Origin of the sequence: Paracoccus gahaiensis (assembly GCF_005048225.1) — a bacterium.
Lineage (GTDB): Bacteria > Pseudomonadota > Alphaproteobacteria > Rhodobacterales > Rhodobacteraceae > Paracoccus > Paracoccus gahaiensis.
The window spans coordinates 1-223,996 of record NZ_SUNI01000004.1 but is presented as its reverse complement, the minus strand read 5'-3'; the positions used below and the strand labels follow the sequence as shown (position 1 = coordinate 223,996).

The following is a 223,996-nucleotide window of genomic DNA, read 5'->3' as shown; positions in this document are numbered from 1 at the left end:
CTGCCCTTCCTGGCCCAGCCCCGCCCCAAGGTCGGCAACCTCGTGACGCGGGGCCTGCGCGGGCTGTTCGGAACCGACGATAAGGGCTGACCGGGCCGGGGCGCGACGACGGCCAGCCCCGCCTCAGTCGAGGGACAGCTTGTAGCCCAGATGCGAGGCCTCAAACCCCAGCCCCTCGTAGAAGCGATGGGCGTCGGCACGGCTTCTGTCGGTGGTCAGTTGCACCAGCGTGCATCCCCGTGCCCGGCATTGGGCGATCGCCCAGTCAAAGGCCGCCCGGCCGATCCCCGCCCCGCGAAGGTCGCGGGCGACGCGGACGGCCTCGATCTGGCCCCGAAGGGCCCCGCCGCGCGACAGGCCCGGAAGGATGCTCAATTGCAGCGTTCCGGCGATCCGGCCCGCCTGCTCGATCACGCAAAGAAACTGGTTCGGATCGGCCTCGATCTGCGCGAAGGCCGCCCGGTAGGGCGCCAGCCCCTGCACATCGGCCTGCTCGCGCTGCGCGCCTAGGGGATCGTCGGCCAGAAGCGCCACGATGTCCGCAAGATCCTCGGCCCGGGCCCGGCGGAACTGCAGCCCGGGGACGGTCATGGCCGCGCGCCCGAGGGACCCTGCCTCTCGGTGAGACACAGGAACCGCATCAGGGCGCCTCGGCGGGCATCTCCGGCGCCGCGCCATCCGCCGTGCCCTCGGGCGGCGCATCTGCCTCGATCAGTTGGTTGTCCTGCCATTCGCCCGAGGCGATCTGCCCGGTGGCATAGGTCATGACACCCTGCCCCTGCCGCTTTCCGGCGGCGAAGGTGCCCTCGTAACGGTCGCCATTGGCATAGGTGGCGACGCCGGTGCCGTCGATCTCTCCGGCCGCCCAGCCCCCCTCATAGATGAACCCGTCGGGCGTGGTCAGCCGCCCCGTGCCCGCGCGCAGCCCGTCCACGAAGGTGCCGGTATAGACGGTCCCGTCGGGATAGGTGGCCTGCCCCTCGCCATGGCGCTGGCCGTCGCGCCAGGCCCCGGAATAGACATAGCCGTCGGGATAGGACATGCGCCCCTGCCCGTTGTTGCGGGCATTGGAGAAGCTGCCCTCATAGACCATGCCATTGGCATAGGCGGCGCGGCCCTCGCCCTCGATCACGCCCTCGGCCCATTCGCCCTCATAGGTCGAGCCGTCGGCATAGGTGATCTTGCCGGTGCCGTCGGGGCGGTCGGCATGCATCTGGCCCAGATAGACCGAACCGTCGGGATAGGTGATCTGGCCGCGCCCCTCCATCCGGCCCTCGGCCCATTCGCCGACATAGACATAGCCGTCCGCGCCGGTAAAGGTGCCCTGCCCGTGGCGGCGGTCATCGGCGAAATCGCCGTCATAGACATCGCCATTGGCATAGGTCGCGACGCCGGAGCCCTGACGACGCCCGCCCTCCAGCTGGCCCTCGTAGCGGTCGCCGGTGGACTGGACCAGCACGCCCGTGCCCGACATCTGCCCCGCGGCCCAGACCCCGTCATAGGTCAGCCCGTCTGCCATCACCAGCTTCCCGCGCCCGGCCCGCTGGCCGGCCAGCATGCCGCCCTGATAGGTGGCGCCGTCGGGATAGGTGATGCGGCCCTGCCCCTCCTTGACGCCTGCGGTCCAGTCGCCCTCGTAGCGATAGCCGTCGGCCTGGGTCAGCACGCCCTTGCCCTCGTGCAGGCCCCGCGCGAACTGTCCCTCGTAGACGGACCCGTTGGCATAGCGCGCGATGCCAGTGCCGCTGATCTCTCCGGCGGCCCATTCACCCTCGTAGGTGCCGCCATCGGCATAGGTGATCTTGCCGGTGCCATCGGGCTTGCCGCGCGCGAAGCGACCCTCATAGACCGAGCCGTTGGGGAACTCGGCCCGGCCCTGGCCCATGATCTGCCCCTCGACCCAATCGCCCTCGTAGCGATAGCCGTTGGGCAGGACATAGCTGCCCTGGCCGTGCTGCTGGCCGTTGCGGAACGTGCCCTCGTAGACGCCGCCATCGTCATACTGGCGGGTGACGACCTGAGCCGCCGCGGGTCCCGAAAGGCTGCCCGCCAGAACCAGAGCCATGGCCGTCCCGATCGCCGCTTTCATCGCCTGTGCCCCTTCGTGCTTTGCCGAAGGTCTACCCCAGCCCGGCCCCGCGCGCAAAGGCCGACTTTTCCTTGGGCCCGCGATCCCCTATCCAAGGGCCAACCAACCGAGGTGCCTGATCATGACCGACCGCTTCCGCCTAACCATCGGCCAGCTGAACGCCACCGTGGGCGACCTTCCGGGCAATGCCGCGCGCGCCCGGGCGGCCTGGGATCAAGCCCGCGCCGCCGGCGCCGACATGCTGGCTTTGCCCGAGATGTTCATCACCGGCTATCAGACCCAGGATCTGGTGCTGAAGCCCGCCTTCACCGCCCAGGCCGAGGCGGCGATCCTGGAGCTGGGCACCTCGCTGACGGACGGCCCGGCTCTGGGCATCGGCGGGCCGTGGCGCGACGGGGATCGCCTGTATAACGCCTGGTGGGTGTTCAGGGACGGCGCGCTGGTCGCGCGGGTGCTGAAGCATCACCTGCCCTACAAGCAGCTCTTCGACGAGCTGCGCCTCTTCGACAGCGGCCCGATCAGCGGCCCCTATCCGGTGGGCCCGGCCCGCATCGGCAGCCCGATCTGCGAGGACAGCTGGTATCCCGACGTGGCCGAGACCCTGGCCGAGACCGGGGCCGAGATCCTGATCGTCCCGAATGGCAGCCCCTATCACCGCGACAAGCTGGACCTGCGCATGGGCCACATGGTCGGCCGCGTCGTGGAAACCGGCTTGCCGCTGGTCTATGTGAACATGGTCGGCGGCCAGGACGACCAGCTCTATGACGGGGCCAGCTTCGTGCTGAACCCCGGCGGCCACAAGGTCGTGCAGCTGCCGGCCTTCGAGGAGGCGGTCGTGCATGTCGATTTCCGGCGCGGCCCCGAGGGCTGGCAGGCCGAGCCGGGCATTCTGGCGCCCCAGCCCGATGCCTGGGAGCAGGATTACGCGGCGATGGTGCTGGGCCTGCGCGACTACCTGCGCAAGTCGGGCTTCCGCAAGGTGCTGCTGGGCATGTCGGGCGGCATCGATTCCGCACTGGTCGCCACCATCGCCACCGACGCGATCGGGCCGGAGAACGTGCGCTGCGTGATGCTGCCCTCGGAATACACCGCGCAGAGCAGCCTGGACGATGCCGCCGACTGCGCCACCCGGCTTGGCGCGCGGCTGGACACGGTCCAGATCGACGGAGCCCGCGATGCGGTCGGCGCGGCGCTGGCCCATCTGATGGAGGGCACGGCGCCCGACATCACCGAGGAGAACATCCAGTCCCGCCTGCGCGGGGTGATGCTGATGGCGCTGTCGAACAAGTTCGCCGAGATGCTGCTGACCACCGGCAACAAGTCCGAAGTCGCGGTGGGCTATGCTACCATCTATGGCGACATGGCGGGCGGCTACAATCCGATCAAGGACCTCTACAAGACACGGGTGTTCGAAACCTGTCGCTGGCGCAACGCGAACCACCGCGACTGGATGATGGGCCGCGCGGGCGAGGTGATCCCGCCCCGGATCATCACCAAGCCTCCCTCAGCCGAGCTGCGCCCCGACCAGAAGGATGAGGATTCGCTGCCCCCCTACGAGGTGCTGGACGCGATCCTGGATGGGCTGGTCGAGAAGGACCTGTCGCTGGCCGATCTGGTGGCCCAAGGCTTCGACGCCGACACGGTGCGCCATGTCGAAAAGCTGCTCTATGCCAGCGAGTGGAAGCGGTATCAGGCGGCGCCGGGGCCGCGCCTCTCGACCCGCGCCTTCTGGCTGGATCGCCGCTATCCGCTGGTCAATCGCTGGCGGGACAGGCTGTAGGCGCCGCCGGGGGGCGCTGCCCCCCGTCCTGCGGACTCCCCCCGGGATATTTGCGGACCAATGCAGGAGCCGGAAAGTGGTGACCCGGATCACCCTGCCTGCCGGGGATCGCTCCAGCGTCAGGCAGGGTGCCTGCTTCGGTCACGGTCATCGGCGTCCCCGCCTGTACCGTGAGCCCTGGATAGCCGCGAAAGGTTAGAGCGTTTCTGCAAAACCCGGGATCATGGTATTTCCAAAGGGGTCTTCTTGTGATTCATTTTTTCTGGGAGGATGGATCATGTCAGCACCTTTACCGAATGCGCTGCGTGCGCGGTTCAAGGCTTGTCTCGAAGAGGGTTTGAGCGGACGAGCCGCGGCGGCGCGATTGATGCTCTCGCCTGCGACGGGGTCTCGTTGGGCCCGGGCGATCCGGCAGCACGGGAATGCAGTGCCTGCGCCGCAAGGGCGGCCACGCGGGCGCGGAAAGCTTGCGCCGCATCAGGCCTTTCTTGAGGAGCTGGTCGCCCAGGATCCGGATATCACGCTTTATGAACTGCGCGATGCGCTGGCCATGGCCGAGGGCGTGAAGGTGCATCACTCCTCGATTGCGGCGCTGCTCAAGCGGCTCGGTTTCACCTATAAAAAAAATCGGTGGCGGCCTCCGAACAGCACCGCGCCCGCGTAAAGCAAGCCCGGCGCGAGTGGCAGGAGCGGCGCATTCCCTTCCTGCGTCGTCAGCCCGAGCGGCTGGTCTTCATTGACGAAACCTCCGTGAAGACGAACCTGACCCGGCTGCGGGGGCGCGCCTGCCGCGGCCAGCGGTTGCGGATGGACGCGCCTTTCGGTGGCTGGGGCACGCAGACCTTCATCGCAGGCCTCACGTCGGAGGGGCTCATCGCGCCCTGGGTGAAAAAGGGGGCTATGGATGGCTCCGCCTTCGCGACCTATGTCCGCGATGTCCTGGCCCCGGACCTGACGCCCGGCACGGTCGTCATCCTCGACAACCTGGCGACCCACCGCAACGTCGAGGCCGCCGAAGCGATCCGCGCCGCCAAATGCTGGTTCCTGTACCTGCCGCCCTATTCCCCCGACCTGAACCCTATCGAGCAGGCATTCTCGAAGCTGAAGGCGCATCTTCGAAAAATGGGCGCACGAACCTTCGAGGACCTGTTCAAAGCCCTTGGCGACATCTGCAGCATGCTCTCGCCCCAGGAGTGCTGGAACTACTTCCACGCGGCAGGGTATGTGTCAGGTTAAGACCGAAATGCTTTAAGAACCTCCTAACCTCTGCAGCGGTCCGAAAATATCCTCGGGGGGTGAGACGCGCCCGGAAAAAGGTCCATCGGACCTTTTTCAGCGTCGAACGCCCGGCGCGCGTCGCGCCGGGCCGGGGGCAGACAGCCCCCGGCGGCGGTGGGGGCCGGGACCGGCCGTCGGTCAGGGGATCTCGATCTTGCCCATCAGGGGGACGTCGTCCTGGGGGCCGACATTGTGGCGCTCGATCATGCGGTGGACCAGCGGGTCGGCCTCGCCCCGGTGCAGCGCGCGCAGGGCCACGGCGACCTCGGCATCGGTCTTGGTGCGGCGCAGGTTGTGGCGGACATACTCCTCCCATGTGGCGATGTGATAGCTTTCGCTCCACTGGTCGGGATGTTCCAGATCGCGCAGCAGCGCCCAGTTGCGGGCGCCATCGCGGCGGCGGATGTTGCGGCGCAACCGCATCAGGCGCAGGAATTCGGGCACGTCGTCCTGATCGACGAGGTAATCGACCATCACCATGATCGGCCCCGACCGGCCGCGCAGATCCAGCCGCAGCGCCGGTTCGCGGAAGCGGTTCACGGGGTCCAGATCCACGGCGCCGAATTCCGGCGCACGCAGCCAGATCCCGATGCCCGCGCCGGCGATCAGCACCAGGCCGGCCAGGGTCAGCGCCGTCTCCAGCCCCTGCGCGCCGGCGACCGTGCCCCAGATCCAGGCGCCGGTCGCCATGCCGCCGAAGGTCGCCGTCTGGTACAGCGCCAGCGCCCGCGCCACGACCCATCGCGGCGTCGAGAGCTGCACCGTCACGTTGAACAGCGACAGGGCCAGCACCCAGGAAGCCCCCGCCGGCAGCATCGCCAGCGCGTGGAGCCAGACGGACTCGGTCTGTCCCAGGGCCAGGGCCGCCAGCGCGAAGCCCAGGAAGGCCATGCGCGTGACATGCTCGTTGTCCAGCCGCGCCCGCAGGCGCGGGTTCAGCAGCGCCCCCGCGATGGCGCCGATGCCGTAGCAGCCCAGAAGCCCGCCGAACAGCAGCGAGCCGCCCTCGGGATGGCTTTTTGCGACCAGCGGCAGCAGGGCCAGCACCGCGATGGCGGCAAAGCCGAACAGCGCGCCGCGCAGCATCACCCGCATCAGGTTGGGTGACAGCGCGACATAGCGCAGGCCCGCGCCCATCGCGGCCATGAAGGGCTCGGGCGTGGTGACGCGCGGCGCCAGCCGGGGCCGCCAGCGCGCCATGGCGCCCAGAAGCGGCAGATAGCTGAGCGCATTGACCGCGAAGGCCGCGGCAGCGCCCAGGGTCGCCACGATCAGGCCGCCCGCCGCCGGTCCCACGCTGCGCATCAGGTTGAAGCCGACCGAGTTCAGGCTGACCGCCGCCGGCAGGTCCTTGCGCGCCACCAGATCGCCCATGCTGGCCTGCCAGGGCGGGTTGTAGACCGCCTGTCCCGCCCCCAGCAGGAAGGTGAAGCCCAAGAGCAGCCACGGCGTCAGCCCGCCCGTCCAGGCGACGACCGCCAGCGCCACCGACACGACGCTCATGAAGACCAGCGCCGCCATCAGCAGCGAGCGGCGGTTGAAGATATCCGCCAAGGCGCCCGAGGCGATGGCCAGCAGCATCACCGGCAGCGTGTTCGAGGCCTGCACCAGCGCGATCAGCGTCGCGCTGTCGGTCAGCTGCGTCATCAGCCAGGCGGCCCCCACCGCCTGCACCAGCCCTCCGAAGTTCGAGACCAGCGTCGCCCCCCAGAGCAGGCGGAAATCGCGATAGCCCAAGGGCGCCAGGGCGCCGGGGCGGGCACTGGCGCGGGCCGTGTCGTCGGGGGGCAGGGTCTGGGAAGGTGGGGTCACGGGGCGGCCTCTTGCAGCGGGACCGGGCGGAGCGACCGTCCGGAACGGAACCAAACCTAGGCCGGGCGGTTCCGGGCCGCAATCCGCCCCCGCAGCGGTGCCCCCCGCCGCTCGGCGCGCCATCCCTGCCCGATGGCGCCCGGCAGCGGGGTTTTTGCGCGCACGCGATGCAACCGAAGCACACGTCAAGGTGTTCGGAGAATGCGAAAAGGTGATTTACCTGAGACCGTCAAGCCACATAGGCAGAGAACAAGCGCGGGTTGAGCGCGCGGAGCGGCGCCGCGGGGTTGACGCCGGCGTTCCGGGGACCCCATTGACATGGGCAAGACCCGCACCGGCCCCCGGGGGTTGTGGTGCAGGATGATGACAGATGCTGCCTCGGGTCGGTCTCTGCCGACGGGCCCGGCGATGAACAAGGAACATGCAACGATGCGCCTCGCTTCCCTTTTCGCGGCGCTGGCTCTGGGCCTGGCGGCCTGCGCGCCCACGCAAGAGACCGCCACCTCTCCCCAGCAGCCGGTCCAGATCCCCGAGATGTACCAGGGCCGGGTCGATACCGGGCCCGAGGGCGAACCGATCCAGATCCCGGCGGTCCGTGCCGCCTATCTCAACGACCGCAACACGCGCCAGCTGGTGCCCTATAACGGCTCCGAGGCGCCGGGGGCGATCGTCGTCGATCCCTATGCGCGCGTGCTGTATCACGTCCAGCCGAATGGCCAGGCGATGCGCTATGGCGTGGCCGTGGGCCGTGCGGGCCTGACCTTCGAGGGGCGCGCCACCATCGCGCGCAAGGCCTCCTGGCCCAGCTGGCGGCCCACCGACAACATGCTGCGGTCCGAACCGCAGCTCTACGGCCAGTTCGCGGGCGGCCTGCCCGGCGGCACGCAGAACCCCTTGGGGTCGCGGGCGCTGTATCTCTATCAGGGCAGCGTCGACACCTATTACCGCATCCACGGCACGCTGGACCCCTCGTCCATCGGCAAGGCGACCTCGGCGGGGTGCATCCGGATGTTCAACCAGGATGTCATGGACCTGTTCGAGGAGATCCCCACCGGCACCGAGGTCGTGGTCCGCTCGGCCGAGGAAAGCCTGCGCCTGGAAGGCCCGATGACCGAGACGCCCGAGGGCTATGTCGTGCCCGCCACGCAGACCGCCGCAGTCGCCGATCCCGCGCTGGCCGCCGCCGAGACGGTTCAGGCAGTGCCGCAATCCGCGATGCAGGCCATGCCGCAGGCATCCGTACAGCCCGCGACCCTGTCGGTCGGCCAGCCCGTCATGGATCCCTATGCGGCCATGTCGGCGGCCCCCGCCGCCAGCCCGGTCCAGCCGACCATCGTCAGCGATCCCTTCGCCAGCCCCCAGACGACCAGCGCCCAGACTGCCAGCCCCGAGACTCCCTTCGTCTCGCCGGTCGAAAGCGCCGTTCCCGCGCGCTGACGGGGCGGGCATCTGCGCCACAAGGACACGGCCCCGGAGATTTCCGGGGCCTTTCCAATTGCAAAGCGGCGCGATCCTGCGCAAAGTCGTGCCGAAAGTTCAGCCGTACGTCGAAGGTCACGCAATGCCCAATCACTCCAAGCGGGAACAGGAAACGCTGTCCGGGGATCTTCTGGCCCTGGTCGAGCAGGGACGGCAGCCTGCCTTGGGCGCCCTGGATGACAAGGCGCTTCTGGCGCTGATCACCCGCCTGGACGAGGCCCGTGCTCAGGCCGAGACATCCGAGGATCCTGACAGCGTCAAGTTCCTGCGCGCCGCCATCCGCCGCGCCCAGGGCGAACGCCGCGAACGCGGGCTGCGCTCGCCGCTGCAGGCGGGGTCCGGGACGACGGCCGCGCCGGCCAAGCCCGCGCGCGCCGCGCAGGCCGCCAAGCGCAAGGCGGCGACCATCGCCCGCAAGCCCGCCGGTCGCAAGCCGGCCGAGGCGCGCAAGACCGACCTGCGCACCGAGCCTCATCGCATGCCCAAGCGCCGGGCGACACCGCCCGAGACCGCTGCGACCGATCTTCCCCCCGCCCCTCCCGCAAGGATCTCGCCCATGAGCGACAGCACCATCGAACTCGACCAGCCCGCCGATCAGGCCCGGAGCAAGGTCAAGGCGCCGAAAGCCGCCAAGACCCCGGCGACCCCCGCCGAGAAGGAGGCCGCCAAAACCGCGCGCAAGGCCGACAAGCAGAAGGCCGCCGCCGCCCAGAAGGATGCCGAGAAGCAGGCCAAGCTGGCCGACAAGGAAACCGCCCGGGCCGAACGCAAGGCCGCCCGCAAGGCCGAGAAGCAGGCCCAGAAGGACGCCGAGAAAGAGGCCCGCCGCGCCGAGCGCAAGGCCGCTGCCGCCGCCACCAAGGCCCAGGACGCCGCCTCGGTCAAGGCCGAGACGCAGAAGGCCAAGAAGGACGGCGCCGGCAAGGCCAAGCCGGGCAAGGGCAAACCCGGCAAGGACAAGGACCGCAAGGCCAAGGCGGATCAGCAGGACACGTGACGCCGCGGTCCTGCCCCCGTTGCCCGCGATGACCCCGATCCGCCGCACCACCCTCGGGGCCCTGATGGCCCTCGGGCTGTCGTGCCTGATGGCGCCGGGCCTGTCGGCGCGTCCCGCCGTGGACGCGCTGGACGGTCGCCCCGCCCCCCGCCAGACCGAGGACCGGCGCTGCACGGATGACGGGCGCGACTGCGTGGTTCGGCAAAGCTATGCTGCCGATGTCTGCAAGCTGATCGAGCGCACGGCCTCGGAAAACGCGCTCGATCCGGCCTTCCTTGCGCGGCTGTTGTGGAAGGAAAGCCGGTTCGAACCCTCGGCGGTCAGCCCCGCAGGCGCCTTGGGCATCGCCCAGTTCATGCCCGGCACGGCCGAGATGTACCGGCTGGACGATCCCTTCAACCCCGCCCAGGCCATCCGCAAGTCGGCCTGGTATCTGGGCCAGCTGCGCGACCGCTTCGGCAATATCGGCCTGGCCGCCGTCGCCTATAACGGCGGCGAGAACCGCGCCGCCCGCTTCGTCGCCCAGGCTACGACCCTGCCCTTCGAGACGGTCGATTACGTCGAATCGATCACCGGCTTCAGCGCCCATCGCTGGCGGGACAATCCGCCGCCCGCCGATGATCTGAAGCTGGCCCTGGCCCCCGACCAACCCTTCCGCCCGGCCTGCGAGCGGATGGCGGGCGATCGCTCCCTGCGCGAATTCACCACCCAGCCCCCGGCCATGCCCTGGGGCGTGATCGTGGCCAGCCATCCCAGCCAGTCGGGCGCGGCCCAGCAGGTCGCGCGGCTGAACCGCACCCTGCGCCCGATCCTCGATGACGGCGCGCGCGTGGGCTATGTCCGCAAGCGCATGAACGGCATGACCCGCGCGGTCTATACCGCCCAGGTCGGCTATCCGACCCGGACCGAGGCCGCCCGCTTCTGCACCCGGTTCCAAAGCCTGGGCGGACGCTGCATCGTGCTGAAGAACTGAGGCTCGCCTTCATCTTGGCTGAAATATCCCCCGGGGGTCAGGGGGCAGGATGCCCCCTGCCTGCCCCTTACAGGAAGCTCTGCGGATCGATGTCGACCGACAGCCGCAGGTTCGCGGGCAATCTGACGCCCCGCAGCCAGTCCGAGATCGCCGCCTGCAACGGCGCCTGGCGCGGCGCGCGGATCAGCATGCGCATCCGGTGCCGCCCGCGCACCCGGGCGATGGGCGCGGGGGCGGGCCCCCACAGCTCGGCCCCGACCTCGGCCAGGGGGGCGGCCAGCCCGGCCAGATGGCGGGCGAAGTCGCTGACCACGTCCAGATCGGGATGCGACAGGATGATCCCCGCCAGACGGCCATAGGGGGGCATGCCCGCCGCCTGCCGCCCCGCGGCCTCGGCATCCCAGAAGGCCTCGTCCTGCCCCGACAGGATCGCACGGATCACCGCATGGTCGGGCTGGTGGGTCTGCAGCAGTGCCACCCCCGGCGCCGCGCCCGAGATGCGCCCCGCCCGCCCCGCCACCTGCCGCATCAGCTGAAAGCTGCGCTCGGCCGCGCGCAGGTCGGCGCCCTGCAGGCCCAGATCGGCATCGACCACGCCGACCAGCGTCAGGCGCGGGAAATTGTGCCCCTTGGCCACGATCTGGGTGCCGATGATGATGTCGGTATCGCCCTCGGAAATCTCGGCGATCGTCTCCTTCAGCGCCCGGGCCGAATGGAACAGGTCCGAGGACAGCACCGTCGCCTTGGCCTCGGGAAAGCGGGCGGCGACCTCTTCGGCGATGCGCTCGACGCCGGGACCGATGGGGGCCAGCTTCCCCTCGACCCCGCAGGAGGGGCAGGCGGTGGGAATGGGCCGCGTCTCGCCGCATTGGTGACAGACCAGGCGGTTCTGAAAGCGGTGCTCGACCATGCGCGCATCGCATTGATGGCAGGCGATCTGCTCGCCGCAGGCCCGGCAGACCGTCACCGGGGCGAAGCCGCGCCGGTTGAGGAAGATCAGCGACTGCTCGCCCTTCTCCAGCCGCGCCGTCACCGCAGCCGCCAGGGTCGGAGAGATCCAGCGCCCCGACTCCATGGCTTCGGCGCGCAGGTCGATGGCGGCCATCTGCGGCAGATCCGCCTCGCCATAGCGCGACCGCAGGTCCAGCCGCGCATATTTGCCCGCAGCCGCGTTCACCCAGCTTTCCAGGGATGGCGTGGCCGAGGCCAGCACCACCTGCGCCCGCGCGATCGAGGCCCGCAGCACCGCCATGTCGCGGGCCGAGTAATAGACGACATCCTCCTGCTTGTAGCTGCCGTCATGTTCCTCGTCGACGACGATCAGCCCCAGATCGCGGAAGGGCAGGAACAGCGCCGAGCGCGCGCCGACGACCAGCCCCACCTGCCCCCGCCCGGCCATGTGCCACAGCCGCCGCCGCTCGGTCCGGGTGATGCCGCTGTGCCATTCGCCGGGCCGCGCGCCGAACCGCGCCTCGACGCGGTCCAGGAACTCGGCTGACAGGGCGATCTCGGGCAGCAGGACCAGCGCCTGCCGTCCCTGCGCCAGGCATTCGGCGACGGCCTCCAGATAGACCTCGGTCTTGCCCGATCCGGTGACGCCACGCAGCAGGGTCGTGCCATAGGCCCCGCCCCGCACCGCGCCCCGCAGCCGGTCCGAGGCCGCCTGCTGATCCCCGTCCAGCGCCTTGCCGGGCCGGCCCGGGTCCAGCGCGGGATAGGGCAGATCGCGCGGCGCCTCGATCTCGGCCAGGGTGCCGGTGCCGACCAGCCCCTTGACGACCGAACTGCCAACGCCCGCCAGCTGCGCCAGTTCTGATGCCGCGAAGCTCGCCCCGCCATGCTCGGCCATGACGGCCATCACGCGGGTCCGCGCCTCGGTCACGCGGGGCACCACGCCCGATCCCGGCACGATGATGCGGCGCGCGGCGGGGGGCTGGTCGATGTCGGGCGCGCGGGTCGCCATGCGCAGCATCAGGGGCAGCGGGGTCAGCGTGTATTCGGCCGCCCGGGTCAGGAAATCCAGGAAGCCGGGCGCGAAGGGTTCGGCGTCCAGCACCTTCGACACCGCGCGCAGCTTGGCCAGGTCGAAATCGCCCGTGCCCTCGGCCCAGACCAGCCCCAGCACCCGGCGCGGGCCCAGAGGCACCAGCACCAGCTGGCCCTGCCGCACGCCGCCCTCGGGCGCCAGATAGTCCAGCACGCCCACGGGCTCGCAGGTCAGCACCGCGATGCGGGCGCCGGGGGGGAAGAAGACGGGGACGTGGCTCATGGTCCGCGATAAAGACGAGGCCGGGCCCGGGTTGCAAGCCCCGGATGGGCGCGACCCCTTCCCGCGTCCCCCCATCTGCGGTAAGACCCGGACAAACCGCATCCAAGGAGGACGGGCCGTGAAATTCTTTGTTGATACCGCCGACATCGCCGCCATCAGGGAGCTGAACGAGCTGGGAATGGTCGACGGGGTCACCACCAACCCCTCGCTGATCCTGAAATCGGGTCGCGCCATCGCCGAGGTCACCGCCGAGATCTGCGCGCTGGTCACGGGTCCGGTCAGCGCCGAGGTCGTGGCCGAGAAGGCCGAGGACATGATCGCCGAGGGACGCCACCTGGCCAAGATCGCCGACAATGTCTGCGTCAAGGTGCCTCTGACCTGGGACGGCCTGAAGGCCTGCCGCGTGCTGACCGACGAGGGCCGCCAGGTCAACGTGACGCTGTGCTTCTCGGCGGCGCAGGCGCTGCTGGCGGCCAAGGCGGGGGCGACCTTCATCAGCCCCTTCATCGGGCGTCTGGACGACATCCATCTGGACGGGATGGAGCTGATCGGCGACATCCGCGAGATCTATGACAATTACGGCTTCGAGACGCAGATCCTGGCGGCCTCGATCCGCACGGTGAACCATATCGTCGACGCGGCCCGGATCGGCGCCGACGTGATCACCGCGCCCCCCTCGATCATCAAGACGATGATCACCCATCCGCTGACCGACAAGGGCTTGGCGCAGTTCGACGCCGACTGGAAGCAGAGCGGCCAGAAGATCCTGTAACCCGCCAGCGGAGGGCCAAGGCCATGACCGACGCGCTTGATCCCCCTCTGGACCCGGCGATCCGCGACCGGCTGCTGGCCGATCCGGGCGCCATCCTGGCCGACCGCGACCTGATGCGCGCGCTGGTCGCGGCACGCGAGGATCAGGCGGGCGCGAATGTCATCGACATCCGCGGCCGCGCGATGGAGGCGCTGGAAACCCGCCTCGACCGGCTGGAAATGACCCACGAGACCGTCATCGCCGCCGCCTATGACAATCTGTCGGGCATGGCGATGGTGCATCGCGCCGTGCTGGGCCTGCTGGAATCGGCCGATCTGGCCGAGTTCCTGGCCAGCCTGCAGACCGAGATCGCGCCCCTCCTGCGGATCGAGACGCTGCGCCTGATCGTCGAGGCCGATCCGTCCCTGTCCCTGCCGCCCGAGGCGGTCCGGGTGCCGCAGGGCAGCCTCGACCCCCTCCTTTCGGCGGGCCGTCGCGCGCCGCGCGGCAATGACATTGTGCTGCGGGACGCCCTGGTCCTGACCCGCCCCCTGCATGGCCGCACCATCGCCTCCGAGGCGCTGCTGCCGCTGGATCTGGGCGCGGACCGGCCACAGGCGCTGCTGCTGATGGGCAGCGACGAGGCGACCCGCTTCATGCCCGCGCATGGAACCGACCTGCTGCGGTTCTTCGCGCAGGTCTTCCGGCTGGTCCTGCTGCAGCATCTGCGCCGATGACCGGCCTGATGGCCCCCGCCACCGCCCATGCGCTGGATCGCTGGCTGGAGACCGAGGCCGCGACCCGCGACCGGTCCGACCACACCATCACCGCCTATCGCGCCGACCTGCTGGCTTTCCTGCAGTTCCTGGGCGGCTACTGGGCCGAGCCCGTGGCGCCCGCGGCCCTGGCCCGGCTGCGGCAGGCCGACATGCGCGCCTTTGCTGCCTCGGAACGCGGGCGGGGCCTGGGCGCCCGGTCACTGGCGCGGCGGATGTCGGCGGTGCGGTCCTTCCTGCGCTGGATCTCGGACCGCGAGGGGGTGGATCTGTCGGCGGCCCTGTCCACCCGCAGCCCGAAATACACCCGCAGCCTGCCCCGGCCCCTGACGCCCCTGCAGGCGCAGGACACGCTGGACCGTGTGGCGGGTCATGCGACCCCCTGGGTCGGTGCGCGGGATCTGGCAGTGCTGACGCTGCTCTGGGGATCGGGACTGCGCATCTCCGAGGCGCTGGCGCTGAACGGGACCGACTGGCCCTTTCCGCAGGGGCTGATCATCCGGGGCAAGGGCAGTCGCGAACGGCAGGTGCCGGTCCTGCCCGTCGCTCGCGTGGCAGTCGAGGAATATCTGCAGCTCTGCCCCTGGGGCCACCGGGTCGACCAGCCGCTGTTTCGCGGCATGCGCGGAGGTCGGCTGACCAGCGCGGCGGTCGAGGGAGCGATGCGGCTGGCCCGCGCCGAGCTTGGCCTGCCCGCAAGCGCCACGCCCCATGCGCTGCGCCACAGCTTCGCCACGCATCTGCTGTCCGCCGGGGGCGATCTGCGCACCATCCAGGAATTGCTGGGCCATGCCAGCCTGTCCACCACCCAGGTCTATACCGGGGTGGATGACGCGCGGCTGATGGCCGTCTATCACGCCGCCCATCCGCGCGGTTGAACCCCCGCCGCCCGACCCGCGTTTGCCCCCATCACGACACATGAGGCCATCATGACCGACCATGCGATCTTCCACCGCCCCCTGGGGACCAACCCGCCCGCCGGCTACGATCAGGCGATCTTCGGCATGGGCTGCTATTGGGGGGTCGAGCGCCTGTTCTGGCAGCAGGCCGGCATCTGGTCGACCGAGGTGGGCTTTGCCGGCGGCGATGTCCAGAACCCGACCTATGATCAGGTCAAGCGCGGCGATACCGGCCATGCCGAGGTCGTGCGGGTGATCTATGACAGCTCGCTGATCAGCTATGACCACCTGCTGCAGCTGTTCTGGGAAAACCACGATCCCACGCAGGGCGACCGGCAGGGCAATGACGAGGGCAGCCAGTACCGCAGCCTGATCGTCACCTTCACCGACATGCAGACCTCGGCCGCCGAGGCGTCCAAGATCGATTACGACAACCGTCTGGCGGTGCAGGGCTTCGGCAAGATCACCACGCAGATCATCGAGGGCGGCATCCCCTTCTGGCCCGCACACGAGGCGCATCAGCAGTATCTGGAAAAGAACCCGGACGGTTATTGCGGGCTCAAGGGCACCGGGGTAGAGGCCAGCATGCCCAACCCGGATCCGATCTGACATGGCCACCTATACCGCGCTGACCCACCTGCAAGGCCGCGAGGCCGCCGAGGCCCTGTCCGAGGCCTGTGAGGAGCTGACCCCCGAACCCGTCGGCACCGGCTTCTTCGAGATCGAGGACGGATCCGAACGGTGGGAGGTGGGCGTCTATTTCACCGAAGCGCCCGACGAGATCGCGCTGGCCCTGCTGGCGGCGGCCCATGGCGCGAACCCGTTCCTCGTCTCCGAGGTGCCCGATGTCGATTGGGTGGCGCATGTGCGGCGCGAGCTGACCCCGGTCCGGGCCGGGCGCTTCTATGTCCATGGCAGCCATGATGCCGACGACATCCCCGCCGGCGCCGAGGCCCTGTGCATCGATGCCGCGATGGCCTTCGGCACCGGCCATCACAACACCACCAAGGGCTGCCTCGAGGCGCTGGACCGGCTGGCGACCGAGGGCTTTACCGCCACCCGCATCGCCGATATCGGCTGCGGCACGGCGGTTCTGGCCATGGGGGCGGCGCGGATCTGGCAGGTGACGGTGCTGGCCAGCGACATCGACCCGATGGCGGTGGACACGGCGGCGGCCAATGTCATCGCCAACGGGCTGGACGGGCGCGTGGTCTGCATCGAGGCAGCGGGGTTCGACCATCCGACGATCGAGCAAGCCGCGCCCTATGATCTGGTGCTGGCCAATATCCTCAAGCAGCCGCTGATCGACCTGTCGGGCGACATTGCCCGCCACGTGGCGCCGGGCGGCAGGATCATCCTGTCGGGCATCCTGACCACGCAGGCCGACGAGGTCACCGCCGCCTATGGGGCGGCAGGCTTCGCGTCTGATCGGCGCGACGATCTGGGCGACTGGACGACGCTGGTGATGACCCGCAGCTGATCCCCGGGCCATCCCCTTCGGACATGAAAAAACCCCCGCGAGCGTTCTGCCGTGGGGGTTCGTTCGTCTTGGAAGGGTCGGTCGTGGCGTCAGACGCCGCGCGCAATCCGCTCGATGTCGCCGCGGCACAGACCGATATCGTCCAGCTCGCGGTCAGACAGGCGGCCCAGCTCGCGACGCGTCACGCGGGTTTCGCGCCAGGACGCGAACAGCGAGACGATCTGCGCTGCGACGTTGCCCACGCCTCCGGCAGCGGTGGCGCTGCGGTTCGTTTCGATCGTCGACATCATATCACCTGTTTTCAGTTTGCCCTGTCAGCGGGCACATTTCGGATACACAGGAGATAGTTTGGGCAGCCCGCAAAGAGTAGCCGCGAAACCGGCAACCCCGCTATGCGAATCCCGCAGCGAAAGCGTTGATTTTCGTCGCAATCCCGACACATAGCCCGAATTTTGCCCGGTTTGCGGGCAAAGTGCCTCAGCGCCAGTCGCCCAAGGCGGCCTGCCACAGCGCCAAGGCCGCAACCGCTGCCGTATCGGCGCGTAGGATGCGGGGGCCTAGGCTGACCGGGGTGACGAAGGGCAGGCGCGACAGATGCGCCCGCTCGGCGCCGGAGAACCCGCCCTCGGGGCCAATCAGGATGGCCCAGGGTCCGGGCGGCAGGCCGGCCAGCGCTTCGGCCGGGCCCACCCGCGCTTCGTCGGCCCAGAGGATGCGGCGCGCGGGATCCCATCCGTCCAGAAGCTGCGCCAGAGGCAAAAGGTCGGCCACCGGGGGCACGAAGGTGCCGCCGCATTGCTCGGCCGCCTCGACGGCATGGGCCTGCAGGCGGTCCTGGCGGATGCGTTCGGAATTGGTGTGATCGGTCGAGACGGGCTGGATGCGGGCTGCGCCCATCTCGGCGGCCTTCTCGACGATGAAATCGGTGCGGGCCTTCTTGATGGGCGCAAACAGCAGCCACAGGTCGGGCGGGTCCTGCTGCGGCCCGGTCTGCGCCCCGACGTCAAGGCTCCCGCCGCGCTTGCCCGCCTCGGCCAGCGTCGCGGCCCATGCGCCGTCGCGCCCGTTGAAGACCGTCACCGCGTCGCCCGCACGCAGCCGCATGACGCCCGTCAGGTAATGTGCCTGCGCCCCGTCCAAGGGGACGGGTTGCCCCGCGACCAGCGGCTGATCTATGTAAAGCCTGATCCTTGCCATGATGGGTGCGACGCTATGCAAAGCCGGACCGAAAGGCCAGACGCCGTCGTCGACGCGCCTGCCGACAACTGGGTGGACCGCTTCGCGCCGCCCCGGACGCGCCCCTGGCTGAGGCTGAGCCGCGCCGACCGGCCCATCGGCACCTGGCTGCTGCTGCTGCCCTGCTGGTGGGGGATCGGGCTGGCGATGATGGCCGACGCGCCGCGCCTGTTCGACCTGTGGATCGCGCTGGCCTGCACCATCGGCGCCTTCGTGATGCGCGGCGCGGGCTGCACCTGGAACGACATCACCGACCGGGCCATCGACGCGCAGGTGGCGCGGACGCGGTCGCGGCCCCTGCCCTCGGGGCAGGTCGGGCTGCGCGGCGCCTATCTGTGGCTGGGGCTTCAGGGGCTGGTCGGGCTGGCGATCCTGGTCACGCTCGGCCAGGCGGCGGTCTGGATGGGGGTGGCCTCGCTGGCACTGGTGGCGATCTATCCCTTCGCCAAGCGCTTCACCTGGTGGCCGCAGCTGTTCCTGGGCTTTGCCTTCAACTGGGGCGTCATGCTGGCTTATGCCGCGCATATGGGGCGGGTGGATGCGGCCCCGGTCGTGGCCTGGCTGGGCGCGATCGCCTGGACGATCTTCTACGACACCATCTATGCCCATCAGGATGTCGAGGATGACGCCCTGATCGGCGTGCGGTCCACCGCCCGCCTCTTCGCGGATCGCAGCCCGCAGATCCTGGCGGGATTTGCCGTGGTGGCGGTGGCGGTGCTGGCGGTGGCTATCGGCCTGACCGGTCGCAATCAGTTGATGGGCTGGGCGGGCGTGCTGGCCTTCGGGCTGCACCTGATGTGGCAGTTGCAGAAGTTCCGCCCCGATCAAGGGGATATCTGCCTTGAACTGTTCAGATCCAATCGCGATTCCGGGCTGATTCTTGCGCTGTTTCTTGCCGTTGCGGGTCTGGCGTGATTGCGCCAGCCCCGACCCGGCGCTAGACGTGCCGCGCTTGCAACAGCCACAGGTTTTTTCGCATGCCCACCGCGCGCCGCCGCCTGTCCACCTCTCTGGCCACGATCGTGATCCTGGCCGGCGGGGCCGGGCTCAGCTGGGTGGGCGCCGAGGCGGCGGCCACCTATCTGGAGGACCGGGCCGCCCGCGACGTGACACAGGTCCTGGCCGCGCAGGGACATGACTGGGCGACGGTCGAGGCCGACGGGCTTCTGGTGCGTTTGACCGGCACCGCCCCCTCCGAGGTCGATCGTTTCCGCGCCGTGACCCAGGCCGCCACCGTGGTGGATGCGGGGCGGGTGCTGGACCGGATGACCGTCGCCTCGGTCGAGGCGATGACGCCACCCGAGTTCACCATCGAGCTGCTGCGCAGCGACCGGGGCATCTCGCTGATCGGGCTGGTGCCCGCCAGCACCGACCGGGCCGCGATCCTGCGCACGCTGCGGCTTGGGGGCGGCGAGGTCACCGATCTGCTGGAGGCCGCCGATCATCCGGCGCCCGAGGGCTGGGACGCGGCGCTGAGCCTGGGGCTGCAGGCGATCGAGATGGCCGGGCAGTCCAAGGTCTCGATCACCCCCGGCCAGGTCCGCGTCGCGGCGCTGGCCGCCGACCGGGCCGATCAGGGCCGGCTGGAGGCGGCCCTGCGGCAGGCGGCGCCCGCCGATCTGACGCTGGATCTGCAGATCGCGGCCCCGCGCCCGGTGATCGCGCCCTTCATCCTGCGCTTTGCGATGGATGGCGACGGCGCCCGCTTCGATGCCTGCGCGGTCGATGACGAGGCCGCGCGCGACCGCGTGGCCGAGGCCGCGCGCAGCGCCGGGATGCAGGCCCTGCCCGATTGCGTGCTGGGCCTGGGCGTGCCGACCGAGGACTGGGCCGATGCGGCGGTGGCCGCGATCACCGCCGTGGCCAGCCTGGGCCAGGGGCAGGTGACGCTGTCCGATACCGACGTGGCACTTGTCATGCCGGCAGGCGTGGACCGCGCACGCTTCGACATGGTGGCGGGCCAGCTGGAGGGCGCCCTGCCCCCCGCCTACCGCCTGGAGGCGCAGTTGCTGGAGGCCGAGGCCGCCCCCGTGCCGGTCGCCTTCGAGGCCAGCCTTGCCCCCGCCGGCAGCCTGTCGATGCGCGGGCGGATCGCCGATGCGCAGATGCGGCAGGCGGTGGACAGCTTTGCCCGGTCGCGCTTTCAGGTGGCGCAGAGCGGGCTGCAGACCGATCCGCAGGTGCCGGGCGGCTGGACCGTCCGCGTCATCGCCGGGCTGGAGGCGATGGATGCGCTGCAATCGGGTCAGGTCCGGGTCACGCCGGACATGATCGCGCTGAGCGGCGTCTCGGGCGATCCCCATGCAACCGACCGCGCGGCGGCGCTGCTGTCGGACCGGCTTGGGGCGGGGGCGCGCTACGAGTTGACGATCGGCTACGACCGCCGGCTGGATCTGGCCTTGGGCCTGCCCGATGGCGAGGACTGCGTGGCCCGGCTGAACCTGATCATGTCCGAAAGCGAGATCGGGTTCGAGCCCAGCAGATCCTCGGTCGCGGGCGATCCGGCCCCGACCCTGGCCCGGTTTTCCCGGGCGATGCAGGATTGTGCCGAATTCCAGATCGAGGCGGGCGGGCATACCGATTCGCAGGGGTCCGAGGGGTTCAATGCCGAATTGTCGCGCAGCCGGGCACAGGCCATCGTCTCGGCCATGGACGAGGCCGGGATCGACACCGCGAACATGACCGTGCGCGGCTATGGCGAAAGCCGCCCCATCGCCACCAACGAGACCGACGAGGGCCGCGAGGCCAACCGCCGCATCGAGTTCCGCCTGCTGTCCCCGCACCCCGTCCGCAGCGAGGCCCTGCCCGCGCCGGTGGTGGTCAGCGGCGTCACCGGCGAGATCGTGGTGCCGCCGCCGCCGGACGGCCCGCCGCCCGCCATGGCCGGCGCGATGCAGGGGCCGCGCATGCCGCCGGTCATGGGTCCCGTGATGCCGCAGGCCATGGGTCCGATGCTGCCCGAGGCGCCTGCGCAGATGCAGGGCCCGCAGCTGCCCCACAGCCGCGATGCCTCGGGCATGGTGCCGATGACCGTGGGCGTCAGCGAGGAATTCCAGACATTGGAAGCGCGCGAGGAGAGCCTGCGGGTTCCCGTCCTCGACGCCGATCCAGCCACACCGCGCCCCGGTGCCCGCCCCGCCAGCGTGGCCGGCCGGACGGGCGCCGCAGAGGAGCCGACCGACGAATGACCCGATCGGAATTCATCACCGTGACCGCGCTGATCCTGTTCGGGGCCTTCCTTCTGGGCTGGCTGGCCAGCTGGCTGGTCCACAGGCTGGCCCGTCCCGCCCGGGCGGACATGACCGAACTGGACCGCATGGCCCATCAGATGCACGAGGCCGAGGAGGCGCGCGAGGCGATGCTGGTCGTGCTGGAGGACCGCACCGCACGGCTGGCCGCGTCCGAGGCCGAGCTGGAGACGGCGGTGCAGGGGCTGCGCGACAGCCGCAACGAGATCGAGGAACTGCGCGACTATATCGAGCGGGCCTTGGCGCGGCGGTGAGGGCGGCAGGGGGGCGCTCGCGCCCCCCGTCGCGTCCCGCGACTCCCCCCTGAGGATATTTATGGACCGCTGCAGGGGGCTAGGGGGGCAATGCGCCCCCGCCCGCCCGCCGTCAGATGCCGGCGTCGATGATCGCGCGGGCCAGGATCGGGACGGTGTCGCGATTGAGGCCCGCGATGTTGAGGCGCGAATCACCGACCATGTAGATGGCCGCGTCGGTCTTCAGGGTGGCGACCTGTTCGGGGGTGGCGCCCAAGCGCGAGAACATGCCGCGGTGATGGGCGATGAAGTCGAAGCGGTCGCTGCCCGACAGGTCGCGCAGCTGGGTCGCCAGCTGGTCGCGCAGGCCCAGCATGGTGCCCCGGACCTCTTCCAGTTCCGCGGCCCAATCGGCGCGGAGCGCCTCGTCGGTCAGGATGGTGCTGACGATGCGGGCGCCATGGTCGGGCGGGAAGGAGTAGTTCTGGCGGTTCAGATAGGCCATCGAGCCCTGTGCCAGATCCCGCGCCGCGGTGTTCTCGGCCAGCGCCATCAGCAACCCGGTGCGCTCGCGGTAGATGCCGAAGTTCTTGGAGCAGGAGGCGGCGATCAGCACCTCGGGCAGGCGGGCGGCGATCAGGCGCGTGCCCTCGGCATCCGCATCCAGCCCGTCGCCGAAGCCCTGATAGGCCAGGTCGATCAGCGGGATGGCCCCGGAGGTCTGCAGGATGTCCGCCACCTCGGCCCATTGCTCCAGCGTCAGGTTGGCGCCGGTCGGGTTGTGGCAGCAGCCGTGCAGCAGGACGATGTCGCCCTTGGCGGCCTGCGCGATGTCGGCCTTCATCCCCTCGAAATCGACGCCGCGGGTGGCGGCATCGAAATAGCGGTATTCGGTGAAGGGCAGGCCCATGAACTTCATGATGGACAGGTGGTTGGGCCAGGTCGGGTCCGAGACGAAGACCCGCACGTCCGGATTGGCCAGCCGCGCCAGTTCCAGCGCCTGGCGGATCGCGCCGGTGCCGCCCACGGTCGCGACCGAGGCCAGGCGGTCGGCGGGCACCTCGGACAGGATCATCGAGGCCAGCGCGCTGCGGTAGTCGGGATCGCCCGCCAGACCGGTATAGGCCTTGGTGGTCTGGGTCTCCCAGATGCGGTGCTCGGCGGCCTTGACGGCGCGCATGACCGGGGTGACGCCCTGCGGGTCCTTGTAGACGCCCACGCCCAGGTCGATCTTGCCCTGGCGGGTGTCGGCCTTGAACTCCTCGATCAGCATCAGGATCTTGTCGGGGGCTTGGGCCGTGAGGTTGGACAGCATGTCAGGCGTCTCCGGTTGCGATGTTCAGGTCGGGATAGCTGCCCCATTCGGTCCAGCTGCCGTCATAGAGCGCGTGGTTGCGGTGGCCGATCCGTTCCAGCGCGAAGGACAGGATCGCGGCGGTCACGCCGCTGCCGCAGGTGGTAATGGCGGGCTTGGTCAGGTCGACCCCGGCCTCCTGGAAGGCCGTGCGCAGGGCGTCGGGGTCGATCATCGTGCCGTCGGCGTGGAACAGCCGGCCGAAGGGCAGGTTGCGGGCGCCGGGGATATGGCCCGCGCGCAGGCCGGGGCGCGGCTCGGGCGCGTCGCCCCGGAACCGTTCGGGGGCGCGCGCGTCGATGATGTGGTGATCGTCCAGCTTGGAGGCCGCCGCGACCTGCGTCACGTCGCGCACCAGGCCCGCCTGCCGCTGCACGGTGATGTGGCGGTCGCGCAGGACGGGGGGCATGTCCTCGATCGCGCGGCCCTCGGCCTGCCACTTGGACAGGCCGCCATCCAGCACGGCCACGTCGGTCTTGCCCATCAGGCGGAAGGTCCACCAGACGCGGAAGGCGCTGCGCACGTCGGAGTTGTCATAGATGACCACCTGATGCCCGTCGCCGATGCCCATCGCGCGCATGCGGCTGATGAACATCTCGACCGGGGGGGCCATGTGCGGCAGTGCGGAGCGCTGGTCGCTGATCGCGTCGATGTCGAAGAAGCGCGCGCCGGGGATATGGGCCGCGTCGTATTCGGCGCGGGCCTCGCGCCCCGAGGCGGGCATGTGCCAGCTGGCGTCGATGATGCGCAGGTCGGGATCCGACAGATGCGCGGCCAGCCAGTCGGTCGAGACCAGTGTCTTGGGATCGTCCTGCATCGCCCTGAGCCCCCTGCTGTGCCGCCCCGATCTACAGGGGCGCGCGCAGGGCTGCAATGCCGCAGGGGCTATCCCTGCTTCAGAAGCCGCTGTTTCTGGCGGTTCCAGTCGCGATTGGCGCTGGTTTCGCGCTTGTCGTGGTTCTTCTTGCCCTTGGCGACGGCGATCTTCAGCTTCACGATGCCCCGGTGGTTGAAATACATCACCAGCGGGACCAGCGTCATGCCCTCGCGCGCGGTCGCCTGCCACAGACGGGCCAGCTCGCGCGACTTGACCAGCAGCTTGCGGCGGCGGCGCTCCTCATGGCCGAAGACCCCGGCCCGGGCCAGCGCGGCGATATAGCCGTTGACCAGCCACAGCTCTCCGCCCTCGACCGAGGCATAGCTTTCGGCGATGTTGGACTGGCCGGTGCGCAGGGACTTCACCTCGGACCCGGTCAGCATGATGCCCACCTCGAGATCGCTTTCGATGAAGTAATCGAAACGCGCCCGCCGGTTTTCCGCGATCACCTTGTAGTTCTTGTCGTCATCCTTGGCCATGACCGTGTCAGATAGGGTCGGCGGGGGCCGGTGTAAAGGTTTCCCCGCATCGGCGGCGCCTTGCGCGGGCCGGCAGGGGGACAGCGGATCGCATCTTGCACTTTTGTCGGAGGGGCGCCTTGATGGCGCCAAGGGCGCGGCGGTCAGGTCCGCCAAGCGCCGGATCCACGGGATGAGGGGGGTAAGTCATGCGGCATGGCGGGCAGGTTCTGGTCCAGGCGCTGCGGGCGAACGGGGTGACGCGGGTCTTCTCGGTGCCGGGCGAAAGCTTTCTGGCGGCGCTGGACGGGCTGCATGACAGCGGCATCGCCAATATCGTCTGCCGCCACGAGGGCGGGGCGGCGATGATGGCCGAGGCGGCGGGCAAGCTGACCGGGCGGCCCGGCGTGGCCTTCGTCACGCGCGGCCCCGGCGCCACCAATGCCAGCGCGGGCGTGCATGTGGCCCAGCAGGACAGCACGCCGATGATCCTGTTCGTGGGCCAGATCGCGCGCGGCGACCGCGACCGCGAGGCCTTCCAGGAGGTCGATTACCGCGCCATGTTCACGCCCCTGGCCAAATGGGTGGCGCAGATCGACCAGACCGACCGGATCGCGGAATATGTCGCCCGCGCCTTCCATGTGGCGCAGTCCGGGCGCCCCGGCCCGGTCGTGCTGGCCCTGCCCGAGGACATGCTGTCGGACCGGACCGACAGCCCCGACCTGCCCCCCGCCCGCCTGCCCCTGTCCCATGTGGCGCCCGAGGCGGTGCAGGCCGTCGCGGATGCCCTGTCCTCGGCCCGGCGCCCGCTGGTCGTCGCGGGCGGCAGCCTGTGGTCGCAGGCCGCCGCCGACGATCTGGCGCGGTTTGCCGCCGCGTGGGATCTGCCGGTGGCGGTGCCCTTCCGCCGGCAGGACCGCATGGACAACTGCCTGCCGCACTATGTGGGCGATCTGGGGGTGGGGATGAACCCGGCCCTGGGCGCGGCCCTGGCCGAGGCGGACGTGATCCTGTCGCTCGGCTCGCGGCTTGGGGATACGCTGACGGATGGCTACGCGCTGATGGACCCGGTGCGCCCGCATGCGCGGATCATCCATGTCCATCCCGATCCCGACCAGCTGGGCCGGCTGTGGCGGGCCGATCCGGGGCTGGTGGCCGATCCGCGCCCGGTGGTGGCGGCCTTGGCCGGGTGCGAGGCCCCCGCCCCGCGCTGGTCCGACTGGCGCACCCGCCTGCGCGGCGCATATGAGGCCTGGCAGACGCCCCGCCCCACCCCCGGCGCCCTGCGGATGGAACAGGTGGTGACATGGCTGGCCGACACCCTGCCCGCCGATGCCATCGTGACCAACGGCGCGGGCAACTATGCATCCTTCCTGCACCGCTATTACCGATGGCAATGCTTCGGCACGCAGCTGGCCCCGACCTCGGGCTCGATGGGCTACGGGCTGCCGGCGGCGATCTCGGCCAGCCTGGCGCATCCGGGGCGGATGGTGGTCTGCCTGGCGGGCGACGGCTGCCTGCAGATGACTGTGAACGAGCTGTCCACCGCCGCGCAATACGGCGCCACCCCCATCGTGCTGGTGGCCAACAACGGCCGCTACGGCACGATCCGCATGCATCAGGAACGCCATTACCCGGGCCGCGTGTCGGGGACGGACCTCTTCAACCCCGATTTCGCGGCGCTGGTGCGCGCCTATGGCGGGCATGGCGAGCTGGTCGAGCGCGACGAGGATCTGGCCCCCGCCTTCGAGCGCGCCCGCCTGTCGGGCCGGCTGTCGCTGATCGAGCTGCGCCTGGACCCCGAGGCGCTGACCCCCGGCGCCACCCTCTCGCAGACCCGCGACGCAGCGCTGGAACGACAATCATGATCCCCGGCCCGCGCAACCTGATCACCGATGTGGCCGGGCTGCGCGTGGGCAACGCGCAGGACGTGGTGCTGCGATCGGGCGTGACGGTGCTGACCGCCGACCGGCCCCTGGCCGCCAGCGTCCATGTGATGGGCGGCGCGCCGGGCACGCGCGAGACCGTCCTGCTGGCGCCCGACAAGCTGGTGGGCGGGGTCGATGCGCTGGTGCTGTCGGGCGGCTCGGCCTTCGGTCTGGCCGCCTGCGACGGGGTGATGGAGGCGCTGCATGCCGCCGGGCGCGGCTTTGCGGTGGGCCCGGCGCGGGTGCCCATCGTGCCCGGCGCCATCGTCTTCGACCTGCTGAACGGCGGCGACAAGGACTGGACCGCCAACCCCTATCCGGCGCTTGGCCGGGCGGCCTGGACGGCGGCGGAGGCGGATTTTGCCTTCGGCAGTGCCGGAGCGGGGCTCGGGGCGCTGACCGGCGCGCTGAAAGGCGGGCTGGGCTCGGCCTCGGCGGTGCTGGACAGCGGCGTCACGGTGGGCGCCCTGGTCGTGGTGAATGCCCTCGGGCGGCCCACGGTGGGCGAGGGTCCGCATTTCTGGGCCGCCCCGTGGGAATTGGAGGACGAATTCGGCGGCCTGGGGCTGCCCCGCCACTTCCCCGCCGCCCACGAGCCCTCCCCCGACAAGCGCCTTGGCGAGGCGACGACCATCGCCATCGTGGCCACCGATGCCGCCTTGGACAAGGCCGGGCTGCAGCGCATGGCCATCGCGGCCCATGACGGGTTGGCCCGCGCGCTGGTGCCCAGCCATACGCCCTTGGACGGGGATCTGGTCTTTGCCGTCTCGACCGGCACACGGCCCCTGCCCGACCCGCTGGTCAATCCGCTGGCCGATGCCTTCGCGCTTGGCCATGCGGCAGCCTGCGTGCTGGCCCGGGCGATCGCGCGGGGCGTCCATGCCGCCCGGCCGATGACCGGTGACCTGCAACCCTGCTGGCAATCGCGGTTCGGATGAAAAAAAGGGCGGCGCGACTGGCGCACCGCCCCCGAGAGATCGCCAAGAGGGACAGCCCGGCGATTGGAAGGTCAACGCCGCGTCGCGCCGGAAGGTTGCCGGTCAGACCGAGGCGCCCGGTTCACATTTCCGTCACATGCCCCTTGGCCGGGGGCGCTTTGACAAGGCGCCATGGGCGTGGTCATCTGCGCCGACCCCAGCCTTCCGAGGACCCCATGACCAAGCATTCCACCGATCTCAAGACCCTCCTGCGCGATCCCTCGCTGCTGGAGACCCGCGCCTTCGTGGCCGGCGCATGGGTCGATGCCGATGACGGCGCCACCTTCGAGGTCCTGAACCCCGCCCGGGGCGACGTGATCGCGACGGTGGCCGATCTGGGCCGGGCCGAGGTCGCCCGTGCCATCGACGCCGCCAAGGCCGCGATGACGGACTGGGCCGCCCGCCCCGCCAAGGAACGGTCGCAGGTGCTGCGCCGCTGGTTCGACCTGATGATGGAGAACCAGGACGATCTGGGCCGCATCCTGACCGCCGAGCAGGGCAAGCCGCTGGCCGAGGCCAAGGGCGAGATCGCCTATGGCGCCAGCTTTATCGAATGGTTCGGCGAAGAGGCCAAGCGCGTCTATGGCGAGACCATCCCCGGCCACATGTCCGACAAGCGCCTGACGGTCATCCGCCAGCCGATCGGCGTGGTGGGCTCGATCACGCCGTGGAATTTTCCCAATGCGATGATCGCCCGCAAGGCAGCGCCGGCGCTGGCGGTGGGTTGCGGCTTCGTGGCCCGTCCGGCGGCGGAAACGCCCCTGTCAGCGCTGGCCATGGCGGTGCTGGGCGAACGCGCGGGCCTGCCCGCGGGCATCCTGTCGGTCGTCACCTCGTCGCGGTCCAGCGATATCGGCAAGGAGTTCTGCGAGAACCCCCTGGTGCGCAAGCTGACCTTCACCGGCTCGACCGAGGTCGGGCGCATCCTGCTGCGCCAGGCGGCGGATCAGGTGATGAAATGCTCGATGGAGTTGGGCGGCAACGCGCCCTTCATCGTCTTCGACGATGCCGATCTGGATGCGGCGGTCGAGGGCGCGATGGCCTGCAAGTTCCGCAACAACGGCCAGACCTGCGTCTGCGCCAACCGCATCTATGTGCAGTCCGGCGTCTACGACGCCTTTGCCGAAAAGCTGGCGGCGGCGGTGGACAAGCTGCGCGTCGGCGACGGGCTGGAGGACGGCACCACCACCGGCCCGCTGATCAACGAGAAGGCCGTCGAGAAGGTCGAGGACCACATCCGCGACGTGACCGGCGGGGGCGGCAAGGTGCTGACCGGCGGCGCCCGCATGGAGGGGCTGTTCTTCCAGCCCACCATCGTCACCGGCGTGACCGATGCGATGAAGGTCGCGACCGAGGAAACCTTCGGCCCCCTGGCCCCCCTCTTCCGCTTCGAGACCGAGGACGAGGTGGTCGCGGCGGCCAACAACACCATCTTCGGGCTGGCCGCCTATTTCTATTCCCGCGAGATCGGCCGCATCACCCGCGTGCAGGAGGCGCTGGAATACGGCATCGTCGGCGTGAACACCGGCATCATCTCGACCGAGGTCGCCCCCTTCGGCGGCGTCAAGCAGTCGGGCCTGGGCCGCGAGGGCAGCCGCCACGGGCTGGAGGACTATCTGGAGATGAAGTACGTCTGCCTGTCCGTGTGATGCCGGTCTGTGACGGTTCGCAGACAGTCGCGGTTGCGTTCCAACCCGGTCGGGAACGGAACCGCCCCTGTCTGCATTGTTGATGCGACGGGCTGCCGCAGGGGTGGTCCAAACGCATTTCAAAGGGACATCACATGGCCGGTATGGGCTGGATTCTGTCGATCATTCTGGGCGCGATTGCGGGCTGGATCGCTGAAAAGATCATGAAGTCGGATCATGGTCTGCTGACGAACATTATCCTGGGCATCCTGGGTGCCGTTCTGGGTAACGCGATCCTGCGCATGATCATGGGCACCACGACCTACAGCGTGCTGGGCCAGCTGATCGTCGCCGTCATCGGTGCCTGCATCCTGATCTGGGGCTATCGCGCGATCCGCGGCCGCACCTGATCGGGTCCTGATTCCGAATGGAAAAGGCCGGGCATCTGCCCGGCCTTTTTCATGCGCAAGGGTGAGACGGCCTCAGCGGCGACCGCCCTTGTCGCCGTCATCGTCCTCATCCTCGTCGCCCGCCTCGGCATCGGGCAGGTTGAAGAAGCTGTCGGCATCGCGCGGCGGCTCGGGGCGCTTGTCCTCGCGCGACAGGCTGAAGTTCTCCAGCCCCGCGATCGAGCTGGGCAGGCGCGGCTCGTCGCCCATCGCCAGCGAGGTCTCCGTGCTGACCAGCTTGCGCCGCTCGTCATCGGTCATGACCCCGCCTTCGGCCGCCTTCTTCTTGGCCGCCTTCTGCACCGCGGCGTCCAGCTCGGTCTGACGGCAGAGGCCCAGGGCCACCGGGTCGATCGGCTGGATGTTGCCGATGTTCCAATGCGTGCGCTCGCGGATCGAGGCGATGGTCGGCTTGGTGGTGCCCACCAGCTTGGCCACCTGCGCATCGGCCAGTTCGGGGTGGAACTTGACCAGCCAAAGGATCGCGGCGGGGCGGTCCTGGCGCTTGGACAGCGGCGTATAGCGGGGCCCGCGGCGCTTTTCCTCGCCCTCGGCGGCGGGGTTGTGCTTGAGGCGCATGCGATAGATCGGGCTGGCCTCGGCGCGCTTGATCTCCTCGGGGTCCAGCTGGTTCGAGGCGACCGGGTCGAAGCCCTTGACCCCGGCGGCCACGTCGCCATCGGCGATGCCCTGGATCTCCAGCTCGTGCAGACCGCAGAAATCGCCGATCTGCTTGAAGCTGAGCGTCGTGTTGTCGACCAGCCAGACGGCAGTGGCCTTGGCCATCAGCGGCTTGCTCATGTCAGTCTCCTTCGCGTGTCTCATGTCCCGAGCATGGGGGTGTAGGCCGGAAAAACGGCTTTGGCGGCTGCCATTCCTCGTTTTCGGGGGGAATTGCCGGGTCGTATAGCGATTCCAGGGGCCGGGGAAAAGAGGATTCGCACGATTGCCCCGTGCCCTGGCGCCGCAGCCGGGCTAGGATGGGGCCATGCGTGCATCCTGTCTGGCCCTGGCCCTCCTGCTGATCCCCCTGCCCCTCGCCGCCCGCGATGTCGCGGGGCAGTTCGATTACTATGTCCTGGCGCTCAGCTGGCAGCCCGCATGGTGCAGCGCCACCGGCGACGAGCGCGGCGCCGCGGAATGCCGCGGCGGCACGGCGACGGACTTCACCGTCCACGGGCTCTGGCCGCAGCACGAGCGCGGCTGGCCGCAGGACTGCCCGACCGCCGAGCGCGACCCCTCCCGCCGCGACAGCGCGGCCATGGCCGACATCATGGGATCTCCGGGGCTGGCCGCCTATCAATGGCGCAAGCACGGTCGCTGCACCGGCCTGTCGGCCACCGGCTATTACGCCGCCACCCGCGACGCGTTGGAGGGGCTGCGCGTGCCACCGGTCTTCGACGCGCTCGACCGCGACATCACCCTGCCCCCTGCCGTCGTCGAGGAGGCCTTCCTGGAGGCCAATCCCGGCCTGACCGCCGACGGCGTCACCGTGACCTGCCGCGACGCGGCCCTGTCCGAGGTCCGCATCTGCCTGACCCGCGATCTGCAACCCCGCCCCTGCGCGCCCGATGCCCGACGCGATTGCGACCGTGCGCGCGTGCTGATGGAAGCGTTGCGCTGATCCCGACACCCGCTTTTGCGTCCCGCGACGGCCGGGGGCGCTTCGCCCCCCGGACCCCCCGAGGATATTGAAACCAAGGCGAAACCGCACACGGGTCCGGCGCGGGAGGAAAGGCAGAACCGTGCTGCTTGGGTCTGCAAATATCCCCGCCGGAGGCATCCGGCCGCGCCTCAGGCGCCGTCGCCGGCCACGTTCAACACGATCTTGCCGATGTGATCGCTGCTTTCCATGCGGCGGTGGGCCTCGGAGGCCTCGGCCAGGGGGAACTCGCTGTCGATGGTCACACCCACCGCGCCTGCGCCGATCATCGGCCAGAGCTGCTTGCGCAGCCGGTCGGCGATCTCGGCCTTGGCCACGTCGGACTGGGGGCGCAGGGTCGCGCCGGTGACCGTCAGGCGGTTCACCATGATCTGGGCGAAGTTCAGCTCGACCTTGGGGCCTTCCAGGAAAGCGATCATCACCAGCCGTCCGTCTTGGGCCAGTGACTTGATGTTGCGCGGGATGTAGCTGCCGCCCACCATGTCGAGGATCAGGTCCGCCCCGCCCGCCTCGGTCAGGATCTTCACGAAATCCTGGTCGCGATAGTTGATGGCCGTGGCCCCCAGGGCCCTGATGGCGGCGCATTTGTCGTCGCTGCCGGCGGTGGCGAAGACGCGGGCGCCAAGCGCGCGGGCGATCTGGATCGCCATCATGCCGATGCCCGAGGTGCCGCCATGGACCAGGAACCGCTCGCCCCCCGTCAGCCGGCCGCGCTGGACCACGTTGGACCAGACGGTGAAGGCGGTCTCGGGCAGGCAGGCGCCCTCTCGCAGGGCCAGGCCCCTGGGGATGCGCAGGGCGTGGTCGGCGTGGCAGACCGCATATTCGGCATAGCCCCCGCCCGGCAGCAGCGCGCAGACCTGCTCGCCCTTCTTCCAACGGGTCACGCCCGCGCCCATGCCCACGATCTCGCCCGAGGCCTCCAGCCCCGGCAGGTCCGACGCGCCGGGCGGGGGCGCGTACTGGCCCGAGCGCTGCAGCACATCGGGACGGTTCACCCCGGCATAGGCGATCCGGATCAGGATCTGGTCATGGCAGGGGACCGGCACGGGGCGGGTCGTGGCGCGCAACTGGTCGGCGGCGCCGGGGGCGGCGATCTGGATCGCGGTCATGGTGTCGGGGAACATGGTCTCTCCTTAGCGGATCTTGCCGGGAAGCGCGCGGTCGCGGGGCGCCTTGATCCAGCCGAAGGCCGCATCGGTCAGCCGCGAGGCGCCGGGCAGGCGCCGCAGCCTGGCCTTGACCGTCTCGATGCTCATGATCCCGTCGATGCGGCGGTCGATGAAGCCGCGCGTCTCGGCCTGACCCTCGGACTCGTCGCCCAGCCAGAACAGCACCGTGGCCGAGATCACCGCCGCCAGGGTGGCGCGCTTGGAATACCAGTTCACGTCCTGCGAGCGGTCGCCGAGGCCTGTCCAGATGACATCCGCCGTCTCCCAGACCAGCTTCGAGGCCAAGGCCGCGTTCTGCGGCAGGGCCAATGTCGCGGCCCCCGCCCGGACCAGTTCGGGATCGACCAGCTGCAGGCGCTGCCAGACGGCCTGGGCCACGCGGTCGCGGAAGCGCCCCTCGGGCGGGGCGGCGGCCAGGGTCTGGCGCAGGGCCTGATCGGCGCGGCGGTGATAGGCGGCGGCCAGCCCGGCCCCGCCCTGCGGGAAATGCACCCGCGCCAGGGCCGGGCTCATGCCGATGTCGCGGGCGCCCGCGGCCAAGGCTAGGTCGTTCATCCCCTCGAAGGGCACGTGGATCAGCGCGGCCTCCAGAAGCGCGTCTCGGTCGGTCTGGGTCATGCATACCTCGTCTGGACAAATGCGCCCGCTGCTGTTAGGGGGACGCTTCCTGCAATCTATCAACTCTAACCTAGGAAGGTGGTGACAACCACATGCAGGTCAATGTTCGCGACAACAACGTCGAACAGGCGCTTCGTGCTCTGAAGAAAAAACTTCAGCGCGAAGGTGTCTTCCGCGAAATGAAGCTCAAGCAGCATTTCGAGAAGCCGTCGGTCAAGAAAGCCCGTGAAAAGGCCGAGGCCGTTCGCCGTGCCCGCAAGCTGGCCCGTAAAAAGGCACAGCGCGAAGGCGCGCTGTAAGACGACGCGATCTTGTGTCATTTGAAAACCCCCGCGACGGCGTGTCGCGGGGGTTTTCTTCATTCAGGCGGCCGGGTTGCAGCGGATCGGGGTGATCGCGCCGCAGGGCCGGAGGGGTCAGCCGTCGCTGTCGCCCTCGCCCCCGTCCGAATCGCCGCCGCCCGAGTCGCCGCCATCGGAGTCGCCGCCATCGGACCCGCCGCCATCGGAGTCGCCGCCGGACTCACCACCGGACTCGCCGCCTTCGGACCCGCCGCCGTCCGAATCGCCGCCATCCGAGTTGGAACCATCAGATCCACCATCGGCCCCGCCCCCTTCGGAGCCGCCATCGGTCCCGGCACCCTCCGAGCCGCCGTCGTCAGACCCGCTGTCCTCCGACCCCTCGGGCGTATCGCCGGACCCGTCGGTGGCCCCATCTGCAACCCCGTCGGCGGGCGTGTCGGTGCCGTCCTCTGCCGCATCCTCGCCCGGGGCCGTCGCGTCCTCGCCCGGGGTCGTTCCGCTGCCGGTGGGCGCGCCTGCCAGATCACCCGCGGACGAGCCCTCGGGCTCGGCCCGCGTCTCGACCCCGTCGACCGACACGAGCCGCGCATTGGCGGTGCTGTAGACCAGCTCGATCGGCACGCCGGCGCGCTGCGCGGTCACGGTCAGGATCGGGCCCTCGCGCTGGATGAAGATGTCGGAATAGCCCTGCCCGGTCAGCGTGTCCGCGATGGCCTGGTAATTCTCGATACTCTCGAAGCGGGGATAGTCGCTTTCGCGAATGAACCCGCCCGAGGGCTGCTCTTCCAGCGCATCGTCGGGAACGATGACGCTGTTGCCCTGCGGCGTGTCGATGGTCGTGGTCTGGGCCAATGCGGTGGTCGCCAGAAGGCTGGCGGTCGCGGCAATCTGCGTGCCCCGCAGCAGGGCTTTGAACGGCGTGGTCATGATCGTGGCCTCCCATGGCTGTTATGTCTGCGCTTGAAACGCCGCAGCGGCCGGAAGGGTCCGGTGGACCGGCACATAATCGCGACAATCTGACGCAACCCGGTCAGACGGGAATGGCGGTCGTGCGAAAGACGGTGCGCAGGGCGAAGCTGGAATGCATCTGCGCCACGCCGGGCAGGCGCGACAGATGCTGGCGGTGGATGCGGGCGAAGTCGTCGGTGTCCTCGACCACGATCTTGAGCAGGTAATCCGCCGTGCCGGCCATCAAGTGGCATTCCAGCACGTCAGGGATGGTGCGCACGCCGCGCTCGAAGGCATCCAGCACCTCGTCGGCCTGGCCCGACAGCGTGATCTCGACGAAGACCGTCGTCTGGCGGCGCAGCGCACGGGCGTCCAGCAGCGCCACATAGCCCGAGATCACCCCCGCCTCCTCCAGCCGCTGCACCCGCCTGTGGCAGGCCGAGGGGGACAGGTGGACCCGCAGCGCCAGCTCGGCATTGCTGATTCGCCCCTCTTTCTGAAGAAGGGACAGGATGCGTCGGTCTGTTGCGTCAAGATCGGCCATGGCGGCAGTTTCTTCGATCCCTCCGCCGCATTCCAGCAGGTTCTTCGACGCGGGTGGCGCCGGGGCGGCCAGCTTCGCAGCACCTTGCGGGCCAGGGGTGTCAGGATGGGGCAAATGGATCAGGGAGAGAGCCATGAAGATCGGATGCCCCAAAGAGATCAAGCCGCAGGAATTCCGCGTCGGCCTGACCCCCGCCGCCGCCGCCGAGGCCGTGGGACGCGGCCATGAGGTGCTGGTCCAGACCGGCGCGGGCGAGGGCGCGGGATTTGCCGACAACGACTATACCGATGCGGGCGCGCGGATCGTGCCGGATGCGGCCTCGGTCTTCGGTGATGCGGACCTGATCATCAAGGTCAAGGAGCCGCAGGCGGCCGAGCGGCGGATGCTGGCGCGGGGGCAGATCCTGTTCACCTATCTGCATCTGGCGCCCGATGCCGACCAGACCCGCGACCTGCTGGACAGCGGCGTGACCGCCATCGCCTACGAGACGGTGACGGATGCGCGGGGCGGCCTGCCTTTGCTGGCGCCGATGTCCGAGGTCGCGGGGCGGCTGGCCCCCCAGGTCGGATCATGGGCGCTGCAGAAGGCCAATGGCGGGCGCGGCGTGCTGATGGGCGGCGTGCCGGGCGTGCGGCCCGCGAATGTCGTCGTGATCGGCGGCGGGGTCGTGGGCACGGCCGCGGCGCGCGTCGCGGTGGGCATGGGCGCCAACGTGACGGTCATGGACCGCTCCGTGCCGCGCCTGTCCTTTCTGGACGACATCTTCATGGGCCGCCTGACCACGCAATTCGCCAGTGCCGCGGCCACGGCCGAGGCGATCCGCAGCGCCGACATGGTGATCGGGGCGGTGCTGATCCCCGGCGCCGCCGCCCCCAAGCTGATCAGCCGCGACCAGCTGGCCACCATGCCGCCGGGCGCGGTGCTGGTCGACGTGGCCATCGACCAGGGCGGCTGCTTCCAGACCTCGCGCGCCACCACCCATCAGGACCCGATCTACGAGGTGGACGGGATCGTGCATTACTGCGTGGCCAACATGCCCGGCGCGGTCGCGCTCACCGCGACGCAGGCGCTTGGCAACGTGACGATGCCGCATCTGCTGGCGCTGGCCGACAAGGGCTGGCGGCGCGCGCTGAGCGACGACGCGCATCTGCGCGCGGGCCTGTCGGTGCACGAGGGGCAGCTGACCTCGCCCCCGGTGGGCAAGGCGCTTGGGCTGGAGGCGATCACCCCCGACGCCCTGCTGGGGCAGTAGGCGCGGCGCGTCAGACCGGACTGGCGCGATCGGCCAGCAGGTCGCGGATCTGCGCCAGCAGCTCCTCCTGGCTGGGGCCGGTGGGGGCCACGGCCTCCTCGGCCTTCTTCTCGCGCACGGCCAGGCTTTGCAGGCGGTTCACGCCCTTGACCAGCAGGAAGACGGCCCAGGCCACGATCAGGAAGTTCAAGAGTGCCATCAGGAACGAGCCATAGGCGAAGATCGCCGCGCCGGAATCCCGCGCCGCCCCCAGGCTGGCGTTGTCGGGCACGCTGCCCGACAGGACGAAATACTTGTCCGTGAAGTCGATGCCGCCGGTCATCAGGCCCAGGATCGGATTGATCAGGTCGACGACCAGAGAGTTGACGATGCCCGTGAAGGCCGCGCCGATGATGATGCCCACGGCAAGGTCGATGACATTGCCGCGGGCGATGAAGGTCTTGAATTCCTGAATCATGACTGACGGTCCCTGATGACGCGCGACGCCCCGAGGCGCCACGCGCGAACTGTGCCGCCGGTCCGGACGAAATTCAATCGTCCGAAGAGGGACCGGCCAAAGCGCGCCGGTCGGGCCTTACTCGGCGGCGGGCTGGGCCTCCGCCAGCTTCTCGTCGATGACGGCCTTCATGCTGTCCCACGGCTGGTTCGAGACCTTCTCGCCGCCGATGATGAAGGTCGGGGTGGCCTCGATCTCGTCGGCGGTGGCATTGGCCTGGAAGGTCGCGATCAGCTGCTCGACCTTGCCGGTGTCGTTCCAGCAGGCGGTCATCTGATCCTCGGTCATCCCGGCCTTCAGGCCGATCCGGCGCAGGTTGGCGGCGATCTCGTCGCCCGTGCCCCCGGCCAGCCAGGTGGCCTGCTCGTCGAACAGCATCCCCGAGACGGGATAGAAGCGGTCATCCCCGCCGCAGCGCGCCAAGATCCCCGCCCACAGGCCGGGCTGGTCGAAATAGACGTCGCGCTGCACGAAGCGGACCATGCCGGTGTCGATATAGTCGGCCTTCAGCTGCGGATAGACGTCGGTGTGGAAGTTGGCGCAATGCCCGCAGGTGAAGCTGGCATATTCGATCATGGTCACGGGCGCGTCCTCGGCGCCCTGCGCGATGTCGGGCAGGGTCTCGGGGGTGGCGGCCTCCTGGGCCAAGACGGGGGCGGCCAGGGTCAGCGCGAAGACGGTCGCGGCAGAGCGGAGAAACATGGGACGTCCTTTCAGGGTTGTCATGTCGGGTCGGTCAGGTCTTGCGGCTGGCGACGTTCAGCGCCAGCTGCGCCATGGCCTGAGCCAGGGTCGGATCGGTGAACTGCTGCGCCACGCCCTCGGCCCGCGCCAGCAGCGCGGGATCGGGGGCCTTGGGCGCGCGCGGCGCATGGGCGAAGGCCGCCTGCCCCTCGGCAAAGCCCGAGGCGGCGGTCTGGGTCAGGGTGATCCGCTGCACGGCGTTGTAGCCATAGCAGGCGTTCACCCGGTCGCGCAGCTGCGGCAGCTGCATCTCCACCATGGGGGCCATCGGCCCGGTGGTCAGCAGCGTCAGCGTGGCGCCGAACCCGCCGCGCGAATGGCTGACGCGCACGGGGCGCGTCACGGCGGCCAGCTGCGGTCCGGCGATCTCGGCCCAGTTGGTCAGCAGGCGGGCCACGGCGAATCCCCGTCCCTCGGCCGCCTTCTGCACGCGGTCGGCCAAAAGCGTGGCCGCCGCCTGGAAGCCGCGGCTGCGGCGACGGGGCCGGGTCTTGGATGTGCCGGACGGGTGGGCCATGGGCGCCTTTGCTGCTATCACGCCCTCATCCTTAGCCAGCCATCCCCCCGGATGAAAGCGCGCCTGTCCGAAAGAGCCCACATAATTGCGTGAAAGCAAGGTGATCGCCCCCGTCCTTCTGGCTTGGTATGACCGCCATGCCCGCGCCCTGCCTTGGCGCATGCCGCCGCAGGGTGCCGCCCCCGATCCCTATCGCATCTGGCTGTCCGAGGTGATGCTGCAGCAGACCACCGTCGCGGCGGTCAAGGCGTATTTCCTGCGCTTCACGACGATCTGGCCCACGGTGCAGGCGCTGGCCGCCGCGCCCGACGCGCAGGTCATGGGCGAATGGGCGGGGCTTGGATACTACGCCCGCGCCCGCAATCTGCTGGCCTGCGCCCGCGCCGTGGCCGATCTGGGCGGCTTTCCCGACACGCGCGAGGGGCTGACCGCCCTGCCCGGGATCGGCCCCTATACCTCGGCGGCGATCGCGGCCATCGCCTTCGACCGCCCCGAGACGGTGGTGGACGGCAATGTGGAACGCGTGGTCTCGCGCCTGTTCGCCGTGCAGACGCCGCTGCCGCGCGCCAAGCCCGAGCTGGTGGCCCTGGCAGAAACGCTGACGCCCCAGCAGCGGCCCGGGGATTACGCGCAGGCGATGATGGATCTGGGCGCGACGATCTGCACCCCGCGCCGGCCCGTCTGCGCGCTGTGCCCGGTGAACGAGCATTGTGATGCGCGCCGCCAAGGCATCGCCGCCGACCTGCCGCTGAAGACCCCCAAGGCGCCCAAGCCCCTGCGGCAGGGCACCGTCTGGCTGGCGCGTCAGGGCGCCTCGCTGCTGCTGGAACATCGCCCGCCCAAGGGGCTGCTGGGCGGCACGCTGGCCTTTCCCTCGGCGGGCTGGGACGGGCGCGACCTGCCGCCGCCGGGCCCGGCCCGCTGGCGCGAGATCGGACAGGTGCGCCACGTCTTCACCCATTTCACGCTGGACCTGACGGTGCGGATCGGCGATCTGACCGGCAATCCGACGCGCGGTGAACTGGTCCGCCTGCGGCAGATCGACCGCGAGGCCCTGCCCGGCCTGATGCGCAAGGTCTGGGATATGGCGCAGCCGCATCTGAGGGGCTAGCATCCCGGGCATGAGCGACTCATCCCCCCCTCCCGGCCCCTCCCGCCTGCCCGCCGCCGCGCCCTTCTGGCTGTCGGTGGCGCTGATCCCTCTGATCGCGCTGGCCGCCTGGCAGGGCGCCTGGTGGTGGCTGCTGGTCCCGGTCTATGCGTGGTACCTGACCACCGCGCTGGACGGCGTCCTTGGCCTGAACGAGGACAATCCCGACCCCGAGACCTCCACCGACCTGCTGTTCTGGCACCGCGCTGTGACGCTGGTCTGGTTCCCGCTGCAATTCGCGGCGATCTTTGGCAGCCTGTGGCTGGTGGGGGCGACGGACCACCTGTCGGGATGGGAGGCGTTGGGCCTGTTCTTCGCCATCGGCGTCGTCTCGGGCAGCGTGGGCATCGTCTATTCCCATGAATTGCTTCATCAAAAATCCCCGGCCGAGCGCTGGCTGGGCGATCTGCTGCTGGCCTCCGTGCTCTATTCGCATTTCCGGACCGAGCATCTGCTGGTCCACCACTCGTGGGTCTCGACCCCGCGCGACGCGGTTTCGGCGCGCTACAACGAGGGGTTTCACCGCTTCTTCTGGCGGGTGCTGACCGACGGGCCGCGCAGTGCCTGGGCGGCCGAGACGCGGTTCCTGGCCCGCGCGGGCAAGACGCCCCTGGACCGCCGCAACCCCTTCTGGCGCTACGCGGCGCTGCAGCTGGGGATGCTGGCGCTGGCGGTGATCCTGGCGGGCTGGGTGGGGCTGGGCCTGTTCGTGTTCCAGGCCTTCATTGCCGTCTGGCAGCTGGAACTGACCAACTATGTCGAGCATTACGGCCTGTCGCGCAAGCATCTGGGCGAGGGCCGCTACGAACCCGTCCGCCCGCGCCACAGCTGGAATGCCAGCCACATGGCGACCAACTGGCTGCTGATCAACCTGCAGCGCCATTCCGACCACCACACCAAGCCGGACCGCCGCTTTCCGCTGCTGCAGACCTATGCCGCCGACGAGGCGCCGCAGCTGCCGATGGGCTATCCGGCGATGACCATGCTGGCGATGATCCCTCCGCTGTGGCGGCGGCGCATGAACCCCCGGGTCCGCGCCTGGCGGCGGCAGTTCTATCCCGAGATCAAGGACTGGTCTGCCTATAATGACGGCAGTCTGCCGATGCCGCGCAACGCTTTGTGACCAGCGTGCGGTGCATGCCGCAACAGTGACCGCGGGACGCCGGAACGCCCTGCAATTGCTGGGCCCGGCGTTGCACGAGGCGTGCACCGGGGCGGCACAGGCGCGGCACAGGGCGTACACCGCCGGCAGGCGTTGCGGGACCGGATTGCCAAAATCCCCCGATCCGGCATGATCGGTCCGGCGACGTTCGGCCCTTGTTGATCCGCCGGGCCGTATCGTGCGGGAGCAAGGGGGTCTCCGGTCGTCCTGGTGACCGGTTCAGCGCAGGAGAGTGACGACGATGACGATCCGGGACAGCACGGCGCGCTATGGCAGCGTCTCGCGGGCCTTCCACTGGGCCGTCGCGGCGCTAATGCTGTGGCAGTTCGGCGGGATGCTGAGCGAGAAGATCCTGGGCGAGGAGAGCCCGCTGGCCGCCGCCCTGTCGGCCAACCACACGCAGGTCGGCACGATCCTGTTCCTGCTGATCGTGGCGCGGGCGGTCTGGGCGCTGGTCAATCGCGGCCAGCGGCCGGCGCATGGGCCGGGGCTGCAGGGCTATGCGGTCCGGCTGGGGCATTTCGCGCTCTATGCGCTGATGCTGGCGGTGCCCTCGGCGGCGCTGCTGCGCGCCTGGGGCAACGAGCGGGCCTTCGCGCCCTTCGGCTTCCAGATCTTCGCCCCGCGCAGCCCCGACGAGGTGGTGGGCACCGCCACCGCCATCGGCAGCAACTTCCATGGCGAACTGGCCTGGATCATGGGGGTGCTGATCCTGGGGCATATCGCGATGGCGATCCTGCATCAGGTGGTGCTGCGCGACGGCACGCTGAAGCGGATGGCCGGCTGAACGATCGGAAAATCCCCGCCATGCGGACATGGCGGGGCAAGGTGGTTCCGGCGGCGCCCGGGGGCGCGGGCCGGAACTGGCGAAGGGAAGAAGGTCAGTTTGGGCGGGAGGCGTCGCCCTCCATCTCGGCGCGGATCTGCTGGCGCAGGATGTCCAGCGGAATCATCTTGCCCTCGCGCCGGAAATGCCAATAGGTCCAGCCGTTGCAGGACGGCGCGCCCTCCAGCGCGGCGCCGACCTGATGGATCGAGCCCTTGACGTCGTTGCCGATCAGGCTGCCATCGGCGCGCACCTTGGCCTTGTGGCGGTTGCCCAGAGAGAACAGCTCCTCGCCCGGGCGCAGCATGCCGCGCTCGATCACCTGGCCGAAGGGGATGCGGACCTCGGCGCGCTTGGCACGGGTGGTGGCGATGGCATCGCTGTCCAGGCGGCGGACGCGGGAGAGGCGGCGGGTGGCGACCTCGCGATAGGCCTCCTCGCGCTCGATGCCGATATAGTCGCGGCCCAGCATCTTGGCGACGGCGCCGGTCGTGCCGGTGCCGAAGAACGGGTCCAGCACGACGTCGCCGGGGCTGGTGGTGCCGACGATCACCCGGTGCAGCAATGATTCGGGCTTCTGCGTCGGATGGGCCTTGTCGCCCGCCGCGTCCTTCAGCCGCTCGCCGCCGTTGCAGATGGGCAGCACCCAATCGCTGCGCATCTGGATGCCCTCGTTCAGCGACTTCAGCGCCTCGTAGTTGAAGGTGTATTTCGAGGTCTCGGACTTGGCAGCCCAGATCAGCGTCTCGTGCGCATTGGTCAGCCGCTTGCCGCGAAAGTTCGGCATCGGGTTCGACTTGCGCCAGATCACGTCGTTCATGATCCAGAAACCCTGGTTCTGCAGCTCGGCGCCCACGCGGAAGATGTTGTGATAGCTGCCGATCACCCAGATCGCCCCGTCGGGTTTCAGCAACCGGCGCGCGGCGGCCAGCCAGTCGCGGGTGAAGGCGTCATAGACCGCGAAGCTGGAGAACTGGTCCCAGTGGTCGTCCACCGCATCGACTCGGCTGTTGTCGGGGCGGTGCAGGTCGCCCTTGAGCTGCAGGTTGTAGGGAGGGTCGGCAAAGATCAGGTCCACGCTGCCGGCGGGCAGGCTGTTCATGATCTGGATGCAATCCCCGCCAAGGATCTGATTCAGCGGTAACGGGCACACGGAATCCGCGCGCTGGACCTTGGTTTTCGTCATGCTCTGCCTCTGGGGAATGCCGGCTTTTTGCCGATCTACTGTCCCCAAAGATGAGTCAGAAGTGATTCGCCGTCAATTTCTTTTTCGAATCAGCCACTTATCAATTGCGCTTTACACAAGATATTGTGGACGGGGGCGAAGCTGCGCCTATGATATGGGGTCACCCCCAGATCTAGCAGGGCGCGTTTATGGGCCGGAGTGGGGTAACCGGCATTCGCCTCCCACCCGTAGCCGGGATATTGTTGCGCCAAATCCACCATGATGCGATCGCGCAACACCTTGGCCAGGACCGAGGCGGCGGCAATCGTTAGGCAGCGCGCATCGCCCTTGATGACCGCCGTGGCGGGCAGGTCCAGGTCGCGGGGCAGCATGTTGCCATCGACCAGCACATGGCAGGGACGCTGGCTGAGCCCGTCCAGCGCGCGGCACATGGCGACATGGCTGGCGCGCAGGATGTTGAGCGCGTCGATCTGGGCCACGTCGACATGGGCCACGGACCAATCGCAATGCTCCATCAGCCAGAGGGCCAGCGCCTCGCGGCGCTTGGCGGTCAGCTGCTTGCTGTCGTTCAGGCCGGGCGGGATATTGGCGGGATCGAGGATCACCGCCGCCGCCGTCACCGGGCCCGCCAGAGGGCCGCGCCCGGCCTCGTCCACGCCCGCGACCCATCGCGCGCCCCGGGCGAGGGCCTCGGCTTCGACGGCATGGTCGGGGGTCATGCGGTGATCCGCACCGGGGGGATGGTGATTTCTTCCAGGTTGGTGCCCGTGCCCTCGCGGTCGACGACCAGGAAATCGGCGGCGCGGTCCAGGGGCGTCAGGACGCCGTGCCAGGTGCCTGCGCGCAGGTTCACGCCGGTGCCCCCGGGCACCAGGAAGGCGCGGGGCGTGCCGGGGCGGCCATCCTGATCGGGGGCCACCACCGACAGCCAGGGATCGGGGCCGAGCGGCATGAAGGCCTGCGAGCCGAGCGGGTGGCGTTCCAAGAGGGTGCAGTCATAGGGCAGGCTGACCGGCGCGCTGCGAAAGATCGACAGGATCGCTTCGCCCCCGCCGCGCTCGACGGTGGCCAGGGCGTGGTGACGCTCGCACCGGCCCGCATTGATCAGGCGGTCGGGGGTGGCGCGGGGGGCCAGCACCTCGCCGAAGGGGGCGAAGGCGGCGGCGGTCAGGGCTTCGATGCGGATCGTGGTCATGGCGACGGGTCTAGCGCGCCTGCGCCAGCCCGTCGAGGATCAGCTGCATCAGCCGCACGCGGGCTGCGGGGTCGCGCAGATGCGCGGCTTCGGCTCGGGCGGCCTGCGACATGGCGCGGCAGTCGTCCGGATGGGCGCGGGCCCAGGCCAGTTTCTCCTCGAGGTCGGTCAGGTGGCGGGCGACGGGGATGAAATGCTGCCAGGGTTTGAAGCGCCCGGAATAGAAGACCTGCCAGCCGTCATCCTCGGCCAGCAGCACCGCATGGCTGTCCAGCGCCGGGATGAAGTTCGAGCCGTGGTCATAGCCCGTCAGGCAGAGCTGATAGCGGAAGCGGCGCATCTGGGCCTGCGTCATGCGCGGGCGGCAATAGGGGGCCAGCAGTGGGTCCTGCGCATAGGCGCGGAAGGCCGGGGCCATGACCACGCCCACATCCATGTCGGGATGGCCCTGGAAGCGCCGGATGAAGGCCATGCGGTTGGTGCGGCAGAGGCCGTCCCATGCGGCCTCGCGAGCCTCGGTGGTGGCGGCCTCGGACAGGCGGGCCAGCCAGGCGTGGCTGGCGGACCGGGGCCGGACCCCGGGGCCGATTTCCGAGCCCGAGATCATGCCGCGCCAGATCAGACGGTCTTCCTTCTCGTCGAAGGGAATGTCGTCGGGGGGGCTGGCGGGGTCGAAGCCCGGCAGGCCGATGGCGTGCTGGTCGGGCAAGGGCCAGAGGATCGCGTTCACCGCCCCCGCGCGGCGGTTGTGGCAGAGGACGGGGCGGTCCAGCGGCTCTCCCTGGGGGCTGCCGAACCAGCGGCTGTCCTCCATGTCGATCCAGACCGGATCGCGGCGCTCCAGCCGCAGGATGTCGTTCAGGACACCCTCGGCTCGGATCAGCTTGAAATGCCGCCCTTCCCGGGCCAGCGCCAGCGGCGGCTGGCCGGGGGGCGCGACTTCGGTGAACTGGCGGATGGCCCCGCCCCGGGTGCGGACCTCGCGCCCGTCCCAGTGGCAGGCCAAAGGCGAGAGCCCCTCGATGCCGCCCGGGGCGCGGGGGTCCAGCCCGGCGAGGCAGAAGCGCGCCACATCCTCGGCCCAGCCCGGGGGGGCGGAGGGCGGCTCGGGCCGGTCGAACAGCGCCATCAGCCGGGCCGTCGCGGCCGGTGCGGGGACGGGCCAATGGGCGAAGGGGACCTTCGGCAGGGGCAGGACCGCCTCCAGCCGCGCGGCCAGATCGGCGGGGGGGCAGGTCGCCAGATCCGCCACGATCAGGCGCGGATCGTCGGCGAAGAGTTCCTGCATCCGGTCCAGATGCTCTTGCAGCTGCTCCTGCCACAGGGCGGGCAGGGCAATGGGTGGCAGCGGGTCGGGGCGGTGGGCCTGATCGAAGGCATGGCAGGCCAGCGCCTCGCGGCCCGCGCGGGCCAGAGACCAGGACTCGATCGGCGGCACGGTCAGCAGGAACCGCGCCTGGGGCAGGCGGTCGCGCAGGAAGGCGGCGCAGCGCCAGGCCTCCAGCGGCGGACGCCAGAGCGGCTTGTGCCGGAACAGCCCCGCGATCAGCCGCGCCTGCGGCCAGCCGGTCAGGGGCGCGGTGCCCTGCCCCATCGCATAGAGGATATCCGAGGCGAGGCGCCCGCCCTCGTGATAGGCGGCGACGTGGCCATTGGCCTGAAAGAGCCGGGCCAGCGCCCGGTCGATGGGCCCGTCCGGCCCGATATGGATGACGAGAGGCGCGGTCATCGGGGGCTCCGTCATGGGGGGCGCCGTCACCTGCGCCGCGCCGAGCCGCGCGGCAGAAGCACGGTCAGCAGGCCCAGCACCGGCAGGACCGAGCAGATCAGGAAGACCGTGCCCAGCCCCCGCGCGTCGGCCAGCACGCCAAGCGCCGCCGCCGCGATCCCGCCCATGCCGAAGGAGAAGCCGAAGAACAGCCCCGCGATCATGCCGGTGCGTCCCGGCACTAGCTCTTGCGCGAAGACCACGATGGCCGGGAAAGCCGAGGCCAGGATCAGCCCGATCAGCACCGCGAGGATGCCCGTGGGCACCAGCCCGACATGCGGCAGGGCCAGCGTTAGGGGCAGCACGCCCAGGATCGACACCCAGATGACCGTCAGCGGCCCCACCCGGTCGCCGATCACGCCGCCCAGCATCACGCCCCCCGCCATGCCGGCGAGGAACAGGAACAGCATGATCTGCGCGCCCTGGGTGGACAGGCCGAACTTGTCGATGGTGAAGAAGGTGAAATAGCTGGTCATCGAGGCGCTGTAGATGTTCTTGGTGAAGACCAGCACCGCCAGCACCGCGATGGCGCGGATCACCACCTTGCGCGGCAGGCGCAGGCTTCGGTCGGCGGTGGCGGCGCTGGCGCGGCGGCGTTCCTCGGCCCAGCTGCCCACCTGCCACAGGATCGCGGCGCCCAGGGCGGCGGCCACCGCGAACCACGCCACGGCGGGGCGGCCGAGCGGCACCACGATGAACGCGGCCAGCAGCGGTCCCATCGCCTGCCCGCCATTGCCGCCCAGCTGGAACAGCGACTGCGCCGTGCCGAAGCGCCCGCCCGAGGCCAACCGCGCCACCCGCGAGCTTTCGGGATGGAACACCGCCGAGCCGATGCCGATCAGCATCGCCCCCGCCAGCAGCATCTCGTAGCGCTGCGCGAAGGCCAGCAGCACCACGCCGGTCAGCGTGGACATCATCCCGAAGGGCAGCGAGCGCGGCTGTGGGTGGCGGTCGGTGGCCATGCCGATCAGCGGCTGCAGCAGCGAGGCCGTCACCTGAAAGGCGAATGTCATGATCCCGATCTGGGTGTAGGACAACGAGAACTCGACCTGCAGCAGCGGATAGATCGCCGCCAGCATCGATTGCATCACGTCATTGACCATATGGCACAGGCTAATGGCCACCAGCACCCCCCAGGAGGTCAGCTGGGCCGCCGGGGGAACCGCCGTGCCGGAATGTCGGGGGGAAATGTCGCGCATCGGTCCGCCATCGTCCTTGCAGACCCCGCATCTAGCAGAGCGCACGCAAAAGAAAAGGCTTTGCGGTTGTGCGGAGGGCCCGTCCGGGCCCCACCCTTGGCGATTTGGACAACTGTCGCCGGCGGCGAAATCGTCTATTCATTATCGATAGAAGTTTTTTCACGAGTCCTAATATGTCTAGTTTGCATGCAGCTTCACCCGGCCTGATCCGGACATCGGGGTCCGAGACGGACCGGCGCCGGCTGAACACCTGGCAGGCGGTGCGCGCCGATGTGCTGGATCGCATCCGCTCGGGCGAGTGGCCTCCGGGCAGCCTGATCCCGACCGAACAGATCCTGTCCAAGGAAATGGGCTGCGCCCGGGCGACCGTGAACCGCGCGCTGCGCGAACTGGCCGACAGCGGCATCGTCCAGCGCCGCCGCAAGGTCGGCACGCGCGTCACCGCGACCTCGTCGCGCCGGGCGATGATGTCGCTGCCGGTGATCCGCGACGAGATCGAGGCGATGGGCGCGCGCTATGGCTATCAGATGACCGACTGCCTGGCCCGCCCGCCCAGCCCCGAAGCGATGCAGGCCCTGCAGGTGGATGCCGGCGACAGCATGATCCTGGTCAAGTCGCGCCACATGGCCGATGACCGCCCGCATTGCTGCGAGGCGATCTGGCTGAACCCCCGCGCGGTCAACCTGCCCGATGCGCGGCTGTTCGGTACCGTGCCGCCGCAGGAATGGCTGGCGCGGACGCTGCCCGTGGCACAGAGCCGCTTTTCCATCCTGGCCGAAGGCGCCACCGGCGCCTGCGCCATCAACCTGCTGGTCGCGGTCGGCACCCCGGTCATGGCGATCGAGCGGGTGAACACCCTGAACGGCCTGCCGGTGTCCTTCGCCCGGCAATTCTATCCGCCGCATCACCGGCTGGTCCTGAAGGACTGAGGGCCCCGCCCCGTTAGGGGGCAAGAGGCCCGGCCACCGACGGGGGCAAGAGACCGGTCGCCCCTGAGGGGCACGGATGGCCCGCGCGCGGGATCAGGTGCGCGGCAGGTCGGCCAGAAGGTCGGCGAAATGCTCCATCAGACGGTGCTTGAGCACCTTGCCGGTCGCCGCCGCCGGCAGGGGGCCGGTCAGCAGGATCCGCGTGGGCCGCTTGTAGGCCGACAGCCGGGCCGCGGCATGGGCGGCCAGCGCCTCGGCACTCACGGCGCCCGGCGCGGTCAGCTGGCAGAAGGCCAGCACCTCCTCGTCGCCGCCCGGGCGGACATGGCCGATCACCGCCGTCTGCAGCACCGCCGGATGGTCGTTCAGCGCCGCCTCGACCTCGGGCGGGTAGACGTTGAAGCCGCCGCGGATGATCAGCTCCTTGCAGCGGCCGACGATGTGCAGCCGGCCCTGCGCGTCCAGCCGCCCCAGATCGCCGGTATGCATCCAGCCCTCGGCGTCCAGCACGTCCGCCGTGGCCTGCGGGTGGCGGAAATAGCCGCGCATGACATGGGGGCCGCGCGTCAGCACCTCGCCGGTGCCGGGCTCGCGCCCGACCGAGGTATCCAGCGCGATCTGCACGCCGGGCAGCGGCACGCCCGCCGAGGGGTCGGGATCGCCCTTTTCATTGGCGGTGATGGTGACGCCCGCCGTGGTTTCCGTCATGCCATAGCCGTTCTGCAGAGCAAGGCCGTAAAAGGCCTCGGCCCGGCGCTTCCAGTCGGGATCCAGGGGCGCGGCGCCGCTGCTGACATAGCGCAGCGGGCCGGTCAGGCGGTCCTGGCCGCGCGTGCGGGCCTCGGTCATGATGGCGGCATGCATCTGCGGGACGGCGGGCAGGACGGTGACGTCGCGGGCCAGCGCGTCCAGGGTGGCGGCGGCCGAGAAGCGCGGATGGAGGCGCAGATGCGCCCCCGCCGACAGGCCCGCGCACATCATCGAGGTCAGCCCGAAGACATGGGTCAGCGGCAGCACGCCGTGGATCACGTCCTCGGGGCCGATTCCGCGCAGCCGGGCCGAGGAGAGGCCGCCGAAGATCAGGTTCCCATGCGTCAGCATCACGCCCTTGGGCAGGCCCGTGGTGCCGGTCGTGTAGAGGATCACCGCCGTCATGCCGGTGTCCGGCTCGGGCGCCTCGGGGGTGGTGTCGAAGGGGCCCGCGATCTGCAGCGCGGACCCGGCCAGCGTCACGGGCCGGGCGCCGCCGGCGGTGGCATGGGCGGCGGCGGGGTCGCTGACATCGCCCAGATAGACGGTCAGGCGGGGGTCGGTATGGCCCGCGATCTTGGCCAGCTCCGGGCCGGTCATGCGGGCGTTCACCGGCACCGCCACCGCATCCATCCGGCTGGCCGCCATCAGGAGCACCGGGACCGAGGCCGCATTCTCGGCCACGATCAGCAGGCGGTCGCCGGGGCGCATGCCCAGATCGCGCAGGTCCTGCTGGGCGCGGTCGATCGCGGCGGTCAGCGCGGCGTAGCTCAGCTCGCGCCCGTTCCAGTCGGTCAGGGCGGGCCGGTCCGGATGGGCGGCGGCGGCACGGTCGATGAGCTGGTGGATGCGGGTGGGGTCGGTCATCTGTCCTCGCGGAGGCGGCGGAAATCGGGGGGGCGCTTGGCCAGGAAGGCGCTGATGCCCTCGGCGGCCTCGGGGGCGGCCAGGGCCGCGGCCATGGCGTCGCGTTCGGCGGTCAGCTGCGCCTCGAAGGTCGCGGCGCGGGCGTCGGTCAGCAGGCGCTTGATCGCGGACTGCGCCCCGGCGGGGCCGTGGGCCAGATGGTCGGCCAAGGCCATGGCGGCCATGATCGCCTCGCCCGGCGCGGTCAGCTCGCTGATCAGGCCCAACGCATGCAGGCGTTCGGCGCCTATGGGCCGGCCGGTCAGGGCCATCTGCGCGGCCATCTGCGGCGGCAGGCCCGCGGCCAGCGCCGCCGTCAGCCCGCCATCGGGCACCAGCCCCGCCGTCACATAGGCCGCCGAGAAGCGCGCGTCGCGGGCCGAGATCACCATGTCGCAGGCCAGCGCCAGCGACAGGCCGGCGCCCGCAGCGCCCCCTTCCACCACGGCGATCACCGGGCGGGGGCAGTGGACCACGGCGCGGATCAGGTCGTTCAGCGTGTCGATGCGGGCGCGGCGGGCCTCCTCGTCCATGGTCTGCGCGGTGATCAGCATGGTCAGATCGCCGCCGGCGCAGAAGAAGTCGCCCTCGCCCATCACGATGACCGCGCCAATGCGGGGCTGGTCGGCGGCCAGCCGCAGCGCGTGGTGCAGGCCCTCGTAGAACTCGGGCGTCAGCGCGTTGCGGCGCGCGGCGTTGCGGTTTTCCACCACGAGGCGGTCGCCGAGATCGCTGATCTCGCAATGGGGGTTGGTCATCAGATCGGTCATGCGGGCACCTTGGACGATTTGCGGAACACGCCGGTCGCGGTGGCGATCAGCGTGCCGTCCTGATGGCGCAATGTGCCCTCGATGAACAGGGTCGAGCGGCCGCCGCCGGTCACGCGGCCCGCGGCGGTGACCTGCCCCGGGCGGCCCGGCGCCAGATAGTTCACCGTCAGCGCCAGCGTGGTGAAGGGATGGCGCCCCGACGGATCGACCGTCAGGCTGCCCGTGGCCCCCATCGCGCTGTCCAGAAGCGTGGCGGCCAGCCCGCCATGCAGCATGCCCTGACGGTTCAGGTGGCGGTCGTCCAGATCCAGGACGCAGCGCGCGCTTTTGTCCAGCTGACCCACGTCGAGGACATAGCCGATCAGGCGCTGCGTGCCGGTCTCGTCGCGGATCAGCTCGCCCGTCATGCGAAGGCCGGTTCGCCGCGTGCGAACCGCTCCAGATGCCAGTCGGCATCGCCCATCGCAGTCTCGGCGGCCAGCAGGCGGCGGATCATGCCACCGAGCGCGTATTCCTCGGTCATGCCGATGCCGCCATGCAGCTGCACCGCATCCTCGGCCACCAGACGGGCGACGCGGCCCACGGTGACCTTGCAGGCCTGCACATGGCGGTCGCGCAGCGCCGGGTCGGCGTCCAGATGGCCCGAGAGATTGGTGACGGCGGAGCGGGCCTGCTCGACCTCGACCGCCAGATCGGCCATGCGATGGGCCAGCGCCTGGAAGGCGATCAGCGGCTGGCCGAACTGCCTGCGCTGTTTCAGATAATCCAGCGTCAGGTCGACCGCCGCCGTGATCGCGCCGAGCGCCGTGGCCGAATGCGCCAGCACGCCGCGCGCCAGGGGGCCGCCGAAATCGGCGATGGCGCCAAGCCGGGTGGCGGGGGCGTCCTCGAGAATCAGGTCGGCGCCGCGCTGGCCGTCCAGCATCGGATAGGGGCGGATCGTCACACCGGGCGCGTCGGGCGCCAGCCGCCACAGCGCATCCGCCGTGGTGACCAGGATCGCCGCCGCGCCCTCGGCGCCCGCCACCATGGTCTTGCGCCCGGTCAGGCGGTCGCCCTGGACCGAGATCGCGACGCCCCGGTCATGCCGCGTGCCGGGCTCGGCATCGGCAAAGGCCAGCGCGGCCCCGTCTTCGGCGTGCTGGCCCGCCTGCGCGAAGGCGGCGGCGGCGATCATCGCCGGGATCAGCGGCAGGGCCACCCCAGCCCGGCCCAGTTCCTGAAAGATCAGCGCGATGGCCGCGCCCGATCCGTCGAAGCCGCCCTCGTCCTCGGTCAGCAGGGCCGCCGGCATGCCGGCCTCGACCAGCGCGGGCCAGAGCGCCTCGCCGGTATGGCGGGTCAGGATGCCGCGCAGGCTGTCCTGCAGCATGCGGTGGTCGTCGGAAAGCTGGAAATCCACGGGATCATCCTTTCGCCAGGGCGCCGGCAATGATGCTGCGCTGGATCTCGTTCGAGCCGCCATAGATGGACAGCTTGCGGTTGTTCAGCCAGGTGGCCGTGGCCGACAGGGCCTCTTCGGCATCGTCGGGCCCCTCGTTGCCGAGCGTCGGCAGGGCCGAGGCCTGGCCGCCATAGGCGCGGCGGGTCAGGACATCCAGCCGCTGGCGGATCTGGGTGCCCTTGATCTTGAGCATGCTGCTTTCGATGCCGGGCGCCTGCCCCTGCGCGGCCAGGGACAGCATGCGCAGGTTGGTCGTGGACATGGCCATCAGCTCGATCTCGACCTCGGCCAGCTGGGCGGCAAACAGGGGGTCCTGCGACAGGGGCTGGCCGCGATGGACCTGCGCGCGGGCGACGCGCTGGAGGTTGTCCAGCGCGGCGGTGGCAAAGCCCACCCCGGCGATATTGGTCCGTTCATGGGTCAGCAGGTACTTGGCATAGGTCCAGCCCTGGTTCTCCTCGCCCACCAGATTGGCCACGGGCACGCGGACCTCGTCGAACCAGACCTCGTTCACCTCGGCAGTGCCGTCCAGAAGGACGATGGGGCGGACGGTGACGCCGGGGCTGTCCATGTCGATCAGAAGGAAGCTGATCCCCTCCTGCTTCTTGCCCTCGGTCGAGGTGCGCACGAGGCAGAAGATCATGTTGGCGTGCTGGCCGAGCGTGGTCCAGGTCTTCTGCCCGGTCACGACGTAATGGTCGCCGTCGCGCAAGGCGGCGCAGCGCAGGCCGGCCAGATCGGACCCGGCGCCGGGTTCGGAATAGCCCTGGCACCACCAATCGTCGCCGTTCAGGATGCGCGGCAGCCAGTGGTCCTGCTGGTCCTTGGATCCGAACTTCTGCAGGACCGGTCCCAGCATGGCGATGCCGAAGGGCACGATGCGCGGGGCATGGGCGCGGGCGGATTCCTCCTCGAAGATATGGCGCTGGATGGGGGTCCAGCCGGCGCCGCCGAATTCGGTGGGCCAGTTGCCGGCCAGCCAACCCTTGGCCTGCAGCTTGGCGTGCCAGCCCTCCATCTCGGCCTTGGTCAGCTCATGGTGCAGGCGCACCTTGCGGGCCAGCGCCGGGTCCAGCTCGGCCTTGAGGAAGGCGCGGACCTCGTCGCGGAAGGCCAGTTCGTCGGGGGTGAAACGCATGTCCATCAGAAGATCTCCAGAAGTCCGGCGGCACCCTGGCCGCCACCCACGCACATGGTGACGACGCCCCACCGGGCGCCCCTGCGGCGGCCTTCGCGCAGGATGTGGCCGGCGGTGCGGGCGCCGGTCATGCCGAAGGGATGGCCGATCGAGATCGCGCCGCCATTGACGTTGTAGCGCTCCGGGTCGATGCCGAGCGTGTCGCGGCAATAGAGGCACTGGCTGGCAAAGGCCTCGTTCAGCTCCCACAGGTCGATGTCCTGGACGGTCAGCCCGTGGCGCTCCAGAAGGCGCGGCACGGCGTAGATCGGGCCGATGCCCATCTCGTCGGGCGCGCAGCCCGCGACGGCGAAGCCGTGAAAGGCGCCGTGGGGCTCGAGGTTCAGCGAGGCGGCCAGAGCGGCGTCCATCACCAGAAGGGCCGCGGCGCCGTCCGACAGCTGCGAGGCGTTGCCCGCGGTGACGAACTGGCCCGCGCCGCGCACGGGCTCCAGCTTGGCCAAGGCCTCCAGCGCGGTGCCGGGGCGGTTGCCCTCGTCGGCGGTGATGGTGGTTTCCCGGTCGGTCCTTTCGCCAGTGGCCTTGTCGGTGACCGACATGGTGACGGTCATCGGGATGATCTCGTCGTCGAAGATCCCGGCGGCCTGGGCAGCGGCGGTGCGGGCCTGGGACTGGACGGCGTATGCGTCCTGCGCCTCGCGCGCGATGCCATAACGGGCGGCCACGATGTCGGCGGTCTCGATCATCGGCATGTAGAGGTCGGGGCGGTTGGCCTCGATCCAGGCCTCGCGGGAGTGGCGCACGGGGGGCTGGATCAGCGAGATGCTTTCCACGCCGCCGGTCAGCACGGCGCGGGCGCCTTCCTGCGCGACCATCTGCGCGCCCATGGCCAGCGCCTGCAGGCCCGAGGCGCAGAAGCGGTTGACCGTGGTGCCCGCCACGCTGTCGGGCAGGCCCGCGCGGATCACCGCCTGCCGGGCGATGTTGCCGCCGGTGACGTATTCGGGATAGCCGCAGCCCCAGATGCTGTCCTCGACCAGCGCCGGGTCGATGCCCGCGCGGTCGATGACGGCGCGGGCGGTGGCGCCGGCCAGCACCGCGCCATGGGTGCGGTTGAAGGCGCCGCGCCCGGCCCGGCCGATGGCGGTGCGGGCGGTCGAGACGATGACGGGTCGGTTCATGGCTTGGGTCCTTCGTTCAGCTCGGCAAGGCGGCGGCCCTGGGCCACCAGATCGCGCAACAGGGGGGCTGCCTGCCAGAAATGGTCATCCTCGGCGGAGAGGGCGTCGATCTGCGCCAGGATCTGGGGCAGGCCCTGTGCATCGGCCCAATGCATCGGCCCGCCGCGCCAGCGCGGAAAGCCGTAGCCGTTCAGCATGACCACATCGACATCCAAAGGCCGCAGAGCGGTGCCGTCGGCGACCGTGCGCACGGCCTCGTTCACCAGCGCGGCCATGGTGCGCTCGACGATCTGGGCATCGGTGAAGTCGCGCGGGGCGATGCCCAGGTCGGCGCGGACCTGCGCCAGCAGGGGCTCCAGCTCGGGGTCGGGCTGCGGCTTGCCGCCGTCATAGAGGTAATAGCCGCGCCCGGACTTGCGACCCAGGCGGCCCAGCTCGTACAGGCGGTCGGCAAAGACCGGCACGCGGTCGCGCGGGTGGCGGGTGGCCGCCTTGCGCTGCCGGGTCATCCAGCCGATGTCCAGCCCCGCGAGGTCGCTGACCGCATAGGGGCCCATCGCGAAGCCGAACCCGGTCAGCGCGCGGTCCACCTGATAGGGCGAGGCCCCGTCCAGCACCATCGCATCCACCGCCGCGCGGTAATGCGACAGGATGCGGTTGCCGATGAAGCCGTCGCAGACGCCCGCGCGCACGGCGATCTTCTTGAGCCGTTTCGCCAGCGCGAAGCCGGTGGCGGTGACCTCGGGCGCGGTGCGGTCGGCCACGACGACCTCCAGCAGGCGCATGACATGGGCGGGCGAGAAGAAATGCAGCCCGATGACGTCCGCCGGGCGCGAGGTCGCGGCGGCGATGGCGTTCACGTCCAGATAGGAGGTGTTGGTGGCCAGCACCGCGCCGGGTTTCGCCACGCGGTCCAGTTCGGCAAAGACCTGGTGCTTGACCTCCATCGTCTCGAAGACCGCCTCGATGATCAGGTCGGCGTCGCTCAGCGCCGCATAGTCGGTGGCGGTGCGGAAGGCATCTGTCAGGATCGCGTCGCGCGCGGGGGCGGCCAGCTTGCCGCGCGTCACGGCGCCCTCCAGCAGCTTGGCGACGGTGGCGCGGGCGGTGTCGGCAGCTGCCGCGTCGCGTTCGATCAGGGTCACGTCCAGCCCGGCCAGCAGGCAGGCCGCCGCGATCCCCGCCCCCATCGTGCCGCCGCCGATCACGCCGATGCGGTCCAAGGGGCGCGGGTCCACCCCCTTGATCTGCGGCAGATGCGCCACGGCGCGTTCGGCGAAGAAGGCATGGATCAGGGCGGCGCGCTGCGGGCTGTCCATCAGCGCGCGGAAGGCGGCACGCTCGACCTCCATGCCTTGGGCGAAGGGCAGGGCCAGGCCTTCGGTCGCGGCATCGACGGCGGCGCGTTGGGCGATCTGACCGGGCAGCTTGCGCGCCAGATCGGCGGTCAGCGTCTCGGTCGCCGTGGGGTCGGCGGGCGGGGCGGGCAGGTCGCAGGTGCGGCGCGGCGGCTGGCCTGCGAGGCGCTCGGCCATCTGCAGCGCGGCATCGGTCAGGTCATCCGACGCCACGGCGTCGATCAGGCCCAGGTCGCGGGCCTCGGCGGTGCCCATCTGCCGGGCCGAGGTGATCATCTCCAGCGCGGGCATCAGCCCGATCAGCCGCGGCAGGCGCTGCGTGCCCCCCGCCCCGGGCAGCAGGCCCAGTGTCACCTCGGGCAGGCCCATGCGGGTGCCGGGGGCGGCGATGCGGGCATGGCAGCCAAGCGCCAGCTCCAGCCCGCCGCCCAGCGCCGTGCCGTGGATCGCGGCCACGACGGGCTTCGGCAGCGCCTCGATGGCGGCAATGACGTCGGGCAGCGACGGATCCTGCGGGGGCTTGCCGAATTCCGAGATGTCGGCCCCCGCGACCCAGGTGCGGCCCGCGCAGAGGATCACGGCGGCCCGTGCGCTCTCGTCGGCGGCGAAGGCGCGGGCGGCCTCGATCAGCCCCGCGCGCACCGCCTGCGAGGTCGCGTTGACCGGCGGGTTGTCGATGGTGATGACGCCGGTGGCGCCGCTGCGGTGATAGGTGACGGGCATGAGCGTGTCCTTCAGTCGGTGGGCGTGCCGGGCCAGGCGGGGCTGCCTTGGGTGCCCACGAGGCGTTGCAGGCGGGCGACGGTGTCGCGCAGGGCGGGGCCGACCTCGGCCGTGATGCGGTCGTCGGGCAGCACGTCGTCCAACGCCCCGCAGGAAAAGGCCACCGGTCCCGCCAGCCGGGGCGAGCGGAAGGGCACCGACACGGCCGAGATGGTGCGGGTGTGGCGCAGGTCGCGCCGCACCACGGTATAGCCCTGCCCGACCAACTGGGCGCGCGCTTCCTGCCGCAGGTCCTGCAGGGTGCCGCCGTCCAAGGGGTCCTCGGGCCGGTCTTCCAGCAGGCCCGCGAATTCGGCTTGGGTCGTGGCGCCCAGCACCGCCAGCCCCGAGGACGAGGCACCCACCGGCAGGCGGTGCCCGACCTCCAGCCAGATCGAGGCCACGCGCTGCGGGCGCCAGGTGCGCATCAGCGCCACCTTGTCGCGGTCGCGCACGGCAAAGAGGACCAGCGTGCCGGTGCGGTCGGCCAGGGCCTGCATCATCTCTTGCGCGGGATCGAGAAAGGCCAGCGAGGCCGCCGCCACATGGCCCATCGCCAGCAGCGTGGGGCCGGGGCGATAGCGGTCGGCGCGCTGCGGCTGCGTCAGGTAGCCCAGGCAGCCAAGCGTGAAGGTCAGCCGCGAGACGGTGGATTTCGGCAGGCCCGTGCGTTCCGCGATCTGGGAATTGGTCAGCCCGTCATCCCCCGCCCGGAAGGCACGCAGCACCGACAGGCCCCGCGCCAGCGTGCTGGCGAAGGCGCGGTCCTGCTCGTAGGCCGGGCGGGGATCGGACATCACATCGATCCGGGGATCAGAAGCGAGATCACGGGGAAGAGGATCAGCAGCACCAGGACCAGCATGTCGATGGCCAGGAACCGCGTCACGCCTGCGAAGATCTTGTCGATCCCCACGGACTTGGTGACGTTGCTGACCACGAAGACGTTGAGGCCCACGGGCGGGGTGATCAGCCCGATCTCGAGCAGTTTCACCACGATGACGCCGAACCAGATCAGGTTCAGGCCATAGCCCTCGACCAGCGGGACCATGAAGGGCAGGGTCAGGACCATGATGCCGATCGGGTCCAGGAACATGCCCAGGACCAGATAGATCACCACCACCACCACCATCAGCATGGCGAAGGACAGCTCCGCATCCGCGACCCAGCCCACGACCGCGCCGGCCATGCCGGTCAGGGCCACGAAGCTGACGAAGATCTTGGCCGCGCCCGCGATCAGGAAGATCGCCGCCGTCTGCGTCAGGCTTTCGCGGATCGCGCGCCAGAAGACGTCCAGCGTCAGGCGGCGCTGCGCGAAGCCGATGGCCGTGGTCAGCACGACGCTGACGGCCGCGGCCTCGGTCGCGGTGAAGATGCCGCCATAGATGCCGCCGACGATGACGACGAACAGCAGCACGGCGGGCCAGGCGGCCAGGGCGGCCTCCATCCGGCTGGCGCTTGAAGCCTCGCCGCGCGGGGCGGCGGCGGGATCGCGGGCGACCCACCAGGCGATGACCAGCAGCATGCCGGCCAGCGACAGCAGGCCCGGCAGGATGCCGGCGAGGAACAGCTGCGCGATCGAGGTCTCGGTGAAGATGCCATAGAGGATGAAGAGGACCGAGGGCGGGATCAGCGAGCCCAAGGTGCCGCCCACCGCCACCGAGGATGTCGCCAGGCGCGGGTCATAGCCCATGCGCAGCATCTCGGGGACGCAGATGCGGCCCATGGTCGAGGCGCAGGCGATGGACGATCCCGAGATGGCCGAGAAGCCGCCGCAGCCCAGCACCGAGGCCATGGCCACGCCGCCCGGCAATTGCCGTAGCCAGACGGCGGCGGCGTCGTAGATGCGCGTGGTGATGCCCGCATAGAAGGCGATGTTGCCCAGGGCCACGAACAGCGGCACCATCGACAGGTCGTAGGAATGGACCAGGTCGAAGAAGTTCGAGAACAGGACCGAGCTGGTCGGGTTCAGCGCCCGCTCGGGCATCCAGCCGCCCGCGCGGGTGGCATAGACCAGGAAGGTGCCGACCCCCGCCACGCCCGCCAGGGCGAAGGCGATGGGAACGCGCGCCGCCAGCAGCACCAGGACCGCCGCCATCGCGACAAGGCCGATCGTCATGGCATCCATCAGATCACCTCGTTTCCGTCAGCGTCGAGGATCGCGTCGCCGCGCCGCAACTGCGCCAGGTCGCCCACCAGCAGGATCGCCAGCCGCACCCAGGTCAGCACCAGCCCCGTTAGGAACAGGGCCACGCCGGGCCAGCGCAGCAGGTTCAGGTCGCCATAGTAGAACTCGCCCGAGCCGTAGGTCTGCGCCGTCACGCGCCACGAGGCGTAGATCAGCGGCGCCAGCGCCAGCAGGCCCACCACATGGCCCAGCACGATCAGCTGCGACCGGCGGCGCACCGGCAGCCGGTCGCTGACGAAGGTGACGGCGACGTGGCTGCGCGCCGCCGTCGCCGCCGCCACGGGCAGGATGATGGCCGCGACCATCAGCTCGCGCACGATGATGATCGCGTCGGGCACGCTGGAGCCCAGCACCGCGCGCATCGCCACATTGGCGAAGATCACCACGCCCAGGGCGATCAGGGCCAGGACGGCCAGGTCCAGCAGGGTCCGTTCGATCAGGCGCATGGGATCAGCCACGATCCCAGGGATAGCCCTGGCTGTCCAGTTCCTCGGAATATTGCGCGATCAGGCCGCGATATTCCTCGAGCAGGGCGGCCCCGTCCAGGCCCGCCGCATCGGCGCGGGCGGTCCAGTCGTCCAGATAGGGCTGGGCGGCCTCGGTCAGGCGGGCGCGGTCCTCGTCCGAGAAGCTGACGATCTCCTTCCCGGCCTCTTCCAGCATGGCGATCGATTCGGCATTCGCCTCGCCGATGATGCGGCCGAACTCGTCCGCCAGCCCCTCGCCGGCGGTCATCACGACCTGCTGCTGCTCGGGCGACAGGTTGTCGTACATCGCCTTGTTCATGACGATGCCAAGCGCGCCGACCTGGCCCCAGTCGATGAAGGTGTAGCTGTCGAAGACCTCGTCGAACTTCAGCGCCGCGACGAGATAGGAATAGGTCTGCGTGCAGTCGATCAGCCCGTTCTCCAGCCCCTGATAGGCCTCGTAGACGGTCATGTCGACCAGCGTGGCGCCGAGGTCGCGGAAGGTCTGGCCATAGGCGCCCACGCCGCGGACCTTCTTGCCCGCCAGCTGGTCGACCGAGGTGACCGCCGGCCCCTTGCAGCCCATCTGCACCGCCGAGGTGGTGTAGGTGCCCACATAGACCAGGTTCTGCGCGGCCAGGTTGGCCTGGATCTGTTCGTTGTTGCGCATCAGCGCGTCGGTGGCCTTCATCCCCACCCAGGGGTCGGGATTGTCCAGCGGCAGGTCGGCGATGCCATAGGCCACCAGATCCTGCGGGAAGTAGACACCGATGACGCTGCCCAGATCGGCTACCCCGTCGCGCAGCGACTGCACGGCGGCGCGTTCGGAAAACAGCGCGCCCCCCCAGGTGATGTCCAGACGCAGGTCGCCCCCCGACTGTTCGGCCACCTGATCGGCGAACCATTGCGTGGCCTCGGCCCGCGCGCCCCGGTTGGGACCCGGCTCGCCATAGATGAGGACGGTTTCGGCGGCGGCGGACGTGGCCAGCGCGGCCATCAGCCCGCCCGCCATCAACGCCGTGAAAGACGGTGCAGTCATGGTGAAAACTCCTCCCAGTTCCACCATGCAGGCTGCCATTCCGCAGAGTGGAACGCAAGACTCTTCTGTCCGAAACGTGAGGGATGGTTCCTCTGGCAGATATCCGCCATATGGCCGATGCTGTGTTGCAGACAAATGGAGCTTTCATGACCCGCTCTTACGCCTCCCGACTCGCGCTGGCCCTGTGTCTTGCCCTGGGCCTGGCCCTGCCCGCCCATGCGCAGCAGCAGGACCTGCCCTTCACCGCCGACCAGATCGAGGCGGCGCAATATGGCGGGGGCGATCTGCCCGGCGGGCGCTCGGCGCTGACGGCCAAGGTGCAGATGCTGCTGGACCGCTCGGGCACCTCGCCCGGCGTGATCGACGGCTTCAAGGGCGGCATGAGCCAGAGCGCGATCAAGGCCTTTGAGCGGCGCACCGGGTTGCCGCAGGACGGGATCATGGACCCCCATGTCTGGAACCTGCTGCAATCCTATGCGACGCGGCCCGTCACCCAGTTCTATGTGATCACGCCCGAGGATGCGGCGGGGCTGGTCGCGTCGATCCCCACCGATTACGCCGAAAAGGCGCTGATGGCCGAGCTGTCCCATACCAGCGTCGCCGAGCGCTTGGGCGAGCGGTTCCACATGGACGAGCGCTTCATCGCCTTCCTGAATCCCGGCATCGCCATGGTGCCCGGCGCGACCATCCGGGTGATGGCGCCCAATCCGCCTTTGCGCGGACAGGTGACGCGGATCATCATCGACAAGGACAACCGCCGCGTCGCGGGATATGACGCGCGCGGGCAGATGGTGGCGGATTACCCGGCCACCATCGGCTCGACCGCCACGCCCTCGCCCGCGGGGACGCATCAGGTGCGCAACGTGGCGATCAACCCCAATTATACCTACAACCCGGACGTGAACTTCCGGCAGGCGGGCAACGACACGCCGCTGGTCATTCCGCCGGGGCCGAACGGGCCGGTGGGCTCGGTCTGGATCGGGCTGACCAAGCCCACCTACGGCATCCACGGCACGCCCACGCCCTCGCAGCTGTTCCAGAACGCCTCGAACGGCTGCGTGCGGCTGACCAACTGGGATGCCGAGGAGCTGGCGCGCATGGTCGCCATCGGCGGGACCACGGTCGAGTTCCTCGACAGCGGCGTCACCATCGCCGAGGTCACCGGGGCGGGCCGCGCCACCACGCCCCCGGTCGCCGCCATCGCCCTGCCCGAGGGCACCGCGCAGCCCGTCACCCCCGACCCGCAGCAGCCGCTGGCCCTGCCCGATCCGCTGGCCGCACCGGTGGCCGCAGCGCCCGCGGCGGCCGCACCCACGCCGCAGGTCGGGCCACAGGACACGACCGAATCGACCGCGCCCGACGCGCCGGCGACGCCGCCTGCGGGCGATCCGCTGAGCGACGCCCTGACCGGCGCCCTGCCCGAGGGCTTCGTCGTCCCGCTGCCGGACGAGGCGCAGCCGTGAGCGCGGCCCGGCCGCTGGCGCTGATCCTGGCGCTGGCGGCGGCCCTGCCCGCCGGGGCGCAGGATCGCCCGCCCGCCGCCGAGGCGGTCGAAGCGCTGCCCGAGGGCGAACGTCCGCCCGAACGCCCTGACGAACTGGTTTCCGACGAGGCTTTGCCCCCCGCAGAGGAAGCCGCCGTGCCTGCCGCCGAGGACGACGCCCCGTCCGGCCCGCCATCTGCCGATATTCCCCCCGCCGAGGACGAAACCACCTCCGCCGAGGAGGCCGGCGAGGTTGCTGCCGCGACCGCCGAGCCCTTCGGCCCCCCTGCCCCGCCGGTCTGGTTCACCCTGGCCGAAAGCGATGGCGACCATGCCGCCTGCCGCATGGCGCTGAGGGTGCTGGGCACGCGCTTCGCCCCCGAGCCGCCCGTCACCGATCCCGACAACCGCGATTGCGGCATCGCCCGGCCCCTCCGGGTGACCGAGATCCTGCCCGGCGTCGAGCTGACCGGCAGCCCGGTGATGCGCTGCGCCACGGCGCGGTCGCTGGCGCTGTGGGCGCAGGGATTCCTGCGCCCCGCCGCCGCCGCGCTGCCCGAGGGACGGCGGCTGACCGCGCTGCAGACCGGCCCCGCCTATCAGTGCCGCACCCGCGTGGGCACGGGCGCGACCGATCCCAAGCCCTCGGAACATGGCTATGGCAATGCGGTCGATGTGATGGGCTTCGTCTTCGAAGGGGCCGATCCGGTGCCGGTGCAGCCCCGGCTTGGCGACGGCGATCCCGAGGAAAGCTTTCTGGCGGCGGCGCGCGGCACGGCCTGCCTGATGTTCACGACCGTTCTGGGCCCGGGCTCGAACGCGGCCCATGACGACCACCTGCATCTGGACATCGCCGCCCGCAACGGCGGCTGGCGGCTGTGCGAATAGCGCCGCCTCAGCGGCTCTGCCGTTCCATGTCCAGATAGGCCGGGTCGAACCGCGCCAGCATCGCCAAGCCCTTCCAGTCGAGGATACGGATATCGGCCCCTGACCAGCGGATCAGCCCCCGGTCGCGCAGATCGCGCACCGCCCGGTTCACGTGGATGGGCGAATAGCCCAGGATGTCGGCCAGCTCTCGTTGCAGCAGCGGCAGCGAGAAGCGGTGATCGGCCGCCGCCCCCACCGCGTTCAGCCGGCTGTAGATCTCGCACAGAAGATGCGCCAGATGCGCGCTGGAGCGCAGCGAGGCGGCCGCCACCAGCCATTGCCGATGCACCGCCGCGTCGATCAGCGTCGCCATCCACAAAAGCCGGGTCAGATGCGGGAAGTTCTCGGTGATCTCGGTCAGTTCCTCGTGGTCGATGAACTCGACCTCGGCGGGGCCCACCGCGACCACGGCATGTTCCAGACCGGCCAGCACGAAACCATGCAGATCGACGAAATCGCCGGGCACATGCAGGGCCGTGATCACGCGCTCGTCGGGACGTCCCACCAGCTTGTGGGACCGCGCGGACATGCCGCGCAGCATCATGCAGCTGCGCTTAGCCAACCGGTCGGCAGGGACGATCACCTCTCCGGGGGCAAAGCTCACATGCTCGGTTCGCAGAGACCTTAGGCGGGCCAGATCGCGTTCCGGCAGGGTGTCACGCCTTTGAAGAAACCGGACAAAATACTCAGTGATTGCCATTCCGCCCCTACTTTCTCGGCAACCGGACAGTTGCAAATCGGGATTCGGGGTGCAATGCCCAGTGGAGGAATTCTAACATTCATTAGCCTCACAACGCACCGGTTTTCAAGATGGTTGCATGGCCGCGCCATCAGGCCCGTGCCCGCAGGGGCAGGCGCAGGGCCGCCTCCAGCGCGCCAAAGCTGTCGGCAACCGAGGCGCAGCGGCGGGTCACGAAATCGTCCAGCTGCGGGAACAGCCGAACCGCCTCGTCCAGTCTGGCATCCGATCCGGGTGCGTAAAGGCCCGCGCGGATCATCAGTTCAGAATCGGCATAGGCGCCCAGGGCGGCGCGGGCGCGGGCGATCAGCGCATTCTCGACCGCGCTGGCGGCATCGGGCAGAGAGCGGGACACCGACCGCACCACGTCCACCGCCGGATAGCGCCCGCGCTCGGCGATGGCGCGGTCCAGCACCACATGGCCGTCCAGCGTGCCGCGCAGGATGTCGGCCACCGGCTCGTCCATGTCCGACCCCGCCACCAGCACGCTGAAGATCCCGGTGATGTCGCCCGACCCCTCGGGCCCCGGCCCGGCGCGTTCCGCCAGGCCCATGATCATGTTCGACACCGAGGGCGGAAAGCCGCGATAGCTGGGCGGCTCGCCCGCCGCCAGGGCGATTTCCCGGTGCGCCTCGGCAAAGCGGGTGATCGAATCGGCCAAGAACAGCACGTGGCGGCCCTGGTCGCGGAAATGCTCGGCCACGGTCATCGCGGCCCAGCCACAGCGCCGCCGCACGAGAGGCGAGCGGTCCGAGGTCGCGGTGACGATCACCGCCCGCGCCATCCCCTCGGGGCCGAGCGTCGTCTCGACGAAGTCGCGCAGCTCGCGGCCGCGTTCGCCGATCATGGCGATGACCACCACATCGGCCTGCACGCCCTGCGCCATCTGCGACAGAAGCGAGGATTTCCCCACGCCCGAGCCCGCGAACAGCCCGATCCGTTGCCCCGCCACCAGCGGCAGCAGCGTGTCGAAGACCGCCAGCCCGGTGGCCAGCCGCCCCCCCAGACGGCGGCGGGTGACGGCATCGGGTGCCTCGCTGCGAAAGCCGCGCGCGACCGGGCCGGGGCGCAGCGGGCGCCCGTCCAGCGGCTGGCCGAAAGGATCGATGATCCGCCCGATCCAGTCGTCCGAAGGCGCGATTCGCGGCGCGAAGAGCAGCTCGACCGCGGCGCCCACCGACAGGCCCTCGATCGGGCCCTCGGGCAGGACCTGCGCGCTGCGGGGCGTCAGGCCCACGATCTCGGCGCCCAGATCGCCCTCGGTCAGCGCGATGCGCACCCGATCGCCCACCGAGGCGCGGTCGTTCAGCCCCTCGACGCTGATCAGGCCTGCGCGGATCGACTGGACGCGGCCGTGATAGGTGACCAGCCGCAGCTGCGACAGGCGGCGGGCGATCGAGTCAAGTTTATCCATCGGGCGATCCTTTTCGGGCGATGCGGGCGGCATCCTCGAAACGATTTCTAAACCTCTGCAGGTTAAGACCGGGTTTAGCGCAATTGAGGAGAAGCCTCATGTTTGACCAGATCGAGATGATGCGGATGGCCCGGGCGATGGGGCTGCACGTGCAGCAGCGCCATATCGAGGTGGCGCGCAACATCGCCAATGCCGACACGCCCGGCTTCCGGGCCACCGACCTTCAGGATTTCAGCGAAACCTATCGGCGCGACCGGGGCGAGGCGCCCCTGAAGGTCAGCCACCCCCGCCATCTGGACAGGCCCGACTGGTCGTCCGAGGGCGCCCGGGTGATCCAGGTCGCCGGGCCCGTCTCGCCCAACGGCAACTCGGTCTCGCTGGAGGAGGAGATGGTGCGCGCCGCCGAGGTCAAGCGCCATCACGACCTGTCGCTGGCCGTCTATCGCTCGGGGCTGGACCTGATGCGCGCCAGCCTGGGCCGCAGATAGGGAGGGACGCCGATGACCGATCCGATCACGCCCTTGCGCCTGGCCGCCTCGGGCATGCGCGCGCAGACCGAGCGCCTGCGCCACACGGCCGAGAATATCGCCAATGCCGACACGCCCGGCTATCGCCGCAAGATGGTCACCTTCGAGGAGGCGGTGCGCTTGGGCCGCCCGACCGGCGAGGTGGTGGCGGGCCGGATGCGGCTGGACCAGACGCTGCTGCCGCGCATCCACGACCCCGCCCATCCGATGGCCGACCCGGAGGGCTATTACGACGGGTCCAACGTCGATCTGGTGATCGAGCTGGCCGACAGCCGCGAGGCGGGCCGCAGCTACGAGGCCAACCTGCGCATGTTCGAACAGACCCGCCAGATGGGCGCGTCGCTTCTTGATCTTCTTCGCCGCTAGAAAGGTGCCGCCATGCTCTCCGGACTGAATGCCGCCAACGCCTATTCCGCCGCCCGCCAGGCCGTGGCCCCCGACGCCGGGGCGGGATCCCGCACCCTGGAACGGGTGGGTCAGGCCGCCGAGGATTTCGCCGCCCAGATGGCGATGGTCGACCAGGTCTCGACCGGAGCGATGACCGGCAGCGTCACCACCCAGCAGCTGGTCCAGACCATCGCCGAGGCCGAACTGACGTTGAACACCGTCGTGGCGATCCGCGACAAGGTGGTCGAGGCCTATCAGGATATCCTGCGGATGCCCGTGTGATGGGCGAGACGGTCCTTTTCGACATGCTGCGCCAGGCGCTGCTGATCTCGGTCCGCATCTCGGCCCCGATGCTGGGGGTGGCGCTGGTCGCGGGCGTGGTGATCGGCCTCTTCCAGGCGCTGACCTCGGTGCAGGAGATGACGCTGACCTTCGTGCCCAAGGTGGGGCTGATGCTGGTCGTCTTCTGGGTCTCGATGAGCTTCATGACCACCGCCCTGTCGGATTTCTACCTGGGCGAGATCATTCCCCTGATCGCGGGCAGCTGACATGGACAATGCCATCTACGCCAGCCTGTCCCGCCAGTCCGGCCTGATGGCCGAGATGCGTGTCGTCGCCAACAACATCGCCAACGCCAACACCGCCGGGTTCCGCCGCGAGGGCGTGATCTTCGCCGAACATCTGGCCGCGCTGGACCGCCGGGGGGACACGCTGTCCATGGCCCATGCCCGCGGCAGGCTGCTGGACCTGACCCAGGGCGTGCTGACCCAGACGAACAACAATCTGGACCTGGCGATCGAGGGCGCGGGATTCTTCCTGGTCGAGGCGCCGGACGGCCTGCGCCTGACCCGCGCCGGCGCCTTCACCCCCTCGCCCGAGGGAGAGCTGATGACCTCGGAGGGCCACCGCCTGCTGGACGAGGGGCAGGGCCCGATCATCCTGCCGGCAGGTGCCGGCACGGTGGCGGTCGGGCCTGACGGAACGCTGTCCTCCAACGGGCTGCCCTTCGGGCGGATCGGCCTGTTCGGCCCCCCCGAGGGGGTCGATCTGACCCGGCAGGGCGGCACCGCCTTCACCCTTCAGGGCGAACCCGAACCGGTCATCGACGGTCGCATCCGCCAAGGATTTCTGGAGGAGTCGAATGTCGATCCGGTCTTCGAGATCACCCGCATGATCGAGGTCCAGCGCGCCTACGAGCTGGGCCAGAGCTTCCTGGATCGCGAGGATCAGCGGATCCGCGGCGCGATCACCGCCATGACCCGATAAGGAGCCGCCATGAGAGCCCTGCAGATCGCCGCCACCGGCATGAGCGCCCAGCAGACCCGCGTCGAGGTCATCTCGAACAACCTCGCCAACATGTCCACCACCGGCTACAACGCTCGGCGCGCCGAATTCGCCGACCTGCATTACCAGCAGGCCGCCCGCCCCGGCAGCGTGACCGCCGCCGATGGCACGGTCATCCCGGCGGGCGTCCAGCTGGGCCTGGGCGTGCGCCCCACCGCCGTCAGCGTGAACCTGCAGCAGGGCGCGCTGACCCAGACCGGCGGCGATCTGGACCTGGCCATCGAGGGCGACGGCTATCTGGAGGTGACCCTGCCCGCCGGCATCTCGGGCTATACGCGCGACGGGGGGCTCAAGCGCTCGGCCGAAGGGCAGGTCGTGACCTCGGACGGCTATCCGGTGGTGCCCGACATCACCATTCCCGACGATGCCCGCACCATCACCATCAGCGCCGGCGGCGAGGTCTTTGCCTATTTCAGCGACCGGATCGAGCCCGAGATGCTGGGCCAGCTGACCCTGGCCGGCTTTGCCAACGAGAAGGGGCTTGAGGCGATCGGATCGAACCTGTTCATCGAGACCGCCGCCTCGGGCGGGGCGCAGGTCGTGGCGCCGGGCCAGGACGGGCTGGGCACTTTGCGGCAGGGCTATCTGGAGGAAAGCTCGGTCGATGCCGTGCGCGAGATCACCGAGCTGATCAAGGCGCAGCGTGGCTACGAACTGAACGCCAAGGTCATCACCGCCGCCGACCAGATGCTCGGCGCGACCACGCAGGTGCGGTGATGCGCGTGCTGGTCCTGGCACTGGCGCTTTTGCCCGGTGCGGCGGTCGCGGGCGGCCTGGGGGCGGCGCGCACCCTGCCCGCGGGCAGCATCATCGCCGCCGCCGACCTGACCGTCATCGACACCGACCGCCCCGGCCTGACCGACCCCTCCGCCGCCATCGGCCTGCAGACCCGCATCACCGTCTACGAAGGCCGGCCGCTGCATGCCAACATGCTGCAGCCGCCGCGGCTGATCACCCGCAACCAGATCGTGCGCCTGGCCTTTCATCGCGGCGCGCTGCGCATCGAGACCGAGGGGCGCGCCCTGTCGGATGGCGCCGCCGGAGAGCTGATCCGCGTGATGAACATGGCCGCGCGCAGCACCGTCACCGCGCAGGTGATGCCCGACGGCACCTTGGCGGTGACCCCGTGAAAGGAGATCCGATGACCCCCCTGCATCTCTTGTGCCTCGCGCTTGCCGTCTCGGGATGTGCCCGCGCCGCCCATGTCGGCCGCCCGCCCGAGCTGAGCTCGCCGCGCGAGACCGAGGAGTTCCTCGCCATGACCAATCCGCCGCTGCACCTGCCGCTGGACTCGGGGCGCCCCGAGGCGGCGGCCTCGCTCTGGGCCGGCACGCAATCCTCGCTGATCAGCGACCGGCGGGCAGCCTTGCGGGGCGACATCCTGACCGTGGTGATCGAGATCGACGACAGCGCCAATATCTCGAACAGTTCGGGACGCAACCGGACCTCGGGGGAAAGCCTGTCGATCCCGCAGATGGTCGGCATCCCGCAACGCCTGTCCGACAAGCTGCCCGAAGGCGCCAGCTTCGACGATCTTGCCGATGCCTCGTCCTCGTCCTCGTACCGGGGCACCGGCAATATCACCCGCCGCGACGAGCTGACCCTGCGCGTCGCGGCGACCGTGGTCGACACGCTGCCCAACGGAACGCTGCAGATCGAAGGCACCCAGGAGGTCCGCGTGAATTTCGAGATCCGCGAGCTGACCGTCAGCGGCTTCGTGCGACCCGCCGACATCGATCGCAGCAACGAGATCGCCTATGACCGCATTGCCGGCGCCCGCATTTCCTATGGCGGGCGCGGCCAGATCACCGATGTGCAGCAGCCGCGCTATGGCCAGCAGATCGCCGATATCATCCTGCCCTATTGAGGTATGCCCGTGATCCGCAAACTCATTCCCCTCGCCCTGCCGGTCCTGGCCCTTGTCGGTGGTGCCTTCGGCGGCGACATGCTGCGCGGCCCAGCGCCGGCCGAGGAGGGCGCGCATGATGCCGCCGAAGGCGAGGACACGACCGCAGGGCCTGACGCGACCGAGGAGCATGCCTCAGCCGAGGATCAGGGCGAAAGCGGGGGGCATGACGCGGGGGATCAGTCGGCCGGCGGAGACGCCGGCTGGTTCACCTTTCCGACCCAGTTCTTCGTGCCGCTGGTGCGTCAGGGCGACATGCGCGACATCATGATCCTGACGCTGACGCTGCAGACCGACGCGGCCAGCGCGCCCGCCCTTGCCACGAAGGAACATGCCCTGCGCGACGCCCTGCTGCGGGCGCTGATGATCCATGCCAATACCGGCGGGTTCGACGGCAATTATACGGCAGACCGCAACCTGGCCCTGCTGCGCGAAAGCCTGCTGAAGGCCGGCCAGACGGTTACCGACCTGCCCCTGACCGCCGTCCTGATCGAGGACATTGCCCGCCAGCCCGGCTGACACGGCTTGCCCTCGGCCCCCCGAGCGGCCAGAACCGACCCGATCCCGAAGGCCTCGGCGCCTTCGGGTTTCGGCGTTGCAGCGAAAGGAACCGCCATGCCGCAGCCTCACGTCGTGATCCTGCTGGCCAGCTATCAGGGGGCCGGGCATCTGGACGTGCAACTGGACAGCATCGCGGCCCAGAGCCACGAGGCGTGGTCGCTGATCGTGTCCGATGACGGCTCGACCGACGGAACCCGCGACGGCGTGCACCGCTTTGCCGCGCGCCATGCGGCGGGTCGCGTCACGCTGGTCGACGGCCCCCGGCGCGGGGCGACGCAGAACTTCCTGTCGCTGCTGAAGCAGGTTCCTCCGGGGGCCCTGGCCGCCTTTTGCGATCAGGACGACCAATGGCACCCCGACAAGCTGTCCCGCGCGGTCGAGGCCCTGGCCTCCGGCGCGGGCCCGGCCCATTACGCCGCACGGACGATCATCACCGATGCCACGCTGCATCCCATTGCCGAATCGCGGCATTTCCATCGCCCCCTGGGGTTTCGCAACGCCTTGGTGCAGGCCTGCATGGCGGGCAACACCTCGGTCTACAATCCGGCCGCCGTGCAACTGCTGCAGAGGGCGGCCCCCCATGCGCAGCAGGCCGAGGTCGTCGCCCATGACTGGTGGGCCTATCAGGTGACCTCGGCCTTCGGAGCGAGGATCCTTCACGATCCCCGGCCCGCGCTGCTCTATCGCCAGCACCCCCGCAGCGAGGTCGGGCGCAACGACACGCTGCCGGCCTTGACCGCCCGGCTGCGCAAGCTGCTGGCCGGCGATTTCGGGACCTGGCTGCAGGCCAACCACGCCAGCCTTGATCCGCTGGATCTTCCCCCGGACAGCCGCACCAGCCTGGATCACCTGCACCGCATGCTGACAGGCCCCGGGCCGCAGGCGCTTTGGGCCATGCGGCAGGGGCGGTTCTATCGGCAGACGAGGGCTGGAACGGCGGCCTTGGCACTATCGGCCCTGTCGGGCGCGCTGCGCGGCTAGGCGCTATTCGACGATCAGATCCGCATGCAGCGCCCCGGCCGAATGGATCGATTTCAGGATGTCGATCATGTCCCGCGGGCGCACCCCCAGGGCATTCAGCCCCTCGACCAGATCGCTGAGATTGGTCTCTCCGGCCACCTCGGCAAAGCCGATGCCCGGTTCCTGGCGCAGTTCCACATCGGTGCGGGGCACGGTCACCGTCTCGCCCTCGGAGAACGGGTTGGGCTGGGCCACCAGCGGGGCCTCGGCCACCCGCAGCGTCAGATTGCCCTGCGAGACCGCGACGCGGGAAATCCGCACCCGCTCTCCGACCACGATGGTGCCGGACTTGTGGTCGATGACGACCTTGGCCCGATCCTCGGGCTCGATCATCAGGTTCTCGATCCGGCCCACGACGCGGGCCGGGTTCACCTCACCCAGATTGCGGAAGTTCACCACGACCGTGCCGCTGTCCAGCGTCACGGCCAACTGTCGGTCGAAATCGCGGTTGATCGCATCCTCGACCCGGGTCGCGGTGGTGAAATCGGCATTGCGCAGCGCGATCCGGATGTTGTCGACGCTGGCGAAGTCGAACTCGACCTCGCGCTCGACCCGGGCGCCGGCCGGAATCGTGCCGGTGGTCGGCACGCCTTCCACCACACGTGCGGCATCGCCCTGGGCGGCGACCCCGCCCGCGATGATGGAGCCCTGCGCCACCGCATAGATATTGCCGTCCGCAGCCTTGAGCGGCGTCATGACCAGCGTGCCCCCCAGCAGGCTTTTTGCATCCCCGATCGCCGAGACGTTCACGCCGATCCGGCTGCCCGACCGGGCGAAGGGCGGCAGGGCCGCGGTGACGATCACCGCCGCCACGTTCTTGGACCTCAGCGCATCATCGGTGACGTTCACGCCAAGCCGTTCCAGCAGACCGGCCAGCATTTCCTCGGTGAAGGGGGCATTCCGCATGCCGTCGCCAGAGCCGTCCAGGCCCACCACCAGGCCATAGCCCACAAGGTCGTTGCCCCGGACCCCGTCGAAATCGGCCAGATCCTTGATGCGCACCGGCACCGCGAAGGCCGACAGGGTGAAGGCCAGCCACAGGACCAGCGCCTGCAGGGCAATCCTCATCGCAGGAATTCCGTCAGCTTCAGCCGGGACAGGCGAGCGGTCACGGCATAGATCGCCTCGAGCTGGGACTGGACCTCGGTCAGGGCAGCCGTGGTTTCCATCGGATCGGCACGCAGCAGATCGCCGCGCCCCCGCTCCAGCGTGGTCAGGCTGGCGCCACTGGCAACCTGTGCACGTTCGACGGTCTGCTGCGCCTGGCCCACCCGGCCCATTTCACCCAGCACGGCCGTGTCGGCCGCGACCATCATGTTGCCGCCCAGAACCAGCAACTGCAGGCGCTGATCGGGGACCGCCGCCAGAGTGCCGCGCGCGACGATCGCGGTCGTGGCCAGCCCCTTGAGAAGCTCACGGATGGCGGGCGAGGCTGCGGTGGTGGCCATCTCGACCGAAATGCCCTCACCGACCGTGATGCGCTGCGCCGGGCCGGTCGTGCCGTGATAGGCCTCGTCCAGAAACCCGCCGCCACCCGCCGGGGCATCGAACCAGTCCGCCACCGCCTGCGCGACCTCTGCCGCGGTCGTCAGGCCAAGGGTCAGCACCTCCAGCCGATCGAGCATGGCCGCGGAGGGCGACAGCGGAACCGTGTCGGCAGCCTCGCCGGCCATCAGATAACGGCTACTGTTCATGCCGTTCAGCCGCCGCACCACGGCGTCGAACGCGTTCATGGCGTCGGAGGCCCGAGTCTCGAGCATCATCGGGTCGCCGAGGAAGGGATCGGTGGCCAGGGCGATGCCCAGATCCCGGGTTTCGGCCCGGATGCCGCCGAACATATCCTGCACCGCCTGCAGCCGGATATCGGCCTCGCGCCCGTTCAGGGACAGCTGGTGGGTCATCGCGATCCGCCCCTCGATCTCGTTCAGGGCGCGGGTCTTGCCATCGAGGCGCCGGCCCGGATCGGCCACCCGGCCGGTCGCCAGCTCCTCGGTCAGGGTGGCCAGGGTCGTTCGGGCGCGGGTCGAGGCGGTCAGCAGCGCATAGGCGCGGGCCTGGTCACCGATACTGGTCAGGGTCACGGGCTACATCCTCAGGATCTGGTTGATCATGTCGTCCACCGCGATCAGCACGCGGGCATTGGCGGCGTAGGACTGTTCGTATTGCAGCAGGCGCTGCATCTCGGCGTCGCTGTCGACGCCCTCGGCCATCATGCCTGCCGTGATGGTCGCATGACGGCTGCTGCGGACGGCCAGGTCGGACAAGGCCTCGATGCGCCTGGACGCGACCTGCGATTCGACCAGACCGACGCGCGAGGCCAGGCCCGCACTGCCAGAAAAACCGCTGCCCGGCTGCCCGGGGCGCGCACCCTCCACCGCCTCGGCCAAGGCCATCAGGACGGCCGACTGGCCGACCGGGTCCGGGGACGCCGCCTGCAGCCCCGCGCGCAGGCGCCAGGACTGGCCGCCCTGCGCCGGATCGACGGTCGCGTTCAAGGTGATCCGCCCCGCCAGGCCCACGAGGTTCGCGGCCTCGGCCCGAAGGCCGGCATCGGTGAACAGGCCCGCATCGGTCGCCCCAAGGCTGGGATCGACAAGGGGATCGGCCAGACGCTGATGCAGATCGAAGGCCAAATGATCCAGTCCGAACTGCAGTTGCGGGGCCAGACTGTCGCGGATCTGGAAATTCGCGGCCAGCGATCCGCCGCCGAACAGCCGCATCTGCCCGGCGGTCAGCGCGGTGCCGTTCAGCGACAGCAACTCCAGCGGCGCACCCACGACCTGACCGGCGACGACCTGATCGGCGCCGGCAAAATCCAGCCGGGCGGGCACGCTGCCATCCAGCAGCATCGCGCCCTCGGTGGTGAACAGCGCGACCCGGCCGGCGTCGCGCGCGATCTCCTGCAGCGGAACGATGGTGGCGATGCGGTCGATCAGCCGCTGGCGTTCGTCCATCAGCGGCGTGGCATCCTTGCCGTCGGCGTCGAGGATCGAGATCCGGGTGTTCAACTGCGCCACCCGGCCCAACGACTGGTTCATCACCGCCACATCCGCCGCGATCGCCTGCTGCGCCGTGCTGCGGGCGGCCTCGACCGCCGTCGCGGCGTCGTTCAGCCGCGTGGCCAGCCGGTCTGCGGCGCTGACGACCTGAGCCAGACGGATCTCGTCATCGGGGCGGGTGGCGGCGGAACTGAGCGCGGTCTGAAACTCGGTCAAGGCCGTCGACAGCGCCACGGCGCCGCCGGGAAGACCGACGACCGCCTCCATCGTCTCGTGGAAGGCGGCCTGCGTCGATGCCTCGCCCATCGCCGCCGAGGCGAGCCGCGATTCCGACAGCAGGCTGGCATTCACGATCCGGGTGATGCCGTCGACCCGCACCCCGCCGCCCAGGGCGCTGCCGACGACGACCATGTCGCGCCGGGCATAGCCGGGCGTCATGGCATTGGCGAGGTTCGAGGCCACCGTCTCGGTCCCGCGCGCGGTTGCGCCCAGACCCGACATGGCGTTCGATATCGCCTTGGCGATGCTCATTTGCGGCCTCCTTCAGGCGGGCGTGGGCGGATCGGGATCACCGCTTGATGTTGGTGGTTTCCTGCAGCATCTCGTCGACGGTCTGGATGATCTTGGCGTTCGACGAATAGGCCCGCTGCGTGGTGATCAGATGGGTCAGTTCCTGGGCGATGTCGGTGGTGGAGGCTTCGCGCGAATAGCCCGCGACCTCGCCGGTGGGGCCGCTGCCGGCATCCCACAGGAAGAAGCTGCCCGATTCGCGCGACGGCTTGAAGGCCTGACCCTCGATCGCCTGAAGACCGTTGGGATTGGACACGTCGACGATCGGGACGCGGTAGAGCGTCTTGATGAAGCCCGTGTCATAGGTCGCGTTCACCCGGCCCTGGCCGTCGATCTCGACTGTGACCAGCTGGCCCGCAGGAGAGCCGTTGCGGATGATGCTGGAGGGCGAGAAGGGCGCGGCCAGCTGCTTCAGCCCCGTCGCCCCGCCCGGTACGCCGACGAACAGCTCGATCTCGCCGCCGCCCACGTCCAGCAGGATCGTGCCGCTGGCCGCGTCATAGGCGTTGCCGGTCACCGCCGTCACCCCGGCGATGGTGCCGCCCAGGGCCTGCGTGTCGTCGAAGGTCACCTCGAAGCTGGAGACGACCGCATCGGCCGAGGCGGTGTCGCGCACCTCGACCAGCCAGCTGTTGGACAGGCCCGTGGGGTTGGTCTGCTGGGGGGTGAAGGTGATGTTGAGGGATTCGAGCGTGCCGAGGTTGCCGAAATACTGCACCTGCACCGGCACCGCATCGCCGCTGCCGGTGGGGGCGGTTTCGGTCGCGGGCAGGTTCGCCCCGATCTCGACCCGGGACGTGGGATCGCCGACGGGCCGATTCGATTCGATGACGATGGGGCGCAGGGCGGCAGGGGTGTCGCGCGGCACCAGCGGGATGCTGCCATCCGCCGCGGTGGGCCAGCCCATCAGCACCAGCCCGCCCGACGTGCGCAGGATCCCGTCGGCATCGGGGCGAAAGGACCCGGTCCGGGTCATCAGCAGCGTCGGCTCGGCCCCGTTCTTCACATCCATCAGGCTGACCACCGGCAGCATGCCCCGCCCGGTCATCGCCAGGTCCAGCGGATGCGAGGTGGTGACCACCGCCCCGTCCTGGGTCACCACCCGCTGCGTCGAGGTGCGCACGCCGCCGGCCGTGTAGAGCCCGCGTCCCTGGCCCACGATCATCGTCTCGAACTCGGCCTCGGCGCGCTTGTAGCCGAAGGTGGAGGCGTTCGCGATATTGTCCGAGATCGTGCCGAGCCGCGAGGAATTGGCCGACAGCCCGGCCACGCCGGCATTCATCGCAGAGGAGATGGACATGGACGACACCCTTCATGTGTTGCGCTCTTGTCCGTCACCTTGGCCGACAACCTTTAAGATAAGGCTAACCCGCCCGGCCTAGCGCAGCAGAATCAGCTCGATCCGGTTGTTCTGCGGGTCCATCGGGTTGCCGCTGCGGTTCTTGCGGTCGGCATAGCCCGACACGCGCTGCACCCGCATCGCATCGAAGCCCTCGGCCTCCAGCAGGTTGCGCACGGTATGGGCGCGCGCGTCCGACAGGGGCCAGACCGGCGACGAGACCAGCGTCTCGGGATAGGCGCGCACATGGCCCGAGATGGCGATGTCGTTGCGCACGTGATGGGTGACGCGGGCGAGGATGCCCATCAGATCGGCCAGCGCGGGCTGGGGCTGGGCGGTGTCCTCGACAAACAGCGGCGCATCGGTCAGATCGCTCAGCTCGATCACCAGCCCCTCGTCGGTCATGCGGGTCACGACATGCTGCAGCAGGTTGGTCAGCTGTGCCGATTCGCCGCCCGTTCCGGTCAGGCTGTCCTGCACGGCCTGGGCGACCTGGTCGAAATCGCCCGCGCTGTCGCTGTCGGGCAACGGCGCCTCGATCGCGTGGCGCACGCCCTCGTCCTCGCCCTCGCCCGAGCCGCTCTGCTCGGCCGAGGGGGACTGGATGACGGTGGGGGCGAAATAGTCCGCCAGCCCGAGGCGCTGTTCCTCAGTCGTGGCGCTCAGCAGCCACATCATCAGGAAGAAGGCCATCATCGCGGTCACGAAATCCGCATAGGCGACCTTCCAGGCCCCGCCGTGATGCCCGCCCTCGCCACCCCCCTCGGTGCGCCGGATGATGATCACCGGCTTGTTCAGTCCCTTGGTCGCGGCCATCTCAGACACCCCTTTTCCGGTCTGCCGTCAATGTCTCCGTAACGAAGGTTTCGAACAAGTTAACGGATCAAATGCCGTGCATTCGGGTGGTCAGTCATAGCTGCGGCGGTCCTCGATGACCTTGCCGTCATTGGGCAGGCTGCCCGGCGCCACCAGCACCACCTCGGCCCGCAGCTTCAGCGTGTCCAGCACCGAGGCGGCGTAATCGCCCCCCTGCCCCGCGGTTTCCAGCTGCACGGTCATCACGTCCATCTCTCCCTGCCGGTCGGCGATGACGCGGGCGCGGGCGATGTCGGGATGGCGCGCGACCAGCGCCGCGACCTGCTCGGGCCGTACGAACATGCCCTTGATCTTGGTGGTCTGATCGGCTCGCCCCATCCATCCCTTGATGCGCATGTTCGTGCGGCCACAAGGACTGGTGCCCGCCAGCACGGCGGACAGGTCGCCCGTGGCGAAGCGCACCAGCGGATAATCGGGGTTCAGCGTGGTCACCAGCACCTCGCCGACCTCGCCCTCGGGCACCGGATCGCCGGTGCCGGGGCGCACGATCTCGACGATCACGCCCTCGTCGACGATCATCCCCTCGACCGCCTCGGATTCATAGGCGATGTTGCCCAGATCGGCGGTCGCATAGCATTGCCGCGTCACGATCCCCCGATCCGCGTAGAACTGGCGCAGCGACGGAAACAATGCGCCGCCGCCCACCACGGCCCGGGTGAAGCCCAAGACCTCGCCCATCTGGTCGGCGCGGTCCAGGATCACCTTGAGGAAATCCGGCGTGCCCGCATAGCAGGTCGAGCCGATATCGACCGCCGCCCGCACCTGCAGGTCGGTCTGGCCGGTCCCTGCGGGCAGGACGGCGGCATCCACCGCCCGCGCACCGGATTCGAACATCATCCCCGCGGGCGTCAGGTGATAGCCGAAGCAGTTCTGCACGATATCCCCGCGCCCCACGCCCGAGGCGTGCAGGAACCGCCCCAACCGCCACCAGTCGCCCTCGCGCCGCCCGGGCTCGTAGATCGGGCCGGGGCTTTGGAAGATATGGTCGAACTCGGCGGCCCGGCGGGTGGTGAAGCCGCCGAAGGGGGGATGCTTGGCCTGCGCCTCGGACAGCTCGGCCTTGCGGATCACCGGCAGCCGGGCCAGCGCGGCGCGGTCGGTCACCGCCTCGGGGTCCACGTCGCGCAGCAGACGCGCCAGCGCGGGCGCCGTCCGGGCGCGGGCGATGGCCAGAGGCAGGGCGCGCGCCAGCGACTCGTCGCGGTCCGCCGCCTCGCGGGTTTCCAGATCGTCATAGAATGTCATGATCGCCCCCTCAGGCCAGCCAGCGCTTGCGGCGGCGATAGCTGCGCACGTCGCGAAAGGATTTGCGGCCCGCATCCGACATGCCCAGGTAGAATTCCTTGACGTCGGGGTTCTCGCGCAGCTGGGCGGCGGGCCCCTCCATCACCACGCGACCGTTTTCCAGGATATAGCCCTGATGGGCAAAGCGCAGGGCGACATTGGTGTTCTGCTCGGCCAGCAGGAACGTCACGCCCTCGCCCTCGTTCACCGCCTTGACGATCTGGAAGATCTGCTCGACCAGCTGCGGGGCCAGCCCCATCGAGGGCTCGTCCAGCAGGATCATCTGCGGCCGGCTCATCAGCGCGCGGCCCATCGCGGTCATCTGCTGCTCGCCGCCCGAGGTATAGCCGGCCTGGCTTTTCCGCCGCTCGCGCAGGCGCGGGAAATAGTCATAGACCATCTCCAGATCGCGCTTGATGGCGGCCGTGCCGTCGCGGCGGGTATAGGCGCCGGTCAGAAGGTTCTCCTCGACCGTAAGATGCTCGAAGCAGTGCCGACCCTCCATCACCTGGATGACGCCCCGCCGCACCAGCGCCGCCGGATCCAGCGCGGTGATGTCCTGGCCCTGATAGGTGATCGCCCCCTTGGTCACCTCGCCCCGCTCGGATGCCAGCAGGTTCGAGATCGCCTTCAGCGTCGTCGTCTTGCCCGCCCCGTTGCCGCCCAGCAGCGCGGTGATGCCGCCCTTGGGCACGGTCAGGCTGACGCCCTTCAGGACCAGGATGACGTGGTTGTAGATCACCTCGATATTGTTGACGTCCAGCAGCGTCTCTTTGGTCTCGGCATCGAACATGGGCGGCCCCCTGTGGCGGGTGGGTCCCGGCGACGGAGGCCGCCGCCGGGACAGGATGTCAGCAGTCGCGCGGGGTGATCCCGGCCTCGGCGGCATAGGCGGCGCTGTCCTCCTCGATCAGCGCGCTCAGCACCTCCTGGTCGGGCTCGGTGAACTCGGTGATCAGGGTCCACTGGCCGGCGGTGGCGTCCCATTGCTGCAGGCGGGCCATGCCGCTGCCGCCGTGGTTCTCGCAGCTCATCGCGATCTCGGGGCCGAAATCGGGCAGGCCGATCTCTTCCAGCCGCTCGGGCGTGATCGACAGGTTCTCGAACCCGTCGCGAAGCTGCTCGGGCGTGATCTCGGCGGTGCCGGCCATCTCCTGCGCGGTGCGGATCGCCTCGGCGATGACCACGGCGGCATACATGCCCCGCGAATAGACGGCCGAGCCCACATGCTGCCCGCCCTGGCTGGCCTTGCCCGGATCGATCACATGCGTCTGCAGGTCGTCATAGAGCGGATAGTCCATGCCCACGCCGTTGAAGGTCAGCGACTTGTAGCCGTCCGCCGCCGCCCCCGCGGGCTGCACGTCGATCTCCGATCCGGCCCACCAGATGCCGATGAAGTTCTCCATCGGGAAGCGGATGTTGGCGGCCTCCTGGATGGCGACCTGGTTCATCACGCCCCAGCCATACATGATGACGTAATCGGGCTGCTCGCGGCGGATCTGCAGCCACTGGCTCTTCTGTTCCTGCCCCGGCGCCTCGACGGGCAGCTCGGTCAGCGAGAAGCCGTGCTTCTCGCCCAGCTCCTGCAGGGTGCGGATCGGCTCCTTGCCATAGGCGCTGTTGTGATAGACCAGCGCGATGGTCTTGCCCTCCAGGCTGCCCTCGTTCTGGTCCAGCAGATACTTGACCGCGACCGAGGCCCCGTCCCAGTAGTTCGCGGGCGCGTTGAAGACCCATTCGAAGACCCGCCCGTTCTTGGCCGAGGTCCGCCCGTAGCCCGGCGTGTACAGCACCTTCTTGTCCACCGCGACCTTGGGGATCAGCTGATAGGTGATGCCGGTGGAGAGCGGGTTGTAGATCAGCGCGCCGGTGTCCTTGGTCGCCTCGTAGCACTCGACGCCCTTCTCGGTGTTGTAGGCCGTCTCGCATTCGGGGACCTGCACGATCTGCCCGCCGATGCCGCCGTCGCGTTCGTTCAGCAGCGTGAAGTAGTCGTTGAACCCGTCGGCATATTGCGTGCCGTTGGCGCCATAGGGCCCGGTCCGATAGCTGAGGTTCGGCACGACCAGATCGGCCAGCACCGGACCCGCGGCCATGACGGCGGCGGCGACGAGGGCGGGGAAAGTCAGTTTCATTGCAGGGTCTCCTCCCAGAGATGATGTGCCGGTTGCCCGGGTCGGGGCCGTGAACTCAGTGCGGGAACGGCCATAGCCGCAGTTTTTCCTTGGTCAGGCGCCACAGGCGGGCCAGCCCGTGCGGCTCGACGATCAGGAAGGTCACGATGAGCGCGCCCACGATCATCAGCTCGATATGGGCGGCCAGATCGGTGGGCCAGCCGAGGTTGCCGACCAGCACGTTCTTGAGCAGCACCGGCAGCAGGACCATGAAGGCCGCGCCCGCGAAGCTGCCGAAGATGCTGCCCAGGCCACCGATGATGATCATGAAGAGGACGAGGAAGCTCTTGTTGATGCCGAAGGCCTCGCCCACCTCGGCCGCCCCCAGATAGACCGCGAACAGAAGCGCCCCCGCGATCCCGATGAAGAAGCTGCTGACCGCGAAGGCCGAGAGTTTCGCGCGCAGCGGGTCCACGCCGATGATCTCGGCGGCGATGTCCATGTCGCGGATCGCCATCCACTTGCGCCCGATGGAGCCGCGCGTCAGGTTGCGGGCCACCCAGGCCAGAAGGAAGGCGAGCACCAGGCAGACCAGATATTTCGCCGGCGCGCTGGTGGCGGGGCCGGTGACGGCAAAGCCCAGCACCTCGCGCGTGGGCGCGGTGATCTGCCCCGAGGCGGAATAGTTGTAGAACCACGGCACCTTGTTGAAGAGCCAGACCAGGAAGAACTGCGCCGCCAGCGTCGCCACCGCCAGGTAGAACCCCTTGATGCGCAGGCTGGGCAGGCCGAAGAGCACGCCCACGCCCGCCGTGATCCCCCCGGCCAGCAGGATGTGGATCAGGATGCTGACATCGGGAAACGAGGTCATCAGCTTGTAGACCGCATAGGCGCCCACCGCCATGAAGCCCCCGGTCCCCAGGCTGACCTGCCCCGCATAGCCGGTCAGGATGTTCAGCCCGAGGGCCGCGATCGCATAGATCAGGAAGGGCACCAGCACCGCATTGGCCCAGTAGTCGTTGATGACGAAGGGAATGATCCCGAAGGCCACCGCCAGCACCGCGTAATAGCCCCAGCGGTCCAGCCGGATCGGAAAGGTCTGGCCGTCCGCACGGTAGCTGGTCTTGAAATCGCCCGCCTCACGATAGATCATCGCGTCTCTCCCTTCCCTGCCGTCGCAGCGGGGGCCAGCCCCCGCACCCCCGGGATATTTGCGCCAAGATGAAGACCAGCCGCGTTCATCTTGGCTGAAATATCCCCGCCGGAGGCATCCATGCCATCCATCCTCAGACCCTCTCGATGATGCGTTCGCCGAACAGGCCCTGGGGCCGGAAGACGAGGAAGATCAGCGCCAGGACATAGGCGAACCAGGTCTCGGTCGCGCCGCCCACCATCGGGCCGATGGTGAATTCGAACAGCTTCTCGCCCACTCCGATGATCAGCCCGCCGACGATGGCGCCGGGGATCGAGGTGAAGCCGCCCAGCATCAGGACCGGCAGCGCCTTCAGCGCGATCAGCGACAGGCTGAACTGCACCCCCGACTTCGTGCCCCACATGATGCCCGCGACCAGGGCCACGAAGCCCGCGATCGACCAGACCATCACCCAGATGAAGCGCAGCGAGATGCCCACCGACAGCGCCGCCTGATGGTCGTCGGCCACCGCCCGCATCGCGCGGCCCTGCTTGGTGTATTGCGCGAAGGCCACCAGCGCCGCGACCAGCAGCACCGCGATCAGCGTCGCCCACAGGTCCAGCCGGTCGATGAAGAAGCCATAGCCGAACCACTGGGCCGTCGCCGCCTCGATCCCGTCCGAGATGCCCTGCGGCAGGCCCACGTCCAGCGTCTTGATGTCGGCGCCCCACATCACGTCGCCCAGGCCCTCCAGGAAATAGGCCAGCCCGATGGTCGCCATGAAGAGGATGATCGGCTCCTGTCCCACCAGATGCTGCAGGACCAGCTTCTCGATCAGGAAGGCCAGGCCCACCATCACCAGCGCGGTCAGCGCGATGGCCAAGGCCGCGGGCACCGTCCAGCCGAAATGGTGGATCTGCGTGCCAAGGGCCGCGTTGATCAGATGGGCGAAGGGCACCTGGCCGTTCTGGATCGACACCAGCGTCATCGCCGCGAACAGCGCCAGCACCCCCTGGGCATAGTTGAAGACGCCCGAAGCCTTGAAGATCAGCACGAAGCCCAGGGCCACCAGCGCATACATCACGCCCGTCATCAGCCCGTTCAGCACCACCTCGGCGGCAAAGACGAATTGGTCCATCAGCGGCCCTCCCAAAGATCGCGGTCAGTCATGGGCCACCCCCAGATAGGCGTCGATCACCGCCTGGTTGCCGCGCACCTCGGCGGGGGTGCCGTCGCCGATCTTGCGGCCGTAATCCATCACCACCACCCGGTCGCTGAGGTCCATGACCACGCCCATGTCATGCTCGATCAGGCAGATCGTCGTGCCGAACTCGTCGTTCACGTCGAGGATGAAGCGGGACATGTCCTCCTTCTCCTCGACATTCATGCCGGCCATCGGCTCGTCCAGCAGCAGAAGCTGCGGCTCGGCGGCCAGGGCCCGGGCCAGCTCGACGCGCTTCTTCAGGCCATAGGGCAGGCGCCCAACCGGGGTCTTGCGGATGTTCTGGATCTCCAGAAAGTCGATGATGCGCTCGACGGCGGCGCGGTTCTCGGTCTCTTCGCGCTCGGCCCTGCCCCACCACAGGGCCTGCGACAGGAACCCCGCCTTCATGCGGTTCAGCCGGCCGGTCATGATGTTGTCCAGCACCGTCATCCCCTCGAACAGCGCGATGTTCTGGAAAGTCCGCGCGATGCCCAGGCGCGCCACCTGGAAGGGCTTCATCGGGCCGCGCGGGACGCCCCGAAAGATCACCTCGCCCTCCTGCGGACGGTAGAAGCCCGAGATGACGTTCAGCATCGAGGACTTGCCCGCCCCGTTCGGGCCGATGATCGCGCGGATCTCGCCCTGCCGGATGTCGAAGCTGATGTCCTTGATGGCCACCACGCCGCCGAAGCGCAGGGTGATGTTGCGCAGCTCCATCACCACGGGGCCGATCTGCCGCGTACCGGCTGTCAGATTGTCCTGCATCATCATTCCGCCGCCGCCTTCCGGGCGCCCGCATCGCCGAAGACGCGCACGTCCTCGATCCGCAGGGTCGCGCTGATATGGCCCTTGCGGCCGTCCTCGTAGGTCACCTCGGTCCGGGTGTGGATGCTGGGCGCGCCGTCATAGAGCGCCCCCACAAGATCGTGGAACTTCTCGCCGATGACGGCGCGGCGGACCTTGCGGGTGCGGGTCATCTCTCCGTCGTCGGGGTCCAGTTCCTTGTGCAGCACCAGGAAGCGGTGGATCTGGCAGCCCGACAGCATCGGATCCTCGGCGACCGAGGCGTTCACCGCCTCCACATGCGCGCGGATCTGGTCATAGACCTGGGGGTGGCCGGCCAGCTCCTGATAGCTGCCATAGGCGATGTTGTTGCGCTCGGCCCAGTTGCCCACAGCCGTCAGGTCGATGTTGATCATCGCGGTGCAGAAATCGCGGCCATTGCCCAGCACCACCGCCTCCAGGATGTTGGGATAGAACTTCAGCTTGTTCTCGACATATTTGGGGGCGAACATCGACCCGTCGGCCATCTTGCCCACATCCTTGGCGCGGTCGATGATGCGCAGGTGGCCGGTCTCGGGCTCGAAGAAGCCCGCATCGCCGGTGGCCACCCAGCCCTCGGAATCCTTGGTGGAGGCCGTGCTGTCGGCGTTCTTGTAATATTCGACGAAGGTGCCGGGGCTGCGGTAATAGACCTCGCCGTTCTCGCCGATGCGGACCTCGACGCCGGGCGAGGGCACCCCCACCGTGTCCGAGCGCACCTGCCCGTCGGGCTGCTGGGTGATGAAGACCGAGGCCTCGGTCTGGCCGTAGAGCTGCTTGAGATTGATCCCGAGCGACCGGTAGAAATCGAAGATCTCGGGCCCGATCGCCTCGCCCGCCGTATAGCCCACGCGCACGCGGCTGAGGCCAAGCGTGTTCTTCAGCGGGCCGAAGACGAACAGCTTGCCGAAGGCATAGGCCAGCCGGTCGGCCATCCCCACGGGCTTGCCATCCAACAGCGCCGGGCCAGCGCGATGCGCGACCGCCATGCCGCGCTTGAACAGCCAGCGCTTGATCCGCCCGGCATCCTCCATGCGGATCATCACGGATGTCAGCTGCCCCTCGAAGACGCGAGGCGGGGCGAAGAAATAGGTGGGCCCGATCTCGCGCATGTCGGTCATCATCGTCTGCGCGCCCTCGGGGCAGTTGACGGTGAAGCCCGACCACATCGCCTGGCCGACCGAGAAGATGAAATCGCCGACCCAGGCCATCGGCAGATAGGCCACGATCTCTTCGGCCTCGGTCAGGTGGTCGAACTGGGCGGTGTTCTTCGCCGTCTCGATGATGTTGCGGTTGGACAGCACGACGCCCTTGGGCTTGCCCGTCGTCCCACTGGTATACAGCATCACGCAGGTGCTGTCGTAATCCAAGCCCGCCACGATCGCGTCCAGCCGGGGGCCAAGCTGGCCCGCCCCGGCGCGGCCCTGCTGCTGCACCTCGGCCAGCGAGGCCATGCGCGCGGCGTCATAGCTGCGCAGCCCGCGCGGGTCGGTATAGATGATGCGGGCCTCGGCCCCGGTCGTCTCCTCGACCTCGCGGACCTTGTCGACCTGTTCCTGATCGCCGCAGATGACGAAGCGGGCGCCGCAATGGTCCAGCACATAGGCCATCTCGGCGGCGACGGCGTCCTGATACAGCGGCACCGGGATCGCGCCGCACATCTGCGCGGCGATCATCGCCCAGTAATGGGCGGGGCGGTTGCGTCCGATGATCGCCAGGTGGTCGCCGGGCGCCAGCCCCTGCGCCATCAGCCCCATCGCCAGCGCCCGGATCTCGTCCGCGGCCTGGGCCCAGGTCCAGCTTTGCCAGATCCCGTATTCCTTCTCGCGATAGGCGGGCCGGCCGCCGAACCGCACCGCGTTGCGCGCCAGCAGCGCGGGCACCGAGCGCAGATCGCCCGGGGGCGTCCTTGGCTGCGTCATCTTTTCTCTCCTCCCGACACGCCCGGCATAAGGGTCCGGTGCGCGTCCTCCGCCGGGACCTCCTCCGCCCCGGTGACCTCTTCACCCTTGGCGCCAATCCTTGCGCCAGTTTTGCCCGAATCCAACAAAATGTTACGCCGCTTGCGCAGATCGCCCCCGATGCTACTGCTGGACCCGGAGGACGACCCCATGCACCAGCCCGAGGCCGACCCCGTCACACGGGCCGAGATCCGCGCCGACCTGACCCGGTCGGGGCTGAACCTGATCGGCCAGGCGCTGTCGATCTTCGACGCCGACCTGCGGCTGGCCTTGGCGAACCGGCAGTATCAGGCGATGTTCGACCTGCCCGACGCGCTCACCCTGCCCGGCACCGCCTTCGACGAGACGATCCGCTATCTGGTCCTGCGCGGCGAATACGGCCCTCAGGACGACCCCGAGGCAACGGTCGCCTTCCGCGTGGCGCAGGCCCGCACCTTCCAGCCGCATTACTTCGAACGCGAACGCGCCGATGGCCGGTGGGTCGCGGTCGAGGGCGCGCCCCTGTCGCAGGGGGGCTGGGTCACCGTCTATACAGACATCACCGACATCAAGCGGCAGGAGGCCCTGCTGCGTGCCCGCTCGGATGCGTTGTCCCAGCAGGTGCTGCTGAATGCCGAACGTCTGGCCGCCGCGAACCGCAAGCTGGCCGCCACCAACGCGGCCCTCTCCGAGGCGCAGCGCATCCTGACCCGGACCGAGGCCCGCACCCGGCAGGTGACCGAGATGGTGCCCGCCCATATCGCCCATATGGATGCCCAGTACCGCTACACCTTCTCCAACCGCCGCCTGCCGGTGATCTTCCCGGGCGCGGCCGGCGACATCGTCGGCCTGACGCTGGAACAGGCCCTGGGCAGCGCCACCGCCCAGACCCTGCGCCCCTACATGGAACGCGCGCTGGCGGGCGATCCGCAGGTGTTCGAGATCACGCATCCCACCTCGGGCCGGCGCATCCGCATCGCCCTGACACCCGACCGCGACGGCCAGGGCGTCTACATCCTGTCCACCGATGTCAGCGCCGAGGTGCAGTCGCGCGAGGCCCTCGCCCATGCCGCGCGGCGCAATCTGGCCGCCCGGCTGACCTCGGGGATGGCGCATGATTTCGGCAACCTGCTGACGATCATCCTCGGCCTGCAGGGACGGCTGGCCACCCGAAACCTGCCCCCGGAGGCTGCCGAGGACGTGCAGGCCACGCTGGCCGCCGCCCGGCGCGGCGCCGCGCTGCTGGACCGGCTGGCGCGGATCACCGGCGCCCGCGACCCCGCGCTGGAGCCGGTGGACCTGCCCGCCCTGCTGGCCGATCTGGCCACCCTGTCCCGCCCCTCGCTGGCCGAGGGCACGCGGCTGGATCTGGCCGTGGCCCTGCCGCCGGGCCCGCTGCTGCTGGACCCGGGCGCGCTGCAGGATTCGCTGCTGAACCTGGTCCTCAACGCCAATGCCGCGATCACCCCGCCCGGCCGCATCACGCTGAAGGCGCGGCGCAACGGCGACTGGCTGGAACTGACCGTTGGCGATACCGGCCCGGGCTTCACCCCCGAGGCCCTGTCCCGCGCGACCGAGCCCTTCTTCACCACCAAGAAGGGCCAGGGCTCGGGCCTGGGGCTGTCGATGGTCTATGACCAGACCAAGATGGTCGGCGGCACGCTGCGCCTGTCGAACGGCCCGCGCGGCGCGCAGGTGGTGCTGCGCCTGCCCTGGCGCCCGGTCGCGCGCCGGATGGTGCTTCTGGTCGAGGATGACGACCAGATCCGCGCGCAGGTCCGCGACCAGCTGACCGGTCTGGGCCATGCGGTGATCGAGGCCGCCTCGCTCTCCGAGGCCCGCGCCCTGACCGACCTTCCGGGGCTGGGGCTGATCCTGTCGGACATCCAGCTGGGCGACGGGCTGGGCCCCGATCTGGCCGGGCCCGCCCCCGTGCCGCTGATCCTGATGACCTCGCTGCCGCAGGGCCATCCGCTGCGCGCGCTGGCACCGGGCCCGGTGCTGACCAAGCCCTTCACCCAAAGCCGCCTCGCCGCCGTCCTGGCCGCAGCACCCGGCCCCCCCGAGGATCCCGCATGACCGATGCCCCGCTGATCGCCATCCTGGACGACGAGCCCCAGATCCGCCACCTGCTGTCCCAGGCCTTGGAACAGGCGGGTTTCCGCACCCAGTGCTTTGCCCGCGCCACCGAATTCGAGGCCGCGCTGCGCCGCATCACCCCGGATGCCTGCCTGATCGATCTGGGCCTGCCCGACCGCGACGGTCTGGCGCTGGTCCATCGGCTGGCCGCCGATTCGGGGGCGGCGATCATCATCATCTCGGGGCGCGCGCAGGTGCAGGACCGGGTCACCGGGCTGGAACTGGGCGCCGACGACTACATTACCAAGCCCTTCGAACCCGCCGAGGTCGTGGCCCGCATCCGCGCCCGCCTGCGCCGTCCCGCCATGGGCGCGGCGAACCGCCCCCGCAGCCTGCGCTTCGCCGGGTGGCGCGCCGATTTCGACCGCTACCTGCTGACCGCCCCCGACGGCACCGAGACGCCGCTGAGCCATGCCGAGGCCGAGGTGCTGCGCCTGTTCACCGACAATCCCCGCCGACTGATCACCCGCCCGCAGATGCTGGATTCGCTCGGCGGAACCGCCGGCGACAGCTTCGACCGCGCCATGGATGTCCGCATCTCGCGCCTGCGCACCAAGTTGGGCGAGGACCCCAGGAACCCCCGCCTGATCAAGACCATCTATGGCGCGGGCTACATCTTCCTGGCCGAGATCACCTGAGCCGGCGCGCGCGCCGCACCCCCCCAAAGCCCTCCGGGCGACAAAGGCGAAAGCCGCCCCCATCGAGGGGGCCGCCTTCCGCGCGGGCCCGTCGCCCCGCCGCGGCCTCGCCCCGGATGACCCAGCCTGTGCCAGCTTCGGTCTTCAAATATCCCACAGGGGGGTCCGGGGGGACGTGACGTCCCCCCGGCTGTCGCCTGCCCCGAAGGGCAGGCAAGATCTCATCTGGCCCCGAGATCCCATCCGCTGATGGCCTTGCTGTCCATGAACTCCTCCAGCCCCATCACGCCGCCTTCGCGCGCCCGGCCGGATTTCTTGACCCCGCCGAAGGGCGCCCCGGCGCCGCGCGATTCGCCGTTCATCTCGACCATGCCCGCCTGCAGCTGCCGGGCCAGGCGGTTGCGCCGCGCGCCGTCCTGCGACTGGACATAGTTCGTCAGCCCGTAGGGCGTGTCGTTGGCGATGGCCACCGCCTCCTCCTCGCTGTCGAAGGGGATGATCGCCAGCACGGGACCGAAGACCTCCTGCTGCGCGATGGTCATGTCATTGGTCACATCGGCGAAGACCGTGGGCCGCACGAAATAGCCCCGGTTGACGCCCTCGGGCAGGCCGGTGCCGCCCGCGACCAGCCGCGCGCCCTCGTCGATGCCCGCCTGGATCAGGCCCTGGATCTTGTCCCACTGGTCCTTCGAGACGACCGGCCCGATATGCTTGCCCGGACCATGCGCGCTGGCCACCGCCGTCTCGGTGGCCACCTTCGCCGCGATCTCGACCGCCCGGTCATAGGCCGAGCGTTCGACCAGCATCCGCGTCGGCGCGTTGCAGGACTGGCCACTGTTGTAGAAGCAATGCCGCGCCCCGCGGATGACCGCCTTCTCGTCCGCATCGGCAAAGACCAGATTGGCGCCCTTGCCGCCCAGTTCCAGGCAGACCTTCTTCAGGCTGTCGGCGGCCGCCTTGCTGATCGCGATGCCCGCCCGGCTGGAGCCGGTGAAGCTGATCATCTCGACATCGGGATGCACCGACAGCTGGCTGCCCACGCCCGGCCCGTCGCCATTGACCAGGTTGAAGACCCCTGCCGGCACCCCGGCCTCGTCCAGGATCTCGGCGAAGACCATCGAGGACAGGGGCGCGATCTCGGAGGGCTTCAGCACGCAGGTATCGCCCGCCAGCAGGGCCGGGATCACCTTCAGCGTCACCTGGTTCATCGGCCAGTTCCACGGCGTGATCAGGCCCACCACGCCCACCGGCTCCCATGCGATCATGGTCGTGGGGGCGTGATCGCCCAAGGGGCGGATGAACTCGAAATTCTTGAAGGCGGCGATGAAGTTGCGGGTGTGCCAGGCCCCGGCCTCGGCCTGATCCTCCAGCGCCATGTCCTGCGGCGCGCCCATCTCGAGGCTCATGGCGCGGGCCAGATCGGGCATCCGCCGCTCATAGACCGACAGGATCTTCTCGACCACCGCCAGGCGCTCGGCGGGCGGCGTCGCGGCCCAGGCCGGGAAAGCCCGCTTGGCCGCCGCCACCGCCCGGTCCGTATCCGCCTGGTCGCCGATCGAGATCACCGCCACCGCTTCCTCGGTCGAGGGATCGATCACCTCCAGGTCGCGCGCCGCGGCAGGCGCGACCCATGCCCCATCGATGTAGAATTTCCGCTGATCCAGCAAACCGGTCATCTCGCCCTCCTAGGTCGTCATTCGGGCCGAAGCCTGTCACCGCCGCCCGCGCTTCGCAAGACCCTCCTCCGCAGGCACGCGGTAAGGGCACGCGACACTGGCAATCCGCCGCAGGCCGCCTATGTTCCCCCTGACGCAACCCCCTGGAAAGGACCCCCATGTCCCTGCGCATCAACGACATCGCCCCCGATTTCACCGCCCCCTCGACGGAAGGCGAGATCCGCTTCCACGACTGGATCGGCGACAGCTATGCGATCGTCTTCAGCCATCCGCGCGACTTCACCCCGGTCTGCACGACCGAGTTCAGCGCCGTCGCGCAGCTGGCCCCCGAGTTCGAGGCCCGCAACACCAAGGTGCTGGGCGTCTCGGTCGACAGCGTGGACGATCACCAGAAATGGAAGCGCGACATCGGCACCGTCGCGGGCGTGCCAGCGAATTTCGCGATCATCGACGACAGCGACCTGACCGTCGCCAAGGCCTATGACATGCTGCCCGCCGAATACTACCTGCCGACCGAGGGGCGCACGCCCGCCCATTCGGCCACGGTGCGCACGGTCTTCATCATCGGCCCCGACAAGAAGGTGCGCCTGACGATGACCTATCCGATGTCGGTGGGCCGCAACTTCGCCGAGATCCTGCGGGCGCTGGACGCGGTGCGCCGGACCGATGGCGTGCCCATCGCCACGCCCGCGAACTGGGTGCCGGGCCAGGACGTGATCGTCGCCCTGTCGCTGGACGACAAGGCCGCCGAAGAGCGGTTCGGGCCGCTGGACATCAAGCTGCCCTATCTGCGCTATGCCAAGGACCCGGCCTGACGGCTCAGCCCTCGGGCCAGCCGTAATGGTCCATCAGGGCGGCAATGGCACGGTCATTGCCGCCCATCCCCCGCGCGGGCCGGTTCACCGCCCGCAGGCTGACGGCCTGGCTGCCCTGCCATTCCAGAAGCCGCGCCGGTCCGCCGATCTTAGCCGGGGCCGATCCGGCCAGCCGGTGCATCCAGTACAGCCAGATGTCATCGGCCCCCGGCGCCAGCCGCATGAACAGATCGTCCCGCGTGATGTCGGGATGGCAGACCCCCGGCGCATAGATCACGCCCGCCACACCGGTCGGAAAGACCAGCGGCCCGGCCTCGGGCGCGCGCAGGTTCTGCGCCCATGCCTCGTAAGGGGCGGGCGGCCCGTCCTGCACCTTCACCCGATGCGCCCGGTGGCAGGCGATCCCCGCCCCTTCCTGCACGGCATCGACCAGCCTTCGCAGCCAGTCGGGGCCGTAATACAGGTCGTCATCCGCCGTCACCACATAGGCGTCCGGATAGGCCAGAAGGGTCGGAACGATCTTCTTGTAGGACCGCCAGGCCGGGCAGAGGCGGATCTCAAGCCCCGGCAGGGCGCGCAGGTCGGCGGGCAGGCGGTCCTGATCGCCCTCGTCCAGCCACAGGATCACCCGGTCGGGCTGCACCGTCTGGCGCGTGAGCGACTGCAGGGTCGGCGCCAGCGTCGCGAAGCGCGGGGCATGGCTGGTCAGCGAGACGATCAGCGGCGCGGGCAAGCCATGCGGGCGGCCCGGGCGATCGAGGCGGGCGGCGATCTCGGCCAGAGCCCGGGCCTCGCGGCGGCGATGCTTGAAGCGGCGGAAGGCGTCGCGGATCACGGGCGTTCCCATGCGCGGCGCAGCCAGCCGATATCACCGATGCGGCGGTACCACTTGTGGCCGCGCCCGGCAAAGACGTCCTCCATCTTGGGCGCCCCCGCGAACAGCACGATCCGCGCCCCCTCCGGCAGCGAGGGGTCGCGCAGATAGCTGGCCAGATGGCGCGGCACGCAGTCGTTCTTGAAGCTGACGCACCAGCCCTTGGGCCAATACTGCAGGTGTCCGGCCTTGGCCAGCTGCGCCGACTGGAACTGCTGGCTGATCTCGTAGCCCGCCGTCGCCGCCGCCGGATCGGCCAGATAGGCGTCCAGCACATAGGCATGCGCGCCCACCCGATAGCGGAACACGCTGGAATTGCCGACCGAATGCAGGAACCGGTCGCGCCCGGGGTTCACCCGGCGCAGGGGCTTGGCGCGGAACAGGTCGTCATCGCGGATGATGAAGAAATCGCCCGGCAGATCGAAGAAGGGCGCCAGATCGTCGACCACGACCAGATCCAGATCCAGAAACAGGGCCGTCCCGCCGAGGCCGCCCAGATCGCGGCGGAACAGCGCCAGCTTGCGCCAGCGCGTGTCGGCATGCCCCTGGGGCAGGCCCAGTTCGGGCAGAGGCATCGCCTCGACCCCCGGCGCAAGGCCCGCCGCATCGTCGGTGAAGCAGATGAACCGGTGCGGCCGGTCCAGATGCCGCCGCACCTGCGCGGCCAGACGGTTCACATCGGCGGCGCCGTAAAGCGTGCCCCATTTCATGGTGAGGATCAGAAGGGGGTCGCGATCGTCCGGCATCAAGCCCCTCTTTCCCATGGCGCCCACGGGTGGCATCGCCCGCATGACGCGGCAGTACAGCAGTTGATCCCGCCGCTCAAGCAGGGGGCGACGACGACGGCAGAGATGCGAAAGGCCCCGCAACTGCGGGGCCCTTGCCAAAGCTCAGGGACGGGGACCGATCACTCGGCGGTCTGTTCCTGCTTCTCGTCGATCTCGGCGCCGGTCTCCTGGTCGACCATCTTCATGCCAAGGCGGACCTTGCCACGGTCGTCGAAGCCCAGCAGCTTGACCTTGACCTCCTGACCCTCTTTCAGGATCTCGTTCGGATGGGTCAGGCGGCGACCGGCGATCTGGCTGACATGCACCAGCCCGTCGCGCTTGCCGAAGAAGTTCACGAAGGCCCCGAAATCGACCAGCTTGACGACCTTGCCGACATAGACCTTGCCCTCTTCGGGTTCGGCCACGATCGAATAGATCATGTCATAGGCCTTCTTGATGGACTCGGCATTGGCCGAGGCGATCTTGATGATGCCCTCGTCGTTGATGTCGACCTTGGCGCCCGAGACCTCGACGATCTCGCGGATGACCTTGCCGCCCGAGCCGATGACTTCCCGGATCTTGTCGGTCGGGATCTGCATCGTCTCGATGCGCGGGGCATGGGCGCTGAACTCGTTGCGCCCGGCGGTCAGGGCCTGCGCCATCTCGCCCAGGATGTGCAGACGGCCGTCGCGCGCCTGCGCCAGAGCCTGCTCCATGATCTCGGGGGTGATGCCCGCGACCTTGATGTCCATCTGCAGGCTGGTGATGCCGTTCTCGGTCCCCGCCACCTTGAAGTCCATGTCGCCCAGGTGATCCTCGTCGCCCAGGATGTCGGTCAGCACCGCATAGCGGCCGTCGTCTTCCAGGATCAGACCCATGGCCACACCCGCGACCGGCGCCTTCAGCGGCACGCCCGCATCCATCATCGACAGCGAGCCGCCGCAGACCGAGGCCATGCTGGACGAGCCGTTCGATTCGGTGATCTCGGACACGACGCGGATGGTATAGGGGAAGTCGGTCGGTGCGGGCAGAACCGCCTGCAGCGCGCGCCATGCCAGCTTGCCATGACCGATCTCGCGACGGCCGGGGCCCGCGACGCGGCCAACCTCGCCCACCGAATAGGGGGGGAAGTTGTAGTGCAGCAGGAAATTGCTGCGCGAATTGCCGTGCAGGGCGTCGATGATCTGTTCGTCATCGCCGGTGCCCAGCGTGGTCACGACCAGCGCCTGCGTCTCGCCGCGGGTGAACAGGGCCGAGCCATGCGTGCGCGGCAGGATGCCCACCTCGGACACGATCGAGCGCACCGTCTTGGTGTCGCGACCGTCGATCCGGGCGCCACCGCTGATGATGTCGCCGCGCAGGATGCCCGATTCCAGCTTCTTCAGCGCCGAACCCAGGTTGGCATCGGCCAGCTCGTCCTCGGACAGCTGCTCCTTGACCTTCGTCTTGGTTGCCGCAACGGCATCCTGACGCTCGGCCTTGTCGCGGATCGCATAGGCGGCGCGCATGTCGGCCTCGCCCAAGGTCTTCACGCGGGCATAGAGCGCACTGTAATCGGGGGCCTGATAGTCGAAGGGCTCCTTGGCGGCATCCTCGGCCAGGTCGATGATCAGATCGATGACCGGCTTCAGCGCGTCATGGCCGAACTTCACGGCGCCCAGCATTTCCTCTTCGGTCAGCTCGTAGGCTTCCGATTCGACCATCATCACGGCATCGCGGGTGCCCGCGACGACCAGATCCAGGCGCTGCTCGGGGTTCATGCGCAGCTTGTCCATGTCCTGAACTTCCGGGTTCAGAACATATTCGCCATTCGAGAAGCCGACGCGGGCCGCCGCGATCGGACCCATGAAGGGCACGCCCGAGATGGTCAGCGCGGCCGAGGCGGCGATCATCGCGACCATGTCGGGATCGTTGACCAGATCGTGGCTCAGCACGGTGCACATCACCAGCACTTCATGCTTGAAGCCGGGGGCGAACAGCGGGCGGATCGGCCGGTCGATCAGGCGCGCGGTCAGCGTCTCCTTTTCCGACGGGCGCGCCTCGCGCTTGAAGAAACCGCCCGGGACCTTGCCGGCGGCATAGTATTTTTCCTGATAGTGCACCGTCAGCGGGAAGAAGTCCTGACCCGGCTTCGGCGACTTGGCGAAGGTGACGTTGGCCATCACGCTGGTCTCGCCCAGGGTGGCGATGACGCTGCCGTCGGCCTGGCGGGCAACCTTGCCCGTTTCCAGAGTGAGGGTTTCCTGGCCCCACTGGATCGATTTCTTCACTTCATCAAACATCTGATTTCCTCAAAGGGTGCACCGGCCCTCCGGCCACCCATGTCATGTATCGCGGCCCCATTGCCGCCGCCCCTATCCTTTGCATGTGCCCCGGGGCAGGACCTCACGTCACAGATTTGCGGGGCATACACGAAAACGCGGGATTTGGGAAGGGCGGCGCAGGGGTCGCGCCCGCCCCGGGGTGCAGGCGCGAATCACGGCGCGCGCCACCGGATCGCCCCGTCCCGGACGCAGGGCTGCGGCGGGCCGTCCCGAATGCAAACCGCCCGCGACGGGGTCGCGGGCGGTTGCAGGATCTCAGCGAAGGGCGCGCAGCCTTAGCGGCGCAGGCCCAGCTTGCCGATCAGCGCGGTATAGCGCGCCTCTTCCTTGTTCTTCAGATAGTCCAGCAGCTTGCGGCGCTGCGCGACCATCATCAGCAGACCACGACGCGAGTGGTTGTCCTTCTTGTGCGACTTGAAGTGCTCGGTCAGGGTGACGATGCGCGAGGTCAGGATCGCGACCTGCACCTCGGGCGAACCGGTATCGCCTTCCTTGGTGCCGAATTCCTTGATGACGCGGGCTTTTTCTTCGACGGTGATCGACATCGGGATCTCCTTTGGAAACAGGGGTGAGGGCGCAGGCCGGGATGTCGTCCAGCAAGGTCCATGGGACACCGCACGGGCCGGATGCCCGGCGGATGCGCGCGTCTAGCCGAACGGCGCGCGAAAGGGAAGCCTGTTCAGGCCGGGACCGGCTCGATGCGCACATCCTCCAGCCGCAATCCGCCGCTGCCCAGGAAGCGGCCCACCGGGTCGCCGTTCATCTCCAGCAGATAGGTGCCGTCGCTGTCCTCGCGCAGGGTCAGCAGGGCGCCCGGCACCAGATCGGCCCGCACATGCAGCACGATCTGATCCTCGGCGGCGTCGTAATCGGCGATGGTGGGAAAGCCCTCGGGAACGTGGCGCAGCACGAAGCTGTCCGCCCCCGCATTGCCCGAGGCGAAGTCATGGGCGCCGGGCATCAGCACGTCATCGCCCTCGCCGCCGTTCATCCAGACGGTCTCGGGGCCGTCATGGCCGATCAGCACGTCGTCGCCGCGCCCGCCATCCAGATCGTCAGACCCTTCGGTCGAGACCAGCAGGTCGTTGCCGTCATGGCCGGCCAGCATGTCGTTGCCCGCGCCCCCGAACAGCGAATCGTTGCCCTCGCCGCCCAGCAGCGTGTCGTCGCCCATGTCGCCGAACAGCAGGTCGTCGCCGTCCTGCCCGGCCAGAACGTCGTCGCCTGCCCCGCCATGGATCACGTCGTCCCCGCCAAGCCCGTAATCGGCATCGCCCTGGATCCAGTCGTTGCCGTCGCCGCCATGGATCGTGTCGTCGCCCAAGCCCCCGCGCAGGTCGTCGCCCCCGCCCCAACCGCGAATCATGTCATGGCCGGTCGAGCCCATCACGAAATCCAGATCGTCCGATCCGTCGAAGGCGCCGCCAGAGTCCTGCTCTCCGGCCTCGTCGCCGTCCCCGGCCTCGCCCTCCTCCGCTCCCTCCTGGGGCTCTTCGGGTTCGGGCAGGATCGGCGGCAGGGGCTCCTCCTGGGGATCGGGCGCCTCGTCCTCGTCCTGATCCTCCTCGTCGAGGGTCTTGTGATCCGTGGTCAGGGCTGCGGCGTCGACCATCAGCCCCGCCATCAGCATGCCCAGAAGTCCGCCCAGAATCACCATTCGCCCGTTCCTGCACCCACCAGACCCCACGGCCTGCCGGGCGATCATAGCGCCTCGGGCCACCGGCACGCAGGAGAAAGTTGACAATAGATTAACGGCCCCGGATCGACGGGCGCCGCATCACCGGGCGCCGCGCGGGCATGAAAAAACCCGCCCTTGCGGGGCGGGTGATCTCGTTCTGCTGTGCGTGACTTGCCGGCTGCCCGGCCAAGTCCCCGCCGATCAGCCCTGACGGGCCTTGAAGCGGCGGTTGGTCTTGTTGATCACGTAGACGCGGCCCTTGCGGCGCACCACCTGACAGTCGCGGTGCCGGCTCTTGAGCGAGCGGAGCGAGTTGCGAACCTTCATCGGTCTTCTCCATCATCGCGGCGCAGCGCTGCCGCCAGGAAAACGAAATGCCCCCGGTTGTGGCCGGGGGCGGCGAAACATTGGTGGGCGGTACTGGGATCGAACCAGTGGCCACTACGATGTCAACGTAGTGCTCTACCGCTGAGCTAACCGCCCGTTCCTCGGTGATTCCGTCACGTTTCCTTGCGAAAACCCTTCGGGACCCCCTCGGTTCGCGTGTCTATAACGAGGGTCCTCGGGGTATTCAAGACCTATCGGCAACCGAGATTTCAGGTTTATATGCGCCATCGCAACAGATGCCGAGGACTGTCCGTGTCCCAGCCTGACCCGTCCTTCACGCTGACCCGCCCCGACGCCTGGCTGTCCGGCGTGATCTTCGCCTCGCCCCATTCGGGACAATGCTATCCCGACTGGTTCCTGCGCGAGACACGCCTGCAGGTCGCCGCCCTGCGCTCGTCCGAGGATGCCTTCATCGACCGCCTGATCGCCCCGGCCATCCGGCATGGGGCGGTGACGCTGGCCGCGCGCATCCCGCGCTGCATCGTGGACCTGAACCGCGGCGCGGACGAGATCGACCCGCTGGTCGTGCGCGGTGTACCGCGCCATCCGCTGAACCAGCGCACCCTGGCCGGGCTGGGGGTGATTCCCCGGGTCGTGTCGCAGGGCCGGGCGATCCACGACCGCCAGATCGACCGCGTCGAGGCCGACCGCCGGATCGACAGCTGCTGGCGCCCCTATCACGCCGCCCTGTCGGGGCTGATCGCGCAGGCCCGCGCCCGGTTCGGGCAGGCGATCCTGATCGACATGCATTCCATGCCCCATGACGCGCTTGGCCACCTTCAGGGGATCCGCCCCGACATGGTGCTGGGCAACCGCCACGGGCTGTCAGCGGCGGCGCGCGTCTCGGATGCGGTCTGCAGCGCCATCGAGGCCGAGGGCTGGATCGTGCGCCGCAACTCGCCGTTCTCGGGCGCCTATATCTGCTCGGCCTATGGCCGGCCCGCGCAGAACGTCCATGTCGTGCAGCTGGAGATCGACCGCTCCCTCTACATGCACGAGGCCTCGATCACACCCCGCGCCGATTTCGACGATTTCGCCGCCCGCATCGACCGGATGATGGGCCGGCTGATCAGCCTGCTGGCCGATCCGGCGGGCGGCCGGATCGCCGCCGAATAGCGGTCCATGGAGTTTCACGGCGCCAAGCTGCTGCTGACCCATGCCGGGCGGATGCTGACCTATCTGCGCGACGACCGCGCGGGCCTGCCCTTCCCCGCCCATTGGGACCTGCCCGGAGGCGGGCGCGAGGGGACCGAGACGCCGATGGCCTGCGCCCTGCGCGAGATGCACGAGGAATTCGGCCTGCATCTGCCCCCGGACGGCCTGACGGGCCGGGCCTTTCCGTCCCATGCCGCTCCGCCGATGATGTCCTGGCTGTTCACCGGCACGCTGACGAAGGCGCAGATCGCGGCGATCCGCTTCGGCGACGAGGGGCAGGAATGGCGGATGATGCCGGTCGCGGACTATCTGGCCCATCCACGTGCCGTGCCGCATTTCCGCGACTGGATCAGGGCGTCGTGGCCTGCGCCGACATGACGCCCCGCACCAGTGGGCGCAGACTGTCGCCCTTGACCGCCCAGCTGGTCGCAAAGGCGAAGCTGGCCAGACTCTCCAGCCAGAAGACCGGGCGCAGCGGGGCCAGCGCCTGATCCAGCCCGGTCACGAAGAGGGCCGCGATGGCCCCGATGCTGCCCAGGATCGTCCAGCCGCAAAGCCGATAGATCCGGTTCGAGGCGCGCTTTTCCGGCCCGTCCTCGGCGCCCTTCACGAACAGCACCAGGCAGAAGACCGCCAGCGCCCCGAAGAACAGCCCCGCCGCCGCCAGATGGATCAGCGCCGAGGGCCCCGGGCCCAGCAGGCATTGCAGCGCGGTGCAGGGTATGTCGGGCCCGGCGGTCGGCAGCAGCGCCACCAGCGCGACCGACACGGCCGCCAGCCGCGCCATGCGCCGGTCGGTGATCAGCTCGCCCGCCTCGGGACGGAACCCCTCATAGCTCCACAGGAACACCGCCTGCGCGATCAGCGTGCCGACGAAGACCTCGCGCATGGGGGAGTAGTAATAGGCCGACAGGCTGGTGCGCAGCCCGCCCGCCTCGACGAAGGATGCCGCCAGCAGGGCCAGCGGCAGGAAGAAGCCAAGTGCTCCGATCGCCCGCCGCACCGACAGGAAGGACAGGACCAGCTCGTTCTGGGCCTTCTGCCGGATGCCGTCGCCCGCCATTGCCATCCCCCTTGCCATGCCGGGCGATGGTGGCCCGGGGGCGGGCATCCGGTCAATGCCGTTCCCGCCCGGGCGGGGCCTGCGGCAAGCAGATCAGACCGTTCAGACCATTTGCGACAGGATCATCTGCGCCGCCGCGCGGGGATCGGCGGCCTGCCAGATGGGGCGCCCCACCACGATGTGATCGGCCCCCGCCGCCAGCGCGTCGCCCGGCGTCTCGACCCGCTTCTGATCGCCGCGCGGGGCGCCCACCGGCCGCACGCCCGGCGTCACGATCAAGCGCGACCCCGGCAGGGCGCGGATCGCCGCCGCCTCCTGCGGGGAACAGATGACGCCATCGGCCCCGGCCTCATAGGCGCGAGCGGCGCGCTCGACGGTGATCTCGTGCAGATCGCCCGCCCGGATCATCCCCGCATCCATGTCGGCGCGGTCCAGCGAGGTCAGGATGGTGACCGCCAGGATCTTCATGTCCGACCCCGCCGCCCCCTGCTTTGCGGCCGCCACCACATGCGGGTCGCCATGCACGGTCAGGAAATCCAGTTCGAACTGCGCCAGGCCGCGCACGGCGGCCTCGACCGTCGCGCCGATGTCGAACAGCTTCATGTCCAGGAAGATGCGCTTGCCATGCTCCTGCTTCAGCTCGTTGGCCAGCCCCAGCCCGCCGCCGGTCAGCATGCCCAGGCCGATCTTGTAGAACCCCACGGTGTCGCCAAGCGCTTCGGCCAGCTTCAGCCCCGCCAGCGCATTCGGCACATCCAGCGCCACGATCAGCCGGTCATCCATCCTGCATCCCCTTTTGCGTGATGCGCGCCTTATGCCACGCGCTCCGGGCGCTTGAAAGCGCCCCCGCTGCCCCCCAGATCTGCAGCAGACCCGGAGCCAAAGGGCGTGCCGCATCAGGGCGCCCGCATTGCCGGGGGCTTTTGACAAAGGAGTATGCCCGATGAACATGGACAAGTTCACGGAACGGTCGCGCGGCTTCCTGCAATCCGCCCAGACCATCGCGATCCGCGAGAACCAGCAGCGCGTCATGCCCGAACATCTGCTAAAGGCCCTGATGGACGACGATCAGGGGCTGGCCAGCAACCTCATCACCCGCGCCGGCGGCGACGCCAAGCGCGTGCGCGACGCGGTCGATCAGGCCGTGGCCCGGCTGCCCAAGGTCTCGGGCTCGGGCAGCGGCCAGGTCTATGTGGACCCCAGCCTCGTGCGCGTGCTGGACGAGGCCGAGACCGTGGCCAAGAAGGCCGGCGACAGCTTCGTGCCCGCCGAACGCGTGCTGATGGCGCTGGCGCTGGTCAACACCCATGCCCGCGATGCGCTGACGGCGGGGGATGTGAACGCGCAGGCGCTCAACACCGCGATCAGCGACATCCGCAAGGGCCGCACCGCCGACACGGCCAGTGCCGAGGACAGCTATGAGGCGCTGGAGAAATACGCCCGCGACCTGACGCAGGCCGCCCGCGACGGCAAGATCGACCCGATCATCGGCCGCGACGAGGAAATCCGCCGCACCATGCAGGTCCTGTCGCGGCGCACCAAGAACAACCCCGTCCTGATCGGCGAGCCCGGCGTGGGCAAGACCGCCATCGCCGAAGGGCTGGCCCTGCGCATCATCAACGGCGATGTGCCCGAAAGCTTGCGCGACAAGCGGCTGATGGCGCTGGACATGGGCGCGCTGATCGCGGGCGCGAAATATCGCGGCGATTTCGAGGAACGGCTGAAGTCGATCCTGTCCGAGATCGAGACCGCCGCCGGCGAGATCATCCTGTTCATCGACGAGTTGCACACGCTGGTCGGCGCCGGCAAGGGCGACGGCGCGATGGACGCCGCCAACCTGATCAAGCCCGCTCTGGCGCGGGGTGAATTGCATTGCGTCGGCGCCACCACGCTGGACGAATACCGCAAGTATATCGAAAAGGACGCCGCTCTGGCCCGCCGCTTCCAGCCGGTGCTGGTCGAGGAACCGACCGTCGAGGACACGATCAGCATCCTGCGCGGCATCAAGGAAAAATACGAACTGCACCACGGCGTGCGCATCAGCGATGCGGCGCTGGTGGCGGCGGCGACCCTGTCGCATCGCTACATCACCGACCGCTTCCTGCCCGACAAGGCCATCGACCTGATGGACGAGGCCGCCAGCCGTCTGCGGATGGAGGTGGACAGCAAGCCCGAGGAACTGGACCAGCTGGACCGCCAGATCCTGCAATTGCAGATCGAGGCCGAGGCGCTGAAGAAGGAAGACGACACCGCCAGCCGCGACCGGCTGGAGCGGCTGGAGAAGGACCTGTCCGAGATCCAGGAGCGCAGCGCCGAGATGACCGCCCGCTGGCAGGCGGAGCGTGACAAGCTGCAGGGCTCGCGCAATCTCAAGGAACAGCTGGACCGCGCCCGCGCCGATCTGGACCAAGCCAAGCGCGAGGGGAACCTGGCCCGCGCCGGTGAACTCTCCTACGGCATCATTCCGGGGCTGGAAAAGACGCTGGCCGAGGCCGAGACCGATGACGGGCTGATGGTCGAGGAGGCCGTGCGCCCCGAACAGATCGCCGAGGTCGTCGAACGCTGGACCGGCATCCCGACCTCGAAGATGCTGGAGGGCCAGCGCGACAAGCTTCTGAAGATGGAGGAACAGCTGGGCCTGCGCGTCATCGGTCAGGCCGAGGCGGTCACCGCCGTCTCCAATGCCGTCCGCCGCGCGCGGGCGGGGCTGAACGACGAGAACCGCCCCCTGGGCTCGTTCCTGTTCCTGGGCCCCACCGGCGTCGGCAAGACCGAACTGACCAAGGCGCTGGCCGAATACATGTTCGACGATGACAGCGCGATGGTCCGCGTCGACATGTCCGAGTTCATGGAAAAACATTCCGTGGCCCGGCTGATCGGCGCCCCTCCGGGCTATGTCGGCTATGACGAGGGGGGCGTGCTGACCGAGGCCGTCCGCCGCCGCCCCTATCAGGTGATCCTGTTCGACGAGGTCGAGAAGGCGCATCCGGATGTCTTCAACGTGCTCTTGCAGGTGCTGGACGATGGCGTTCTGACCGATGGTCAGGGCCGGACGGTGGATTTCAAGCAGACGCTGATCATCCTGACCTCGAACCTCGGCAGCCAGGCGCTGTCGCATCTGCCCGAGGAGGCCGATGCCTCGGACGCCCGCCATCAGGTGATGGAGGCGGTGCGCGGCCATTTCCGCCCCGAATTCCTGAACCGCCTGGACGAGATCATCATCTTCCGCAGGCTCTCGCGGACGAACATGGACGGGATCGTCAAGGTGCAGATGGGGCGGCTGGAACGTCGTCTGGCGGCGCGCAAGATCACGCTGGACATGGACGATGCCGCGCGGATGTGGCTGGGCGATCAGGGCTATGATCCGGTCTTCGGCGCCCGCCCGCTGAAACGCGTGATCCAGCGCGCCCTGCAGGACCCGCTGGCGGAACTGCTGCTGTCCGGCGAGGTGCTGGACGGCGCGACGGTCAAGGTCAGCGCCAGCCCCGACGGGCTGCTGGTCGGCAACCGCGTGGGCCAGGCCGGCCCCCGCCTCGGCGCCATCGGCGAGGGGCCGCGCCCGACCGTTCCGGTGCACTGAAGCTGTTCACTGAAACCAAAAGGCCCCGGAGTGATCCGGGGCCTTTTCGGTCAGGGCATCTCGGCCAGGAAGGCCTTGACCAGCGTGGCCGAGTTTTCCGAGGCCAGCGACATGAAGACGCCCATCTCGTTCTCGCCCTCGCCGCCGCCCGCCAGGTCCGACAGCGACCGGAAGGCGATGAACGGCACCTGATTGGACCAGGCCACCTGCGCGACGGCGGCCGATTCCATGTCCACGACCTGCGCCTCGAAGGTGCCCGCCAGCCAGTCGCGCAAGGTCGCATTGTCCATGAAGGACGACCCCGACACGCCGTTCCCGCCGACGCGGATCTGCGGCGGCTCGGTCAGGCAGTCGTTATCCGCGTTGCAGGCGGCCAGATCGGTGGCCTCGGCCACGCGGCCCGCCACCTCCAGCAGCGCCGGATCGGCGGGGAACCAGAACCGCCGCTCGGGGTCGCCGCGATCCGAGGCGACGGTCGTCTCGCGCGTGAAGATCATCCCCTCGTTCGGGAAGGGCGACTCCAGAAAGCCGGGCAGCTCGAACGCATCGCCCACCTGCCGGGCCATGACCGTCTCCAGCCATTGTCCCCATTCGGCGGCCACCACCACGTCGCCGATGTTCAGCGAGGGATCGACGCCGCCCGCGATGCCGGAAAAGACGATCGCCTCGATGTCGAACCGCTCCAGCGCCATCTGCGTGGTCATCGCGGCATTCACCATCGACACGCCGGACAGGAACAGCACCACCTCCTGCCCCGAGAGTGTGCCGGTAATGAATTCGGTGCCGTTGATCGTCTGCGTCTCGGCCCCCTCCAGATCGGCCTGCAGGCTGATCCATTCGGGCTCGAAGGCGGACATGACCGCGATGCGCCCGGTCTGGTCATGGGGGGTCTGGTCGTCCGGGCTGTGGGCGGCCAGCGGCGCGGCACTCAGCAGCAGGGCAAGGGCGGGACGGATCATGGGGCGGGCCTTTCACGATGTGCAATTTCCGCCTCGGCTTAGGCGCGCGCCGGGCGAAAGGCCAGCCCGGCGGGCCTGTCGCCGCGTCACGGCTTGCCCGCTGCCCAACAGGCGGGCATCGTGGCGGAAATCCAAGGGAGATCCCCATGCTGCCACCGATCCTGCAGAACCTGCGCATCCCCGTCATCGCCTCGCCCATGTTCATCGTCTCGGGGCCCGATCTCGTCATCGCGCAATGCAAAGCGGGCATCGTCGGCAGCTTTCCGGCGCTGAACGCCCGCGAGAAGGATGGCGAGCCGTCCCTGCTGGACGCCTGGCTGACCCGGATCGAGGAAGAGCTGGACCGCCACAACCAGGCCAATCCCGACCACCCGGCGGCGCCCTTTGCGGTGAACCAGATCGTGCATCGCAGCAATGCAAGGCTGGAGCGCGACATCGAGATCTGCCACCGCCACAAGGTGCCGATCTGGATCACCTCGCTTGGCGCGCGGGTCGAGGTGAACCAGGCCGCCCATGACTGCGGCGGCATCGCGCTGCATGACGTGATCAACAATGTCTTCGCAAAGAAGGCCGTCGAGAAGGGCGCCGACGGGCTGATCGCGGTGGCGGCGGGGGCTGGCGGCCATGCCGGGCCGCAATCGCCCTTCGCGCTGATCCAGGAGATCCGCGACTGGTTCGACGGCCCGTTGCTTTTGTCGGGCTCCATCGCCACGGGCCGGGCGGTGCTGGCGGCGCAGGTGATGGGGGCGGATCTGGCCTATATCGGCAGCCCCTTCATCGCCACCACCGAGGCGAACGCGCAGGACGACTACAAGCAGATGATCGTGGACAGCACGGCGGGCGACATCGTCACCTCGTCGCTGTTCACGGGCGTGTCGGGCAACTACCTGGCCCCCTCGATCCGCAAGGCGGGGCTGGACCCGGACGCGCTGGAGGGCGCCGATGCCAGCGCCATGAATTTCGGCGAGGGCTCGGCCAAACCCAAGGCCTGGAGCACGATCTGGGGCGCGGGCCAGGGCATCGGCGCGGTGCACGCCGTCGAGCCCGCAGCCACCCGCATCGACCGCCTTGCGACGGAATATCACGCCGCAAAAGGGGCCGTTTCGCGCCTGTGACCTTTGCGGATCGGCCCTTCGCTTCCCATATATCGAAGGGAACGGCACCACATCCGTGGAGGAACCCATGAGCTATCAGAAATCACAGGACGCGCTGGCCCGGCTGACGCCCGAGCAATATCGCGTCACGCAGGAGAACGGCACCGAGCGGGCCTTCACCGGCGAATACGACCATCATTTCGACGCCGGCATTTATGTCGACATCGTCTCGGGCGAGCCTCTGTTCGTCAGTTCGACGAAATACAACTCGGGCTGCGGCTGGCCGGCCTTCACCAAGCCCATCGCGGACAACGTGACCGAGCATCGCGATGTCAGCCACGGCATGGTCCGGGTCGAGGTCCGCTCGAAGCATGGCGACAGCCATCTGGGCCATGTCTTCCCCGACGGGCCCCAGGATCAGGGGGGCCTGCGCTATTGCATCAACTCTGCCTCGCTGCGCTTCGTGCCCAAGGACCGGATGGCGGCCGAGGGCTATGGCGACTACCTGACCCAGGTGGAGGAGGCCCATCATGACTGAGCGCGCAATCCTGGCCGGAGGCTGCTTCTGGGGCATGCAGGACCTGATCCGGCGCCTGCCCGGCGTCGTGTCGACCCGCGTCGGCTATAGCGGCGGCGACATCCCCAATGCCACCTATCGCAACCACGGCACCCATGCCGAGGCCATCGAGGTCACCTTCGATCCCGACCTGATGAGCTATCGCCGGCTTCTGGAGTTCTTCTTCCAGATCCACGATCCCAGCACGCCGAACCGCCAGGGCAACGATCGCGGCCCGGGCTATCGCTCGGGGATCTACTATGCCGACGAGGCGCAGCGCGAGGTCGCGCTGGAAACGATCGCGGATGTGGAAGCATCACGCATCTGGCCCGGCCGCGTCGTCACCGAACTGGCGCCCGCCGGCGATTTCTGGGAGGCGGAGCCCGAGCACCAGGATTACCTGGAGCGCTTTCCGAATGGCTATACCTGCCATTTCCCGCGCCCCGAATGGGTTCTGCCGAAACGCGCCGCTGCCGAATAGGTGGGATCCGCGTCCCGCGACCGCCGGGGGGCTTCGCGCCCCCCGGACCCCCCGCGGGATATTTAGGCCAAGATGAAAGGCGTCAGGCCTTCGGGGGTCTGACCCGGAAGACGGCGCAGTAGAGCGCGGGGACGAAGACCAGCGTGATCAGCGTGCCCGCGACGATGCCGCCCATCATGGCGAAGGCCATCGGGCCCCAGAAGACCTGTCGCGAGATCGGGATCAGCGCCAGCGAGGCGGCGGCGGCGGTCAGCAGGATCGGACGCGCGCGGCTGTCCGAGGCCTCGAACACCGCCTGCCACTGGGTCCGGCCCTTGTGCAGCAACTCCTGGATCTCGTGGACGAGGATCACCGAGTTGCGGATCAGGATGCCGATCAGCGCCAGGATCCCCAGGATCGCCACGAAGCCCAGGGGCACGCCGAAGGGCACCAGCACCGCCACCACACCGATCAGTCCCAAGGGGGCGGCGGCGAAGACGACCAGCGCCACGCGGAACCCCTGCATCTGGGCCATGACCAGCACCGCCATGATCAGCAGCATCACCGGCACCACTGCCGCGATGGGCGCCTGGCTGTCAGCCGAGCTTTCGACCGAGCCGCCGACCTCGACCCGCACCTCGGCGGGCAGCGTGGCCTGATATTCGGCCACCCGCGCGGCCAGCGCCGTCACCAGCGTCGCCGGCTGGTCGAGGGTGGCGATGGCGGCCTTGACGGTCACCGTGGGCAACCCGTTCCTCTGCAGGATCAGCGGCTGCTCGGAGCCGTATTCCAGCGTCACCAGCGCCGAGAGGGGCACGTTCGGCCCCTCCGTCAGGTTCAGCTGCAGGTTGCGGATCGAGGCCAGCGACTGCCGGTCGGTCGCCGCCCCCCGCGCCACCACGTCGATCAGGAAGATGTCGTCGCGCAGTTGCGTGACACCCGCCCCGCTGAACAGCGCCGACAGCGCCTGCGCGATGTCGCCGTTGGTCACCCCCAGCCTGCGGGCCTGGTCCTGGTCGACGACGAGGCGCACCATGCGCGCGGGCTCGTTCCAGTCCAGCGCGATGTCGCGAAGGCGCGGCTCGGTCGCCAGCACGCTGGCCAGGCCCCGCGCCGCATCGCGGGCCGCATCGGCATCGGGCGCGGTCACGCGATACTGCACCGGCTTGCCCACCGGCGGGCCGATCTCGAGGTTCTTGACGTAGATGTCGGTGCCGGCGAATTCCTCGGCGGCCAGCCGGTTCAGCTCCGCCTTGACGCGGTCGCGGGCGGCCAGGTCCGGGGTCTGGATCACGATCTGGCCCATATGCGGCCCCGCCGTCGGCACGTCCATCGACAGCACGAAGCGCGGCGCCCCCGACCCCACATAGGAGGTCCAGAACAGCACGTCGTCATTGCCCGACAGGCTCGCCTCCAGCCGGTCCATGTCGGCGCGGGTGCGCGCGATCGAGGCGTTCTGGCGTCCGGTGATGTCGACCAGCACCTCGGTCCGGTCCGAGGTCGGGAAGAACTGCTGTTCGACGAAGCGCATCCCCCAGACCGAGGTCGCGAAGATCGCCAGCGTCACCGCGATGGTCAGCCATTTCCACCGCATCGCGCCGCGCAGCAGCCGGTGGAACCCGCGCCGCAGCCGCCCCGGCCCCTTCGCGTGATGGCCCATGTCGGCGCGCAGGAAGGTCACGCCCAGCAGCGGCGCGAAGAGCACCGCCACGATCCAGGACACGACCAGCGACACCGCGATCACCACGAAGAGCGAGAAGGTGAATTCCCCCGCCGCCGAGCTGTTCAGCCCGATCGGGATGAAGCCCGCCACCGTGACCAGCGTGCCCGTCAGCATCGGGAAGGCGATCGAGGTCCAGGCATAGCTGGCCGCATCGGTCAGGCTCTCGCCGATCTCCAACCGCGAGATCATCGTCTCGATGGCGATCATCGCGTCGTCGACCAACAGGCCCAGGGCGATGATCAGCGCGCCGAGCGAGATCCGCTGCAGGGTGATGCCGTACAGGTCCAGGATCACGAAGGTGATGGCCAGGCACAGCGGGATGGTCAGCGTCACCACCAGCCCGGCGCGCAGGCCGAGGCTGATGAAGCTGACGACCAGCACGATGGCCACGGCCTCGGCCAGGGCGGTGACGAAATGGCCCACGGCCTCCTCGACCACATGGGGCTGGTCGGCGATCTTGGCCATCTCGATGCCGATGGGCAGGTCGGCGGCGATGCGGGTCATCAGCGCCTCCAGCTCGGCGCCGAAATCCAGGATGTTGTCGCCCTGCCGCATCCCGATCTGCAGCCCGATGGCCGGCTGGCCGTTGTAGCGGAACAGCGACGAAGGCGGGTCCCGATAGCCGCGCGTCACCGTCGCCACGTCGCCCAGGTTGAAGAAACGCTGGCCCACGCGCAGGTTCACGGCCTCGATCGCCTCGGCGGTGTCGAACTGCCCGCCCACGCGGACCAGGATGCGCTCGGGCCCGGCCTGGATCACGCCCGAGGGGGCGATGGCGTTCTGCTGGGCCAGCGTGGCGATGACCTGCGCCTGGTTCAGCCCCAGGGCCGCCAGCCGCGCGACCGAGAATTCCAGGAAGATCTGCTCGTCCTGCACGCCCAGCAGCTCGGTCTTGCCGGCGGCGTCCAGCGCCGCGACCTGGCGGCGGATCGCCTCGACCCGGTCGCGCAGCTCGCGCGGGGTGAAGCCGTCGCTGGTGAAGGCATAGATGTTGCCGAACACGTCGCCGAAATTGTCGTTGAACTGGAAGCCCGCGAATTCCTGCGGGAAATCGGGGCGGATGTCGCCCATCATCTCGCGCACGCGCTTCCAGACCTCGGGGACGGCGGGGCCGCGGATGGTGGGGTCCAGCTCCACATAGACCACCGCCTGCCCCGGCATGGTGACCGAGCGGGTGAAGTCCAGCTCGTCCAGCTCCTCCAGCTTGGTCTCGATCCGGGTGGTGACCTGCTTCAGCGTCTCGTCGATGGTGGCGCCGGGCAGGGCCGCGCCGATGATCATCGTCTTGATGGTGAAGTCGGGATCCTCCTCGCGCCCGAGGTTGAGATAGCTGATCGTGCCCGCGATCATCGACACGATCAGCAGGAACCAGACGAAGCTGCGATGCTTCAGCGCCCAGTCCGACAGGTTGAATTTCGTCACGGCTCCAGCCTCCGGCCGACGGGCTGGCCCGGGGCCAGGGATGAGACGCCGCGAATGACGATCTCGTCGCCGGTCCGCAAGCCCGAGGTGATGTTGACGCGCCCCCGGAAGGGCGCGGCGGCCTCGACCGGGACCTGTTCGACATGGGCCGCCTCGCCGTCGCGGGTCACGCGCCAGACGGTGCTGCCGTCGCCCGTGGTGACCAGCGCCTCGGTGGGCAGCGACAGCGAGGGCGCGTCGCGGGTGCCGAAGCGGACCCGCACCAGCGCGCCAAGCCGGAAGGGCGCGTCGGGCGGCAGGGTCAGATACAGCCGCCGGGTGCGCGTGGCGCTGTCGGCGATGGGGTCGATGCGGTCCAGCGTGGCGGGGATCTGCGTGTCGGGATCGTTGCGGTGCCAGACGGTGAAGCCCGCCCCGGTTTCCAACCCCCGCAGCGCCTGCTCGGGCAGGTCGATCACCACCTCGGGCGTGTCCTCGGCCGACAGCTGCAGCACCGGCGCCCCGGCGCCCACCACCGCGCCCGGCGCCTCATAGACGGCGCTGATCACCCCGGCAAAGGGCGCGGTCATCCGCGCGAAGCCCTCGGCATCCTCGGCCTGCGCCAGTTCGGACCGGGTGCGCTCCACCGCCGCCGATGCCGCGCTGGCGGCCTGCTGGGCCTGTTCCAGCTGCGCGTCCGAGGCGACGTTGCGTTCGGCCAGGGCCTCCGTGCGCTCCAGCGTGGCGCGGGCGGTGCGGTCGGCGACCTCGGCGGTGTCCAGGGCGGCGCGGGCGGCGCGGGTGCTGGCCACCAGATCGTCGGTGGACAGCTGCGCCAGCAGCTGGCCCTGCGCGACCTTGTCGCCCAGATCGGCGGGGCGGGCGATCATCCGCCCCAGGGCCTGAAAGCCCAGCTGCACCTGACTGCGCGCCTCGACGATGCCGGGAATGCCCCGCGCCTCGGCATCGCGATCGGCCAGGATGACGCTGACCACCGGGCGCGGCGGGCCGGCGGGCTCTTCGGCATGCAGGCCGAAATCCAGCCAGTCGGGCAGGCCAAGCGCCGCCACCGGCCCGCAGGCCACCACCAGCAGCGCCGCAAGCGCCACGGCCCTCATGGCGCGACCTCGGCGGCGGGCTGCACGCGGCGCCCGGGATAGAGCAGTTGCGAGCCGTCCCCCACCACGCGCTGCCCCTCGGCCAGGCCTTCGGCCACATAGATCGTGCCGTCGCCGAAATGCGCGATCCGCACCGGGGTCAACGCTACCCGGTTGTCGCCGTCCACTGTCCAGACCGCCGAGCCATGGCCCTGCCGCATCAGCGCGGTCCAGGGCACGACCACCCCGTCCTCGCGCATCACCTGCAGATGCCCGCGCACCGAGGCACCCAGGAGGCCCGTCGCCTGCGCCTGCGTCTCGATGCGCGCGCGCACCGTGACGGTCCCTGTCTCGGGATCGACCAGAGGCGAGACCTCGGTCACCGTCCCGGTCATGTCGGGGCGGTCGATGTCCAGAGTCTCCAGCCGGATCTGGCGGCCCAGCACGTCGCGCAGCGCCGGATCGTCGGCGGCCTGAAACACCGCCTCCAGCCCCGACAGCGCGGCCAGCTCGATCACGGGCTGGGCAGCGGCCACGACCTGCCCCGGAGACATGGATTTCGCGGTCACCACCGCATCGGCGGGCGCGCGCAGCACCGCATCGTCCAGCGCGCGGCGGGCCTGCTCGACGGTGGTCTCGGCCCGCTCCTGCGCGCCCAGGGCCTGGGACAGCGCCTGTTCGGCCTGATCCGCCGCCGCGCGCGTGCCCACGCCGCGCGTCAGCAGCGCATCGGCCCGTTCGCGCGCCTGCCGCGCCTGCTCGGCCCCGGCGCGGGCGGCGGCCAGACCGGCCTCGGCCACGTTCAGCGCCTGATCCTGCTGCACCGCGTTCAGCCGCGCCAGCGCCTGCCCCGCCGCGACCCGGTCGCCTTCCGACACCAGCACCTCGGTCACGCGCCCGCCTTGGCGAAAGCCCAGATCCAGCGTGTCCACCGCCTCGATCTGGCCCGACAGCTGCAGGTCCAGGGACAGCGGCTCGCGCCGGGCGATCTCGATCATCACGCGCAGGTCGGGGATGTCCTGGGCCCGGACGGCAGGCGCCAGGACCGTCAGGCACAGGCCCACGGCAAACAGCTTGAGCATCCCGGGGACCCTCCGACTCGGTACCCCCGATATGTCATCCCTTTCGCGGAGGTTGAAAAGCCCCTTGCCCTCAGGTCACTGTCGCCTTGCGCTGAAAATCGTCATGATCCCAGCTGCCGTCGCGCAAAATCCGCGCAAGTGTCGCGACGGCCCGGTTCACATCCTCCAGGTCGTTGTAGAGCGGCGCGAAGCCGAACCGCAGCACGTCGGGCGCCCGGAAATCGCCCACCACCCCCGCCGCAATCAGCGCCTGCATGACCGCAAAGCCCTGCGGATTGCAGAAGCTGACTTGCGATCCGCGCCGCGCCGGATCGCGCGGGCTGTTCAGGACCAGCCCGGGACACTCGGCCTCGACACCCGCGATGAAGGCCTGCGTCAGCTCGATCGAGCGCGCGCGCAGGTCCGCCAGCGACACCCCCTCCCAGACATCCAGTGCCGCCTCCAGCGCGGCCAGCGCGATGACCGGAGGGGTGCCCACCCGCATCCGCTCGATCCCCGGCGCGGGGCGGTATTCGGGGTCGAAGGCGAAGGGCGCGGCATGGCCCATCCAACCCTGCAGGATCGGCGCCGCCGCCTCGGCATGGCGCGGATGGATCCAGATGAAGGCCGGCGCGCCCGGCCCGCCATTGAGATACTTGTAGGTGCAGCCCACCGCGAAATCGGCCTCCGCGCCGGTCAGGTCCACATCGACCGCCCCCGCCGAATGGGCCAGATCCCAGATCGTCAGCGCCCCGGCGGCCTGCGCCCGCGCCGTCAGGCCCGCCATGTCGTGGCGCCGCCCGGTGCGGTAATCGACCTCGGTCAGCATCAGCACGGCCACGCTGTCGTCCAGCGCGCCCTCGACCTCGTCGGGCGCCACCACGCGCAAAGTCGCCCCCATCGCGCCCGCCAGCCCCTGCGCCACATAGAGGTCCGAGGGGAAGTTGCCGCTGTCCGACAGGATCACCCGCCGGTCGGGCCGCAGCGCCAGCGCCGCGCTCAGCGCTTGGAACACCTTGATGGACAGCGTGTCGCCCATCACCACCTCGCCGGGGCCCGCCCCGATCAGCCGCGCGATGCGGTCGCCGACGCGGCGGGGCTGGGCATACCAGCCGGCTTTGTTCCAGCCGCCGATCAGCATCTCGGACCATTCGCCGGCCATCATCCGGGCCACCCGGTCGCGCGCCGCCACCGGCATCGGACCCAGGGAGTTGCCGTCCAGATAGGTGATGCCGTCGGGCAGGTGAAAGGCGGCGCGGGTGGTGATAAAATCGGACATTTTAGGCTCCCTCTTGACCTGAAGCTAGCAGCGGGGTTGGCTGCCGGAAAGAGGGGCCGCCATGCTGTACCAGATCACCGATTGGGACGATGCCTATGCCAATGGCGCCCATATCCCCGAGGGGGAGACCTATCTGCCGCGCTGGACCAAGGCGGCGGCGGCCTTCCGGGCCGAACACCGCCCGCTGCCCTTGGGGCGCGGACACCTGTTCCTGCCGGCCCATACGCCGCGCGGGCTGATGGTCTTCGTCCATGGTGGCTACTGGATGCGCTTCGATCCCAGCACCTGGTCGCATCTGGCCGCCGGTGCCATCGCCCTGGGCTGGGCCTGCGCCATTCCCGCCTATCGCCTCGCGCCCCGCGTGCGGATCTCCCAGATTACCCAGGACATCGCCCGCGCGGTGGCCAAGGCGGCCTTCAACGTGCCGGGCCCGGTGGTGCTGACCGGCCATTCCGCCGGCGGGCACCTGGCCGCCCGGATGATCTGCGAGGGGGTGCTGCCCGACCGGCTGGCCGCCCGGATCACCGCCTGCGTACCCATCTCGCCGCTCACCGACCTGCGCGCCCTGCTGCGCACCGCGATGAACCAGAAGCTGCGTCTCGACATGGCCGAGGCGTTGTCGGAAAGCCCGGCCTTGCTGACGCCCCGGGCGAACATCCCCGTCACCACCTGGGTGGGGGCCGCCGAACGGCCCGAATTCATCCGCCATGCCCGCCTTCTGGCCGATGCCTGGGCGGGACTCGGGACGGCCACGGAATGCGTCCTCGACCCGGGCCGCCACCATTACGACGTGATCGACGGGCTGACGGATCCCGCCAGCCCGCTGATGCGCCGCCTGCTGGATCACGGCGCCTGACCTACAGCGGGTCGCGGTAATCAAAGGTCTCGGGATCGGGCCCGGTGCGATGGCCCCGGTCCAGCGCGTCGATGGCCGCGATCTCCGCCTCGGTCAGCCGGATCTCCAGCGCGGCCAGGTTCTCGGCCAGCCGGTCCGGGTTCTCGGATTTCGGAATGACCGACAGCCCGTGCTGCAGATGCCAGGCCAGGATCATCTGCGCCGCGCTGCACCCCAACCGGGCGGCAGGCCCGGTCACCGCAGGCGCCTCGAAACTGTCGCCCCGGCCCAAGGGCGTCCAGCTTTGCGTGACCACCCCCAGCCGCGCATTCGCCGCCCGCAGCGACGCCTGCGTCAGCGAGGGATGCAGCTCGATCTGGTTCAGCGCCGGGACCACGCCGGTTTCGTCGATCAACCGCGCCAGATGCGCCTCGTGGAAATTCGCCACCCCGATCGAGCGCACCCGCCCCTCGTCGCGCAGCCGGATCAGCGCCCGCCATGTCTCGACATAGGCGTCCATCAGCGGCAGCGGCCAGTGGATCAGGTACAGGTCCAGATAGTCCAACCCGCAGCGCCCCATGGTCGCGTCGAAGGCCCGCAGCGCCGCATCAGGACCCTGCGCGTCGTTCCACAGCTTCGAGGTGACGAAGATCTCGTCCCGCGCCACGCCGCTGTCGCGGATCCCCTGACCCATCCCGCGCTCGTTGCCATAGGCCGCCGCGCCGTCGATCAGCCGATAGCCCAGCTCCAGCGCCCGCCCCACCACCGCCGGGGTCGCGTCGTCCGAGATCTGCCAGATCCCGGTGCCCATCTGCGGCATCCGGCGACCATCGTTCAGTGTCATCATCGGTTGGGTCATCACGACCTCCTTGTCCTTGCCCGCCCCAACGCGCCGGCCAAGGCCCCGGTTCAGGCCCCCTCCCCGTTCATCTTGGCCCAAATATCCCGGGGGGAGTCCCGGCACGGGACGGGGGGCAGCGCCCCCCCTCTCGCCCCCCGCCCCAGCCTCCCCGGCCCCGCGGCGGAACCCCGCCCCCGCCCTGCCGTTAAGCCGCGCAGTTTCCCCAGCCCGAGGCGCCCATGGACCAGCCGGTCATCCCCTTCGATCTTGCCCGCATGTTCATCGGCGACCACCCGCCCCTCTTCTATGCCGAGATTCTGGTCCGCACGCTGCTGATCTATGTCTATGCGCTCCTGATGATCCGCTGGATCGGCGGGCGGGGCGTGGCGCAGCTGTCCATGGTCGAGTTCCTGCTGGTCATCGCGCTCGGCTCGGCGGTGGGCGACGCGATGTTCTATCCCGACGTGCCGGTCCTGGCGGCAATGGCGGTCATCACCATCGTGGTGCTGATCAACAAGGTCCTCGACCGGCTGATCGTGCGCTTCGACCGCGCCAAGGACCTGATCGACGGCCGCCCCATCATGCTGGTCCGCGACGGCTGCATCCTGCATGACGATGCCACGCAGCGCGACCTGGGCCTGGCCGAGATCAAGGCGATGCTGCGCCTGGCCGGCATCGGCAATCTGGGCGAGGTGCGCGCCGCCTATCTCGAGGCCGGCGGCGGGCTCTCGGTCTTCCGCCGCAGCGACCCCGCCCCCGGCCTGTCGCTGCTGCCCCCCGCCCATCTGATCAACGGCGGCCCCGAACCCGACAAGGCCCTTGCGATGGACGGCCGGACATGCTGTTCCCAATGCGGCGCCGGGGCCGAGGCCCCGACCCGGGCCGATCCGGCCCCCTGCCCCCGCTGCGGAAGCCGCGACTGGCAGGCCCCCGAATGGCCCGACGGCGCGCCCCGTGCCGAGGGCAGTGCAAAGCCGATGGAGTGACGCATGAAGGTCTATACGCTGGTCGTCGAACTGGGCCGCCGCGCGGGCGACGGCCTGCCCAAGGGCGCCACCGGGGCGGGCCTCGTCTGCTATGCCGCCGGCCATGACGAGGGCGAGGCCGTGCGCGAGACGGTGGCCATCCTCAAGCAGGCCGACATGGCGCCCCTGGACGTCTCGGGCTATGGCACGCTGGACGAACGGCTGGCCGAGGGCCACGAGATCGACGAGGCCGAACGCGCCCTGATGGACCGCGCGCTGGCCGAGAACTCGGTCATCATCGCGCAGATGGTGCCGTGGTTCGGCGGCGAGGCCGATCCCGATTCGCTGATGAACTGAGCGGCCGAATGCCGCGCGCATGATTGGACAAGGAGGGGGGCGCTGCCCCCCGTCCCGTTCCGGGACTCCCCCCGGGATATTTGCGCCAAGATGAAACGCGATGCCCGCGCCTGTCGCGGCCTATTCAAGTCCGATCCGTTCGGCTAGGGTTGTGTCAATCAACCAGTCCGGGCGCTTGCGACCCGGCATCAAGAAACCACGGCAGTCACGAACAGGCATTTCCCCATGAGCATTTCCCGCATCTTCCTGTCCACCACCCTGATCGGCGCGCTGGCGGCCTGCGCCTCGCCCATGTCGCGGATGCCCTCCAGCATGCCCGTCGCGCCGCAGGCCTCGGTGACCCCCACCCCGATCCCGGCCGCATCGCCCGGCGACGAGGCCGGGCTGCAGACTTTCGTGCAGCAGTTCCGCCCCCGCGCGCTGTCCTCGGGCATCTCGGCTTCGACCTATGACCGGGCCATGGCACTGGCGCGCTACAACCCCGAGGTGATCCGCCTCGACCGCCGCCAGGCCGAGTTCTCGCGCCCGGTCTGGCTGTACCTGGACAGCGCCGTGTCCGATGTGCGCATCACCACCGGCCGCCAGAAGCTGGCCGAGCTGAACCCGGTGCTGGCCCGGATCGAGGCGCAATACGGCGTCCCGCGCGAGGTCGTGCTGGCGGTCTGGGGCATGGAATCCAACTTCGGCGCCAATCGCGGCCGGATGCAGATCATCCCCTCGCTGACGACGCTGGCCTATGATGGCCGCCGCGGAGAGTTCTTCCAGAGCCAGCTGATCGCGGCGCTGCAGATCCTGCAGGCGGGCGATACCGACCCGGCCAACATGCTGGGCAGCTGGGCCGGCGCCATGGGCCACACGCAGTTCATGCCGACCTCCTATCTGGAATATGCCGTCGACTTCACCGGCGACGGCCGCCGCGACATCTGGTCCGAGGATCCGACGGATTCGCTGGCCTCGACCGCCGCCTATCTGGCCCGCAGCGGCTGGCAGCGCGGCGCGCCCTGGGGGGCCGAGGTGCAGCTGCCCTCGAACTTCAACATGAGCCTGATCGGGAAAGGCACCCGCCGCTCGGCCAGCGACTGGTCGGCGCAGGGCGTGCGGACCATGGGCGGCGGCGGCCTGCCCGGCGGATCGGGCTCGATCATCATGCCCGCCGGCGCGCGCGGCCCGGCCTTTTTCATCAGCGACAACTTCCGCGCCATCCTGCGCTACAACAACTCGGACAACTACGCGCTCGGCGTGGCCTATCTGGCCGAACGCATCGCGGGCCGGTCCGGCATCCAGGGGGCCTGGCCGCGCAACGACCGCGCCCTGTCGACCGGCGAGCGCGAGGAGATCCAGCGCCGCCTGGCGCAGCGCGGGCTGTATCAGGGCGAGATCGACGGCCTCTTCGGCTCGGCCACGATGGAATCGGTGCAGGCCTTCCAGCGCTCGATCGGCGTGGCGCCCGACGGCTACCCGACCTCGATCCTGCTGGACCAGCTGCGCCGGTGAGCGAGGACACGGTCGGCCTCGCCCCGGCGGGGCCGTTTCCCCCGGCCGAGCGGGCGGCGGTCTATCGCGCGATCCGCGAACGCCGCGACGTGAGGGGCCAGTTCCGCCCCGACCCGATCGACCCGGCCCTGCTGCGCCGCCTGCTGCAGGCGGCGCATGACGGCCCCTCGGTCGGCCTCTCGCAGCCGTGGAACTTCATCCTGCTGCGCGACCCGGCCCTGCGCGCCCGCCTGCACGCCGCCTTCCAGACCGCCAATGCCGAGGCCGCCGCCCGCTTTCCCGACCGCGCCGCGCTCTATTCCTCGCTCAAGCTCGAGGGGATCCTGCAGGCGCCGCTGAACCTCTGCATCACCTGCGACCGGACCCGGGGCGGCGCGCATGTGCTGGGCCGCACCCATGACCCGTCGACCGACCTCTATTCGACCGCCTGCGCGGTCCAGAACCTCTGGCTGGCCGCCCGGGCCGAGGGGATCGGCGTGGGCTGGGTCAGCATCTTCCGCCCCGAGGACCTGCGCAGCATCCTGCGCCTGCCCGACCATGTCGTGCCGGTGGCCTATCTCTGCCTCGGCCATGTCCGCGAACTTCATACCCAGCCCGAGCTGCAGGCCCGGGGCTGGGGCCGGCGCCTGCCCCTCGACGACCTGATCTTCGAGGACAGCTGGGACAGCCGCCCCACCGCCTGAATTTCATCTTGGCGGAAATATCCCGGGGCTGAGCCGCGCCTGAAAAAGGTCCAGTGGACCTTTTTCAGCGGCGAAGGCCGCAGGACGGGGGCAGAGCCCCCCCTCCTCAGGCCAGATGGTCGCGAAACGCGTCCAGCACCTCGGCATAGACCGCGCGCTTGAAGGGCACGATGTTCTCCAGCAGATCGTCGGCCCGCATCCATTGCCAGCGGTCGAATTCGGGATGGGCGGTCTCGATCGCCACATCCCGGTCCTCGCCCAGGAAGCGCAGCAGCAGCCATTTCTGCCGCTGCCCGCCGAAGCGGCCCTTCCAGACGCGGCCCAGCATGTCGGGCGGCAGGTCGTAGACGACCCAGTCCGGGGTCTCGGCCAGCACCTCGACCAGATCCGGGCCCACGCCCGTCTCCTCGGTCAGCTCGCGCAAGGCGGCCTCGCGCGGGGTCTCGTCCCCGTCGATCCCGCCCTGCGGCATCTGCCAGGCGCCGGGCATGTCCAGCCGGTGGCCCGCAAAGACCAGGCCGTCGCGATTGACCAGCACCACCCCCGCGCAGGGCCGGTAGGGCAAGCCCCCCGGCCCGACGAGATCGGGCGCCTCGGCCTCAGCCCCGGTCGGCCGCGTCATCCTCGCCCCCCGCGCCTTCGCCGGTGACCGCAGGCGTCGCGGCGGCAGGCACCTGCTCGGCGCGGAAATTCACCGCCGCCAGGCCCTTCAGCACATCCACCGCATAGGCCAACTGGTAATCCTCGTCGCGCAGCGCGGCGGTGGCCTCGACCTCGGCCGCCTCGCGCTCCATCTGCTCGCGCTCCTCGTCGCTCACGTCATTGCCAAGCGCGCCGCGCAGATCCGCCTCGGACCGGCTGAAGCTGCTCTCGCTGCGGGGCGTGTCCTCCTCGTCCTCGGTGGGCGCCGGGCGGGGCTGGGCCACCAGGATGTCCGGCTGGATGCCAAGCGCCTGGATAGACCGGCCCGAGGGCGTGAAGTACCGCGCCGTGGTCAGCCGGATGGCGCTGTCGGCGGTCACCGGCATCACCGTCTGGACCGAGCCCTTGCCGAAGGACTTCTCGCCCACCACGATGGCGCGGCGATGATCCTGCAGGGCGCCCGCGACAATTTCCGACGCACTGGCCGAGCCACCGTTCACCAGCACGACCATCGGCTTGCCCTCGGCCAGATCGCCGGTCTCGGCGTTCCAGCGCTCGCTCTCGTCAGAACTGCGGCCCCGCGTGCTGACGATCTCGCCGGCATCCAGGAAGGCATCCGAGACGCTGATCGCCTGGTTCAGCAGACCGCCCGGATTGTTGCGCAAATCCAGCACGAAGCCGGTCACCCGGTCGATCCCGCCGGCCTCCTCGACCGCGCTCTCCAGCTCGGCCAGCAGCGTGTCATAGGTCTCGTCGTTGAAGGTCGAGACCCGCAGCACGACCGCATGGCCCTCGACGCGGCTGCGCACGACGGTCAGCTTGATCGTGTCGCGCGCCATGGACAGATCGAAGGGCTCGGTCTCGCCCTCGCGCAGGATGGTGATGGTGATCTCGGACCCGATGGGGCCGCGCATCATGTCGACCGCCTGATCCAGCGTCAGCCCCAGCAGCGATTCGCCGTTCACATGGGTGATGAAATCGCCCGGCTCGACGCCCGCATTGGCGGCGGGCGTGTCGTCGATGGGGGCCACGACCTTGACCATGCCCTCCTCCTGGCTGACCTCGATCCCCAGGCCGCCGAAGCTGCCCCGGGTCTGCGTCTGCATGTCGGAATAGTCGTCCGCCGACAGGAAGCCCGAATGGGGATCCAGCGAGGTCAGCATGCCGTTGATGGCCGCCTCGATCAGCGCCTTGTCGTCGGGCGCCTCGACATAGTCGGCGCGGATCCGCTCGAAGACGTTGCCGAACAGCTCCAGCTGCTCATAGATGGGCGCGCTGCGCCCGGTTTCCTGGGCCAGCAGCGGTCCTGCCAGCTGCGTCGTGACCAGAGCCCCGGCCAGAACGCCCCCCAGTCCCGCGATCAGATAATGTTTCATGGCGGCCTTTCTGCCTCAGTCCTCTTGCGGCCCGACGACGGGATTGAGCACAAACCAGTCGGCCGGGTCCAGCGTTTCGTTGCCACGGCGCAGTTCCAGATACAGCGTCTCGCTGCGCCCGGCCTCGGCCCCGCGCGCCGCGTCCGAGACGAATTGCGACCCGAATTCCTGGGCGGGGGCCTCGGTGCCCCCCATCAACCCCACCGGATCGCCTGCCTTCAGCACATCGCCCACCTCTCCGAACACCTGCGAGAGGCCCGCGAAGATCAACAGATACCCCCGTGCGGGCTCGGCGATCATCACATTGCCGTAATCCAGGAAGGGACCGCGGTAGCGGATCGTCGCAGGCCAGGGCGTCTGCACCAGGGCGGCGGGCGCCGTGGCGATCACCCAGCCCGGGCGGCTGACGCCCGCGGCGTCGGGTTCGTCATAGGGGCGCAGGATCGTGCCGACCACCGGCAGGGGCAGGCTGCCCTGCGCACCCTCGAAATCCTCCATCGGCGGACCCACGTCCTTTTCCATGCTCGCAATGCCGGTGGCGAACTGGTTCAGGCTTTCGGCGGCGGCGCGCAACTCCTGCAATTCCTGCGGGTCCTCGGCATAGCGCGTGGGCATCGAACTGCGGTCGCCCGCCGCGCTGGCCAGCAGGCGCCGCGCCTCCTGCACCGAATCCAGCCCCGATCCCAGCATGCCGGCGGCATTGGCCTGCAGCTCGCGCACGGTGGCGATCTCGTCCAGATCGACCTGCAGCGCCTCGGCCTCGGCCCGCAGGCCCGGGGTGATGCCCGACAGGATCATCCCGGTGCGCGCATTGGCCAGCGCGCCCGCCGGATGCAGCAGCATCGTCGATTCGGGGCTCTGCTGCAGCGCGGTCATCGCGCCCAGCACGCGGCTCAGCTGGCCACGCTGCGCCTCGAAGCGGTCGCGCAGCTCGGCCTCGCGGGCGCTGGCCTGCCGCAACCCGTCGCGCAGCGCCGACAGGCCCAGCTCATAGCCGCGGATCACCTCGGTCAGGGCCACGACCTGATCGTCGGCGCTGACAGCCTGGGCCAGCTGCCCGATGGCCGCGCGCAGCAGGGCGGCGGCGGCCTCGGCATCGGCCACCGCCTGATTGGCGGGGCTGGTCTGCGCAACGGCGGGCAGGACAAGGACGGAAGGACCGGCAAGGGCGGCGCAGAGCGTCAGGGCAAGGCGCATCCTCATCGGGTGATCAGACTGGTGCCGGTCATCTCGGCGGGCTTCTCCAGCCCCATCAGCTCCAGCACCGTGGGCGCCAGATCGGCCAGCCGCCCGTCGCGCAGATGGATGCCCGGCGGCCCGCCATGGACGATGACCGGCACCGGGTTCAGCGTATGGGCGGTGTGCGGCCCGCCCGTCTCGGGGTCGATCATCTGCTCGCAATTGCCGTGATCGGCGCAGATGACGGCGGCGCCGCCCACCCGGTCCAGCGCCTCAAGCATCCGCCCCAGCCCCCGGTCCACGGCCTCGCAGGCCCGCGCAGCGGCGGAGAGGCTGCCGGTATGGCCCACCATGTCAGGATTGGCGAAATTCACCACGATCAGGGCATAGTCCTGGCCGATCACCTCGACCAGGGTGTCGGCGACCTCCTCGGCCGCCATCTCGGGCGCCAGGTCATAGGTCGCGACCTTGGGGCTTTGCGGCATGTGGCGATCCTCGCCCGGCTCTGGGGTCTCCTTCCCGCCATTCAGGAAGAAGGTCACATGCGGGTATTTCTCGGTCTCGGCCAGCCGGAACTGGCGCAGCCCCTGCGCGGCCACCCAGGCCCCCAAGGTGTTGCTGACCTGCTGCTTGGGATAGGCGGCGGTCATGAAGCTGCCATGCCGGGTCGAATAGTCGACCATGCCCAGCATCCCCGCCCAGTCCGGGCGCGGGCCGGTCTCGAACCCCTCGAAGACCGGGTCGCCCAGGGCCGACAGGATCTCGCGCGCCCGGTCGGCGCGGAAGTTCAGGCAGAACACCCCGTCCCCGTCCCGCGCACCCGCATAGCCGCCGATGACGAAGGGCGGCACGAACTCGTCCGTCTCGCCGCGCCCATGGGCGGCCGCGATGGCACTGGCGGCATCCGGCGCGGCCTCGCCCCGGCCTTCGGTGATGGCGCGATAGGCCCGCTCGACCCGCTCCCACCGGTTGTCGCGGTCCAAGGCGAAATAGCGCCCGATGACCGTGCCGATCCGCGCGCCCGCGGGCAGCCCGTCCTGCAATTCTTCCAGAAACCCCGCCGCCGACGAGGGCGCCACGTCGCGCCCGTCGGTGATCGCATGGAGGACGACCGGCACCCCCGCTTCCGCCACGGCCCGCGCCGCCGCCAGCACATGGGTCAGATGCCCATGCACGCCCCCGTCCGAGATCACGCCCATCAGATGCGCCGTCCCGCCCGAGGCCGTCAGCCGCGCCACGAAGTCCAGCAGCGCCGGGTTGCGCCCGAAGCTGCCCTCCTCGATGGCCAGATCGATCGCGCCCAGATCCATGGCCACGACCCGGCCCGCGCCGATATTGGTATGGCCCACCTCGGAATTGCCCATCTGCCCGCGCGGCAGGCCCACATCGGGCCCGTAGGTCAGCAGCCGCGCGTTCGGGCTCTCCCGCATCAGCCGGTCGAACTGCGGCGTGTTCGCCTGGTCGGGGGCGCTCTGCTCGGGACGCTCGGACAGGCCCCAGCCATCGAGAATGCACAGGATCACGGGTTTGGTCATGACGGCCTCGCGGTTTTGACTGTCATACCCAAAGCGGGCGCCAGCGGCAACCGAGGGACCGGGGGCCAGCCCCCGGACCCCCGGGATATTTGCAGACCAATGCAGGCATCAAGGGACAGGCTGCCTGCATTGGTCCGGAAATATCCTCGGGGGGAGTCGCCGGAACGGCGACGGGGGGCAGACAGCCCCCTGCTGCGGCACCCTCACGCGCGATGATAGGGGCCGCCCGCCAGGATCGTCGCCGCGCGATAGAGCTGCTCGGCCAGCATCACGCGCACCAGCAGATGCGGCCAGACCATGCGGCTCAGGCTGATCTGCCAGTCGGCCCGGGCGCGCAGGCCGGGATCCAGCCCGTCCGCCCCGCCGATCACGAAGCACACGTCCCGCGCCTGATCGCGCCATCCGGCCAGGCGCGCGGCGAAATCGGGCGAGCTGGGCTGGTCGCCGCGCTCGTCCATCATGACCACCAGCGCGCCCTGCGGGATCGCGCGGGCGAGCAGTTCGGCCTCGGCGGCCATGGTGCCGGCGCGGCGGTCCTCGACCTCATGGACCTGGACCGGCGGCAGGCCGAGGCCCCGGCCCGTCCTGGCGAAGCGGTCGAGGTAATCCGCGACCATCGCCGCCTCGGGGCCGGTCTTCATCCGCCCCACGGCGGCAAGGTCGATCCGCATGGCCGCGCCCGGATCAGTCCTGGGGCTGGTAGGCCGAGGGCTGGGCGGGCTCGCGCACGCGGGCCAGCGCATCGGCGGGCATCCACATCTTCTCCAGCTGGTAGAAATCGCGGACTTCGGGGCGGAAGACATGGACGATCACGTCGTCGGTGTCGATCAGCACCCAATCTCCGGCATCCTTGCCCTCGATCCGCGGCGAGCGGCCGGTGGCCTGCTTGACCCGCTCGGCCAGCTTCTCGGCAATCGCCCCCACCTGGCGCGAGCTGCGGCCCGAGGCGATCACCATGTGATCGGCGATGGCCGTGCGACCGCGCAGGTCGATGGTGATGACCTCTTCGGCCTTGTCGTCATCCAGAGAGGTCAGGACCAGCGACAGGATATCATCGCTGCTGGGTCCTGAATTCGAGGCGGTCGGCCGACCGGCCGACGGGACGTCTTGTGACAGGGTTTCATCCTCCGGTCCACGCGCCGATAGCCCCCGGCGCCGGGGTTCCCTCCAACATAGCATCTTTTCGGCCCATCTCAATCGGCGCGGCCAAATTCCTTCCCTGCAAGGCGCGGGGATGGCTTGATCGGCGGGCGCGGCTGGCCTAATCTTGCCCGATGATGCGTTATTTCGACATTCATGACCGCGCCCGCCTGCCGCAGCGCTTCCATGGCGAAACGCTCAGCGTGACCGCGCGGGGGTGATGGCCTGCGGGCATCCGCATGCCCGGCCCCTCCCTGCACCCTGCATCACAGCCGAAAGACCTCAGCCATGACCATTCCCGCAGCCGCCGCGCCGCGCACGCTTTACGACAAGATCTGGGACGCCCATGTGGTCGACCGCCAGGAGGACGGCACCTGCCTTCTGTATATCGACCGCCATCTGGTCCACGAGGTGACCAGCCCGCAGGCCTTCGAGGGGCTGCGCATGACCGGTCGCACCGTCCGCGCGCCCGAACGCACCATCGCCGTGCCCGATCACAACGTGCCCACCACGCTGGACCGCCAGCAGGGCATCGACAACGAGGAATCCCGCATCCAGGTCGATGCGCTGGACCGCAACGCCCGCGAGTTCGGGGTGCATTACTATCCGGTGACCGACATCCGGCAGGGCATCGTGCATATCGTCGGCCCCGAGCAGGGCTGGACCCTGCCCGGCATGACCGTCGTCTGCGGCGACAGCCATACCGCCACGCATGGCGCCTTCGGCGCGCTGGCCCATGGCATCGGCACCTCCGAGGTCGAACATGTGCTGGCCACCCAGACCCTGATCCAGGGCAAGTCGAAGAACATGAAGGTCGAGATCACCGGCCGCCTCGCCCCCGGCGTGACCGCCAAGGACATAGTCCTGCGGATCATCGCCGAAACAGGGACCGCGGGCGGTACCGGCCATGTCATCGAATATTGCGGCGAGGCGATCCGCAACCTGTCGATGGAAGGCCGCATGACCATCTGCAACATGGCGATCGAGGGCGGCGCCCGCGCCGGCCTGATCGCCCCCGACGAGGTGACCTTCGCCTATGTCCAGGGCCGCCCCCACGCGCCGAAGGGCGCGCAATGGGAGGCCGCGATCGCCTGGTGGAAGACGCTGTTCTCGGACGACGGCGCGCAGTTCGACAAGGTGCTGACCATCCGGGCCGAGGACATCGCCCCCACCGTCACCTGGGGCACCAGCCCCGAAGACGCGCTGCCGATCACCGCCTTGGTTCCCGCGCCCGAAAGCTTCGCGGGCGGCAAGGTCGATGCGGCGCGCCGGTCCCTGGACTACATGGGCCTGACGGCGGGGACGCCGCTGACCCAGATCGCCATCGACGCGGTCTTCATCGGCTCCTGCACCAATGGCCGGATCGAGGATCTGCGCGCCGCCGCCGAGGTGCTGCGCGGCCGCAAACTGGCCCCGGGGGTGCGCGGCATGGTCGTGCCGGGCTCGGGCCTGGTGCGCGCGCAGGCCGAGGAGGAGGGGCTGGACGCAGTCTTTCTGGAGGCGGGCTTCGAATGGCGGCTGGCGGGCTGTTCCATGTGTCTGGGCATGAATCCCGACCAGCTGAAGCCGGGCGAGCGTTGCGCCGCGACCAGCAACCGCAATTTCGAGGGGCGGCAGGGCTACAAGGGCCGCACCCATCTGATGAGCCCCGCGATGGCGGCGGCGGCGGGCGTCACGGGGCGTCTGACCGACATCCGCGAATTCGCCAAAGAACCGGCGTAAGGACAGATCATGGACAAGTTCACCACCCTGACCGGCATCGCGGCCCCCATGCCGCTGGTCAATATCGACACCGACATGATCATCCCCAAGCAGTTCCTGAAGACCATCAAGCGCTCGGGCCTGGGCGTGAACCTCTTCGACGAGATGCGCTATGACCGCGAGGGGCGCGAGATCCCCGATTTCGTGCTGAACAAGCCCGCCTATCGCGACGCGCAGATCCTGATCGCGGGCGACAATTTCGGCTGCGGCTCGTCGCGCGAACACGCGCCCTGGGCGCTGCTGGATTTCGGCATCCGCTGCGTGATCTCGACCAGCTTCGCCGACATCTTCTTCAACAACTGCTTCAAGAACGGCATCCTCCCGGTCGTGCTGCCGCAGGCCGCCGTGGACGCGCTGATGGAGGATGCCGAACGCGGCGCCAATGCCCGCATCACCGTCGATCTGGAGACCCAGACCGTCACCGCCTCGGACGGCACCAGCCATGCCTTCGAGGTCGACGCCTTCCGCAAGCACTGCCTGATGAACGGGCTGGACGATATCGGCCTGACGATGGAGAAGGCCCCCGCCATCGACCGGTTCGAGGATGGGATGGCCCAGGCCCGCCCTTGGATCTGAGGGCGCTTGCCCTTGCCCTGATGCTGGCCGCCCCGGCCCAGGGCCAGACCCTGCGCCTGGCCACCTGGGATCCCGGCCTGACCCGGGACGGGCCGGGGCTTCTGTTGCGCGACATTGAGCGGGACGACCCGCAGGTGCTGGCAGCGGCGCAGGTCATCGCGGCGCTGCGGCCCGACGCGATCCTGCTGACCGGGCTGGACTGGGATCTGGACGGCCGCGCGCTGGCGGCTTTCGCCGACCTGCTGAAGGCCCAGGGCCACCCCCTGCCCCACCGCCATGCCGGCCCCCCGAACCGAGGGGTCCAGACCGGCCACGACCTTGACGGCGACGGACGCGCGGGCCAGCCCCGCGACGCGCAGGGATACGGCGCCTTCACCGGGCAATCGGGCCTCGCGCTGCTGTCGCGCCTGCCCATCGCCAGCGTCACCGACCACACGGCGGTGCTCTGGCGCGACATGCCCGGCCACCGGATGCCCGACGGCCCCCATGCGGATGTGCAGCGCCTGTCCTCGTCCGCGCATTGGGACATCGCCCTCACCACGCCCGCAGGCCCGCTGCACCTGCTGGCCATGGCCGCCACCCCCCCGGCCTTCGAGCCCCGCAACATCGCCCGCAATCATGACGAGGCCGCCTTCTGGCTGGACCACCTGCCCGACGCGCCCTTCGCGGTCATCGGCAACCTGAACCTGGATCCCGTGGATGGCGACGGCGATCCCGCGGCGCTTGCGGCCCTGCTGGCGGTCACGCAGGACCCCGAACCGCGCGGCGCGTGGCAGCCGCCCCAGACCGGCCCCAACGCGGATCACCAGGGCGATCCGGCCTTGGACACGGCGGAATACGACCGCCCCCCCGGCAACCTGCGGCTGGACTACATCCTGCCCGCGCAGGGCCTGCGCGTCATCGATGCCGGTGTCCTCTGGCCCGCCCCGGGCGACCCGCTGGCCGAAGCCGTGGCGCTGGCCTCGCATCGCAAGCTGGTCTGGGTCGATCTAGACCTCGAATGAGGCCACGGCCCCCCAAGCCAGATCCAGATCCTCGCCCGTCACCCCATAGGGCGGCAGCACATAGACCGTGTTGCCCAAGGGGCGCAGCAGCACCCCCTCGGCCATGACATGCGCCCGCATCCGCGGCCCGACCTCGGACAGATAGCCGCCCTCGGGCACCACCAGATCCAGCGCCGCGATGGTCCCGCAGCGGCGCGGATTGGTGAAGCGCGCATCCCCGGCCAGCGCCGCCAGCCGCTCGGCCTGCATCGCGCCCAAGGCCTCCAGCCGCGCCTGCATGGGGCTGGCCCGCCACAGCCGCACCTGCGCCAGCGCCGCCGCGCAGGCGATCGGATTGGCCGTGTAGCTGGACGAATGATAGAACGTCCGCCGCCGGTCCACCGACCGATGCGCCTCGAAGATCCGCGCCGTCGCCAGCGTGGCGGCCAGCGGCATCACCCCCCCGGTCAACCCCTTCGAGGTACACAGGATGTCCGGCTCCACCCCCACATGATCGCAGGCCCACAGCCGCCCCGTGCGGCCCCATCCGGTCATCACCTCGTCGGCGATCATCAAGACGTCATGCCGGTCGCAGATCGCCCGCAGCCCGGCCAGGACCTCGGGGCGATACATCCGCATCCCCCCCGCGCCCAGCACCAGCGGCTCCAGGATCAGCGCCGCCATCCGGCCCGACGCGGCCAGATCCTCGAAGGCCGCCAGCGTCGCCGCGCCGTCACCCGAGGGGAAGGGCAGCCGGTCCACCGCGAACATCAGCGGATCATAGGCGGCGTTGAACACCCCCCGCTCGCCCATGCTCATCGTGCCGATGGTGTCGCCGTGATAGCTGTCCTCGATCACCGCGATCCGGTGGCGCCCGTCGCCCTCGTGGCGCCAATAGCCCAAGGCCATCTTCAGCGCGACCTCGACGGCGGTGGACCCGCTGTCGCTGTAGAAGACGTGCTTCAACCCCGCAGGGGCCATCGCGACCAGAGCCTCGGCCAGCTCCTCGGCGGGCGCATGGGTCAGACCGGCGAAGATCACCTGATCCAGGGTCCCCGCCATCTCGCGGATCGCCGCGACGATCTCGGGCTGGTTGTGGCCATGGGTGACCACCCACCAGCTGCTGATCGCATCCAGCAGCGGGCCCCGGTCGGTCTGGATATAGGCGCCCTGCGACCCCGTGGCCCGGGGCGGCGCCGGCTCGGTCGCATGCTGGAAGAAGGGATGCCAGACCGCACTCATGCGAAATCCTCCGCCCGGAAGTTGTCACGCATCGCCTGAGCCAACGCAGCCCGGTCCAGCCGCGCCAGATGCGGCAGCCGCCCCAGCACGCGGACCCGGCCGATCTGCCCGATGGTCGCCATGTTGTCACCGTTCGGATCGCCCGCAAAGGCCACCCCATGGATCGGCACGCCCCGCGCCCGCAGCGCCTCGATCGCGCTCAGGCTGTGGCTGATCGTCCCCAGCCCGGTGGCGCAGACCAGCACCACCGGGATCTGCCAGCGCGCGAACAGGTCCGCGAACAAGATTTGCCGGGTCAGCGGCACCAGCACGCCCCCCGCGCCCTCGATCACCAGCCGCGCGCCGGGCGGCGGGGTCAGCGCTTCGGCGTCGATCTCCACCCCCTCCAGCTCGGCGGCGCGGTGCGGCGACAGGGGCTCGCGCAGCATCACCGCCTCGGGATGGGTCGGGGCGCCCGACAGCTGTTCGACCTCGGCCCGGTCGCTGCCCGGCTGCGCAACATCCGTTAAGGCCGCGCGCGTTGTCGGTGTACGCCCTGTGCACGCGCTGTGCTGCCCCGGTGCATCCCCGGTGAGGGCCGCATTCGGCACATTCCCCGCCAGCCCGGACTGCACCGGCTTCCAATAGGCCGCGCCGGTCATGCCGCACAGACCGGCCGCGAAGACCGTCTTGCCGACATCCGTCCCGGTGCCTGTGATCACAAATCTGGCCATAGCTCCTCCAGCACCTCGGCCAGGCGGATCACCTCCGCCTCCGAGGCATTCAGCGTCAACGACACCCGCAACCGAGAGGTCCCCTCGGGCACGGTCGGCGGCCGGATCCCCCGCACATCCAGGCCCCGCGCCTGCACCTGCGCGGCCAGCGCCATCGTCGCGGCATCGGGTCCCACGATCAGCGGCACGATCTGGCTGCCGCTCAACGGCACCTGCGGCAGGCGCCGGGCCATTTGGGCCCCGAACAGTGCCACCCGGTCCTGCAGCGCCGCCTGCCGCCATGGCTCGTCCTCAAGGATCGCCAGCGCCTCCTGCCCCGCCACCGCCATCAAGGGCGAGGGCGCGGTCGCGAAAATGAAGGGCCGGCAACGGTTTACCAGAAAATCGATCAGCACCCGCGCGCCGCAGATCAGCGCGCCCGACCCACCCAGCGCCTTGCCAAGCGTGTGCAGCGTCACGACATTGTCGCGCCCCTCCAGGTGATGCGCCAGGCCCCGGCCCCCGGGCCCGAAGACGCCTGTCGCATGCGCCTCGTCCACCAGCAGAAACCCATGCGCATCCGCCAAGACCATCAGATCGTCCAGCGGCGCGCGGTCGCCATCCATGCTGTAGAGGCTCTCGACCGCGATCCAGACCGCCCCGGTCCCGCCCCCACGGCGCCAGGTCGTGATCACATCCTCCGCATGCCCCGCATCGCCATGCCGGAACATGGCAACCTCCGCCCGCCCCGCCCGCGCCCCCTCATGGGTGCTGGCATGGGACAGCGCATCCATCAGCAGCAGATCCCCCCGCTGCGGCAGCGTTGTGATCACAGCAAAGTTGGCGACATACCCGCCCCCGAAGCCCAACGCCGCCTCGGCCCCGAAAAACCCCGCCGCCGCCGCCTCGAACCCAGCCTGAACCTCGGTCTCCCCCCGCAGCAACCGCGATCCCGCGGCCCCCACCGGCACGCCCCGCTCCAGCGCCCCGGCGACAACCGCCCGCAACCGCGCGGACTGTGCCAAGCCAAGGTAATCGTTCGAGGAAAAATCCACGCCCCGCCTGGGGATCAAGGCGCGCAGCCGCGCGGCCCCTGCCAGCGCGCCCAGATCCTGCCGATAGACTGCCAGCCGGTCCATTCCACCCTGTCCCATCTTCGGTCGTCAAATATCCTGGGGGTCCGGGGGTGAAACCCCCGGCTTGGCCTCAGCGCAGGATCGGAATTGCCGGAGCCCGCGTCGCCTTCGGTTCCGGCTGATGCTCATGCGCCTGCATCGGCTGAATGCCCAGCTTGGCAAACAGACGCATGTCGCTGTCTTCGGACGGATTTTCCTTGGTCAACAGCGTCTCGCCCACGAAGATAGAATTCGCCCCGGCCAGAAAACACATGGCCTGCAGCTCGTCGGACATGGCCGTGCGCCCGGCGGACAGGCGTACATGGCTTCGCGGCATCATGATCCGCGCGGTGGCGATGGTGCGGACGAAATCGATCGGATCGACCGGCGCGGCATCGGCCAGCGGCGTGCCCTCGACCGGGATCAGCATGTTGATGGGCACGCTGTCGGGCGGCTCGGGCAGGTTGGCCAGCGTGACCAGCATGTCGACGCGGTCCTGCGTCCCCTCGCCCAGACCCAGGATCCCGCCCGAGCAGACCTTGATGCCCGCCTCGCGCACGCGGGCCAGCGTTTCCAGCCGGTCGGCAAAGCTGCGTGTTGTGATCACATTGTCATAATACGCTTCGGAGGTGTCGATATTGTGGTTGTAGTAATCCAGCCCCGCCGTGGCCAGCTGCCGCGACTGATCGGCATCCAGCATCCCAAGCGTCATGCAGGTCTCCATCCCCAGGGCGCGCACGCCCTCGATCATGGCGACGATCTGCGGCATGTCCCGTTCCTTGGGGCTGCGCCAGGCGGCGCCCATGCAATAGCGCGTGGCGCCGGCATCCCGCGCCCGCCGCGCCTCGGCCAGCACCCGCTCGACCTCCATCAGCTTCGAGGCCGACAGCCCCGAGGCATGGCGCGCCGACTGGCTGCAATAGGAACAATCCTCGGGACAGCCGCCGGTCTTGATCGACAGAAGCCGGCTCATCTGCACGCGGTTGGGGTCGAAATGCTGCCGATGCACCGTCTGCGCCTGATAGAGCAGGTCCATGAGTGGCTGGTCGAACAGCCGGCGAGCCGCCTCGGCCGTCCAGATGTCGCGGGGGTGTTCGGTGGTCGGATCACTGTGCAGCATGGTTTCCCTCGGTGGCTGGCCGTTCTGCCTAGCATTCCCGCACGAAGCTGTCCAACCGCCCGGGCGGGTCCTACTCCAGATCCCTGCGGCGACGCAGCGCCGCATCCTGCTGCAGGCGTGCCAGCACCTCGGCCCGGCCGAATTCCCGGGCGGCCTGTTGGCGCGCGATCTCGAATTTCGGCGTCAGGCGCTGCAGCTCCTGATCGGCATGGCGCAGCTCGCGCGCGGCCCGTCCGGCCTGGGCATTGGCCAGCCGCGCCTCGGGCAGGGTCAGCGGCGCGCTGCTGTCATAGCTTTGCGCCAGCGCCACCCGCAACCCGTCGACCTGCAGGCGGGCCCGGATCATGTGCGCGTTGAAGGCGGCAAAGCTTTTCAGCTCGCGCTCGGCCCTCAGCCGGGCGATCCGTTCCAGCTGCCGCAGTTGATCGACCTGGTCTACCATCCGGCCCGCGCCTTCTGGCGCATCCTTTCGGCAAAGCGGATCGCCGCGGCGGCGGCGGCAAAGTGATCGCGCCGGATCTCCTGCCCGATCCTGACCTCGGCATGGATGGCCCGGGCGCAGGGCGGGTCGGACCAGATCGGCACCCCCTCCCTGACCGCCCGGGCGCGGATGCGGGCGGCGACCTCGTCCGTGCCCTTGGCCACGCAGACCGGAGCCCGCCCGGTGCCGCGTTTCCACCGCAGGGCGACCGCGTAATGCGTCGGGTTCACGATGACCACGTCCGCCCCGGCCACATCGGTCAGCATCTGCTTCATCGCAAGATCCACCCCACGCTGACGCCGGGCCGCCTTCAGATGCGGATCCCCCTCGGACTCCTTGTGCTCGTCCCGCATTTCCTTGTGGCTCATGCGGTTCTTGCGACGATGGTCGAACCATTTCCACAGCATGTCCGGCAGCGTGAAGAGGATCGAGATGCCCAGTCCCAGCATCAGCACCTGTCCCAGGATCGCGACCAGTCCCGCGACCCACTGCCCCTGCGCCATGGCCGACGCGGCGATCCGGTCCAGCAGCGACAGGAACAGGAACCAGCCGCCCAGACAGACGAGCGCCGCCTTGCCAAAGGACAGCGCAAAGGTGACCAGCCCGTTCGCCCCGAACTTCTGGCCAAAATTCTTCACGATGCTGATGCGCTTGGCGTCCGGCGCCAGCTTTTCGGGCGACAGGATCACGCTGCGCGTGGCCACCAGCCCCAGCAGGATCGCAGCGACAAGGAACGCCGCCAACCCCACGGTCGCCAGTGCCGCGTAGCCGCCCAGGTTGCGCGCCAGCGCGACGGTCTCCCCGGGGATCCAGCCCTCGGAGCCCAGGGCACGGGCGGCCATTGCCAGCCAGTGCCGGGTCACCAGACCTGCCGCCCCCGCAATGGCCAGCACCGCGCCCAGATACATCATCATGGCGTTCAGCTCGGTCGAGCGCGGGATATCGCCCTTGAGGCGCGCCTGCCGCAGCTTCTGCTCGGTCGCCTCGAAGGGCTTGTCGCCGGTCTCGCTCATCGGGTCGGTCCTAGGGAAGGGGCGGCAGCATGAAGCCCAGCACCGCATCCGCCCAGATGCCCAGCAGCAGCGGCGCCAGAACGGCCAGTCCCGCCAGCGCCAGCAGGATCGAGGCCGGCGCCCCGATGAAGACCACCGGCAGGGCCGGCATCACCCGGTTGATGACCGCCGACAGAGCTTGGTACAGAAACCCGCCCAGGGTGAAGGGCGCCGCCAGCATCATCGCCAGCCAGAAGCTGTCGGCCACGATCCGCGCCACCGCCATCGCCAGACCGTCGGCGGCGGGCAGGCGGGCCGGCGGCCAGAGGGTCAGGCTGTCGGCCATCAGCTCGACCAGCATCACCGGCAGGCCGAGCGCCATCAGGATGGCAAGGCCGGCCAGATGCAGCATGTTCCCGATCGGATGCGGCGACATCTCGTTCTGGACGCCCATGATCTGGGACAGCGAGGCCGTGGCCGCGATCGCCGTCGTGGCGATGTCGATGGCCAGGACCAGAAGCCGCAGCATCGTCCCTGCGGCCAGCCCCAGCACCATCTCGATACCCAGCTGCCCGACCAGCCCAAGCGGCTGAAGCGGCATCTGGGTCGCGGGGCCCAGACCCGACAGAAGCGGCGTCAGCGCCAGGGCCATCGCGACCTTGATGCGCGCGGTGATCACCCTTTCGCCCAGGCCAGGCAGGACAAGGATGCAGGCCTGGACGCGCACATAGACCAGCACCTGCGTCCATTCCAGCCCCGGGAAGATCGCCTGAAGCTGGTCCCACATCACGCCGCCTCGACCGTGCCCAAGAGCCGCAATTCGGCCGAGGGGTCGACCTCCTCGAGGCCCAGAACCGGGACGGCCATGCCATTGGCGCCCAGGACGGCGCGGATCATCCGGCGGCGGTGATCGGGGGTCAGAAGGACCGTGCGCATCGCAGGCTCGGCCAGGGACAGCGATTTGCGCACGGCATCGACCAGCTTGCGCGACATCGCCGGCGTCATCGCCCCGCCCCCCGCCCGCCCGGTCTCGGCATCGGCGCGCACGAACTCGGCCTCCCAGGAGGGGTGCAGCTGCAGGGCGGCCAGCCGACCCAGATCGTCGGCATATTGCTGGGTGATCTGGCCGCGCAGGCGCTTGCGGACCAGTTCATAGATCGCCTCGGGCTGCTCGATGCTGCGGAATTCGCAGATCGCATCCACGATCAGCGGCAGGTTGCGGATCGAGATCCGCTCCTCCAGCAGGGCGCGCAGGATGGCCAGAAGCGTCTCGGGGGTGACCTTGTCGGGGATCATGCTGTCGAAATACTTGCGATAGCGGTCGGCCCGACCGGTATCGGACAGGGCCTTCAGCTCGTCGATCTGGCGCTGCAGGGCGCCCAAGGTCAGCAGGGCGGGCAGGTTGGCCTTGACCACCTCCATCAGATGGGTCGACAGGACCTCCATCGGGGTGACGACGGTGGCTCCCAGGGTCGCGGCCTCTTCCTGGTCATCGGGCTGGATCCATTTCGCCGGGCTGGCATAGACCGGCTCGCGCACGGAGATGCCGCGCAGGTCGGCCAGGACCGCATCGGGTCCAAGCGCCAGCACCTCGGCCGGGCGCAGCGTGCCACGCCCGCGAATGACGCCCTGGATGCGGATCTGATAGTCGACCGGCGCCAGATCGTCGGTATCGGTGATGCGCACGTCGGGCAGGATCAGGCCGAAGCTGCGTGCGATGTGGATGCGCAGGTTGCTGATCCGGCTGCCCAGGCCCCGCGCCTGATCCAGCGCGGTGACGATCAGATCGGTCCCGATCTCGACGCTGATATCGTCGGTGTCCAGCACATCCCCGATCCGGGCCGCAGGCTTGGTGCCCGGATCCGTCGCGGTCAGATCCGGCAGAGCCTCCTCCGCCGCCCGTCTGCGACGTGCGATGCGCCACGCCAAGGTGGCCATGCCCGCCGCGATGCCCAGAAACAGCAGCCTCGGCATGCCGGGGACAAGGGAAATGACCACCATCGCCGCCGCAACCATGGCCGCCGGCTGCCAGCTGCGACCGAATTCGGTCGACAGAAGACCTGCCGTCGTCTCGGTGGCCCCCCCGCGCGACAGCAGCAAGGCCGCCGCCATCGAGGTGATCAGTGCGGGGATCTGGCTGACCAGCCCGTCGCCGACGGTCAGATGGGAATAGGTTGACACCGCCTCGCCCAGGGGCATGTCATGGACCGTGATGCCGACGGCCAGGCCGACGCAGAGGTTGATCAGGGTGATGACGATGCCCGCCACCGCATCGCCCTTGACGAATTTCGACGCCCCGTCCAGCGAGCCGAAGAAGCTGATCTCGCGCTGCTCCTGGACACGGCGGCGCTTGGCCTCCTGATGGTCGATGGCGCCGGCGTTCAGGTCGCCGTCGATGGCCAGCTGCTTGCCGGGCAGAGAATCCAGCGCGAAGCGGGCCGCGACCTCGGCCATCCGGCCCGAGCCCTTGGTGATGACCATGAAGTTCACCACCGAGATGACCGCAAAGACCGTGATCCCCACCAGGATCGAGCCCCCGGACACGAAGCTGGCAAACCCGTTGATGACCTGGCCCGCCGCCTCGGTGCCGTTCTGGCCATCGGTGAGGATGAGCCGGGTCGACGAGACGTTGAGCGACAGCCGGATCACCAGGCTGACCAGCAGAAGGACGGGAAAGGCCTGAAAGTCGGTGGGCTTCTCGACCAGCGAGGCCATGACCAGGATCAGCACGGCCGAGGCGATCGAGATCGCGATCCCGAAATCCAGCACTCCCGCCGGCAGGGGAATCACCAGCGACAGGACCACCAGCACTAGCCCGCTTGTGACCAGCAGGGGGGCGTCCAGCAGCTTGCCGGGCTTGCCCGCCACCGCGCCGATGGGGGTCATGGCCCCGTCTCCGGTCGGGGTCGCGCGGGACGAAGCAGGTCATCGACGGTCCAGGGTCCATCCGTCAGCAGCCCGACCCGGCGCAGATAGGCGATGGCCAGCAGCCGCTCGGCGCTGTCCATCTGCATCAGCCGCACTCGGTAATCGCGGGGAAGCCCCTGTCCTGACAGAAGCCAGTCCGACGCGTCCCGGGCCAGTTGCTCGGCATCGGTGGCCGACGCGGGTCCGGCGGCCAGGAATGCCGCCACGAGATAGGGGGCCGCCCGCAACATCAGGCAGCTTTCTTGAGTTCGCGCAGCGCGCCTTCCAGCGTGTCGAAGCTGGGCCGGACATGTTCCGGGACGGTCTGCCGCCCGACCTCGACGCACAGTGTCGTCGCATGCTGGTGCAGCCCGGCGACGAGGACCGACTTGACGACCTCGTAGAAGCCCAGGTCCTCCTTCACCACCGATCCAAGCCGGTTGGCCAGCGGCGCGACGAAGCCATAGGACAGGAACACCCCCAAGAAGGTCCCCACCAGCGCACCGCCGATCATCTTTCCCAGGACCGCCGGCGGCTGGTCGATCGCACTCATCGTCTTGATGATCCCCAGAACCGCCGCCACGATCCCCAAGGCGGGCAAGGCGTCGGCCATGGTCTGCAGGGCATGGGGCACATGCATCTCCTCTTCGCGCAGGGTGGCGATGCGGCGCGAGAGCATGTCCTCCACCTGATAGGGATCATCATAGTTCAGGCTGGCCGAGCGCAGCGTGTCCGAGATTAGCGAGACGACGTGATGATCGGCAGCCAGGCGCGGATAGGCCGTGAAGATGGGCGATTCGCCGGGGTTCTCGATATGCTGTTCCAGCGCGACGGGGTTCTCGCGTGCGATCTTGAGCAGCTGGAACATGAGGCACAGCACGTCCTGATGATCCTGCGCCGTCCAGCGAGGGCCCTTGAACGCCCGCATGAGCCCGCCCAGGGTCGCCTTCAGCACATCGGTGCTGTTGCCCAGGAAATAGGACCCGACCGCGGCGCCCATGATCATCATCATCTCGAAGGGCAGCGCGTGCAGGATCACGCCCATCTTGCCCCCGGCCAGTAGGTAGCCCCCGAAGACCATGGCCAAGGTGACGAAAATTCCGACGAAACCGAACATGGCGGGGGTCCTTATGGGGTGCGGACGCTGCGCGCGCCCATCTGGGCGGTCAGCAGCGCGGCTTGGCGGGGATCGACGGCGGCGATGATGCGCGCGCCGGCTTCCGGCTGGACGCGCATCAGGATCTCGGCCGCAAAATCGGCGGGAAGGTTGGTCAGGATGGCGGCGGCCTCGGCCGGCTTCATCTGGTCGTAAAGGGCGATGAGGCGGTCGATATCGGTGCGCACGGCCTGGGTGGCACCGTCCCGATCCGCGACCGCGCGATCCCTCTGGGCTCGCAGGTCGCTCAGATGTTCGCGCAGGCTTGCCTCGGCCTGGGTGATTTCTGCCTTCCTGGTCTCCAGCGAGGCCATGTAGCGTTCGATCCGCAGGGCGCGGTCGCGCAACTCCTCGGCCAGGGCCACGGCCTCTGGGACATCGCCGCAGCCGTCCAGCAGATCGGCGGGGGCGGCGACGGCGACGGTCGAAAAGAGGCGAGCCAGACCGGTTCCCTGCCACAGGATGGCCCCGGCAGGCAGCACGAAAAGCAGCGTCAGTACGGGCAGGAGGGGCCTAGCCATGGGTCACCTCGGATCGCTTGCGCAGGCGACGCGCGGTGGACAGGGGCCGGGGCGCCTCGGCAGCCGCGGCCCCGATCCGCTGGCGCAGGTCCCAGATGGCCCGCTCGCGCCGGGCCGTCTCGATCTCGTCGGCCAGACGGGTGCTGGCCTCCATCGCCTCGTCGCGCGCCGAGCGGATCGCCCGTTCCAGCCGGTCGACCTCGGCGGCCATCACGGCGATGGCGCCGCCCAGACCGGTTTCCAGATCGTTCAGCTTGCGCAGCCGGTGGGTCAGCATCAGGCAGAACAGCCCCAGCCCCAGGCAGGCCAGCAGCAGCAGCCCCTGCATCAGATGGTCCATCGTCATTTGAATCGAAACTCCGTGATCAGAAGGTCCTTGACCGGGTCTTCGCCCAGGACGAAGCGCGAGCGGGTGACCAACTCGGCGCGGATCACCTCCAGCACCCCGCGCTTGTCATAGGCGGCCGGGTCGACACCCGAGAGGAAGGTCGTGAACGCATCCGAGACCCGGGGCATCAGATGCGTGACCTGGCCCTTGTGGTGGCTGTCGGTCTCGATCGTGGCCGACATCACCATGCTGCGGGCGCGACCGCCCGGGACGATGATCTCGATCGTGGGCACCTCGACGAACTCGACGCTGAGATGCGCACCCGAGGGCGGGGGTTTGGCCGGGCCGGACAGCATCGCCCCGGGCGACCAGAACCCCAGAAATGTCGAGGCAAAACCGCCCCCACCCAGAAGGACAGTCGCCAAGACCACCATGAGCAACCCTTTCTTTCCGCGCGTCTTTCCGGCGGGCAAGGCCCCTGCTTCGGTCATCGTGATTCTCCATCCTGACGGGTTGGAAATACCAGCTTGCGACTAACCAAATCTTAAGACCGGCCATGTCATTTCAGGGCCAGACGACCTCGACGCGCTGATTCGAAAGGAGCGGTTTTGCAAAAACTGCAGGACTACTGGACCGAGCGAAGTTCTCAGCAGCAGGTGATCCTGGGCGCCGCCTTTCTGGGTGCCTTCCTGGTGGTCGCGCTGTTCGCCTGGCTGGCCAGCCGGCCCAGCATGGCACTCATCTATGGGGGGCTGGATTCCGCCCAGGCCGGCGAGGTAATCGCCGGGATCGAGCGGGTGGGCGTTCCCTACGAGGTGCGCGGCGACGCGATCTGGGTGGCGGCCGACCAGCGCGACCGGCTGCGCATGGACCTGGCGGCGCAGGGTCTGCCCGCCGCCAGCAGCACGGGATACGAGCTGCTGGACGGCATGTCGGGATTCGGGACCACCTCGCAGATGTTCGACGCCGCCTATTGGCGCGCGAAGGAGGGCGAGCTGGCGCGGACGATCCTGGCCTTGCCCAATGTCCAGACGGCGCGGGTGCATCTGGCGCTGGACACCGGGCGCGGCTATCGGCGCGACCGGAACGGCAGCGCCTCGGTGACGCTGACCACCAATGGCCAGCCGATCAGCCGCGATCAGGCGGCTTCGCTGAAATACCTCGTCTCGTCCGGGGTGCCCGGCCTGCAGCCGGACCGTGTCACGGTCATCGATTCGCAACGCGGCATCGTCGCCTCGACCGAGGATCAGACGGGGGCGGACCGCGCTGCCGAGATGAAGCGCAATGTCGAACGCATCCTGGAGCCGCATGTCGGCGTCGGCAATGCCATCGTCGAGCTGAACCTGGATCTGATGACCGAGACAGAGCTGCTGACCGAACAGCGCTTCGACCCCGACCAGCGCGCGCTGATCTCGACCGTCACCGAAGAGACCACGGACGAGAGCAATTCGACCGGCACCGGGGCGGTGACGGCGGCCTCGAACCTGCCCGATGCCGAGGAGCAGCCGGGCGACAGCAGCCAGAGCGCGCGGGCCGAAAACCGCAGTCAGGCCAATTACGAGGTCAGCCGCACGACCCGTGAGGTGCAGCGCCAGCCCGGCGCCACGCGGCGCCTGACGGTTGCCGTGCTGGTCAACGGTGTGCCCCAGGTGGATGCCGAGGGCCAGACGGTGTTGGCTCCTCGCGCGGATGCCGAACTGGAGACGCTACGCGACCTTGTCGCCTCGGCCGTGGGCTTCGACGCCGCGCGGGGCGACCTGATCACCGTCAAATCCCTGCCCTTCGCCAGCCTCGGAGAGGACGGCACGCTGGCCGCCCCCGGATTCATGGACCGGCTGGCCCTGAACGATCTGGCGCGGATTGCGCTGATCGGGATCTTTGCCTTGGCGATCATCTGGGCGGTGCTGCGCCCGATCCTGCGCAACCGGTCCGGCGCGGCGGCTCCGATGCTGGATGACAGCCTGCCACCGATGCCGCAGATGGCGATGATGGCCCCGATGATGTCGCCCATGTCCGGCGGTCTGGACGGCTTCATCAACGAGGACTTCGCCGCCTCGCCCGAGCATCCCCGGATCGCGCCCATCGATTTCCCGGGGGTCGAGCCCCTCGCCCTGCCCTCGGCCGATCCCGTGGCGCGCCTCAAGGCGATGATGAAGGAACGCCACGAGGAAAGCGTCAAGATCCTGTCGGGCTGGATCGACAACAAGGAGAGCGTGAATTGAGCCTTGCACTGTTCAGACTTGAATCATTTTCGCCGGCGGCGGCCAGCCGCCCGGTCGAGGTCAGCTTCAGCCGCGAGGATCTGGACCGGGCCTTTGCCGATGGACAGGCCGCGGCTCTGGCCGAGGTCGAGGATGCGGGGCTGCGGGCCCTGCAGGACGGCCTGCATCGGCTGTCCGACATCCTCGCCGAGGACGAGGCCCGCCGCCGCCAGATGCGGCAGGAGGCAGTCGAGGCGCTGGCCCCCCTCCTGCACCAGATCATCGATCTGATGGCACCGCCCCTGTCCTCGCGCCGCCTGGAGGAGGCGCTGCAGGCCGAACTGATGCGCCTGTCACAGCGCGCGGATCCGCTGAGCGCCCGGATCGCCTGCAGCAGCGGTCTGCGCCCGATGGTCCAGCACTGCGTGGAGGCGGCCGGGCTGGGCAGCATCGTCCTTGACGAGATCGCCGAGGACCGCATCGCCGTGACCCTTCAGGGCGGTCGCATCCAGCTTGCCCCCACCGAGATCGCCGACAGCATCCGCGCCCTGATCGCGGAGATCACCGAGGAGGACGCACCATGGACGCCCTGAAGCATCTGATCGATACCGACACGATCCAGGTCGAGGTCACCATCCGCCTTGGCCGCACCCGCCAGACCGTCTCGCAGCTGTCGGCGCTGCGCCCCGACGACGTGCTGGTGCTGGATCAGGCCATCGAGGACGGGGTCGAGATCTGCATCGGCGACAAGGTCATCGCACGCGGGGAACTGACCGGCGACGGCGGGACCGAGGATCGTCTCTGCGTGCGGGTGGTGGCCTCGGGGGCGCCGTGATCCGCCCGGTCCTCCTGCTGGCGGGGCTGCTCTTGCCCACGGCCGCCGCCGGGCAGGATCTTGCGCAGGGCCTGGGTGAGACGCTTGCCGCGGGGCTGGGTCAGAATGCGGTGATGCTAATCCTGCTGCTGACCGCCCTGTCGCTGGCGCCCGGCATCGCCATCATGGTGACGGCCTTTCCCTTCATCGTCACCGTGCTGTCGATCCTGCGCCAGGCCATCGGGCTGCAGCAGTCGCCCCCGAACATGCTGATCATCAGCCTGGCGATCTTTCTGACCTGGTTCATCATGGACCCGGTGCTGCGCGAGGCTTGGCAGGTGGCGGGCCTGCCCCTGCAGCAGGGCCGGATCGGTATCGCCGAAGCCTTCCAGCGGGGCATCGTGCCGTTCCAGGGCTTTATGGCCGCCCGCACCGATCCCGGCACCCTGTCCAACCTGGCCGAAATCGCCCCGGGGGTCGGCCCCCCGGACCGGCTGTCGGTGCTGATCCCGTCCTTCATGCTGTCCGAGATCCAGCGCGCCTTCGAGATCGGCTTCCTGATCGCCCTGCCCTTCCTGATCATCGACCTGGTCGTGGCGGCGGTCCTGATGTCCATGGGCATGATGATGCTGCCGCCGGTGGTCGTCTCGCTGCCCTTCAAGCTGGCCTTCTTCGTCGTGGTCGACGGATGGGGCATGATCGCGGGGGCGCTGGTGCGCAGCTATGGATAGGGGCGGGACCGGACCGGCCTTGGCCCGACCCCGGTCAGGCGCGCCGGGTGTCCAGTGCCTCGACACCCATGACCGACAGCACCTTGGCCTCGATATGGCGGGCGTTCAGGGCCGAGGTATCATACATCGCCTGCGGCGCGTCATGGTCCACGAAGGCATCGGGCAGGACCATCGAGCGGAAGCGCAGGCCGCTGTCGAAGACCCCCTCCTCGGCCAGAAGCTGGGCCACATGGCTGCCGAAGCCGCCGATGGCGCCCTCCTCGATGGTGATCAGCGCCTCGTGATCTCGGGCCAGGCGCAGGATCAGGTCGTGGTCCAGCGGCTTGGCAAAGCGGGCATCCGCCACGGTCGGCGTGATGCCGCGGGCCATCAGCGCCTCGCGGGCGGCCATCACTTCGGACAGGCGGGTGCCGAAGGACAGGATCGCGACCGTCTTGCCTTCGGCGATCATCCGGCCCTTGCCGATGGGCAGGACCTTTCCGCGTTCCGGCATCTCGACCCCGGTGCCTTCGCCGCGCGGAAAGCGGAAGGCGATGGGACCGCTGTCATGGGCGGCGGCGGTCGCGACCATGTGGACAAGCTCCGCCTCGTCGGCGGCGGCCATCACCACGAAGCCCGGCAGATTGGCCAGAAAGGCGATGTCATAGGCGCCCGAATGCGTCGGGCCGTCCTGCCCCACCAGCCCGGCGCGGTCGATGGCGAAGCGCACCGGAAGGTTCTGGACCGCCACGTCATGGACGACCTGATCATAGCCGCGCTGCAGGAAGGTCGAGTAGATCGCGCAGAAGGGCTTCATCCCCCCCGCCGCCAGCCCGGCCGAAAAGGTCACCGCATGCTGTTCCGCGATGCCCACGTCAAAGCAGCGGCGCGGAAAGCGTTGCGCGAACTGCTTGAGCCCCGTCCCGTCCGGCATGGCCGCCGTGACACCCAGGATGCGGTCGTCGCGAGCCGCCTCGTCGATCAGCGCCTGCGCGAAGACGGCGGTATAGCTGGGCGCGTTCGACTTGGCCTTGGCCTGCACCCCGGTGATGACGTCGAACTTGCCCGTCGCGTGGCCCCGGTCGGCCGCCGCCTCGGCGGGGGCATAGCCCTTGCCCTTCTTGGTGACGACATGGATCAGGACCGGCCCGTCGGCCCGGGCCCGCAGGGTGCGCAGCAAGGGCAGCAACTGTTCCATGTCATGCCCGTCGACGGGGCCGATATAGGAAAAGCCCAGTTCCTCGAACAGCGTGCCACCGACCGTCATGCCCTTCAGCATTTCCTTGGCCCGACGCGCGCCTTCCTGCAACGCGTCGGGCAGCATGCCCACCGCGCCCTTGGCCACGGCCTTCAGCTCCTGAAACGGGCCGCCGGCATAAAGCCGCGTCAGATAGGAGGACATCGCTCCGACCGGGGGGGCGATCGACATCTCGTTGTCGTTCAGGATCACGAACAGCCGCTTGCCCTCGTGACCCGCGTTGTTCAGCGCCTCATAGGCCATGCCCGCGCTCATCGCGCCGTCGCCGATCACGGCGATCGCATCACCCGGATCGCCCCCCAGCTCGCGCGCCATCGCAAAACCAAGCGCCGCGCTGATCGAGGTCGAGGAATGGCCCGCCCCGAACGGATCGTAGGGGCTTTCCGCCCGCTTGGTGAAGCCCGCCAGCCCGCCGCCCATGCGCAGGGTGCGGATGCGGTCGCGCCGCCCGGTCAGGATCTTGTGGGGATAGCACTGATGGCCGACATCCCAGATCAGCTTGTCGCGCGGCGTGTCGAAGACGGCATGCAGGGCCACGGTCAGCTCGACCACGCCCAGACCCGCCCCCAGATGGCCGCCCGTCGCGCTGACGGCGCTGATCGTCTCGGACCGCAGCTCGTCGGCCAGATGGCGCAAGTCGACATCGCTCAACGATTTGAGGTCGGACGGCAGCGACACACGGTCGAGCAAAGGCGTCTTGGGTCGGTCGGTCATGGGCTGGCCCTCCTCCGGGACGGGCGATCAGGTATCGCGCTCGATAACGAAACGCGACAGGGCGCGCAAGTTTCCGGCCGCTGCGCCATAATCACGCAGCGCGGCATCGGCGACACCCACCAGGCGCCGTGCCTCGGCCTGCGCGCCGGGCAGGCCCAGCAGCGAGACGAAGGTCGCCTTGCCGGCCCCCGCATCCTTGCCCACGCGCTTGCCGGTGGCGGCCTCGCTGCCGGTCACGTCCAGAATGTCGTCGGCGATCTGGAAGGCCAGGCCAAGCGCATCGGCATAGCGGTCCATTGCCGCCGGATCGTCCCCCGCGATCAGCGGGCCGGCAGTCGCCGCAAAGCGGATCAGCGCGCCGGTCTTGCCGCCCTGAAGCCGGGTGATGGCGTCCAGATCCAGCGGCGTGCCGGCGGTCTCGGCGGCGATGTCCAGGGCCTGCCCCCAGACCATCCCCCGCGCGCCCGACGCATCGGCCAGCGCCGCCACCAGCCGCAGCCGGGCCTCGGGCGCGCCGATGCGGTCCTCGGTCAGCAGCTCGAAGGCCAGGGTCTGCAGCGCGTCGCCGGCCAGGATCGCGGTCGCCTCGGACCACCGCACATGCACGGTCGGCTGGCCCCGGCGCAGGTCGTCGTCATCCATCGCGGGCAGGTCGTCATGGACCAGGCTGTAGGCATGCAGCGCCTCGACCGCAGCCGCTGCCGGCAGGGCGGCGGCGTCCTCGACGCCATGAAGACGGGCCGATTCCATGACCAGAAAGGCCCGCAGCCGCTTGCCCCCCTGCACGCCATAGGACATGGCCTGCGCCAGATTCCCATCCGGCAGCGCGCCGATGACACGGTCCAGCTCGGCCTGCACCTCCGCCCGGACCCGGGCCAGACGATCCTGCATCACAGACCTTCGACCGGCTCGACGCCCGAGGGCTGGCCGTTCGCCGCCAGGGTGATCTTCTCGACCCGTTCCTCGGCCGCCCGCAGGCGGTCCTCGCAATGCTTGCGCAGCGCGGCGCCGCGCTCGTACAGCGCGATGGACTCCTCCAGCGTCGCCTCGCCGGTCTCCAGCTTGCCGACCGTGGCTTCCAGCTCGCGCATGGCCTCCTCGAACGAGAGGGTGGTGATATCGCTCATTCCGTGGCCTCCAAAAGCACCGTCACATGGGCCCGCACCGAGCGTCCCAAGGCCGCAAGATCATAACCACCTTCCAGGCAGGATACCACGGGGGCCCCGCATTGCGCCGCCGCCCCGCAGATCGCGCGGGTCAGGGCGGCGAAATCCGCGTCCTCCCAGTCCAGCTGCGCCAGCGGATCGTCGCGATGCGCGTCGAACCCGGCCGAGACGATGACCAGCTGCGGCGCGAACGCGACGATGCGCCGCAGCGCCCCCGCCCATTCCGCCTGCGCCAAGGCCCCGTCCGAACCCGGCGGCAGCGGCAGGTTCAGCACCTGGCCCTGCGCCCCCGTCTCGGACGCCGCGCCGCTGCCGGGATACAGTGGCATCTGGTGACTGGACACGAACAGCGCCCGCCCCTCGTCCCACAGCAGATCCTGCGTGCCGTTGCCATGGTGCACGTCGAAATCCAGGACCGCGACGCGGGCCAGCCCGTGATGATCCAGCGCCCGCTTGGCGGCGATGGCCACGGTCCCGAACAGGCAGAACCCCATCGCGGTCGCGGTCTCGGCATGGTGCCCCGGCGGGCGCATGGCCACGAAGGCCACCCCCGCCTCACCGGCTAGCACCGCATCCACCGCGGCGCAGGCCCCCCCGACGGCGCGCAGGGCGGGCTCCAGGCTGCCCTGCGACAGGTAGGTGTCGGCATCGATCTGGCGCAGACCCTCGGCCGGCACCGCCGCCCGCAGCCCGTCCAGATAGGCGGCAGGATGGCAGCGCAGCACATCTGCGTCCTCCGCCAGTGGGGCCTCGCGCCGGTCCAGGACCAGCCCCTCCAGCGCGGCCAGGACGGTCGCATGCCGCGCCACCTGCTCGGGATGACCCGGCGGGGTCGCATGGGCCGCCCCGCTGTCATGGGAATACAAGATCACGCTCATCAGGCCCTCCTGCCCTTTGGCCAAAGGCTAGAAGCCCGCAGCGCAAGCCACAACCCCAAGCCGGGCGTTCATCTTGGCCGACATATCCCGGGGCTGACCCGCGCCCCGAAAAGGTCCGGGGGACCTTTTCAGCATCGAGGGCGCAGGACGGGGGGCAGCGCCCCCCTCTACCGCGGACACTTAGACGGTCAGCCGCTGTCCGTCATGCCCGGTGATGCGCAGCGCAATCAGCGTGCCCTCGGGCTGATCCTCGGCAAAGGCCACTTCGGTGAACTGCTCGGTGCGCCCAAGGCGCGGCCCTTCGGTCAGGACCCGGTGCAGGACCCCCCGCTGCCCTTCCAGATGCCCACGCAGGGCCGCGTCGCCCGCCGCCCGCAGCCGCGCGGCGCGGTCGCGGATCGCGGGCCCCGCGACGGCAGGCATCCGGGCGGCCGGCGTGCCCTTGCGCGCCGAATAGGGGAAGACATGCAGGAAGGTCAGCCCGCAGGCGGCAACCAGGTCGATCGAGTTCTGAAACATCGCCTCGGTCTCGGTCGGAAAGCCCGCGATGATGTCGGCGCCGAAAATTATGTCGGGGCGCAGCCGCCGCGCCTCGTCGCAGAAGGCGATGGCGTCGTCGCGCAGATGGCGGCGCTTCATGCGCTTGAGGATCATGTCGTCGCCCGCCTGCAGCGACAGGTGCAGATGCGGCATCAGCCGCGGCTCGGTCGCGATGGCCAGCATCAGGTTCTCGTCCGCCTCGATCGAATCGATCGAGCTGATCCGCAGCCGCGGCAGGTCCGGCACCAGCCGCAGGATGCGCATGACCAGATCGCCCAAGCGCGGCAGCCCCGGCAGATCGGCGCCCCAGCTGGTCAGATCGACCCCGGTCAGCACGACCTCGTGAAAGCCGCGCCCGACCAGCCGCTTGATCTGCTCGATCACCACGCCCGCCGGAACCGAGCGCGAATTGCCGCGCCCGAAGGGGATGATGCAGAAGGTGCAGCGGTGATCGCAGCCGTTCTGGACCTGCACATAGGCCCGGTGGCGCCCGAAGCCGTCGATCAGGTGTCCCGCCGTCTCGCGCACCGACATGATGTCGTCGACGACGACCTTCTCGGTGTCGCCGATCAGGTCGGGCGCCCGCAGCCCCGCCCAGGTCGCGGGCTGCATCTTCTCGTGATTGCCGATGACCTTGGTCACCTCGGGCATGGCGGCGAAGGTCTCGGGCTCGGTCTGGGCGGCGCAGCCCGTCACGATCACCGGCACGCCGGGGTTCTCGCGCGACAGGCGGCGGATCTCCTGGCGGGCCTTGCGCACGGCCTCGGCGGTGACGGCGCAGGTGTTCACGACGACCGCGCCCGACAGGCCCGCGGCCTCGGCCATCTCGCGCATGGCCTCGGTCTCGTAGGCGTTCAGCCGACAGCCGAGCGTGGAGAAGACCGGCGCGCTCATGCCAGCCACGCGGGCGTCAGGACCCCCTCGAAGACCACCGCCGTCGGACCCTCCATCCAGACGCCGTCCTCGCGCCAGTCGATCAGCAGCCGCCCGCCCGGCACATGAACCGTCACGCGCCGGTCGGTCAGCCCGCGCCGCACCGCCGCCACCACCGCCGCGCAGGAACACGACCCCGAGGCCAGCGTCGCCCCGGTGCCCCGTTCCCAGATGCGCAGCCGGATCTCGTCGCGCGACAGGATTTGCACGATCTCGACATTGGTGCGCTGAGGGTAAAGCGGATGATGTTCCAGATCGGGGCCGAAGCGGTCCAGATCGACCGCGCCCGCGTCAGACACGAAGAAGGTCGCATGCGGATTGCCCATGCCGGTCGCGGCCGGATCGCCCGCGATGGGCAGGTGGTCGATGTCGACCTCGCGCGCCAGCGGGATTGCCCGCCAGTCGAGGACCGGCGCGCCCATGTTCACCCGCGTGATCCCCCCGCCCGCATCCTCGGCCAGCAGCACCCCGTGATCGGTCCGCAGCCGCAGCGCGGTCGCACCCGTCCGGTCCATCAGCCAGCGGGCGATGCAGCGCGTGGCATTGCCGCAGGCCGCCGACAGCGATCCGTCTGCGTTCCAGAAGACCAGCCGCGCATCGGCATCGTTGCAGGTCTCGATCGCGGCCAGCTGGTCGAAGCCCACCCCGCAATGGCGGTCGGCGATGCGCGCGACAAGATCCGCGCCCGGACGGGGCGTCCCGTCGCGCAGATCCAGAACCACGAAGTCATTGCCCAGCCCGTGCATCTTGAAGAACGGGAGGCCGGTCGAAAGTGCATGCTTCATGCGCCGCGATATAGGCCGCCCGGATCGATTCCGCCAGCGCGTTCCATTTTTCCGCTTGACCCCACCGGCCGCCCCCCCTAGGAACCGCCTCGTGATGGGCCCATAGCTCAGTTGGTAGAGCAACTGACTTTTAATCAGTGGGTCACAGGTTCGAATCCTGTTGGGCTCACCACTGTATCCTTATTCTATTATAGTATAGCCGCTTGCGGGCGAGTTTGCAGCCGGCTTCGGCCTGTTTGCAGGGTTCCGGTCTTGTCCCGTTCCCATGACGACCCGCTTTCGGTCGGCCTCTTCGGTGTCATGCGCGACCTCTGACAGACGGGGATGGCCGGTCCAGGCGCCCGTCTGCAGCGGGTTTGCGCTCGCTTCAGCCAGTGCAACAGCGCGATTTTTTCTCAACCCGTGTGCCGATCGGCCAGCGACTGGCCGCGAGGGACGTCGATCACCAGGTCTTCGACTTCAAGGTTCGCGGGATCGTTTTGAATGCCGTCACCGCGCATGGGCATCCCCGTCACGAAAGCCTGGTTGGGGATAGGGAAAAGCCCGGCCCTCAGGGACCTCGTGCGACAAGGCCCTGGAGCATGATCCCCGGATGACGCTTTTCATGGCCGGCAGGGCTGATCCCTTGCCGGCCGGGGGCTGCCTTAGGACATGTAGAGCGTGACCCCGTTCTTGCGATGGCGGGCGGCCAGGGTGCGGCCAAGGCGGCCCTTCACCAGCTCGCGCGCAGGTGCGAAATTCGCGTCCGCCAGATGCGGCATGAGCTGCAGGATCTCGTCGCGGCTGGCTTTGGTCAGGCTTTTCATCGCCTCCGGTCCGACGAACAGGCTTTCGGTCGGCGCGCCTTCGGAATGGACGACCTGATGGCGATCGAACATGATGTGCCAGTATTCCACCTCTGACAGGCCCTGGGCCAGCGTGATCCCATTGACGCCGACCAGATGCTTTGCGGCGACCAGAACCTCGTCCAGATCGAACATCCGCCGCGCGATCCGCGACTTGACCAGGACGCGATGCTGGGGCGATACGATCAGGTCGCGCAGGGGAAGGTTCGTCCCCAATGCCCCCGCCGCGATGCGGATCGGGCCCAGATGGGGCAATGCGGCAAGCTCGGTGGCCGACAGGTGGCGCCGCCCGATCCAGAGGATCGGCTGCGCGCCATCATCGACGGTGTCGACCAGATCGCCCTGCACCAGATCCTGCACCTCGATCTGACCGCGCGGGGTCGAGATCCGCGTGCCGGCGGCGAAGCAGGTCACCCCGGTCGTGTCGAAGGTGAAGGCGTCCGAGGTCACTCCGGTGAACTGCAGTCCGCCCGTGCCGGCAGGCCCCGTGATGTCCGCATTGTCCGAATAGTCGACGGCGTTCGGACCTGTCGTGTTGGACTGGTTGAGAATGCCGTCATCGGCAAAGTCGTCCTTCATCTCCCGCAGCGAGTCGTAATAGGGCGCCAGGTCGATCCGATCATTGTTGGTCGCGTCACCGTCGTCGATCGCGCCGCTGTTGCCGGTGCCGAAATCGGTGATCGTGTCCACCGACCCGTCCGCGTCATACTGGAACAGATCGTTCCCGCCGCCGCCCGTCAGGGTATCCGCGCCCGTCCCGCCGCTCAGCGTGTCGTTGCCGGCCCCGCCCGTCAGGCTGTCGTCGCCGGCACCGCCCTCGGCGTGGCCGGCCGTATCGGACAGCGTCAGACTGTCATTCCCGCTGCCGCCGATGACATTCTCGAAATGCGCGATCGAGTCGCCCTGCGCGTCGCCGCCCGAGGCCGTATTGGTGGCCAGGTTCACGGTCACGCCGGCCGTGTCACCCTCATAGCTGAGCGTGTCGGTCCCCGCGCCGCCATCAAGCCAGTCTGTCCCCGCCCCGCCGATGAGGGTGTCGTTGCCCTCGCCGCCCAGGATCGTGTCGTTCCCGACATTGCCGAGCAGAAGGTCATCACCGCTGCCGCCATCGATGAAGTCGTCTCCAAGCCCGCCATCGACGGTGTCGTTGCCGCCAAGCGCATCGATGACATCGTCGTTGAACTGGGTGCCGGCACCGGACAGGCCGTCATTGTTGTCGACCCGGTCGGTCCCCTCGGTCACCGGCTCGACATAGCCGGCACCGATCACGTCATCCCCCGAGGTTCCCGTGATTTCGCCGTCGTCGAAGGCGCCTTCCGTGCGATTAAGTCCAAGTTGCAGCCAATCTGCATCCAGCGAGGTCGGCTTGATCGACAGGATCGGTTTCGCCTGCAGGATGTGCAGATCCAGAACCGAGGGCAGCAGGAACAGTTGCCCATCCTGAGACTGCATCAGAGACAGGTAGACATTGTCGACCGAGGATCCGTCCACATAGGTGACGGTTCCCTTGTAGCGCACCACCGCGTCGAAGTCGAAGGTGGTCGTTCCCGGAAGGTTTCCGTTCCACGGCTCGACATTCGCCGTGAACAGCTGTCCGTCCCGGTCATCATTCGTATAGACCGTGTAACCGTGCTGCGGCGTCATCGTCAGGGAGGTGATGCGGGTATAGAGCGGCGACGGATCGACGCTGTCGATGCCGAACTCGAAATTGACGGGCGAGGTTAGGCCTGGGCCATCCGCGATGTTGCCGTCGCCCTCGGTCAGGTCAAGGCGAGGGATGAAGTATCCAAGATAGATCGCGTCGAAGGTCAACGGCATGGCGGGCAGTCCTTGAGGCAAAGGATGATCGGCGATCATCGTGATCGTGACGGAGCGGTCGATTGGTCAGGTCACCATGTGGTCGAAGGGCATGGCAGAGCTGTCTGGCCCCGGGTTATCAGGTCGCCTCTCGCGCCAGCAACACGAACCTTTCCAGATGGTTAACGCCTCTTTTATTTCATTTTAATAAGAACTTACGTGTTTTGATATTGCCTTTGCGCAAGCCCTTGAAAGACCGATGCGAAGGGGCTGTCCTGGCCCGAAACGAGCCGCGCTTGCACCTGCCGGATGGCGACCTGCGGCTGGCCAAAGCAAATGACGGCGCGACCACCTGACCTCTGGCCCTTGGGGGCCCAAGCCATTACATCATGCCTATGCGCAAGATCACCCTTCCCGAACGCCCCGATCTGGCCGCCAAGGCGGCAGAGGTCGGCTTTACCTTCGCCCATATGCATGGCGAGCCCTATTGGGACGAAAGCTCGGCCTATCAATTCACCCTGGCCCAGATCGAGGACGATCTGGAGGGGCCGGCCACTGAACTGCACGCGATGACCCGCGAGGCGGTGAACCGGATCGTGGCCGATCCCGCGCTGATGGACAGGCTGGGCATCCCGCAGGCGCATCAGGCGCTGGTGGCCGACAGCTGGGCGCGGGGCGAGCCCGAGATCTATGGCCGCATGGATCTGGCCTATGACGGCACCGGGCCGGCCAAGCTGCTGGAATACAATGCCGACACGCCGACATCCCTCTATGAAAGCGCGGCCTTCCAGTGGCAGTGGTTGGAGGACCAGATGGCCGCCGGCCACCTGCCCAAGGGCGCCGACCAGTTCAACGGCATCCACGAGGCGCTGGTCGAGCGCTATCGCGAGCTGTTCCCGCCCGACACCGACATCCACTTCACCGCCGTCGCGGACAATGCCGAGGATTACGCCACCGTCGAGGCGATGGCCTGGGCGGCGCGCGAGGCGGGCATGGGCGCGCATTACAGCGACCTGGACAAGCTGGCGGTCAGCAAGGATGGCCAGTTCCTGGACGCCGACGACCGCGTGATCGGCACGCTGTTCAAGCTGTACCCCTGGGAGGATCTGCTGACCGACGACTTCGCCCGCCATATCGCGAAATCGGGCTGCTTGTTCCTGGAACCCGCCTGGAAGGCCGTCGTGTCGAACAAGGGGCTGCTGCCGATCCTGTGGCAGATGTTCCCCGGCCATCCGAACCTGCTGCCGGCCTTCTTCGCCGATGACGTGGCCGATGCGCTGGTCGCGGGCGGCCAGCCGCTGCCCGCCGTGGCCCAGGCCTTCGCGCCGGTGGCGGAACAGTTCCGCGCGGCCCATGTCGTCAAGCCGATCTTCTCGCGCGAGGGTGCGGGAGTCGTCATCGTCGAGGGCGGCGAGGTCACCGATGCGTCCGAGAACCACGATTACGACGGCCATGCCCGCATCGTGCAGGCCTATCACGCGCTGCCCGAATTCGACGGGTTCCGCCCGGTGATCGGCGCCTGGATCGTGGGCTCTGCCTGCGCCGGCATCGGCATCCGCGAAGACCGGGCCCGCATCACGCAGGACCTGTCGCGGTTCAAGCCGCATTTCATTGCGGAGTGATCCGCTGCCCAAGGAGGGAATATGAGGAAACGTTCCAGAACCGTCGCGCTGACCATCCTCGGCGCCGCCGCCTTCACCGTCGCCGGCTGCCGCGAGGAACAGGTCGAGGCGCAGGCCTTCCCAGATCTGGCCAGCTGTCAGGCCGCGGCCAGCGATGGCGGGCTGGTCACCGCCGGGGAATGCGACCAGGCCTTCGCCGAGGCCGAGGCCCTGCATGTCGAGGCCGCGCCCCGCTATGACAGCCTTGCCGTCTGCGAGGAACAGCATGGCGCGGGCAATTGCGGATCCGAGGAAGAACAGGTCAGCAATGGCGGGTCGGGCGGCATCTTCATGCCGCTGCTGGCGGGCTATCTGATCGGCAGCATGCTGGGTCGCGCGGGCGGCGGCATGGCGGCCTCGCAGCCGATGTACCGCAATGCCACGGGCGGCTTCACCAATGCCGCCGGCACGACCAATTTCGGCAGCAATGCGGGCCGGGCGCAGATGGGCGCGCAGAACTTCACCCGTCCCGCCGCCACGGCGGGCCGGGCGCCGATGACCAGCGCCACCGCCGCCTCGCGCGGCGGCTTCGGCGGCGCGGGCGCGGCGCGGGGCGGCTTCGGCGGCTGATGCAGGGGACGCGGGGTCCGGGGAACCGGGCCCGCGTGCCTGCGCTGCGGCCTGTCGCGGACCGGGCCGGGGCGGGCCCCCGGAACACAGGCGCAGACCTGCAACGGCAGGGGTCGGAACCAATTTGTCGCACGGGCATTTCGCCTGTTGACCGTGGCCGTCCCAGATGGCCCGATTGACGGATATCGACGCCCCCGCGCGACAGGAGAGACGACCATGAAAGCCATCACCCCCCTTGCCGCGCTGCTGATCGGGCTGGGATCCGCCGCCTCGGCGCAGGACATCACCGTGTCCTCCAAGATCGACACCGAGGGCGGTCTTCTGGGCAACATGATCCTGATGGCGCTGCAGGCCGCCGACCTGCCCGTGCAGGACCGCCTGCAGCTGGGCGGCACGCCGATCATGCGCGATGCGATCACCTCGGGGCAGATCGACATCTATCCCGAATACACCGCCAACGGCGCCTTCTTCTTCAACGAGGGCGACAGCGAGGTCTGGAAAGACCCGCAGGCGGGCTTCGACCGCGTGTCCGAACTGGACATGGAGCAGAACCAGATCGTCTGGCTGACCCCCTCGCCCGCCAACAACACCTGGGCCATCGCCCTGCGTCAGGACGTGGCCTCCGAGAACGGGCTGGAGACGATGACCCAGATGGGCGAATGGATCGCGGGCGGCGGCGAGGTCAAGCTGGCCGCCTCGACCGAATTCGTGACCTCGGCGGCGGCCCTGCCCGCGTTCCAGCAGACCTACGGGTTCGAGCTGACCCCCGACCAGTTGGTGCAGCTGTCGGGCGGCGACACCGCGGCGACCATCGCGGCGGCGGCCCAGCAGACCTCGGGCGTGAACGCGGCGATGGTCTATGGCACCGATGGCGGCATCGCGCCCGCCGGGCTGGTGGTGATGGAGGATGACGCAGGCGTGCAGCCGGTCTATCAGCCCGCCCCGATCATCCGGTCCGAGGTGCTGCAGGCCTATCCCCAGATCCGCGACATCCTGGCCCCGATCTTCGAATCGCTGGATCTGGAGACCCTGCAGGAGCTGAACGGCCGCATCCAGATCGGCGGAGAGCCCGCCGCTGCCGTCGCCGAGGATTACATGACCACCGCAGGCTTCCTGGACTGATGTCCCTGCGGCTGGACCGGCCCGGCCTGCTGTTCGCTGCGGTCGGGCTGGCCGGATTGGCGCTGCCCCTGGTGCAGTTCAAGGCGAACCGCATCGTGCCGGGCGAAGGGCTGAGCCTGCCCGCCGCCCTGCCGATGGGCCTGCTGATGCTACTGGGCCTGGGTGCCGTCCTGCTGGCCGGATGCCTGCGTTGGTCTTCTGCCCTGCGGCTGGCGGCGGCGGCTGCGGGACTGGCGGCGGTGCTTCTGGCGCTTGGCGGGGCGGCGACCTCGCTGACGCCCCCCGACGATACCCTTGCCCGGGTCGCGCCCGCGACGGGGTTCTGGCTGCTGCTTCTGGCTTTCGCGCTGATGCTGACCGACGCCCTGACCCGGCTGCGCCCGGCTCTGTGGCTGCGCGTGGTGCTGCTGGTCGTGGCCGTGACCGCGCTGGCCGCGCTGCTGGGCTCGGGTCTTCTGGACGGGGTGTCGGTCATGCGCGAATACGCGGCGCGTCAGGACATGTTCCTGCGCGAGGCGCAGGCGCATCTGGTGCTGGCCTTCGGATCGCTCGGGCTGGCGCTGCTGGTCGGGCTGCCGCTTGGCGTGGCGCTCTATCAGGCGCGGGCGCTGCGGGGGCCGGTCCTGTCGGTGCTGAACATCCTGCAGACCATCCCCTCGCTGGCGCTGTTCGGCGTGATGATCCCGATCTTTGGCTGGATCGCCGCGAACGTGCCCGGGGCCGCGCAGGCGGGCGTGGCGGGGATCGGTCTCTTTCCGGCGCTGGTGGCGCTGTTTCTCTATTCCCTGCTGCCAGTGGTGTCGAACACGCTGACCGGCCTTGCGGGCGTGAACCCCGCCACGCGCGAGGCTGCCATCGGGCTGGGCCTGACGCGGGTGCAGCTGCTGGGCTGGGTGCTGGTGCCCTTGGCGCTGCCGGTGCTGCTGGCCGCCGTGCGCATCGTGCTGGTCCAGAACATCGGGCTGGCCGTCATTGCCGGGCTGATCGGCGGCGGGGGCTTCGGCACCTTCGTCTTCCAGGGGCTGAACCAGACGGCCATGGATCTGGTTCTGCTGGGCGCCCTGCCCACCATCGCGCTGGCTTTGGTCGCGGGCATCGCGCTGGACCTGGCCGCCGAGGCCGCCAACCGCCGCGCCCCCGCGCGACAAGGAGCCTGAGATGATCGAGATCCGCGCCCTCACCAAGATCTACGACGGCACCCCCGCGGTCGAGGATGTCACCCTGACGGTTGAGCCGGGCCAGATCGCGGCGCTGGTCGGCACCTCGGGGTCGGGCAAGACGACGCTGCTGCGCATGATCAACCGGCTGGTCGAGCCGACCAGCGGTCAGGTGCTGATCGACGGGCGGGACACGCGCGAGGGGCCGGCCCATCTGCTGCGCCGCCGCATCGGCTATGCGATCCAGGGGCACGGGCTGTTCCCGCATCGCACCGTGGCGCAGAATATCGGCACCGTCCCGCGCCTTCTGGGCTGGCCTGCAGAGAAGATCCGAGACCGGGTCGACGAGTTGCTGACCCTGTTCCAGATGGAGCCCGACGCCTTCCGCGACCGCATGCCCTTCGATCTGTCGGGGGGCCAGCAGCAGCGCGTGGGCGTGGCCCGCGCCCTGGCGGCCAAGCCCGACCTGCTGCTGATGGACGAGCCCTTCGGGGCGCTGGACCCGGTGATCCGCGCCAAGGCGCAGGCCGATCTGCGCGACATCCAGCGCCGCTTGGGCACGACGCTGATCCTGGTCACCCATGACATGGAAGAGGCGGTGACCCTGGGCGACCGCATCGCCGTCATGGACAAGGGGCGTCTGGTCCAGTACGCGCCCCCGTCCGAGATCCTGACCGCGCCCGCCACCCCCTTCGTGCGCGACCTGATCGGCCTGGACCAGCGGCCCTTCCACCTGCTGTCCCTGACCCCGGCCTTTGCGCTGGCCGCCGAGGGCCATGCCGCGGGCCCCGTTTTGCCCCGCGATGCCAGCCTGCGCGACGCCTTGGCCGAATGCCTGTGGAGCGGGCGCGACGCCCTGCCGGTCGAGGGGGGCGGCGTCATCACCTTGGCGGCCCTGCGGGCGCAGGCGGCGCCGGCGGCGCGGGCGGCGGAATGACGGGGCGGGTCCTGCTGGGGGCGGCGCTGCTGGTTCTGCTGGCCTTCCTGGCCCGCCCCGGCAGCTTCGCGCCGCTGTTCGACCCCTTCACCTGCAACAATGCCGCCGCGATCTATACCCAGACCCCGCTCTGGTCGCTGACCCTGTCGCATCTGGCGCTGGTGGGGATCGCCGTGCTGGCCTCGACCGTGGTGGCGCTGGTGCTGGCGGTGCTGGTGACCCGTCCCTCGGGGCGCGAGTTCCTGCCCTTGGCGCGCACGATCACCAGCGTGGGCCAGACCTTTCCCCCGGTCGCGGTGCTGGCGCTGGCCGTGCCGATCATGGGCTTCGGCGCGGGTCCGACGCTGGTGGCGCTGTTTCTGTACGGACTGCTGCCGGTGTTCGAGAACACGCTGGCGGGCCTGACCGGCCAGCCCCGGAACGTGGCCGAGGCCGCGCGCGGCATGGGCCTGACCCCCCGCCAGCGGCTGTGGCAGGTCGACCTGCCGCTTGCCTTGCCGGTGATCCTGGGCGGGATGCGGCTGACGGCGGTGATCTCGCTTGGCACGGCGACCATCGGCTCGACCGTCGCGGCGCGGACCCTGGGCGAGGTCATCATCGCGGGCCTTCTGTCCGCCAACACCGCCTTCGTCCTGCAGGGGGGCATGGTCGTCGGCATCATCGCCGTGCTGATCCATGCGGGCTTCCAAGGACTGGAACGCCGCGCCGCCGCCCGCATCGGGCTTGCGCGCTAGCGCGGCACGCGCAGCGCCGCCGATAACGCCCCCACCGCCGGGGGGGCATCGTCGAAGCGGATCCCGGCCTCGATATGGCGCAGATGGGCGTCCAGCAGGGCCAGCGCCGCCCCCTCGTCCCGCGCGGCGATGGCAGCCACGATCCCGGCATGTTCATCCTCGGCACACAGCGTCGCATGGCCCGAAGCATAGAGCCCGATGATCAGCGAGGACCGCATCGTCAATTCGTCCAGATAGCGGGCCAGCACCGGATTGCGCCCGATCCGCGCCAGCAGGATGTGAAAGCCCCGCGACAGCCGGATCAGCGCAGGGCGGTTGTCATGCCCGCGCGCCGCATCCTCCGAGGCCAGATGCGCGCGCAGATCGTCCAGATCAGCGTCAGTCGCCTCGCGCACGGCATTGCGGCAGATCGTCGTCTCGATGGCGCGGCGGGCCTGGAACACGTCGCGGGCGTCGCGGGGCGTGGGGGTCGCCACATAGGCGCCGCGATTGGGCAGGTGATCGACCACCTGCCAGCCGGTCAGCATCGACAGCGCGCGGCGCACATGGGCGCGGTTGCAGCCGAAGACCTCGGACAGCGCCTGCTCGCCCAGCTTGGTTCCCGCAGGCAGCCGCTGGTCGGCAATCGCGTCCAGGATGCTGTCGACGATCAGGGATTCCAGAGGCTTGTCCATGATTTCCAATGTGCATCTTCCTTATGCGTCCGCAAGAATGTTCTGCAAATGAATGCGGCAGAAAAATATGATTATTGATTGTTAACAATCAATGTTAGCAATGAGAGACTCAAGGACCGGAGAGACCGATGAAACTGGTTGTGATCAACCCCAACTCCACCGCCTCGATGACCGACAAGATCGTCGCCTCGGCCCGCGCGGTCGCAGGCCCGGGCGTCGAGATCGAGGGCCGCACCGCCCATGGCGCCCCCGCCAGCATCGAGGGGCATTTCGACGAGGTGATGTGCGCTGCCCATCTGCTGCGCGAGGTGCAGGAGGCCGAGGCCCAGGGCGCCGACGCCATCGTGGTGGCCTGCTTCGACGATCCGGCCATCGGCGCCTGCCGCGAGATCGCCACGGGCCCCGTTCTGGGCATCTGCGAGGCCGCCGTCACCGCTGCCGGCATGATCGCCACCTCCTTCTCCATCGTCACCACCCTGCCCCGCTCGGTTCCCGTGATCGAGGAACTGGTGCGCCGCTACGGGCGCGACCACCAGTGCCGCCGCGTGCGGTCCGCCGAAATCCCGGTTCTGGCGCTGGAAGAGCCCGGATCGAAGGCACGCGACCGGGTGCGTGCCGAAATCCTGCGCGCCATCGAGGAGGACCGCTGCGAGGCGGTCGTTCTGGGCTGCGCGGGCATGGCCGATCTGACCGAATGGCTCAGCGCGGAATGCGGCATCCCGGTCATCGACGGCGTGGGTGTGGCCGTGAAGCTGGCCGAGGCGCTGGTCGGCGCCGGGCTGAAGACCTCCAAGATCGGCGCCTATGCGCGACCGATCCAAAAATAAGAAAACCGTCATCTCCTTCAACAGGGAAATCTGACCATGACCCAAGGCATCCTGACCGCCGAGCCCCCGGCGGAGGCTTTCGACGACAAGAAGATCGGCGAGGAATCCCTCGCCCCGCAGCAGACGCGGATCATGGACCCGTGGTCCTATCTGTTCGCCTGGCTGGGCGGCTGCGTCAGCATCGGCACCTTCACGGTGGGGTCCGGGCTGGTCGGCACGCTGAACCTTCTCCAGACCGTGCTGGCCATCGCGATCGGCTGCACGGTCATCGGCGTCGCGCTGATGATCAACGGCCGCGCGGGCCACAGATACGGCATCCCCTTCATGGTGCAGGCCCGCGCGGCCTACGGCTTCTCCGGCACGCGCCTGCCCGCGCTGGTCCGGTCGGTCCCCGCCATCGTCTGGTACGGGTTCCAGAGCTGGATCGGGGCGGGGGCGCTGAACCTCGTGTCCGAGACCATGTTCGGTTATTCCAACATCTGGGCCTTCTTCATCGGCTTCCAGTTTCTGCAGATCGGCCTGTCGGTGCTGGGCTTTCACGGCATCAAATGGCTGGAGAACATCGGCGCCGTCTTCATCATCGGCGCGCTGGTCTATATGTTCTTCAGCGTCATCAGCCGCTATGGCGACCAGATCAGCACCAACCTGATTCAGGCCGAGGGCACCTGGGGCGCGCCCTTTTGGGGGGCCACGATGCTGTTTCTGGGCGTCTATTCCACGATGATGCTGAACGTGTCGGATTATTCGCGCGAGCTGCAGCATCAGGTGGGCCGGGGGCGGCAGGTGGCGATCTATGCCAACTCGATCCTGCCCGCGACGCTGTTCATGGGGCTGATCGGGCTGATGGTGTCGTCCGCCACCGGCGAGGTCGATCCGATCCGCGTCTTCTCCAGCGCGGTGGACAACCCGGTCCTGCTGGTGGTGACGCTGCTGTTCATCGCCTTCGCGCAGGTAACGACGAACATCCTGAACAATGTCGTCCCGCCCGCCTATGCGATGATGGATGTGTTCAAGCTGCCCTACAAGGCGGCGGCGGTGATCGTGGGCTTGCTGGCTTTCGCGACCTTCCCCTGGCTCTTGGTGCGCGACGAATCCGCCGCCGGGCTGGGGCTGTTCATCCGCACCTACAGCGCGTTTCTGGGACCGATCTTCGCGATCCTTGTCGTAGATTACTACGTGATCCGCCGGCAGACCCTGAACATCGACCATCATTACGACGCGACCGGCCCCTATCGCGGCTGAAACCCGGCGGCGGTGATCGCCACGGTGATCGGGGTGGTCGTGGCGCTGATCTTCTCGGGCATCAGCTGGTATGCCAGCCTGATCCCGGCGGGCGTCAGCTACTGGCTGCTGATGCAGTACCTGCCCGCCGCGCAGCGCTTTCGCGCCTGACCCGACCTGAGGTCGCCCGACGAGCGGCCCCCGTGCACCACGGGGGCCTTCCGCCTCATGCCGGCGTCACGGGCCTCGCATGCCAGATGTCGCGCATATAGCCCCGGATCGTGCGGTCGGACGAGAAGAACCCCGACCGCGCGATGTTCAGGCAGGCCATCCGGTCCCATTCCGCAGGATCGCCATAGGCCCGGTCCACCGCCCGCTGCGCCGCGAAATAGCTGTCGAAATCCGACGCGACCAGGAAGGGATCGTCGTTCCACGTCCGGTCCAGCAGCGAATACCAGCTTTCCGCGCGCCCGAACCGCCCCTCGGCGATCAGCTGCAGGGCGATCCTCATGTTCTCGCTGGCCTCGATGGCGGCGCGGGCATGGCCGGGGCGGGCCTTCTCCGCTGCCGCCTCGGACGCGGTCAGGCCGAACAGGAAGAAGTTCTCGGCGCCCACATGCTCGCGGATCTCGACATTAGCCCCGTCCAGCGTGCCGATGGTCAGCGCGCCGTTCATGGTGAACTTCATGTTGCCGGTGCCGGACGCCTCCTTGCCCGCCGTGCTGATCTGTTCGGACAGATCGGCGGCGGGGATCAGCTTTTCCGCCATCGAGACGTTGTAATTCGGGGGATAGGCGATCTGCAGCAGGTCCCGGGTCACCGGATCGGTGTTGATCGTCGCGGCCACGTCGTTGATCAGGTGGATCACCGATTTCGCCAGCCAGTATCCCGGCGCCGCCTTGCCGCCGAAGATCTTGACGCGCGGGGTCCAGTTGCCGTTCGGCGCCTCGTGGATGCGGTGCCACAGCGCGATCGCCTCCAGCACGTTCAGAAGCTGGCGCTTGTATTCGTGCATGCGCTTGACCTGCACGTCGAAGATCGCGTCGGGGTCGGCGCGGACGCCCAGATCGGCCAGCAGACCGTCCGACAGCGCCACCTTGTTGGCGCGCTTGGCGGCGTGCAGCCGGTCCAGGAAGGCCCCGTCCCCGGCATGGGCCTCCAGCCCCGAGAGCTGGTCCAGATCCTTGGTCCAGCCGGTGCCGATCGTCTCGTCCAGAAGCAGCGTCAGCCCCGGATTGGCCATGCGCAGCCAGCGGCGCGGGGTCACGCCGTTGGTCTGGTTCACGATGCGGTCGGGATGCAGCTTGTGCAGGTCGGCAAAGACCGTGTCCTTGACCAGCTCGGTATGCAGCGCCGAGACGCCGTTCACCCGGCTGGCCATGATGAAGGCCAGCTCGCCCATATGGACCTGATCGCCCTGGACGATGCCGAGCTGCGCGGGGCGGCCCGAGGTGATGCGGTGATCCTCATCGATCATCTGGATGATCTGCATGTGGCGAGGCAGCACGCGGCCCATCAGCCAGGTGGACCAGCGCTCCAGCGCCTCGGGCAGAAGGGTGTGATTGGTATAGTTCAGCGTGCGCCGCGCCAGATCCTGCGCGCGGGCGAAGGGCAGGCCGTGATCGTCCATCAGCAGGCGGATCAGCTCCGGCCCCGCAATGGCCGGATGCGTGTCGTTCAGCTGGATCGCCACCTTCTCGGGCAGTCGGTCCAGATCGCCATGCTCGGACATGAACCGCGCCATGATGTCCTGCAGCGCCGCCGAGGTCAGGAAATATTCCTGCTTCAGCCGCAGCTCCTTGCCCGATTCCGTGGTGTCGTCGGGATAGAGGACGCGCGACAGCGTCCGGGCCAGCGCTTCGGGTTCCGCCGCCGCCGTGTGATCGCCCGCATTGAAGCGCTTGAGGTCCAGAAGCGTCGTCGGCAGCGCCCCCCACAGGCGCAGGCTGTTGGCCCAATGGCCCTGCCAGCCGATCACCGGCGTGTCATGCGCGCGCGCGATGACGCTTTCGCCCGGCTGCCAGACGGCGCGGCCGTCCACCGTCTCGACATGGCCCTTGAAGCCGATCTCGTAGCTGTAGTTGATGCGCACGAATTCCCAGGGATGGGGCTGGTTCAGCCAGTCCTCGGGCGTCTCGACCTGCTGGCCGCCCTCGAAGCGCTGGCGGAACAGGCCGTGCTCGTAGCGGATGCCATAGCCGAAGGCCGGGCAATTCAGCGAGGAGAGCGACTCCATGAAGCAGGCCGCCAGCCGCCCCAGGCCCCCGTTGCCAAGCGCGGCGTCGGGCTCGTCCTCCAGGATCACCTGCTCGTCCAGGCCCAGCAGGGTCAGGGCGTCGCCCATCTGCGGCTTCAGTTCCAGGTTGATGATCGCATCGCCCAGGATGCGGCCGATCAGGAACTCCATCGACAGGTAATAGACCCGCTTGGCGCCCTGGTCGCGGGCGGCGCGGATCGCATCGACCCAGGGGCCGACCATCAGGTCGCGCACGGTGAAGCTGACCGCCAGCCGCCAGTCGAAGACGGTGGCGAATTCGGGGCCGCGCCCCTGCGTATGGGTCAGGTGATGCAGGATCTGGTCGCGCAGATCCTCTGCCGTCAGAGCTTGGGTCACATTCGGCCTTTCGCATGTCCGTCCCGCCCTTTCGGCGCGACCATTTGCCGTGATTGTGGTGACAGCTTTCGGCTAAGTTGAAAAGCCCCGGTTTACCTCTCGTCAACTGCGACGGATGTGCGCATCCGGGCAGACGGTGTGGTCCGGCGGCGACTGCCCAAGGGATGGGCGGACGGTCAGGCCGGATCACCCGGGTCCGTCAGCACGAAGGCCGCCACGCTGTCGGCGGCGATGGACACGGGCGAGACGCCCGGCGCATCGACCGCATCGTCGCGCGCGCTGTCCAGACGGCGGCGCCAGGCACCCTGCGGCGCCTCGGGCAGGACGACCTGCGCCTCGGGCCCGTTGTTGAAGACCAGGAACACCGCACCCGGCAGCGCCGCATAGGCGGGCGTGCCCGAGGCCATGCGCATCTCGGCCGCCAGCAGGCGCCGGTCGGGGTCGTTCCAGTCGTCGGTCGTCATGGGCGCCCCGTCGGCGCGGCGCCAGAACAGGTCTGGCAACCCGTCCTGAGCCCGTGGCTGGCTGTGCAGGAAGCGCCGCTGCCGCAGGATCGGATGGGCGGCGCGAAAGGCGATGACCCGCTGCACGAAGCCCAGGAAGGCGGGATCGGCGCTGTCCCAGTCCACCCAGCCCGTGGGGTTGTCCTGCGCATAGGCGTTGTTGTTGCCGCCTTGCGAATTGCCCAGCTCGTCGCCCGCCAGCAGCATCGGCGTGCCCTGCGACAGCATCAGCGTGGCGATCAGGTTGCGGCGGCGGCGATCGCGGTGGGCCAGGATGGCGGGGTCGTCCGTCGGCCCCTCGACCCCCATGTTGTCGGACAGGTTGTGGTTGTGGCCGTCGCGGTTTTCTTCGCCATTGGCCGCGTTGTGCTTGTCGGCGTAGCTGACCGTGTCCATCAGCGTGAAGCCGTCATGCGAGGCCACGAAATTGACCGAACTGGTCGCGGCCCGCCCGTCATGGTCGAAGCGCGCCGCCGATCCCGCCACCCGCTTGGCCAGCTTGCCGATCAGGCCCGGATCGCCGCGCCAGAAGCTGCGCACCTGGTCGCGGAACCGGTCGTTCCATTCCGCGAAGGGCGCGGGATAGGCGCCCAGCTGATAGCCGCCGGGACCGATATCCCAGGGCTCGGCGATCAGCTTGACGCGGTTCAGCACCGGGTCCTGCCGGATTGCCCGGAACAGCGGCGCGTCGCGGTCGAACACCCCGCGCGTGCGTCCGAGGACCGAGGCCAGGTCGAAGCGGAACCCGTCCACATGCATCACCTCGACCCAATAGCGCAGGCTGTCCATCACCAGCCGCAGCGTGAAGGGGCTGTCCAGGTCCAGGACGTTGCCGGTGCCCGCGTCGTTGACGTAGAAGCGCGGATCCTCGGCCAGCCGGTAATAGGCGGCGTTGTCCAGCCCCCGGAAGGACAGGGTCGGGCCCAGCTCGTTGCCCTCGGCGGTGTGGTTGTAGACCACGTCCAGGATCACCTCGATCCCCGCCGTGTGAAAGCGCGCGACCATCTGCTGGAACTCGGCGATCTCTCCGACCTGCATGTAGCGCGGCTCGGGCGCGAAGAAGGCGCAGGACATGTAGCCCCAGTAGTTCGTCAGCCCCTTGTCGGTCAGGAAGCGGTCGTCGGCGAAGGCATGGACGGGCATCAGCTCGATCGCGGTGACGCCGAGCCGCGTCAGATGCTCCAGCATCGGGTCCGAGGCCATGGCCAGGTAGCTGCCGCGATGGGGAATGTCGGGGCGCCCGGCGGTCAGGCCCTTCACATGCGCCTCGTAGATGACCGTCTCGGACAGGGGGCGGCGCAGGGGCCGGTCCTCGCCCCAGGCAAAGCTGGGATCCACGACTACCGACCGGGGCATGTGGGGGGCGCTGTCGCGCCGGTCGAAGGTCAGGTCGGCCTCGGGCCGCCCCGCGCGATAGCCGAACAGCGCGTCATGGGCGGCGGGCCGCCCGGTCAGCCGCTTGGCATAGGGGTCGATCAGCAGCTTGTTGGGATTGAAGCGATGCCCCTCGGCCGGCAGGTAGGGGCCGTGGACCCGGTAGCCATAGCGCTGCCCCGGCGCCAACCCGGCGATGTGGCCGTGCCAGACATGGCCCTCGCGTTCCGGCAGGTCGACACGGGTTTCCCGGTTCCGCTCGTCGAAAAGGCACAGCACCACCCGCTCGGCATGCTGCGAGAAGAGGGCGAAGTTCACCCCCGCCCCGTCGAAGGTCGCGCCCAAGGGGGCGGATCGCCCGGCGGTCATCGCATATCGCTGGATCATTCGCATCCCGTCGTCAAAGGGCCGTCATCCGGGCCGTGCTGCACCCTGCCAAGGTGCATCGTCGGATCGCTCGCAGGATGCAAGCCTATCCCCGATGGGTGAGGTTTTCGTAAAGATCGGCATAGGCCCGGGCCGACCGGCTCCAACCGACAGGCTGGGCCATGGCGTTCCGTTGCAGGCGGGACCATGTGTCGGGGTCGCGATACAGCGTGCCAAGCCGCGCCAGCGCGCTGCGCAGCGCGCCTGCCGTGACCGGGGCGAACTGGATGCCCGTCGCCACCCCCTGCGACAGCGCGGCGGGCGAGGCCGGGATGACCGTGTCGGCCAGCCCCCCGGTCAGTGCCACGACCGGCACGGTGCCATAGCGCAGCCCGTACATCTGCGTCAGGCCGCAGGGCTCGAACCGCGAGGGGACCAGGATCGCGTCCCCGCCCGCGATCAGCCGGTGCGAGAAGGCCTCGTCATAGCCGATGCGGACGGCCACGTTCGGATCCTGCGCGGCCTGCCGGAACGCCTCTTCCAGCCCCGGGTCGCCCGAGCCCAGCACCGCCAGCTGCCCGCCCTGCGCCAGCAGATCGGGCAGCGTCTGCAGCACCAGGTCCAGCCCCTTCTGATGGGTCATGCGCGAGACGATGACGCAGAGCGGTCCCGCGGCCTGCGGCAGGCCCAGTTGGGCCTGCAGGGCGGCCTTGGCATGGCGCTTGTCCGCCGGGTCGTCATAGCGGATGATCGCGGGGTCGGTGGCGGGGTTCCACATCGCATCGTCGATGCCGTTCAGGATGCCGGTCAGCGCGCCCTGCCGGTGGCGCATCACCCCGTCCAGCCCCATGCCGAATTCCGGGGTCATCAGCTCTTCGGCATAGCTGGGCGAGACCGTGGTCAGCGCATCCGCCCCCATCAGCCCGGCCTTCAGCGGCGAGACGGCGCCGTAGAATTCGTAGCCCTCGGGGTGGAAGCGCCAGGGATCCAGTCGCAGCGCGTCGATCCGGGACCGGTCGGTGGCGCCGGTGAAGGCGATGTTGTGGATGGTCAGGACGGTGCGCACGTCGCCCGCCCCGAAGCCGCGCAGGTATTCGGTCATGAAGCCCGCCTGCCAGTCATGACCGTGCAGCACCTGCGGTCGCCAGCCGCCCACCCCGTGGGCCGCGACATGCGCCCCCACCCAGGACAGGGCCGCGAAGCGTTCGGGATTGTCGGGCCAGTCGCGCCCGTCGGGGCCCGCATAGGGATTGCCCGACCGCCCATACAGATGCGGTGCGTCGATCACCAGCAAGTCCAGACCGTGAGAATGCGCCTCGAAGAGGGTCGCGGGGCCGCCGAAGAGATCGTCCAAATGCGCGACCGCCACCGGGTCCTGCAAGGCGGGCATCACCGCCGCATAGCCCGGCAGCAGCGTGCGCATCCGCACGCCCGCACCCTTCAGCGCGCCGGGCAGCGCGCCTGTGACATCGGCCAGCCCCCCGGTCTTGACCAGGGGCGCGCATTCCGAGGCGACCGACAGGACCTGCATCACAGGCCCGCCGCCCGGCGGTCCAGCATGTCCTGCGTGATCAGGGTGATGCCGCCCTCACTGACGCGGAACCAGCGCGCGTCCTCGGCCGGGTCCTCGCCCACGACCAGCCCCTCGGGGATGATGACGCGGCTGTCGATCACCACATTGCGCAGCCGCGCATGGCGCTGCACGGTGACATGGGGCAGCACCACCGCATGGTCCAGCACCGCATAGCTGTTGGTATGCACCTGCGTGAACAGCAGCGAGTTGCGGATCTCGGTCCCCGAGATGATGCAGCCCCCCGAGACCATCGAGGACACGGCCACGCCCCGGCGGTCGGCCTCGTCATGGATGAACTTGGCGGGCGGGGTGCTTTCGGAATAGGTCCAGATCGGCCAGTCGCGGTCCCACAGGTCCAGGTCCGGAGTGAAATCCGTCAGGTCGATATTGGCCTGCCAGAAGGCATCGACCGTGCCCACGTCCTTCCAATAGGCCGGCGCGCCGGGTTCGCGCACGCAGGAAGTGTCGAAACGATGTGCCATCGCCTTGCCGTTCCGGACGATGCCCGGAATCAGGTCGGTGCCGAAATCATGGCTGGAATTCGTGTCTTCGGCATCGCGCACCAACAGGTCGCGCAAAAAGGCCCAGCTGAAGACATAGATGCCCATCGAGGCCAGCGCCTTGTCCGGCTGGCCCGGCATGGCGGGCGGATCGGCGGGCTTTTCCAGGAAGGACACGATGCGCCCCGCCTCGTCCACGTCCATGACGCCGAAGGCGCTGGCCTCCATCCGCGGCACGGTCAGGCAGCCCACGGTCACGTCCGCGCCGCTTTTGACATGCTCGCGCAGCATGATCTCGTAATCCATCTTGTAGATGTGGTCGCCCGCCAGGATCACGATGTAGTCGACGTCGTAATCGTCCACGATGTCGATGTTCTGCGTCACCGCATCGGCGGTGCCGCGATACCAGTGATGCTCGGACGTGCGCTGGCTGGCGGGCAGGATGTCCAGGAACTCGTTTCGCTCGGGGCTGAAGAAGTTCCAGCCGCGCTGGCAATGCCGGATCAGGCTGTGCGCCTTGTATTGCGTCGCCACCGCGATCTTGCGGATGCCGGAATTCATCGCGTTCGACAGCGCGAAATCGATGATCCGGGTCTTGCCGCCGAAGAAGACGGCGGGCTTGACACGCCGGTCGGTCAGCTCCTGCAACCGGCTGCCCCGGCCTCCTGCCAGCACGAATGCCATTGCGCGACGCGTCAACCGCTGCGTTTCCACCATTGGGCTCCCCCCCATCATCAGAACTCAGTCTTCCGCCACGAAGATCACCACCGATAGGGGTGGCAACGTGACTGTCATCGAAACCGGCTGGCCGTCCCGAGGTTCCCCATCTGCCACGACCCCGCCCAGATTGCCGCTGCCGCTGCCGCCATAGACCGCGGCATCGGTGTTCACCGCCTCGCGCCAATGGCCGGCCTGCGGCACGCCGATCCGGAAGCCGGGGCGCGGCACGGGGGTGAAGTTGCACACGACGACCACCGGCGCATCGCCAACGTCGCCGCGCCGGATCCAGGCAAAGGTCGATTGCGCGGGATCGGTGGCGATCCACTGGAACCCCTCGGGATCGGCATCCTTCACGTGCAAGGCGGGCGTGGCGGCATAGAGATGGTTCAGGTCGCGCACCAGCGCCTGCACCCCTTGGTGCATCGGCTGACCGGCGGCCTGCCAGTTAAGCTCTCCGTTGTGGTTCCATTCCTCGGGCTGGCCGAACTCACAGCCCATGAACAGCAGCTTCTTGCCGGGATGGCCCCACATGAAGCCGTAGAAGGCGCGCAGATTGGCAAAGCGCTGCCAGTCGTCACCCGGCATCTTGTGCAAGAGGCTGCCCTTGCCGTGGACGACCTCGTCATGGCTGATCGGCAGGATGAAGTTCTCTGAAAACGCATACATCAGGCCGAAGGTCATCAGGTCGTGGTGATGGCGCCGATGGACCGGATCGCGGCTCATGTAGCGCAGCACGTCGTTCATCCAGCCCATGTTCCACTTGAACCCGAAGCCCAGGCCCCCCGCATCGACCGGGGCCGAGACCTGGGGATAGGAGGTGCTTTCCTCGGCCATGGTCATGATGCCCGGCGCCTCGCCATAGGCGGTGACGTTCATGGCCTGCAGAAAGCCGATCGCCTCATAGTTCTCGCGCCCGCCATCCCGGTTGGGCACCCATTCGCCGTCCCTGCGGGAATAGTCGCGATACAGCATGGACGCCACCGCATCCACGCGCAGCCCGTCGACATGATATTCCTGCAGCCAGTAGACCGCGTTGGCGATCAGGAAGTTCTGCACCTCGACCCGGCCGTAATTGTAGATCAGGGTGTTCCAGTCCTGATGGAACCCCTCGCGCGGGTCGGCATGTTCGTAAAGCTCGGTGCCGTCGAAGCGTGCCAGCCCATGGGCATCGGTCGGAAAATGCCCGGGCACCCAGTCCAGCAGCACCCCCAGCCCCGCCTGATGCGCGGCGTCCACCAGATCGCGGAACTCGTGCGGGGGGCCGAAGCGGATGGTCGGCGCATAGAGCCCCACCGGCTGATAGCCCCAGGAGCCGTCGAAGGGAAACTCGCTGACCGGCATCAGCTCCAGATGCGTGAAGCCCATGTCGCGGGCATAGGCGACCAGCTCGCGCGCCATCTCCTGATAGGACAGGGGCCGCCCGCCATCGTCCTGCCGTCGCCGCCAGCTGCCCGGATGCACCTCGTAGATGCTGATCGGCGCACGGCGGTCCTGCAGCGCCGCCCGGCCCGCCATCCAAGGTGCGTCCTTCCAGCCATAGCCGGTGATGTCGCGGACCACGCTGGCCTTCTCGGGCGGATGCTGGCTGCCGAAGCCCACCGGGTCGGCCTTCTGCAGCACGCCCCCCTGCGCATCCAGGATCTCGTACTTGTAGAGCGCGCCCTCGGCCAGGCCGGGCAGGAAGATCTCCCAGACCCCCTGGCCCACGCGGCGCATCGGGTGGCGGCGCCCGTCCCAGGCATTGAACTGCCCCACGACCGAGACGCGCCGCGCATTGGGTGCCCAGACCGCGAAATGCGTGCCCGCGGTGCCCTCGTGCCGGATCACATGCGCGCCAAGCGCCCGCCACAGGTGGCGATGCGTGCCCTCGGCCAGCAGGTGCAGGTCGACCTCGCCCAGCACCGGGCCGAAGCGATAGGGATCGTCGAACTGCCATTCCGCCCCGTCCCGCGACCGGGCATGCAACCGGTAGGGCCCGGCGGGGATGACCCCCGCGAACAGATCCCCCTCCAGCCGGGGCAGGTCGATCCGCCCCGCCCCGGTCTCGACCGTCAGGGCGGCCAGATCGGGATGATAGACCGTCAGCCACTGCCCTTGCGTCATCGGCCTCGGCCCCAGGATCGCGAAGGGCCGGTCGCACGTCCCCTGATGAAGGGCGCGCCGGTCTTGCAGGTCGATCACGGGCGGCTGTGTCACTTTGTCCATGCCCCCACCTTAGAGCGGTGACCGCCGGGGGCAATCCGCTGCCTGCCGCCGATCCGACCTTTTTCGTCCCGGCCAACTGGGGCACATTGCGCGCGACATCGGATGATCCAAGGAGATGGCGGAATGGCGGAATGGTGGCGGGATGCGGTGATCTATCAGATCTATCCGCGCAGCTTTCAGGACAGCGACGGCGACGGGATCGGCGACCTGCCGGGCATCACACGGCGGCTGGACCATGTGGCGGCGCTTGGCGTGGATGCGATCTGGCTGTCGCCGATCTTCACCTCGCCGCAGAAGGACATGGGCTATGATGTCGCCGACTATACCGACATCGACCCGCTGTTCGGCACCTTGGCCGATTTCGACGCGATGGTGGCCCGCGCGCACCAGCTGGGGCTGAAGGTCATCATCGACCAGGTCATCAGCCATTCCAGCGACCGCCATCCGTGGTTCGCGGAAAGCCGCGCCGACCGCACGAACCCGCGCGCCGACTGGTATGTCTGGGCCGACCCCAAGCCCGACGGCACGCCGCCCAACAACTGGCCCTCGGTCTTCGGCGGCCCGGCTTGGGAATGGGAACCGCGCCGGCGGCAGTATTTCCTGCACAACTTCCTGGCCGAGCAGCCCGACCTGAACATGTGGAACCCGGCGGTGCAGGACGCGCTGCTGGACACGATGCGCTTCTGGCTGGATCGCGGCGTCGACGGCTTCCGGCTGGACACGGTGAACTACTACTTCCACGACGACCGGCTGCGCGACAACCCGCCCAACCCCGATTACGACGGCCCCGAGACCTTCCCCCGCCAGCGCCACATCCATTCCAAGAACCGCCCCGAGAACATCGCCTTCCTCAAGCGGATGCGGGCGCTGACCGACGACTACGACGCCCGCATGATGGTCGGAGAGATCGGAGAGCTGGGCCAGCCCGCCATCGACCTGATGGCCGAATACACCGCCGGGGACGATCTGCTGCACATGTGCTACAGCTTCGGCCTGCTCAGCGAGGATTTCACCGCCACGCATTTCCGCCACACGATCCAGGGGGTGCATGACCACGCGCCCGACAGCCATGCCTGCTGGTCCTTCTCGAACCACGACGTGGTGCGCCATGTCAGCCGATGGGCGGATCATGCCACCGATCCCGACGCGCTGGCCCGGCAGTCGGCGGCGATGCTTTTGTCCTTCCCCGGCACCATCTGCCTCTATCAGGGCGAGGAGCTGGGCCAGACCGAGACCACGCTCGAGTATCACGAGCTGACCGATCCGCCCGCCCTGCGCTTCTGGCCCGAGGTCCGCGGCCGCGACGGCTGCCGCACGCCGATGGTCTGGGACGCGACCGAACCCCATGCCGGGTTCTCGGACAGCGTCCCGTGGCTGCCGGTCAAGGACGAGCAGTCCCTGCGCGCCGTGGCCCATCAGCAGGGCCGCAACGACAGCGTGCTGGCGGCCTATCGTGCGACGCTGGCCTTCCGCAGGAACCAGCCGGAACTGCGGTGGGGACAGACCCGGTTCCTCGACCTGCCCGAGCCGCTCCTGGCCTTCCGCCGCAGCCAGGACGGCCGGTCGCTGACCGCCGTCTTCAACCTCTCGCCCGAGCCGCTGCAGATGCAGGTCACCGGCGAGACGGCCCTGACCGGCCCCTCGCAGGCCACGCTGGACGGCGACCGCCTGTCCCTGCCCGCCAACGGCTTCGCCTGGCTGACCGGCGCGCCCGACCTGGCGGCCTGAGACCTCCGGGGCGGCGGCCGGGGCCTCAGGGCTCCGGCCGCCGCCAGACGAACAGGGCCAGCCCCAGATAGATGCCGGCCCCCCCGAACAGGACCGCCCAGAGCGGATTGCCGGTCCAGACCTCGACCCCGGCCCAGATCAGCGGCATCACCACGCACAGCACCCGCACCCAGAGCGGTCTGAAGAACGGCGTATTCGGATCGAGCAACATCCTGTCTCCTCCGGGCCTCGGCCCTGCATTGGTCCTCAAATATCCCGGGGGGTCCGGGGGGCTGGCCCCCCGGCCGTCGCGGGACGCAACAGCCCCGCCTGCCACGGAGGCGCCTCGGCAAAGGCCCCCGCCATGTGATCGATCAGCGCCCGCGTCTTGCGCGGCATCGGGCGGATCGGCGGCCAGACCATGCTGATCGGCAGGGGCTCCTGCGGCAGGTCGGGCAGCACCCGTACCAGCCGCCCGTCGCGCAGCGCATCATGCACGATGAACAGCGGCAGCAGCGCCAGCCCCAGCCCGCCCAGGGCCATGTCGCGCATCGCCTCGCCATTGTTGGCGGTGATCCGACCCGGGCGCGGCGCGCCCGTCTCGGCGCCGAAGGGCCAGATCTCGGCCAGGCGCGCGTTCAGATAGCCGATGACCTCGTGCCGGGCCAGATCCGAGGGCTGGCGGATCCCGCCCTGCCGCGCCAGGTAGTCGGGGCTGGCCACCAGCGCACGGGGATCCTCGCAGAGGCGCCGCGCCATCAGGCTGCTGTCCTTCAGGTGCCCGATGCGCAGGCCCAGATCGAACCCCGCCCGCGCCAGATCGGTATGCCGGTCGTCGTAATCCAGCACGATCTCCAGCCCGGGATGGGCGCGGGCGAAATCCGCGATCACCGGGCCGAGATGGCGGATGCCGAAGCTCATCGGCGCGGCGATGGCCAGGCGACCGCGCAGCGCGGTCTGCGGCGATGCCGCGCTTTCGGTCGCGGCCACCAGCTCGGCCAAGGCGGGGCGCAGGCGGTCGGCCAGCGACAGGGCGCTGTCGGTCGGCGCGATCCGCCCCGCATGGCGCGTGAACAGCGCCACGCCAAGCACCGTCTCGAAATCGCTGATGCGCTTGCTGACCACCGACTTGGACAGATCCGCCCGCGCCGCCGCGCCCGAGATGCTGCCCGCATCCAGGACCGCCAGAAAGGTCTCGATATCGCTGATCGTTCCTGCCATCGCCGCCAGCATATCGCCCCGAGGGCTGTTCGCAAGAACCGAACGCGGGGTTGCCGCCCACGCGGGTGCCGCGAACGCCCCGCCCGCGCCATATTGGGACCAAGCCCCGATGAAAGGACCCTGCCATGCAGCTGACCGGACTTCACCACCTGACCGCCATCACCGCCGATGCGCCGGGCAACAACCGCTTCTACACCCAGACCCTGGGCCTGCGCCGGGTCAAGAAGACGGTGAACCAGGACGACACCTCGGCCTATCACCTGTTCTTCGCCGACGGGGCGGGCAGCCCCGGCACCGACATCACCTTCTTCGACTGGCCCACCGCCCCCGAGCGGCGCGGCACCAACGCGATCACCCGCACCGGCCTGCGCGTGTCCGAGGAAAGCCTCGACTATTGGGCCGACCGCCTGAACGGATTGGCGGGGCCGATCACCACCCTGGACGGGCGCGCCAGTCTGGATGTCGAGGACCCCGAGGGCCAGCGCCTGCGCCTGATCGCCGCCCCCGCCCCCGCGGGCCATCCCTGGGAGGGCAGCGATATCCCGGCGGACCACCAGATCCGCGGGCTGGGGCCGATCACCATCTCGGTCCCCGATCTGGCTCCGACCGAGGCCCTGCTGACCCAGGTCATGAACATGCGCCGGGTCCGCGACTATGCCAGCCCCGACGGGCAGGGCCAGGTCCATGTCTTCGAGATGGGCGAGGGCGGGGCCGCAGCCGAGCTGCATGTCGCCGTCCAGCCCGGCCTGCCGCAGGCGCGCCAAGGCGCGGGCGGGGTCCATCACGTCGCCTTCCGCGTGCCCGACACCGCCGCCCTGACCGCCTGGACCGACCGCGTCGCGCAGTTCCGCGTGCCCTCCTCGGGCGAGGTCGAGCGGTTCTATTTCCGCTCGCTCTACTTCCGCGAGCCGGGGGGCAACCTGTTCGAGCTGGCGACCGACGGCCCGGGCTTCGACGTGGACGAGCCGCGCGAGACGATGGGCGAGGGCCTGTCCCTGCCGCCCTTCCTGGAAGGCCGCCGCGCCCAGATCGAGGCCGGGCTGAAGCCCCTCGTCTGAGCGACGGGCAGCGGTTCCAAGGGGGGCCATCGCGCGACAGGACGTGATGGCCCCCCGTCCATGACGCGCCCGGCGGGGCGCATGCCGAAAGGCCGCCAAGGGCAACCCCGGCGGCCTTTCCTGATCCTGTTGCCTTGATATCACAGGCCAAAGCACATCCCCGCCTCACCGAAGCGTGGGGGAACCGTCGCATCCTCTCCGGGTTTGCCTCGAGTAACCAGTCCCACGGTATGCCCCGCCCCCGGTTTTCCGGAGGCGGGGTTCCGTCATGCCGCCAGCCAATCCCGGGCCAGCTTCGGATCGTCCGGGGACAGCTGGTGCCCGGCGGGCATCACGCGGGCGTCCAGATCGGCGCCCGAGGCCGCCAGCCAGTCGTTCAGCGCCGGCGCGTGGGCGCCATAGGGATCCTGCGCCCCCTGCAGGGTCAGCACCCGCACCTCCGACAGGTCGGCCTTGGGCACCGGATCCAGCACCAGCATCGGTCGCATCAGGATCGCCTGCGCGATCAGCCCCGGATGCAGCGCCATCACCGCCGCCGCGAAATTCGCGCCGTTGGAATAGCCCAGCACCGTCAGCCGGGCGGGATCCAGGTCATAGGCCGCCAGTGCCCCCGTCCAGAAGGCGGCGAAGGCCGCGGCCTCGGACCGGATGTCGTCCTGATCGAAGCGGGTCATCGACAGGCGGCGGAAGAACCGGGCTGATCCCTCTTCGGTCGACCGGCCCCGCAGGCCCAGCAGCGTCGCGCGCGGCGCGATGCCGTGGGCCAGCGGCATCAGGTCCGTCTCGGACCCGCCGGTGCCGTGCAGCAGCAGCAGGGTCGATCCGTCGGCATCCGCCGGAGCATGGATGCGGTGGATGAAGGGCAGGTCGCGCATGGGTCGTCTCTCCTCTCCCGGTCGGGCGAATTGCGGCAGGTGCAGCCGAAGGTCGGTGTCGTCGGTCACATGGGGCGGAATCTTCAGGACCCGGCCCAGGGCATCGGCGGCCTCGTCCGCGGCCATGCCGGGACCGTCGGTCGTCAGTTCGATCAGGATGCCCGCCGGCTCGCGGACATAGAGCGAGGTGAAGTACAGCCGGTCGTGGACGGTCACCTCGGTCACGTCCGACAACCCGGCGGCATGGGCGGCGATCGCCGCCACGTCCCGGACGCGCAGGGCGACATGGTCGATCACCCCGGTGCCGGGGATGCCGGGCACAAAGCCCCGCGCGGGACGGATGTCCAGCACGTCGCGGTCCGAGACCAGCCGGGTCACCCCCGCCTCGACCCCGCCCGGGCGATAGCCAAAGCGTGCCAGAAACGCCGCCGTCGCAGGCGCGTCCTCGGACCACAGCGTGACGCCCTGCATCCGCGCGGGGGCGGCGGGCCAGCCCGCGTCGGGCGCCTCGGTGCCGACCAGCTTGACGATGATCCCGTCGGGATCCTTCAGCCGCAGCACCGGGGCGCCGAACTCGCGGCCCGGCCCCTCGACCGGCACGCCCTGCTGCAGGGCGCGGGTCAGCCAGTCGCCGATCCGGGCGCGCGGGATGGCCAGCGCGATCTCGGCCACCTGGCCGTGGCCGGTGCGGCCCGGGGCGCCGTCCTGCCAGACGAGGAAGCTGACCAGCGATCCGGGGCGGCCCTGCGGATCGCCATAGAACAGGTGCAGCTGGCGGGCATCCTCGAACCCCGCCGTCTGCTTGACCAGCGACAGTCCCAGAAAGCCCATCCAGAAATCGACATTGGCCTGCACGTCGCGCGTGATGGCCGTCACGTGATGAAGTCCGGTCATGGCGACCTCCTTTCCCGCGCCAAGATGCGCGCGGCCCGCCCGGGGCGCCACGGCCCCGCGCGCCAACCCGGCGTTCGCCGCAGCCGAACGCCACAACCCTTGCCGCGTCGCGACTTCGGGCCCACCCTTCTGACCAGACACAAGGAGGACCCCCCATGAGCTGGAACCCTGCCCTGACCCCCGGATGCCCCGACCAGATCGGTGCCGAGGCGATTGAGACCCTGATCATCCCCCGCGCCCGCGACCTGGGCGGCTTCGAGGTGCGCCGCGCCCTGCCCGCGCCCAAGCGCCAGATGGTGGGGCCCTTCATCTTCTTCGACCAGATGGGCCCGGCGGAATTCCTGACCGACCAAGGCATCGACGTGCGCCCCCACCCCCATATCGGCCTTGGGACCGTCACCTATCTGTATCGCGGCAGCTTCCAGCACCGCGACAGCACCGGCGCGGACCAGATCATCACGCCGGGCGCGCTGAACTGGATGGTGGCCGGGCGCGGCGTGACCCATTCCGAACGCAGTCCGGACGCCGTGCGCGCCGGACCCAGCAGCCTCCTGGGCATCCAGACCTGGATCGCCCTGCCGGAAACGCATGAGGAGATCGCCCCCAGCTTCGAACACCACGCCGCCACCGCCCTGCCCGAGATCCGCGACCGGGGCATCCATGCCCGCCTGATCCTGGGCCATACCTATGGCGAGGTGGCGCCCGCCCGGATGCATTCCGACACCTTCTATCTGGATGTCACGCTGGAGCCCCGCGCCCGGTTTCCCCTGCCCACCGATCACGAGGATCGGGGGATCTACATCACCGAAGGCAGCATCAGCGTCGCCGGTCAGGATTTCCAGGCAGGGCAGATGATGGTGTTCCGCCCCGGCGACGCGATCACCGTGGCGGCGGGCGACCAGGGCGCGCGGCTGATGGCGCTTGGCGGGGCGACGCTGAACGGGCCGCGCCACATCTGGTGGAATTTCGTGGCCTCCTCGCGCGAGCGGATCGAGCAGGCGAAACAGGACTGGCGCGAGGCACGTTGGGGGAGGGGTCGCTTCGACCTGCCCGCAGGCGATCGCGACGAGTTCATCCCCCTTCCCTGACCGGAGAGACCGACATGACCAAGACCCCCGACCTCAAGACCCCCGGCGACGTGCTGGACTTCTGGTTCTCGGACGAGATGCAGCCGCATTGGTTCGCCAAGTCCGACACCGTCGACAAGGACATCGCCGCCCGCTTCTCGGACACCTACGAAGAGGCCCATGCCGGGCGCCTGGACCATTGGATGGAGGACAAGGACAGCGCGCTGGCGCTGGTGATCGTGCTGGACCAGTTCCCGCGCAACATCCATCGCGGCGGCCCGCGCAGCTTCGAAAGCAACGATCTGGCGCTGCGCCACGCCCGCACGGCGCTGGACAAGGGCTATGACGCGGATCAGCCCGCCGACCGGCGGCAGTTCCTGTACCTGCCCTTCATGCACAGCGAGGATCTGGCCGATCAGGAGCGTTCGGTCACGCTCTACGAGGCTTTGGGCAATGACAGCTCGCTGCATTTCGCGCGCGAGCATCGCGACATCGTCGCCCGCTTCGGCCGCTTCCCGCACAGGAACGCGATCCTCGACCGCGACAGCACCGCCGAGGAGGCCGAGTTCCTCAAGACCCATTCGGGCTTCTGACGCGCGGCTTGGGACTGGATGACGCCCCCCGCCCCGGCCTATAGCGGGGCAAAAGGGGGCGCCGTCATGCGGATCTGCATCATCAATACCGGGGGCACCATCACCTGCACCGGCAGCCCGCTGGCGCCGATGCCCCCGGCCCGCTTCGCGCAGGCGGTGACCGACCTGCTGGGGCCGGCTCTGGCGGCGGCGCTGCCGGGCGACAGCTTGCATCTGGATGACGGGTTGCGGTTTTCCGAACATGGCCCCGGGGTGCTGGACAGCACCGACCTGCGCCCCTCGGACTGGTGCCGGATGGCGGGGCGGGTGCTGGACCTCTACGACGACCACGACGCCTTCGTGATCCTGCACGGCACCGACACGATGGATTACAGCGGCGCCGCGCTGTCCCTGCTGCTGAATGTCACGGGCAGGTTGGGCCTGCCCGTGGCCACCCTGTCCAAGCCGGTGATCCTGACCGGCGCGCAGCTGCCCCTGTTCCTGCAGACGCCGCAGGGTCTGGCGCTGAATCTCGGCAGCGACGGGCTGGCCAACCTGACCGGCGCGCTGCGCGCGGCGCGGCTGCGCCTGCCCGAGGTGGTGGTCTTCTTCGGGGGTGTGCTGCTGCGGGGCAACCGGGCGCTGAAGGTCTCGACCACCCGCTTCGCCGCCTTCGACAGCCCGCACCTGCCGCCCTTGGCTGAAGTGGGCATCACGATCCGTCCCGGCGCGGCCCCTGCCCTGCCCGGCCCCGCCTCGGGGGCGCATGCGCTGGATGCAACCCCGGCCCGGGCGCGGGTGCGGGCGCAGTTGGCGGCGATTGCCGCGCGCATCGACGACCAGCGCATCGTCCAGATCCCCGCCGTGCCCGCCGATCATCGCGCCGCCGACCCGCTTCTGGCGCAGATGATCCGCGCGGCGCTGGCGGCGGGCGCGACCGGCCTGCTGCTGGAGGGCTTCGGCGAGGGCAACATCCCCGCAGGCGATGGTGCGATCGAGGCGGCGCTGCGCAAGGCCCCGGTGCCGGTGGTCATCGCCAGCCGCGCGATCGGCGGGCAGGTCGGCGCGTTCCACTATGCCGCCGGGGCGTGGATCGCGGCGACGGGGGCGCTGCCTGCGGGCGACATGACGCCGGTCGCGGCGCTGGCCAAGCTGATGATCCTGAACGCGGTGGCGGATCATCACGGATGGGACCGCGCCACCCGCGACGCGCTGATGATCCGCAGCCTGGCGGGCGAATGCACCCCCACCGACCGCTTGCAGGGACCGCTGCTGCCGGGGCAGTCGCTGACCGCAGCGGATGGGCCCGTGGCGCTGGTGAATGACCCCGAGACGGGGCCGTGTTTGACGCTGCATGGCCGCGTCCTGTGGCAGGCGCCCGGGCCGGGCCTGCTGCGGATGCGCGGCGACCGGCTGGTGCTGATCGCGCCCGACGGCCATCTGGCCTGGGCCAGCGCCGCCAGCCCCGCCCCCGATGCGGTGGCGATCCTGACCGCCCATCCGCCCGCCCTGCACCTGGTCGATCCGGCGGGCGAGGCGGTGCCCGTCACCCTCCTGCCCTGCTGACAGCCGCGCGCCCATGCGCTAGCAAGGGCCGTCCAACCGGGGAACCCTGTGATGCCGCTGATCCATGTCCTGAACGGTCCCAACCTGAACCTGCTGGGCAAGCGCCAGCCCGACATCTACGGGTCCGAGACGCTGGCCGATCTGGAGGCGCTGTGCCGCGCCGCCGCCGCGCCCCATGACATCCGCTTCCTGCAATCGAACTGGGAGGGCCAGATCGTCGACTGGATCCACGAGGCCCGGGACGAGGCGGCGGCCATCGTCATCAACCCCGCTGCGCTGACGCATACCTCGGTCGCGGTGCTGGATGCGCTGAACGCCTTCGACGGTCCGGTGATCGAGGTCCATATCAGCCAGGTCCACAAGCGCGAGGCGTTCCGGCACCATTCCTATGTCTCGATGCGGGCGGATGGGGTGATCGCGGGGCTGGGCCTGCAGGGCTATGTCGCGGCGTTGCGCCATGTCGCGACGCTGATCGGCTGACCCCTCGCCCTGACACGAAAAGACCGCCGGATCTGACCGCAGGGAGGAGGGTGCGGCAGATCCGGCGGCTTTCCGGAAGGTCCGTGGCCGGACCGGAGGAGGACGCCACGAAGCATGGGCTTCACTCCTTCATCATGCGCCATGCCCCCCGCCCTGTCATCGGGCGATGCCGCGCTGCGGCACCCGCGCCCGCATCTGCCGATGCCGCAGGCGCAAAAAACGGGTCATTGCTCAAGGAGTGGGCACCCCGATCACGCATTCCGCGGCCGGGGTGATTCGCGGGCTCCGGCTCAGCTGCCCAAGGCCTCCAGATAGGTCCGCGACCACCACGCCACGTCATGGGTCACGACCCCCTCCAGCAGGGCCGCATGCCGGTCCTGCCGTTCCAAGCGCGACATGCGCATGGCCTGGGCCATGGCGACGGCCAGATCATGGGGGTCGTGGGGATTGATGATTAGCGCCTCGGTCATCGTCTCGGCCGCGCCCGCAAAGCGCGACAGGATCAGCACCCCGGGATCGTCGGCATTCTGGGCCGCCACATATTCCTTGGCCACTAGGTTCATGCCGTCCGCCAGCGGCGTGACCAGCCCGATCCGCGCCTGCCGGTAGAGGCCTGCCAGCTCGTTGCGCGGAAAGGGCCGGTGGATGAAGCGGATGGGCGTCCAGTTCAGCGTGGCGAACTGACCGTTGATGCGCCCGGCCAGATGCTCGGTCTCCTCGCGGATGTCCTGATAGGCGTCGACCTCGCCGCGCGTGGGCGGCGCGATCTGCAGGAACGAGATCTTCTCGTGCAGATCCGGGATCTTCTCCAGCAGCAGCTGATAGGCGCGGAAGCGCTGCGGGATGCCCTTGGAGTAATCCAGCCGGTCCACGCCGATCATCATCTGCGCGCGGGTCAGGCTGCGCATCCGGTCGCTGTCGGGCGCCTCCGCCGCCTCGGCCATGAAGGCGGCGGTGTCGATGCCGATGGGAAAGACCTGCGTGCGCACCTGCCGGCCCGACAGCTGGAATTCCTGCTCGGACACCTGGTCGCCATCGGCCAGCTGCCGGGCGCTTTCGGCGAAGGCGCCCAGATCGCGCTCGGTCTGGAAGCCCAGCAGGTCGTAATGGGACAGCCAGTCGAACAGCTCGGCCGGGTTGGGCAGCGCGCCACAATCGGCGGGGCCGGGAAAGGGAATGTGCAGGAAATGCCCGATCGGCGCGGTGACGCCCAGGGCGCGCAACTCCTTGGCCAGCGGGAACAGGTGGTAATCCTGCACCCAGATCCGGTCACCGGGCCGCAGATGCGGCATCAGCATCCGCGCGATCCGGGCGTTCACCCGGGCATAGCCGTCCAGATATTCCGGCTTGATCCGCATCAGGTTGGGCCGGCCATGACACAGCGGCCAGAGGATCGAGTTGGAATAGCCCAGATAGTATTCCTCGTGATCCTGCGGGGTCAGATCGAAGGACAGCCGCTGGAAGGCCGCGCCGGGATGATCCTCCAGATCGTCCGAAGGGTCTTCCTCGGTCTGGCCCGAGAAGCCGACCCAGACCCCGCCCGAGCTGCGCAGCGCGTCCTCCAGCGCCACGACCAGCCCGCCCGAGGGGCTGTCGCCCAGAGGCAGGCGGTTCGACACGACGATCAGGCGCGACGCGGACGGATCCGGGGCCCCTGTCCCCGAGGGGTCCTGGTCCCGCTGATCCTCTGCGCTGACGGGATCCCCGGACGGGGAGTGCGGGGAGGGATCGGACAGGGACAGCGGCGGACGGGACATGGGGTCTCCTCAGGTCAGGGAAGCATCGAGCCAGGCGGCCAATGCGGACGGGTCGGCCAGACGATAGCGTGCGGCGGTCGCCCCGTCGCCCACCTTGATGGCGAAACCGCCGCGCGACTGCGCCTCGGCCATCGCGGGCTCGTCGGTGGTGTCGTCGCCGGCAAAGACCGGGATCCGCCCCGCATAGGGCGGCAGGGTCATCAGATGGGCCAGCGCGCTGTCCTTGCCGACCCCGCCCGGGCGCAGCTCCATCGCCATCTTGGCGGGCTGCAGCATCAGATGCGGGTGACGGGCGGCCATGTCCTGGATGGTCTGTTCGACGAAGCCCTGCAAGGACGGATCGTCGCGGTAATGCAGCGCGACCCCATGGGGCTTTTCCTCGACCAGGATCGCGGGATGGGGGGCGGCCAGGGCATGCGCCTCGGCATGAAGGGCGGCGGCATCGACGCCTACGCTGTGCAGCGTGTCGATCCGGCCCGGTGCGGGCGACAGCTCGGACCCGTGGCTGCCCGCGATCATGCCTGAAAACCCGCCCAGATGCCCGCGCAGATCAGCCACGTCGCGACCCGAGATCAGCGCCAGCGCGCCGCCCTGCCGGTCCTGCAGCGCCGCCAGCCGGTCGCGCAGGGCCTGTGTCACGACGACAGCATCGGGGCGCGGCGCGATCTCGACCAGGCAGCCGTCGAAATCCAGGAACAGCGCGGCGTCAGTGGGCAGCAGGGGGGGCGGGGGCAGGGTCATGTCGGGCAAGGCTCCGGAGTAATGGCTGAACATAAACCCGGCAGCCGCCCTGCGGGTTCACGGCAATGTGCGTTATTTCTGCGCAGCGTCTGCGCGGGGGTCAGAACTCGACCCCGGGTTGCGCCTTGATGCCCGCCCGGAAGGGGTGCTTGACCTGCGTCATCTCGGTCACCAGATCGGCGGCCTCGACCAGCGCCTCGGGCGCGCCGCGCCCGGTCAGCACGACATGGGTCATGGGCGGCTTTTCCGCCTCGAGAAAGGCCAGCACCTCGGCCACGTCCAGATAGCCGTAGCGGAAGGCGATGTTGATCTCGTCCAGCAGCACCATGCGGATGGCGGGATCGCGGATCATCTGCTGCGCCTTGGCCCAGCCCGCCTGCGCCATGGCGATGTCGCGGGCCTTGTCCTGGGTTTCCCAGGTAAAGCCCTCGCCCATCGCGTGAAACTGGCAGACGTCGGCGAAATGCGTGGTCAGCAGCGTGCGCTCGCCGGTGTCCCACGCGCCCTTGATGAACTGCACCACGCCCGAGGGCATCCCATGCGCGATGCAGCGCATGATCATGCCGAAGCCCGAGGAGGACTTGCCCTTGCCCGGCCCGGTATGGACGATGATCAGCCCCTTCTCGCCGGTCTTGGTTTCCATCATCCGGTCGCGGGCGGCCTTCTTCTTGGCCATCTTCTGGGCGTGGCGGGCCAGGTCCTCGGAGGTCTGCGGGGGGGCCTCGGGCGTGGTCTGCGCGACGGTGTCGGGGGTGGCGGAGGGGTCGGGCTGGGTCATGGAACGGCCTCTGGACGGTTGACAAATCGGGGGCGCGGGGCTTTTGGTGGGCGCGTGTTGGTTCCTGTCTTATGGCAGGCGAAGAGGGAATGCGACAGGCCGGGATCCCCCGTCCAAGCGCAGCCGCCCCCGCGACCGTGACCGGAAAGGTCGCCCGATCCACTGGCCCCCCGGGGCCGGGAAGGTGGGACGACCGTTGGGGCCTGGCCCCAGGATCCGCAAGCCGGGAGACCTGCCAGCACGCAGTGATGACGGGCGAACGGGGTGTTTCGCGACCGGCAGGGCGATGGCCGGATGACCCGTGCCGCCCCCTTTCGGCCACCCCCCGTTCCGCCCCGTGACCGAAGGAAAGCCGCGATGCGCGCCGTCTTGCATGTCTGCACCACCTGCCGCGGGACCGATGCGGTCCCCGACGCCGAAGGCCCGCGCCCCGGCGCTACCCTGCTGGCGGCCCTCTCCGACGCGGCCCCCGAGGGGGTCGAGATCCGCGCCGTCGAATGCCTGTCGGCCTGTTCGCAGGGCTGCTCGGTGGCCCTGTCGGGCAAAGGCAAATGGTCCTATGTCTATGGCCGCCTGATGCCCGAGGACGCTGCCGAGATCCTGTCGGGCGCCCGTGCCTATGCTGCGACCGCCGATGGCATCGTGCCGTGGCGCGAACGCCCCGCCATCTTCCGCAAGCAGAGCCTTGCGCGCATCCCCCCACAGGAGTGACCCTGATGATCGATCTTCCCAAAGGCGACCTGACCAAGACCCCGGTGACCGTGATCACCGGCTTTCTGGGCTCGGGCAAGACCACGCTGATCCGCCACCTGATGCAGAACCCGCAGGGGCTGCGGCTGGCCGTGCTGGTCAACGAATTCGGCACGATGGGGGTCGATGGCGACATCCTGAAGGGCTGCGCCGACGACACCTGCCCGGCCGAGAACATCATGGAGCTGTCGAACGGCTGCATCTGCTGCACGGTGGCCGACGACTTCATCCCTACGCTGGAGCGCCTGATGGCGCTGCCGCAAAAGCCCGACCATATCCTGATCGAGACTTCGGGTCTGGCGCTGCCCAAGCCCCTGCTGAAGGCCTTCGACTGGCCCGCGATCCGCTCGCGCATCACGGTCGACGGCGTGATCGCGCTGGCCGATGCCGAGGCCGTGGCGGCGGGCCGCTTTGCCCCCGACGTGGCGGCGGTCGATGCGCAGCGCGCCGCCGATGACAGCCTGGACCACGAGACGCCGCTGTCCGAGGTCTTCGAGGACCAGATCAGCTGCGCCGACGTGATCCTGCTGACCAAGGCCGATCTGGCCGGCGAGGCGGGCATCGCCGCCGCCCGCGCCGTGATCGAGGCCGAACTGCCCCGCAAGCTGCCCATCCTGACGGTGACCGAGGGGCAGATCGACGCCCGCCTGATCTTGGGGCTGGGGGCCGCCGCCGAGGACGACATCGCCGCCCGCCCCAGCCACCATGACGGCGCCGACGATCACGAGCACGAGGATTTCGACACCGTCGTGATTGACCTGCCCGAGATCACCGACCCCGCCGATCTGGCCGCCCGCATCGCCCGTCTGGCCTCCGAGCAGAACATCCTGCGCGTCAAGGGCCATGTGGCCGTGACGGGCAAGCCCATGCGCCTCTTGGTGCAGGCCGTGGGCGCGCGGGTGCGGCATCAATACGACCGGCCCTGGGGGGATCAGCCCCGCGCCTCTCGCCTTGTGGTCATCGCGGAACATGACGACGTGAACCCGGAGGCGATCCGCGCCGTGCTTGAGGGCGTACCCGCATGACCGGTCCCGCCTGATGCATGTCGTCTTCCGCGAAAAGGTCGGTCTGGATCAGACCGACACCCCCTATGATCCCGGGCAGACGCCCGGCGATCTGGTCGTGCTGTCCTTCTCGGACAGCGACCTGGGGGCCTTCGCGGCGGGCTGGAAACGGGCGGCGGGCGGCTTGCCGTCCTTGCGTCTGTGCAATCTGGTGGCCCTGCGCCATCCGGTCTCGGTCGATACCTATGTCGAACAGACCCTGTCGGGCGCCCGGGGCATCCTGATCCGGCTGATCGGGGGCGAGGCCTATTGGCCTTACGGCCTGGCCTCGGTCGCCGATCTGGCGCGCAGGCGCGGCATCGCGCTGGCCGTGCTGCCCGCCGACGGGCGCGACGATGCGCGGCTGGAGGCGGCCTCGACCGTGCCTGCATCCGTGCTGCGCGTCCTGCGGCGGCATTGCGATCAGGGCGGCGCGGTGGCCGCACAGGCGGCGCTGGCGCAGATGGCGATCGCCTCGGGGCTGGAGGCGGCGCCCGTGCCCGGCATCAAGACACTGTCGCAGATGGGGTTCTACGACCCGGATGAGGGCGTGATCGCCGAGCCGGGATCGTGCGACGCGCTGGTCACCTTCTATCGCAGTTGGCTGGCCGCCGCCGACACCGCCGCCATCGACGCGCTGATCCATGCCCTGCGGGCGCGCGGCTTTGCGGCCATCGGGGCCTTCGCACCCTCGCTGAAGGCGCCGGGGCTGGCGGATTGGCTGGCCGAGGGGCTGCCGGGCGGGCCGGGGCTGGTCGTCAATGCGACCGGGTTTTCGGGCGGCAGCGCCGAGGGGTATTTGGGCAAAGAAGAAATGGCAGGGGTCGCGCCCTTCGGCGGCTGGTCCTGTCCGGTCTTTCAGGTGGCCCTCTCCACCAATCGTCGGCGCGAATGGGCGGTGGCGGAACGCGGGCTGTCGCCCTCGGATCTGGCGATGAACGTGGTCCTGCCCGAGGTGGATGGCCGCGTCTTTGCCGGCGTCGTCAGCTTCAAGTCGCCCGGGCGGCGCGATCCCGACTTGCAATTCTCGCGTTTCGCGCACCGGCCCGACCCGGCGCTGATCGCGGCGGCGGTGGAGCGCATCGGAGCCTGGGCGCGGCTGGCCCGGACCGCCGCGCCGGACCGCCGAGTGGCGCTGGTCCTGTCCACCTATCCCGGGCGCGACTGGCAGCTGGCCCATGCGGTGGGCCTCGATGCCCCCGCCTCGGCCGAGGCGGTGGCGGCGATGCTGGCGGAGGCCGGATATGGGGTGGCGCCGGGGCCGTCGATGCCCGACAGCAGCGTCGCCTGGCCGCTGGCGGAGTATTGCGCGGCACTGGCCCGGTTGCCGCAGGCGCTGCAGGACGATCTGCATGCCGCATGGGGCCCGCCCGAGACCGACCCCGATTGCCGCGACGGGGCCCTCCACCTGCGCGTCACACGGCGCGGCAAGCTGTGGCTGGCCCTGCAGCCCGAGCGCAGCCATCGCGACGGGCGCGAGGACAGCTATCACGACCTGACCCGCACTCCGCGCCACGCCTATGTCGCCTTCTACCTGTGGCTGGCGCAGCAGGACCCGCATGCGCTGATCCATATGGGCGCGCATGGCACGCTGGAATGGCTGCCGGGCAAGGCGGTGGCGCTGTCGGGCGACTGCTGGCCCGTCGCGTTGACGGGTGCGCTGCCGGTGATCTATCCCTTCATCGTCAACGATCCGGGCGAGGCCGCGCAGGCCAAGCGCCGCATCGGGGCGGTGACGCTCGGCCACATGCCGCCCCCCATGCGGGCAGCCGCCCTGCCCCCCGGCATGGCGGGGCTGGAGCGGTCTTTGGATGAATATTCCACCGCCGACGGCATGGACCCGGCCCGCCGCGACCGCCTGATTGTCACCATCCGCGACGAGGCGCGCGCGCTTGGGGTCGAGGCCGATCTGGGCATCCCCCCCGACGCCAGCGCCGCCGAGGCGATCACCCGCATCGACCGCTTCGTCTGCGACATCAAGGAAAGCCAGTATGGCGAGGGTCTGCATGTCTGGGGTCAGGGCGCCTGCGGGGCGCAGGAACGCGCGGGCCTGATGGCGGCGCTGGAGGGGCGGTTCGTGGCGCCGGGGCCCTCGGGTTCGCCCAACCGGGGGCGCTCGGACGTGATGCCCACCGGGCGCAACCTCTTCAGCGTCGATCCGCGCGCCGTCCCCACACCCTCGGCCCACGCGCAGGGCGTCAAGCTGGCCGAGGAGCTGCTGCGCCGCCATCTGCAGGATCACGGCGACTGGCCGCAGGGGCTGGTCGTCGATCTGTGGGGCAGCGCCACCATGCGCACGGCGGGCGAGGAATTCGCCATGGCCCTGCATCTGGCCGGGCTGAAGCCCGTGTGGGACGAGGGCTCGGGCCGCGTCTCGGGGGTCGAGGTGGTGCCGCTGGCGCTGCTGGACCGGCCGCGCATCGACGTGACGCTGCGGGTCTCGGGCCTCTTTCGCGACGTGTTTCCGGTGCTGGCGCAGCTGTTCCAGACCGGCGCGGCGACGCTGGCCGAGCGCGACGAGGCGCCCGACATGAATCCCTATGCGGCAGGCGCGCGGGTCTTTGGCCCCCAACCCGGCCAGTATGGGCTGGGCATGGGCACCGCGCCCGACCAGTTCACCGAGGCTGCACGGCTGGCTGCGGGCGAGGCGTGGATCGCGGCCTCCAGCTGGGCCATCGGCACGGACGGTGTCAGCCGCGAGGATCGCGCGACGCTGGAGCGCCGCATGAGTCGCGCCGACAGCTTCGTCCATGCCCAGGATCTGCCGGAAAGCGATCTGCTGCTGGCCGCCGATTATGCCGCCCACGAGGCGGGCTTTGCCGCCGCCATGGCGCGGATCGGGGCACAGGCCCCCGCCCTCTATCATCTGGACGCGACCCAGCCCGACCGCCCCCGCGCCCGAACCCTGACCGAGGAGATCGCCCGCACCGTCCGCGCCCGCGCCGCCGATCCGGCCTGGGCGGATGCGATGACCGCGCATGGCTACCGGGGCGCGGCCGAGATCGCCGCCACGCTGGATCACCTGGCGGCCTTCGCCCATCTGGCCGGCGCCGTGCCGCCGCATCTGTTCGACCTCTATCATGACGCCACGCTCGGCCGCCCCGAGATCGAGGCCTTCATGGCCGAGGCCAACCCGCAGGCGCTGGAGGCGATGCGCGACCTCTTCCGCCGCCTGGCCGAGGCCGGGCTGTGGGTGACGCGGCGCAATTCCATCGCGGCGACGCTATGAGCAGGGTCAAGGGCTGGTGTCCCGGTGCCCTGCAACCGATGGAATCGGGCGATGGCTGGGTGGTGCGCATCCGCCCTCCCGGCGGGCGTCTGGATGCGGCGCAGGCCGCAGCCATCGCGGATGCGGCCGAGGCGCAGGGCAACGGGGTGATCGAGCTGACCGGCCGCGCCAACCTGCAGCTGCGCGGGGTGACCCCCGCCTCCCATGCGCCGCTGATTGCCGCCCTGCGCGCGCAGGGGCTGATCGACGCGGATGCGGCGACCGAGGCGCGGCGCAACATCATGGTCACGCCCTTTGCCGATGCCGAAACCGACGCGCTGGCCGCAGCGCTGGCCGAGGCTCTGGCGGCCAGCAGCCTGACCCTGCCGTCGAAATTCGGCTTTGCCGTCGATCCCGGACCGGCCCCGGTCCTGACCCGCGATCCTGCCGATATCCGCATCGAGCGCGGTCCGGACGGCCTCATGCTGCGCGCCGAGGGGATGACGCGCGCCGCGCCGCTGACGGACATCACTGAGGCGCTGGACTTGGCCCGCTGGTTTCTGGATCAGGGCGGGGCACCCATGGGTCGGGGCCGCATGGCGGCGCTGATCGCCCGGGGCGCGCTGCCCCCGGGGGCCATCCTCCCCGCGCCGGCGCCCGCCAGGCAGACAGAACCGGGCGCGACCCCTTGGGGGATGCTGGTGGCGCTGGAATTCGGGCAGATCCCGCCAGACACGCTGCGCCGTCTGGCCCGCCTCGGCCCGCTGCGCCTGACGCCGTGGCGGATGGTGCTGGTGACCGGTACCCGCAGCCTGCCCGCCCTGCCGGGGCTGATCCTCGACCCCCGCGATCCCGCCTTGCGGCTGCGCGCCTGCCCCGGCGCGCCCGCCTGCCCGCAGGGCCATGCCGCCACCCGGCCCTTGGCCCGCAGTCTGGCGACGCTGGTGCCCGAGGGCGCGGTGCTGCATGTCTCGGGCTGCGCCAAGGGCTGCGGCTGGCCGCGCGCGGCCGATCTGACGCTGACCGCGACGCCGGCGGGGTTCGACCTGATCCGCCATGGCCGCGCCTCCGATCCCGCAGCCCTGCGCGGGCTGCACCCAACTCAATTGCCGAAGGTTCTCTGATGCCCCATACCTACGAAAAGGACGGCGCCGCGATCTATCGCCAGTCCTTCGCCATGATCCGGGCCGAGGCCGATCTGGCCCGCTTTGACGCCGACGAGGAGCCCGTCGTGGTGCGCATGATCCATGCGGCGGGGCTGGTGGGGCTGGAACGCGACGTGGCCTTCACCCCCGGCATGGCGACCGCCGCCCGCGCGGCGCTGGCCGAGGGCGCGCCGATTCTCTGCGATGCGCGCATGGTCAGCGAGGGGATCACCAAGCCCCGCCTGCCCGCCGGCAATCCGGTCATCTGCACCCTGAACGATCCCCGCGTGCCGGACATGGCGCGGGACATGGGCAACACCCGCAGCGCCACCGCATTGGAGCTGTGGCGTCCGCATCTGGCCGGCGCCGTGGTGGCCATCGGCAATGCGCCGACCGCGCTGTTCCATCTGCTGAACATGCTGGAGGATCCCGCCTGCCCCCGCCCCGCCGCGATCATCGGCTGCCCGGTGGGCTTCGTAGGGGCTGCCGAATCCAAGGACGCGCTGATGGCGGCGCCGCCCTGCCCGTCGGTCATCGTGCGCGGGCGGCTTGGCGGATCGGCCATCACCGTGGCGGCGATCAATGCGCTTGCCAGCCGGAAGGAATGAGGGCGATGGGCCAGATCATCTGCGCGGGGCTGGGGCCGGGCGATCCCGACCTGATCTCGGTCCGGGCCGACCGGGCGATCCGGGGGGCGCGGCACGTGGCCTATTTCCGCAAGCCCGGGCGGCAAGGGCAGGCGCGCCGCATCGTCGAGGGCATGCTGGCCCCGGACGCGGTCGAATACCCGATGGAATACCCCGTCACGACCGAGATCCCCTTCGACAGCCTGGCCTATAACGACCTGCTCTCGGCCTTCTACGATGACTGGGCGGACCGGCTGGCCGCGCTGTCCGTGGAGGGCGACGTGGTTGTGCTGTGCGAGGGGGATCCGTTCCTCTACGGCTCGTTCATGCATCTGCATGTGCGGCTGCAGGGCCGCGCCGAGGTGCAGGTGATCCCCGGCATTCCCGGCATGGTCGGCTGCTGGAACGCGTCAGGCCAGCCGATGACCTGGGGCGACGACGTGCTGACCGTGCTGATGGGCACCCTGCCCGAGGCCGATCTGGCGCGCCACATGGCGGGCAGCGACGCGCTGGTCATCATGAAGACCGGGCGCCACCTGCCCCGCGTGCGCCGCGCGCTGGCGGCGGCGGGTCGGCTGGAGGATGCGCTGCTGGTCGAGCGCGGCACCATGCCCGGCCAGCGCATCGCCCGGCTGGCCGAGGTCACCGCCGAGGACTGCCCCTATTTTGCCATCGTGCTGGTCCATGGCCGGGGCCGCCGCCCCGTGGCCCTGCCGAAGGTCGCGGAATGACCGGCTGGATCACCGTCGCAGGCCTTGGCCCGGGGGCCGAGGCGCTGGTCACCCCCGAGGTCACCGCCGCGCTGAATCAGGCGACCGATATCGTGGGCTATATCCCCTATGTGGCGCGGGTCGCGGCGCGCGAGGGGTTGGTCCTGCATCCCTCGGACAACCGGGTGGAGCTGGACCGTGCGCGGCTGGCCTTGCGCATGGCGGCCGAGGGACGGCGGGTGGTGATCGTGTCCTCGGGCGATCCGGGGGTGTTCGCGATGGCCTCGGCCCTGTTCGAGGCGGTGGAGGCCGAGGGTTCGGATCCCGACATCCGCATCCTGCCCGGCATCACCGCCATGCTGGCCGCCGCCGCGCGGGCGGGCGCGCCTCTGGGCCATGATTTCTGCGCCATCAACCTGTCGGACAATCTCAAGCCCTTCGCGCTGATCGAGCATCGCCTGCGCCATGCCGCCCGGGGCGATTTCGCGATGGCCTTCTACAATCCCCGCTCGGCCAGCCGGCCCGAGGGGTTCTCACGGGTGCTGGAGGTTCTGCGCGAGGAATGCGGCCCCGAGCGGCTGATCATCTTCGCCCGCGCCGTCAGCACCCCCGACGAGGCCCTGCGCACCGTCACGCTGGCCGAGGCCCGCCCCGAGATGGCCGACATGCGCACCGTCGTGATCGTGGGCAACGCCGCCACGCGGCGGGTGGGCCGGTGGGTCTATGCGCCCCGCAGCGCCGGGGCCGTCTGATGCAGCCAGTCCAGCGCCTGTTCGGGAGTGGCGACCGAGATGCGATCGGGCAGCGCGGGGCGGTCGATCATCACGACACGCACCCCCAGATCGCGCGCCGCCTGCAACTTGCCACTGGCCCCCGCGCCGCCGCTGTTCTTGGCGACCAGATGGGTGATGCGATGCGCCTGCATCAGCGCCCGGTCGCCCTCGGCGGTGAACGGACCCCGGGCGATCACCACCTGCGCGCGCGGCAGGGGCAAGGCCTCGGGCGGATCGACCAGCCGCAGCAGCCAGTCATGCGGCAGGGGGGCGAAAGGCGCCAGCGTCTGCTTGCCGATGGCCAGGAAGACCCGCGCGGGGGTCACGGGCAGGGCCGCGACGGCGCCCCCGATGTCGGGGACCCGGGTCCACAGGTCATCCGGCCCCGCCTGCCATTCCGGGCGCTGCAAGGCCAGCAGGGGCACGCCCTGCGCGGTGCTGGCCGCCTGCGCGTTGTGGCTGATCTGCGCGGCAAAGGGATGGGTGGCGTCGATCAGATGGGTGATGCGTTCCCCCTGCAGGTATCGGGCCAGGCCCGCAGGCCCGCCAAACCCGCCGATCCGCAGCGGCAAGGGCTGCGCCACCGGCGCCGCTGTGCGCCCGGCATAGGAGAACACCGCATCGACCCCCGCCGCCGCCAGCAGCAGGGCCAGGCGGCTGGCCTCGGTCGTGCCGCCCAGCAGCAGGACGCGCGTCATGTCTGACCCCTGGTTGAGCATCATCGGCATGGGCGAGGATGGACCGTGGGGCCTGCCGGATGCAAGCCGCCGCGCGCTGGAAGAGGCGCAGGTCGTCTTCGGCGCCCCCCGGCATCTGGCGCTGGCCGATGTGGGCGCGCGGGGGCGGCCTTGGCCGGTGCCCTTCGATCTGGGCCCGCTGCTGGCGCTGCGGGGGCAACGGGTTGCGGCGCTGGTCTCGGGCGATCCGTTCTGGTGCGGGGCGGGGGGGGCGATCTCGGCCGTGCTGACGCATAGCGAATGGCGGGCCTTTCCGGCGCCGGGAGTGATCTCGCTGGCCGCGGCGCGGCTTGGCTGGCGGCTGGAGGACTGCGTGACGCTTGGCCTGCATGCGGCGCCCTTCGCGCGGTTGCGCCCGCATCTGGCGCGCGGCTGCCGGATCATCGCGACGCTGCGCGACGGCGATGCGCCCGCCGCACTGGCCGCTTGGCTGGAGGCGCAGGGTGCCGGCGCCGCCCGGCTGACGGTGCTGGAACGGTTGGGCGGTCCCTTGGAACGGGTCCGGCAGGCGCGGGCCGAGGGCTTTGCGATGACCTGTTCGGCGCCGGTGGCCGTCGCCATCGACGGGGCGGACCTGCCGCGCGGGGTCGGGCTGTCCGCCGCGCCGGGCCGCCCCGAGGACCTGTTCACCCATGACGGCCAGATCACCAAGTCGCCCATCCGTGCGATCACGCTGGCCGCGCTGGAGCCGCGTCGGGGCGCACTGCTGTGGGATATCGGCGGCGGGTCGGGCTCGGTTTCTGTCGAATGGGGGCTGGCCGGGGGGCGGGCCGTCACCCTCGAGCCGCGGGCCGACCGCATCGCGCAGATCACCGAGAATATCGACCGGTTCGGGCTGGCGGGGCGCATGACGGCGGTCCGTGGCGCCGCACCCGAGGCGCTGGAGGGCCTGCCCGACGCGGATGCGGTCTTCGTCGGCGGCGGTGCCTCGGCTCCGCTGATGGAACTGCTGTGGGACCGCCTGCGCCCCGGCGCACGGCTGGTCGCCAATGCCGTCACGCTAGAGACGGAATCGCTGCTGGCCCATCTGCAGGCCCGCCACGGCGGCCGCCTGCTGCGTCTGGACATCGCCGAGGCGCAGCCTTTGGGCCGGATGCGCGGCTGGACCGCCGCACGGCCCGTCACCCAATGGAGCGTGACGCGATGACGATCGCCCCCTTCCGCATCGCCGGTATCGGCTGCCGCCCCGGCACCGCGCAGGACCTGCTGGCCGCAGCCCTGCAGGCGGCGGGGGGCGCGCAGGCTCTGGCCACCATTCCCGAGCGTGCGCCCGAGGTCCGTCCGCTGGCCAGCGCCCTCGACCTGCCCCTGCATCTGGTCGCGGTCGCGGGCATCTCAACGCCCACGCAATCGCCGCGCATCCTGGCGCGCTTCGGCACCGGATCGGTGGCCGAGGCCGCCGCCCTCGCCGCATCCCGGACCCGAGGCGGGCGGCTGGTCCAGCCGCGCCGCGCCTTCGGCCCCGTCACCATCGCCATCGCAGAGGTTCCATGACCGTCCATTTCATCGGCGCCGGCCCCGGCGCGCCCGACCTGATCACCCTGCGCGGGCGCGACCTGATTGCGGCCTGCCCGGTCTGCCTCTATGCGGGCAGCCTGGTGCCGACAGCACTGCTGGACCATTGCCCGCCCGGCGCGCGGATCGTGAACACCGCCCCCCTCAGCCTGGACGCGATCATCGCGGAGATGGCCGACGCCCATGCGGCCGGCCAGGATGTGGCGCGGCTGCATTCGGGCGACCTGTCGGTCTGGTCCGCCATGGGCGAGCAGCTGCGCCGCCTGCGGGCCCGGGGCATCCCCTTCGACGTGACGCCCGGGGTGCCCGCCTTTGCCGCCGCGGCCGCCGCGCTGCAGGCCGAGCTGACCCTGCCCGGCCTCGCGCAATCGGTGGTGTTGACCCGCACGCCGGGCCGCGCCTCGACCATGCCCGAACATGAGACGCTGGAGCGGTTCGCCGCCACCGGCGCCACGCTGGCCATCCACCTGTCCATCCATGCGCTGGACCGGGTGGTCGCGGACCTGACCCCGCATTACGGCGCCGACTGCCCGGTGGCCGTGGTCTGGCGAGCCAGCTGGCCCGACCAGAGGGTCATCCGCACGACCCTGGCCCGCGCCCAGGGTGATGCGCAGGGCATCGACCGCACCGCGCTGATCCTGGTGGGCCCCGCGCTGGCCGCCGAGGGGTTCGAGGACAGCCGTCTCTATGCCGCCGATTACGACCGCCGCTATCGCCCGGTGGGCGCCGATCCGAGGTTTCCCGAATGACCCTGCCTCCTGTAATGCCCCCGATGACCCCGGGCCTGATGATCTCGGCTCCCGCCTCGGGGACGGGCAAGACCATGCTGATGCTGGGCCTGCTGACCGCGCTGCGCCGGCAGGGGCTGGCGGTGCAGCCCTTCAAGTCAGGGCCGGACTATATCGATCCGGGATTTCACGGCGCGGCCTCGGGGCGGGCCAGCTTCAACCTGGATGCCTGGGCGATGGCGCCGGGGCGGATCGCGGCGCATGTCCTGGGCCAGCCCGCGGCGGATCTGGTGCTGGCCGAGGGCTCGATGGGCCTTTTCGACGGGGTGGCCCTGCCCGGCGAGACGGGCATCGGCTCCAGCGCCGAGATCGCGCAGATGATGGGCTGGCCGGTGGTGCTGATCCTGGACGTCGGCGGGCAGGCGCAATCGGCGGCGGCCACGGCGCGGGGCTTTGCGACCCTGCGCCCGGACCTGCCCTTCGCGGGCGTGGTGCTGAACCGCATCGCCTCGCCCCGGCATGAGGCGCTGATCCGCGAGGGCATGGCCGAGGCCGGGCTGCGCGTGCTGGGCGCCCTGCCCCGGCAAGGCAACATCACCCTGCCCGAGCGCCATCTGGGTCTGGTCCAGGCCGAGGAAACCGAGGGCCTGCAAGCGATCCTGGATCAGGCCGGGGATTTCGTCGCGGCGCATTGCGATCTGGACGCGATCGTGGCGGCGGCCGCCTGCCGTGCCCTGCCCGCATCCGCGCCTCCGCTGCCCCTGACCCCGCCGGGCGGTCGGATCGCGCTGGCCCGGGACGCGGCGTTCAGCTTTGTCTATCCGCATGTGATCGAGGCCTGGCGGCGCGCGGGGGCCACGATCCTGCCCTTCTCGCCACTCGCCGACGAAGGGCCCGACGACAGCGCCGATTGCTGCTGGCTGCCGGGCGGATACCCGGAACTGCACGCCCCCCGGCTGGCGGCGGCAACGGGCTTTCGGGACGCCATGCAGCGCTTTGCCGACACACGCCCGGTCCATGGCGAATGTGGCGGCTACATGACGCTTGGCGCGGGTCTGGTGGATGCCCAGGGGGTGCGCCACCGGATGCTGGGTCTGCTGGGGCTGGAGACCAGCTATGAAAAGCGCCGGATGCATCTGGGATATCGGCGCGCCACGCCGCTGGCCGCCCTGCCGGGGCTGGGCGCGCAGCCGATGCGCGGGCATGAATTCCACTACGCCTCGATCCTGGCGCAGCCCGATGCGGCCCTGGCCCGGGTCACCGATGCCAATGGCGCCGAAGTGCCCGAGACCGGCAGCCACCGCGCCATGGCCGGCGGCGGGCAGGTCACCGGAACCTTCTTTCATCTGATCGCCCCGGCGACGGTCTGAGGGGCGGCAGCGGCTTGACGCAGGCCGCGACATCGCCTTTAGGTGAAGGCCTGACTGGTGCCCGTCAGACGCGACCCGCGTCGGGCTTCATCGGGAATGGGGAAGGGCGGACCCAATCGCGGCGCCCGAAGCCTCAGCCGCCCCCGCGACTGTATGCGGAGAGCGCGCGTCACCGCATGCCACTGGGGCCCGCCCCGGGAAGGCCGACGCCGCGCTTTGACCCGCAAGCCAGGAAACCGGCCATGTCAGGCAACCCATCCCGCCGTCGGGTGTGACGGCCATCGGAGACTGGACCATGCATATCGAAGAAGGCGTCGTGACCGGCGCCAAGATCCTCCTGGGCTATGCCACCGCCGCCACGGCCGGTGTCTATACGCTGAAACTGGCCGCTGACGCTCTGCGAGAGCGCGGGCTGGCCTCCCTGGCCGCCCGCGCAGGTCTGGCGAGCATCGCCACCTTCGTGTTCTTCCAGGTGCTGCCCACCGCCCCCGTTGGCGTGTCCGAGGTGCATCTGATCCTCGGCTCGACGCTGTTTCTGCTGTTCGGGGCGGCGCCTGCGGCCTTGGGGCTGGCGCTTGGCCTGTTGGTGCAGGGACTGCTGGTCGCTCCCTTCGATCTGCCGCAATACGGCATGAACGTGACCACGCTGCTGGTGCCGCTCTTCGCGGTCGCGGCGCTGGCGCGGCGTCTCATCGCGCCGGGCACGGCCTATGTGGATCTGCGCTATGGGCAGGCGCTGGCGCTGTCGGCGGCCTATCAGGGCGGCATCGTGGCCTGGGTGGCGTTCTGGGCCTTCTACGGGCAGGGCACCGAGGCCACGGCGGGCGTCCTGTCCTTCGGGGCGGCCTATCTGCTGGTCATCGCGATCGAGCCGCTGGTCGATCTGGCGGTGCTGGCCGGGGCCAAGGCGGCGCGGGGCCTGCGCGGCAGCGGGCTGGTGACGCCGCGCCTCTACGCATGATCGACCTGACCCTGATCGGGATCGGCACGGGCCATCCCGACCACCTCACCCTGCAGGGCGTCCGCGCCCTGCAAGAGGCTGATCTTGTTCTGATTCCCATGAAGGGAGAGGACAAGGAGGATCTGGCCGGACTGCGGCTCGAGATGCTGGCGCGGCATGGCGCGCAGGCCGTTCAGGCGGTCTTCGACCTGCCCCGGCGCGACGTGGAGGATCCCGATTACCTGGGCGCGGTCGAGCGCTGGCACGACGCCATCGCTCAGGCCTGGGCGGCGCAGATCGCACGGCACCTGCCGGGCGGCGGGCGGGTCGCGCTGCTGGTCTGGGGGGACCCGATGCTCTATGACAGCAGCCTGCGGATCGCGGCGCGGCTGGACACACGGGTGCGCGTCATTCCCGGCATCACGGCCATTCAGGCGCTCTGCGCCGCCCATGCCATGCCGTTGAATTCATTGGCCTCTCCGGTGGTGATCACCACGGGGCGATGCTTGCGCGACCATGGCTGGCCCGAGGCGGCGGAGCGGGTCGTGGTGATGCTGGACGGGGCCTGCGCGTTTCGCGACCTGCCCCCCGCCGGGCTGCGGATCTGGTGGGGGGCCTTCCTCGGGTTGCCCCAGCAGATCCTGGACCACGGGCCGCTGGCCGAGGCAGGGCCGCGCATCATCGCCGCCCGCGCCGAGGCCCGCGCGGGCCATGGCTGGATCATGGACTGCTACCTGCTGTCCCGCGAGGGGTGAGCCCGCACCAGGCGTGCACCACGGCGGCACCGGGGCGGCACAGCGCGTACACCGACAACGCGCGGTCCCTTGACGCGCCGTTAACCCCCGTGCGGCAGTCTGGAGCCCGATCTGACAGCGGGGGCGGGCATGACCACGAAGGGCGCGACGATCACCAAGGCCGAGGACGCGCGGCGGGCGAATTACCACTACATGGCCGATGCGATGCGGATGCTGGAATGGGACCTGCACAGCACCGTCCTGTCGCGCATGCGCATCCCCGACGAGTGGCACCGGATCGCGCAGGAGAAGGGCACCGCGCCCAAGACGCGGGTCACGCTGCGGCTGGACTCGGATGTGGTGGCCTTCTTCCGGTCTATGGGGCCGGACTGGCAGGCGCGGGTCAACCGGCTGATGGCGGCCTGGATGCATGCGCGGCTGGCGGGGCTGATCGAGGGGGCCGAGACGATGGACTATCTGGCCCGGCGCGAGGAGGCCTCGCTGGACGGCCCCCGCCCCGAATTCGGAGACCTGCAGCGGGACGAAAATGCGGCCTGGGCCGAGATGGGCGAGACGCCCCCGCCCTTCGATGGGCCGGGGGTACCGATGGAGGGCCCTCGGCGGATCAGCGAGGCGGGGAGGCGGGCATTGATGGAGGAGATCAAGGGGAGGAGGGGGTTGTGAGCGAGACCCGGCTGGTGAAGGTCATTGACAAGCTTTCTCCTCCTGCTGAAGGTCACCACGCACATGTATAAAGGACTGCAAAAGTGACCGATTTGACAGAAGGCGACGAACTCGCAACTGAAGAGGAAAACGACGAAACACCTTTTGTTGAATTTGACATCTCAGTCGCACCAGCGGATCCCACTCTCGAACTTCTCGCCAACAAAATTCAGGCGGGAGACATTATTGTACCGTTTTATCAACGGAAGTATGTCTGGAAGATCGAGCAGGCCTCAAAGTTGATCGAATCGTTCCTGATGGGACTGCCAGTGCCGCAGGTGTTTTTATACGTCAACGACGAAGACCAGCTAGAAATCATTGATGGACAGCAAAGGATTATGTCCGTTAAATATTTCTTCGAGGGTTATTTTGGTGAGCCAGATAATCAGAGCCGAAGGCAAGTATTTCGACTAAAAGGCCTAGCTGAGAGATCCGAATTTAACGGGAAAACGTTTCAAGAACTTCCACCACGGGACCAACGCAGACTCAAGAATACAGCCCTGCGCGCAATCCACATCAAGCAGCTTAAACCTAGCCTGCGAAACGATAGCGTTTTCCACATTTTTGAGCGGCTGAATACAGGCGGAACGCAGTTAAAACCGCAAGAGATTCGAAACGCTGTTTATCGGGGCAAGATTACAGACGAACTTCGGGCGCTCAATGAGGACGCTGCTTGGCGAAAGATACTGGGAATTAACCGGCCTGACAAAAATCAAAAGGACGTGGAAATTTTGCTTCGCCTATTTTCGCTTTTTGAGAATTGGCCGAATTACGAGAAGCCGATGCTTCGACACCTAAACTCACAAATGGAGCAAAACAAAGGCTTCGCTTCTGAGCGTGCAAAAGCATTTAAAAAGAGATTCCCCCTTGTCACAGTACTTGTCGCTGAAAACATTAACCGGCCGTTTCGTCCGAAGGGAGTGATAAACTCGGCTCTGCTAGAGGGCGTAATGGTGGCGCTCTTGGAGGAGAAAAAGCCAGACGCGGAACGACTAGTCAAGGGTTATAAAGCTCTTATTAATGATGAAAAATTCACAACTCTAATTAGAGGCGCCACTACTGACACATTGACCGTTAAAGATCGCATTGCCAGAGCGAAGAAAGCTTTTGAGGATGCCTAGGCAGGATCTTGACGTCCACTTTGCTAAGATAGATGCTCTGGTCTCAGAAATAAACGCAATAGTTCCTGCTAATGGCGGGTACCAGTCCGTACAATTCAGAGCTGATTTAGCAGGGCTTCTGGTGGTTGCAATTGCGGCTACATATGAAACCTGCGTGAAAGAGATAATGTCCACCTATGCAACGGCACAGCATGTGAAGTTTGGTGGCTTTACTGGACGCCAATACCGCAAGCTCAACAGCAAAGTGAAGGTTAGCGATCTCAAGTCATATTGTGAACTCTTTGGGCCGGACATCTGCAGTACTTTTAGAAACCGGCTCAAGGCTAAAAAGAAGCGTATCCTCGACTCAAGAGGAGTGAATGTAGAGATGAGCTACGAGCAAATTCTGACTTGGCGCCATGATTTTGCTCATGCTTGGAACAGGAACACGACTATTGAAGAAGCCGCTATGACACACCGGGCAGGGAAAATCATTCTCTATCTTTTTAACGAGGCGTTCGAGCAGCACTGGCAAGCGGACGCTTAGCTGTCCAAGATGCTAGAGTGCTAGTTCATGTTACTGCTAAGCCTGCAGCGACCTGACCCCGACTTCGCCCTCCTCGCGCGACTTGATCGCGGCCACGGCGGCGATGCTGCCGGCCGCCGTGGTGAAGTAGGGGATCTTGTCGTAGAGGGCGACGGCGCGGATGTCGCGGCTGTCGGCGATGGCCTGGACGCCCTCGGTGGTGTTCAGGACCATCGCGATCTCGTCGTTCTTCAGGCGGTCGACGATGTTCGGGCGCCCCTCGTAGACCTTGTTCACGCGGGTCGAGGGCACGCCATGGGCGTCGAGGAAATCGGCCGTCCCCGCGGTCGCCACCAGATCGAAGCCCATCGTCACCAGGTCGCGCGCGGCCTGGGCCAGCGCGTCGGTCTTGTCGAAATCCTTGACGGACAGGAAGACGCGGCCCTCATGCGGCAGGTTGGTGCCCGCGCCCATCTGCGCCTTGAGGAAGGCGCGCGCGAAGTTGCGGTCCCAGCCCATCACCTCGCCGGTCGAGCGCATTTCCGGGCCCAGAAGCGTGTCGACGCCGGGGAAGCGGGCGAAGGGCAGCACCGCCTCCTTGACCGAGAACCAGGGCGTGATCGGGTCGGCCAGCGTCATCGGGTCGGCGAAGGGCAGGTCATCCTCGGGGCCGACGCCCTCGGGATAGGGCGCGCGGGCGGGGAAGTTCGACATCGGCTCTCCGGCCATCAGGCGGGCGGCGATGGAGGCGATGGCGCTGTCGGTGGCCTTGGCGACGAAGGGGACGGTGCGGCTGGCGCGGGGGTTGACCTCGAGCACGTAGATCTCGCCGTCCTTCAGCGCGAACTGGACGTTCATGAGGCCCTTGACCTTGAGCGCGCGGGCCATGGCGGTGGTCTGGACCTTGAGTTCCGCGATGGTGGCGGCGTCCAGCGTGTGGGGGGGCAGCGAGCAGGCGGAGTCGCCCGAATGGACGCCCGCCTCCTCGATATGCTCCATGATGCCGGCGACATGGACGGCCTCGCCGTCGCAGAGGGCATCGACATCGACCTCGATCGCGCCGGAGAGGTAGCTGTCCAGGAGGACGGGGCTTTTGCCCGAGACGGTCACGGCCTCGGTGATGTAGCGGCGCAGGTGGTCCATGTCGCGCACGATCTCCATCGCGCGGCCGCCCAGCACGTAGGAGGGGCGGATGACCAGCGGAAAGCCGATGCGGTGGGCGATCTGGATTGCCTCGGCGTCGCTATGGGCGATGCCGTTGATCGGCTGCTTGAGGCCCAGATCCTCCAGCAGGTGCTGGAAGCGCTCGCGGTCCTCGGCCAGGTCGATGGCGTCGGGGGTGGTGCCGAGGATCGGGATCCCCTCGTCCTGCAGGGCATTGGCCAGCTTCAGCGGCGTCTGGCCGCCGAACTGGACGATGACGCCGTGGAGCGTGCCGTTCTGCTGTTCGGTGTGCAGGATCTCCAGCACATGCTCGAAGGTCAGCGGTTCGAAATAGAGCCGGTCCGAGGTGTCGTAATCGGTGCTGACCGTTTCCGGGTTGCAGTTGATCATGATGGTTTCATACCCCGCCTTGGTCAGGGCGTAGCAGGCATGGCAGCAGCAATAGTCGAACTCGATCCCCTGCCCGATGCGGTTGGGGCCGCCGCCGAGGATGACGACCTTCTTGGCATTGGTGGGGCGGGATTCGCATTCCACGTCGCCCATCGCGGGGGTTTCGTAGGTGGAATACATGTAGGGGGTCTGCGCCTCGAACTCGGCGGCGCAGGTGTCGATGCGCTTGAAGACGGGGCGGATGTCGAGCGCGCGGCGGGCGCGGCGGATCGCGGTCTCGTCGGTGCCGGTCAGATGCGCCAGGCGGGCATCGGTGAAGCCCATCATCTTGACGCGGCGCAACCCGTCGGCGTCGGTGGGCAGGCCCTGATGGCGGATGACATGTTCGGCGTCGATGATCTCGCGGATGCGGGCGAGAAACCACGGGTCGAAGCTGGTGACGCGGTGGATCTCGTCATCGCTGAGACCGAAGCGCATCGCCTCGGCAATGACGCGGATGCGGTCGGGGGTGGCTTTCGACAGGGCGGCGATGACGGCGGGCTTGCCCTGCTCGGCAGCGCCCTCGATCGGGATCTCGTCCAGGCCGGAGAGGCCGGTTTCCATTGAGGCCAGGGCTTTTTGCAACGATTCGTGGAAGCTGCGGCCGATGGCCATGACCTCGCCCACGGATTTCATCGCGGTGGTCAGTTCGGGCGTCGAGCCCGGGAACTTCTCGAAGGCAAAGCGCGGGATCTTGGTGACGACATAATCGATGCTGGGCTCGAAGCTGGCGGGCGTCACCTTGGTGATGTCGTTGTCCAGCTCGTCCAGCGTGTAGCCCACGGCCAGCTTCGCGGCGATCTTGGCGATGGGGAAGCCGGTGGCCTTGGAGGCCAGCGCCGAGGACCGGCTGACGCGGGGGTTCATCTCGATCACGACCATGCGGCCGTCAGCGGGGTTCACGGCCCATTGCACGTTGGAGCCGCCGGTCTCGACGCCGATCTCGCGCAGGACCGCGATGCTGGCGGTGCGCATCATCTGGTATTCGCGGTCGGTCAGGGTCAGGGCCGGGGCCACCGTGATGCTGTCGCCGGTATGCACGCCCATGGGGTCGATGTTCTCGATGGCGCAGACGATGATGGCGTTGTCGTTGCGATCCCGCACGACCTCCATCTCGAATTCCTTCCAGCCGAGCAGGGATTCGTCGATCAGCACCTGCGCCATGGGCGAGGCATCCAGCCCCGAGCGGACGATGCGTTCGTAATCGTCGCGGTTGTAGGCGACGCCGCCGCCGGTGCCGCCCAGGGTGAAGGCGGGGCGGATGATGGCGGGCAGGCCGATCTCCTCCAGCGCGTCCATGGCTTGCGCCACGCCGGTGTTGATGTCGTACTTGCCCGAGGCCAGCTTGGGGGCGGCGATGATCGTAGCCTTGGGGTTTTCCAGGCCGATGCGGTCCATCGCCTCGCGGAACAGCTTGCGGTCCTCGGCCATCTCGATGGCGCTGCGCTGCGCGCCGATCAACTCGACCCCGTAGCGGTTCAGCGCGCCGCTGTCGGCCAGGGCCAGGGCGGTGTTCAACCCGGTCTGCCCACCCATCGTGGGCAGCAGGGCGTCGGGCCGTTCCTTGGCGATGATCTTTTCGACGATCTCGGGGGTGATCGGCTCGATATAGGTCGCGTCGGCCATTTCCGGATCGGTCATGATCGTCGCGGGGTTCGAGTTCACCAGGATGACCCGATAGCCTTCCTCGCGCAGGGCCTTGCAGGCCTGGGCGCCGGAATAGTCGAACTCGCAGGCCTGCCCGATGACGATCGGTCCCGCCCCGATGATCAGGATCGACTTGATATCGGTTCTTTTCGGCATGGTCTGGGCCCCCGGGCTGGACTTGGATCGGTCGCGGCAAATCGTCCGGGGTTATAGCCAGCCACACCTTGGGCGCAAGGTGCGGCGGCGCCCCGGCCGTGGGAAAAAGCCGGGAGGGGCGGGGCGCACTTGCCCTGGGGCAGGCGCGACATGCAGGCGTGGCTGGGCGCGGGGGATCTGTCCGACCGGGCAGGCTTCCGGTCGCGCGGGCGCCGGGGGCGGTGGGCACGACCCTTGGGGGTCAGGCGTTCTGCAGCAGGGTCAGGGCGGCGCTGTAGCGGTTCGCCGCCGGGAAGGTGGCCAGCTGCGACCGGGCCATGTAGGTCTGCACAAGCCTGTCGATCGCCTCGGGCGACGAGATGTCCTTGAAGCTGGAACTGCCCAGCAGGCGTTCCGAGGCCTTGGTATATTCTTCGAGCTGGCGGTCGATGGGCAGGCGGCCATAGCTTTCGCTGAACCCGAAGGCGCCCTGAAACACCTTGCGCAGGGGGGCGTTGCCGATCACCTCGAACCACAGGGTCCGGTCGGTCGAGTCACGTTCGCCCATTCGCTGCAGCTCGCGCCGGGCGTTCAGCCCCAAACGCAGGCTGTCATCGCCCTCGCCGATGCGGCGTTCGAACTCGCGCTGGACGAAGGCGGTGCTGACCGTCTCGCCCAGGTCGCCCGGCACCGCCTTGGCGCCAAAGCCGAAGGCCTCGGCCAGCCGCAGGTAGCGCTTGTCGGCCAGCCGGTTCACCAGCGAGGACCTGTCGGACACATCGCTTTCCAGAACCTTCCGGATGAAAGCCTTGTTGGGAAGGTCGGCCTCCAGCCCGAAGGCCGACAGGGCCGTGCTGAGCATGCGGTAATCCTTGACCAGATCCTCGGCCTGGGTGGTGCGGGAGATGGTGTCGCGGAAATAGGTCGTCGCGCGCTGCACCACCGGATCGCGGGCGACCGCCTGGATCTGGCGGGCCTCGATCCGCTGGACGATCTTCCAGCCGACAAGGCCCGTGGCACCGACAGAAATGGTCATGACACCCTCATTCGTGGCTGGCAGCGAAAAGACGGGCCTCGCGCGGCAGAAGATCGCGCAGCTTGCGCATCGCCTGATAGGGATTGGGTTCAAGCGCGGCGGCGGTCGCATCGGCCAGCAGGATGCGGCTGTCGCGATCCTCGAAGACCTGGCTGAGCTGTTCGATGGCGACGGCCAGCTGGGACATTCCCGTGCCGGGATCGGTATCGCCCGACAGGATCAGTTGCGCGATATAGAGCGCGCGCGAGACGGGCGTGCGGGCGCTGTCGGGATGGATCGCGTCGCGCAGGCGCAGCACGTTGGCATTGGGCGTCTTGATCGCGATCCTGGCCCGGCGGTCGCCATTCTCGATCACCGCGCCATTGATCAGCACCCGCTCGTTCGGGGCCAGCTTGAGGACCAGGCCGCTCATGCTGCCCCCTCGCCGCGCAAACCGCGCATGACGGTCATGTTGATGTCGATCAGCGGATCGGTGGCGGCCTCGCCGGCCATGACCGCGTGCCCGTGGCGGATGGCAAACCCGGCCAGCGACATGAGCCCTGCCTTGGTCATCTCGGGCAGGCCATTGCCGGGTTCGGCCAGGTCGAAGGCCAGAAGCGTCCACAGCTCGGTATTCGTGTGGACGGCGAGAATGGTGTCCTGATTGTCGGTCTGGCGCGGCGCCTGCCGCAGCATGCGCGTGACGCGCGAGAAGGCGTCGTATTCGGCGTCCCGAGCGGTGCGCAGGCCGCTGGAGCGATAGCCGTGGTCGTTCAGGGACTTGACCGCGTTCACGTTCTAACTTTCCGTTCTGGAGGTCCGTGGAGGAACGGGCGCCCGAAGGCGCCCGTCCGTATCAGCCGCGGAACAGGGCCATGATGGCCGCCGGCGCCTGGTTGGCGATCGACAGCGACTGGATGCCCAGCTGCTGCTGCGTCTGCAGCGCCTGCAGGCGGGCCGAGGATTCCTCCATGTCGGCATCCACCAGGGCGCCAATGCCCGACTTCAGCGAGTCGGCCAGCTTGCCCACGAATTCGGCCTGACCCATCAGTTGCTTGCCATAGGAGCCCAGCTCGGCGGTCTTTTCCAGAACCGTGCTGATCGAGGTTTCGATATCGGAAATGAACAGACCGATATTGTCGGTGTCATCCGCACTGACATCCAGGCTGGTGGCGGTGAAGATGGTCGTGTCGCCGAAGGTGGCCGCCGTCGAGTCGAGGTCGAGGGCGCCGATCAGGGTGTCGAGCCCCGTGGTCGCGACCGAGATGGCATTGGTCGTGGTGGTCGCCCCGGCGCCGCGGTCCAGCGAGGCCAGGACCTTCAGGTCGTCCGTGCCGGATTTCAGCAGGTTCACGCCGTTCATCTGCGTGCCGTTGATGACCGACGCGATCTCTTTGAACTTCAGTTCGATGTCGGTGGTGATCTTCGCCTTTTCGCTGGCCGTCGCGGTGTTGTAGGCGCCCGCTGCCAGATCCTTGATGGAGCGCAGGCTTTCGACGACCTTTTCCGCACCGGTGCGGGCCGTGGTCACCACGGCATCCGCCACGTTCAGGTTCGACTGGATGGTCTTGAACGCCGACTGGTCGGTTTCCATGACCTTGGAGATGGCCCAGACCGCCGCGCTGTCCTTGGCATTGGCCACGTTTTTGCCGGTCGCGATGTCGGCCTGAGTCTTGCCCAGTTGGGCATTGACGAATTTCAGGGTCTGCAGCGCGACCATGGCGCTGTTATTGGTCAGAATGCTGGTCATGTTATCCTCCGAAAGGTGCTTTGCACCTGGGGTTTCCTACGTGGCCTTCTGACCGATCGGGCACTTGCCCTGCGCCGTTTCTGGCGTGACACCGTTCTAGCTGCCGGTGGATTGAGAAATAATGAAAGTCCGCCCTTCGATCAAACGAACCTTGCCGGGCATTTTACTAAAACCGCTGCGGCGCGACGGCCCGCGTGGGCATGACGGTCCGCCGCCCGAGCGAATCATAGGTCTGCAGGCTGCGCGCCGCCTGCACGATGGCGCGGATCTGGTCGGCCGCCTGCTGCGCCCCCGTCAGCGACGCCTGCGCCAGCGCCCGCAGTTCGGCCAGCCCGGGCTCCAGCCGGTCGCGCGCGGCCTCGTCGAGGCCCGACCGCGTCGCCACCCGCGTCAGCTCGTCGATGGCCGCCAAGGCGCCCGGCGCATCGCCCAGGATCAGCGCCGTCCGGATCCGCGCCATCTGGCGGGCGACGGCGCGGCTCATGCCCGCGCGCCCAGCATCGCCGCAAATCCCAGGTCCAGCCGCCGGGCCAGCAGGGCCGCATGTTCGCGCGTGAGGAAGCTGGCGAACTGATCCTCTCCGGCGCCACCGGAAAAGGCGCCCTCGGCCGGGGGCGGTCCATAATATTTCAGCATCTCCTCGAGAAAGGCCTGTTCCAGCTGATCCGCGACCGACAGGGGCCCGGCCACCGGCCCGCGCGCCGGCCCAAGGGGGTCAATCTGCATTCCTGTTCGCCTCCGATGTGACTGGGGCTGAAAATATCGCGCGGCCGTAAATAATTGGTAAGGAATTCGGGGTATTCAGAAAAAAACCACGAGGCAGGACATGGCCGAGATTCAGATGACCCCGACCTGGCCGCTCCGCCCGGAAATGCCCCCCGGGACGGCAGTCGTCGAGGGCGACCCGGGCTTTGCCTTGATGCCGCCGGACCTCCTGCCGGCTTGGGCGGGGATGCCGGGGGGCCCGGGCACCGAGGCGATGGCCCCCGATCCTGTGACCCTCTGGCTGGAGGGCATTCTGGGCCTGACCGCGGATTTTGTCGCCCCGCCCGCGGCCGATCCGAATGTCTCTGCCCCTGAGGCACCGGTCTTTCCGCCCGAACCGGACATGGTCCCTTCCGACAAGGCTCTGCCGGTGGGGATCCTGCCGGTCGCGGTCGACGTGATGGAGGAGCCTGCCGCCCCCGAACTGCCCGCACGTCCCGAGGTGGTCCCGGCACCTGCACCGCCTGCGGCCCAACCGGGCAAAAAGGGGGGCAACGACGCAGCCAGCCAAGGCGGGGCCGACCAGCCTCCGGTCGCGGTCGCGGTCGCGGTCGCGGGATCCGCGCCGCAGACCCTGCCTGCCTTTGCCCTGCCCCGGATGGCCCGCGATCCCGGGCGGGCTCTGGCAGCCCTCCCCGTCGCGCCCCCCGCACCGCCCCTTGCGACGACCCAGACGACGGGGGCCGGTCCGGGGCAGAGCGCCGATATCGATCCGCCGATCTCCGTTGCGCTGCACCCTGCCCGACCGCTCGTGCGCGGACCCGTGGCGGCAGAGCAGGATGTTCCCGCGGGTCGAGGTCCCGATCTCGGCTTTGCGCGTCCGGTTCAGACCGATCCCGCACAGGGGACCGCAGCGCGGACCGGCCTGGCCGAACCGCAAGCCGCCGATCCGGCCCCCCCCAAGCCGACCGATGCGGCGGATGCGGCACGGATCGCGCCGGACAGCGGAGCTGCCTTCCGTACGACCGGCCCGCCGCCGTCCGGTCCGCTCGACATGCTGCCGGGCCCGGATGCGCGACCGATCCCCGAGTTTCGCATGGCAGAGATGGCCCGCCCCCCTTTGCCCACCGCCCCGGGCGGACCGGAGGTCGCGTCCGATCCCCGCCCTGTCCTCCGGCAGATCACCGATGCCGTGGTGACCACGCGGGGCGACCGGACCGAGATCACCCTTGCCCCCGAGGAACTGGGCCGGATCCGGATGGTCCTGTCGGGGCCCGAGCGCGGCCAGATCACCCTCTGGGCCGAGCGGCCCGACACGCTGGATCTGGTGCGCCGCAATGCCGACCTGCTGACGCAGCAGCTGGCCGAGGCCGGGGTGACGGCGGACAGCCTCGATTTCCGGCAGGACGACCGCCGGAACGGATCGGCGGCCCAACCCCGTGACCCGGCAGACGCGGACGAAGCGCAGACCGCGCCCCCGGCCCTGCGGGTCAGCCTTGCGCCCGCGCCGCTGAGCGACCGGCGCATCGACATCAGATTGTAGGAGACATCCATGGTCGACGCCATCGCCTCGCCTTCCCTGCCGACCGCCCCCACGGGTCCGGGGACCGGCTTCTCGGCGGCCGGGACGGGCGCGGATTTCCAGACCTTCCTGACCATGCTGACCGCGCAGCTGAAGAATCAGGATCCGCTGAACCCCATGCAGGGCACGGATTTCGCGATTCAGCTGGCCACCTTTGCCGGGGTCGAGCAGCAGGCGCTGAGCAATCGGTTCCTCGAGCAGATGGCGGGTCAGGCGGGCGGCAGCGGCATCGCCGCCTGGATCGGCAAGGAGGCGCGGACCACGGCGCCCGTCTGGTTCGGCGAGGCGCCCCTCACCCTGGACATCGCGCCGCATGAGCAGGCCGACAGCGTCCAGTTGGTCACCCGCGATGCCGGCGGCCGCGAGGTCGCCCGCGAAGAGATCGGCCCCGGCAAGGGCCAGATCGACTGGCGGGGCTTGGACCCGAAAGGCGCGAAGCTGCCCGACGGGCTGTATGGCTTCACCCTGGAGAGCCGCCGGGGCGATGAATTGCTGGCCGACACGCGCGTCGGCGCCTATGCGCGGATCGTCGAGGCGGAGTTCGGGAACGGGGGCCGCCTGGTCTTCGAAGGCGGCAGTTCAGCCCCCGCCTCCGAGGTGACGGCGCTGCGTGATCCGGCGTGATTGTGCGGGAAGGGGGGGGAAGGACGGAGCCGGGCTTGGGATGTGTGGTTCAGGTCTGTGCGACGCGTGGGTTCCGCCGATGCCGAACCTTGCCGCATCGTCGCCATGCGCCTGCGCGAGGATGCCGGATGCTCAACAGGTTCACGCGTTCTGCCCCGCTCAGGCGTCGCGGCCGACGCGGACAGCGGACAGCGGACAGCGGACAGCGGACAGCGGACAGCGGACAGCGGACAGCGGACAGCGGACAGCGGACAGCGGACAGCGGCGATGATGGATCCTGCGCAATCGGTTCAACCAGGAACCGTTCACGGCGTCGCGTCGGGCGCAGTGGTGGTGGACCTGATGCTGCCGGGTATTCCTGAGGTAACCGCAGGCGGAGGGTGAGGCGCGGTGATGATGGGTCCGGTCAAGGACGGTCACGGCACAGGATCGGGAGAGCGGTCGGGGTTCGCAGGCCGGATCTGTTGATCAAGCGTCCCACATCGGACGGCATCTCGACGGGTCCGTGAGGCCGGGACGAGTGTGCAGGCCAGATCGGACAAAACGCGTGAAAACCGGAGAGCGAGAGCCAACGGGTGACGGGCAACGGGCGACAAGCAAAGCATCGAACGGCAAGCCTGCCGGGGCGGCCTACGCTGCCGGCGGCGGGGTCTCACGGCAGGGCGGGGGCGATCCGGGGCAGGAAGCTGCCGCCGAGGCCGGCGATGGCGGCGCGGATGCGCTCGGTGGCGGGGCTGGGGGCGCGGTCGGCGCGGTGCAGCAGGTACCAGCTGCGCTGGATGGGCAGGCCGATCGCGGACAGGGCGGTCAGGCGGCCGGCGCGCAATTCCTCGGTGCAGGTGTGCTGCGAGATCAGCGCGATGCCGAGACCCGCGATGACCGCCTGCTTGATCGTCTCGTTCGTGCCCATCTCGACCGCGCGCCACGGGGCGCCCTCGCCGATGCGGTCCAGAAAGCGGGTCATCAGGATGCGCGTGCCCGACCCCTCCTCGCGCGAGAGGAAGGTCTGGGACAGAAGATCGCCCGGCATCACCGGGTCCTGGGCGGCCAGCGGATGGTCGGGGGCGGCGATGATGATGTGGGGATGGGGCCCGACGGGGTCCGAGATCACCGCAGGCTCGCGCGGAGGGCGGCCCATGATCGCCAGGTCCAGCTCGTCCCCCGCCAGCGCGGCCAGAATCGCGTCGCGGTTGCCGATGCGCAGCGTCACCTCGATCCGCGGCAGGGCGCGCTGCAGGGTCGCGACCAGAAACGGCGCGAAATACTTGCCGGTCGAGACCACCCCCAGGACCACGGTGCCGCTGTGTCCCTGGCGCAGCGCCGCGATCTCGCGGCCCGCGCGGGCGAGGGCGGTGGCGATCTGACCCTCGGCCACCAGCAGCGCGCGGCCCTCGGCAGTGGGGCGGAAGACGCCGTGCTCGGCGCGCTGCAACAGCGCGGTTCCCGCCAGATCGTCCAGGGATTTCAGTTGGCTGTGGATCGCGGGCGGGGTCAGGCCCAGCTGGGCGGCGGCCAGGGTCAGGCTGCCGCTGTCGGCGACGGCGCGCAGGGCGCGCAGCTGGCGCAAGGTCAACGCATCGGTTTTCATCTTCACTTTTCCTGAACCCAGCTTCTTTCTTATTAAATTTTACAAAAGCATCCCACCTGTCAACCTGCTTCCACGGACAGCCACTGCCGGGGAGGCGATGACCATGACGCATCTTGAGACCCGCCTGATCCCGACCCGGTTCCGGCCGGTGCTGGAGGCGATCGCCCAGGCGTCGGGAACGCTGTCCGACCGCATCCGGCGCGGTGGCGAGATGGCCGAGGCTGCGGCCCCGTCCTCTGCCGCGGCCGAGGCCCTGTTCACGGCGACGCTGCGCGGGGCCGGGGTGCGCTGGCTGTCCACGCCCCTGCGCCCCGAACCGCAGGCCCTGCAGCCTGACGGCGCGCTGGCCGTGGCGCTGGACCCGCTGGAGGGCGCCTCGGGGATCGAGGCCAACATCCCCGCTGGCACGATCTTTGCGATCTTCGCCGCCGGCGACACAAGCGAGGCCAGCTTTCTGCGCCCGGCGCGCGACATGCTGGCGGCGGGCTATGTGCTGCACGGGCCGCGCTGCTGCCTGGTGCTGAGCTGCGGCCAAGGCACGCAGATCCATGTGCTGGACCCCGAGAGCCGCCGCTTTGCGCTGAGCTGCGAGCGGGTCGCCCTGCCCTCGGCCTCGCCGGAATTCGCCATCGACGCGGCCCATTACCGCCACTGGGCGCGTCCGGTGCGGGCCTATGTCGACGATTGCATGGCCGGGGCCGAGGGGCCGAGGGCGCGGGCGTTCAGCATGCGCTGGACCTCGTCGCTGACCGCCGAGGCGCATCGCATCCTGATGCGCGGCGGCATCTTCCTGGACCCCGCCATAACCCGCCCGGGCGGCGAGCGGGGCCGGTTGCGGCTGCTGCATCAGGCCGCCCCCATCGCCTTCCTGATCGAACAGGCGGGCGGACGGGCCACGGACGGCGCCCTGCCCCTTCTGGACGCCCCCCTGACCGAACTGGCGGCGCTCAGCCCGCTGGTCTTCGGCAGCGCCGACAAGGTCGACCGGGTCGCCGGCTATCACGACCTGCCCGAGGCCGAGGTCTCGGCCCTGTTCGGCCATCGCGGCCTTTTCCGAGCCTGAGGACATCATGAGCAAGAAGCACCCCATCATCTCGGTCACCGGCAGTTCGGGCGCGGGCACGACCACGGTCAAGTCGACCTTCGACCAGATCTTTCGCCGCGAGGGCATCACCGCCGTCAGCATCGAGGGCGACGCCTTCCACCGCTATGACCGCGCCGCGATGAAGGCCGAGCTGACAGACCGTCTGGCCGCCGGCGACGCGACCTTCAGCCATTTCAGCTATGACGCCAACGAGCTGGAGAAGCTGGAGGAGATCTTTCGCATCTATGGCGAGACGGGGCGCGGCCAGACCCGCCACTATGTCCATGACGAGGCCGAGGCCGCGCGCTGGGGCAGCCCGCCGGGCACCTTCACCGATTGGGCGCCCTTCGCGGATGGCAGCGACCTGCTGTTCTACGAGGGGCTGCACGGGGCGGTGGTCAACGACACCGTCGATCTGGCCGCGCTGGCCGATCTGAAGATCGGCGTGGTGCCGGTGGTCAATCTGGAATGGACCCAGAAGATCCACCGCGACAAGGCGCAGCGCGGCTATTCGACCGAAGCCGTGACCGACACGATCCTGCGCCGGATGCACGCCTATGTGCACTGCATCTGCCCGCAATTCACCCAGACCGACATCAATTTCCAGCGGGTGCCGGTGGTGGACACCTCGAACCCGTTCATCGCCCGATGGATCCCCACTGCCGACGAAAGCCTGGTGGTGATCCGGTTCCGAAACCCCAAGGGGATCGATTTTCCCTACCTGACCCAGATGATCGACGGGTCCTGGATGAGCCGGGCCAATTCCATCGTCATTCCCGGTCCCAAGATGGACCTGGCGATGCAGCTGATCCTGACCCCGATGATCCTGCGCCTGACGGGCGAGGCCCGCCGCGCCTGACACCCTTTCCAAGGAGGACGACCCATGAACGAGATGCCCAAGACCCAGATGGACGCCAAGAAGCGCTATACCGCGGGCGTGCTGAAATACGCGCAGATGGGCTATTGGGAGCCCGACTACACCCCCAAGGAAACCGACATCATCGCGCTGTTCCGCATCACCCCGCAGGAGGGCGTGGATGCGGTCGAGGCGGCGGCGGCGGTGGCGGGCGAAAGCTCGACCGCGACCTGGACGGTGGTCTGGACCGACCGGCTGACGAATTGCGAGAAATACCGCGCCAAGGCCTATCGCGTGGACCCGGTCCCCAACAGCCCCGGCGAGTTCTTCGCCTATATCGCCTATGATCTGGACCTGTTCGAGGGCGGCTCCATCGCCAACCTGACCGCCTCGATCATCGGCAACGTCTTCGGCTTCAAGCCGCTGAAGGCCCTGCGGCTGGAGGACATGCGGCTGCCCGTCGCTTACGTGAAGACCTTCCAGGGCCCCGCCACCGGCATCGTCGTCGAGCGCGAGCGCCTGAACTGCTATGGTCGCCCGCTGCTGGGCGCCACGGTCAAGCCCAAGCTGGGCCTGTCGGGCCGCAACTATGGCCGGGTGGTCTATGAGGCGCTGAAGGGGGGCCTCGATTTCACCAAGGATGACGAGAACATCAACAGCCAACCCTTCATGCATTGGCGCGACCGGTTCCTCTATTGCATGGAGGCCGTGAACCGCGCGTCCGCGGCGACCGGAGAGGTGAAGGGCACCTATCTGAACGTCACCGCCGGCACGATGGAAGAGATGTATGCGCGCGCCGAGTTCGCCAAGTCGCTCGGCTCGGTGATCGTGATGATCGATCTGGTGATCGGCTATACCGCGATCCAGTCCATGGCCAAATGGGCGCGCGACAATGACATGATCCTGCACCTGCACCGCGCCGGTCACAGCACCTATACCCGCCAGCGCAACCACGGCGTCAGCTTCCGCGTCATTGCCAAATGGATGCGCTTGGCCGGCGTGGATCACCTGCATGCCGGCACGGTCGTCGGCAAGCTGGAGGGCGATCCGGCCACCACCAAGGGCTATTACGACATCTTCCGCGAGGAGCGGAACCCGATGGCGCTGGAGAACGGGATCTTCTTCGATCAGGAGTGGGCGTCGCTGAACAAGATGATGCCGGTCGCGTCGGGCGGCATCCATGCGGGGCAGATGCACCAGCTGCTGCATTATCTGGGCGAGGATGTGGTGCTGCAGTTCGGCGGCGGCACGATCGGCCACCCGCATGGCATCGCGGCGGGCGCGCAGGCCAACCGCGTCGCGCTGGAGGCGATGGTCTTCGCGCGCAACTCGGGCCGCGACATCTGGAACGAGGGCGAGGATATCCTGCGCGCCGCCGCCCGCACCTGCACGCCCCTGAAGCAGGCGCTGGATGTCTGGAAGGATGTCAGCTTCAACTATGCCTCGACCGACGCGCCCGACTTCGCCCCCACCCCCGAGGTGACGGCGTGACCGGCTGGCCGGAGGCAGGCGCGCTTCCGACCAGCCACCCCGACGGGGCCTGCGAGTTCGCGCCCTATCTGCCCGTGCCTTTGCAGCGCCTTGGCCCGCGCCTGCACCTGCCAACCTGGACGCCCCGCCGCGACCTGCATCCCTGAGGACCTGCGCCCCTCGCGCGCAGGTCCCGACCCCGAACCGCAAAGGATCTTCCCCATGAAAATGACCCAAGGACAGTTCAGCTTCCTGCCCGACCTGTCGGATGACGACATCCGCGTGCAGGCCCAATATGCCATCGACAAGGGCTGGGCGGTGTCGGTCGAGCACACCGACGACCCCCATCCCCGCAACACCTACTGGGAGATGTGGGGCCATCCGATGTTCGACAATCCGGACGCCGCCGCGGTGGTCTTCGAGGTCAACGAATGTCGCAAGCTCTATGGCGGCCAGTATATCCGGGTGATCGCCTTCGACGCCTCGCCCGGATGGGAATCGATCCGCATGGCGATGATCGTGAACCGCCCCGCGGTCGAGCCGGGCTTCCGTCTGGTCCGGCAGGAGGGCGAGGGCCGCAGCGTCCGCTATACGATCGAGAGCTATGCCATGCGCGAACCCGAGGGCGCCCGCTATCCCTGAGGGGATCTGTCCGGGCGGCGGCTCCTCCCCGCCGTCCGGATGTCTTTATCGCAAAGGTGCATGATGACCGACGACCAACCCGCCCCGCCCGCAGACCTTCCCACCCATGTCGATCTGGCGCAGGACTTCGCCGACAGCGGCGTGGCCGAGGTGCTGGCCGATCTGGACCGCGAGCTGGTGGGCCTCGCGCCCGTCAAGGCCCGCATCCGCGAGACCGCCGCCCTGCTGCTGGTCGACCGCGCCCGCCGGCGTCTGGGTCTGGCGACCGAGACCCCGACCCTGCACATGAGCTTCACCGGCAATCCCGGCACCGGCAAGACGACCGTGGCGCTGAAGATGGCCGCGCTGCTGCACCGGCTTGGCTATGTCCGCAAGGGCCATCTGGTGACCGTCACCCGCGACGATCTGGTCGGCCAGTATATCGGCCATACCGCCCCAAAGACGAAAGAGGTGCTGAAGAAGGCGATGGGCGGCGTGCTGTTCATCGACGAGGCCTATTACCTCTACCGCGCCGAGAACGAGCGCGATTACGGGCAGGAGGCGATCGAGATCCTGCTGCAGGTGATGGAGAACAACCGCGACGATCTGGTGGTGATCCTGGCGGGCTATGCCGACCGGATGGACCGCTTCTTCGCCTCGAACCCCGGCTTCCGGTCCCGGATCGCGCATCACATCGAGTTCCCCGATTACAGCGACGGTGAGCTGCTGCACATCTCGGAGGGGATGCTGTCGCGGCAGAACTACACGCTGGACGACGCCGCCCGCGCGGCCATGGCGCAGTACATCGCCGCCCGGCGCGGCCAGCCGCATTTCGCCAATGCGCGGTCCATCCGCAACGCGCTGGACCGCGCCCGGCTGCGGCAGGCCAACCGCCTGTTCGGCGAGGCGAAGGGCCCCCTGGACGCGGCGGCCCTGTCCACGCTGACCGAACCCGACATCCGCGCCAGCCGGGTCTTCGCGGGCGGGCTTGACGTGGACCGCGCCAGCAGGCAGGCCGCAGCCGAATGACCCCGCAGGAGACGCCCATGGATTTCGACCGCAAGATCAAGATCGCGCCCTCGATCCTCTCCGCCGATTTCGCCAATTTCGGGGCCGAGATCCGCGCCATCGAGGATCAGGGCGCGGATTGGGTCCATGTCGACGTGATGGACGGGCATTTCGTGCCGAACCTGACCTTCGGCCCGCCCGCCGTGAAGGCCTTCCGCCCGCATGTGACGACCTTCATGGACGTGCATCTGATGATCGCGCCGGTGGATGCCTATATCGAGGCCTATGCTGAGGCGGGCGCCGACATGATCACCGCCCATGTCGAGGCCAGCCCCCATCCCCACCGCACCCTGCAGGCGATCCGCGCGACGGGCAAGAAGGCGGGCATCGCGCTGAACCCCGGCACCCCGGCCGAGGCGGTGGATTACCTTCTGGACCTCTGCGACATGGTGCTGGTGATGACCGTGAACCCGGGCTTCGGCGGGCAGAAGTTCATCCACAGCCAGCTGGACAAGATCGCCCGCATCCGCGCCCTGATCGGCGACCGCCCGATCCACATCCAGGTCGATGGCGGCGTCGATCCCACGACCGCGCCCCTGGTCGCCAAGGCCGGTGCCGACGTGCTGGTCGCAGGCTCGGCGGTCTTCAAGGACGGCTCGGTCGACAGCCCGCAAATTTATGGGGTCAACATGCAGGCCATCCGCACCTCCATCGCCTGATCCTGCTTTGGTCTCTAAGTATCCCGGGGGGCTGCGGGGGGCCGGCCCCCCGCTTCCATCGCCAGCCCCCCGCTCCTGCCATTTGACAATCCCCCCGACCCCACGTCTTCTGCGCCCCTGACCATAAAAGGAGACGAGGATGGATCTGGGCATCACGGGCAAGCGGGGGCTGGTCTGCGCCGCCTCCAAGGGGCTGGGCCGGGGCTGCGCCGAGGCGCTGGCCGCCGCCGGCGTCAATCTGGTCATCAACAGCCGCACCGAGGCCGAGATCACCCGCACCGCCCATGAGATCGCCGAACGGCACGGCGTCGAGGTCACCCCCGTCGCCGCCGACATCACCACCGCCGAGGGCCGCGCGCTGGTGCTGGAGGCGGTCGGTCATGCCGACATCCTGGTCACCAATGCCGGCGGCCCGCCCCCGGGCAACTGGCAGGACTGGAGCCGCGACGACTTCATCCGCGCCATCGACGCCAACATGCTGTCGGCGGTCGCGCTGATGCAGGCGCTGGTGCCGGGCATGATGGACCGGGGCTGGGGGCGGGTCGTCAACATCACCTCGGGTTCGGTCCGCTCGCCCATTTCGGTGCTGGGCCTGTCGAACACGGCGCGGACCGGTCTGACGGGATTTGTCGCGGGCATGTCGCGGCAGGTGGCGGGCAAGGGCGTCTGCGTGAACAACCTGCTGCCCGGCATCCACGCGACCGACCGCGCCGACAGCCTGGATGGCGGCGTGGCGACGGCCAAGGGCATCACCGTGGATCAGGCCCGCGCGCAGCGTCAGGCCACGATCCCCACCGGCAGCTATGGCACGGCCGCCGATTTCGGCGCGACCTGCGCCTTCATGTGCAGCCAGCAGGCGCGCTTCATGGTGGGACAAAATGTCCTGCTGGACGGCGGCGCGCTGAACGTCACCATATGACAGCCGCCCGCCCGGTTGCGGGACCCGGGCGGCCCTGCTAGGCCAAGGCGAAACCCGACCGAAAGGCTTGGCCCGGACCGTGACGATGCCTCCCCGACTTCAGGTCGACTGCCTGACGCGCCGCTTCGACGGCGCGCCGGTGGTCGACGATGTCAGCTTCCAGGTCGAGCCGGGACAGGTCGCCTGCCTGCTCGGGCCCTCGGGCTGCGGGAAATCCACGACGCTGCGGATCATCGCGGGCGTGGACATGCAGGATAGCGGGCGGATCTTCGTCGACGGGCAGCTGATCTGCGACACCAGCTTCCGCATCCCGCCCGAACGCCGCGCCATCGGGCTGATGTTCCAGGATTTCGCGCTGTTTCCCCATCTGCCGGTGCGCGAGAACGTGGCCTTCGGCCTGCCCGGCGGGTTCAAGGCGAACCGCGACCGCGTGGGCGCGCTTCTGGACCGCGTGCAGATGACGCGCCACATCGACAGCTATCCCCACCAGCTCTCGGGGGGCGAGCAGCAGCGCGTGGCCCTGGCCCGCGCCTTGGCGCCGCGCCCCCGCGTGCTGCTGATGGACGAGCCCTTCTCGGGCCTCGACGAGCGTTTGCGCGACGGCATCCGCGACGAGACGCTGGCGCTGCTGAAGGACGAGGGCACTGCCGTCCTTCTGGTCACGCACGAGCCGCAGGAGGCGATGCGCATGGCCGATCAGATCCTGCTGATGCGGTCGGGGCGGATCGTGCAGCAGGGCGCGCCCTACAACCTCTACAATGCGCCGGTGGACCGGCAGGCGGCGGGGTTCTTCAGCGACATCAACGTGCTGACGGGCCGGGTGCAGGGCGCGCTGACCGACACGCCCTTCGGGCGCTTCCTGACGCCGGGCATCCCCGAAGGGGCCGAGGTCGACATCGTGATTCGCCCCCAGCATCTGAGGATCGACTTCGACCGCGCGGGCCAGGGCCCCGCGCCCACGGCGGAAAACGGCACCGCCGCCTTGGCCCGCGTGACCCGCGCCCGCTATCTGGGCCGCGATTCGCTGGTGGAATTCGCCACCGATGCGGGCGCGATCACGCTGAACGCGACCGTTCCCGGCGTCTTCCTGCCGCCCCCCGGCACGCCCATGTGGCTGATGCTGCGCCGCGACCGCGTCTTCGTCTTCCCCCGGGGCTGAGCCCTGCCCCAAGGCCGAAGGGGGGCTGCCTGCCCCCCGTCGCGGCAAGCCGCGCCGCCCCCCGGGGATATTTCAGGACCAATGCAGGAGGGGGCCGGTCCGGGGTTTCATCTTGGGGAAAATATTCTGCGGGGGGAGTCGCGGCCTGCCGCGACGGGGGGCGCAAAGCCCCCCTTCGGCCGTCACGCCTGTCCCGTGGCCTGACGATAGGCCGCCAGCACCTGATCCAGATGCATCCGCCGTCCCTCGGGGTCGGCCAGGCTGTCGCAGATCCGCCGGGCCCGCATCGAGATCAGCCGGCAGACCTCGGGATTGGCGCGGGCCCAGGCCAGGCGGTCGGCCAGGTTGGCGCCGCCGGGCAGCAGCGGGATGTAATGCGACCAGGGGCGAAAGATCGGGGTGACGAAGCTCTCCCAGCCATCCGTCTCCTTGAACACCACCGCCTGGCTCTGGGCCAGGGGCAGGAAATCCGCATCCCCCTCGGAGCCGCCGAGGCAGATCGCATAGCGGGGCGGCGTGGCCGGAGGCCCGGCCTGCGGGGCGGGTGCCGCCAGGCCGGCCCGGGCCAGGGCCTTGGTCAGGCGCGGATCGGGGGCGAGGGCCAGATCGGTGCCCGGCGTCCCGGCCTGGCCCGCCAGAAAGCGCCAGCGCGGGGTCAGGGGCAGATCGCGGGCCGCATCCCGGAAGGCCTGCGAGTCGGGCGGCTGCGACAGCAGGGCGGTGATCGCGGCCTCGGCGGTGACCCCGCTCTTGGGGACATGGCCCGACAGCCCGCCCCGCCAGATGGCCAGATCGGCGCGCTCGTCCCAAGGGGGATCGGCGGGCAAAGGCGCGCCGGGAAAGCCGTCATTGCCGATCCGGTGCCGCCACGGCGCGGGCCAGAGGAACAGGTGGCGCGCCCCCTTGCGGCGCAGGCCGACGATCATCGGCCCCTGGATCGGATGGTCCGGGCCGCTTCCTGCAAAGCAGGCCGGGCGCATGTCCAGCCAGTATTTTCCCCGATCCGTCAGCGCGGCGATGTCATTGGCCACCGCCGCCACCCGCAGCAGGCCGGGTCGCAGCGCGTCCAGATAGAACTGCCCGTCCGGCCCGCGCCGCAGGGGCATGCGCGCGCCATCCGCCGCATGGACCTCGTTCCGGTCCATGTCCACGCAGAGCGCGTCGGGGGTCGGCGGCGGCGCGCCGCGCAAGGGTTCGTCGCGCCGGGAGGGGCTGGCATGGCGGACCAGGCGCTGCGCCAGGCGGGCGCGGCGGGCCTCCTTGATGCCGCCGCCCGGACGCGGCGTCTCCAGCATGCGCATCACCCGGGGCAGGTTGTCCTCGCGCGCCCGGCGCACGGCATCGCCCGGCGCGGCCGGGACCTTCGGCAGGTCGTACCAGGGGGACAGGGCGGTGCGGTAATCCTCGGGCGCGGCCTCGTCGATGTCGATCTCGAGGAACTCGCGCCGGCCCTTGAAATGCGCGCGCACGCCCTTGAGATGCGCGTCCCAGTCCTCGGCCCAGATGTCGGCCAGATCGCCCAGGCCCACGCCCAGAGAGGCCGCGTAGCTGCGCGCATAGGCGCCGCCCCGGTGCAGGTAGCGGCTGACGATCCAGTCCTCGACCCGCCGGGTGTTCAGCAGGAAGACCGCGCCGGGATAATGCCGGTCCAGCAGAGCATAGTCCTTGAAGGCCTCGATCACCGGCAGGTTGAGGAAGCGCACCGATTCCATGTCGGTGAAGGCGGTGACCGTGTCGGCCCAGCGTGCAAGGGGCTTGCGCCCGGCCAGCTTGGCATAGGCGATGTCCTCGGCCAAAGCGCCTTCCAGCCAATGGGCGGCGGGGATGCCGTTCATGTCGAACAGCCGCGCGATGAAGGTCGTGCCGCATTTGTTGAAGCCGATCTGGAAGAACTTGGGCGGCATAAGGGGGCCTTTCACGCTGTTGTGCGCGACGATGGAGACGGACCCCCGGCCTGTCAACGCCCGCCCGCCCAACGATCGGGCAGGACCGCCCCGGGTCGTGGCACGCCGGACCGGTCCCCGGACAAAGGTCTTGCCTTGGGCCGGGGCTGCCGCTAGCACATCAGGCAGGAATTCGGGAGACACCGGCCACCCGGCCGGGGCCGAAGGAGAAGCCGCCCCGGCAAGCTCTCAGGCAAAAGGACCGTCTTCCCCAAGAACTCTGGAGAGTGGCCGCCAAGGCCCGCCGAAGGGATAATGATCTCAGGCGCCCAAGCTTTGGGCAGGGACAGAGGGGGCATCGACGCGCGGGGGGCCTCTCCCCGTCCAACCGATGCCGGCTGTCCGGCTGAACCGCAGGAGGCCAGATGGCCGACACGACACGCCGAACCGGACTTCACGATCTTCACATCGAGCGCGGCGCCCGGATGGTGCCCTTCGCGGGCTGGGACATGCCCGTGCAGTTCCCGATGGGCGTCATGGCCGAGCATCTGCACACGCGGGCGCGGGCCGGCCTCTTCGATGTCAGCCATATGGGGCAGGTGCTGGTCACCCCCGGGGACGGCCGGATCGAGACCGCCGCCGCCGCGCTGGAGACGCTGATCCCCGCCGATCTGGCCGGGCTGGCGCCGGGGCGGCAGCGCTACGGGCTGTTCACCAATGATCAGGGCGGGATCCTGGACGATCTGATGGTCGCCAACCGGGGCGATCATTTCCTGCTGGTGGTGAATGCGGCCTGCGCCGAACAGGACATCGCGCATCTGCGGACCCTTGCGGGGGTGCGGATCACCCCGGTCACCGATCGCGGGCTGCTGGCCCTGCAGGGCCCCGAGGCCGAGGCGGTGCTGGCCCGGCTGGTGCCCGGGCTGGGCGAGATGCGCTTCATGGACAGCCGCATCCTGGACTGGAACGGGGCGGATCTGTGGATCTCGCGCTCGGGCTATACCGGCGAGGACGGGTTCGAGATCTCGGTGCCCGAGGCGCGGCTGGAGGAATTCGCCCGGGCGCTGCTGGGGCATCCCGAGGTGGCGCCGATCGGTCTGGGCGCGCGCGACAGCCTGCGGCTGGAGGCCGGGATGCCGCTCTATGGCCATGACATGGACGGGTCGGTCACGCCCGCGCAAGCGGCGCTTGGCTGGTCGATCCCCAAGGTCCGCCGCAGGGGCGGGGCCCGGGCGGGCGGGTTTCCCGGTGCCGAGGTGATCCTGCCCGAGCTGGGGGCGCCCGAGGTGATCCGCCGGGGCCTGCGCCCCGAGGGCCGCGCGCCGATCCGCGAGGGCGTGGCGATCTTTGCCGCCCCCGAGGGCGGCGAGGTGCTGGGCCATGTGAGTTCGGGCGGGTTCGGCCCCTCGGTCGGCGGGCCGGTCGCGATGGCGCGGCTGCACGTGGACCTTCCCGAGGGCGGACAGGTCTGGGCCGAGCTGCGCGGCAAGCGCCTGCCCGTGACCCTGAGCGCCCTGCCCTTCGTTTCCCCCTCCTACAAACGCTGAAGGACCATCATCATGCTGAAATATACCGAAGATCACGAATGGCTGCGCGCCGAGGGCGACGAGATCGTCGTGGGCATCACCAGGCATGCCAGCGAGCAGCTGGGCGACGTGGTGTTCATCGAGCTGCCCGAGGAAGGGCGCGAGGTCGCGGCGGGCGAGGAGATTGTCGTGATCGAGAGCGTCAAGGCGGCCAGCGACATCACCGCTCCGGTGGCGGGCGTCATCACGGGCGTGAATGCCGCGCTGGCCGACAGCCCCGGCGACGTGAACGGCGATCCGATGGCGGCGTGGTTCTTTCGGATCAAGCCTGCGGAGGCCAGCGCGATGGACGGGTTCATGGACGAGGCGGCCTACACGGCGCTGGTCGAGTAAGCCGGGGGTTTCACCCCCGGACCCCCAGGGTATTTGGACAAAGAAGAAGGGGCGCAGCCGTGCCCGGACTGGATGGAGTGACGGATGAGCCGCTGGATGCCGACCGAGTACAACCCCGACGATTTTGCCAACCGGCGCCATATCGGGCCGTCGCCTGCCGAGATGGCCGAGATGCTGGCGGCGGTGGGCGCCGAGGATCTGGATCAGCTGATCGCGCAGACCGTGCCGGCGGCCATCCGGCAGACGGACCGGCTGGACTGGCCGGCCCTGTCCGAGGCGGGGCTGCTGGCGCGGATGAAGGAGGTCGCGGCGAAGAACCGGGTGATGACCAGCCTGATCGGTCAGGGCTATTACGGGACCTTCACGCCTCCGGCGATCCAGCGCAACATCCTGGAGAATCCGGCCTGGTACACGGCCTATACGCCCTATCAGCCCGAGATCGCGCAGGGGCGGCTGGAGGCGCTGCTGAATTTCCAGACGATGGTGGCGGATCTGACCGGGCTGCCGGTCGCCAATGCCTCTCTACTGGACGAGGCGACGGCGGCGGCCGAGGCCATGGCTATGGCGCGGCGGCAGTCGAAGTCGAAGGCGGATGCGTTCTTCGTGGCGCATGACCTGCATCCGCAGACGATTTCCGTGATCGCGACGCGGGCGGCGCCCTTGGGGATTCGGATCGTCACCGGCTCAATCGACGATCTGGTGGCGGGCGAGGTCTTTGGCGCGATCTTCCAGTATCCCGGCACCTATGGCCATATCCGCGACCTGACGCCCGAGATCGAGGCGCTGCACGCGGCGGGGGCGCTGGCGGTGGTGGCGACCGACCTGCTGGCACTGTGCGTCCTGCGCGAGCCGGGCGCGATGGGGGCGGATATCGCCGTGGGATCGGCGCAGCGCTTTGGGGTGCCGATGGGCTATGGCGGGCCGCATGCCGGGTTCATGTCCTGCCGCGACGCGCTGAAGCGGGCGATGCCGGGGCGGATCGTCGGCGTCTCGGTCGACAGCGCGGGCAACCCGGCGCTGCGGCTGGCCCTGCAGACGCGCGAGCAGCATATCCGGCGCGAGAAGGCGACCAGCAATGTCTGCACCGCGCAGGCGCTGCTGGCGGTGATGGCGGGGTTCTATGCGGTGTTCCACGGCCCCGTCGGCCTGCGCGCGATCGCGCAGCGGGTGCATCTGCATGCGGTGACCGTGGCCCAAGCGCTGCGGGCGGCGGGGGCCGAGGTGGCGCCGGAGGCGTTCTTCGACACGATCACCGTCAAGGTGGGCGTGGGTCAGGCCGGCATCATGGCCGCCGCCCGGCACCGGGGCATCAACCTGCGGCAGGTGGGCCGCGACCGCGTCGGCATCAGCGTGGACGAGACGACCGATGCCGGCGTGATCACCCGGCTGCTGGATGCCTTCGGGATCACCGATGCGGCACCCGCGTCCAGTGTGCCCGCCATTCCCGAGGACCTGCTGCGCGAGACGGACTATCTGACCCATCCGGTCTTTCACATGAACCGCGCGGAATCCGAGATGATGCGCTATATGCGGCGGCTGTCGGACCGCGATCTGGCGCTGGACCGGGCGATGATCCCGCTTGGGTCCTGCACGATGAAGCTGAACGCCGCGGCCGAGATGATGCCGATCACCTGGCCCGAATTCGGGGCGCTGCATCCCTTCGCGCCCCATGACCAGGCGGCGGGATACCATGAGGCGATCGCGGACCTGACCGAGAAGCTGTGCGTGATCACCGGCTACGAGGCGTTCTCGATGCAGCCGAACAGCGGCGCGCAGGGGGAATATGCGGGGCTTCTGACCATCCAGGCCTATCACCGCGCGCAGGGCGACGATCAGCGCGACATCTGCCTGATCCCGGTCAGCGCGCATGGCACCAACCCGGCCAGCGCGCAGATGTGCGGGATGCAGGTCGTGGTGGTGAAATCGGCGCCCAATGGCGATATCGACCTGGAGGACTTTGCGGACAAGGCCGCGAAGGCCGGGGAGCGGCTGGCGGCGGTGATGATCACCTATCCCAGCACGCATGGCGTCTTCGAGGACACGGTGCGGCAGGTCTGCGACATCACGCATCAGCACGGGGGCCAAGTCTATATCGACGGGGCGAACATGAACGCCCTGGTCGGTCTGGTGAAGCCCGGAGAGATCGGCGGCGATGTCAGCCACCTGAACCTGCACAAGACCTTTGCCATCCCGCATGGCGGCGGCGGTCCCGGCATGGGGCCGATCGGGGTCAAGGCGCATCTGGCGCCCTACCTTCCCGGCGATCCGCGCGATGCGGAGAGCGGGGCGGTCAGTGCCGCGCCCTATGGCAGCGCCTCGATCCTGCTGATCAGCTGGGCCTATTGCCTGATGATGGGCGGCGAGGGGCTGACGCAGGCGACGCGCGTGGCGATCCTGAACGCGAACTATATCGCGGCGCGGCTGGCCGGGGCCTATCCGATCCTGTTCATGGGCAATCGCGGCCGGGTGGCGCATGAATGCATCATCGACACGCGGCCCTTCGCGGAACATGGCGTGACGGTCGACGACATCGCCAAGCGCCTGATCGACAATGGCTTCCATGCCCCGACGATGAGCTGGCCGGTCAGCGGCACGCTGATGGTGGAACCCACGGAAAGCGAGACCAAGGCCGAGATCGACCGCTTCGTCACCGCCCTGCTGGCGATCCGGGCCGAGATCACCGAGGTGGCCGAGGGGCGCATCGCGGCCATCGACAGCCCGCTGCGCCACGCCCCCCACACGGTCGAGGATCTGGTGCGGGACTGGGACCGCCCCTATGGGCGCGAACAGGGCTGCTTCCCGCCGGGCGCCTTCCGGGTGGACAAGTACTGGCCTCCGGTGGGACGCGTCGACAATGCCCATGGCGACCGCAACCTGATCTGCACCTGCCCGCCGCTGGAGGCCTATGCCGAGGCTGCCGAATAGGGTTCTGCCCAAGTTTCTGCCCCGGGGGCGGGGTTAATCCCGCCCCATCGGGGAACCTCTGCCCGGCGGGGGCATTCACCTTTATGTCAGAACCGGGCACGCGGACGTGAACCGCCTGTCCGGCGTTTCAGCCACGAGGTGCCGATGCCTGCCCCCCTTCCCCCTGCCGCCCGCGCCCGCGAGGAACTTGTTGCCAATCTGATGGCCATCCCCGCGGCCCTTGGGCTGATCCTTGCCGTGATCGCCTTCTTTCATCGCGGCTCCGGCATCTCCGGCACGCCCGGCGCGGGGCTGGCCATTCTGGGCATGGCCGCGCTGACCGTGGCCGCGCTTCTGGTCGGCCGGCTGGCGCCGGGCCGGCTGCGGACCTTCGTGACGGTGATGATCCTGATCGGCGGGCTGCTGACGCTGCTCTGCGCGTGGTTCCTCATGCAGGGCTGGATCATGCTGATGATCGTCCTGACCCTGGCCCTGTGGCTGGTCTTCATTCTGGTCGCGAGGTAAGCCCATGACCCTGTTCCGCATCCTTCCCGCCCTCGTGCTCTGCGCCCCCGCAGCCTCTGCGCAGCAGACCGAATGGACCGGCTTTCACGGCAATGGCATGGCGCAGAAATACAGCGCCTCGACCCAGATCACGCCCGAGAATGTCGGCGATCTGGAAAAGGCATGGGAGATCCATACCGGCGACGTCTCGGACGGGTCGGGCGACATGGTGGGCACGGTCTGGTCGGCGACCCCGATCCTGGCCAACGACCTTCTGTATATCGGCACGCCCTTCTACCGCATCCTGGCCGTGCGGCCCGATACCGGCGAGATCGTCTGGACCTACGAGCCCGAGGACACCGCGCTGGAGCCCCTGACCCAGCCCGAGCTGAAGAACCGCGGCGTCACCTATTGGGAGGGCGAGGGAGACGGTCCCTGCGTGCGGCGCGTCTATATCGGCACGATGGACGCGGAACTGCATGCCGTCGATGCCGACACCGGCGCGCTCTGCGCCGATTTCGGCGAGGCGGGCATCCTGAACGTCAACCAGTGGAACAAGCCCGACGCCAACTTCCCGCTGTCGCAGCTGCAGCCGCCCACCGTCTTCCGCGACAAGCTGCTGCTCGGCTGGGCCGGCAAGGACTGGCATGACGTCGAGAACCCCTTGGGATCCGTCTTCGCCGTCGATGCGCGCACAGGCGAGTTGGAATGGACCTTCCTGTCCATCCCCGAGGATTACGATGGCGTGACCGGCACCTCGAACGTCTGGACCGCCATGTCGGTCGACGAGGAGAACGGCCTGGCCTACCTGCCCGTCTCCAGCCCCAGTGCCGACTATTACGGCGGCACCCGGCTCGAGGAGATCCCGCTGGCCACCTCGGTCACCGCCGTCGACGGCGATACCGGAGAGGTCGTCTGGTCCCGCCAGCTGGTCAAGCACGACATCTGGGATTACGACACCGTGTCCGCGCCGACCCTGATCGACATCCCGAACGAGGACGGCCCGATCCCGGCCTTGGTGCAGCCCACCAAGATGGGCTATGCCTTCGTGCTGAACCGCCTGACCGGAGAGCCGGTCTTCCCGATCGAGGACCGCCCCGTCCCCGCCTCGGATGTCGAGGGCGAGGTCGCCTCGCCCACCCAGCCCGTGCCCACCCTGCCCGCGCCCTCGATGGACGACGACTGGGGAGGGGTCTTCGGCCTGGCCGATCTGGCCTCGTTCGGCTACTGCTCGCGCACCTTCGACGAGCTGCGCTACGAGGGCCGCTTCACGCCCCCCAGCCTGGAGGGCACGCTGGCCTATCCGGCCACGGCGGGCGGCTATCAGTGGGGCGGCGGCGCGGTCGATCCGGAAAGCGGCATCCTCTACATCAACAGCTCGCGCATCGCCCAGATCTATCAGCTGATCGAGCGCGAGGAATACGAGACCCTGCAGACCGGCGGCAGCGAGGCCGAGGGCGGGCTGTTCCCGATGACCGGCGCGCCTTACGGCTTCCGGCTGACGAATTTCCTCAACCCGGTCGGCATGCCCTGCTGGAAGCCGCCCTATGGCCTGATGTCGGCCATCGACCTGAAGACCGGCGAGACCCTGTGGGAGCGTCCCTTCGGGCAGATCCAGAAATGGGGCTTCTACATGCCCGAAAGCTGGGGCTCTCCCACCATCGGCGGCCCGGTCGTGACCGCCTCGGGGGTGATCTTCATCGGCGCCTCGATGGATGCCCGCGTCCGCGCCCTGGACGCCACCACCGGCGACGTCCTGTGGAAGGCGCAGGTCGAGGCGCCCGCGGTGTCCAACCCCGCCGTCTACGACTACGACGGCCGCCAGTATGTGGTCTTTGCGGTCGGCGGCAATTCGATCATCAAGCCGCAGGTGGCCGACCAGCTGGTGGCCTACGCCCTGCCCGACTAGGTCGCGATCCGGGCGGCGCGGGAACCCTTGACAAACCGCGCCGCCCGGGCCACCAAGCAACCCGGATGGGGTCGTAGCTCAGTTGGTAGAGCGCGTCGTTCGCAATGACGAGGTCAGGGGTTCGATTCCCCTCGGCTCCACCAAAGTATTCACTTTAATACTGCGATTACAGCATACTAGAGCACCTAAACTTTGCTACTTCCCGCTTTCCTTCCCCACCTCAATTTTGGTTAGAGCTGTCATCTTCGCAAGTTTCTGCCGGGCGTCGTTATATCGTAACTGGTTGGTTGTTACCGCGGTGACTGGGCCTTGATGCGGACGACGAGGTCTTCGTCGTCGACAAAATGGTCGAGGAACGCTTGCCAGTTTTCGATGGTGACGCGGACGGCCCTGCCCGCACTGGAGAGCATCCGCGGCCTGATCGAGACGGTGACGGTGCACGTGATGAACCCGGAAGGCATCAAGTTGGAGTTGAAGGGGCGCCGTCGGCGATGGTGGGTCTGGCTCAGGGCCGGACAGCAAAAAGCCCGCTGGAAAGCGGGCTGAATGGATGTTTGGTTGGGGGTGGTTGCGGGGATAGGATTGAACCTATGACCTTTAGGGTCAGGATTCATAACCAATAGATGACGAGAGCCGCGAGGGCGATGGCTGAGAGGAACACTTTGGGGCAGCGGTCGTAGCGGGTGGCGACGCGCCTCCAATCCTTGAGCCTTCCGAACATGATCTCGATCCGGTTGCGGCGCTTGTAACGGCGTTTGTCGTATTTGACTGGCGTCTTGCGT

General features: G+C 69.2%; 217 protein-coding genes, 3 tRNA genes and 3 riboswitches (1 of these 223 cut by a window edge). Of the genes, 108 read left to right on the top strand and 112 right to left on the bottom strand.

What is annotated here, in order from left to right; translation table 11 throughout:
- Window positions 1–90, top strand: the final stretch of a protein-coding gene (locus FA743_RS07340) for a YcjF family protein (protein WP_136885216.1). Its footprint begins 990 nt before the window's first position; the window shows 90 of its 1,080 coding nt (coding positions 991–1,080); the start codon falls outside the window, past its left edge; the stop codon is at window positions 88–90.
- Between the two features lie 33 nt (window positions 91–123).
- Here the strand turns inward: FA743_RS07340 and FA743_RS07335 are convergent, their stop codons facing one another.
- A complete protein-coding gene (locus tag FA743_RS07335; protein ID WP_136885215.1) occupies window positions 124–591 on the bottom strand; it encodes a GNAT family N-acetyltransferase in 468 nt (155 codons plus the stop codon).
- A 49-nt stretch (window positions 592–640) separates the two neighbouring features.
- On the bottom strand, window positions 641–2,089 hold the full coding sequence (locus tag FA743_RS07330; protein WP_136885214.1) for an MORN repeat-containing protein: 1,449 nt from the start codon (window positions 2,087–2,089) through the stop codon (window positions 641–643).
- A gap of 121 nt (window positions 2,090–2,210) precedes the next feature.
- On the opposite strand from FA743_RS07330, the gene FA743_RS07325 reads away from it, so the two are divergent.
- Complete coding sequence (locus FA743_RS07325) at window positions 2,211–3,869, top strand: NAD+ synthase (protein WP_136885213.1); 1,659 nt, start codon at window positions 2,211–2,213, stop codon at window positions 3,867–3,869.
- A gap of 277 nt (window positions 3,870–4,146) precedes the next feature.
- Window positions 4,147–5,105 (top strand): IS630 family transposase gene (locus tag FA743_RS07320; RefSeq protein ID WP_136885212.1). Its coding sequence is split into 2 segments (ribosomal slippage): window positions 4,147–4,488 and window positions 4,491–5,105, totalling 957 coding nucleotides; the frame shifts between segments, so codons are not numbered across the junction.
- Between the two features lie 180 nt (window positions 5,106–5,285).
- Here the strand turns inward: FA743_RS07320 and FA743_RS07315 are convergent.
- A complete protein-coding gene (locus FA743_RS07315; RefSeq protein ID WP_281281773.1) occupies window positions 5,286–6,959 on the bottom strand; it encodes an MFS transporter in 1,674 nt (557 codons plus the stop codon).
- 429 nt (window positions 6,960–7,388) lie between these two features.
- On the opposite strand from FA743_RS07315, the gene FA743_RS07310 reads away from it, so the two are divergent.
- The 3 genes from FA743_RS07310 (at window position 7,389) to FA743_RS07300 (ending at window position 10,408) form a co-directional block, all read left to right on the top strand.
- A complete protein-coding gene (locus FA743_RS07310; RefSeq protein WP_136885210.1) occupies window positions 7,389–8,396 on the top strand; it encodes a L,D-transpeptidase in 1,008 nt (335 codons plus the stop codon).
- Window positions 8,397–8,520: 124 nt separating this feature from the next.
- Window positions 8,521–9,435 carry a hypothetical protein gene (locus FA743_RS07305; protein WP_136885209.1) on the top strand — a complete coding sequence of 305 codons (915 nt, stop codon included), beginning with the start codon at window positions 8,521–8,523 and terminating at the stop codon, window positions 9,433–9,435.
- Between the two features lie 28 nt (window positions 9,436–9,463).
- Window positions 9,464–10,408, top strand: coding sequence for a lytic transglycosylase domain-containing protein (locus tag FA743_RS07300; protein ID WP_246054869.1), 945 nt, complete (start codon window positions 9,464–9,466; stop codon window positions 10,406–10,408).
- A gap of 67 nt (window positions 10,409–10,475) precedes the next feature.
- Here the strand turns inward: FA743_RS07300 and FA743_RS07295 are convergent, their stop codons facing one another.
- Window positions 10,476–12,677 (bottom strand): primosomal protein N', encoded by a 2,202-nt coding sequence (locus FA743_RS07295; RefSeq protein ID WP_136885208.1) that lies wholly within the window; start codon window positions 12,675–12,677, stop codon window positions 10,476–10,478.
- A 118-nt stretch (window positions 12,678–12,795) separates the two neighbouring features.
- Between FA743_RS07295 and fsa the strand changes: the two genes are divergently transcribed.
- The 5 genes from fsa to FA743_RS07270 are packed head-to-tail and all read left to right on the top strand — an operon-like array spanning window position 12,796 to window position 16,583.
- Window positions 12,796–13,449: a fructose-6-phosphate aldolase gene (gene fsa / locus FA743_RS07290; protein ID WP_136885207.1), complete on the top strand. Its 654-nt coding sequence runs from the start codon at window positions 12,796–12,798 to the stop codon at window positions 13,447–13,449.
- 23 nt (window positions 13,450–13,472) lie between these two features.
- A complete protein-coding gene (locus tag FA743_RS07285; protein ID WP_136885206.1) occupies window positions 13,473–14,165 on the top strand; it encodes a DUF484 family protein in 693 nt (230 codons plus the stop codon).
- Window positions 14,162–15,082, top strand: coding sequence for a tyrosine recombinase XerC (locus FA743_RS07280; RefSeq protein WP_136885205.1), 921 nt, complete (start codon window positions 14,162–14,164; stop codon window positions 15,080–15,082). The genes FA743_RS07285 and FA743_RS07280 overlap by 4 nt, the downstream gene beginning before the upstream one ends.
- A 51-nt stretch (window positions 15,083–15,133) precedes the next feature.
- Window positions 15,134–15,712 carry a peptide-methionine (S)-S-oxide reductase MsrA gene (gene msrA / locus FA743_RS07275; RefSeq protein WP_136885204.1) on the top strand — a complete coding sequence of 193 codons (579 nt, stop codon included), beginning with the start codon at window positions 15,134–15,136 and terminating at the stop codon, window positions 15,710–15,712.
- Between the two features lies 1 nt (window position 15,713).
- A complete protein-coding gene (locus FA743_RS07270; RefSeq protein WP_136885203.1) occupies window positions 15,714–16,583 on the top strand; it encodes a 50S ribosomal protein L11 methyltransferase in 870 nt (289 codons plus the stop codon).
- Window positions 16,584–16,672: 89 nt separating this feature from the next.
- Here the strand turns inward: FA743_RS07270 and FA743_RS07265 are convergent, their stop codons facing one another.
- Together FA743_RS07265 and FA743_RS07260 are read right to left on the bottom strand one after the other, a co-directional pair.
- Window positions 16,673–16,870 carry a DUF1127 domain-containing protein gene (locus FA743_RS07265; protein ID WP_136885202.1) on the bottom strand — a complete coding sequence of 66 codons (198 nt, stop codon included), beginning with the start codon at window positions 16,868–16,870 and terminating at the stop codon, window positions 16,673–16,675.
- 190 nt (window positions 16,871–17,060) lie between these two features.
- Entirely contained in the window at window positions 17,061–17,780 is a 720-nt protein-coding gene (locus FA743_RS07260) for a 16S rRNA (uracil(1498)-N(3))-methyltransferase (RefSeq protein WP_136885201.1), read from the bottom strand.
- A gap of 15 nt (window positions 17,781–17,795) precedes the next feature.
- Here FA743_RS07260 and ubiA point away from each other — a divergent pair, with 15 nt between their 5' ends.
- From ubiA to FA743_RS07245, 3 genes are all read left to right on the top strand, one after another.
- Complete coding sequence (ubiA, locus tag FA743_RS07255) at window positions 17,796–18,734, top strand: 4-hydroxybenzoate octaprenyltransferase (protein WP_136885200.1); 939 nt, start codon at window positions 17,796–17,798, stop codon at window positions 18,732–18,734.
- 62 nt (window positions 18,735–18,796) lie between these two features.
- Window positions 18,797–21,007 carry an OmpA family protein gene (locus FA743_RS07250; RefSeq protein ID WP_136885199.1) on the top strand — a complete coding sequence of 737 codons (2,211 nt, stop codon included), beginning with the start codon at window positions 18,797–18,799 and terminating at the stop codon, window positions 21,005–21,007.
- Window positions 21,004–21,321 carry a hypothetical protein gene (locus FA743_RS07245; RefSeq protein WP_136885198.1) on the top strand — a complete coding sequence of 106 codons (318 nt, stop codon included), beginning with the start codon at window positions 21,004–21,006 and terminating at the stop codon, window positions 21,319–21,321. Before FA743_RS07250 ends, FA743_RS07245 begins: the two co-directional genes overlap by 4 nt.
- A 112-nt stretch (window positions 21,322–21,433) precedes the next feature.
- Here FA743_RS07245 and FA743_RS07240 read toward each other — a convergent pair whose 3' ends face one another.
- The 3 genes from FA743_RS07240 to smpB all read right to left on the bottom strand — a co-directional run bounded on the left by FA743_RS07240 (window position 21,434) and on the right by smpB (window position 24,010).
- Window positions 21,434–22,615 carry an amino acid aminotransferase gene (locus tag FA743_RS07240; RefSeq protein ID WP_136885197.1) on the bottom strand — a complete coding sequence of 394 codons (1,182 nt, stop codon included), beginning with the start codon at window positions 22,613–22,615 and terminating at the stop codon, window positions 21,434–21,436.
- Between the two features lies 1 nt (window position 22,616).
- On the bottom strand, window positions 22,617–23,471 hold the full coding sequence (sseA, locus tag FA743_RS07235; protein WP_136885196.1) for a 3-mercaptopyruvate sulfurtransferase: 855 nt from the start codon (window positions 23,469–23,471) through the stop codon (window positions 22,617–22,619).
- A gap of 68 nt (window positions 23,472–23,539) precedes the next feature.
- A complete protein-coding gene (gene smpB, locus FA743_RS07230; RefSeq protein WP_136885195.1) occupies window positions 23,540–24,010 on the bottom strand; it encodes an SsrA-binding protein SmpB in 471 nt (156 codons plus the stop codon).
- A 188-nt stretch (window positions 24,011–24,198) separates the two neighbouring features.
- Here smpB and FA743_RS07225 point away from each other — a divergent pair, with 188 nt between their 5' ends.
- The 4 genes from FA743_RS07225 (at window position 24,199) to FA743_RS07210 (ending at window position 28,932) form a co-directional block, all read left to right on the top strand.
- The gene (locus FA743_RS07225; RefSeq protein ID WP_136885194.1) at window positions 24,199–25,857 is read left to right on the top strand and encodes a thiamine pyrophosphate-binding protein; all 1,659 of its coding nucleotides are present in this window, start codon (window positions 24,199–24,201) and stop codon (window positions 25,855–25,857) included.
- Window positions 25,854–26,855 (top strand): P1 family peptidase, encoded by a 1,002-nt coding sequence (locus FA743_RS07220; protein WP_136885193.1) that lies wholly within the window; start codon window positions 25,854–25,856, stop codon window positions 26,853–26,855. Before FA743_RS07225 ends, FA743_RS07220 begins: the two co-directional genes overlap by 4 nt.
- Window positions 26,856–27,070: 215 nt before the next feature.
- Window positions 27,071–28,543, top strand: a complete 1,473-nt coding sequence (locus tag FA743_RS07215) for an NAD-dependent succinate-semialdehyde dehydrogenase (RefSeq protein ID WP_136885192.1) — start codon at window positions 27,071–27,073, stop codon at window positions 28,541–28,543.
- 134 nt (window positions 28,544–28,677) lie between these two features.
- The gene (locus FA743_RS07210) at window positions 28,678–28,932 is read left to right on the top strand and encodes a GlsB/YeaQ/YmgE family stress response membrane protein (RefSeq protein ID WP_136885191.1); all 255 of its coding nucleotides are present in this window, start codon (window positions 28,678–28,680) and stop codon (window positions 28,930–28,932) included.
- Between the two features lie 72 nt (window positions 28,933–29,004).
- On the opposite strand, the gene FA743_RS07205 is transcribed toward FA743_RS07210, so the two are convergent.
- Window positions 29,005–29,772, bottom strand: coding sequence for a DUF1013 domain-containing protein (locus tag FA743_RS07205; protein ID WP_136885190.1), 768 nt, complete (start codon window positions 29,770–29,772; stop codon window positions 29,005–29,007).
- A 187-nt stretch (window positions 29,773–29,959) separates the two neighbouring features.
- Here FA743_RS07205 and FA743_RS07200 point away from each other — a divergent pair, with 187 nt between their 5' ends.
- A complete protein-coding gene (locus tag FA743_RS07200; RefSeq protein WP_136885189.1) occupies window positions 29,960–30,595 on the top strand; it encodes a ribonuclease T2 family protein in 636 nt (211 codons plus the stop codon).
- Between the two features lie 170 nt (window positions 30,596–30,765).
- Here FA743_RS07200 and FA743_RS07195 read toward each other — a convergent pair whose 3' ends face one another.
- Window positions 30,766–31,761, bottom strand: coding sequence for an NAD(P)H-quinone oxidoreductase (locus FA743_RS07195; RefSeq protein WP_136885188.1), 996 nt, complete (start codon window positions 31,759–31,761; stop codon window positions 30,766–30,768).
- A gap of 9 nt (window positions 31,762–31,770) precedes the next feature.
- Window positions 31,771–32,424, bottom strand: a complete 654-nt coding sequence (locus FA743_RS07190; RefSeq protein ID WP_136885187.1) for a COQ9 family protein — start codon at window positions 32,422–32,424, stop codon at window positions 31,771–31,773.
- A 92-nt stretch (window positions 32,425–32,516) separates the two neighbouring features.
- Here FA743_RS07190 and rpsU point away from each other — a divergent pair, with 92 nt between their 5' ends.
- A complete protein-coding gene (rpsU, locus tag FA743_RS07185) occupies window positions 32,517–32,723 on the top strand; it encodes a 30S ribosomal protein S21 (RefSeq protein ID WP_081994671.1) in 207 nt (68 codons plus the stop codon).
- A gap of 117 nt (window positions 32,724–32,840) precedes the next feature.
- Here the strand turns inward: rpsU and FA743_RS07180 are convergent, their stop codons facing one another.
- Window positions 32,841–33,653, bottom strand: a complete 813-nt coding sequence (locus FA743_RS07180) for a hypothetical protein (protein ID WP_136885186.1) — start codon at window positions 33,651–33,653, stop codon at window positions 32,841–32,843.
- A gap of 103 nt (window positions 33,654–33,756) precedes the next feature.
- Window positions 33,757–34,218, bottom strand: coding sequence for an Lrp/AsnC family transcriptional regulator (locus FA743_RS07175; protein ID WP_135311863.1), 462 nt, complete (start codon window positions 34,216–34,218; stop codon window positions 33,757–33,759).
- Window positions 34,219–34,351: 133 nt separating this feature from the next.
- Between FA743_RS07175 and ald the strand changes: the two genes are divergently transcribed.
- Window positions 34,352–35,470 (top strand): alanine dehydrogenase, encoded by a 1,119-nt coding sequence (gene ald, locus FA743_RS07170; RefSeq protein WP_136885185.1) that lies wholly within the window; start codon window positions 34,352–34,354, stop codon window positions 35,468–35,470.
- 10 nt (window positions 35,471–35,480) lie between these two features.
- Here the strand turns inward: ald and mscL are convergent, their stop codons facing one another.
- The 3 genes from mscL to FA743_RS07155 form a co-directional block, all read right to left on the bottom strand.
- The gene (gene mscL / locus FA743_RS07165) at window positions 35,481–35,927 is read right to left on the bottom strand and encodes a large conductance mechanosensitive channel protein MscL (RefSeq protein ID WP_136885184.1); all 447 of its coding nucleotides are present in this window, start codon (window positions 35,925–35,927) and stop codon (window positions 35,481–35,483) included.
- A gap of 117 nt (window positions 35,928–36,044) precedes the next feature.
- Window positions 36,045–36,668 carry a DsbA family protein gene (locus tag FA743_RS07160; RefSeq protein WP_136885183.1) on the bottom strand — a complete coding sequence of 208 codons (624 nt, stop codon included), beginning with the start codon at window positions 36,666–36,668 and terminating at the stop codon, window positions 36,045–36,047.
- Between the two features lie 34 nt (window positions 36,669–36,702).
- The gene (locus FA743_RS07155) at window positions 36,703–37,227 is read right to left on the bottom strand and encodes a DUF721 domain-containing protein (protein ID WP_136885182.1); all 525 of its coding nucleotides are present in this window, start codon (window positions 37,225–37,227) and stop codon (window positions 36,703–36,705) included.
- A 160-nt stretch (window positions 37,228–37,387) separates the two neighbouring features.
- Between FA743_RS07155 and FA743_RS07150 the strand changes: the two genes are divergently transcribed.
- The 3 genes from FA743_RS07150 to FA743_RS07140 all read left to right on the top strand — a co-directional run bounded on the left by FA743_RS07150 (window position 37,388) and on the right by FA743_RS07140 (window position 40,326).
- Window positions 37,388–38,338, top strand: a complete 951-nt coding sequence (locus FA743_RS07150) for an A/G-specific adenine glycosylase (protein ID WP_136885280.1) — start codon at window positions 37,388–37,390, stop codon at window positions 38,336–38,338.
- A 10-nt stretch (window positions 38,339–38,348) separates the two neighbouring features.
- Entirely contained in the window at window positions 38,349–39,500 is a 1,152-nt protein-coding gene (locus FA743_RS07145; RefSeq protein WP_136885181.1) for an alkane 1-monooxygenase, read from the top strand.
- Between the two features lie 280 nt (window positions 39,501–39,780).
- A complete protein-coding gene (locus FA743_RS07140) occupies window positions 39,781–40,326 on the top strand; it encodes a cytochrome b (RefSeq protein ID WP_136885180.1) in 546 nt (181 codons plus the stop codon).
- Between the two features lie 94 nt (window positions 40,327–40,420).
- On the opposite strand, the gene FA743_RS07135 is transcribed toward FA743_RS07140, so the two are convergent.
- The 5 genes from FA743_RS07135 to FA743_RS07115 form a co-directional block, all read right to left on the bottom strand.
- A complete protein-coding gene (locus FA743_RS07135; protein WP_136885179.1) occupies window positions 40,421–41,551 on the bottom strand; it encodes a site-specific DNA-methyltransferase in 1,131 nt (376 codons plus the stop codon).
- Window positions 41,552–41,640: 89 nt separating this feature from the next.
- Window positions 41,641–42,270, bottom strand: coding sequence for a ribonuclease HII (locus FA743_RS07130; protein ID WP_136885178.1), 630 nt, complete (start codon window positions 42,268–42,270; stop codon window positions 41,641–41,643).
- Window positions 42,267–42,746 (bottom strand): ureidoglycolate lyase, encoded by a 480-nt coding sequence (locus tag FA743_RS07125; RefSeq protein WP_136885177.1) that lies wholly within the window; start codon window positions 42,744–42,746, stop codon window positions 42,267–42,269. The genes FA743_RS07130 and FA743_RS07125 overlap by 4 nt, the downstream gene beginning before the upstream one ends.
- Window positions 42,747–42,756: 10 nt before the next feature.
- Window positions 42,757–44,475, bottom strand: a complete 1,719-nt coding sequence (locus FA743_RS07120; RefSeq protein WP_169308803.1) for a glycosyl transferase family 90 — start codon at window positions 44,473–44,475, stop codon at window positions 42,757–42,759.
- A 26-nt stretch (window positions 44,476–44,501) separates the two neighbouring features.
- Complete coding sequence (locus FA743_RS07115; protein ID WP_136885175.1) at window positions 44,502–45,713, bottom strand: MFS transporter; 1,212 nt, start codon at window positions 45,711–45,713, stop codon at window positions 44,502–44,504.
- Between the two features lie 173 nt (window positions 45,714–45,886).
- Between FA743_RS07115 and FA743_RS07110 the strand changes: the two genes are divergently transcribed.
- Window positions 45,887–46,642, top strand: a complete 756-nt coding sequence (locus FA743_RS07110) for a GntR family transcriptional regulator (RefSeq protein WP_136885174.1) — start codon at window positions 45,887–45,889, stop codon at window positions 46,640–46,642.
- 93 nt (window positions 46,643–46,735) lie between these two features.
- Here FA743_RS07110 and FA743_RS07105 read toward each other — a convergent pair whose 3' ends face one another.
- From FA743_RS07105 to FA743_RS07055, 11 genes are read right to left on the bottom strand one after another with little or no spacing between them, the layout of a single operon-like run.
- Entirely contained in the window at window positions 46,736–48,259 is a 1,524-nt protein-coding gene (locus FA743_RS07105) for a class I adenylate-forming enzyme family protein (RefSeq protein WP_136885173.1), read from the bottom strand.
- Window positions 48,256–49,068: an oxepin-CoA hydrolase, alternative type gene (locus FA743_RS07100; protein ID WP_246054867.1), complete on the bottom strand. Its 813-nt coding sequence runs from the start codon at window positions 49,066–49,068 to the stop codon at window positions 48,256–48,258. Before FA743_RS07100 ends, FA743_RS07105 begins: the two co-directional genes overlap by 4 nt.
- The gene (locus FA743_RS07095) at window positions 49,065–49,475 is read right to left on the bottom strand and encodes a PaaI family thioesterase (protein WP_136885172.1); all 411 of its coding nucleotides are present in this window, start codon (window positions 49,473–49,475) and stop codon (window positions 49,065–49,067) included. Before FA743_RS07095 ends, FA743_RS07100 begins: the two co-directional genes overlap by 4 nt.
- Window positions 49,472–50,470 carry an acyl-CoA dehydrogenase family protein gene (locus tag FA743_RS07090; RefSeq protein WP_136885171.1) on the bottom strand — a complete coding sequence of 333 codons (999 nt, stop codon included), beginning with the start codon at window positions 50,468–50,470 and terminating at the stop codon, window positions 49,472–49,474. Before FA743_RS07090 ends, FA743_RS07095 begins: the two co-directional genes overlap by 4 nt.
- 4 nt (window positions 50,471–50,474) lie before the next feature.
- Window positions 50,475–51,656, bottom strand: coding sequence for an acyl-CoA dehydrogenase family protein (locus FA743_RS07085; protein WP_136885170.1), 1,182 nt, complete (start codon window positions 51,654–51,656; stop codon window positions 50,475–50,477).
- Window positions 51,656–52,831: an acetyl-CoA C-acyltransferase gene (locus tag FA743_RS07080; RefSeq protein WP_136885169.1), complete on the bottom strand. Its 1,176-nt coding sequence runs from the start codon at window positions 52,829–52,831 to the stop codon at window positions 51,656–51,658. Before FA743_RS07080 ends, FA743_RS07085 begins: the two co-directional genes overlap by 1 nt.
- Window positions 52,828–54,912, bottom strand: coding sequence for a 3-hydroxyacyl-CoA dehydrogenase NAD-binding domain-containing protein (locus tag FA743_RS07075; protein WP_136885168.1), 2,085 nt, complete (start codon window positions 54,910–54,912; stop codon window positions 52,828–52,830). The genes FA743_RS07080 and FA743_RS07075 overlap by 4 nt, the downstream gene beginning before the upstream one ends.
- 11 nt (window positions 54,913–54,923) lie before the next feature.
- Window positions 54,924–55,748, bottom strand: coding sequence for an IclR family transcriptional regulator (locus tag FA743_RS07070; protein WP_136885167.1), 825 nt, complete (start codon window positions 55,746–55,748; stop codon window positions 54,924–54,926).
- Complete coding sequence (locus FA743_RS07065; protein ID WP_136885166.1) at window positions 55,748–57,076, bottom strand: TRAP transporter large permease; 1,329 nt, start codon at window positions 57,074–57,076, stop codon at window positions 55,748–55,750. Before FA743_RS07065 ends, FA743_RS07070 begins: the two co-directional genes overlap by 1 nt.
- Window positions 57,076–57,582 carry a TRAP transporter small permease gene (locus FA743_RS07060; protein WP_136885278.1) on the bottom strand — a complete coding sequence of 169 codons (507 nt, stop codon included), beginning with the start codon at window positions 57,580–57,582 and terminating at the stop codon, window positions 57,076–57,078. The genes FA743_RS07065 and FA743_RS07060 overlap by 1 nt, the downstream gene beginning before the upstream one ends.
- A gap of 4 nt (window positions 57,583–57,586) precedes the next feature.
- Complete coding sequence (locus tag FA743_RS07055; RefSeq protein WP_246054866.1) at window positions 57,587–58,642, bottom strand: C4-dicarboxylate TRAP transporter substrate-binding protein; 1,056 nt, start codon at window positions 58,640–58,642, stop codon at window positions 57,587–57,589.
- Window positions 58,643–58,788: 146 nt separating this feature from the next.
- On the opposite strand from FA743_RS07055, the gene FA743_RS07050 reads away from it, so the two are divergent.
- Both FA743_RS07050 and FA743_RS07045 read left to right on the top strand, forming a co-directional pair.
- On the top strand, window positions 58,789–60,105 hold the full coding sequence (locus FA743_RS07050) for a L,D-transpeptidase family protein (protein ID WP_169308802.1): 1,317 nt from the start codon (window positions 58,789–58,791) through the stop codon (window positions 60,103–60,105).
- Window positions 60,102–61,013, top strand: a complete 912-nt coding sequence (locus tag FA743_RS07045; protein WP_136885164.1) for an extensin-like domain-containing protein — start codon at window positions 60,102–60,104, stop codon at window positions 61,011–61,013. The genes FA743_RS07050 and FA743_RS07045 overlap by 4 nt, the downstream gene beginning before the upstream one ends.
- 7 nt (window positions 61,014–61,020) lie before the next feature.
- Here FA743_RS07045 and FA743_RS07040 read toward each other — a convergent pair whose 3' ends face one another.
- Entirely contained in the window at window positions 61,021–61,752 is a 732-nt protein-coding gene (locus tag FA743_RS07040; protein WP_136885163.1) for a Crp/Fnr family transcriptional regulator, read from the bottom strand.
- Between the two features lie 130 nt (window positions 61,753–61,882).
- The gene (locus FA743_RS07035) at window positions 61,883–63,205 is read right to left on the bottom strand and encodes a FliI/YscN family ATPase (protein WP_136885162.1); all 1,323 of its coding nucleotides are present in this window, start codon (window positions 63,203–63,205) and stop codon (window positions 61,883–61,885) included.
- Between the two features lie 98 nt (window positions 63,206–63,303).
- Between FA743_RS07035 and FA743_RS07030 the strand changes: the two genes are divergently transcribed.
- From FA743_RS07030 to FA743_RS06985, 10 genes are all read left to right on the top strand, one after another.
- Complete coding sequence (locus FA743_RS07030; protein ID WP_136885161.1) at window positions 63,304–63,693, top strand: FlgB family protein; 390 nt, start codon at window positions 63,304–63,306, stop codon at window positions 63,691–63,693.
- Between the two features lie 12 nt (window positions 63,694–63,705).
- Window positions 63,706–64,098 carry a flagellar basal body rod protein FlgC gene (gene flgC / locus FA743_RS07025; RefSeq protein WP_136885160.1) on the top strand — a complete coding sequence of 131 codons (393 nt, stop codon included), beginning with the start codon at window positions 63,706–63,708 and terminating at the stop codon, window positions 64,096–64,098.
- A gap of 12 nt (window positions 64,099–64,110) precedes the next feature.
- Window positions 64,111–64,401, top strand: a complete 291-nt coding sequence (gene fliE, locus FA743_RS07020) for a flagellar hook-basal body complex protein FliE (RefSeq protein WP_136885159.1) — start codon at window positions 64,111–64,113, stop codon at window positions 64,399–64,401.
- Complete coding sequence (locus FA743_RS07015) at window positions 64,401–64,667, top strand: flagellar biosynthetic protein FliQ (protein ID WP_135311835.1); 267 nt, start codon at window positions 64,401–64,403, stop codon at window positions 64,665–64,667. The genes fliE and FA743_RS07015 overlap by 1 nt, the downstream gene beginning before the upstream one ends.
- Window position 64,668: 1 nt before the next feature.
- Window positions 64,669–65,385 carry a flagellar hook-basal body complex protein gene (locus tag FA743_RS07010; RefSeq protein WP_136885158.1) on the top strand — a complete coding sequence of 239 codons (717 nt, stop codon included), beginning with the start codon at window positions 64,669–64,671 and terminating at the stop codon, window positions 65,383–65,385.
- Window positions 65,386–65,394: 9 nt separating this feature from the next.
- Window positions 65,395–66,180, top strand: a complete 786-nt coding sequence (gene flgG, locus FA743_RS07005; protein ID WP_136885157.1) for a flagellar basal-body rod protein FlgG — start codon at window positions 65,395–65,397, stop codon at window positions 66,178–66,180.
- Window positions 66,180–66,593: a flagellar basal body P-ring formation chaperone FlgA gene (gene flgA, locus FA743_RS07000; RefSeq protein WP_136885156.1), complete on the top strand. Its 414-nt coding sequence runs from the start codon at window positions 66,180–66,182 to the stop codon at window positions 66,591–66,593. Before flgG ends, flgA begins: the two co-directional genes overlap by 1 nt.
- An 11-nt stretch (window positions 66,594–66,604) precedes the next feature.
- Window positions 66,605–67,330, top strand: coding sequence for a flagellar basal body L-ring protein FlgH (flgH, locus tag FA743_RS06995; RefSeq protein WP_136885155.1), 726 nt, complete (start codon window positions 66,605–66,607; stop codon window positions 67,328–67,330).
- A 9-nt stretch (window positions 67,331–67,339) separates the two neighbouring features.
- Window positions 67,340–67,888, top strand: a complete 549-nt coding sequence (locus FA743_RS06990) for a hypothetical protein (protein ID WP_136885154.1) — start codon at window positions 67,340–67,342, stop codon at window positions 67,886–67,888.
- A gap of 96 nt (window positions 67,889–67,984) precedes the next feature.
- Window positions 67,985–68,911, top strand: a complete 927-nt coding sequence (locus FA743_RS06985) for a glycosyltransferase (RefSeq protein WP_136885153.1) — start codon at window positions 67,985–67,987, stop codon at window positions 68,909–68,911.
- Window positions 68,912–68,914: 3 nt separating this feature from the next.
- On the opposite strand, the gene FA743_RS06980 is transcribed toward FA743_RS06985, so the two are convergent.
- From FA743_RS06980 to FA743_RS06925, 12 genes are all read right to left on the bottom strand, one after another.
- Window positions 68,915–70,018, bottom strand: coding sequence for a flagellar basal body P-ring protein FlgI (locus tag FA743_RS06980; protein WP_136885152.1), 1,104 nt, complete (start codon window positions 70,016–70,018; stop codon window positions 68,915–68,917).
- Complete coding sequence (locus FA743_RS06975) at window positions 70,015–71,031, bottom strand: hypothetical protein (protein WP_136885151.1); 1,017 nt, start codon at window positions 71,029–71,031, stop codon at window positions 70,015–70,017. Before FA743_RS06975 ends, FA743_RS06980 begins: the two co-directional genes overlap by 4 nt.
- Window positions 71,032–71,034: 3 nt before the next feature.
- Window positions 71,035–72,480, bottom strand: a complete 1,446-nt coding sequence (locus FA743_RS06970; protein ID WP_136885150.1) for a FlgK family flagellar hook-associated protein — start codon at window positions 72,478–72,480, stop codon at window positions 71,035–71,037.
- Window positions 72,481–72,517: 37 nt separating this feature from the next.
- Window positions 72,518–73,819: a flagellar hook protein FlgE gene (locus tag FA743_RS06965; RefSeq protein ID WP_136885149.1), complete on the bottom strand. Its 1,302-nt coding sequence runs from the start codon at window positions 73,817–73,819 to the stop codon at window positions 72,518–72,520.
- A 78-nt stretch (window positions 73,820–73,897) separates the two neighbouring features.
- Window positions 73,898–74,674 (bottom strand): flagellar motor protein MotB, encoded by a 777-nt coding sequence (locus FA743_RS06960; protein ID WP_136885148.1) that lies wholly within the window; start codon window positions 74,672–74,674, stop codon window positions 73,898–73,900.
- A gap of 90 nt (window positions 74,675–74,764) precedes the next feature.
- Complete coding sequence (locus tag FA743_RS06955) at window positions 74,765–75,979, bottom strand: phenylacetate--CoA ligase family protein (RefSeq protein ID WP_136885147.1); 1,215 nt, start codon at window positions 75,977–75,979, stop codon at window positions 74,765–74,767.
- Window positions 75,980–75,989: 10 nt separating this feature from the next.
- Entirely contained in the window at window positions 75,990–76,811 is an 822-nt protein-coding gene (locus tag FA743_RS06950; protein WP_135311823.1) for an ABC transporter ATP-binding protein, read from the bottom strand.
- Window positions 76,812–76,869: 58 nt separating this feature from the next.
- Complete coding sequence (locus FA743_RS06945) at window positions 76,870–78,153, bottom strand: ABC transporter substrate-binding protein (RefSeq protein ID WP_136885146.1); 1,284 nt, start codon at window positions 78,151–78,153, stop codon at window positions 76,870–76,872.
- Between the two features lie 55 nt (window positions 78,154–78,208).
- A complete protein-coding gene (locus FA743_RS06940) occupies window positions 78,209–79,285 on the bottom strand; it encodes a branched-chain amino acid ABC transporter permease (protein ID WP_136885145.1) in 1,077 nt (358 codons plus the stop codon).
- A gap of 133 nt (window positions 79,286–79,418) precedes the next feature.
- Window positions 79,419–80,405, bottom strand: a complete 987-nt coding sequence (locus FA743_RS06935; protein WP_169308810.1) for a branched-chain amino acid ABC transporter permease — start codon at window positions 80,403–80,405, stop codon at window positions 79,419–79,421.
- Between the two features lie 21 nt (window positions 80,406–80,426).
- On the bottom strand, window positions 80,427–81,239 hold the full coding sequence (locus tag FA743_RS06930; protein ID WP_425467174.1) for an ABC transporter ATP-binding protein: 813 nt from the start codon (window positions 81,237–81,239) through the stop codon (window positions 80,427–80,429).
- Window positions 81,236–83,212: an AMP-binding protein gene (locus tag FA743_RS06925; RefSeq protein WP_136885142.1), complete on the bottom strand. Its 1,977-nt coding sequence runs from the start codon at window positions 83,210–83,212 to the stop codon at window positions 81,236–81,238. The genes FA743_RS06930 and FA743_RS06925 overlap by 4 nt, the downstream gene beginning before the upstream one ends.
- 189 nt (window positions 83,213–83,401) lie before the next feature.
- Here FA743_RS06925 and FA743_RS06920 point away from each other — a divergent pair, with 189 nt between their 5' ends.
- Entirely contained in the window at window positions 83,402–85,309 is a 1,908-nt protein-coding gene (locus FA743_RS06920) for a PAS-domain containing protein (protein WP_136885276.1), read from the top strand.
- On the top strand, window positions 85,306–86,007 hold the full coding sequence (locus FA743_RS06915) for a response regulator transcription factor (RefSeq protein ID WP_136885141.1): 702 nt from the start codon (window positions 85,306–85,308) through the stop codon (window positions 86,005–86,007). The genes FA743_RS06920 and FA743_RS06915 overlap by 4 nt, the downstream gene beginning before the upstream one ends.
- Window positions 86,008–86,228: 221 nt before the next feature.
- Here FA743_RS06915 and FA743_RS06910 read toward each other — a convergent pair whose 3' ends face one another.
- Window positions 86,229–87,683 carry an aldehyde dehydrogenase family protein gene (locus tag FA743_RS06910; RefSeq protein WP_136885140.1) on the bottom strand — a complete coding sequence of 485 codons (1,455 nt, stop codon included), beginning with the start codon at window positions 87,681–87,683 and terminating at the stop codon, window positions 86,229–86,231.
- Window positions 87,684–87,841: 158 nt separating this feature from the next.
- Between FA743_RS06910 and FA743_RS06905 the strand changes: the two genes are divergently transcribed.
- Window positions 87,842–88,498, top strand: a complete 657-nt coding sequence (locus FA743_RS06905; RefSeq protein WP_136885139.1) for a peroxiredoxin — start codon at window positions 87,842–87,844, stop codon at window positions 88,496–88,498.
- A gap of 4 nt (window positions 88,499–88,502) precedes the next feature.
- Here FA743_RS06905 and FA743_RS06900 read toward each other — a convergent pair whose 3' ends face one another.
- The 7 genes from FA743_RS06900 to FA743_RS06870 all read right to left on the bottom strand — a co-directional run bounded on the left by FA743_RS06900 (window position 88,503) and on the right by FA743_RS06870 (window position 94,624).
- On the bottom strand, window positions 88,503–89,345 hold the full coding sequence (locus FA743_RS06900; protein WP_246054865.1) for a glycosyltransferase: 843 nt from the start codon (window positions 89,343–89,345) through the stop codon (window positions 88,503–88,505).
- Window positions 89,330–90,118, bottom strand: coding sequence for a hypothetical protein (locus tag FA743_RS06895; RefSeq protein WP_136885138.1), 789 nt, complete (start codon window positions 90,116–90,118; stop codon window positions 89,330–89,332). The genes FA743_RS06900 and FA743_RS06895 overlap by 16 nt, the downstream gene beginning before the upstream one ends.
- A 161-nt stretch (window positions 90,119–90,279) precedes the next feature.
- A complete protein-coding gene (gene pnp / locus FA743_RS06890; protein WP_136885137.1) occupies window positions 90,280–92,421 on the bottom strand; it encodes a polyribonucleotide nucleotidyltransferase in 2,142 nt (713 codons plus the stop codon).
- Between the two features lie 317 nt (window positions 92,422–92,738).
- Window positions 92,739–93,008, bottom strand: a complete 270-nt coding sequence (gene rpsO, locus FA743_RS06885) for a 30S ribosomal protein S15 (protein ID WP_135311808.1) — start codon at window positions 93,006–93,008, stop codon at window positions 92,739–92,741.
- A gap of 134 nt (window positions 93,009–93,142) precedes the next feature.
- A complete protein-coding gene (locus tag FA743_RS06880) occupies window positions 93,143–94,120 on the bottom strand; it encodes a calcium-binding protein (protein ID WP_169308801.1) in 978 nt (325 codons plus the stop codon).
- A 222-nt stretch (window positions 94,121–94,342) separates the two neighbouring features.
- On the bottom strand, window positions 94,343–94,468 hold the full coding sequence (ykgO, locus tag FA743_RS06875) for a type B 50S ribosomal protein L36 (protein WP_119747228.1): 126 nt from the start codon (window positions 94,466–94,468) through the stop codon (window positions 94,343–94,345).
- Between the two features lie 81 nt (window positions 94,469–94,549).
- Window positions 94,550–94,624, bottom strand: a tRNA-Val gene (locus tag FA743_RS06870).
- Window positions 94,625–94,780: 156 nt separating this feature from the next.
- Here FA743_RS06870 and FA743_RS06865 point away from each other — a divergent pair.
- On the top strand, window positions 94,781–95,644 hold the full coding sequence (locus tag FA743_RS06865) for an N-formylglutamate amidohydrolase (RefSeq protein ID WP_136885135.1): 864 nt from the start codon (window positions 94,781–94,783) through the stop codon (window positions 95,642–95,644).
- Window positions 95,645–95,650: 6 nt separating this feature from the next.
- Window positions 95,651–96,061, top strand: a complete 411-nt coding sequence (locus tag FA743_RS06860; protein WP_136885134.1) for an NUDIX hydrolase — start codon at window positions 95,651–95,653, stop codon at window positions 96,059–96,061.
- Here the strand turns inward: FA743_RS06860 and FA743_RS06855 are convergent.
- A complete protein-coding gene (locus tag FA743_RS06855; RefSeq protein WP_169308799.1) occupies window positions 96,033–96,746 on the bottom strand; it encodes a DUF998 domain-containing protein in 714 nt (237 codons plus the stop codon). The two genes, FA743_RS06860 and FA743_RS06855, sit on opposite strands and share 29 nt — an antisense overlap.
- A 102-nt stretch (window positions 96,747–96,848) precedes the next feature.
- Complete coding sequence (gene pyrF, locus FA743_RS06850) at window positions 96,849–97,529, bottom strand: orotidine-5'-phosphate decarboxylase (protein ID WP_136885132.1); 681 nt, start codon at window positions 97,527–97,529, stop codon at window positions 96,849–96,851.
- A 160-nt stretch (window positions 97,530–97,689) separates the two neighbouring features.
- Between pyrF and clpB the strand changes: the two genes are divergently transcribed.
- Window positions 97,690–100,326, top strand: coding sequence for an ATP-dependent chaperone ClpB (gene clpB, locus FA743_RS06845; protein ID WP_136885131.1), 2,637 nt, complete (start codon window positions 97,690–97,692; stop codon window positions 100,324–100,326).
- A 50-nt stretch (window positions 100,327–100,376) separates the two neighbouring features.
- Here the strand turns inward: clpB and FA743_RS06840 are convergent, their stop codons facing one another.
- On the bottom strand, window positions 100,377–101,285 hold the full coding sequence (locus FA743_RS06840; protein ID WP_136885130.1) for a 5'-methylthioadenosine/S-adenosylhomocysteine nucleosidase: 909 nt from the start codon (window positions 101,283–101,285) through the stop codon (window positions 100,377–100,379).
- 146 nt (window positions 101,286–101,431) lie between these two features.
- Here FA743_RS06840 and FA743_RS06835 point away from each other — a divergent pair, with 146 nt between their 5' ends.
- The 3 genes from FA743_RS06835 (at window position 101,432) to msrA (FA743_RS06825) (ending at window position 103,416) form a co-directional block, all read left to right on the top strand.
- A complete protein-coding gene (locus FA743_RS06835; RefSeq protein WP_136885129.1) occupies window positions 101,432–102,400 on the top strand; it encodes an NAD(P)H-dependent flavin oxidoreductase in 969 nt (322 codons plus the stop codon).
- 67 nt (window positions 102,401–102,467) lie between these two features.
- Window positions 102,468–102,917 carry a peptide-methionine (R)-S-oxide reductase MsrB gene (gene msrB / locus FA743_RS06830; protein ID WP_136885128.1) on the top strand — a complete coding sequence of 150 codons (450 nt, stop codon included), beginning with the start codon at window positions 102,468–102,470 and terminating at the stop codon, window positions 102,915–102,917.
- Window positions 102,910–103,416: a peptide-methionine (S)-S-oxide reductase MsrA gene (msrA, locus tag FA743_RS06825; RefSeq protein ID WP_136885127.1), complete on the top strand. Its 507-nt coding sequence runs from the start codon at window positions 102,910–102,912 to the stop codon at window positions 103,414–103,416. Before msrB ends, msrA (FA743_RS06825) begins: the two co-directional genes overlap by 8 nt.
- An 82-nt stretch (window positions 103,417–103,498) precedes the next feature.
- On the opposite strand, the gene FA743_RS06820 is transcribed toward msrA (FA743_RS06825), so the two are convergent.
- From FA743_RS06820 to kynU, 4 genes are all read right to left on the bottom strand, one after another.
- Complete coding sequence (locus FA743_RS06820; RefSeq protein ID WP_136885126.1) at window positions 103,499–106,540, bottom strand: efflux RND transporter permease subunit; 3,042 nt, start codon at window positions 106,538–106,540, stop codon at window positions 103,499–103,501.
- Window positions 106,537–107,637 (bottom strand): efflux RND transporter periplasmic adaptor subunit, encoded by a 1,101-nt coding sequence (locus tag FA743_RS06815; RefSeq protein WP_136885125.1) that lies wholly within the window; start codon window positions 107,635–107,637, stop codon window positions 106,537–106,539. The genes FA743_RS06820 and FA743_RS06815 overlap by 4 nt, the downstream gene beginning before the upstream one ends.
- Window positions 107,634–108,698: an efflux RND transporter periplasmic adaptor subunit gene (locus tag FA743_RS06810; protein ID WP_136885124.1), complete on the bottom strand. Its 1,065-nt coding sequence runs from the start codon at window positions 108,696–108,698 to the stop codon at window positions 107,634–107,636. Before FA743_RS06810 ends, FA743_RS06815 begins: the two co-directional genes overlap by 4 nt.
- 70 nt (window positions 108,699–108,768) lie before the next feature.
- Complete coding sequence (kynU, locus tag FA743_RS06805; protein ID WP_136885123.1) at window positions 108,769–109,956, bottom strand: kynureninase; 1,188 nt, start codon at window positions 109,954–109,956, stop codon at window positions 108,769–108,771.
- A 61-nt stretch (window positions 109,957–110,017) separates the two neighbouring features.
- On the opposite strand from kynU, the gene FA743_RS06800 reads away from it, so the two are divergent.
- Window positions 110,018–110,812, top strand: coding sequence for an alpha/beta hydrolase (locus FA743_RS06800; protein ID WP_136885122.1), 795 nt, complete (start codon window positions 110,018–110,020; stop codon window positions 110,810–110,812).
- Window position 110,813: 1 nt separating this feature from the next.
- Here the strand turns inward: FA743_RS06800 and FA743_RS06795 are convergent, their stop codons facing one another.
- Window positions 110,814–111,650 carry an aldo/keto reductase gene (locus tag FA743_RS06795; RefSeq protein ID WP_136885121.1) on the bottom strand — a complete coding sequence of 279 codons (837 nt, stop codon included), beginning with the start codon at window positions 111,648–111,650 and terminating at the stop codon, window positions 110,814–110,816.
- 221 nt (window positions 111,651–111,871) lie between these two features.
- Here FA743_RS06795 and FA743_RS06790 point away from each other — a divergent pair, with 221 nt between their 5' ends.
- The 4 genes from FA743_RS06790 (at window position 111,872) to bluB (ending at window position 115,131) form a co-directional block, all read left to right on the top strand.
- On the top strand, window positions 111,872–112,618 hold the full coding sequence (locus FA743_RS06790) for a DUF421 domain-containing protein (protein ID WP_136885120.1): 747 nt from the start codon (window positions 111,872–111,874) through the stop codon (window positions 112,616–112,618).
- Window positions 112,619–112,621: 3 nt separating this feature from the next.
- Entirely contained in the window at window positions 112,622–112,954 is a 333-nt protein-coding gene (locus FA743_RS06785; RefSeq protein WP_135819238.1) for a hypothetical protein, read from the top strand.
- 225 nt (window positions 112,955–113,179) lie between these two features.
- Window positions 113,180–114,448: a lytic murein transglycosylase gene (locus FA743_RS06780; protein WP_136885119.1), complete on the top strand. Its 1,269-nt coding sequence runs from the start codon at window positions 113,180–113,182 to the stop codon at window positions 114,446–114,448.
- Window positions 114,445–115,131: a 5,6-dimethylbenzimidazole synthase gene (bluB, locus tag FA743_RS06775; protein ID WP_136885118.1), complete on the top strand. Its 687-nt coding sequence runs from the start codon at window positions 114,445–114,447 to the stop codon at window positions 115,129–115,131. Before FA743_RS06780 ends, bluB begins: the two co-directional genes overlap by 4 nt.
- 106 nt (window positions 115,132–115,237) lie before the next feature.
- Here the strand turns inward: bluB and FA743_RS06770 are convergent, their stop codons facing one another.
- The 6 genes from FA743_RS06770 to rsfS all read right to left on the bottom strand — a co-directional run bounded on the left by FA743_RS06770 (window position 115,238) and on the right by rsfS (window position 121,042).
- Window positions 115,238–115,753 (bottom strand): RNA pyrophosphohydrolase, encoded by a 516-nt coding sequence (locus FA743_RS06770; RefSeq protein WP_136885117.1) that lies wholly within the window; start codon window positions 115,751–115,753, stop codon window positions 115,238–115,240.
- Window positions 115,731–117,149 (bottom strand): S41 family peptidase, encoded by a 1,419-nt coding sequence (locus tag FA743_RS06765; protein ID WP_136885116.1) that lies wholly within the window; start codon window positions 117,147–117,149, stop codon window positions 115,731–115,733. Before FA743_RS06765 ends, FA743_RS06770 begins: the two co-directional genes overlap by 23 nt.
- A 15-nt stretch (window positions 117,150–117,164) precedes the next feature.
- The gene (locus tag FA743_RS06760) at window positions 117,165–118,352 is read right to left on the bottom strand and encodes a murein hydrolase activator EnvC family protein (protein WP_136885115.1); all 1,188 of its coding nucleotides are present in this window, start codon (window positions 118,350–118,352) and stop codon (window positions 117,165–117,167) included.
- Window positions 118,349–119,863, bottom strand: coding sequence for a 2,3-bisphosphoglycerate-independent phosphoglycerate mutase (gene gpmI, locus FA743_RS06755; RefSeq protein ID WP_136885114.1), 1,515 nt, complete (start codon window positions 119,861–119,863; stop codon window positions 118,349–118,351). The genes FA743_RS06760 and gpmI overlap by 4 nt, the downstream gene beginning before the upstream one ends.
- 203 nt (window positions 119,864–120,066) lie before the next feature.
- Window positions 120,067–120,534 carry a 23S rRNA (pseudouridine(1915)-N(3))-methyltransferase RlmH gene (gene rlmH, locus FA743_RS06750; RefSeq protein ID WP_136885113.1) on the bottom strand — a complete coding sequence of 156 codons (468 nt, stop codon included), beginning with the start codon at window positions 120,532–120,534 and terminating at the stop codon, window positions 120,067–120,069.
- 13 nt (window positions 120,535–120,547) lie between these two features.
- On the bottom strand, window positions 120,548–121,042 hold the full coding sequence (gene rsfS / locus FA743_RS06745; RefSeq protein WP_136885112.1) for a ribosome silencing factor: 495 nt from the start codon (window positions 121,040–121,042) through the stop codon (window positions 120,548–120,550).
- Window positions 121,043–121,291: 249 nt separating this feature from the next.
- Between rsfS and leuC the strand changes: the two genes are divergently transcribed.
- From leuC to FA743_RS06730, 3 genes are read left to right on the top strand one after another with little or no spacing between them, the layout of a single operon-like run.
- A complete protein-coding gene (leuC, locus tag FA743_RS06740) occupies window positions 121,292–122,725 on the top strand; it encodes a 3-isopropylmalate dehydratase large subunit (RefSeq protein WP_136885111.1) in 1,434 nt (477 codons plus the stop codon).
- Between the two features lie 9 nt (window positions 122,726–122,734).
- Window positions 122,735–123,340 (top strand): 3-isopropylmalate dehydratase small subunit, encoded by a 606-nt coding sequence (gene leuD / locus FA743_RS06735; protein WP_136885110.1) that lies wholly within the window; start codon window positions 122,735–122,737, stop codon window positions 123,338–123,340.
- Entirely contained in the window at window positions 123,331–124,344 is a 1,014-nt protein-coding gene (locus FA743_RS06730; protein ID WP_246054864.1) for an endonuclease/exonuclease/phosphatase family protein, read from the top strand. Before leuD ends, FA743_RS06730 begins: the two co-directional genes overlap by 10 nt.
- Here FA743_RS06730 and FA743_RS06725 read toward each other — a convergent pair.
- The 13 genes from FA743_RS06725 to FA743_RS06670 form a co-directional block, all read right to left on the bottom strand.
- Window positions 124,330–125,565, bottom strand: coding sequence for an adenosylmethionine--8-amino-7-oxononanoate transaminase (locus FA743_RS06725; protein WP_136885109.1), 1,236 nt, complete (start codon window positions 125,563–125,565; stop codon window positions 124,330–124,332). The genes FA743_RS06730 and FA743_RS06725 overlap by 15 nt on opposite strands.
- Window positions 125,562–126,278, bottom strand: a complete 717-nt coding sequence (gene bioD / locus FA743_RS06720) for an ATP-dependent dethiobiotin synthetase BioD (protein WP_169308798.1) — start codon at window positions 126,276–126,278, stop codon at window positions 125,562–125,564. The genes FA743_RS06725 and bioD overlap by 4 nt, the downstream gene beginning before the upstream one ends.
- Window positions 126,263–127,396, bottom strand: a complete 1,134-nt coding sequence (locus FA743_RS20255) for an 8-amino-7-oxononanoate synthase (RefSeq protein WP_169308797.1) — start codon at window positions 127,394–127,396, stop codon at window positions 126,263–126,265. The genes bioD and FA743_RS20255 overlap by 16 nt, the downstream gene beginning before the upstream one ends.
- Window positions 127,397–127,463: 67 nt before the next feature.
- Window positions 127,464–128,492: a biotin synthase BioB gene (bioB, locus tag FA743_RS06715; protein WP_136885107.1), complete on the bottom strand. Its 1,029-nt coding sequence runs from the start codon at window positions 128,490–128,492 to the stop codon at window positions 127,464–127,466.
- Between the two features lie 70 nt (window positions 128,493–128,562).
- Complete coding sequence (locus FA743_RS06710) at window positions 128,563–128,934, bottom strand: hypothetical protein (RefSeq protein WP_136885106.1); 372 nt, start codon at window positions 128,932–128,934, stop codon at window positions 128,563–128,565.
- Entirely contained in the window at window positions 128,928–129,986 is a 1,059-nt protein-coding gene (gene flhB, locus FA743_RS06705) for a flagellar type III secretion system protein FlhB (RefSeq protein ID WP_136885105.1), read from the bottom strand. The genes FA743_RS06710 and flhB overlap by 7 nt, the downstream gene beginning before the upstream one ends.
- 10 nt (window positions 129,987–129,996) lie before the next feature.
- Window positions 129,997–130,752 (bottom strand): flagellar biosynthetic protein FliR, encoded by a 756-nt coding sequence (locus tag FA743_RS06700; protein ID WP_136885104.1) that lies wholly within the window; start codon window positions 130,750–130,752, stop codon window positions 129,997–129,999.
- Entirely contained in the window at window positions 130,752–132,851 is a 2,100-nt protein-coding gene (locus FA743_RS06695) for a flagellar biosynthesis protein FlhA (protein WP_136885103.1), read from the bottom strand. Before FA743_RS06695 ends, FA743_RS06700 begins: the two co-directional genes overlap by 1 nt.
- Window positions 132,848–133,123, bottom strand: a complete 276-nt coding sequence (locus tag FA743_RS06690; protein ID WP_136885102.1) for a class II glutamine amidotransferase domain-containing protein — start codon at window positions 133,121–133,123, stop codon at window positions 132,848–132,850. Before FA743_RS06690 ends, FA743_RS06695 begins: the two co-directional genes overlap by 4 nt.
- Entirely contained in the window at window positions 133,123–133,989 is an 867-nt protein-coding gene (gene motA / locus FA743_RS06685) for a flagellar motor stator protein MotA (protein WP_136885101.1), read from the bottom strand. Before motA ends, FA743_RS06690 begins: the two co-directional genes overlap by 1 nt.
- A gap of 11 nt (window positions 133,990–134,000) precedes the next feature.
- Window positions 134,001–134,549, bottom strand: a complete 549-nt coding sequence (locus tag FA743_RS06680) for a MotE family protein (protein WP_136885100.1) — start codon at window positions 134,547–134,549, stop codon at window positions 134,001–134,003.
- Window positions 134,542–134,889 carry a hypothetical protein gene (locus FA743_RS06675; RefSeq protein WP_169308796.1) on the bottom strand — a complete coding sequence of 116 codons (348 nt, stop codon included), beginning with the start codon at window positions 134,887–134,889 and terminating at the stop codon, window positions 134,542–134,544. Before FA743_RS06675 ends, FA743_RS06680 begins: the two co-directional genes overlap by 8 nt.
- A 2-nt stretch (window positions 134,890–134,891) precedes the next feature.
- On the bottom strand, window positions 134,892–135,311 hold the full coding sequence (locus tag FA743_RS06670) for a flagellar basal body-associated FliL family protein (protein ID WP_169308795.1): 420 nt from the start codon (window positions 135,309–135,311) through the stop codon (window positions 134,892–134,894).
- Window positions 135,312–135,485: 174 nt separating this feature from the next.
- On the opposite strand from FA743_RS06670, the gene fliF reads away from it, so the two are divergent.
- The 4 genes from fliF to fliP are packed head-to-tail and all read left to right on the top strand — an operon-like array spanning window position 135,486 to window position 138,623.
- A complete protein-coding gene (gene fliF / locus FA743_RS06665) occupies window positions 135,486–137,099 on the top strand; it encodes a flagellar basal-body MS-ring/collar protein FliF (RefSeq protein WP_136885097.1) in 1,614 nt (537 codons plus the stop codon).
- On the top strand, window positions 137,096–137,671 hold the full coding sequence (locus FA743_RS06660) for a hypothetical protein (protein WP_136885096.1): 576 nt from the start codon (window positions 137,096–137,098) through the stop codon (window positions 137,669–137,671). The genes fliF and FA743_RS06660 overlap by 4 nt, the downstream gene beginning before the upstream one ends.
- Window positions 137,659–137,913: a FliM/FliN family flagellar motor switch protein gene (locus FA743_RS06655; protein ID WP_136885095.1), complete on the top strand. Its 255-nt coding sequence runs from the start codon at window positions 137,659–137,661 to the stop codon at window positions 137,911–137,913. Before FA743_RS06660 ends, FA743_RS06655 begins: the two co-directional genes overlap by 13 nt.
- Window positions 137,910–138,623: a flagellar type III secretion system pore protein FliP gene (gene fliP, locus FA743_RS06650; protein ID WP_211242209.1), complete on the top strand. Its 714-nt coding sequence runs from the start codon at window positions 137,910–137,912 to the stop codon at window positions 138,621–138,623. The genes FA743_RS06655 and fliP overlap by 4 nt, the downstream gene beginning before the upstream one ends.
- A 34-nt stretch (window positions 138,624–138,657) precedes the next feature.
- Here fliP and dxs read toward each other — a convergent pair whose 3' ends face one another.
- The 6 genes from dxs to dapF form a co-directional block, all read right to left on the bottom strand.
- A complete protein-coding gene (gene dxs, locus FA743_RS06645; protein WP_136885094.1) occupies window positions 138,658–140,574 on the bottom strand; it encodes a 1-deoxy-D-xylulose-5-phosphate synthase in 1,917 nt (638 codons plus the stop codon).
- 27 nt (window positions 140,575–140,601) lie between these two features.
- Window positions 140,602–141,465, bottom strand: coding sequence for a farnesyl diphosphate synthase (locus tag FA743_RS06640; protein WP_136885093.1), 864 nt, complete (start codon window positions 141,463–141,465; stop codon window positions 140,602–140,604).
- Window positions 141,465–141,701, bottom strand: a complete 237-nt coding sequence (locus FA743_RS06635) for an exodeoxyribonuclease VII small subunit (RefSeq protein WP_136885092.1) — start codon at window positions 141,699–141,701, stop codon at window positions 141,465–141,467. The genes FA743_RS06640 and FA743_RS06635 overlap by 1 nt, the downstream gene beginning before the upstream one ends.
- Window positions 141,698–142,618: a histone deacetylase family protein gene (locus FA743_RS06630; protein ID WP_136885091.1), complete on the bottom strand. Its 921-nt coding sequence runs from the start codon at window positions 142,616–142,618 to the stop codon at window positions 141,698–141,700. Before FA743_RS06630 ends, FA743_RS06635 begins: the two co-directional genes overlap by 4 nt.
- A gap of 180 nt (window positions 142,619–142,798) precedes the next feature.
- Window positions 142,799–144,052, bottom strand: a complete 1,254-nt coding sequence (mtaB, locus tag FA743_RS06625; RefSeq protein WP_136885272.1) for a tRNA (N(6)-L-threonylcarbamoyladenosine(37)-C(2))-methylthiotransferase MtaB — start codon at window positions 144,050–144,052, stop codon at window positions 142,799–142,801.
- Complete coding sequence (dapF, locus tag FA743_RS06620) at window positions 144,049–144,876, bottom strand: diaminopimelate epimerase (protein WP_136885090.1); 828 nt, start codon at window positions 144,874–144,876, stop codon at window positions 144,049–144,051. The genes mtaB and dapF overlap by 4 nt, the downstream gene beginning before the upstream one ends.
- 96 nt (window positions 144,877–144,972) lie before the next feature.
- Here dapF and FA743_RS06615 point away from each other — a divergent pair.
- A tRNA-Lys gene (locus FA743_RS06615) sits at window positions 144,973–145,048 on the top strand.
- 472 nt (window positions 145,049–145,520) lie between these two features.
- Here FA743_RS06615 and FA743_RS20785 read toward each other — a convergent pair.
- Complete coding sequence (locus FA743_RS20785) at window positions 145,521–147,539, bottom strand: Hint domain-containing protein (RefSeq protein WP_169308794.1); 2,019 nt, start codon at window positions 147,537–147,539, stop codon at window positions 145,521–145,523.
- A 374-nt stretch (window positions 147,540–147,913) separates the two neighbouring features.
- Between FA743_RS20785 and FA743_RS06605 the strand changes: the two genes are divergently transcribed.
- From FA743_RS06605 to FA743_RS06580, 6 genes are all read left to right on the top strand, one after another.
- Entirely contained in the window at window positions 147,914–149,140 is a 1,227-nt protein-coding gene (locus FA743_RS06605; RefSeq protein ID WP_136885088.1) for a glutathionylspermidine synthase family protein, read from the top strand.
- A 21-nt stretch (window positions 149,141–149,161) separates the two neighbouring features.
- The gene (locus FA743_RS06600) at window positions 149,162–149,749 is read left to right on the top strand and encodes a DUF1190 domain-containing protein (RefSeq protein ID WP_136885087.1); all 588 of its coding nucleotides are present in this window, start codon (window positions 149,162–149,164) and stop codon (window positions 149,747–149,749) included.
- Window positions 149,750–149,965: 216 nt separating this feature from the next.
- Entirely contained in the window at window positions 149,966–150,871 is a 906-nt protein-coding gene (gene osmF / locus FA743_RS06595) for a glycine betaine ABC transporter substrate-binding protein OsmF (protein ID WP_136885086.1), read from the top strand.
- Entirely contained in the window at window positions 150,871–152,028 is a 1,158-nt protein-coding gene (locus FA743_RS06590) for an ABC transporter permease (RefSeq protein ID WP_136885085.1), read from the top strand. Before osmF ends, FA743_RS06590 begins: the two co-directional genes overlap by 1 nt.
- A 1-nt stretch (window position 152,029) precedes the next feature.
- The gene (locus tag FA743_RS06585) at window positions 152,030–152,965 is read left to right on the top strand and encodes an ABC transporter ATP-binding protein (RefSeq protein ID WP_136885084.1); all 936 of its coding nucleotides are present in this window, start codon (window positions 152,030–152,032) and stop codon (window positions 152,963–152,965) included.
- Window positions 152,962–153,699, top strand: a complete 738-nt coding sequence (locus tag FA743_RS06580) for an ABC transporter permease (RefSeq protein WP_136885083.1) — start codon at window positions 152,962–152,964, stop codon at window positions 153,697–153,699. The genes FA743_RS06585 and FA743_RS06580 overlap by 4 nt, the downstream gene beginning before the upstream one ends.
- On the opposite strand, the gene FA743_RS06575 is transcribed toward FA743_RS06580, so the two are convergent.
- Window positions 153,696–154,373: a GntR family transcriptional regulator gene (locus FA743_RS06575; protein ID WP_136885082.1), complete on the bottom strand. Its 678-nt coding sequence runs from the start codon at window positions 154,371–154,373 to the stop codon at window positions 153,696–153,698. The genes FA743_RS06580 and FA743_RS06575 overlap by 4 nt on opposite strands.
- 128 nt (window positions 154,374–154,501) lie before the next feature.
- On the opposite strand from FA743_RS06575, the gene FA743_RS06570 reads away from it, so the two are divergent.
- From FA743_RS06570 to FA743_RS20580, 3 genes are read left to right on the top strand one after another with little or no spacing between them, the layout of a single operon-like run.
- Window positions 154,502–155,200, top strand: a complete 699-nt coding sequence (locus FA743_RS06570) for an aspartate/glutamate racemase family protein (protein WP_136885081.1) — start codon at window positions 154,502–154,504, stop codon at window positions 155,198–155,200.
- A 36-nt stretch (window positions 155,201–155,236) separates the two neighbouring features.
- Window positions 155,237–156,442 carry an NCS1 family transporter gene (locus tag FA743_RS06565; protein WP_246054863.1) on the top strand — a complete coding sequence of 402 codons (1,206 nt, stop codon included), beginning with the start codon at window positions 155,237–155,239 and terminating at the stop codon, window positions 156,440–156,442.
- 12 nt (window positions 156,443–156,454) lie between these two features.
- Window positions 156,455–156,592, top strand: coding sequence for a hypothetical protein (locus tag FA743_RS20580; protein WP_246054862.1), 138 nt, complete (start codon window positions 156,455–156,457; stop codon window positions 156,590–156,592).
- A 55-nt stretch (window positions 156,593–156,647) separates the two neighbouring features.
- On the opposite strand, the gene FA743_RS06560 is transcribed toward FA743_RS20580, so the two are convergent.
- The 5 genes from FA743_RS06560 to glgB all read right to left on the bottom strand — a co-directional run bounded on the left by FA743_RS06560 (window position 156,648) and on the right by glgB (window position 166,276).
- Window positions 156,648–159,035 carry a glycogen/starch/alpha-glucan phosphorylase gene (locus FA743_RS06560; protein WP_246054861.1) on the bottom strand — a complete coding sequence of 796 codons (2,388 nt, stop codon included), beginning with the start codon at window positions 159,033–159,035 and terminating at the stop codon, window positions 156,648–156,650.
- 176 nt (window positions 159,036–159,211) lie between these two features.
- A complete protein-coding gene (gene glgX, locus FA743_RS06555) occupies window positions 159,212–161,299 on the bottom strand; it encodes a glycogen debranching protein GlgX (RefSeq protein ID WP_136885080.1) in 2,088 nt (695 codons plus the stop codon).
- Window positions 161,300–161,384: 85 nt separating this feature from the next.
- Window positions 161,385–162,809: a glycogen synthase GlgA gene (gene glgA / locus FA743_RS06550; RefSeq protein ID WP_136885079.1), complete on the bottom strand. Its 1,425-nt coding sequence runs from the start codon at window positions 162,807–162,809 to the stop codon at window positions 161,385–161,387.
- The gene (glgC, locus tag FA743_RS06545) at window positions 162,809–164,068 is read right to left on the bottom strand and encodes a glucose-1-phosphate adenylyltransferase (RefSeq protein ID WP_136885078.1); all 1,260 of its coding nucleotides are present in this window, start codon (window positions 164,066–164,068) and stop codon (window positions 162,809–162,811) included. Before glgC ends, glgA begins: the two co-directional genes overlap by 1 nt.
- Window positions 164,069–164,092: 24 nt before the next feature.
- A complete protein-coding gene (gene glgB / locus FA743_RS06540) occupies window positions 164,093–166,276 on the bottom strand; it encodes a 1,4-alpha-glucan branching protein GlgB (RefSeq protein ID WP_136885077.1) in 2,184 nt (727 codons plus the stop codon).
- 123 nt (window positions 166,277–166,399) lie between these two features.
- Between glgB and FA743_RS06535 the strand changes: the two genes are divergently transcribed.
- Window positions 166,400–168,004: an alpha-glucosidase gene (locus FA743_RS06535; protein WP_136885076.1), complete on the top strand. Its 1,605-nt coding sequence runs from the start codon at window positions 166,400–166,402 to the stop codon at window positions 168,002–168,004.
- A 25-nt stretch (window positions 168,005–168,029) separates the two neighbouring features.
- On the opposite strand, the gene FA743_RS06530 is transcribed toward FA743_RS06535, so the two are convergent.
- Together FA743_RS06530 and FA743_RS06525 are read right to left on the bottom strand one after the other, a co-directional pair.
- Window positions 168,030–168,215 (bottom strand): hypothetical protein, encoded by a 186-nt coding sequence (locus tag FA743_RS06530; RefSeq protein ID WP_136885075.1) that lies wholly within the window; start codon window positions 168,213–168,215, stop codon window positions 168,030–168,032.
- 35 nt (window positions 168,216–168,250) lie between these two features.
- Window positions 168,251–169,204, bottom strand: coding sequence for a LysR family transcriptional regulator (locus tag FA743_RS06525; RefSeq protein ID WP_136885074.1), 954 nt, complete (start codon window positions 169,202–169,204; stop codon window positions 168,251–168,253).
- Between the two features lie 125 nt (window positions 169,205–169,329).
- On the opposite strand from FA743_RS06525, the gene FA743_RS06520 reads away from it, so the two are divergent.
- Window positions 169,330–170,262, top strand: a complete 933-nt coding sequence (locus FA743_RS06520) for a ring-cleaving dioxygenase (RefSeq protein WP_136885073.1) — start codon at window positions 169,330–169,332, stop codon at window positions 170,260–170,262.
- A gap of 266 nt (window positions 170,263–170,528) precedes the next feature.
- Here the strand turns inward: FA743_RS06520 and FA743_RS06515 are convergent, their stop codons facing one another.
- Entirely contained in the window at window positions 170,529–172,031 is a 1,503-nt protein-coding gene (locus tag FA743_RS06515; RefSeq protein WP_136885072.1) for a VOC family protein, read from the bottom strand.
- Between the two features lie 155 nt (window positions 172,032–172,186).
- Here FA743_RS06515 and FA743_RS06510 point away from each other — a divergent pair, with 155 nt between their 5' ends.
- The 4 genes from FA743_RS06510 (at window position 172,187) to aroQ (ending at window position 175,716) form a co-directional block, all read left to right on the top strand.
- Complete coding sequence (locus FA743_RS06510; RefSeq protein ID WP_136885071.1) at window positions 172,187–173,119, top strand: pirin family protein; 933 nt, start codon at window positions 172,187–172,189, stop codon at window positions 173,117–173,119.
- 14 nt (window positions 173,120–173,133) lie between these two features.
- Window positions 173,134–173,691 carry a DUF924 family protein gene (locus FA743_RS06505; RefSeq protein WP_136885070.1) on the top strand — a complete coding sequence of 186 codons (558 nt, stop codon included), beginning with the start codon at window positions 173,134–173,136 and terminating at the stop codon, window positions 173,689–173,691.
- A 66-nt stretch (window positions 173,692–173,757) separates the two neighbouring features.
- Entirely contained in the window at window positions 173,758–175,236 is a 1,479-nt protein-coding gene (locus FA743_RS06500; RefSeq protein ID WP_169308793.1) for an asparaginase domain-containing protein, read from the top strand.
- A 51-nt stretch (window positions 175,237–175,287) separates the two neighbouring features.
- Window positions 175,288–175,716: a type II 3-dehydroquinate dehydratase gene (gene aroQ / locus FA743_RS06495; protein ID WP_136885068.1), complete on the top strand. Its 429-nt coding sequence runs from the start codon at window positions 175,288–175,290 to the stop codon at window positions 175,714–175,716.
- Window positions 175,717–176,006: 290 nt separating this feature from the next.
- On the opposite strand, the gene FA743_RS06490 is transcribed toward aroQ, so the two are convergent.
- The 3 genes from FA743_RS06490 to cobO form a co-directional block, all read right to left on the bottom strand.
- A complete protein-coding gene (locus FA743_RS06490) occupies window positions 176,007–177,473 on the bottom strand; it encodes an alpha,alpha-trehalose-phosphate synthase (UDP-forming) (RefSeq protein ID WP_136885067.1) in 1,467 nt (488 codons plus the stop codon).
- Between the two features lie 9 nt (window positions 177,474–177,482).
- Window positions 177,483–178,214: a trehalose-phosphatase gene (otsB, locus tag FA743_RS06485; protein ID WP_169308792.1), complete on the bottom strand. Its 732-nt coding sequence runs from the start codon at window positions 178,212–178,214 to the stop codon at window positions 177,483–177,485.
- Window positions 178,215–178,314: 100 nt separating this feature from the next.
- Window positions 178,315–178,992 (bottom strand): cob(I)yrinic acid a,c-diamide adenosyltransferase, encoded by a 678-nt coding sequence (gene cobO / locus FA743_RS06480; RefSeq protein ID WP_136885065.1) that lies wholly within the window; start codon window positions 178,990–178,992, stop codon window positions 178,315–178,317.
- A gap of 41 nt (window positions 178,993–179,033) precedes the next feature.
- A riboswitch (cobalamin riboswitch) is annotated at window positions 179,034–179,246 on the top strand.
- A 103-nt stretch (window positions 179,247–179,349) separates the two neighbouring features.
- On the opposite strand from cobO, the gene FA743_RS06475 reads away from it, so the two are divergent.
- From FA743_RS06475 to cobJ, 7 genes are read left to right on the top strand one after another with little or no spacing between them, the layout of a single operon-like run.
- Entirely contained in the window at window positions 179,350–179,703 is a 354-nt protein-coding gene (locus FA743_RS06475) for a DUF1636 family protein (RefSeq protein WP_136885064.1), read from the top strand.
- Window positions 179,704–179,708: 5 nt separating this feature from the next.
- The gene (gene cobW, locus FA743_RS06470; protein WP_136885063.1) at window positions 179,709–180,767 is read left to right on the top strand and encodes a cobalamin biosynthesis protein CobW; all 1,059 of its coding nucleotides are present in this window, start codon (window positions 179,709–179,711) and stop codon (window positions 180,765–180,767) included.
- A gap of 13 nt (window positions 180,768–180,780) precedes the next feature.
- Entirely contained in the window at window positions 180,781–184,014 is a 3,234-nt protein-coding gene (cobN, locus tag FA743_RS06465) for a cobaltochelatase subunit CobN (RefSeq protein WP_136885270.1), read from the top strand.
- On the top strand, window positions 184,011–185,117 hold the full coding sequence (gene cobG, locus FA743_RS06460; protein WP_136885062.1) for a precorrin-3B synthase: 1,107 nt from the start codon (window positions 184,011–184,013) through the stop codon (window positions 185,115–185,117). The genes cobN and cobG overlap by 4 nt, the downstream gene beginning before the upstream one ends.
- Window positions 185,117–185,746, top strand: coding sequence for a precorrin-8X methylmutase (locus tag FA743_RS06455; protein WP_136885061.1), 630 nt, complete (start codon window positions 185,117–185,119; stop codon window positions 185,744–185,746). The genes cobG and FA743_RS06455 overlap by 1 nt, the downstream gene beginning before the upstream one ends.
- A 5-nt stretch (window positions 185,747–185,751) precedes the next feature.
- Complete coding sequence (locus FA743_RS06450) at window positions 185,752–186,495, top strand: precorrin-2 C(20)-methyltransferase (protein WP_136885060.1); 744 nt, start codon at window positions 185,752–185,754, stop codon at window positions 186,493–186,495.
- Window positions 186,492–187,226 carry a precorrin-3B C(17)-methyltransferase gene (cobJ, locus tag FA743_RS06445; RefSeq protein ID WP_136885059.1) on the top strand — a complete coding sequence of 245 codons (735 nt, stop codon included), beginning with the start codon at window positions 186,492–186,494 and terminating at the stop codon, window positions 187,224–187,226. Before FA743_RS06450 ends, cobJ begins: the two co-directional genes overlap by 4 nt.
- On the opposite strand, the gene FA743_RS06440 is transcribed toward cobJ, so the two are convergent.
- A complete protein-coding gene (locus FA743_RS06440) occupies window positions 187,196–187,945 on the bottom strand; it encodes a cobalt-precorrin-6A reductase (protein ID WP_136885058.1) in 750 nt (249 codons plus the stop codon). The genes cobJ and FA743_RS06440 overlap by 31 nt on opposite strands.
- Between FA743_RS06440 and cbiE the strand changes: the two genes are divergently transcribed.
- The 9 genes from cbiE to FA743_RS06395 all read left to right on the top strand — a co-directional run bounded on the left by cbiE (window position 187,944) and on the right by FA743_RS06395 (window position 195,641).
- Window positions 187,944–189,131: a precorrin-6y C5,15-methyltransferase (decarboxylating) subunit CbiE gene (gene cbiE / locus FA743_RS06435; protein ID WP_136885057.1), complete on the top strand. Its 1,188-nt coding sequence runs from the start codon at window positions 187,944–187,946 to the stop codon at window positions 189,129–189,131. The genes FA743_RS06440 and cbiE overlap by 2 nt on opposite strands.
- Window positions 189,128–189,478: a cobalamin biosynthesis protein gene (locus FA743_RS06430; RefSeq protein ID WP_136885056.1), complete on the top strand. Its 351-nt coding sequence runs from the start codon at window positions 189,128–189,130 to the stop codon at window positions 189,476–189,478. Before cbiE ends, FA743_RS06430 begins: the two co-directional genes overlap by 4 nt.
- Entirely contained in the window at window positions 189,475–190,248 is a 774-nt protein-coding gene (gene cobM, locus FA743_RS06425; protein ID WP_136885055.1) for a precorrin-4 C(11)-methyltransferase, read from the top strand. The genes FA743_RS06430 and cobM overlap by 4 nt, the downstream gene beginning before the upstream one ends.
- Entirely contained in the window at window positions 190,245–191,597 is a 1,353-nt protein-coding gene (locus FA743_RS06420; protein ID WP_246054859.1) for a cobyrinic acid a,c-diamide synthase CobB, read from the top strand. The genes cobM and FA743_RS06420 overlap by 4 nt, the downstream gene beginning before the upstream one ends.
- 39 nt (window positions 191,598–191,636) lie before the next feature.
- Window positions 191,637–191,856, top strand: a riboswitch (cobalamin riboswitch).
- A gap of 36 nt (window positions 191,857–191,892) precedes the next feature.
- A complete protein-coding gene (locus FA743_RS06415; RefSeq protein ID WP_136885054.1) occupies window positions 191,893–192,558 on the top strand; it encodes an energy-coupling factor ABC transporter permease in 666 nt (221 codons plus the stop codon).
- A complete protein-coding gene (cobF, locus tag FA743_RS06410; protein WP_136885053.1) occupies window positions 192,555–193,292 on the top strand; it encodes a precorrin-6A synthase (deacetylating) in 738 nt (245 codons plus the stop codon). Before FA743_RS06415 ends, cobF begins: the two co-directional genes overlap by 4 nt.
- A 129-nt stretch (window positions 193,293–193,421) precedes the next feature.
- Window positions 193,422–193,955: a BrnA antitoxin family protein gene (locus FA743_RS06405; RefSeq protein WP_136885052.1), complete on the top strand. Its 534-nt coding sequence runs from the start codon at window positions 193,422–193,424 to the stop codon at window positions 193,953–193,955.
- 83 nt (window positions 193,956–194,038) lie between these two features.
- Window positions 194,039–195,115, top strand: a complete 1,077-nt coding sequence (locus tag FA743_RS06400) for a DUF262 domain-containing protein (protein ID WP_136885051.1) — start codon at window positions 194,039–194,041, stop codon at window positions 195,113–195,115.
- Entirely contained in the window at window positions 195,108–195,641 is a 534-nt protein-coding gene (locus tag FA743_RS06395) for a HEPN domain-containing protein (RefSeq protein ID WP_136885050.1), read from the top strand. Before FA743_RS06400 ends, FA743_RS06395 begins: the two co-directional genes overlap by 8 nt.
- A 36-nt stretch (window positions 195,642–195,677) precedes the next feature.
- On the opposite strand, the gene carB is transcribed toward FA743_RS06395, so the two are convergent.
- The 7 genes from carB to FA743_RS06360 all read right to left on the bottom strand — a co-directional run bounded on the left by carB (window position 195,678) and on the right by FA743_RS06360 (window position 202,486).
- Window positions 195,678–199,016: a carbamoyl-phosphate synthase large subunit gene (carB, locus tag FA743_RS06390; RefSeq protein ID WP_136885049.1), complete on the bottom strand. Its 3,339-nt coding sequence runs from the start codon at window positions 199,014–199,016 to the stop codon at window positions 195,678–195,680.
- Between the two features lie 241 nt (window positions 199,017–199,257).
- Window positions 199,258–200,031, bottom strand: a complete 774-nt coding sequence (locus tag FA743_RS06385) for a DUF1217 domain-containing protein (protein WP_169308791.1) — start codon at window positions 200,029–200,031, stop codon at window positions 199,258–199,260.
- Window positions 200,032–200,038: 7 nt separating this feature from the next.
- Window positions 200,039–200,443 carry a flagellar biosynthesis repressor FlbT gene (locus tag FA743_RS06380; protein WP_136885047.1) on the bottom strand — a complete coding sequence of 135 codons (405 nt, stop codon included), beginning with the start codon at window positions 200,441–200,443 and terminating at the stop codon, window positions 200,039–200,041.
- Entirely contained in the window at window positions 200,440–200,805 is a 366-nt protein-coding gene (flaF, locus tag FA743_RS06375) for a flagellar biosynthesis regulator FlaF (RefSeq protein ID WP_136885046.1), read from the bottom strand. The genes FA743_RS06380 and flaF overlap by 4 nt, the downstream gene beginning before the upstream one ends.
- 61 nt (window positions 200,806–200,866) lie before the next feature.
- The gene (locus FA743_RS06370; protein WP_136885045.1) at window positions 200,867–201,760 is read right to left on the bottom strand and encodes a flagellin N-terminal helical domain-containing protein; all 894 of its coding nucleotides are present in this window, start codon (window positions 201,758–201,760) and stop codon (window positions 200,867–200,869) included.
- A 166-nt stretch (window positions 201,761–201,926) separates the two neighbouring features.
- Window positions 201,927–202,244, bottom strand: coding sequence for a hypothetical protein (locus tag FA743_RS06365; RefSeq protein ID WP_136885044.1), 318 nt, complete (start codon window positions 202,242–202,244; stop codon window positions 201,927–201,929).
- Window positions 202,241–202,486, bottom strand: a complete 246-nt coding sequence (locus FA743_RS06360) for a rod-binding protein (RefSeq protein ID WP_136885043.1) — start codon at window positions 202,484–202,486, stop codon at window positions 202,241–202,243. Before FA743_RS06360 ends, FA743_RS06365 begins: the two co-directional genes overlap by 4 nt.
- Before the next feature lie 100 nt (window positions 202,487–202,586).
- Between FA743_RS06360 and fliK the strand changes: the two genes are divergently transcribed.
- Window positions 202,587–204,008, top strand: a complete 1,422-nt coding sequence (gene fliK, locus FA743_RS06355) for a flagellar hook-length control protein FliK (RefSeq protein ID WP_136885042.1) — start codon at window positions 202,587–202,589, stop codon at window positions 204,006–204,008.
- 9 nt (window positions 204,009–204,017) lie between these two features.
- The gene (locus FA743_RS06350; protein WP_136885041.1) at window positions 204,018–204,671 is read left to right on the top strand and encodes a flagellar hook capping FlgD N-terminal domain-containing protein; all 654 of its coding nucleotides are present in this window, start codon (window positions 204,018–204,020) and stop codon (window positions 204,669–204,671) included.
- 652 nt (window positions 204,672–205,323) lie between these two features.
- Here FA743_RS06350 and cbbR read toward each other — a convergent pair.
- Window positions 205,324–206,259: a LysR family regulator CbbR gene (cbbR, locus tag FA743_RS06340; RefSeq protein WP_136885040.1), complete on the bottom strand. Its 936-nt coding sequence runs from the start codon at window positions 206,257–206,259 to the stop codon at window positions 205,324–205,326.
- A 103-nt stretch (window positions 206,260–206,362) separates the two neighbouring features.
- On the opposite strand from cbbR, the gene FA743_RS06335 reads away from it, so the two are divergent.
- The 9 genes from FA743_RS06335 to FA743_RS06300 all read left to right on the top strand — a co-directional run bounded on the left by FA743_RS06335 (window position 206,363) and on the right by FA743_RS06300 (window position 214,095).
- Window positions 206,363–207,322: an FIG domain-containing protein gene (locus tag FA743_RS06335; protein WP_246054858.1), complete on the top strand. Its 960-nt coding sequence runs from the start codon at window positions 206,363–206,365 to the stop codon at window positions 207,320–207,322.
- 7 nt (window positions 207,323–207,329) lie between these two features.
- Window positions 207,330–208,202 carry a phosphoribulokinase gene (locus tag FA743_RS06330; RefSeq protein WP_136885038.1) on the top strand — a complete coding sequence of 291 codons (873 nt, stop codon included), beginning with the start codon at window positions 207,330–207,332 and terminating at the stop codon, window positions 208,200–208,202.
- 33 nt (window positions 208,203–208,235) lie between these two features.
- On the top strand, window positions 208,236–209,690 hold the full coding sequence (locus FA743_RS06325) for a form I ribulose bisphosphate carboxylase large subunit (RefSeq protein WP_136885268.1): 1,455 nt from the start codon (window positions 208,236–208,238) through the stop codon (window positions 209,688–209,690).
- Window positions 209,687–209,836 (top strand): hypothetical protein, encoded by a 150-nt coding sequence (locus FA743_RS20250; RefSeq protein ID WP_169308790.1) that lies wholly within the window; start codon window positions 209,687–209,689, stop codon window positions 209,834–209,836. Before FA743_RS06325 ends, FA743_RS20250 begins: the two co-directional genes overlap by 4 nt.
- A 55-nt stretch (window positions 209,837–209,891) precedes the next feature.
- Window positions 209,892–210,311: a ribulose bisphosphate carboxylase small subunit gene (locus FA743_RS06320; RefSeq protein ID WP_136885037.1), complete on the top strand. Its 420-nt coding sequence runs from the start codon at window positions 209,892–209,894 to the stop codon at window positions 210,309–210,311.
- 60 nt (window positions 210,312–210,371) lie between these two features.
- Complete coding sequence (gene cbbX, locus FA743_RS06315) at window positions 210,372–211,319, top strand: CbbX protein (protein ID WP_136885036.1); 948 nt, start codon at window positions 210,372–210,374, stop codon at window positions 211,317–211,319.
- 17 nt (window positions 211,320–211,336) lie between these two features.
- A complete protein-coding gene (gene rpe / locus FA743_RS06310; RefSeq protein WP_136885267.1) occupies window positions 211,337–212,017 on the top strand; it encodes a ribulose-phosphate 3-epimerase in 681 nt (226 codons plus the stop codon).
- Between the two features lie 139 nt (window positions 212,018–212,156).
- Window positions 212,157–212,936 (top strand): SDR family oxidoreductase, encoded by a 780-nt coding sequence (locus tag FA743_RS06305; protein ID WP_136885035.1) that lies wholly within the window; start codon window positions 212,157–212,159, stop codon window positions 212,934–212,936.
- An 85-nt stretch (window positions 212,937–213,021) separates the two neighbouring features.
- Window positions 213,022–214,095 (top strand): ABC transporter ATP-binding protein, encoded by a 1,074-nt coding sequence (locus FA743_RS06300; RefSeq protein ID WP_136885034.1) that lies wholly within the window; start codon window positions 213,022–213,024, stop codon window positions 214,093–214,095.
- A 182-nt stretch (window positions 214,096–214,277) separates the two neighbouring features.
- Here the strand turns inward: FA743_RS06300 and FA743_RS06295 are convergent, their stop codons facing one another.
- Window positions 214,278–215,999, bottom strand: a complete 1,722-nt coding sequence (locus tag FA743_RS06295) for a glycosyltransferase family protein (protein WP_136885033.1) — start codon at window positions 215,997–215,999, stop codon at window positions 214,278–214,280.
- Window positions 216,000–216,162: 163 nt separating this feature from the next.
- A riboswitch (glycine riboswitch) is annotated at window positions 216,163–216,253 on the top strand.
- A gap of 150 nt (window positions 216,254–216,403) precedes the next feature.
- Here FA743_RS06295 and gcvT point away from each other — a divergent pair.
- The 7 genes from gcvT (at window position 216,404) to FA743_RS20245 (ending at window position 223,760) form a co-directional block, all read left to right on the top strand.
- Window positions 216,404–217,525 (top strand): glycine cleavage system aminomethyltransferase GcvT, encoded by a 1,122-nt coding sequence (gene gcvT, locus FA743_RS06290; RefSeq protein ID WP_136885032.1) that lies wholly within the window; start codon window positions 216,404–216,406, stop codon window positions 217,523–217,525.
- A 15-nt stretch (window positions 217,526–217,540) separates the two neighbouring features.
- Complete coding sequence (gcvH, locus tag FA743_RS06285; RefSeq protein ID WP_211242210.1) at window positions 217,541–217,897, top strand: glycine cleavage system protein GcvH; 357 nt, start codon at window positions 217,541–217,543, stop codon at window positions 217,895–217,897.
- Between the two features lie 84 nt (window positions 217,898–217,981).
- Window positions 217,982–220,822 (top strand): aminomethyl-transferring glycine dehydrogenase, encoded by a 2,841-nt coding sequence (gcvP, locus tag FA743_RS06280; RefSeq protein WP_136885030.1) that lies wholly within the window; start codon window positions 217,982–217,984, stop codon window positions 220,820–220,822.
- Window positions 220,823–220,966: 144 nt separating this feature from the next.
- Window positions 220,967–221,326 (top strand): hypothetical protein, encoded by a 360-nt coding sequence (locus FA743_RS06275; protein WP_136885029.1) that lies wholly within the window; start codon window positions 220,967–220,969, stop codon window positions 221,324–221,326.
- A 4-nt stretch (window positions 221,327–221,330) separates the two neighbouring features.
- Window positions 221,331–223,214, top strand: coding sequence for a pyrroloquinoline quinone-dependent dehydrogenase (locus FA743_RS06270; protein ID WP_136885028.1), 1,884 nt, complete (start codon window positions 221,331–221,333; stop codon window positions 223,212–223,214).
- 67 nt (window positions 223,215–223,281) lie between these two features.
- A tRNA-Ala gene (locus tag FA743_RS06265) sits at window positions 223,282–223,357 on the top strand.
- 229 nt (window positions 223,358–223,586) lie between these two features.
- Complete coding sequence (locus tag FA743_RS20245; protein WP_169308789.1) at window positions 223,587–223,760, top strand: hypothetical protein; 174 nt, start codon at window positions 223,587–223,589, stop codon at window positions 223,758–223,760.
- 64 nt (window positions 223,761–223,824) lie between these two features.
- Here the strand turns inward: FA743_RS20245 and FA743_RS06260 are convergent.
- The coding region (locus FA743_RS06260; RefSeq protein WP_169308788.1) for a transposase at window positions 223,825–223,996 on the bottom strand (172 nt) is incomplete at its 5' end.

Excerpts from the sequence above, each read along its gene's own strand:
- FA743_RS06680 (WP_136885100.1), bottom strand. The coding sequence starts at position 134,549 with ATGGCTAGGCCCCTCCTGCCCGTACTGACGCTGCTTTTCGTGCTGCCT.
- glgB (WP_136885077.1), bottom strand. The coding sequence starts at position 166,276 with ATGGACAAAGTGACACAGCCGCCCGTGATCGACCTGCAAGACCGGCGC.
- cobN (WP_136885270.1), top strand. The coding sequence starts at position 180,781 with ATGCATGTCGTCTTCCGCGAAAAGGTCGGTCTGGATCAGACCGACACC.
- FA743_RS06305 (WP_136885035.1), top strand. The coding sequence starts at position 212,157 with ATGGATCTGGGCATCACGGGCAAGCGGGGGCTGGTCTGCGCCGCCTCC.
- FA743_RS06490 (WP_136885067.1), bottom strand. The coding sequence starts at position 177,473 with ATGTCCCGTCCGCCGCTGTCCCTGTCCGATCCCTCCCCGCACTCCCCG.
- flgH (WP_136885155.1), top strand. The coding sequence starts at position 66,605 with ATGACCCCCCTGCATCTCTTGTGCCTCGCGCTTGCCGTCTCGGGATGT.
- FA743_RS06925 (WP_136885142.1), bottom strand. The coding sequence starts at position 83,212 with ATGACGCAGCCAAGGACGCCCCCGGGCGATCTGCGCTCGGTGCCCGCG.
- FA743_RS07140 (WP_136885180.1), top strand. The coding sequence starts at position 39,781 with ATGACGATCCGGGACAGCACGGCGCGCTATGGCAGCGTCTCGCGGGCC.
- rlmH (WP_136885113.1), bottom strand. The coding sequence starts at position 120,534 with ATGCGGATCGACCTTGCCGCCGTGGGGCGGATGAAGACCGGCCCCGAG.
- FA743_RS20255 (WP_169308797.1), bottom strand. The coding sequence starts at position 127,396 with ATGGACCGGCTGGCAGTCTATCGGCAGGATCTGGGCGCGCTGGCAGGG.
- FA743_RS06985 (WP_136885153.1), top strand. The coding sequence starts at position 67,985 with ATGCCGCAGCCTCACGTCGTGATCCTGCTGGCCAGCTATCAGGGGGCC.
- FA743_RS07030 (WP_136885161.1), top strand. The coding sequence starts at position 63,304 with ATGTTTGACCAGATCGAGATGATGCGGATGGCCCGGGCGATGGGGCTG.
- FA743_RS07095 (WP_136885172.1), bottom strand. The coding sequence starts at position 49,475 with ATGACGGGCGAGCTGATCCGCGACGAGACCGGCACGCAGCGCCTGATC.
- FA743_RS06930 (WP_425467174.1), bottom strand. The coding sequence starts at position 81,239 with ATGATGATGCAGGACAATCTGACAGCCGGTACGCGGCAGATCGGCCCC.
- FA743_RS06330 (WP_136885038.1), top strand. The coding sequence starts at position 207,330 with ATGAGCAAGAAGCACCCCATCATCTCGGTCACCGGCAGTTCGGGCGCG.
- FA743_RS20245 (WP_169308789.1), top strand. The coding sequence starts at position 223,587 with ATGGTGACGCGGACGGCCCTGCCCGCACTGGAGAGCATCCGCGGCCTG.
- FA743_RS06600 (WP_136885087.1), top strand. The coding sequence starts at position 149,162 with ATGAGGAAACGTTCCAGAACCGTCGCGCTGACCATCCTCGGCGCCGCC.
- FA743_RS06780 (WP_136885119.1), top strand. The coding sequence starts at position 113,180 with ATGAGCATTTCCCGCATCTTCCTGTCCACCACCCTGATCGGCGCGCTG.
- FA743_RS07180 (WP_136885186.1), bottom strand. The coding sequence starts at position 33,653 with ATGACCACGCCGTTCAAAGCCCTGCTGCGGGGCACGCAGATTGCCGCG.
- FA743_RS07160 (WP_136885183.1), bottom strand. The coding sequence starts at position 36,668 with ATGTTTCTCCGCTCTGCCGCGACCGTCTTCGCGCTGACCCTGGCCGCC.
- FA743_RS06325 (WP_136885268.1), top strand. The coding sequence starts at position 208,236 with ATGCCCAAGACCCAGATGGACGCCAAGAAGCGCTATACCGCGGGCGTG.
- bioB (WP_136885107.1), bottom strand. The coding sequence starts at position 128,492 with ATGCTGCACAGTGATCCGACCACCGAACACCCCCGCGACATCTGGACG.
- rpsO (WP_135311808.1), bottom strand. The coding sequence starts at position 93,008 with ATGTCGATCACCGTCGAAGAAAAAGCCCGCGTCATCAAGGAATTCGGC.
- FA743_RS07035 (WP_136885162.1), bottom strand. The coding sequence starts at position 63,205 with ATGGATAAACTTGACTCGATCGCCCGCCGCCTGTCGCAGCTGCGGCTG.
- FA743_RS06815 (WP_136885125.1), bottom strand. The coding sequence starts at position 107,637 with ATGAGGGCCGTGGCGCTTGCGGCGCTGCTGGTGGTGGCCTGCGGGCCG.
- flhB (WP_136885105.1), bottom strand. The coding sequence starts at position 129,986 with ATGAGCGAGACCGGCGACAAGCCCTTCGAGGCGACCGAGCAGAAGCTG.
- FA743_RS06810 (WP_136885124.1), bottom strand. The coding sequence starts at position 108,698 with ATGCTCAAGCTGTTTGCCGTGGGCCTGTGCCTGACGGTCCTGGCGCCT.
- FA743_RS06430 (WP_136885056.1), top strand. The coding sequence starts at position 189,128 with ATGACGATCGCCCCCTTCCGCATCGCCGGTATCGGCTGCCGCCCCGGC.
- FA743_RS06605 (WP_136885088.1), top strand. The coding sequence starts at position 147,914 with ATGCGCAAGATCACCCTTCCCGAACGCCCCGATCTGGCCGCCAAGGCG.
- FA743_RS06295 (WP_136885033.1), bottom strand. The coding sequence starts at position 215,999 with ATGCCGCCCAAGTTCTTCCAGATCGGCTTCAACAAATGCGGCACGACC.
- FA743_RS06500 (WP_169308793.1), top strand. The coding sequence starts at position 173,758 with ATGCGGATCTGCATCATCAATACCGGGGGCACCATCACCTGCACCGGC.
- FA743_RS06420 (WP_246054859.1), top strand. The coding sequence starts at position 190,245 with ATGACCCTGCCTCCTGTAATGCCCCCGATGACCCCGGGCCTGATGATC.
- FA743_RS07305 (WP_136885209.1), top strand. The coding sequence starts at position 8,521 with ATGCCCAATCACTCCAAGCGGGAACAGGAAACGCTGTCCGGGGATCTT.
- FA743_RS07105 (WP_136885173.1), bottom strand. The coding sequence starts at position 48,259 with ATGACCGACCCCACCCGCATCCACCAGCTCATCGACCGTGCCGCCGCC.
- FA743_RS07125 (WP_136885177.1), bottom strand. The coding sequence starts at position 42,746 with ATGACCACGATCCGCATCGAAGCCCTGACCGCCGCCGCCTTCGCCCCC.
- FA743_RS06710 (WP_136885106.1), bottom strand. The coding sequence starts at position 128,934 with ATGGTAGACCAGGTCGATCAACTGCGGCAGCTGGAACGGATCGCCCGG.
- flgA (WP_136885156.1), top strand. The coding sequence starts at position 66,180 with ATGCGCGTGCTGGTCCTGGCACTGGCGCTTTTGCCCGGTGCGGCGGTC.
- rpe (WP_136885267.1), top strand. The coding sequence starts at position 211,337 with ATGGATTTCGACCGCAAGATCAAGATCGCGCCCTCGATCCTCTCCGCC.
- FA743_RS06800 (WP_136885122.1), top strand. The coding sequence starts at position 110,018 with ATGCTGTACCAGATCACCGATTGGGACGATGCCTATGCCAATGGCGCC.
- FA743_RS07285 (WP_136885206.1), top strand. The coding sequence starts at position 13,473 with ATGACCGACGCGCTTGATCCCCCTCTGGACCCGGCGATCCGCGACCGG.
- FA743_RS07330 (WP_136885214.1), bottom strand. The coding sequence starts at position 2,089 with ATGAAAGCGGCGATCGGGACGGCCATGGCTCTGGTTCTGGCGGGCAGC.
- FA743_RS06505 (WP_136885070.1), top strand. The coding sequence starts at position 173,134 with ATGACCAAGACCCCCGACCTCAAGACCCCCGGCGACGTGCTGGACTTC.
- FA743_RS06510 (WP_136885071.1), top strand. The coding sequence starts at position 172,187 with ATGAGCTGGAACCCTGCCCTGACCCCCGGATGCCCCGACCAGATCGGT.
- FA743_RS07195 (WP_136885188.1), bottom strand. The coding sequence starts at position 31,761 with ATGTTCCCCGACACCATGACCGCGATCCAGATCGCCGCCCCCGGCGCC.
- FA743_RS06440 (WP_136885058.1), bottom strand. The coding sequence starts at position 187,945 with ATGACGCGCGTCCTGCTGCTGGGCGGCACGACCGAGGCCAGCCGCCTG.
- FA743_RS07110 (WP_136885174.1), top strand. The coding sequence starts at position 45,887 with ATGTCTAGTTTGCATGCAGCTTCACCCGGCCTGATCCGGACATCGGGG.
- FA743_RS07010 (WP_136885158.1), top strand. The coding sequence starts at position 64,669 with ATGGACAATGCCATCTACGCCAGCCTGTCCCGCCAGTCCGGCCTGATG.
- FA743_RS07130 (WP_136885178.1), bottom strand. The coding sequence starts at position 42,270 with ATGACCCCCGACCATGCCGTCGAAGCCGAGGCCCTCGCCCGGGGCGCG.
- FA743_RS07060 (WP_136885278.1), bottom strand. The coding sequence starts at position 57,582 with ATGCGCCTGATCGAACGGACCCTGCTGGACCTGGCCGTCCTGGCCCTG.
- FA743_RS07115 (WP_136885175.1), bottom strand. The coding sequence starts at position 45,713 with ATGCGCGACATTTCCCCCCGACATTCCGGCACGGCGGTTCCCCCGGCG.
- glgA (WP_136885079.1), bottom strand. The coding sequence starts at position 162,809 with ATGCAGGTCCTGTCGGTCGCCTCGGAATGCGCGCCCCTGGTCAAGACC.
- cbbR (WP_136885040.1), bottom strand. The coding sequence starts at position 206,259 with ATGAAAACCGATGCGTTGACCTTGCGCCAGCTGCGCGCCCTGCGCGCC.
- FA743_RS07225 (WP_136885194.1), top strand. The coding sequence starts at position 24,199 with ATGCGGCATGGCGGGCAGGTTCTGGTCCAGGCGCTGCGGGCGAACGGG.
- FA743_RS06905 (WP_136885139.1), top strand. The coding sequence starts at position 87,842 with ATGTCCCTGCGCATCAACGACATCGCCCCCGATTTCACCGCCCCCTCG.
- flgG (WP_136885157.1), top strand. The coding sequence starts at position 65,395 with ATGAGAGCCCTGCAGATCGCCGCCACCGGCATGAGCGCCCAGCAGACC.
- FA743_RS06670 (WP_169308795.1), bottom strand. The coding sequence starts at position 135,311 with ATGGTGGTCTTGGCGACTGTCCTTCTGGGTGGGGGCGGTTTTGCCTCG.
- FA743_RS06945 (WP_136885146.1), bottom strand. The coding sequence starts at position 78,153 with ATGAAACTGACTTTCCCCGCCCTCGTCGCCGCCGCCGTCATGGCCGCG.
- FA743_RS07220 (WP_136885193.1), top strand. The coding sequence starts at position 25,854 with ATGATCCCCGGCCCGCGCAACCTGATCACCGATGTGGCCGGGCTGCGC.
- FA743_RS06455 (WP_136885061.1), top strand. The coding sequence starts at position 185,117 with ATGCCCCATACCTACGAAAAGGACGGCGCCGCGATCTATCGCCAGTCC.
- gcvP (WP_136885030.1), top strand. The coding sequence starts at position 217,982 with ATGAGCCGCTGGATGCCGACCGAGTACAACCCCGACGATTTTGCCAAC.
- FA743_RS06785 (WP_135819238.1), top strand. The coding sequence starts at position 112,622 with ATGAAGGTCTATACGCTGGTCGTCGAACTGGGCCGCCGCGCGGGCGAC.
- FA743_RS06910 (WP_136885140.1), bottom strand. The coding sequence starts at position 87,683 with ATGACCGGTTTGCTGGATCAGCGGAAATTCTACATCGATGGGGCATGG.
- FA743_RS06880 (WP_169308801.1), bottom strand. The coding sequence starts at position 94,120 with ATGGTGATTCTGGGCGGACTTCTGGGCATGCTGATGGCGGGGCTGATG.
- FA743_RS06270 (WP_136885028.1), top strand. The coding sequence starts at position 221,331 with ATGACCCTGTTCCGCATCCTTCCCGCCCTCGTGCTCTGCGCCCCCGCA.
- FA743_RS07075 (WP_136885168.1), bottom strand. The coding sequence starts at position 54,912 with ATGCCCGTCACCTATCACCGCAGCGGCGCCACCGGCGTCATCACCATC.
- FA743_RS07210 (WP_136885191.1), top strand. The coding sequence starts at position 28,678 with ATGGCCGGTATGGGCTGGATTCTGTCGATCATTCTGGGCGCGATTGCG.
- FA743_RS06275 (WP_136885029.1), top strand. The coding sequence starts at position 220,967 with ATGCCTGCCCCCCTTCCCCCTGCCGCCCGCGCCCGCGAGGAACTTGTT.
- leuD (WP_136885110.1), top strand. The coding sequence starts at position 122,735 with ATGGACAAGTTCACCACCCTGACCGGCATCGCGGCCCCCATGCCGCTG.
- FA743_RS06965 (WP_136885149.1), bottom strand. The coding sequence starts at position 73,819 with ATGTCCATCTCCTCTGCGATGAATGCCGGCGTGGCCGGGCTGTCGGCC.
- FA743_RS06385 (WP_169308791.1), bottom strand. The coding sequence starts at position 200,031 with ATGACCATTTCTGTCGGTGCCACGGGCCTTGTCGGCTGGAAGATCGTC.
- FA743_RS06835 (WP_136885129.1), top strand. The coding sequence starts at position 101,432 with ATGCTGCCACCGATCCTGCAGAACCTGCGCATCCCCGTCATCGCCTCG.
- FA743_RS06695 (WP_136885103.1), bottom strand. The coding sequence starts at position 132,851 with ATGACCCCCATCGGCGCGGTGGCGGGCAAGCCCGGCAAGCTGCTGGAC.
- cobO (WP_136885065.1), bottom strand. The coding sequence starts at position 178,992 with ATGACCCAGCCCGACCCCTCCGCCACCCCCGACACCGTCGCGCAGACC.
- FA743_RS06960 (WP_136885148.1), bottom strand. The coding sequence starts at position 74,674 with ATGGCCGCGACCAAGGGACTGAACAAGCCGGTGATCATCATCCGGCGC.
- FA743_RS06655 (WP_136885095.1), top strand. The coding sequence starts at position 137,659 with ATGGACGCCCTGAAGCATCTGATCGATACCGACACGATCCAGGTCGAG.
- FA743_RS07055 (WP_246054866.1), bottom strand. The coding sequence starts at position 58,642 with ATGACTGCACCGTCTTTCACGGCGTTGATGGCGGGCGGGCTGATGGCC.
- FA743_RS06350 (WP_136885041.1), top strand. The coding sequence starts at position 204,018 with ATGGTCGACGCCATCGCCTCGCCTTCCCTGCCGACCGCCCCCACGGGT.
- FA743_RS07100 (WP_246054867.1), bottom strand. The coding sequence starts at position 49,068 with ATGACCGATCTGATGACCAACCCCCATTGCGAGATCAGCGATCTCGGC.
- FA743_RS07145 (WP_136885181.1), top strand. The coding sequence starts at position 38,349 with ATGAGCGACTCATCCCCCCCTCCCGGCCCCTCCCGCCTGCCCGCCGCC.
- FA743_RS07335 (WP_136885215.1), bottom strand. The coding sequence starts at position 591 with ATGACCGTCCCCGGGCTGCAGTTCCGCCGGGCCCGGGCCGAGGATCTT.
- FA743_RS07150 (WP_136885280.1), top strand. The coding sequence starts at position 37,388 with ATGCCGCCGCAGGGTGCCGCCCCCGATCCCTATCGCATCTGGCTGTCC.
- FA743_RS06795 (WP_136885121.1), bottom strand. The coding sequence starts at position 111,650 with ATGACCCAACCGATGATGACACTGAACGATGGTCGCCGGATGCCGCAG.
- FA743_RS06860 (WP_136885134.1), top strand. The coding sequence starts at position 95,651 with ATGGAGTTTCACGGCGCCAAGCTGCTGCTGACCCATGCCGGGCGGATG.
- cobG (WP_136885062.1), top strand. The coding sequence starts at position 184,011 with ATGAGCAGGGTCAAGGGCTGGTGTCCCGGTGCCCTGCAACCGATGGAA.
- FA743_RS06630 (WP_136885091.1), bottom strand. The coding sequence starts at position 142,618 with ATGAGCGTGATCTTGTATTCCCATGACAGCGGGGCGGCCCATGCGACC.
- dapF (WP_136885090.1), bottom strand. The coding sequence starts at position 144,876 with ATGAAGCATGCACTTTCGACCGGCCTCCCGTTCTTCAAGATGCACGGG.
- FA743_RS07155 (WP_136885182.1), bottom strand. The coding sequence starts at position 37,227 with ATGGCCCACCCGTCCGGCACATCCAAGACCCGGCCCCGTCGCCGCAGC.
- kynU (WP_136885123.1), bottom strand. The coding sequence starts at position 109,956 with ATGTCCGATTTTATCACCACCCGCGCCGCCTTTCACCTGCCCGACGGC.
- ald (WP_136885185.1), top strand. The coding sequence starts at position 34,352 with ATGAAGATCGGATGCCCCAAAGAGATCAAGCCGCAGGAATTCCGCGTC.
- FA743_RS07070 (WP_136885167.1), bottom strand. The coding sequence starts at position 55,748 with ATGTCCGATCCCCGCCCGGCCTACGAGCAGGACCGCGCCTTCGCCAGC.
- bioD (WP_169308798.1), bottom strand. The coding sequence starts at position 126,278 with ATGGCCAGATTTGTGATCACAGGCACCGGGACGGATGTCGGCAAGACG.
- pnp (WP_136885137.1), bottom strand. The coding sequence starts at position 92,421 with ATGTTTGATGAAGTGAAGAAATCGATCCAGTGGGGCCAGGAAACCCTC.
- FA743_RS06515 (WP_136885072.1), bottom strand. The coding sequence starts at position 172,031 with ATGACCGGACTTCATCACGTGACGGCCATCACGCGCGACGTGCAGGCC.
- FA743_RS07245 (WP_136885198.1), top strand. The coding sequence starts at position 21,004 with ATGACCCGATCGGAATTCATCACCGTGACCGCGCTGATCCTGTTCGGG.
- leuC (WP_136885111.1), top strand. The coding sequence starts at position 121,292 with ATGACCATTCCCGCAGCCGCCGCGCCGCGCACGCTTTACGACAAGATC.
- FA743_RS07065 (WP_136885166.1), bottom strand. The coding sequence starts at position 57,076 with ATGGATGCCATGACGATCGGCCTTGTCGCGATGGCGGCGGTCCTGGTG.
- FA743_RS06580 (WP_136885083.1), top strand. The coding sequence starts at position 152,962 with ATGACGGGGCGGGTCCTGCTGGGGGCGGCGCTGCTGGTTCTGCTGGCC.
- FA743_RS06895 (WP_136885138.1), bottom strand. The coding sequence starts at position 90,118 with ATGCCGGACGATCGCGACCCCCTTCTGATCCTCACCATGAAATGGGGC.
- mscL (WP_136885184.1), bottom strand. The coding sequence starts at position 35,927 with ATGATTCAGGAATTCAAGACCTTCATCGCCCGCGGCAATGTCATCGAC.
- osmF (WP_136885086.1), top strand. The coding sequence starts at position 149,966 with ATGAAAGCCATCACCCCCCTTGCCGCGCTGCTGATCGGGCTGGGATCC.
- fliK (WP_136885042.1), top strand. The coding sequence starts at position 202,587 with ATGGCCGAGATTCAGATGACCCCGACCTGGCCGCTCCGCCCGGAAATG.
- FA743_RS06765 (WP_136885116.1), bottom strand. The coding sequence starts at position 117,149 with ATGAAACATTATCTGATCGCGGGACTGGGGGGCGTTCTGGCCGGGGCT.
- fliE (WP_136885159.1), top strand. The coding sequence starts at position 64,111 with ATGCTCTCCGGACTGAATGCCGCCAACGCCTATTCCGCCGCCCGCCAG.
- FA743_RS07260 (WP_136885201.1), bottom strand. The coding sequence starts at position 17,780 with ATGGCAAGGATCAGGCTTTACATAGATCAGCCGCTGGTCGCGGGGCAA.
- glgC (WP_136885078.1), bottom strand. The coding sequence starts at position 164,068 with ATGGTGGAAACGCAGCGGTTGACGCGTCGCGCAATGGCATTCGTGCTG.
- FA743_RS07265 (WP_136885202.1), bottom strand. The coding sequence starts at position 16,870 with ATGTCGACGATCGAAACGAACCGCAGCGCCACCGCTGCCGGAGGCGTG.
- gpmI (WP_136885114.1), bottom strand. The coding sequence starts at position 119,863 with ATGACCAAACCCGTGATCCTGTGCATTCTCGATGGCTGGGGCCTGTCC.
- FA743_RS06725 (WP_136885109.1), bottom strand. The coding sequence starts at position 125,565 with ATGAGTGCGGTCTGGCATCCCTTCTTCCAGCATGCGACCGAGCCGGCG.
- FA743_RS06915 (WP_136885141.1), top strand. The coding sequence starts at position 85,306 with ATGACCGATGCCCCGCTGATCGCCATCCTGGACGACGAGCCCCAGATC.
- FA743_RS06970 (WP_136885150.1), bottom strand. The coding sequence starts at position 72,480 with ATGAGCATCGCCAAGGCGATATCGAACGCCATGTCGGGTCTGGGCGCA.
- FA743_RS07310 (WP_136885210.1), top strand. The coding sequence starts at position 7,389 with ATGCGCCTCGCTTCCCTTTTCGCGGCGCTGGCTCTGGGCCTGGCGGCC.
- FA743_RS06635 (WP_136885092.1), bottom strand. The coding sequence starts at position 141,701 with ATGAGCGATATCACCACCCTCTCGTTCGAGGAGGCCATGCGCGAGCTG.
- FA743_RS20785 (WP_169308794.1), bottom strand. The coding sequence starts at position 147,539 with ATGCCGTTGACCTTCGACGCGATCTATCTTGGATACTTCATCCCTCGC.
- FA743_RS07135 (WP_136885179.1), bottom strand. The coding sequence starts at position 41,551 with ATGACGAAAACCAAGGTCCAGCGCGCGGATTCCGTGTGCCCGTTACCG.
- FA743_RS06450 (WP_136885060.1), top strand. The coding sequence starts at position 185,752 with ATGGGCCAGATCATCTGCGCGGGGCTGGGGCCGGGCGATCCCGACCTG.
- FA743_RS07040 (WP_136885163.1), bottom strand. The coding sequence starts at position 61,752 with ATGGCAATCACTGAGTATTTTGTCCGGTTTCTTCAAAGGCGTGACACC.
- ykgO (WP_119747228.1), bottom strand. The coding sequence starts at position 94,468 with ATGAAGGTTCGCAACTCGCTCCGCTCGCTCAAGAGCCGGCACCGCGAC.
- rpsU (WP_081994671.1), top strand. The coding sequence starts at position 32,517 with ATGCAGGTCAATGTTCGCGACAACAACGTCGAACAGGCGCTTCGTGCT.
- msrA (WP_136885127.1), top strand. The coding sequence starts at position 102,910 with ATGACTGAGCGCGCAATCCTGGCCGGAGGCTGCTTCTGGGGCATGCAG.
- cbiE (WP_136885057.1), top strand. The coding sequence starts at position 187,944 with ATGTCTGACCCCTGGTTGAGCATCATCGGCATGGGCGAGGATGGACCG.
- ubiA (WP_136885200.1), top strand. The coding sequence starts at position 17,796 with ATGCAAAGCCGGACCGAAAGGCCAGACGCCGTCGTCGACGCGCCTGCC.
- carB (WP_136885049.1), bottom strand. The coding sequence starts at position 199,016 with ATGCCGAAAAGAACCGATATCAAGTCGATCCTGATCATCGGGGCGGGA.
- FA743_RS06980 (WP_136885152.1), bottom strand. The coding sequence starts at position 70,018 with ATGAGGATTGCCCTGCAGGCGCTGGTCCTGTGGCTGGCCTTCACCCTG.
- FA743_RS06955 (WP_136885147.1), bottom strand. The coding sequence starts at position 75,979 with ATGACATTCTATGACGATCTGGAAACCCGCGAGGCGGCGGACCGCGAC.
- FA743_RS06575 (WP_136885082.1), bottom strand. The coding sequence starts at position 154,373 with ATGGACAAGCCTCTGGAATCCCTGATCGTCGACAGCATCCTGGACGCG.
- FA743_RS07295 (WP_136885208.1), bottom strand. The coding sequence starts at position 12,677 with ATGAGCCACGTCCCCGTCTTCTTCCCCCCCGGCGCCCGCATCGCGGTG.
- FA743_RS06520 (WP_136885073.1), top strand. The coding sequence starts at position 169,330 with ATGCAGCTGACCGGACTTCACCACCTGACCGCCATCACCGCCGATGCG.
- FA743_RS06900 (WP_246054865.1), bottom strand. The coding sequence starts at position 89,345 with ATGGGAACGCCCGTGATCCGCGACGCCTTCCGCCGCTTCAAGCATCGC.
- FA743_RS06760 (WP_136885115.1), bottom strand. The coding sequence starts at position 118,352 with ATGAGGATGCGCCTTGCCCTGACGCTCTGCGCCGCCCTTGCCGGTCCT.
- FA743_RS07120 (WP_169308803.1), bottom strand. The coding sequence starts at position 44,475 with ATGACCGCGCCTCTCGTCATCCATATCGGGCCGGACGGGCCCATCGAC.
- FA743_RS06370 (WP_136885045.1), bottom strand. The coding sequence starts at position 201,760 with ATGACCAGCATTCTGACCAATAACAGCGCCATGGTCGCGCTGCAGACC.
- FA743_RS06530 (WP_136885075.1), bottom strand. The coding sequence starts at position 168,215 with ATGTTGCTCGATCCGAATACGCCGTTCTTCAGACCGCTCTGGGTGCGG.
- FA743_RS06300 (WP_136885034.1), top strand. The coding sequence starts at position 213,022 with ATGCCTCCCCGACTTCAGGTCGACTGCCTGACGCGCCGCTTCGACGGC.
- FA743_RS06405 (WP_136885052.1), top strand. The coding sequence starts at position 193,422 with ATGACCACGAAGGGCGCGACGATCACCAAGGCCGAGGACGCGCGGCGG.
- aroQ (WP_136885068.1), top strand. The coding sequence starts at position 175,288 with ATGCCGCTGATCCATGTCCTGAACGGTCCCAACCTGAACCTGCTGGGC.
- cobM (WP_136885055.1), top strand. The coding sequence starts at position 189,475 with ATGACCGTCCATTTCATCGGCGCCGGCCCCGGCGCGCCCGACCTGATC.
- FA743_RS06570 (WP_136885081.1), top strand. The coding sequence starts at position 154,502 with ATGAAACTGGTTGTGATCAACCCCAACTCCACCGCCTCGATGACCGAC.
- FA743_RS06365 (WP_136885044.1), bottom strand. The coding sequence starts at position 202,244 with ATGAGCCGCGCCGTCGCCCGCCAGATGGCGCGGATCCGGACGGCGCTG.
- FA743_RS06840 (WP_136885130.1), bottom strand. The coding sequence starts at position 101,285 with ATGATCCGTCCCGCCCTTGCCCTGCTGCTGAGTGCCGCGCCGCTGGCC.
- FA743_RS06690 (WP_136885102.1), bottom strand. The coding sequence starts at position 133,123 with ATGTTGCGGGCGGCCCCCTATCTCGTGGCGGCATTCCTGGCCGCCGGA.
- cbbX (WP_136885036.1), top strand. The coding sequence starts at position 210,372 with ATGATGACCGACGACCAACCCGCCCCGCCCGCAGACCTTCCCACCCAT.
- FA743_RS06590 (WP_136885085.1), top strand. The coding sequence starts at position 150,871 with ATGTCCCTGCGGCTGGACCGGCCCGGCCTGCTGTTCGCTGCGGTCGGG.
- FA743_RS07205 (WP_136885190.1), bottom strand. The coding sequence starts at position 29,772 with ATGAGCAAGCCGCTGATGGCCAAGGCCACTGCCGTCTGGCTGGTCGAC.
- msrA (WP_136885204.1), top strand. The coding sequence starts at position 15,134 with ATGACCGACCATGCGATCTTCCACCGCCCCCTGGGGACCAACCCGCCC.
- pyrF (WP_136885132.1), bottom strand. The coding sequence starts at position 97,529 with ATGGATGACCGGCTGATCGTGGCGCTGGATGTGCCGAATGCGCTGGCG.
- gcvT (WP_136885032.1), top strand. The coding sequence starts at position 216,404 with ATGGCCGACACGACACGCCGAACCGGACTTCACGATCTTCACATCGAG.
- FA743_RS06320 (WP_136885037.1), top strand. The coding sequence starts at position 209,892 with ATGAAAATGACCCAAGGACAGTTCAGCTTCCTGCCCGACCTGTCGGAT.
- sseA (WP_136885196.1), bottom strand. The coding sequence starts at position 23,471 with ATGCAGGACGATCCCAAGACACTGGTCTCGACCGACTGGCTGGCCGCG.
- FA743_RS07325 (WP_136885213.1), top strand. The coding sequence starts at position 2,211 with ATGACCGACCGCTTCCGCCTAACCATCGGCCAGCTGAACGCCACCGTG.
- motA (WP_136885101.1), bottom strand. The coding sequence starts at position 133,989 with ATGTTCGGTTTCGTCGGAATTTTCGTCACCTTGGCCATGGTCTTCGGG.
- FA743_RS07280 (WP_136885205.1), top strand. The coding sequence starts at position 14,162 with ATGACCGGCCTGATGGCCCCCGCCACCGCCCATGCGCTGGATCGCTGG.
- FA743_RS07175 (WP_135311863.1), bottom strand. The coding sequence starts at position 34,218 with ATGGCCGATCTTGACGCAACAGACCGACGCATCCTGTCCCTTCTTCAG.
- FA743_RS06525 (WP_136885074.1), bottom strand. The coding sequence starts at position 169,204 with ATGGCAGGAACGATCAGCGATATCGAGACCTTTCTGGCGGTCCTGGAT.
- flgC (WP_136885160.1), top strand. The coding sequence starts at position 63,706 with ATGACCGATCCGATCACGCCCTTGCGCCTGGCCGCCTCGGGCATGCGC.
- smpB (WP_136885195.1), bottom strand. The coding sequence starts at position 24,010 with ATGGCCAAGGATGACGACAAGAACTACAAGGTGATCGCGGAAAACCGG.
- FA743_RS07300 (WP_246054869.1), top strand. The coding sequence starts at position 9,464 with ATGACCCCGATCCGCCGCACCACCCTCGGGGCCCTGATGGCCCTCGGG.
- FA743_RS07190 (WP_136885187.1), bottom strand. The coding sequence starts at position 32,424 with ATGACCCAGACCGACCGAGACGCGCTTCTGGAGGCCGCGCTGATCCAC.
- FA743_RS07200 (WP_136885189.1), top strand. The coding sequence starts at position 29,960 with ATGCGTGCATCCTGTCTGGCCCTGGCCCTCCTGCTGATCCCCCTGCCC.
- otsB (WP_169308792.1), bottom strand. The coding sequence starts at position 178,214 with ATGACCCTGCCCCCGCCCCCCCTGCTGCCCACTGACGCCGCGCTGTTC.
- FA743_RS06940 (WP_136885145.1), bottom strand. The coding sequence starts at position 79,285 with ATGATCTATCGTGAGGCGGGCGATTTCAAGACCAGCTACCGTGCGGAC.
- FA743_RS06770 (WP_136885117.1), bottom strand. The coding sequence starts at position 115,753 with ATGACGCGGCCGACCGGGGCTGAGGCCGAGGCGCCCGATCTCGTCGGG.
- FA743_RS06415 (WP_136885054.1), top strand. The coding sequence starts at position 191,893 with ATGCATATCGAAGAAGGCGTCGTGACCGGCGCCAAGATCCTCCTGGGC.
- rsfS (WP_136885112.1), bottom strand. The coding sequence starts at position 121,042 with ATGCTATGTTGGAGGGAACCCCGGCGCCGGGGGCTATCGGCGCGTGGA.
- FA743_RS07015 (WP_135311835.1), top strand. The coding sequence starts at position 64,401 with ATGGGCGAGACGGTCCTTTTCGACATGCTGCGCCAGGCGCTGCTGATC.
- cobJ (WP_136885059.1), top strand. The coding sequence starts at position 186,492 with ATGACCGGCTGGATCACCGTCGCAGGCCTTGGCCCGGGGGCCGAGGCG.
- FA743_RS06855 (WP_169308799.1), bottom strand. The coding sequence starts at position 96,746 with ATGGCGGGCGACGGCATCCGGCAGAAGGCCCAGAACGAGCTGGTCCTG.
- FA743_RS07050 (WP_169308802.1), top strand. The coding sequence starts at position 58,789 with ATGACCCGCTCTTACGCCTCCCGACTCGCGCTGGCCCTGTGTCTTGCC.
- FA743_RS06335 (WP_246054858.1), top strand. The coding sequence starts at position 206,363 with ATGACGCATCTTGAGACCCGCCTGATCCCGACCCGGTTCCGGCCGGTG.
- FA743_RS07080 (WP_136885169.1), bottom strand. The coding sequence starts at position 52,831 with ATGAACCGACCCGTCATCGTCTCGACCGCCCGCACCGCCATCGGCCGG.
- FA743_RS06790 (WP_136885120.1), top strand. The coding sequence starts at position 111,872 with ATGGACCAGCCGGTCATCCCCTTCGATCTTGCCCGCATGTTCATCGGC.
- cobW (WP_136885063.1), top strand. The coding sequence starts at position 179,709 with ATGATCGATCTTCCCAAAGGCGACCTGACCAAGACCCCGGTGACCGTG.
- FA743_RS07250 (WP_136885199.1), top strand. The coding sequence starts at position 18,797 with ATGCCCACCGCGCGCCGCCGCCTGTCCACCTCTCTGGCCACGATCGTG.
- FA743_RS06675 (WP_169308796.1), bottom strand. The coding sequence starts at position 134,889 with ATGGACCATCTGATGCAGGGGCTGCTGCTGCTGGCCTGCCTGGGGCTG.
- FA743_RS06565 (WP_246054863.1), top strand. The coding sequence starts at position 155,237 with ATGACCCAAGGCATCCTGACCGCCGAGCCCCCGGCGGAGGCTTTCGAC.
- FA743_RS06380 (WP_136885047.1), bottom strand. The coding sequence starts at position 200,443 with ATGAGCGGCCTGGTCCTCAAGCTGGCCCCGAACGAGCGGGTGCTGATC.
- FA743_RS06395 (WP_136885050.1), top strand. The coding sequence starts at position 195,108 with ATGCCTAGGCAGGATCTTGACGTCCACTTTGCTAAGATAGATGCTCTG.
- FA743_RS07240 (WP_136885197.1), bottom strand. The coding sequence starts at position 22,615 with ATGCTGTCCAACCTCACGGCCCAAGCCCCCGACAAGATCCTGATGCTG.
- glgX (WP_136885080.1), bottom strand. The coding sequence starts at position 161,299 with ATGATCCAGCGATATGCGATGACCGCCGGGCGATCCGCCCCCTTGGGC.
- FA743_RS06585 (WP_136885084.1), top strand. The coding sequence starts at position 152,030 with ATGATCGAGATCCGCGCCCTCACCAAGATCTACGACGGCACCCCCGCG.
- FA743_RS06700 (WP_136885104.1), bottom strand. The coding sequence starts at position 130,752 with ATGTGGGACCAGCTTCAGGCGATCTTCCCGGGGCTGGAATGGACGCAG.
- dxs (WP_136885094.1), bottom strand. The coding sequence starts at position 140,574 with ATGACCGACCGACCCAAGACGCCTTTGCTCGACCGTGTGTCGCTGCCG.
- FA743_RS06535 (WP_136885076.1), top strand. The coding sequence starts at position 166,400 with ATGGCGGAATGGTGGCGGGATGCGGTGATCTATCAGATCTATCCGCGC.
- FA743_RS07085 (WP_136885170.1), bottom strand. The coding sequence starts at position 51,656 with ATGGACATGCGTTTCACCCCCGACGAACTGGCCTTCCGCGACGAGGTC.
- FA743_RS07270 (WP_136885203.1), top strand. The coding sequence starts at position 15,714 with ATGGCCACCTATACCGCGCTGACCCACCTGCAAGGCCGCGAGGCCGCC.
- clpB (WP_136885131.1), top strand. The coding sequence starts at position 97,690 with ATGAACATGGACAAGTTCACGGAACGGTCGCGCGGCTTCCTGCAATCC.
- msrB (WP_136885128.1), top strand. The coding sequence starts at position 102,468 with ATGAGCTATCAGAAATCACAGGACGCGCTGGCCCGGCTGACGCCCGAG.
- mtaB (WP_136885272.1), bottom strand. The coding sequence starts at position 144,052 with ATGAGCGCGCCGGTCTTCTCCACGCTCGGCTGTCGGCTGAACGCCTAC.
- FA743_RS06360 (WP_136885043.1), bottom strand. The coding sequence starts at position 202,486 with ATGCAGATTGACCCCCTTGGGCCGGCGCGCGGGCCGGTGGCCGGGCCC.
- FA743_RS06475 (WP_136885064.1), top strand. The coding sequence starts at position 179,350 with ATGCGCGCCGTCTTGCATGTCTGCACCACCTGCCGCGGGACCGATGCG.
- FA743_RS06920 (WP_136885276.1), top strand. The coding sequence starts at position 83,402 with ATGCACCAGCCCGAGGCCGACCCCGTCACACGGGCCGAGATCCGCGCC.
- FA743_RS07215 (WP_136885192.1), top strand. The coding sequence starts at position 27,071 with ATGACCAAGCATTCCACCGATCTCAAGACCCTCCTGCGCGATCCCTCG.
- cobF (WP_136885053.1), top strand. The coding sequence starts at position 192,555 with ATGATCGACCTGACCCTGATCGGGATCGGCACGGGCCATCCCGACCAC.
- FA743_RS06950 (WP_135311823.1), bottom strand. The coding sequence starts at position 76,811 with ATGTTCGATGCCGAGACCAAAGAGACGCTGCTGGACGTCAACAATATC.
- FA743_RS06640 (WP_136885093.1), bottom strand. The coding sequence starts at position 141,465 with ATGCAGGATCGTCTGGCCCGGGTCCGGGCGGAGGTGCAGGCCGAGCTG.